Below are 230,686 nucleotides of genomic sequence, written 5' to 3' on the forward strand. Positions count from 1 at the left end.
CGTGCTGTCCGTCGCCACCACCATCGGCGAGCACATGAATGACTACAAGGTCATCATCGACAAGTCCACCGTGCCGGTGGGCACGGCGGACCGTGTCAAGGCGCGGGTCAAGGACGTGCTCAAGGACCGTGGTGCAAGCGTCGATTTCGATGTCTGCTCCAACCCGGAATTCCTCAAGGAAGGCGCGGCGCTGGACGACTTCACGCGTGGCGCGCGCATCGTGGTCGGCACCGATTCCGAAGCGGTGCGTGAGCGTATGCGCGAATGCTACGCCCCCTACAACCGCAACCATGAAAAGCTGATGTTCATGGATGTGCGCGCCGCCGAGCTGACCAAGTATGCCGCCAACGCCATGCTGGCCACCAAGATCAGCTTCATGAACGAGATATCCAACCTGGCCGAGCGCCTGGGTGCGGACATCGAGGAAGTGCGTCGCGGCATCGGCAGTGATCCGCGTATCGGCTACCACTTCATCTATCCGGGCTGTGGCTATGGTGGCTCCTGCTTCCCGAAGGATGTCCAGGCACTGGCACGTACTGCCAGCCAGATCGGCTATGAAGCCGAGCTGCTGACCGCCGTGGAATCTGTCAACAAGCGCCAGAAAGTCACCCTGTTCGACAAGCTGTCACGCGCCTTCGATGGCGACCTCAAGGGCAAGACCATCGCCGTCTGGGGTCTGGCCTTCAAGCCCAACACCGATGACATGCGCGATGCGCCGAGCCGCACGCTGATGGAAGCGCTGTGGGCCGCTGGCGCGACCGTGCAGGCCTATGACCCGGAAGCGATGAAGGAATGCCGCCGCATCTACGGCGAGCGCGATGAGCTGGTACTGGTCGCGGACCGTCAGCAGGCGGTCAAGGGCGCCGATGCGCTGGTGATCTGCACCGAGTGGAAGGAATTCCGCACCCTGGATGGCCAGTGGCTGAAGTCCCAGCTCGGCTTCCCGGTGGTGGTCGATGGCCGCAACCTGTTCGAGCCCACCGCCATGAAGGCCGCTGGCCTGATGTACTACGCGGTCGGCCGCGGTGACACCCTGCTGCTGAATCAGGCTTGAGCTTGCGGCTTGGCATCACTGTCCGGGCGTCAGTGCTCAAACGTCAGTGCTCAAGCGTCAGTGCTCAGACATCAAGGCTCAAGCAGGCATTGAACGTCGCTGAAAGATTCAGCACGCGTACCTGATCTGCGTACGCACTCCCTGAAAGACATCCATTCAGTCGTGCCACGCTCCCCATGAGGGTGGCACGCAGTAGAGGAATTTCTCATGTGTGGCATCGTTGCCGGTCTGGCTCAGCGTGATATCAGCAAGATTCTGATCGAGGGGCTGCATCGCCTCGAATACCGCGGGTATGACTCCGCCGGCGTGGCGGTCATCGACCCTGCCGGAGAACTGCGTCGTGCGCGTGCCGTGGGCAAGGTACGTGCGCTGGAAGACGAGCTGCGCGAGGCGCCGCTGTCCGGCGCCATCGGCGTGGCGCACACCCGTTGGGCGACCCACGGGCGTCCTGCCCAGCACAATGCGCACCCGCATCTCTCCAGTGAGCGGGTTGCTGTCGTGCACAACGGCATCATCGAGAACCACGAAGCGCTGCGCGGCGAGCTGGAAGGCGCCGGTTATGTCTTCACTTCCGAGACCGACACCGAGGTGGTCGCGCACCTGGTCGATCGCGAACTGTGCAGCGGTCTGGCACTGCCGGAGGCCGTCAATGCGGTCACCGCGCGTCTCGATGGCGCCTTCGCGCTGGCGGTGATGGAACAGCGCAACCCCGAACTGCTGGTCGGCGCCCGTCAGGGCAGCCCGCTGGTGGTCGGCGTGGGGATCGATGAGCACTTCATCGCCTCTGACCCACTGGCGCTGCTGCCGGTCACCGATCGCTTCATCTATCTCGATGAAGGTGACATGGTCGCCATCACGCCGGCGGGTATCCAGGTGCTGGAACGTACCGGAGACCGCGATGAGCTGACGCCGGTCACGCGTGAAGTGGTGCGTTACGAGCACAGCGTCGAAGCCGCCGGCAAGGGCGAGTATCGCCACTTCATGATGAAGGAGATCATGGAGCAGCCGCGTGTACTGTCGCGCACGCTGGCCGAGCGACTGGACCCGCAGGGCGTGCGACTGGAGGCCTTCGATGTCTCGCGACACTCCTTCCTCGCCGCCAGCGCTGGCAGCGAGAAAGGCAACGAGAGCGGCAAGCAGGTCGTGGATGTGGCGCGTCTGACGCAGCTGTTCGCCGATGTGCGTCAGGTACAGATCATCGCCTGTGGTACCAGCTATCACGCCGGCATGGTGGCGCGCTACTGGCTGGAAGAGGTCGCGGGCATTCCGGCTCAGGTCGAGGTGGCCTCGGAATTCCGTTATCGCGAGCGCGTAGCGGCGCCGGGGACGCTGTTCCTGACCCTGTCCCAGTCCGGCGAGACCGCCGATACGCTGGCGGCGCTGCGCGACATCCAGAAGCTCAACCGTGAAGGCCCGCAGGCCGGGCACTATCTGGCAAGCCTTGCCATCTGCAACGTGGCGGGCAGCTCGCTGGTGCGTGAATCCGACCTGTCACTGCTGACCCACGCCGGGCCGGAAATCGGTGTTGCCTCCACCAAGGCCTTCACCACCCAGCTGGTAGCGCTGATGCTGACCACCCTGGCGCTGCGTCAGGCCAAGGGCGATGGTCAGACGGATGACCTGCTGAGCCGTCAGCTGCTGATGCGCCTCAAGGACCTGCCGCATGTGATCGAGCAATCCCTGGCGCTGGATGGGGAAATCGCGCAGCTGGCGGAGAAGTTCATGCATCGTCACCACACCCTGTTCCTCGGCCGTGGCAGCCAGTATCCCATCGCCATGGAAGGGGCGCTCAAGCTCAAGGAAATCTCCTACATCCACGCCGAAGCCTACGCGGCAGGTGAGCTCAAGCACGGCCCGCTGGCGTTGATCGACGAAGACATGCCGGTGGTCGCGGTCGCGCCGATGGATGACCTGATGGAGAAGCTGAAGTCCAACCTGCAGGAAGTTCGCGCCCGCGGCGGTCAGCTGTTCGTGTTCGCGGATCCGGAAGTCAGCCTCAAGGCCGGTGAGGGCGTTCACGTCGTCACCGTGCCAGGCGTCTGTCGCTTCCTCGCGCCGATCGTCTACGCGGTGCCGCTGCAGCTGCTCTCCTATCACGTCGCCGTGCTCAAGGGCACCGACGTCGATCAGCCGCGCAATCTGGCCAAGAGTGTCACGGTGGAGTGATCGACTGCGCTTGAGGCCATGAAGCAAACGAAAGGGACTGCCCATGGGCAGTCCCTTTTTTGTTGCAGGCTATATCGAGAGCTTTGTCGCGAGCTTTCTCGAGGACTGGGTCTCTGGAAATGCTCGTCAGCGCTTCACATGAGCCAGCAGACGCTGCCAGCAGCGAATCACCAGTGACTGGCGGTGCGTGTCGGCGTCTGGCTCACACTCGTCATCAGAGTCTTCATCAGTCTCTTCATCAATGGCTGGGCCGGAGTGGCGAATGCAGAAGCGCTCCCCCGACGGTGCCATCATCCAGCGCGAGCTGCCCGCAGGGATACGTCCCGCCTGCACGTCCTCATCGAGCTTTCTGCCCGCCGCCTTGATGGCGTCAATCGTGCTCTCCGACAACTCGATGAAGCCTTCATCGCCCGCTGGATCAGCCGTGTCATGGGCTGGTGGGGGCTGAGTCATCAGATCAGGCCCTTGATGATCAGATTGACGCTCGAGACCAGCAGAATGGCATAGGCGACCTGACGCAGACGATTGTCACTCAAGGGCGGCGGGAAGCGACGCGCCAGCTCGGTGAAGAGCATCACGACGAGGGCGCCCGACAGCCCCACGAGCAGCAGCTGGGGCAGGGTGTCGCCGATACGCCCCGGGGCCGCGATGCTGAGGCCCATGCGCACGATGCCGGTGACGATGAAGACACCGAACAGCGTGCAGCGAATGGCGATCAGGGTCATCGGCTGACGATAGAGCACGACCACCAGAGGCGGGCCATTGGCCGCGAACAATCCCCCCATCAGGCCTGACAGCACACCGGCGGTATGAAAGTGCCAGCGTGGCGATGTCGTGGCACGCGGGCCCGGTTGAGCCAGCAGGGCGAGACAGGCGATCAGGATGACGATGCCCAGCAACATGCCCAGCAGGGGGGCTCTTTCACTGCCCAGCCAGACTGCCAGGAAATAGCCCACCGGCAACATTGGCAGGCTGGTGACTAGCAGGCGGCGTGCCAGGCGCGGATTGATCTCTCGCCAGTGCCCACGCATGGCCATCCCGTTGTTGAACAGGCCCAGCAGAGTGCACAGCAATGCGGCGCTCTCGATGGGCAGCACATCGAGGGTCGCCAGCAGACCCATCACGATCAATCCGAAGGCGAAACCGGTCAGGGTCTGGATATAGCTGGCGAGTGCCAGACTCATCATGATGGCGACAAGTTGCCAAGGCTCCATGAAGTCTCCGTGGGCAAGGGGGGATAGAACAGAAAGGGCGGGGCGGCGCTGGCTCCAGCATGCGCGACGCCTGGCGCTGGCAGGCAAGGGCGCTTGAGAGCGGGCGCCGTGGGCGTGCGGGCAGGCCGACCAATGCCTGCCATCATAGCCTGCATCGCGCTCTGGCAGTATGACACTCGCGCAAAGTGCTCACGTTGATGTGCGTCACATAAGGCCGCGGGCATGACGGCTTTGATCGCGTTGGCTCAATTGGCTCAGTGGGCGGGGCGTATTTCAGTAGTCACTGATTCTCAGTATCTGGCATGAGTTGCCGGAGGATTGGCGCATAAACGCTCATGATTTCGGCTTTTGGCGACAGCGCAGCTTGTTTGGGCTGGGGGGGATTATTAGTCTGTGGTCAACGGCGGGGCAGGAAGTGTCGCCATTTGCTGCCACTTTCTGCCACTTTCTGCCACTACCTTTCTCACGAGCGGACATCCCTCCAGTGTCCACTCCTCAGGGTGACGTCGTTCACCTGTCATCTTCAGTCCAGGATCAGCTTCTGGCGGATGAACGGGACTCAAGCACTAAAATATAAGAAATTGCGAATAAAAGTCAGTCGCAAGAACTGACCCACTCTTCAGTGCAGTGTGTGCTCTGCTTCGAGGGCGCTGGTCGGCTGTGCTGGTCAATGACAGTGAACAATAAAGAAGGCAGGGCATGGAACGCTATACAGGGAAGTCGCCTTACTTTTCCATCGTGACGCCAAATCACAATTCAGGGGATGGTCTTGCGCGCTGCATCAACAGCTTGCGTGACAACCAGGCATCCTATGAACACATCATCATTGATGATTGCTCGACGGATGATGGATTCCTGTGGGCGGAGCGACAGGCGCAGCAGCAAATGGAGCAGCAATCCTCAGTGTCCACGCTATCCGGCGAGACGCCTGACATCCCCGGGCGGCTGGTTCTGCGCCGCAATCCTCACAACATGGGGCCGGGTGGCACGCGAAATCATGGTCTGAGCCTGGTCAGCGGCCGCTATGTGCTGTTCTGTGACGCCGATGATCATTTCGCGCCTGGCGCGCTGGATATTCTGCAGGCCCGCATCGAGGCGTTCGACTCGCCCGAGGCGGTGGTCTTCCGCTACTGCCTGCAAGGCCCCAAGGGCGATCACGACAGCCTGGCATTCTGCCAGCAGGCCGAAGAGCGCCCGCTGGCCCGGGCCTTTCGTGACTTCATGCATGACACCATCGTGTCGTCTCCCTGGGGCAAGGCGATCCGCGCCGACCTGGCCTGCTCGCTGAGCTTCCCTGATCTGCCCGTGTCGCAGGATGGCCTCTATAACCTGGATCTGTTCGGACGTGCAGAGCGCGTGCTGTATCTGCCCGAGGTGCTGTATTACTTCGACAAGCGCAGTGACGGCTCTCTGACGCGCAAGCCGTTCAGCAACCAGGAGCTGGACAAGTTCCACCGCAGCTGGCGGGTCTTCGCGGAGCATTATCGCGAGCATTTCGCCGCGACGCACGGCATGGCCCTGCTGGAAATCCGCGGCCTGCGGTTTGTCGGCGTCAGCTTCATCATGCGCCAGGCGATCAACAAGACGGCGGATGATTCGCGGGTGCGCAAGGTCGTGCTCGATCAGGTGCGACAAGCGTCCTGGTCATCTCTGCGCCAGCTCTCGCTGAAGGAGCAGGCGCTGTTGATGAGCTATGCAGTGAGCCCGGCATTGTCCCGGCAACTTGTCCGCCGGAGCCAATACGCCTCATGAGCACTCATAAACATATCCTGTTCTATACCGGTGCCCAGTCACGCACCGGCGGCACCGAACGTGCCTGCGCCGATACCGCCAACATGCTGGCCGCCAGTGGCGATTATCAGGTCGAGATACTCAGCGAATATGGCCCGGCGGAGAGTCCCTATCCGCTGCATGACGATATCGTGCACGAATCACTCTATCCCGAGCGCTCGCATCTGGGCGCGGCGCGCGGCCTGTGGCTGTTCCTGCGACTGCTTTGGGTGGTGCTGCGCAAGCGCCCGGACGTGGTGGTGGTGGTCGAGAGCATCGGCTTCCTGCCTTTCCTGCTGCCGACGCTGCTCTGTCGCCGCACGCGCTACCTGTGCTGGGAGCACTTCAATGCCACCTCGGATCTCGGCATTGCTCGCCGTGATACGGCGCGGCGTCTGGCGGCGCATCGCGCCGACCGCATCGTGGTGCTGTCGCATGAAGACCGCCACTACTGGGAGCGTCTTCATCCAGCCGCGCGCGAGCGACTCAGCGTGGTGCCCAACCTCAATCCGCTGGAGCATGTCGTTGCCGAGCGTCAGGCGCATCAGAGCCGTGAGGGCAGTGCTGAGCAGGTGGCGGACTTACGAGACGCCAGGTCGCCCAGGGTGGCGGTGGCCGTCGGCCGCCTCGAGCCGCAGAAGGGCTTCGATCTGCTGCTTGAGGCCTGGGCGGCGTTGCCTGAGGCGACCCGTGATGGCTGGGTCTTGCGCATCGTCGGCGAGGGCTCTGAGCGTGACGCCCTGATGGCGCAGGCCGAGCGCCTGAAGATCACCCATCAGCTGCAGATGCCGGGCCAATGCCGGGACATTCGGCGCGAATACGCCGCGGCGGACCTGTTCGTGCTTTCGTCGCGCTTCGAGGGCTTTGGCCTGGTGCTGGTCGAGGCGCTGAGCTGTGGTGTGCCCTGTGTCAGCTTCGCGTGTCCGGCCGGGCCGGGCGAGATCATCAAGCATGGCGTCAATGGCTATCTGGTCGCGCAGGGTGATGTGGAGGCCATGACTCGTCAGCTTGATGAGGTGCTGGGGGATGAGGCGGTGCTCGACAGGTTGCGCGCCAATGTGGATTACGGCCTGGACCGCTTCTCGCGCAATACCGTCGAGGCCAGCTGGCGCACGATGCTTGAGGGGCTGGAAACCCCGGCGCTGTTGAAGGTGATCTGATCGGCATGACGACCGCCTGGATGAGGGTGGTAGGCAAGACAGCCAGTGGACAGACAAGTGAGGGCAGCCGCCCTCACTTTTTTCATGAACGACAGCAGGAGGCTATCGCCGTGAGAATCATGCATGTCATCTCGACTCCCGCCTCTGGCGGCGCCGAGGTCTATGTCAAGGACCTGAGTCTGGCGATGGTGGCCGCTGGCCACAGTGTGCATATCACCTTTCTGGAAACCGCCGCGCAATGTGGCCGTGACCTCGAATACGAGCATCGCTTTCTGAGCCAGCTGAGTGCCGGCAATGTCAGCTACTCGTTTCTGGGCATCGAGACTCGCCGTCGCCCGTGGCGAGGCGTGACGAGGCTGCGCAGGGAAGTGACGCGCTTCGCGCCGGATGTGGTGCACTGCCACCTGTATTACGCACTGATGTTCGCCTTTGGGTTGCCGCGTCAGTTGCCGGTGATGATGACGGTGCACAGTATCGAACTGGGTGCGCCGGCCTGGATGTTCCGGCTGTTTGATCGTCGCGTGACGGCCTACGTCGGTATCTGTCGCGCCTGCACCGACAAGCTGGCGCCGATTGCGGCGCGTCCGGTGGTGCAGATCGACAACGCCGTCTCCGGCGCGCGTCTCAAGGCCAGTGGTTGGCGGGAGGCGAATCAGCAGGCCCCGGTGCAGCTGGCGGCGATCGGACGTCTGACCGATGCCAAGCAATACCCCCTGATGCTGGAAAGCTGCGCCAGACTCAAGGCGCAGGGCCTGGCCTTCACGCTCAGGATCGCCGGGGAGGGGCCGCACAAGGCACAGCTGATGGCGCAGATCGAGGCGCTCGGGCTCCATGATGAGGTCAGCTTGCTGGGCAATATCTCGGATGTGGCGGGGCTGCTGGCCAGCGCCGATGCCTTCATCATGTCATCCGCCTGGGAAGGGCTGCCGATCTCGCTGCTGGAGGCGACGCTCAGTGGCCTGCCGGTGCTGGTCACCGATGTCGGCGGCTGTGCCGAGGTGGTGCATCGGGTCGGCAACGGCCTGGTGGTCGACCAGCACACGCCTGAGCGCTACGCCGAGGCGTTGGGGCGACTGGTGGGGGATGCTGAATTGCGGCGTGCCTTCGCCCGCAACGCGCGCCGTTACGGGGCCAGTTATCACATCGATACCGCCCTGAGCGGGCATCTGGCGCTGTATGGCAGCCACCAACCGGCGCAGGACACCTCGGGGCTGGAGGTGACGCCCTGAGTGTCCGCAGCGGACACCCAAGTGACGGAAAGGCATGTTCAGGAAAGGCATGTTGAGGAAAGGCGGCCACGTTGCGTCGCTCATGATCGCCATTGGAAAGGCCAGGGGGTGTCGCTGACACCCCCTGGCCTTTTCGTCTTTGGGGCGTGTCCAGGCGTGGTCTAGGCATCTGCGCGGTATCTGCTAAACGTTTGCGGAGCGTATGTGGGGCCTGTGCAAAGTGCGGTTGGGATTTCTCATTCTGCAAAGATGAGTCAGATGATGAGTTGTTGCTAAATTAAAGTAGTTTGATTTCGCAATTCGCATTAGATGCGCTAAGGGTAATCTGTCGTCTGTCAGGTACCTGACTGCCAATTATGAGGATTAGGGGAAGCAGCTTAAAGTTATCACCGCCAGTACAATCGTCTCGACGACCCGACAAGTCCTTGCTGTTGAAGTCAATTGATTTATTATCAGCCCTGTTGAAGAGGGGACAGTAATGTCGCTTATTGGCGAATCAGACGTCGCCGGTAAAGCGCCAGGTTCTCTTCGCTGCGACGTGCGTCATGTCACGGCCTATCGAGGTCGTCGGGCATGGCCGGGGCATGCAGACAGCATGTGCAGGAGTCGAGCGACACAAGCGCGATACAAGCACGAGACAAGAGCAGGCCGGGCCTCGCAGATGGGCAGTCAGGCGGGTAGAGGTACCGCTCCAGCGTGCGACACCGGGTACGGCGAAATGCCTCATGAGAAGGCATCAAATCCCGGGGTCGAGTCTGGGGTCGGGGTCATTGCCGCTGGGTGGTCAGTCAGACCCGAGCTTGCCACAGACGTACAGGATAGTGCGTCAGCTCAGGCAGAGAATGTCAGTAACACATTGTATTAAATGGATTTGATATATTGGGCGTGATTGAAGAAGTCGTCGGTGCCTTACGCGCCAGCGGCCGTGTCCCTTGCCTTGCGGGGCATTGGGCGGTCGCCTCATTCGAGGTCGCGCTACCTGCCAGGTCGGGCAGATGGCGCAGGCGCATCCGGGCGATCGAACGTTGCACCTCAATCATCGCACCTCTCCATGGAATGCATGCGGGCATGAATTCTCATCCCGTTCTGACGCTGCCGTGCCAGCTGACTCGCCAACGAGATCGACAGATCTCGCCTGCTTGAAGGGGCTGCATAAACCTTCCGTCGACAGTGGCCCCTGACAGGTTCAAGCAACGAGTCGCTTGAACAGAAATGTCAATAAAAGTGCAAGAAAGAAGTAATCATTAATGTTGGCGCGATCAATCTTATAAGTATCGGTTAATCAAATGAGTCATGTTGTCTTGATCGATGAGAAAGTCGATCAATGCAATATGTTTCATGTGTTAGATGCCTGGTAGTGAATTACTAAAATACTAATAAACGTTCCATTTCGGAGTTCGGTCATGGGCATGTGTCATGGACACATGCCTGACGTGTGTCCGGTGATATCGCAGGGGTATCGAAGGGCAGGCGTGACCACTCCATGACAGATGACATGTACGCCAACAGGGCGCCGCTATCGGCAGCAGGGGAGAACGCCAGTTCCTCGGGGCGGTAGCGTGCCGAAACAGCGCCTGGCGGTAGCGGTCAGGATCACAGGGGAAGAGACAGGATATGGATATACCGGTCAGAACGACGCTCCGGGCGTTCTCATTTGCCGCCGTGGTATTGGCGATGAGCGGGTGTGCCTTCGCGCCCGGTGGGCACATGGATTATGAAGCCGAGGTCGCGCCGCTGACCGACCAGGTGGAAGTCACGCCGATCACCCCCGGGCTGATCTCCAACTATCGCGCACGCCCCGCCCAGACCGCTCCCGCGCCGCCTGAGCTGGTCGATGACATCAAGCAGTACGTCTACCGCGTGGGCGGCGGCGACATCCTGGCCATCAATCTGAGCACGCCGCTGGACCTGGCTCAGGAAAGCGGTGTGCAGCGTCAGACGGTCGAGGCGCTGACCTACATCGTCCAGCCGGATGGCACGCTGTTCTACCCCTATGTCGGGCGCATCAACATTCGTGACATGACGGTGGATGAGGTGCGCGCCGCGCTGGTCGCGGGGCTGTCCCGTTACATCACCGAGCCGCAGGTCAATGTCTCGGTGGCGCAATTCCGCTCCAAACGCGTCTATCTGAGTGGCGCCGTAACCGAGCCAGGCTTCGTGCCGGTCACGGATGTTCCGCTGACCCTGATCGATGCCATCAGTGCCAGCGGCGGGGTCACGGCACTGGCCAATACCCACAACATCACGCTGACGCGCGACGGCCAACAGGAGCACCTGAGTCTCTATCAGCTGCTGCAGCAGGGCGACATGCGTCAGAACCGTCTGCTCAAGGATGGCGACGTGATCAATGTGCCGGTGGCGGAAGACCAGAACGTCTTCGTGCTCGGTCAGGTACTCAAGCCCGGCAACATGCCGGTGGGCAATGAACGTCTGAGCCTCACCGATGCGCTGTCGCGGGCCGGCGGGGTCGATGAGGACCGCGCCAATCCGTCAGGCGTCTTCGTAGTGCGTGAAAATTCGCCGGAGTCCGACAAGCTGGCCACGGTCTTCATTCTCGATATCTCGGATGCGACCTCGCTGATGCTGGGTGCGCGCTTCCCGCTGCAACCGCGTGATGTGGTCTATGTGACCGCCGCGCCGGTCAGCCGCTGGAACCGTGTGCTGAGCCAGCTGCTGCCGTCCGTGACCAGTACCGGGGCCTTCGTCTCGGTCATCGATGACATCGAGGATTGAGGTCATGTCCCACTCCCGCATGGCAGGTCGCGTCGCGACCTGCCGTATCACCTGCCTGCCGGGCCTGAATCGTTTACTCAAGGCGGCGTCATGAATCAGTACACCTCTCCCATGCCATCCTCTTCTGCACAGCCTGGCAAGGACACCACGCGCCGACTCGATTTCAGCACCATTCTCGCCTTGCTCTGGCATCGACGCTGGTGGCTGATCGGCAGCACGCTGCTGTTCACCCTCCTGGGCATCTATCTGGTCGGTAGCCAGCAGCGCATCTACCTGGCCGATTCCCTGATCCAGATCGAGGACAAGGGCGGCAGCGCCAGCCTGCTGGGTCCGCTGGCCGGTCAGGCGACCGGCAGCGACGAGAGCAGCACCAGCGATGAGCTGGAAATTCTCGCCTCACGACTGGTACTGGGCCAGGCCGTGGACCGCGAGCGCCTCAATATCGTGGTCTCTCCGGTGCGTTACCCGGTCATCGGTGACTGGCTCTCCAACCGCCATCTGCGCCTGCCGGCAAGCCTGGGCGGGCAGGATTACGCCTGGGGCGATGACACCCTCAAGGTCACCACGCTTGAGCTCAGTGGCCCGTGGCAACAGCAGACGCTGACCCTCGAGGCACTCGGCGATGAGCGCTACCGCCTGCTGGATGCCGAGGGGCAGGCGATCGTCGATGGCAAGGTGGGCGAGAACGCGCTGGCGGAGGGCATCAAGGTCTTCGTGCGCGAGTTGTCAGCCGAACCCGGTGCACGCTTCACGCTGACCAGCATCTCGGATCTGAGCGCCATCAACTCGCTCAAGTCGCGCTTCACCGCCGTGCGCAATGGCACCGACACCGGGGTGGTCACGCTGAGCCTGTCAGGTAGTGACCAGACCGCCATCGTCAACACCCTGGACACCATCACCAATGTCTTCCTGCAGCAGAACATCGAGCGGGAATCCGCCGAGGCGGACAATCAGCTCGGCTTTCTGGGCGACCAGATCCCGACGCTGCGTGGCCAGCTCGATGAGGCGGAATCGGCACTCAACGACTATCGCCGCCGTCGCGACTCGGTCGATCTGACCGCCGAGAGTCAGCAGGTGATGGAGAACCTCGTCGGGCTGGACAATCAGCTGACCGAGATCAAGCTGCGCCTGGCCGAGCTGTCCCGTGCCTACACCAGCGAGCACCCGGCCTATCGGGCGCTGGTGGCACGTCGTGATTCGCTCAATCAGGAAAAGGCGCGCGTGCAGAAGCAGGCCGAGCAACTGCCGGCCGCCCAGCGCGAGGCGCTCAACCTGAACCGCAATGTCACCGTCAGCCAGGAAATCTATGTCGCGCTGCTCAACAAGCGCGAGGAAGTGCGCCTCAAGAAGGCCGGCACCGTCGGCAATGTGCGCATCCTGGACCCCGCGGTGCTGCAGCCGGTGCCCATCTCGCCGAAGACGTCCCTGATGCTGGCCGTGTTCTGCATGATCGGCCTGATGCTGGGCACGCTGGCCGCGCTGCTGCGTCATGCGATGCGCAAGGGCATCGACACCGCCGAGCAGATCGAGGCGCTGGACCTGCCCGTCTACGCCACGGTGCCGTTGTCGCCGCAGCAGCACAACATGATGCGCCGCGTGCGCCTCAAGGGCGAGAAGGGCGGCCGCGAGATCTATCAGGGGGTGCTGGCCACCTCCCAGCCGTCGGATATCAGTATCGAGGCCCTGCGCAGCCTGCGTACCAGCCTGCACTTCGCCCTGCTCGACAATCGCCGCAAGTCGGTGATGTTCACCGGGCCGAGTCCGGGCATCGGCAAGAGCTTCGTCAGCCTCAATCTGGCGGCGGTGAGTGCCGAGGCCGGTCAGCGCGTGCTGCTGATCGATGCCGACATGCGCCGCGGCCACCTGCATCACGCCTTCCAGCGTACCTCCGAGCAGGGCGGTCTGTCGGATGTGCTCAGCGGTGCCAGTCCGCTGGACAGCGTGCTGTATCACTCGCGCATCGACAATCTTGATTTCCTGGGCCGTGGCGTCGCGCCGCCCAACCCGTCGGAGCTGTTGATGCAGCCCAATTTCGCCGAGCTGCTGGAGCAACTCGGTGAGCGTTACGACCTGATCATCATCGACACGCCGCCGGTACTGGCCGTGACCGAAGCGCTGATCATCGGTCGTCACGTCGGCGCCAGTCTGATGGTGGCGCGCTTTGGCATGAACCAGGTGCGCGAACTCGAGCATGCACGCAAGAAGCTCGAGAACAATTGCATTCACGTCAAGGGCGCCATCCTGAATGCCATCGAACCGCAAGCTGGCGACAAGCATGGCTACGGTTATTACAACTACAGCTACGCCTGACATCGTCTCGCTTGGCAGCTCTCATGACGCTTGAATCACGGAGGAGGTAAGCACGATGAGCGGTATACCCTTGTCGATGGAGCACCAGCGGCGTTACTCGCATCACTACGAGCGCTTGCTGGCCAGCAAGCGATTGCAGCTGATCTTCGGGATGCTGGTGGTGGTCATCGCGCCGGCACTGTACCAGGCAGGGTTGAACCAGCTGATGCAGGGTGACACCCACTGGTGGCTGACCAGCGATGATCAGTGGCATGCCCTGCTGGGCACCGGTGTGGCGTACACCCTGTCGGTGACGGCGGTCAATCGCCTGTCCCGCCTGCCGGGCACGCGCTCCTACCTCTATGTCGTGCCGGCGATCGTCATCTCCTATCTGACCTTGATGATGGTGCTGGGCGTGCTGGGGCTTGAGTATTCGCGTCACCAGGTCGGCCTGTCCTTCCTGCTCGCGGTGAGCCTGTGCACGGCCTACTACTACATCGACACCCGACTGCGCCGGATGCGCTTCGCGGTGGTGCCCTACGGCAAGGCGCCGAGTCTGTGTACTCGCCCGGGCGTCGAGTGGCTGTCGTTGCGCGGGCCTGACCTGGTCGGCCTGCCGCGTATCGATGGCGTGGTGGCGGACCTGCGCGGTGAGCTGCCCAGCGAGTGGGAGAGCTTCCTGGCCGACTGCACCATCCACCGCATTCCGGTCTATCACGCGACCCATGCCCACGAGATGATCACCGGTCGCGTGCTGCTGGATCACCTCTACGCCAACGAGTTCGGCTCGCTGACGCCGCGGGAGGACTATGAGGTCATCAAGCGCTGGATGGACTTCACCGTCGCCGCGCTCATGCTGCCGCTGCTGGCGCCGGTCATGTTGCTGACGGCGCTGGCGATTCGCCTCGACAGTCCCGGGCCGGTGATCTTCCGTCAGCCGCGCATGGGCTTTCACTGCCGCCCCTTCACCGTCTACAAGTTCCGCAGCATGTATGACGGCATGAAGGGCGCGGGCTTCACCCAGGAAGGCAGTGATCCGCGCATCACGCGAGTCGGACGCTTCATCCGCAAGTGCCGTCTCGATGAGCTGCCCCAGCTGTTCAACGTGCTCAAGGGCGACATGAGCCTGATCGGCCCGCGCCCCGAGTCGATGAATCTGGCCGACTGGTATCGCAAGGACGTGCCGTTCTTCCACTACCGCCATGTCGTGCGCCCGGGCATCACCGGCTGGGCGCAGGTCGAGCAGGGTTACGCCGCTGAAGTGGAAGGCATGATCCGCAAGCTGGAATACGACTTCTTCTACATCAAGCACTTTTCCTTCTGGCTCGATCTGCTGGTGGTGATCCGCACCATCAAGATCGTGATCAGCGGCAACGGCTCGCGCTGAGCGGGCCTGCACTCTCTGTAGACGTCTGTAGACGAGTGTCTCCGCAGGCGAGTGTGCGGCACTTCTCTGAAACGTGTAGCGAGTCGCTGCCAGAGGAACCCGGCAGCGAAAGCGCTGCACCGGCACTCGTCTGCTGTCAGAGCCAACCTTCATCTGATGTACGAAAGGAGTCGATATCATGATTACGGTGACGCGTCCCTACTTCCCGGAGCGGGAGAATTTCGACCGCTATGTGGATTCCATCTTCGAGGGGCGCTGGTTGACCAACCACGGCCCGCTCGAGCAGGAGCTCACTCGGCGTCTGGAAACCTACCTGGGCGTCGAGAACCTGCTGCTGGTCAGCAATGGCACCCTGGCGCTGCAGATCGCCTATCGCGCGCTGGGCATCGCCCAGATGCCGGGCCAGTACGAATCGGCGGAGGTCATCACCACGCCCTTCACCTTCATCGCCACCGCCAGCAGCCTGAAGTGGGAGGGCATGCAGCCGGTATTCACGGATATCGACCCCGACACCCTGTGTCTGGACCCGGCACGCATCGAGTCGGCCATCACGCCACGCACCCGTGCCATCGTGCCGGTGCACGTGTTCGGCAATGCCTGTGATGTCGAGGCCATCGATGCGCTGGGCGAGGCGCATGATCTGAAGGTCATCTATGACGGTGCCCACGCCTTCGGCGTGACCTATCGCGGCAACAGCCTGCTGTCACATGGCGATGCCAGCACCCTGAGCTTCCACGCCACCAAGCTGTTCCACAGCATCGAAGGCGGCGCGATCATCTTCAAGCGCAAGGAAGACCTGGAACGCGCCCGCAAGTTGATCAACTTCGGCATCACCGGCCCGGAGTGCATCGAGGAACTGGGCATCAACGCCAAGATGAACGAATTCCAGGCGGCGATGGGGCTGTGCGTGCTGGATGAGATCGAAGGCAATCTGGAAAGCCGGGCGCTGGTCTGGCATGCCTATGCCCAGGCGCTGCGCGGCAATGTCCAGCTGCAGACCCGCCAGACCGGCGCCAGCCTGAATTACGCCTACTTCCCGATCATCCTCGAAAGCGAAAGCATGCTGCTCGAGGTGATGCAGCGTCTGCAGCAGGAAGGCTATCTGGCACGACGTTACTTCTGCCCGTCGCTGGAATCGCTGTCCTTCCTCGGCCGGCCCGCCGCCGAATTGCAGGACGAGGATGTCATCACCCCGCAGATCGTACATTCCACCGATATCGCCAGTCGTATCCTGTGCCTGCCGCTCTACTCGGGGCTTGAGGTCAGCGAGATCCTCGGGGCGGTGCGCATCATCGTCAATCGCCACGTCAAGGCCGCCTGATCATGAACATCGCGATCATGCAGCCCTATCTGTTCCCGCATATCGGCTATTTCCAGCTGATGCATGCCTGTGACGAGTTTCTCGTCTATGACGATGTCGCCTTCATTCCGCGTGGCTATATCCATCGCAACAATGTGCTGCTGGGCGGCAAGGCGCATCGCTTCACGCTGTCGGTGCCCAAGGCATCGCCCAACCGCTTGATCAGCGAGCTCGTCTTCGGCCCGACACCGGACAGCCTGCTGACCACGCTGCATCACGCCTATGCCAAGGCACCGTATTACGCACAGGTCATGCCGCTGCTGCAGGCGATGTTCCAGCATGAAGACCGCCGCATCGGGGCGCTGTGCAAGTACAGCTTCGAGCGGGTGTTTGACTACCTGGGGCTGGAGTGTCGCTTTCTGCTCACCAGTGAGCTTGAGCACGATCGCAGCCTCAAGGCCCAGGACCGTCTGATCGAGATGTCACTGATGCGCGGGGCCGAGGGTTACATCAACAGCATCGGCGGCCGCAAGCTCTACCAGGCGGCGCCCTTTGCGGCCAATGGCATCACGCTGTCATTCCTCGCAAGTCAGCCGAGTGACTACTGCCAGACACCGCTTGATTCGCGTCGCTCGGGGCGTCAGGCGGAGTTCGTCGCCGGCCTGTCGATCATCGATGTGCTGATGTGGTGCTCACCGGGCGAGGTACTCGACAGACTCGCCGAGTACCAGCTGCTGCCGGAAGACCTGGAGCTGCTGCGCGCCGCGGGCAATGCTGCGGGTGACACGGCTGTGCCGGGGCCGCTGGCGCGCGATGCCTCCGCCTACTCGCAACAGGGGGGCCACGCCTCGTGTCACTGAGCAACAAGACCGCCATCGGCATTCTGTGGAATTTCTCCGATCAGCTATTGCGGCGTGGCATGGCCAGTCTGGTCACGCTGCTGCTGGCGCGGCTGCTGGTGCCGGAAGATTTCGGGTTGCTGGCGATGGTGCTGGTCTTTCTGACCATCGCCTCGGCCATGATGGATTCCGGTCTTCAGCAAGCCATTCTGCGCATGCCGACCCTCGGGCCGCGTGATGCCAGCACCGCCTTCTTCAGCAATATCGCCTTCGGGGTGCTGGCCTACGGCCTGCTGTATGCCAGCGCCCCCCTGATCGCCGACTTCTATGCCGAGCCACGCCTGATCGTGCTGGTGCGTATCGGCGGCATCGTGGTGCTGATCAATTCCTTCGAGGTCATTCAGGGCGCGATGCTCAACCGTGCGCTGGATTTTCGTACGCGCATGAAGGCTGGCATTCCCGGCAGCGTGGTGTCGGGCGGGGTGGCAGTGCTGCTGGGCTGGCTGGGCTTCGGGGTCTGGGCACTGGTGGGGCAGATGTTGACGGCGGCGCTGGTCACTACCGCCCTGATGTGGTGGTGGGGCAGCTGGCGGCCGCGGCTGGAATTCGATGTGGTGTCGTTCAAGGCGATGTTCCGCTTCGGCTACAAGATGTTCCTGTCACGCATGCTGGATGTGCTGTTCGTCAATCTCTATGTGCTGCTGATCGCCAAGCTGTTCTCCGCTTCGGTGGCGGGGCTGTTCTTCTTCGCCGAGCGTCTCAAGGAGCTGGTGATCAATCAGCTGGTGACGGCGGTGCAGAACGTGACCTTCCCGGCGCTGGCGAGCATCCAGGCAGATCCCGTGCGCCTCAAGAGTGCCTATCGTCAGATCCTGCAGGTCATGGTCTATCTATTGTTCCCGGCGATGCTGTTGCTGGCGGCGCTGGCCGAGCCGCTGTTTCTGACGCTATTGCCCGAGCGGTGGCTGGCGGCGGTGCCTTATCTGCAGCTGATGTGCATCGCGGCCGTCATGTATCCCCTGAGCACGCTCAATCTCAATGTGCTCAACGTCAAGGGGCGCTCGGACCTGTTCCTCGGGCTCGAGATCGTCAAGAAGGTATTGATCTGTGCGGTGCTGGCGGTGACCTGGCGCCATGGCGTGATGGCGATCCTGATCGGGCAGATCGTGGTGGCGGTGGTGTCCTACATCCCCAATGCCTGGTTCTCGCGGGAGTTGATCAACTACAGCATCCGCGAGCAGCTGGCCGACTTCCTGCCGGCTCTGCTGCTGGCCAGTGCGGTGGCGGGCACGACCTGGTGGGCCGTGCCTGCGCTGTTGGCCATCTGGCCGGCGCCGGTGGTGCTGGTGGTATCAGGCCTGCTGGCAGGGGCGGCCTATCTGTTGCTGTCCTGCTGGCTGCGCTTCGCGGCCTGGCAGTACGGCGCCGGCTGGATCCAGGAGCGTCTTTCACAACGGAAAGTGGGGAATACTGCATGTTAGAACTGAGTTATGCCCGGGCACTCGCGACGCCCCTCATGGATGGCACTCCGCAGTCAGGCCCCTTGCCTGTGCCGCCGGCGCCCGCCGAGGAAGCCGCCATCATGGCCGAGTGGGAGGGTGATCTCAGCGCCCCGCGCGTCTCGGTGATGTGCTTCGCCTTCAATCATGGCGACTACATTCGCATGGCACTGGATGGCTTTCTGATGCAGCGCACGCGTTTTCCGTTCGAGATCGTCGTGCATGATGATGTCTCGACGGATGGCACGCGGGAAATCATCGAGGAATATGCGGCCCGTTACCCGAACATCGTGCGGCCGATCCTGCAGGACGTGAACCAGTACTCGCAACATATCTGGCCGATCACCTTCTGCATGCCGGTGATGCGCGGCGACATCATTGCCTATTGCGAGGGCGATGATTACTGGATCAAACCCGACAAGCTGGCCCGTCAGGTCGCCTTGTTCGACGCCTATCCCGAGGCGACGGTCTGCTTCCATCCGGCGCTGGAATTCAATGAAGCCACCGGCGAGCATTCGCTCATCTGCCGCTATGCCGATAGCGTGAAGAAGATCTCTGCCGAGGCGGTGATCGGGCTGCGCGGTGCCTCCATTCCGTCACCGGCCTTCAGCTTCCGACGCGTCGATGCCACCGTCGACGCGATGATGGCGTCCTATCGCGGGGCCCCGATCATGGACTTCTTCCTGCAGTCCTACATGGCACTGCAAGGCGAGACTCTCTATTACGAAGATGCTGCCTGTGTCTATCGCCGCAATGCCAAGGGTTCCTGGACATCGCAGCAGCAGGAAAGCGAGGCCGAGCAGCGCTATCAGCGCGACATGATCTCGGCCATCGACGTCTTTCATGCCAATACCCGGCATATGCCGCATTCCGACAGCCTGTATATCCCGCTCTATCACTACTTCAAGCAGTACGTGATGGCGCCCGCGAGCCCCATGCAGCGCCTGGCCAACTTCCGCCAGGGGGTCGCGCTGCTCTCGCACATGGACCGCAGTCGGCTGCTGCGCCTCGTGCGCCAGGATGTGATGACCAGGTTGATAGGCACTCGTCGCCGTCGTGTGACACCCGACAGCGCAGTGCAGAAGCGTAAAAGCGCCTGAATGCTCCCGATTATCGGGGGTGATGAGGGCGAGAGAAGCGTTTGATGACAGGACGTCGTCAATAACATCAAAAAAGCGCTGCAACACACAAAAGCGCGAAGGATATCGGCCTTGGGCCGTCGTGAGTCGCAAGGGGACCGCAACATGAATTATCGCAGTTACGCCGACCTGAGTTCGGATATCGCCAGACAGTTGTCGCGCCTGCAGGCCGGGAATTTTGATCTGATCGTCGGGATCCCGCGCAGTGGAATGGTGCCGGCCTACATGATCAGCGCCATGCTCAATCGGGCCTGCACGGATCTCGACACCTTCATCGCCAACGGCTCGCCCGGCAAGGGAATGACACGCAAGGTCCGGGGGGCGGCGCAGAGCGCCTGGGAAAACCAGCGCGTGCTGCTGGTCGACGACAGTTTCAACAGTGGGGCCTCGCTCAAGGCCTCCCTGGCGCGCATTCCGCAAGAATGCCCCTGTGACATCACCACCTGCATCATCTATGCCAACCCGGCACCGGTGGTGGGGGTGGACATGTATCTGGTCGAGCTGGAGCACCCGCGTGCCTTCCAGTGGAATCTGTTCCATCACCCGGCGCTGGCCGATAGCTGCCTGGATATCGATGGCGTGCTGTGCCTCGACCCGACGCCTGAGCAGAACGATGACGGCCCGCGCTATCGCGACTTCCTGACCAACGCAGCACCTCTGCATATCCCGACCTACCGGGTGCACTCGCTGGTCACCAACCGGCTGGAAAAATATCGTCCCGAGACGACCGCCTGGCTGGCCCGGCACGGTGTCGAGTATGACCACCTGATCATGCTTGACCTGCCCAGCAAGGAAGAGCGCCTGCGCCAGAATCGCCATTCGAGTCACAAGGCGGATTACTACCGTGACTCCGGCTGTCGCCTGTTCATCGAAAGCGAGGTGGGGCAGGCCACCAACATCACGCGCATGACCGGCAGGCCCGTCTATTGCGTGGACGCCCACCAGATGATGACCCCCGAGTGGGCCTCGATGTCAGCGCAGAAGAAGGGTCAGGTGCTGGTGTGCACGTTCAAGCGCATGGCGCGCCGGGTCGTGACCTGGTTGCCGGCGCCGCTGGCCCGCCAGGCGCGCAGTGTCTATCAGCGCCTGGCCTGAACGCACCGAAGGAAGTGGGGCTGACGATGACCGCCATGCGCAGATGGCATGGCGATCATCGTGAATTGACTCGATCAAGCCTGGCTCAAGGCTAACACTGGCGAAGGAGTGGCAATGAAGACGCATCGGATGGCGCTTTTGGTCGTGGCACGGCAGATGACCCTCGAGACTCGCCAGATGCTGGCGTTGGCGGCGGGGCTGACGCGCCTGGGTCACGAGGTGGACCTCATCGTGCCCCAGGCCCATGAGGAGTTGATCGAAGGTCTGGCACATGGAGTGCGGCTGGTAGAGCTGGGCGTGCACACTGAGTTGACGGGTGTGCTGGCCCTGACGCGCTATCTGGCGCGTCATCGTCCATGTGTCCTGTTGTCCAGCGGTCTGGAAGCCAACCTCAATGCGCTCAAGGCGCGCCGTCTGGATCGTTGGCGCGTGCCGGTGATTGCGCACCATGCCGTGACACCGGCCAGTGAACTGGTGGCGGCGGGCAGCAAGGCGCGGGGCCTGAGACGCCGGATGGCGCTCAAGTATCCGCATGCGGCACTGGTGCTGGTCGAAAGCGATGAAGCCGGCTGCCAGGCACGCCATGAGGGCGGCATCGAGGCAGCGCGCGTCGTGACGTTGCCGTTGGCCCCTGATGAGGAGACGGGCGCGCTGAGCGAGCATCAATTGATGCAGTGCCTGTCGCTGATGCTGTCGGCAGCCGAGGTCGAGGGCGCATCACCCTTCTCGTCCCAAGGCTGGCAGGTCAGCAGTGGGGGAGCTGCGGCTGGCCTCGCGCAGTCCTCGCCGTCCCTCGATACCTCTGGCGTGGTGAGTCGGCAGGCCACCAGCGCTGATACCGGCGCGTCCGCGTCCCTCATGTCATCCGCCAGTCTGCAGGCCGAACTGGCCAACAGCGGCGCACGAGAATAAGTCTTTCCATGGAACACATTCTGCTCGACCTGCCCAACCTGCTCGTCTGTCTGGTACTGGTGATGGTGGGCTTTCTGCGCGGTTGGGTGACGCGCAATGTCGCGATCATCCTGAGTCTGAGCAGTGCGGTGCCGTACCTGTTGAACAATGTGCTGTTCGATGCCGAGTACATGCCGGACCAGTTCCGCTACTGGGAGCAGGTATTGGCCATGCGCAGCATGGACTGGGGAGCGATGGACCACTCCCTGACCGTCTCGGTCTCGTCGGGATTTCTGGCGCTGTTGCCGTTGCCGCTGGCGGAAACCATCACCAGCCTGGGCTTCTTCAACAAGTTCCTCTATATCGGCGCGCTGATGGTGCTGATTCGCCGCGGCATCATCTCCCACGCGGTACTGCTGTTCGTGCTGTGCTACCCGAGCCTGGTGCTCTACAGCTCACTGAGCCTGCGCGACACCCTGGTCACCGGCTTCATGCTCGGCAGCTTCCTGCTGGCCATCGAACGCCGGCCGATATGGGCGCTGATCTTCCTGCTGCCGTTATGGATCATCAAGTTCCAGAACGCTCTGATCATGCTGATCTTCCTCGGCATCTATCTCCTCTATGACGTCAGCCGCCAGGGCCTGTCGACCAAGCGATTCTGCTGGTTGCTGGTCGGGCTGGCCGCGAGCGTGCTGGTCATCTATCCGCTGGCGGTGGACCAGATCAACTTCTTCCGCGCGGCCATGTACTTGGAGGATGGCGGCAAGATCGAGGATGTGGAGGTGATTCAGGGCTTCGGGGACTTCGTGGTGACGGGAATCCAGGGCGCGCTCTATTTCCTGATCAAGCCATTGCCCTGGGAAGCCGCCAATGCGCTGCAGTTGATCCAGTCGGGAGAGAACCTGCTGGTGGTCGCCTTCCTTGTCTGGCTGACCCTCAAGTGCTGGCAGGTCCAGCGCGAGAAGACGCTCTTCTGGCTGCTGTATCTGATCGGCGCCTTCACCATCTATGGACTCGTCGTCTTCAACTACGGCACCGCGGTGCGCTATCGCTTCCCGTTCCTGGTCATCTATGTGGTGTGCATGGCGCATGACACAGGGCTGGTGCGGCTGTGGCAGCAGCAACGCCGGCCTGCGTTGCTGGACTGAGCTGCTGGAACGAGTTGCTGGACCGAGCCACGACGCCTTCCCTTTCGCGCTGGTGTCGCTTCTCGATCGTCTCTCTCGTCGATGGTTCCTCTTGTCCAGGGTTTCTCTTCCGGATGCTTCCGGTCGCGCGGGCTCAAGCTCGCGCATGTTCTTCTTCGCATGACACGCAAGGAATGCCCCATGCCAACACATGATGCACAGCCCTCCACGGTGGTGCTGGTCTCCAACTCGTCATTCTTTCTCTACAACTTCCATCGCGGCGTCATCGAAGGGCTGCGTGACTCGGGGTATCGCGTGGTGTGCCTTGCGCCCACCGATGCGCATAGCGCGTACCTGGTGGACGAACTCAGGGTCGAGCATCGTGCGCTGGGCATGGAAGGCAAGGGCACCTCGCTGATCGGTGAGGGCAAGAGCCTGCTGGCGCTGCTGGGGACATTGCTGAAACTCAAGCCACGCTATGTTCTCAACTTCACCATCAAGGCCAATGTCTATTCGGGGCTGGCGTGTCGGCTGCTCAAGATCCCCTATACCAACAACGTCTCGGGGTTGGGCACCGCCTTCATACATGACAGCTGGCTGTTTCGTCGGGTACGGGCGCTGTATGGCTTCGCCAACCGTGGCGCGCGTTGCGTGTTCTTCGAGAACCGCGATGACCAACGCCTGTTCATGCGCCTCGGGCTGCAGAAGTCCACGCCGTCTGTCGTGCTGCCCGGCGCCGGTATCGACCCGCAACGCTTCGCCTTTGCGCCGCAACCGCAGACGCCACCGCTGACCTTTGTGATGGTCGCACGCCTGATCGGCGACAAGGGGGTGCGGGAATACGTGACGGCGGCCGAGCGTCTGCATGAGCGTTATCCGCAGGCACGCTTCTGGTTGATCGGCCCGTCGGGAATCAGCAATCGCACCGCGATCAGCGATGAGGAAATCGCTGCCTGGCGCGAGCGCGGCGTGTTGCACTACCTGGGCGAACAGCGGGATGTGCGCCCCTTCCTGGCCGAGGCCAATGTGCTGGTGCTGCCGTCGTACCGGGAAGGCATGCCGCGCACGGTACTGGAGGCGGCCTCGATGGGGCGTCCGGCGATCGTCAGTGATGTGCCGGGCTGTCGCAGCTCGGTCAATCCCGGCGTCACTGGCTGGCTGTGCGAAGCGGCCAATGTCGAGTCTCTTGAGCAGCAGATGCAGGGCTGTCTGGACATGCCGCATGCGGCATTGATGGAGGCAGGGCAGGCGGCACGCGTGCGTATCGAACGTGAATTTGATCAGCAGATCGTGGTGCGTGCCTATCTGGGCTGTCTGCAGCACACACTGGATATCGAGTTGCGTAAGTCAGTACTCGCTACCGCCTGAGGCGGGGCGCTAACACATTGACACCGTTGGATTTTCGTCAGGAAGATGAAGAAAATCGTTCTCGACAGTTGGGCAAATATCAGGAACTGCTGCTGGATTTAACGCGCATAATGGCCCCGCGAGTGAGAGTGACAGGCGCCTGCCTGGAGAGCTCAATCGGTCGGGACAGTGCTTCTTCTGGCAATGACACACCGCGTGTCGCTGAACAGGCCGTCTCGCTGGAACGCGATCGATCGTCATCAAAGGGAAGGATGCCCGTGAACACCATCAACAGAGAGCAGAATGTCGTCATGAGTGGATATCGTTTCTGCGCCCAATGCGGGGGCGCCAGCGTACATCGCGTAAAACGCCATTGGTGGCAGCGACTGGCCGGCAAGGCGCCGCTCTATCACTGTGAAGACTGCGGCATCATCCATCGCGTCTCGACTGAAGCCATCACTGCCAGCCGGACGAGCCAGCAGGACGCTGAGTCGTCGCACCCGATGGCTGGCCGCTGATCCTGTCTTCAGGTGCCAGCATTGAGCTATCGAGCTATCGAGCTATCGAGCTATTGAACAGAGCCTGGCGCGCCGGCATTGGATTTATCTTTTCATCACCCATGCCACGGCGCGCGTTATACGCTTACCATGATTCAGGACAGGCGTGCTTCTCAGACGGCGGAGGTGGGCAAGACGCGTTGAGCTGGCATCTCGCATGATGCCTGGCAGTGTTCGTTCAGCGCTCAGGCCGCTTGCCACTCTTGCTTTTCGAACTCGCTTTCCGAGCTCGCTTTTCGTACCAGCTCCCCGTGCCCGCTTACCGCGCACGCTCCTCTTGCCGTGTTGTCCTGCTGATGCGCTGCCTTGCTGACGCGCTGTCCTGCTGGCGCGTTTTCTTTCTAAACGTGCTGTCTTTCTGACGGACCGTCTTTCCAAAAAATGCCTGAGGCATTGTTCTTCATGAAGCGGTCAAGACGTGGTGACCGCCGGTCGTCTTGCTGTCAGCCGTTTTGCGCAACCGTTCCTGCGCTAGCACTCTGCATTAGCGTTCTGCACTAGATCGCACCGCTTCATGTCATACCCCCTATCTCCCGCCATCGACCCTCGTCGGTGGCGGGTTTTTTCTGCGCCGCAGTTGAGCATTTCGATCAAGCAAGGCGATATCTCGCCTGCGGTCGGCTGCCACGCGGCGAGCATTTCCCTGTGGAGCGCATGAGCCAATGAAGATTCTGTTTGTCGTCGGTAATCTTTCCAGCGACGGAGGCACGGAACGTGTCACATGCGAAATCGCCAGCGGACTGGCGCGCTCGGGTCACGAGGTGATGATCGCGAGTCTGTTCGGGCCAGCGACCAGCTCGTTTTCCCTGGAGGACAGCATCACGACCTGTTGCCTGAACCTGAAGGAAGCCAGAGGCGGGGCAAGACGCTCGCTGGGCATCAGTTCGGCGCTACTGACCAAGGTCCGTCACCAACAGGCCGATGTGGTGGTGCTGGTGGATTCGATCCTGTTTGCCTTCTGTGCGCCGTGGGCCCCGTTCCAGCGCGCCCGGATCATCTGCTGGGAGCATTTCAATCTCGCCACCGATCATGGTTCACGCCTGCGTTCGGTGGGGCGCTCGACCGCCGTGCGCCTGGCCGACGCCATCGTGGTGCTCACCGAGCGGGATGCCGAGGCCTGGCGAGCGCGCTATCGCATTCGCGACAAGGTCGGCGCGATCTGGAATCCGGTACCGCACTTCCCCAAGCCCAGCGAAGAGGGCGCTGCGTCGCGCACCGTGCTTGCCGTCGGGCGCCTGACGGAGCAGAAGGGCTTCGATGTGCTGCTGAATGCCTGGCACAAGGTCGTGTCGGTCCACCCTGACTGGCGACTGCGCATCGTCGGCTGGGGTGAGGATGAAAACGACCTCAAGGCCCAGGCATGGACATTGGGCCTGAGTGACAGCGTCGTCTTCGTGGGCCGCACCTCACAGGTGGAAAAGGAGTATCAACGCGCGGCGTTGTACGTGATGAGCTCACGCTGGGAGGGGCTGCCGATGACCCTGCTGGAAGCGCAATCCTTCGGCTTGCCGGTGGTCTCGACAGACTGTGAAACCGGGCCTGCCGAAATCCTGGCCGGCGGCAGCGGCGTGCTGGTGGATGTCGAGGACGATGAGGCGCTGGCGCGCGAGATCCGTGATCTGATCACGGATGAAGCTCGTCGCAGCGAGATGTCCCTGCTGGCACGCGACAATGCCGCGCGCTTCGATGCGGACACCCTGTGCGGCGAGTGGCAGCAGTTGCTGGAGCGCCTGACCTCCGGTCGAACCCGCATCGCGGATGCCTCGTGAATCCTCCCAGAGTGTCAAAATCGGGCCGGTGAGCAGGGCGTGATCCACTCTGGTGAGCCTTTGGCTAAACATTCGCTGACCAGGCGACCAGTCACGCCTGCCAGTGTCACCCCGATATGCTGATGGCCAAAGGCATGGATCACGCGTGGCTCATTGGGTGACGGGCCGATCACCGGCACGGAATCGGGCAGGGTGGGACGAAAGCCCAGCCAGCGGCGGGCCACCGGGGCGTCAATTCCCAGCACCTTGCGCACCCGGCTTTCCAGATAGTCGAAACGGGCCGGGTTGGCCGGCCCCGCAAGCGAGCTCAGCTCCACGGTGCCGGCCACGCGCAGACGTGCACCCTCGGCACTGTGCAGTGGCGTCATGTAGAAGGCGCTTTCCACCGGGCAGGTCGGGCGGTTGAGCGGTGAGTGCTCGAGATCGAATTCGATGTGATAGCCACGCTCGGTATCCAGCGGAATCCGGTCGCCGATCTGGCGCGCCAGATTTGCCGACCAGGCCCCGGCTGCCAGCACCACTCTGTCCGCCCTGAGTCGCCGCCCATCGGCGTACTCCAGCAGCATGCCGGAGGCCTGTCGGCTCAGGCGGGTGACCTCGGCGCTGACGATCCGGCCTTCTTCGCGCAGCGGGGTGGCCAGGGTGTCGATGAACACCTGCGGGTCATCGAGGTGACAGGAGGAGGGGAACAGCACGCCGCCCGCGGTGTGGCCTTCCATGGCGGGTTCCAGCGCGATCAGCTCGTCCGCCGTCAGCACCTGCTGGTGGATGCCGAGCTGGTCGCGCAGTCGGATATCGCCCTGTGCGGCCTGCAGGTTCTCGGCCTTGCCGTAGGCATACAGGCAGCCCTTGCGCTGAATCATCGCGGCGGCGGCGGGGGCATCGTCCAGCAGCGGCTGGTAGTCCGTGTAGGTATGGCTGAGCAGCTGGGCCAGCATCTCGCTGTTGGCGCGAAAGCGAGTGGCGTTGCACTGGCCCATGAAGCGCATCAACCAGGGCGAGAGCCTGGGCAGGCATTTCCAGTCGATGACGAAAGGCGAGTCAGGTGACAGCAGCAGCGACGGCATGCTGCGCCAGATTTCCGGACGAGCGATGGGCAGGCAGCCGTAATCCGCCAGGGTGCTGGCATTGCCGAAGGAGGTGCCGCTGGCGATGCATTCACGTTCGATCATCGTCACCTCGTGGCCGCTGCGCCGCAGCCACAGGGCGCAGGCGACACCCACGGCGCCCGCGCCGATCACCGCCACTTCCGTGTGTTCGCTATCACTCATTGATCACTCACCCTGTGGTCATCTTGTTGTTATCGAGGTGTTGTTATCGAGGTGTTGTCATCCTGGCGTCGATATCGAAGCTCCGTCATCGAGGTATTCGCGCCGCAATGACGCACGCCCCGGGGGTGGCCGGGGCGCAGCAGGGGGCCTTTCGAGCATGCCTCGCGGGCGACAGCTCGGCAAGCGCGCTGTCACCGGGCGTGTCGTACTCAAGCGTTCCGGGCGTGGCGCAATCCAGGCCCTTCAAGACACGCGTTTCAAGATCGGCTCGGCTCCTCGAAGGGCAGCGGGATGTCATCACCACGCCGGACGGCGAAGACATTCAGCGTCATCGCCACCAGGGCGTAGTAACCCAGCGCCCCGACCAGCTCCACCACCACGGTTTCGCCGAACATCGCGACGGCCTCGCCGTACAGGGCATCATCGACGCGCCGTTCGGCGTAGAGCGCGCGGGTGACGCGATAGATCAGCCGCTCATCGTCTTGTGTAAATTCTGGTTCACGCTCCTCGCGCAGCGCCGCGATGACCTCGGGCGCGAGGCCGGCCTGCTCGGCAATCGGCGCGTGAATCTGCCACTCAGCCTGGGATTTCCACCATGCCGCCGTGGTGAGAATCGCCAGCTCGCTGAGACGCAGCTCAAGGCCGGTGGCGTAGCGGCAGAAGGCACCGAGGCGCTGGGCATGATTGGCAAGCTCGGGGCTGTGGATCCAGGCCAGGAAGGGGCCGTCCAGATTGCCGCGCGGGCCGCTGAGAATCTCGGCCAGCACCTCGCGCTGAGCCGCGCTCATGCTGGCGTCATCCAGTTCGGTCAGGCGCGATGTGATCGCCATGAAAGTCACTCCATTCAAATCCATTCAAAGATCGTTAGGTAGGCAATGTGCCTGCAGCTGAGCCGTCACAGGCTGGCAAGGGTGGTATCGATGGCACGCCCCAGCTTGGCGGTGATCTCGTTCAGATGCGACTCCTGCAGAATGAACGGCGGTGCCAGCAGGATGTGATCGCCCTGGCGGCCATCGAGGGTGCCGCCCATCGGATAGCACATCAGGCCTTCGGCTATGGCGGCCTTCTTGAGTCGCTCATGCAGCTTGAGGGAGGCGTCGAAGGGCTTTTGGGAATCGCGATCCGCCACCAGCTCCAGCCCCTGGAAGAGGCCGCGACCGCGGATGTCGCCGACATGGGGGTGATGCGCGAAGCGCTCGTTCAGGCGCGCCTTGAGCCCCTCGCCGAGGACATTGACGCGAGTGAGCAGGTCGCGGGCTTCGATGGTCTGCTGGACCGCCAGCGCCGCGGCACAGGCGGTGGCGTGGCCGATGTAGGTATGGCCGTGCTGGAAGAAGCCGGAGCCATTGGCGATGGCGTCACGAATGCGCTGGCTGACCAGGGTCGCGCCGATCGGCTGGTAGCCGGCGCCCAGGCCCTTGGCGATGGTGATCAGATCTGCCGTGACACCTTCCTGCTCGGCGGCGAACAGACTGCCGGTACGTCCCATGCCGCACATCACCTCGTCGAGAATCAGCAGCACGCCGTAGCGATCACAGACCTCGCGGATGCGTCTGAAGTAGCCCGGTACCGCGGTGACGGCGCCCAGGGTGGCACCGACCACCGGCTCGGCCACGAAGGCCATCACGTTCTCGGCGCCCAGGCGCAGGATCTCCTCTTCAAGCTCCGCGGCGAGACGAATGCCCATCGCCTCGGGCGTCTCGTCGGGCTGCTGGTCCCGATAGGCGTAGCAGGGGCTGACGTGACTGACGTTGATCAGCAGCGGCTCGAATTGCTGACGGCGCCAGGCATTGCCGCCGGTGGCCAGCGCGCCCAGCGTATTGCCGTGATAGCTCTGGCGCCGCGCGATCAGATGCTTGCGCTGGGGCTGGCCGATCTCGACGAAATACTGACGGGCCAGCTTGAGTGCCGCCTCGACCGCTTCCGAGCCACCGGAGACGAAGTAGACGGAGTCGAGCCCTGCGGGAGCGCGTTCGATGAGAAAGTCGGCCAGCTGCTCCATCGGGTCGCTGGTGAAAAACGAGGTGTGCGCGTAGGCCAGTTGGCTGACCTGGTCCTTGATGGCCTGTGCCACCGCCTCGTCGCTGTGCCCCAGGCATGACACGGCTGCGCCACCGCTGGCATCCAGATAACGGCGTCCCTCGCGATCGACGATGTAGGGGCCATCGCCCTTCACGGCGGTGGGATACTCCTGATTGAGGTTGCGATGCAGTACGTGGCTCATGCGGGCTCCGTGGCGGCAGGGATGCGAAGGCATAATGCAAATATGTAGTGCATTCATGGTTTATGCAATAAATAATTGCATTATGGTCACTTGTGCCTTCGGACTCGACCGGCCAGAGATGCTACCGTTGCCGCCATCTGTCCTGTCCCTTGCCAAGGAGGTATCCCATGCCCCCATCCTCCCGAGCCCCCGGGCCCGCATCCCCTGACTCGCCGCCGGAGACCCTGGAGGGGTTGAAGCAGTTGCTGGCGGCGATTGATCGTCGTGAGGTGGAGATTCGTCTCGGCGCGAGTTCCCGGCGCGTGCTGGCGGTGCTGATCGAGTCCCCGCAACGCACGGCGGTGTCTTCCATCAGCCAGCTGGCGGAGCTGACCGGCGTGAATGCATCGACCTTCTCGCGTCTGGCCCAGCGGCTGGGCTACGAGGGCTTCAGCAGGTTTCAGGATGTCTTTCGCCAGGCGGTGACGGATGGCGAGCACTTCTACAGTCAGCAGGCCTCGCAGCTGCTGGCGCGAGACGCCGATAGCAGCGCCATGGCCCAGCTTGCGCGTCTGGGACGACAGGAGAGCGCCAACATCCTCAGCATGCTGGAAAGGGTGGACGCCGCGGCCTTCGAGGCCGCGACCACCTTGCTGGCCGAGGCGCCGCGCGTGCGCCTGCACGGCATGCGTCAGTTCAATTCCCTGGCGCTGTTCATGGCCTATGGGCTGGGCATGCTGCGCCCGGACGTGGCACCGCTGGATGCCAGCCGTCAGGGCGTGGCGGATGCACTGGCCCAGCTGTCGGCCGGTGACGTGCTGGTGGTGGCCAGTTGCTTCCCCTATACCCCAAGCGTGGTGGCCTGCGCCGAGGTGGCGGTGAAGCGTGGGGTCGAGGTGATCGCGCTGACCGATTCGGCCAGCTCTCCGCTTGAGCCCCTGGCGCGTTACAGCTTCCATGTGCCCAATCACAGCCTCTTCTATAGCAACAGCATGAGCGCCTTCATGTTTCTCGCCGAAGGCCTGCTCAGTGAGGTGGCCAGCAAGCTGGGTGATGCCGGGGTGGCTTCGCTCAAGCAGCGCGAGGCGATCATCACGGAGTTGGGGGGCGCACGCGGCTGATGCCCGCGATGCACTGCACCGAGGGGGAACGCGGTCATGCACCACAGTGGTGCGGGCGCAGACCTACGCAATGCGGCTTCAAGGCGCATGCAGGACCAAAGAGGCATGGAGGGAGATTGGCGTGATTCCTGCAAAACGACTGATATGAAATGACATCCGTCAGGGCAAGGAATTTCCCATGAGCCGCGAGTACCGTTACACCCTGGGCAGTCAGGTCCATCGTTTTGCCAATCTGGCCGAGCTGATGGCCAAGGCGACGCCCGCCCGCTCCGGAGATCGTCTTGCTGGCGTGATCGCGAAAACCGCCGAGGAGCGAGTCGTCGCTCAGCTGTGTCTGGCGGAGTTGCCCCTCAAGACCTTCCTCGAAGACGTGCTGATTCCCTACGAACAGGACGACATCACCCGCCTGATCATCGATGAGCATGATCCGGTGGCGTTCCTGCCGATCGCGCATCTCACCGTCGGCGACTTCCGCAACTGGCTGCTGAGTGATCTCGCGACCCCCGCGGTGCTGGCGCAGGTGCGCGCCGGCATCACCCCCGAAATGGCCGCCGCGGCCAGCAAGCTGATGCGCAATCAGGACCTGATTCTGGTCGCGAAGAAGTGCGAGGTGGTCACCGCCTTTCGCAATACCATCGGCAAGAGCGGCCATCTCTCGACCCGCCTGCAGCCCAATCATCCCACCGATGACGTCACCGGCATCGCGGCCAGCATTCTCGATGGCCTGCTCTACGGCAACGGCGACGCCGTGATCGGCATCAACCCGGCCACCGACAACGTGGCCCAGAGCATCAAGCTGATGCGTCTGATGGATGAGGTCATCCAGAAGTACGCGATCCCCACCCAGTCCTGCGTGCTGACCCACGTCACCAATACCCTCGAGTGCATCGAGCAGGGTGCCCCGGTGGATCTTGTCTTCCAGTCCATCGGCGGCACCCAGGCCACCAACGAGAGCTTCGGTGTCGAGCTCTCCGTGCTGGCGGAGGCGCAGCAGGCTGCGCTGTCGCTCAAGCGCGGCACGGTGGGCGACAACGTGATGTATTTCGAGACCGGCCAGGGCAGTGCGCTGTCCGCCGATGCCCATCACGGCCTGGACCAGCAGACCTGCGAGGCGCGCGCCTATGCGGTGGCGCGCAAGTACTCGCCGCTGCTGGTCAATACCGTGGTCGGCTTCATCGGCCCCGAGTATCTGTTCAATGGCAAGGAGATCATCCGCGCCGGCCTCGAGGACCACTTCTGCGGCAAGCTTCTGGGCCTGCCGATGGGCTGCGACATCTGCTACACCAATCATGCCGATGCCGATCAGAACGACATGGATACCCTGCTGACGCTGCTCGGGGTGGCGGGCTGCAACTTCATCATGGGCATCCCCGGCTCCGATGACATCATGCTCAATTATCAGACCACCTCCTTCCACGATGCTCTCTATGCACGGCGGGTGCTGGGCCTGGGCCCGGCGCCCGAATTCGCCGCCTGGCTCGAGGAGATGCAGATCTTCACCGATGTCGCCACCCAGGCACTGCCAAGCGAAATGCCCGACCGCTTCGCCAATTCACTGCGTCAGGTGACAGGAGGTGGCGCATGAACCCTGACCAGCCCTCTGCTGACGCGGTCTCGCGCAGCCTGGAACCCGATGCCATCGTCACGCCCAATCCCTGGCAGCGGCTTGGCCAGTTCACGGATGCGCGCATCGGCCTTGGCCGTGCCGGCATCAGCCTGCCAACCAATCGTTCGCTGGAATTCCAGCTGGCGCACGCCCGCGCCCAGGACGCCGTCCACCTGCCGCTGGAGATTCCCCGACTGATCGAGGACCTCAATCAGCTCACAGCGCTCGAGAATGCTCCGCAGATCCAGCGACTGCACAGTCGCGCCGTGGATCGCACCACCTACCTGCAGCGCCCCGATTACGGCCGGCGCCTCGATGAGGATTCGCGTCAGCAGCTGTCCGCCCTCGACGCACAGCCTGCCGATCTGGCCATCGTGGTCGTCGATGGGCTCTCGTCTCTGGCGGTGCAGAACAATGCCGCGCCCTTCATCGCCGCACTGCTGGAGGCGCTTGCCGAAGACGGGCCGGATGCCTGGTCCTTGGCACCGATCAGCGTGGTGGAGCAGGGGCGGGTCGCGATCGGCGATGAAGTCGGTGAGCTGCTCAAGGCCCGTGCAGTGCTGGTGATGGTCGGCGAGCGTCCCGGCCTCAGCTCTCCGGACAGCCTCGGGCTCTATCTGACCTGGCAGCCGCGCGTCGGACTGAGCGATGCCAGCCGCAACTGCATCTCCAACGTGCGTCCGGCAGGGCTCGACTTCGCCATGGCCGCCCAGCGTCTGCATTACCTGCTGCGTGAGGCACGCAAGCTCGGCCTCACCGGCGTGGGACTCAAGGACAGAAGCGGCGAGACGGCGCTGGAAGGCGGCACCGGTATCCAGAACTTTCTGCTGTCCTGATGGGACGGCAGCGCAGCAGCGGGAATCTCCCGATCCAACAATGACAAATGCCTGAGGCATACAAGGCGGCACCATGACTCGCGACACGAATCACGACACGAATGAGCAGGACTATCTGGCCAGGCGCCAATTGAAGAAAGGGACGGCAGGCTGGGTCCTGCTGGCGGGCCTAGGGGTCTCCTACGTGATTTCCGGCGATTTCGCCGGCTGGAATTTCGGCATCGGCGAGGCGGGCTGGGGCGGCTTCGCGATCGCCGCGCTCTTGATGGGTATCATGTACCTGGCACTCGTGTTGTCGCTGGCGGAAATGTCAGCGGCCATCCCGGCCGCCGGCGGCGGTTACAGCTTCGCCCGCCAGGCGATGGGGCCGGCAGGCGGCTACCTCACCGGCCTTGCCGTGCTGATCGAATATGCGCTGGCCCCCGCGGCCATCGTCATCTTCATCGGCAGTGCGGTGGAATCGTTGCTGGGCATCAATGGCCCGATCATCTACGCCATCTTCTATCTGGTGTTCATCGGCATTCATCTGGCGGGGGTCGGCGAGGCGCTCAAGGTGATGATGGTGATCAGCGGCCTGGCCGTGTTCGCGATCATCGCCACCGCCGTCGCGCTGATCGGTGACTTCGACAGCAGTCGCCTGTTCGACATCGCACCGACCGATGCCTGGGGGGCCAGCGACTTCATGCCCAATGGCTGGTATGGCATCTGGGCGGCGCTGCCCTTCGGCATGTGGCTGTTTCTGGCCGTGGAAGGGGTGCCGCTGGCGGCGGAGGAATCACGCAACCCGGCCCGTGATGTCCCGCGCGGCATCATCGGCGCCATGCTGTTTCTGATGTTCACCGCCGTGCTGGTCGTCTTCCTGCTGGCCGGCGCCGCGGGTGCCGAGGCAATCGGCAGCAGCGCCGTGCCGCTGGTGGATGCCCTCAAGGCCACCGGCAGCGAGGGGCTGGCGACACTGGTCAATGTGCTGGCCCTGGCGGGGCTGGTGGCCTCGTTCTTCTCGATCATCTATGGCTACAGCCGTCTGGTCTTCGCGCTGTCGCGGGCGGGGTATCTGCCCAAGACGCTGTCGCTGACCAGCAAGCGCAAGGCGCCGACCTGGGCGCTGGTGGTGCCGGGCATCTTCGGCTTCCTGGTCTCGCTGACCGGCGAGGGCGATCTGATCCTGGGCATGGCGGTGGTGGGGGCGACAGTCTCCTACGCGCTGATGGCGGCCAGCCATATCCTGCTGCGCCTGCGCCAGCCGGCGCTGGCGCGTCCCTATCGCACGCCGGGCGGTATCGTGACGTCCGCCATCGCGCTGGTGCTCTCGCTGGTCGCGTTGACCGGGGTCTATGCCTTCGATCCGCGTGCCTTCAATTACACCCTGGTGCTGTTCGTGGTGGGCATCGCCTACTACGCCATCTTCAGCCGTCATCGGCTGGTGGCGAAGACCGCCGAGGAGGAGTTCGCGCTGGTGGCGAATGCCGAGAGTGACCTGGCGGCCAGCTGATCCGCTCAATCAGTTCAGGTAGCAAAGACGACAACGCCCGCCATGGCTGACCATGGCGGGCGTTGTCGTGACTGGCGGGCTTGGATCCGATCCGAGCAATTCAGTTCAGTTCAGTTCAGTTCAGTTCAGATCCGATCAGAAAGGATACTGCGCCAGGAATTGCTGGGCGGCCGCGGCGGGATCTTCGGCACTGCACAGCGCCGAGACGACGGCGAGGCCGTCGGTGCCGCTGGTCATGACTTCGCCGGCATTGGCCAGCGAGATGCCGCCGATGGCGACCGTCGGCAGCGGGCTTGAGCGTACGAGTTGCGTGAGCCCCTCGATGCCCAGCGGTGCGGCATGATCCGGCTTGGTCGGGGTGGCATATACCGGGCCGAGGCCGAGGTAGTCGATGCGCTCGACATCGACGGCCTTGAGCTGCTCAAGCGTCTGGACCGACAGGCCGATCAAGGCGTCCTCACCGAGACGGCGACGCGCCTCGACCGGGTCGCCATCGCTCTGACCGATGTGCAGGCCATCGGCGCCACTGGCCAGCGCGACCTCGATGCGGTCATTGATGATCAACGGCACCTCGTACTCGTCCAGCAGCGCCTTGAGGCGGATGGCCTGGGCGATCATCTCCTCGTCGCTGGCGTGCTTGTCGCGCAGCTGCACGACACTGACGCCGCCGCGCACGGCGGCCATCACGGTGGCTTCCAGGCCGCGTTGTGCGCACAGCGCAGGGTCGGTGACCAGGTAAAGGGATAGATCAAGTGACATCGGTCAGCTCCAGACGAGAGGCTAGCGGGGTGGAATCGGCGTCGAGAGTATACAGGGCATCCATGAAGCGTGGCACGAAGCTGCCCGGGCCTTGCGCCGACTGGCCCGCCGTCTCACCGGCCTCGGCGTAGCAGGCCAGCGCGGCGGCGGTGGCGTGCAGGGTGTCGTCATGCCCGGCGAGGGAGACGGCGAGGGAGGCGGCGAGGAAGGCGGCGACCACGCTGCTCAGTGCGCAGCCCATGGCGGTGACGCGGCCCATCAGCGCATGACCACCCTGCACCGTGATTTGCCGCTGGCCATCGGTGACGACATCGACACGGCCAGTCATCGCCACCACGCAGTTCTGCGCGCGCGCCAGGGCGACGGCGGCCCGACTGGCGCGCTGCAGCGCATCCTCACCGTCATCGCCGCTGTCCACGCCGCGGCCCTGATTCATCTCACCGGCAAGCGCCAGCACTTCGGAGGCATTGGCGCGAATCACGCAGGGGCGATATTCCAAGAGCGAGCGGCACGCATACTGGCGCAGGCTGGAGGCGCCGATGCCGACGGGGTCCAGCACCCAGGGTTTGCCATCGCGGTGGGCGCACATCGCGGCCAGCTGCATGGCCTCGATCCAGCTGGGTGACAGCGTGCCGATATTGATCGACAGCGCCGCACTGATGGCGGAGATCTCCTGAATTTCCTGCTGCGCATGCGCCATCAGCGGTGAGGCACCGATGGCCAACAGGGTATTGGCAGTCGGCGTCATCGCGACATGATTGGTGATGTTGTGCACCAGCGGCGTGGTCTGGCGCAGCTGATTCAGCAGGCTGCCGGGAGAAAGGGACGACGATGGGGTCATGGGATCTCGTGGCTGGAGAAAGGAAGCATCAGCGCTCGAGAGTAAAAGCTGGCGCTGAAAGGTCAAGTGGCAAGGTCCGGCGCTGACGGTGGCGTGGCGCGCTAGCTCCCTGTCATCTATCAAGAGTCGCGCAAAGGATAATAAATAATATCGTGGTTCTATAAACCTTGACGACAAGTCCATAAGATACAGTCTCTTACGGTCTTTTGTGTACGAGTCATCAGTCAAGGGTCACGCAGTGATACGGATAGGTCAGCGCGGTAACGTCAGCAATACGAGCAGCAGTCACCTGGATTTCGCTGGCAACAGCAGCACGAGCAGCACGAGCAGCACGACCAACAACAGCAAGCCCGCGCGTGGCCGGCAGCCGTCTGGCGGTTCTCGGCTTGAGCGCATCGCCAGAAGGGTGGTGATGGCGCTGACAGTGCCCGTGCTGCTGGGCGCTGCGGCCAGCAGTCAGGCGGATGCGGTGATCGCCAGCTGGAATCTGAAGCATGCCGGCTGGAACAACGGCAAGCATCTCGAGCAGGTCGCGGCGGTGGCGAGCCATATGGACCTGATCGGCCTGCAGGAGGTGATGAAAGAGGAGGTCGTCAGCGAGCTCGAGCAGCAGCTTGAGGCGCTGACCGGCGATGAGTGGGACAGCCTGGTCAGCCATGCGGTCGGGCGTAGCACCTATACCGAGCGTTACGCCTATCTGTATCGCGACAAGACGATCGCCTATCAGGGCGGGGCGACCGTCTATCTCGACCCCGAGGATGTGTTCTCGCGCGAGCCGCTGCTGGCCACCTTCGTCGAGAAGGACAGCGGGCGGGCCTTCAGCGCCGCCAACGTGCATATCGTCTATGGCGACAGCAAGGCGGATCGCGCACCGGAAATCCGTGCGCTGGCGGATATCTACGACCTGATGAAGGAAATCTCGCCCGGCACCCCGGCGATCATCATGGGCGATTTCAACATGGCGCCGGATGAGCCTGCGTGGGGAGACCTGCGGACCCTCGGCCTGCGCCCGCTGATCACCGAGGGCGCGACGACGCTCTCCAAGACCGATGGCCGCTATGCCTCGCTCTACGACAACATCTGGTATGTGCCGAGCGAATGGCCCAGCGCCAGCGGCGATGTGTTCCGCTTCCCGGACTATCTGGGTATCAGTCATGAGGCGGCGCGTGCCGATGTCTCCGATCACGCCCCGATCTATCTGTCGGTGACCGGCGAGACACTGGCGTTGCTGCCGCTGGACGGCGGCCAGCCGCAGGCGGCGGGTACAGAGGTGGCCAGTCGTGCATCCAACGCCTCCAGTTCGGCGAGTCAGACCTGTATCGACCTCAATACCGCCAACGCCGATCAACTGGATCGCCTGCCCAATATCGGGCCGGCCCGCGCCGCCGATATCATCCGTCAGCGTCCGTGGAGTTCCAGCGGTCAGCTGACCCGCATCAGCGGTATCGGCAAGGGCACGCTCAGCGAGATCGTCGCCAGCGGCATGCTGTGCAGCTGAGCTGTTTTTAGAGCGGGTCTGTTCAACAGGTCAGTCTGAACTGATCAGGCCTGAGCCTGAAGGGGTATCGACCCCGGTCTCACTTCACAATGACGAAGCCAGCCATCACGGGGATAGCGTGATGGCTGGCTTCGTTGCCTTGAGGCGGGCAGTCCGTCTTTCTGGTGCCGCCTGAGGTCAGCTCAGATACTTCTCGAACCAGGCAAGGGTTCTGTCCCAGGCGAGCTTGGCGGCCTGTTCGTCATAGCGTGGCGTCGAATCGTTGTGGAAGCCGTGGTGGGTGTCCGGGTAGATGTAGGCCTCATAGACCTTGTCGTGCTCCTTCAGCGCGGCTTCATAGGCGGGCCAGCCGGCGTTGACGCGCTCATCGTGCTCCGCATAGTGCAGCAACAGCGGGGCCTTGATGGCGGCGACTTCCTCGGCGCGCGGCTGGCGGCCATAGAAGGGCACGGCACAGGCAAGCTCCGGATAGGCCACGGCGGCGGCATTGGAGACGCCCCCGCCGTAGCAGAAGCCGGTGATGCCGATCTTGCCGGTGGTGCGGTCCTCGCTCATCAGGTAATCGATGGCGGCGAAGAAGTCGTTCATCAGCTTTTCAGGGTCTACCTGTGCCTGCAGCTCCTTGCCCCTGGGGTCATTGCCCGGATAGCCGCCCACCGAGCTCAGCCCATCCGGGGCCAGCGCGATATAGCCGGCCTTGGCCACGCGGCGCGCCACGTCCTCGATATAGGGGTTGAGACCGCGATTCTCATGCACCACCACCACGCCCGGCAGCGGGCCGCTGGCCTTGGCGGGCTTCACCAGATAGGCGCGCACCTCGCCATGGCCCTCGGGGGACGGGTAGGTGATGTATTCGGCGACGATATCGGGGTCGGTGAACTCGACCTGGGAAGCCAGCGCGTAGTCGGGGCTCAAGCTTGCCAGAATCGAGGTGGCTGTCATGCCTGCAACGGCAAAGGCCGCCGCGCGATCCAGAAACTGGCGGCGAGTGATGTTGCCATGCACATATCCGTCGTACAGCTCCAGCAACTCGGGAGCAAAATCCTTTGCAGTGAGGCGGGCCATGTCAGACTCCTGGGCAAGAGAAGGGACGAGCGAATCTTGAACATAGCAACCCGCCATGACGCTACCAAGTTTTTGCCGGCCTGTTCACCGAGTCTGTCATTTTCCGGGCCTGACATTTTCTGAGTCAGGTATTTGCCGAAGCGTGCGTGAGCAGGGCGGGTGTGGGAAGCACTGGTGTAGGAAGGACTGGCGGCGCCGCATGGCTGGGTTGAATGGGCGTGAGCCGAGTCGCGTATATCGCCAGCCGCGGCCGTGCGCATTGTGACTGCAGGCGTCAATCATTATCATCTGCGCATGATTCATGCTGATAGCCGAGCTGCCTGGCGGCTCCGGTGGGCCCTGATGCATGGAAGTTCACTTCCTCCTCCTAGTGGCAGACCTTGCTGGTGATTGAAAAAAGTCCGATGTCTCCCCCCGCGCACGCTCAGGCCTCAGCGCCTGAGTCGTCGCCTACGCTCGCCCAGCAATACCGGCGCTTCGCCTGGAAACGTGTGGTGATTCTCGCCGCACTGGGCCTGGCACTGCTGTTGGCCATCCTTGGCGACATCATGACCGGCCCTGCCGATCTCGCGCTGTCTGATCTGCTGGGCGAACTCATCAATCCCGGTTCACACGGGCCGATCAATGAAGCCATCGTCTGGCAGATTCGCCTGCCGACGGCGGTGATGGCGGCGCTGGTCGGTGCCGCTCTGGGGCTTGCGGGCGCCGAGATGCAGACCGTGCTCAACAACGCCTTGGCCAGCCCCTTCACACTGGGCGTGGGTGCCGCGGCGACGCTTGGCGCCTCGCTGGTCATCATCCTGGATGTCGCCTTGCCGGGGCTGCCGCCCAGCTACACCATCGCGCTGATGGCCTTCGTGTTCGCGGCGCTGTCGATTCTGGCCATCGATGCCGTGGCCTCGCTGTATGGCGCCAGTCGCGAAGTGATCGTGCTGTTCGGCATCGCGCTGGTCTTCGTGCTCAACGCCGTCAATGCGCTGGTGCAGTTCGTGGCCAGCCCCGATGCGCTGCAACAGCTGGTGTTCTGGACCATGGGCAGCCTGTCGGAAGCCTCATGGGAGCGAGTCGCGATCATCGCCAGTGTGCTGGTCGTCTGCCTGCCCTTCGCCATGCGGCGTGCCTGGGCGCTGACAGCGCTGCGTGCCGGGGAAGACCATGCGCGCAGCTTCGGCGTGCCGGTCACCCGTCTGCGCCGCACGGCGCTGTTGCGCGTCAGCCTGCTGGCGGCAGTGGCAGTGGCCTTTGTCGGCACCATCGGCTTCATCGGTCTGGTCGGGCCGCACATGGCGCGTCTGGCGCTGGGGGAAGACCATCGCTTCTATCTGCCTGGCAGTGCGCTGGCGGGGGCGTTGGTACTGTCTCTGGCCGCCACGGCCAGTGAGTCGCTGGTACCCGGACTGGTGCTGCCGGTGGGGATCGTGACCTCGTTGATCGGTATCCCCTGTTTCCTTGCCTTGCTGCTCGGACAGCGCAGGGGGCAGGGATGAGCCATCACGTATTCGATTCGCAAGCGGCCCTGAAGATCTCGCAGCTGACCACCGGCTATCAGCGGCGCATGATCTTCGATCAACTCGATCTGCCACCGCTGCCGGCGGGCTCACTGGTCGGGGTGCTCGGGCCGAATGCGGTCGGCAAGTCGACCTTCCTCAAGGCGATTGCCGGCATGCGTCCGGCCAAGGGCGACATCCACCTCGGCGAGCTTGCGCTGTCGTCGCTGCACGGGGCAAACCGCATGCGCCATGTCGGCTACCTGCCGCAGACGCTGCCGCAGCCGACCAGTCTGGTCGCCTATGAAGCCGTGGCCAGCGCCTGTCGCGCGGCGCGTGCCGAACTGAGCCGCGAGGCCACGGATTCGCTGGTCGAGCAGGTCTTCGCACGCCTGTCGCTGCATTCGCTGGCCTTCCGGCGCATGGACACGCTCTCCGGTGGCCAGCGTCAGATGGTCGGTCTCGCCCAGGCGCTGGTGCGCCAGCCGCAACTGCTCCTGCTGGATGAGCCGACCAGTGCGCTGGACCTGCGCTGGCAGCTGGCCTTGATCGAAGGCGTGCGCGGTGTGGTGCAGGAGCAGCAGGCCATCTGCCTGATCGCGCTGCATGACATCAATCTGGCGCTGCGTTTCTGTGATCAGATCATCCTGTTCGCGCCCTCCGGCCTGTTGGCCACCGGGGCCCCGCGGGAGGTGATCACTGCCGAGCATCTGCGTGAGGCCTACGGTATCGAGGCACGGATCGAGAGCTGCTCGCTGGGCCATCCGGTGGTGCTCACCGACCGCGTCGCCGACTCGGCTCACGCCGATATCGGCCATATCACGCGCGATGTCGGAGCCAGACGATGATGGCGGTGCGCAAGACTGAGCTCAGAAGCGAGTCCAGAAGACTGGCAGGCGCCTACCTGCTGGCACTCGCCACTGTCTTCGCAGGCGCTTTCTCGAGCGCGCCGGGCAACCTTGCCCATGCCGCCGAGCCGGCCGCCAAGGTGCAGATCCAGGCCAGCTTTCCGCGTCAGGTCACGGATCTCGCCGGGCGCGAGGTGACGCTTGCGGCCTCACCGCAGCGCATCTTCCTGGCCCAGCCGCGCCAGCTGTATGCGCTGCTGACGCTATTGGATGCGCCGCTTGAGCGTATCGTCGGCTGGGCCTACCCCTTGGCGGTGTTTGACCCGGCGATGACCGAGCGTCTCGAGACGCGCTGGCCGCAACTTGCCACGCTGCCAGCGCTGAGTCGCGCCTCGACCCCGAGCCTCGAGGGCGAGGCCCTGCTGGCGTTGACGCCGGACCTGGTGCTGTTCGATCTCTCCCAGCGTTCACGTATCGAAGGCTCGCCGTTGGCGGCGCTGCTGGACGAGGTCGGCACTCCCTACCTGTATGTCGAGTTCAATCACCATCCGCTGCAGGATGCTCCGGTCAGCGTGCGCCTGCTGGGCGAGGTGCTCGGCGTCGAGGCGCGTGCCCGCGAGGTGGATGACACCATCGCGGCGCATCTGGCGCTGATTGACGAACGTCTGGCGACGATTGCCGAACGGCCGCGTGTGCTGATCAACATCGCACCGGGCGTGAAGGTGGATTGCTGTCGTACCAATCTGCACAACGGCGTGGCGGACCTGGTCACGCGGGCCGGCGGGCGCAATCTGGCCGCTGAACTGGCGCCGGTCAGCGGTGCCACCCTCAGCAAGGAGTGGGTGCTGGCACACCCGCCCGAGGCGATTCTCAATACCGGTGGCCAGTGGGCCAAGGGCGATGGCCTGCGTGCCGGCATCGGCATCTCGGGCGAGGATATCCAGCACGATCTGGCGCGCATGGTGCAGACACTGCCCGGCTGGCAGTCACTGGATGCCGTCAAGCAGGGCCGGGTGATGGCGCTGTGGCATGGCTTCCACCAGGGGCCCTATGCCATCGTCGCGCTGGAGGCCATCGCGCGCTGGCTGCACCCCGAGACCTTTGCCGACCTCGACCCCATGGCGACCTTTGCCTACCTGATGAATGACCCGACGCTGTCGCGCAGCAGCGGCCACTTCTGGGGCCAGCTGGCGCTTGAGGCGCCTGACACGACCCGATGAGCTGATCGGGGCTGGTGCCTGCTGGTGCCTGCTGGTGCCTGCTGTTGCTTGGGGACGGAAGTCGTATTTTCTACTTGAGGCTTTCCTGAAACGATGGGGCGACGTTGTCATCGTCCCATGATGTTATCGCTCGGCGTTGTCATCGCCCGAGGGTGTCATCGCCTGATGAAGACATCAGGCCAGCGACGGGAGGCCGCATGTCAGAGCAGGATGAGGGCAAGCCCACAGCGACGGTCAGCCCGGTGCGCAGTGCGCAGCTGGTGGCGATCGTCCTGGCGCTGATCGAGCTGTTCAAGGGAGATTGGCAGGGCGCCCTGCTTCTGGGCGGGATAGGTTGGGTGATCGGGCTTTTCAAGCAACCGCGCTGATAGGCGGCGCGAGTGGTACGTCTTTTCCGTGACAGGAAATCAGGGGGTAATGTGGCCAAGACACGCATGGTGACCCAGTTCGGCATGGGCACCTCCATTCGCAGCCAGAACTACACCGAGGCGGCGGCACGTGGCATCCGCGATGCCCTGTGGCACAACTCGCTCAACGTGGCGGACGCCTTCGGCTTCCCCAAGGAGGCGATGCTGATCGAGGTCGAGGTCGGCGTGCAGCAGCCCGACAAGGTCGACAGTGATGCCCTGTTGGGCATCTTTCCCTACGGTCAGCCCAGTGTGCGCGTGGTCAAGGGCGGGCTGGATGTCGCCAAGCCGGATGGCAGCGGGGTCAGCGTGATCGCCAATGTCGCCATCATCGTGTCATTCGACATGGCGGCCACCGGCGCGGCGGCCGCCGGTGCGGCGTCCACTTCTTCCACGCCCGGGCAGTCGGCAGGAGGTCAGTCATGAGCGAGCAACGCATCATTCTCGAGATGGGCACCGGCAATGACCTCTACGGCATGGACTACACCAAGGCCGCCTGCCGTGCGGTGCATGACGCCCTGCATCATTCCTCCATCGTGATGTTCCAGTCACTCGGCATCGATCACCACCACATGCGCGTCGAGGTCACCATCGCGGTCCAGGAGCCGGACGCCGTGGATACGGACGCGGTGGCGCGCGAGCTTCCCCGTGGGCGCGCCGAGGTGACGGTGGTGCAGGGTGGCCTCAATGTGCATGACGAGGCCAGTGGCCAGACGCATGTCATTGCCTCGGCCGCCGTCGCCGCCATGCTCGATATCGACCACGGCGCCTGGCAGCTGTGTCAGTCGTAGGCGAGCGCGCTGACTGAGGTCGTGTCGGCCAACGAAGAAAGCCCCCGTGCGTCAGTGACGCACGGGGGCTTTGCGGTACAGGCCAGGTGGCGCAGGCGCTGATTACAGCGAGCTGATGCGCAGCACCGGCTTGACGGTCAGGCCTGATTTCGAATCCGCGAAGGCCTGTTCGATGTCATCGAAGTCATACATCTGGATCAGCTTGTCGAAGGGGAAACGGCCTTCCTTGTAGTAGCCGACCAGGCGCGGGATGAAGACGCGCGGCACGGCGTCGCCTTCGATCACGCCGATCATCGACTTGCCTTCCGCCATCAGGTCGTGGTGCACGTCCAGGGTCACATCGTGGGTCAGGCCGACGATGGCAGAGGTGCCCAGCGGACGCAGCACCTGCAGGGAGCTGCGCACCAGCATCGGTACGCCGGTGGTCTCGAGGGAGAATTCGCTGCCGCCATCGGTGATGCGCTTGATCTCGCCGACCAGGTCCTCGGTCTTGCCGTTGACGCTGTGGGTCGCGCCCAGCTCATGGGCCAGTTCAAGACGGCTCTCGTGCAGGTCGACCGCGATGATGTTCTTGCAGCCGGCGATCTTGGCCGCCATCACGGCACTCAGGCCCACGGCGCCACAGCCGAACACGACGAGACTGTCACCGAAGCCCGGCTTGAGGCGATTGAGGATGGTGCCGGCGCCAGTCTGGATGCCGCAACCCAGCGGACCCAGCAGGGCGAGATCGACATCGCTGTCGACCTTGACGGCATTGCGCTCGCTGACCACGGCGTGAGTGGCGAAGGACGACTGGCCGAAGAAGGTGGCGACGTCATGGCCGTCACAGCTCAGACGCTTGCCGCCATCATCCATCACACCGCCGAAGTTGAGCTCACCGCCGCGCTCGCAGACGGTCGGGTGTCCGGTCAGACAGTGGCTGCAATGACCACAGTGCGCGAAGGACAGCACCACATGGTCGCCCACTTCCATGTCGCGGACATTGTCACCGATCTGCTCGACCACGCCGGCACCTTCATGGCCGAGCACGATCGGATAGGGGGCGATGCCCAGGTCGCGTGCGGCGGCATCGGTATGGCAGACCCCGGTGGCCACGACACGTACCAGAATCTCGTCTCCCTTGGGGGACGCGAGTTCGACGTCCTTGAGGTGGAAGGGCTGGCCTTGGGTGGCGGTGACGGCGGCGCGAATTTTCATGGTGTTGATCCCTTTGATGATCGAGTGATGGCGTTCTTCAGAGGCGTCCCGGGGCGGCGTGCCCTCCGGGACGGTTCTCTTGACTGTTTCAGGGCTGTCGCAAGTCGTTCAGGGCTGTTTAGCCTCGTTCAGGACTGTCTAGCCTCGTTCAGGACTGTCGCAAGTCGCTCAGGGCTGCTGGGTCGTGACATGGGCGATCACGGACATGCCGATGCGTACCTTGTCGAAGTCGGGCTGGTTCGGGTCGAACACGATCTTGACCGGCATGCGCTGGGTGATCTTGGTGAAGTTGCCGGTGGCGTTCTCGCTGGCCACGGCCGAGAAGGCGCTGCTGGAGGCCGGTGCGATGCTGTCGACATGGCCAGTGAAGGTCTTGCCCGGCAGGCTATCCAGCGTCATCTCGACCGGTTGGCCCGGCTCCATCTCGGCCATCTGGGTCTCGAGATAGTTGGCGACGACATAGGCTTCCTTGTGCGGCACGATGGCCAGCAGCGAATCACCCGGTTGCACGTAGGCGCCGACACGCAGTGAGCGCTGGGTAACGATGCCGTCCTTCGGCGCACGAATGACGGTATAGCCGGTGTTCAGTTCCGCCTGCTCGAGCGCTGCACGTGAGCGTTCGACCTCGGCCAGGGCTTCCACGCGCTGGGCTTCAAGGACGCCGATCTGCTTTTCCGCCGAGCGCTGAGCCGCCTGGGCCTGCACGAGATTGGCTTCCCAGATGCCCTGCTGTTCATCGGCCTTTTCCTTGTCCTGCTGGGAGGCGGCGTTGGTCATGCGCAGGCTGCGGTAACGCTTGGCATCATTGCGCGCATAACGCAGCGAGGCCTGGGTGGACTTCACTTCGGCGATGGACTGCTGCACGACGGCGTGCTGACGCTCGATGTTGGCATCCAGGTCACCGACCGCTGCCTGCTGGGCGGCGAGATCGGCCTGGGCGGAGTGCAGGGAGGCCTGGTAATCGCGGTCATCCAGCGTGGCCAGGATCTGGCCTTCCTTGACCACTTCGTTGTCTTCCACCAGCACCTTGTCGATCTGGCCCGCGACGCGTGTGGTCACCATCACGCTATCGGCGCGCACATAGGCATTGTTGGTGGCTTCGCGGCCATCGTGGCCCTTCCAGTAGAGGCCCGCGTAGGTCGCGACCAGCAGGAGCGCCAGAACGCTCAACAGTAGGGTGGTACGTGTCTTGTTCATGTCGGTGTCGTATCTCGTCGTCTATGTCGAAGAAGGGGGAAGTGGCTGAATCCTGGCTGGCGGGCAGCCGCCGGCTTTGTCTGTGTCTATGCCCCGGAGGGTTGTGCTTGAGGGGGCTGTGCTGGCGATGGCTCTGGTTGAGGTGCCGGCGCCGGCGCCGGTTGTGGCGGATAGGCGCGGATCGGAAGCACCATGACCAGTATCAGCAGCGCCACCACGAAGGGGATGATGGCGAGGTAGGCATCCGCATAGCTCATCACGGAGGCCTGCTCGGAGATGCGCGTGGTGATATCGCTTGCCGCATCGACCTGGATGAGTCCGGCGGGCTGATTGCCCTGCAGGCCGAGTGCCTCGCCCAGGCGGGTGGTGTGCAGGGCTTCACGCGTGACGAGGAAGCTTCCGTAGACCGTGGAGGCCACCACCGCGAACAGGGCGCGCAGCGAGTTGACCATCGCGGTGGCGAACGGCCCTTCCAGCGGGCTGAGTGCCCCGGTGGCATTCATCAGCAGCGGTACCACCACCATCGGCTGGCCCAGGGTGTTGAGCACCTCGATGAGATAGAAGTTGTCGCGATTCCAGTCGCTGGTGAGCTGCGAGCCCAGCAGGCAGCTGATCAGGATCAACACCAGGCCCGTGGCCATCACGTAGCGGCTGTCGACGCTCTTGCGGTTGATCAGTGTCGCCACCAGCGGTGCCAGCAGCAGCTGCGGCAGGGCCATGGTCAACATGACCGGGAACAGCTGCATGGGGCGATAGCCCTGCACTTCCCCCAGGAAGGCGGCGGGAATGGTGCCGGCGGCCAGGGTCAGGAACATGAAGGTACACAGGGTGATGATGCCGAAGGCGAAGTTGCGGCGTGCTAGCAGCTGCAGCTTGTAGAGCGGCATCGGGTGGAACCACTCATGGATCAGGAAGGTCACGAAGACCAGCCCGCCCGTGGTCAGCAGGGCGACGATCAACGGCGAGTTGCCCCAGTCGAGTCGCTCACCCTGGGTCATGCCGGCGACCAGCGCGCACAGGGCGGTGACGCCCAGCAGGGCACCGAGCCAGTCGAACTGCTTGCAGCGTTCCAGCTTGAGCGGGTCCTGCGGCAGGCCCCAGGAGACCAGCGCGGCGGCGAGAAGGCATACCGGCGCGGTTTCCCAGAACACCAGATTCCAGTCGCCCAGGTCGCCATAGAGAGCGGCCAGCGGTGCCGACAGATAAGGGCCGAAGGTGGCCGTCATCGCATAGGCCGACAGGCCATAGAGCTTGCTGTGCCACGGCAGGAAGCGCAGCGCCGACATCATCAGCAGCGGCAGGGTGCTGCCGGAGGCCAGGCCCTGGGCAACGCGCAGCCCCGCCATCAGCGGGAAGCTGTCGGCCAGGGGCACCAGCAGAGAGAACAGGGCCAGTGACAGGCAGGCACCGATCGCGAAGCGGCGCAGGCTGAAGGTGACGGCCAGCCAGCCGGCGAGCAGCATCATCGAGACTTCCGCCGCGCTGTAGATGGTGGTCAGCCAGCTGCCCTCATCGTGGGAGAAGCCGAAGTGTCCGACCACATCCGTCAGGACGGTCTGCGTGACACGCTCTCCCACACCGGACATCAGCGATGCGAGCAGAATGCCCACAAGACCGAGTGCGAGTCGTAGATTGAAGGGTTGAGGAGCGGCCACTGTAGAGTTCCCGTTTTGAGGTGAAGCGCTAGACACCTTGGGTGTCTCGTTATGCGGTACACTGTACCACTTGGTGGTTTCGTTAGGCAAGTAGTTAGCTTGTTAAGGAGTTGTGTCTGTGTCCACAAGAGAAGGTAGTGGCGTGCAGGTCGTGGCCAGGGTGGCGGCGATTCTCAAGAGTCTGGAAGGCAGTGAGCAGGGCATGAGCCTGGGGGAGATCGCCGCCAGGAACGATCTGCCGCGCTCGACCGTCAAGCGGCTGGTCGATGCGCTGGCCCAGGAAGACCTGCTGGAAATCCACGGCCATGGCGGGATACGGCTCGGCTCTGCGCTGATGCGGCTGGCGCGCCATAGCCAGCTAGATATCACCACGCATGCCAAGTCGTTTCTGGAGGCGTTGAGCGGCACCACCGAGGAAACGGTGGTGCTCTGCAGTCTGAGCGGCAACGAGCTGCTGATACTGCACTCGGTGTTGTCGCCGCTGCCGCTGCGGGTATCACCGATGGCCGGCAATTTCCTGTCATTGCATGCGACAGCCAGCGGCAAGGTGCTGCTGTCGCATCTCGAGGACGAGCAGGTGGAGCGCCTGCTGGGGACGGATCTCACGGCCTACACGGACAACACCCTCGCGATGCCGGCACTGCTGACGCAACTGGCCGAGGTGCGTCGCACCGGCATCGGTCATGACGAGGATGAGCATATGCAGGGAGTCGGCGCGATCGGAATCGGCCTGGAGACCAGCCAGGGCCATTACTCCGTGTCCGTGGTCGGCCCCTCGTGGCGCATCAGCGAGCGCAGGGCGGAGATTCAGGCCGCGCTGCAGGCGACCCGTGATGAGATGCTCAAGGCCTTCCGTTCACTCAAGTGAGCGCGTCCCGCCAAGGCAGCAAGGCTGCCGTGTGCGGCGGCTGATCGAACGGCGAGATAGTGGAAAAAGCGAATAGGAAGGCAGGCACAAACACGCCGCCCGTCCGAATGGGCGGGCGGCGTTTATTTACTAGGCAGCACTCAGAGACAGAGCTGAGAAACTGAGTTTGGAAAGAGAGTTTGGAAAGAGAGTCCAGAAAAAGAGAGCTCAGAGGCCAGTGCTCGCTCAGGCCTCTCTGGCCGCGATCAGCTGGTCCGCCAGGGTCATCAGCTCCGCGGCGATGAAGTCCGGGGTCGGCACATTCTCGGCGGGCAGCACGGCATTGTGTGGGCGCGTCAGCAGGGCGCCCTGCATGCCGGCAGCCTGGGCACCGATGGTGTCCCACACATGGCAGGCGATCATGCACATGTCGCCCAGCTTGACCTCGAGCTGCTCGGCGACATGCTGATAGGTGGCCGGCGCCGGCTTGAACTGCTTGACGCTGTCGACGCTGAAATGCTGCTCGAAGGCCTCGCTGATACCGGCCTTCTCCAGCGGCGTCGGGGAGGCGCCTGCGGGGGAATTGGTCAGCGTCACCAGACGAAAACCGGCCTGCTTGAGGCGCTCAAGCGCCGGGGCGACATCGGGATGGGCCGGCATCTCGGCCATGCGCGACTTGAGCTCATCGATATCGTCATCCGCGAGTCTGACCTGATGGATGTCGGCGACCATTTTCAGGGCGCCCACGCCGAGCGCACCGAAGGGGGTGTAGCGTTGTGAGAGCGTCATGGTCTGCGAGTACAGCACCAGCTGTGCGAACCATTCGCGCAACACGCTTTCATCACCGAACACGCGTGAGAACAACGGCGAGAGGGTGGTGATGTCGAGCAGTGTCTCGTTGACGTCGAACACCAGTACGTCGGGAAAGGTCGTGTCAGACATGGTGGCTCCTGGGGTGATATTTCAGACATGCAGTGGGCGCGAAGCGAGGTAGCCGACCGACGGGTAGCGCCAGGGGGGCAGCGCGGCGGATCAGCGCCAGGGAATCAGCGCTGGCAAGCCCGCGTCACTTTCTTCATGACGCAAGACTACCCGTTGTTGAGCGATTGCTCAAATCATGGCCGTTGGCAGTGTGATGACGCCGGTCAAAGGTCTGGAATGGCAGCGACAGCCTCAGCGTCTGATGGCGCTCGATATTTTCATGATCAAATGTTGTACAAACATTGAATTTACGCCATATTGCGTCGCAGAAGGGCTGAAAAAACCAAGAAAACAGCAGGGGTAAGGGACAATGAGCAATATCGCTATCTGGATGGGGCTTGGCTTGGCCGTCACCTTTGTGCTGTTGGCGACTGGCGTCTTCGACAGGCTACTGACCCGTATCGAGCAGGATGATTCGGCGCGCAAGATGAAATGATCTGCTGGCGGTAACAGCCGAAGGGATTCACGTAAAACCCACCCTCCAGGGTGGGTTTTTTCATGCCCGTTTGGCGACAGAGCCTGCAGGGTGTGCGCGCTTGATGGTTTCGCGAGTCTGAAGCCGGCTCGCCATCGGTTAGCGAATGTAGTCTTGCGTATCGCTGTGTAATCATGGCGAAGTGATTTGCTATCGGGGTGTTCGTCGCGGTCATGGTGACTGGCGAGTCGCGATGAGATCAACGTGCTGAACACGCCGGCAAGTTACCACTGGGTAACGTTTCGAGAAATGTCGCCCACAAGAGAGAGTTGTACAGATATCACATCATGGATAGTGTGAGTTCAGCGGGTTTTACAGAGTATGAGGGATGTTCACACCCGTAATGGTTACCTGAGCGCGTGTGATCATTGCCGTGAATTCAATCAGTGTGGCTCCAGGGAATCGAATCATGGATGAGAAAGCCAACGCCGTTCTGTCCTGCCCGGTATGTAACTGCCTGAGCATGGATTATCAATATCATGAGCGCTCTGACGATTACCTGGTGCACTGTGGTGAGTGTGCCGAGTTCATCGGTACCTGGTCGTTGTTGCACCGTGAGCTTGCAGTGCAGAAGGCACGGATTGCCTTGCTCAGTCCGGAACTCGCCAGTCAGAGTCTTTACCGTCGTGTGCGCAGCATGCCCGTCATCCACTGAGGCGTGGGCGGGTGAGCTTTCGCTGAGCTCGCCCCGACAAAGGTCATCGTGTGTCGCTCTCGAGGTTCCTGTCGGGATGTCTCGAGCACAAATGTCGGATACAGCAAGGCCCCGCCATGGCGGGGCCTTGTTGTATCTGACGTCTGAGGCCGTGCTCAGTTCTGGTAGGCACCGGCGGCATAGGTCATTTCATAGCTGTGGCTATAGACCTCGAGGATATTGCCGAACGGGTCTTCCATGTAGACCATGCGGAACGGCTTCTCACCCGGGAAGTACTCGCGTACCGGCATGCGCTGCTTGCCGCCGGCGGCGACGATGCGCTCGGCCAGACCTTCGACGTCCGGGTCCTGGACGCAGAAGTGGAAGATGCCGGTCTTCCAGTACTCGAAGTTGTTTTCCGGCGTCTCGTGGTTCGGGAATTCGAAGATCTCGACACCGATACGGTCGCCGGTGGACAGGTGGGCGATGCGGAAGCTGCCCCAGCCCGGACCGAAGACATCGCTGCACATCACGCCGATGGCGGAGTCATCTTCGGTGATGGTGGTCGGCTCCATCACCACGTACCAGCCCAGCACTTCGGTGTAGAACTTGACTGCGGCTTCCACATCACCAACGGACAGGCCGATGTGGGAGAAGGTGCGCGGATACGGTGTGTTCTTTTCGTTGCTCATGAGTCACCTCGATATGTGAGTCGTGAAGAAAATGGCTCGGTCACTGCCTGCGTGACGTTGGAAGCCATCTTGGGCGTCATGAGCAATAATGAAAACTACGTAGCTGTTATGATAATGATAAGACTTGCTTATGGTGATGTGGGTTCACCGTCGCAGTCTTGCTGATGCTACTCCTCTGACGCTGACTTCCTGACTCTGTTCCCTGACACTGCCCCCTGATTCTTCCAGCCCCCAGGAGCTTGAATGCTGCAACCCCAATGGCTACGCACCTTTCGCACCCTGGTGAGTGTCGGCAACTTCACGCGCACCGCGGAGCGGCTCGATCTGACCCAGGCCGCCGTCAGTCAGCATGTGCGCCAGCTGGAAACCCGGCTTGGCACGCTGTTGATCCGTCATCCGCGCAAGATCGAGCTGACGCCGGCCGGCCATGCTCTGCTGGATTTCGCGCGTGAGATGGAAACCGCCGAGCAGCGCCTGGCCCAGCGGCTGGCGGGCAATGAAGACAGCCATGGGGACATTCGGTTGATCACGCCGGGCAGCATTGGCCTGGCGATCTATCCGCGCTTGCTGGCGCTTCAGCAGGAGTCGCCGGGCCTCAATGTCCACCATCGCTTCGCGCCGACGCGCGAGGTGGTGGAGGCCGTGCTAGAGAATCGCTTCGAATTGGGGATCGTCACGCTCAAGCCGGATGACCCGCGCCTGAGCGTGACGGAGTGGGCGCGTGAGCCCCTTGAGCTGGTGGTGCCGGCGGGGGTCGAGATCCATGACTGGGGGGATCTCGAGACACTGGGCTTCATCGATCACCCGGATGGTCAGGACATGGCCTCGCGCCTGTTGAGCCGGCGCTTTCCGGGCAATCCGGGCATCAGCTCACTGCCGCGCAGTGGCTCCACCAACCAGATCAGCCTGATTCTGGAGCCGGTCGCCCGCGGGCTGGGCTTCAGCGTCGTGCCGCGCCATGCCCGCGAGGCCTTCCCCGAGCATCAGGCCATCCGGGTGGTGCCACCGCCTGAGGGCAGCACGGAGGTGGTCGATACCCTATGGTTGCTCACGCGAGCGGAATGGCCGCTCTCGGCGCGCGCCAGACGGGTGTTGGAGTATCTGAAGGTGTCGCTTTAGCGCGCCGAGGCATTGACGCTCAAGCCTCGGTGCTCAGACCTCGACGCTCAGGCATCAGCGCTCAGGCATCAGCGCTCAGGCATCAGCGCACTGATCAGCTTATGGAGCAGTTCATGGAGCAGTTCATGGAACAGTTCATGGAGCAGCTTACGGCTGACTCAGCGCATAGACCTGTGCCGTCAGGGTGCTGCCATCTTCCAGCGTGATCGTGGCCGGCTGGCGGAGGTATTCGCTGCCTTCGAAATCATCCAGCGCCTGCCAGTGATCGGCCAGGTTGTCGGAGGAGAAGACGTGACCGCGGATGGTGTCGCCCGCCTCGTCCAGTCTCAGCCCCGGAAAGCCCATCTCAGCTCCCCAGCCAGCTGCCTCCAGGCGGCCCTTGAGGGTGCCGGGTGTCCAGCTGCCGCCAATGTCGAGCATGACGTGTTCGTTGGGGCCGCCCGGGCCCAGGGTGCCGTAGATGAAAAGATGCTGCATGGGAGTCTCTGTCGTTCGTCGCGGGAAGTCTGTCTCGGCGGCGTGCGCCGGACGGAGCGAGGGCTTGCGGCAACTCATGGCTGCCTTGAGGTAGGCCCCGGAATTTCGAGGCCGGAAAATTCGCGTGTCAGCCAGCGGGTGATCGGTTGGATCACGGCGCTGTTGGGATGGCGGACACTCATGCGATAGCCGTGACGGTCCCGCGAGATATGCGGCGTCAGGGCAATCAGTGAGCCGTTATCGAGCAGGTCCTGGATGACGTGGCTCCAGCCCAGCGCGACGCCCTGATGATTGACGGCAGCATTGAGCGTCAGCGGAAAGTTGTTGTAGGGGAAGGCCTTGTCGAGGCGCGGCACCGGCAGACCCGCGTGTCGACACCAGGTGGCCCAGTCCAGCCAGCGGGTGTCGCGCATGTCCAGATGCAGCAGGGTGATGCGCGACAGCGCCTCGGCATCCAGCCCCTTCTCGAGCCCATGACGCCGGGCGTAGTCCGGGGAGCAGACCGGGAAGGCGCGCTCCGCGACCACCAGCGTATCGCGATGATCGCCCGTCAGCGGCGGGCCGAAGCGGATCGCGATGTCGGCCTGCTGCATCTGCGGGTCTTCATCGCGATCGATCGGCAGCAGCGTGAAGTGGCAGTCGGGGAAGTCCTGCTCCAGCCGCTCCAGGCGCGGACGCAGCCAGACATGCGCGAAACCGGCGCCCGCGGCGATGGTGATGCGCGGCGTCGGTTTGTGCACCTTGCGACGTGCTTCCGTGACGGCGCTGCATACCTTGCCAAGCCCGCCTGCCAGTTCGGCATGGAAGGTCTCGCCGTAGTGGTTGAGGATCAGCCGGCCGCCCTGGCGATCGAACAGCGGGTGGCCCAGATGCTCCTCCAGCGCGCGGATGCGCTGGGAGATGGTGGGCTGGGTGGTACCCAGCTCACTGGCGGCGGCCGTCATCGACCCCAGGCGGACCGTCACGTCAAAGGCGACCAGCCCGCGCAGGGAGGGCAGGTCATCCAGAGGGCTTGCGCTTTCCAGCGGCGCTGGGGAGCTTGTCTTTCGGGCCGGCACGAGAGTCCTCACTGTGATGCGCTGTCGCGGCGCTCCTGTCGTACTGTTTTGGCCTGGGTGATGGCCTGGCTGATGGCTCGGGCGATTGCCTGGCTGAGGCATGAGAAGGCATGAGCCAGCAACCACCGGATACGAACAGGAGTGCCGCCTTGTATAGGCGGCACTTATACGCGACGCAGCGAATGACATCAACGCTCAGCCCGGCGGATCAGGCCATGAGGTCGCAACGGATCCTGACCAGCGTCGCAACGGATCCTGATCGGGGCGTCGCTGGTCCTGATTGATGGCGTCGCTGATATCAGTCGGTGTCGCGCTCGGCAATCCGCGCATGCCAGGCGGCAATGCTCTCTTCGGGATACTCGGCGTGATGAGCATCACGCGCTTCGTGCGCGACTTCCACCCAGTTGGCCTTGCTGTCGAGCATGATGTGGACATGTTCCGGCGGCACGGGCAGCGGGGTGTCGATCGCCCCCGCCTGAGGGTGGATCAGCTCCGGCCAGCGGGCATCGTAGAGCCACAGCGCACTGCCGCAGCGCTTGCAGAAGTGGCGCTCCGCCGGACTTTCGACCCCGTCAGTCACCGCGTGATAGATGGAGAGATTGTCCCGGCCTTCCACCTTCAGGGTGTTGGCATCGCCCGCCAGATTGATCGCGTAGCCACCGCTGCCCGCCGTCTTGCGACAGATCGAGCAATAGCAGCGCTGATACGGATAGGGGTGCGGCGATTCGAGCTGGAATGTGACGGCCTTGCAGTGGCAGGAACCTTCAAGCTGCATGAGGAATCTCCCTTGTGATGCATGAATGAGGACGCTGGCGCAGACTGGCCATGCATCGCCCGAAGGGCAATGTTACTCCATCCGGGCGCAAGGCGGCGGGCCGCCATTCATCACTTGCCACGATCCATCCATCACTAGCCACGATCCATCCATCTCTTGCCACGAGCCAGCAATCGCTATCCGTGCCGCGCGTGAGTCTCACTGCGGCAGGGCGTAGACATAGGCCTCGAGTTCACGGTTGTCATCGAGAATGACGGTGGTGACGGTGCGCTGATAGATGGGGCCCTCGAAGTCATCGAGGGCATCCCAATGCTCGGGCAATTGCGCCGAGGAGAACACGTGGCCGCGTATCACCTGGCCCGTGTTGTCGACGACCAGCCCCGGGAAGTTGTGCTCATCGCCGTGATCGGTGTTTTCCAGTCGGCCGCGTAGATAGGCCGAGCTCCATTCGCCGTCGATATTGGCGATGACATGTTCGTTGAGGCCGCCGGGGCCCAGTGGACCGTAGATGAAGAGATGTTCCATGCGTCTACCTGTCGGGTTGGGGAAGGGGATGATCCGCGAGGGTAAAGACGGCCGTATCGGCACCGCCTTCATTGACGCTGACGTTAGCCAATGATGATGAAGGTTGAGTGGCGAGGTTCAACCCCTTGTTGACGTGGAGCACTCAACGCAACGCCCACAAACCAGATTGCCCCCACTGGGCAGGCCAGTGAGGGCAATGGTGAAGCGGGGGAGCGGAGCAGGTCAGGCGCGTTTCACGCCCCCGCCTTCACGCGTTCAGACGCGGCTGTCGAAACCGCCGGCCGGCTCTTCGCCGATCACGTCCGGATCGAAGGGCTTGCGCGCGAAGACGCGACGCAGTGCCGGCTCGAAGTGCTCCAGCGGCGGAGTCGGGTAGTCGGGATCGAAGGCCGCCTGATCATAACGCTCGCAGAAATCCACGCACTTCTGATACCAGGGGTGGTCCTTGTAGATCTCGCGCTCGTTGCGGTCCTCGCCGTAGAAGTGACCGTAGTAGAACTTCTGGAACAGGCCGTGGTGATGGATGATCCAGGTCACTTCGGCACGCACGTACGGGCGAATGATGGCGGCGGCCAGCTGCGAGTGATTGTAGGGCGCCAGCTCATCGCCGAGATCATGCAGCAGGGTGGCGACGACCAGGTCGTCATCGGCGCCATCGGCCTCGGCGCGTGCCGCTGACTGCAGGGAATGCTCCAGACGGCTGACCTTGTAGCCGCTCAGGCCATCATCGAGCTTGCGCAGGGCAAGCTTGAGGCGCTCCACCAGCCCTTCATTGAACTGGTCTTCAAGACGCTCGAGCAACGCATAGTCTTCTGCGGTGCCGTCCTTCATCTGGGTGAATGAAACCTGATCCATTACGCTATTTCCTCACGGTTTTCTTGTTGTGCCTGCTGCTGACGCTGACGCATCAGGGTCGTGGCGAAGCGCTCACGCGGGCCGTCGCTATCCATGTAGCAGCCCTGCAGGTGGCGGTGCCCCTCATTGGTGTCGAACGCCGTACGGCCATGCAGCACGCGGGTGTTGTCGAACATCATCAGCTCTCCGGATTCGAGTTGGAAGCGAATCTCGTTGGCCGGGTCCTGGAACAGCTGCCCCAGACGCTGGCGGGCCTGATGGTAGCGGCGAGTGTTTTCCAGCGACATGTGCGGCAGATGATCGAGGCGCGGGCTGTAGTTGACGCCGATGGGCTCACCATCGGAATTCTCGCGAATCACGCAGCGACGCGTGGTCAGCTCGGTGCCGGCATCCAGGAAGCGGAAGCCGACCGGCGTGGTGCGCAGCAGTTCATAGCCTTCCGGCATCTCGGCCTTGAGCTGCTTGAGCGCATTGAGGCTGTCGACCAGCGTGGACAGGCCACCCGTGGTCTCGTTGACCAGGCAATGCAGCATCTGGATGCCCGGCACCGGATCACGATACGGGTTGTCGGTGTGCGGCCCGAGCGCCACGCTGCGGTAGGCCAGGTCATTGCCCGTCGGACGCGAGTACACCTCGAAGTAGCTGCCGAAGTTGGTGTCCTTCACGTAGCCGAAGTGACCGGCCACTTCCAGAATGCGTTCCGGGTCGGTCGGCACGTTCTGCACGATGATGTAGCCAAAGCGCAGATAGGCCTTCAATGCCTTCTGGAAGTCCTCATTGTTGCCCATCTTCTCCCAGTCGACGCGCTGCGCCTGCTGATCGATGCTCGCATCCCAGCTCTCGGGCTTGGGGAACGGCGTGATGCCCTGCAGTTCATGCGCCAGCATGGTGAGGTCATACACCTCGCAATGCCCGTCACTGAAGGTGAATTCCACGTGCGTCTCGTCGACCGGGCGCGCCGCGGTCAGCTCGAGGTTGACGTCGATGGCATGCGAATCGAACAGACGCTGGGTGGTGACCTCATCGAGCTGCTCCGGGTCCTGGGTGCGCTCGCGCAGCCACAGCGGGCTGACCGGCTCCAGGCCTTCGGCGGTGATCAGGTTCAGTGACAGCGGCGACTCGCTCAGGGTCAGCGGCAGCGCGTCGGACAGGGCATTGGTCAGGGACATGCAGGCATCTCTCCATTAGCACGGTTGTATATCGTGGCCATTATGGGAGCGAGGCATGGGACCTAAGTAGGGGGTGAGTGTTATCGGAGGGTATGCATTTTTATTATGGGGTTGGTGGTGAGGGAGGTTCGCGCCCGCTATCCGAGCGCCATTGCGCGTGCCCAGGGCCTGCCCATATATGCTAAATAGATGATTTATAAATTGTTTTGTCTTTTTTGTTACCATCGTCGCGGACAAGGCAGATAGCGGTGGCGAATTGGCCCCAAACCTGCAGAGCGAATCGGTGATACCTGTCGTCAGTGAGTCAGTCGTGCTCTCTGGCTCGCGTGGCGCAAGGAGGATCACTGTTCTTGATAACTGGCATTTTGCATGCTCATTCAAATCGATAAATAACTGCTATCTCGCTTTGCTAAGCTAAGCAGGTTTCCGCTTCGGCATCTCAGCGACTTCGCTTGATGATATACCTGCCCTGACACCTGTGACGCCGGCTCAAGCCTGCCGTGCCGAACAGGACACAATAAAAGCAAGGAGATCCCGCTTGGAACTGATCCAGTATGCTCTGGACAATCTGGAGCTCTTGACCACACGCACGCTTGAGCACATCTCGCTGGTCGGGGTGGCAGTGGGAATCGCCACCCTGACGGGCGTGCCCATCGGTATCGCGATCACCAAGAACGAGCGAGCCGCCAAGACCGTGCTGTATATCGCCTCGATCATCGTGACGATCCCCTCCATCGCGCTGTTCGGCATCATGATTCCGATCCTGTCGTTGATCGGGCAGGGCATCGGCTATCTGCCGGCCGTGATCGCCGTGCTGCTGTATTCGCAGCTGCCGATCATCCGCAACACCTATACCGCGATCAACAATGTCGACCCGGCGCTGCGCGAAGCCGCCAGAGGGGTGGGCATGAGCCAGAATCAGCGTCTGTGGATGGTGGAGATTCCGTTGGCCGTGCCGATCATCATGGCCGGTGTGCGCACCGCCGTGGTGCTGAATATCGGGGTGATGGCGATTGCGGCCTATATCGGTGCCGGGGGGCTTGGCACCTTCATCAGTCGAGGGATTTCCCAGTCTGATCCTCGGCAATTGATTGTCGGGGCGGTGGCGGTCAGCGTGCTGGCCATCCTCGTCGACTATGCATTGTTGGCGCTGCAGAAGCGCCTGACGCCCAAGGGCATGGACCGCACCACAGCGGCCGCCGCCTGACGCGTCATTCGCGCCCATTCTGCCAACACGACAAGGAACGCTTCATGATCGAACTCGACAACCTGACAAAAGTCTTCGATACCCCGAAGGGCGCCGTGACGGCCGCTGACAATATCAGCATGAAGGTCCCGAGCGGTGAGATCTGCATCCTGCTCGGCCCCTCCGGCTGCGGCAAGACCACTAGCCTCAAGATGATCAACCGCATCATTCGCCCGACCTCGGGGCGAGTGCTGATCAACGGGGAAGACACCACCAATCTCGATACCCAGGAGCTGCGCCGCAACATCGGCTACGTGATCCAGCAGATCGGCCTGTTCCCGAACATGACCATCGAGGAGAACATCACCGTGGTGCCCCGACTGCTGGGCTGGGACAAGGCGCGCTATCGCGAACGTGCCCGTGAGCTGATGCGTATGATCGCGCTCGAGCCCGATGCCTTCCTCAAGCGCTATCCGAGCGAGCTGTCCGGTGGCCAGCAGCAGCGCATCGGCGTTGCGCGTGCCCTGGCGGCGGACCCGCCCGTGATGCTGATGGATGAACCCTTCGGGGCCATCGATCCCATCAATCGCGCGGTAATCCAGGATGAGTTCCTCAAGATGCAGCAGGACCTCAAGAAGACCATCATGTTCGTCAGCCACGATATCGATGAGGCGATCAAGATGGGCGATCGCATCGCCATCTTCCGCGGCGGCAAGCTGGTGCAGTATTCACCGCCCGATGAGTTGCTGGCCGCGCCTAAGAACGAGTTCGTCGAATCCTTCCTGGGCGAAGACCGCGCTCTGAAGCGCCTCAATCTGGTCAAGGTGCGCGACCTGGCCAGTGAAGACATCGGCATGGTCACGCCGGATGACACCCTGACCACGGCGCTCGAGCGCATCGAGGCCTACGGCTACCAGAACAGCATCGTGATGGTGAACGACAAGCGTCAGCCGGTCGGCATCATCAGTGCCGCCATCGCTCGCACCTCCAAGGGCCATTGCCGTGATCACTTCCAGAGCGTGCCCGTCGTGGTCAGCCTGGAGGATGACCTGCGCAAGGTGGCCTCGCTGATGTTCGCCAATGACATGACCTGGATGCCGTGCGTCGATGACGAGGGGCGTATCGTCGGCCAGATCACGCAGCGCGCCATCACCCATCATCTGGGTTCGCGCTATCGGGCGCATGCGGGTGGCGGGGCTTCTGGCCAGCAGGGTGAGATGTCCGCGACCGCGCTGCACAAGGAGTAAGCCCATGCCGACACTGAAATTCACGGGCTTGCTGCGGCTGGTGGCCGTGGTCGCGATCTTCATGGCCGGGGTCTGGAGCCAGTCGAACGGTGTGATCGAAGAGTTCCTCTTCTATATCCCCGACATCCAGTTTCTGACGGTACAGCACCTCTGGTTGACGGCGCTGTCCGGCGGGCTGGCGATCCTGGTCGCGGTCCCGCTGGGCATCATCCTGTCGCGACCGAGCATGACGCGCTACGCCGAATCCGCCATGCAGGTGCTCAACGTGGGTACCACCATCCCGACGCTGGCGGTGCTGGCCCTGTCGATGAGCTTTCTGGGCATCGGCACCGTGCCGGCGGTCTTCGGGCTGTTCGTCGCGACCCTGCTGCCCATTACCCGCAATACCTACACGGGACTCAAGGGCGTGTCACCGGCCTTGAAGGAAGCGGCGGCCGGGATCGGCATGTCGCCCCTCCAGCGTCTGGTGCGGGTCGAGTTGCCCAATGCGCTATATGTGATGTTCGCCGGGATTCGCACCGCCCTGGCCATCAATGTCGGCACGGTACCGCTGGCCTTCCTGATCGGCGCCGGTGGACTGGGAGAGCTGATCTTTACCGGGATTGACCTCTATGACCCCATCATGATGCTGTCCGGCGCCATTCCCACGGCGCTGCTGGCGATCGGGGTGGATGTGCTGGTGGCCTTCGTGGCCTTCCTCGTGGTGCCGCGAGGCGTCAACCCGGCGCGGGCATGAATGAAGACCCACGCGCCGGCCCGCTCGGCGCCTGGTGACAGACTGCACGACCTGAACAACAACAACCGGCTGGACCGAAATTTCACAGGATAGGAGAACACCATGAAGACCTTGACGACTCTGCTGACCGGCGCGGCACTGGCCGCTTCACTTTCCACGGCGCAGGCTGAAGAGATTGTGGTGGGTGGCAAGAACTTCACCGAACAACAGATCCTCGCCAGCATGACGGGGCAGTATCTGGAAGGCCTGGGGTATGAGGTGGAAGAGCGCTCCGGCATGGGCTCCGCCGTCCTGCGTCAGGCGCAGGAAAACGGCCAGATCGATCTCTATTGGGAGTACACCGGCACCTCACTGATCAACTACAACGATGTCAGTGAGCGCCTGAGCCCGGAAGACACCTATGCACGCGTCAAGGAGCTGGACGCCGAGAAGGGCCTGGTGTGGCTGGAGCCGTCAGCCGCCAACAATACCTACGCACTGGCGATGCGCGAGGCGGACGCCCAGGAGCGCGGTATCGCCTCACTGTCCGACCTCGCGCAGGCGGTCAACGACGACAAGGGGCTGTCCTTCGCGCTGAACGCCGAATTCTACGCGCGTGATGATGGCTGGCGTCCGCTGCAGAAAGCCTATGACTTCCGTGTCGGGCGCGCCGACGTCAAGCGCATGGATTCCGGTCTGGTCTACCAGGCACTGCGTGATGGTCAGGTCGATGTCGGCCTGGTGTTCGCCACCGATGGCCGCATTCCGGCGTTTGATTTCACGGTGCTCGAGGACGACAAGGGCTACTTCCCGGCCTACGCCCTGACGCCGGTGGTGCGTGAGGAGTCGCTCAAGGCCAACCCGGAACTCGAGTCGCAGATGAATGCGCTGTCCGCCGAGCTCAATGACGACACCATGGCGAGCCTGAACGCCCAGGTCGATGTCGAGAAGAAGAGCATCGAGCAGGTCGCCGAGGACTTCCTGAAGGAACACGGCCTCAAGTGACCTTCAGGTACGCCTGATCCTCTGACAGCGAGGTTCAGGGGCCATGCCAGCACGACAAGGCCGCCTGCGGGCGGTCTTGTCGTCTCTGGCGGCTGCGTCTGCCTCGCTCGCATTTGCTGCCATCCCGTTGGTCATTTCCGTGTCTGCCAAATTGGAGAAGTCCCATGTCTGCTCCGGATTGTCTGCCTCATGCCGTGCCCACCTCTCATGCACCTGCCGAGGCTCGTCTGGCGCCTGCGCCGCTGTCCCTGATCCATGAATATGATGTCACCCGTCTCAGCGCAGAGCAGCTGCACCAGGCCAAGCGCTGCCTGCTGGATCTGCTGGGCGTCGCGGCAGGTGCGACGCGGACTCCCCTGGCCGTCAAGGCGGCTCGCTACGTCACGCGCCAGCACGGCGGCGACTTGCCGCTGTTGTTTGCCAGCGGCACGGCCTCTTCCAGTGGTGTCGCCCTGCAGGGCGCCTGGTTGATCGATGCGCTGGACGCCCACGACGGCCAGGTGCTGACCAAGGGGCATGCGGGGGTGGCTTTGTTGCCCGGCCTGCTGGCGCTCCCGGAAACCCGGCAACTCAGCGGGCATGCGTTTCTGGCGCTGCTGGCCTATGGCTATGAGGTCGCCACGCGCGCGGGCATCGCCTTGCATGCCCAGAGCCCCGATTACCATACGTCGGGGGCCTGGAATGCGCTGGGCGTGGCCGCAGTGACTGCGCGTCTGCGCGGCTTTGATCGTGAGACGTTGCACCACGCGTTGGGCATCGCCGAGTTCTACGGGCCGCGTAGCCAGATGATGCGCTGCATCGATCATCCCACCATGCTCAAGGATGGCTCCGGCTGGGGCGCGATGACCGGCATCTCGGCGGCGCTGCTGGCGGAAGATGGCTTCACCGGAGCGCCGGCATTGACGGTCACGGCGCCGGAGGTCGCTGCGCTGTGGCAGGACCTCGGTCAGCGTCACTATCTGTTCGAGCAGTACTTCAAGGCCTATCCGGTGTGTCGCTGGGCGCAGCCGGCAGTGGAGGCGGTGCTGTCATTGGCAGGCGCCGTGGCTGAGCCCGACGCCATCATGCGTATCGAGATCATCACCTTCCATGAGGGCAAGCGGCTGCATGTCACGCACCCCGATACCACGGAGCAGGCGCAATACAGTCTGCCGTGGTCGGTCGCCTGTGCTCTGGGGCGGGGCAGCGTGGATGTGGAAGGTGTCTGCGATGCCCTTGACGATGACGGGCTCAAGGCGCTGGCGAGCAAGGTGGTGATCGAGGAGGACGCCACATTCAATGCCCGTTTCCCCGCCGAGCGCTGGGCTCGTGCGCGAATCGTGCTGAAAAGTGGTGAGGTGCTGGAAAGCGCAGACCATGAGGCATTGGGCAATCCGGACAAGCCGCTGACGGATGCTCAGGTGCTGGCCAAATATCAGGCCCTGGCGGAGCCGGTGCTGGGAGCTCGCGCGGCCAGGTTGCGGGATGTCGTGATGGACCTGGAGTCACGCCCGGTCTCCGAGCTGCTGGCGCTTCTGGGCGCACCGGCTTGAATATGGCGGCCGCGGCTGACATTCTGCGCGGCGCTTGATTCTCATTGGCCTGCTTTCTGGCCTTGGCCCTGGCCTTTCGCCTGGTTTTCTACCTGGCCCTCACCCTGAACCTGACCCTGGCTTCTACTGTTCGTTGCCTTCTCTTTTCATTACCGAGACTTGCCCATGCACCATCAAGATCACCTGCGCGTTGGCGCGGCCCAGATCAACGCCACCCTCGGCGATATTGAGGCCAATCTGGAACGTCATCTCGACATCATCCATCAGGCGCGGGATGTCGATCTGGACCTGCTGGTCTTCCCGGAGCTGTCGCTGACGGGCTATGGCATGGGCAGTCGGGTCATTGATCTGGCCTTTCCGCCGCATGACCCGCGCTTGCTGATGCTCGCGCGTGCCGCGGGCGACATGCAGCTGGTGGTGGGCTTTGTCGAGGAGGCCAGTCCGGGGGAGTACTACAACGCCCTGGCGATTCTGCAGCACGGCGCGCTGCAGGCCGTGCATCGCAAGTTGAACCTGCCGACCTACGGCGGGCTGGAGGAGGGCAAGCTGTTCACCCACGGCAGCGACCTGACCCAGAATGATGTGCGCGAAGGCTGGTCAGCCACCTCGCTGATCTGCGCGGACCTGTGGAATCCGGGCCTGGTGCACGCCGCCATGCTCGCGCGTCCCACCGTGCTGTGTGCGCCGATCAATTCGGCCTCGGGCATCGTCAGCGATGATTTCTCCAACGAGCAGAACTGGGCGATCAACCTCCAGTTCTACGCCATGACCTACGGCACGCCGGTCATCATGGCCAATCGCTTCGGCCCGGAAGGCGGCAGTCATTTCTGGGGCGGGTCGCGAATTCTTGGCCCGCGCGGGGAGACGCTGGCCCAGGCGGAAGACCGCGAGATGCTGATACATGCCGAGCTGTCACGTACCGCGATCGCCAAGGCCCGTTTCGAGCTGCCGACGCACCGCGACGCCGATACGCCGCTGGTGCGTGACCTGATGCTGGGCTATCGCTGAGCGATTGGTGTTGAGCAATTAAGCCTGTCGAACAACAAGACGCCCGCGCCAGAATTCTGGCGCGGGCGTCTTGTTTGCGGTCTTGTTTACGTTGCCGGCAATGCGGCTCAGGACGGGAAGCTGAACTGGGCGGCTTCCTGTGCACTGCGCTCAGGCCAGCGCTGTGACACGCTCTTGCGTCGGGTATAGAAGCGCACGGCGTCGGGGCCATAGGCGTGCAGGTCACCGAACAGCGAATCCTTCCAGCCGCCGAAGCTGTGGAAGGCCACCGGTACCGGCAAGGGCACGTTGATGCCGACCATGCCGACCTCGATCTGGTCGGCGAAGCGGCGTCCGGCCTCGCCATCGCGGGTGAAGAGGCAGGTGCCGTTGCCGTACTGGTGATCATTGATCAGCGCGATGGCGTCTTCGAAGCTGGCCACGCGCACCACACAGAGTACCGGGCCGAAGATCTCGTCACGATAGATGCTCATGTCCGGCGTGACGCGATCGAACAGCGTGGCACCCATGAAGAAGCCGGGCGAGCTCTCGACCAGCGGGTGAGTGCGGCCATCCACGATCAGCTGGGCGCCAGCGCTGGCGCCTGCCTCGATATAGCCGGCGACCTTGTCGCGCTGCGAGGCATTGATCAGGGCGCCCATGTCGTGACCGGGTTCAGTGCCCGGGCCGATGCTCATGGCGCGGGCCTGAGGCGCGAGACGTTCGATCAGGGCATCCGCGGTCTCATCCCCCACACAGACGGCCACCGAGATGGCCATGCAGCGCTCGCCTGCGCTGCCGAAGGCGGCCCCGATCAAGGTGCTGGCGGCATTGTCCAGATCGGCGTCCGGCAATACCACGGCGTGATTCTTGGCGCCTCCCAGCGCCTGGATCCGCTTGCCCTGACGGGTGCCACCCTCGTAGAGGCTCCGCGCCACGGGCGTCGAGCCCACGAAGCTCATCGCCTTGACCTCCGGGGCCGCGATCAGCGCCTCGACGGCTTCACGATCACCATGCACCACGCTGAAGAGCCCCGCGGGCAGTCCGGCTTCGTGCAGCAAGTGGGCCATCTTGTTGGCCGCCGACGGGCTCTGCTCCGAGGGCTTGAGGATGAAGGCATTGCCGCAGGCCAGCGCCATCGGGAACATCCAGAGCGGCACCATGGCCGGGAAGTTGAACGGCGTGACACCGGCCACGATGCCCAGCGGTTGATGGTTGGACCAGGTGTCGATGCTCGGCCCGGCATTGTGGGAATACTCGCCCTTGAGCAGCTCCGGCACGCCGCAGGCATATTCGACGTTCTCGATGCCGCGCTTGAGTTCGCCCATGGCGTCGTCGAGCACCTTGCCGTGCTCTTCACTGATCAGGGCGCAGATTTCCTGAGCATCCCGTTCCAGCAATGTCTTGAAGCGATACATGACCTGAGCGCGCTTGGCGGGCGGCATGGCGCGCCAGGCGGGCAGGGCATCCCTGGTGGTCTCTATCGCGCGTTGCACGATGGCGGCATCGGCCAGTGGCAGACGGCGCACGGCTTGCGCGGTGGCCGGATTGAGCACATCCAGGGAGCGTTCGCCAGTCACGGCGTCACCGCCAATCAGGTGAGTCAGGGTATCCATCGGTCAGTTTTCAGCCTTGTGTTCAGTCGCAGAGAATGGGGCAGGGAAAGTCGCTGTCTTGTGCTGAGGTTGCTGTGAGCCTGGATTGGCCAGTGCTCAGAATTGACGCCCCAGCAGTGCCTCATCGAAGGGATAGCGCGAGATCTTCTCGATGCCGGTCTCGGTGATCAGCACCTCTTCCTCCAGCTTGACGCCATCGGCCGCACCGACTTCGCCGATATAGCTTTCCACCGAGACCACCATGCCGGGTTCCAGCACGCCATCCTTGGAGAAGCGATCAAAGTCCATGTGGTGCGCGACCAGTGGTGTCTCGCCATGCATGCCGACGCCGTGGATGATCGAGGGGTAACGGCGGTCGAGGAAGCGCTCGGGGATCTTCCAGGCGCTCTCGGCGATCTCGCGGTAGCTGATGCCGGGCTTGAGGATCGACATGTTGTGGTGCACCTGCTCGTGCGCCATCTGGTACAGGCTCTGCTGATAGGCGGTCGGTCGGCCCGGCCCGACATGGAAGGTGCGTGAGAAGTCGGAGTAGTAGCCGTGGCAGCCGATGGTGTCGGTATCCAGTGCGACCAGCTCGCCGGGGCGAATCACGCGGTCGCTGGCCTCGTTGAACCACGGATTGGTGCGCGGCCCGGACGACAGCAGGCGCGTCTCGATGAACTCACCGCCCTGGCGGATGACATCGCCGTACATGATGGCGAACAGCTCATTCTCGGTGACGCCGGGCTTGATGGCGGCTTCCACGGCGGCAACCGCGGCCTCGCTTCCGGCCATCGACTGGGCCAGACAGGCAATTTCCTCAGGCGTCTTGAGGCGACGGCAGTGCAGGGTGTCCTGCATGCAGTCGAAGACTTCCAGCCCCTGCGCTTCCAGCGAGCGCGCCAGATTCAGGGTGCAGCGGTCCAGCCCGACCTTGCGATTGCCGCCACCATGTTCCTCGACCAGCTGGGCAATCTCGATGCCGAACGGGTCGCTCGAGAGGTTGTCGCGCTGGTTGACGGCGGACCACACCACCTTGGACGTGCGCGCCTCATCGATGGTTTCAAGCCAGGTCGAGACGTGGGCGCTGCCGGGGTATTCGAACAGGATCACCGGCCCCTCGAGGGGCACGTAGATGTAGCGGGTGGAGTTGCGCAGGAAGTAGCCGAACATGTTGCGCGAGCCGGTGGCATAGCGCTGGTTGTTGGGATCAAACAGCACCACGGCGGCGTAGCCCTGCTCTGCCATCATGGCGCGCAGGCGAGCCAGACGACCGCCGCGCAGCTGCACAGGGTCAAAGGCCGTGGGAATGCTGTCGCCATTGGCCATTGGCGCGGACGGCACGATCGGGAAGCTTGAGGGTTCACTGTCGGTCAGGCGTTCAAAGTCGACGATGCTCATGGTTGGTCTCGGCTCACGGTCTGGTGAAAAGGTCAGGAAAGGCGCTGGAAAAAAGGACTGGCACAGGCGCTGGTACAAGCGCTGGTACACGACATGGCGTGCCGGGCTCGGGCATGTCAGTCCGCCAGGTTGTCGCTGCGCTGCATGCCTTCCTTGAGCAGGCGCTCGTGGATAGGCGCCATGCGGCCGAAGATTCGCTGGGCGCGCTCAGGGCGACCGATGAAGCCGGGCTCCTTGGCGTAAGCGAAGATCACGGTATGGCGTTCGCGCTCTCCGCGAACCGGGGTGACGCGATGCAGGGAGTAGCGACCGAAGAAGATCTGCAGGTCGCCCGGCTTCAGATCGATGGCGGTCAGGCGCGAGCGGTCTCCGTCGAGCACCTTCTCGACACCCTCGAAGTTCTCGCCCTCAGGGCTGCGGATTCCGGCGGCGTATTCGAAGCGGCCACCCGCATCGGACTGGCGGGTCATCATGGTGACGATGAATTCGTTGGTGTCGTAGTGCCAGGGATGCTGGCAGCCATCGCGCAGCACGTTGACGACCAGATCCGCGAGCGGGTCGGCATATTGGTGAATGTCGTCCATGCCGACGACGCTGGCGATGAAGTGCTGGAAATCGGGATGCGAGTAGACCTGGCGAATCAGGGTGTCCGAGCCGATGCGGTCCCCCGCCACGAAACCGTTGGTGCGATCATCGAAGCGATTGCGCGGATGTGATGCAGGCAGTGAGTCATCACCGTCGCTGTTGTAGGGATTGGTGACGGTCTGGTTGTAGTGCGCCAGCGGTGAAAGACGCTCCGTTTCCTGCTCCAGACGTGCCAGCGCCTCCTGCGGCACGAAGCCCTTCAGCACGACGCAGCCATCCTGAGCGAGCTGTTCGCGACATTGGCGCATCAGTTCGCGACCCCGCGCTTCTGTCAGTCGATGGATGGGATAGTGTTCAAGATCTATCAGCCCATCGAGAGAGGTATCACTGTCCTGCTGCTGGATTGCGTTCATGCCCGGCCTCCTGTTCCCTGATCGCTAAATAACGTAGGAATAGGTTAGAGGGCGTGTTTTGATAATAGAAATGAATGGTCAAGATCAAATGCATTGCGAGGGCTCATAGATCATGGATACCGACCTGCTTCGTGCCTTTGTCACGGTGGCCGAATGTGAAGGGTTCAGCGCCGCCGGCAAGGTGCTGCATCGCACCCAGTCTGCCGTCAGCCTGCAGATCAAGCGGCTGGAGGATCAGATGGGCGGGGCGCTGTTGTCCCGTACCAGCCGTCGGGTAGAACTCACGGCGTCGGGAGGGCGGTTGCTGCCCTATGCGCGGCACATTCTCAAGCTGCAGGATGAGGCGCGGCAGGTGCTCGGGGTCGATCGCAAGAATGAGCTCATCCGGCTGGGCACGTCGGAGGAACAGGCCAGTACCTACCTGCCCGAATTGCTGTCGCGCTTCGCCGCGGATCACCCCGAAGTGCGTCTGGAGGTGACCTGCAAGATCAGCGCCTCGCTGGTGCATGATTTTCAGGAAGGCTTGCTGGACGCCGTGCTGGTGGTGCGTCACGGGCCGACCCAGACCGGGCGGCTGTTGGGGCGCGAGCGCATGGTGTGGGTGGTCGCCGAAGACCAGTCGCTTGCAGACTGGGAGGTACTGCCGCTCGCGCTCAATCCGGAAGGCTGCATCTTCCGCGCGCATGCCTTCGCCGCCTTGGGCCGGGATGATCGACAGTGGGATGTGCGTTACTCGAGCCAGTCGCCGACAGGCATCAATCTGCCGGTGAAGGCCGGACTGGCACTGACCGTCAAGACCCCGCGCAGCGTGCCCTCCGGCTGTCGAATCGTCGGCGATGACGAAGGCTTGCCGCCGCTTGGCCATGTGGAAATCGAGCTTCATCGCTCGCCGGGCCATGTCAGCGATGCGCTGAGTGACTTCTGCGATCACCTGGAAGCCATCGTCACCGGCAAGGGCAAGCTTGAGGAAGTCGGGGCGCTGGAGGCGAGCGCTGAGGTTGGCACTGAGGCTGGCACCGATTCAGGTGTCGTCACAACGCGTGAGGCTGCGACCGCTGGTTGAGCAGTACTACCAGTGTTGCGAGCAGGTTGAGATGGTGAGCCTGGCGGAATAGCGATTCATGGATTGGACCCGGAGATATATCAGCCAATGGGCGGTGTAGCGCCCAGCGGGGCTTGCGGCGTGTACGGCCTACGCGCCCCCAGAATGCCCGCGCGCTGGATGATCTCGGGCACGAAGGCTTCCTGACGATGCGCCATGATATGCACGCCGCTGACGCCCTCGATCTCCCGTAATTGCTGGATCATCTCGATGCAGATATCACGGCCCTCCGCCTTCTGATCCTTGGCTCCTTTCAAGCGCGTGAGTACGTCATCCGGGATATGCACGCCGGGAACATGGCGACGCATCCACTCGGCGGTGCGTGCCGAGGCCAGCGGGCCGACGCCGGGCAGGATGAAGCATTTCTCCAGCAGTCCCAGATCACGAGCACGATGCATGAAGTCCTGAAAGCGCGGCAGATCGAAGCAGTACTGTGTCTGGATGAACTGGGCGCCGGCAGCAATCTTCTTGGCCAGACGGTGAGGACGAAACGCGAAGGGCGGGGCGAAGGGGTTGGCGGCTGCGCCGAGAAATACCTGGGGCGCTGAGGTCAGTGTTCGCCCGCTGGCAAAGGCGTGCTTGTCACGCAGCCCGGCGACGATTTCCAGCAGCGACAGGGAGTCGAGATCGAATACCGGCTTGGCCTCAGGATGATCCCCGACCTGCACGCCATCCCCAGTCAGACACAGCAGATTGCGGATGCCCAGCGCCGCAGCGCCCAGCACATCGCCCTGGATGGCGATGCGGTTTCTGTCACGACACGAGATCTGCATCACCGTCTCATGGCCTTCGCGGGCCAGCAGGGCACACATCGCCACGCTCGACATATGGCAGTTGGCACCCGAGCCATCGGTGGCGTTCATGGCATCCACATGGCCGGCAAACAGTTGCGCGCGTGCATGCACCTCCTGTGGATCGGCCGAGTCGGGCGGCGCCAGCTCGGCAGTGACGGTAAACTGACCGCTGCGAAGCACTCGCTCCAGGTGACCGACGTTGCCAGCATCCTCGGCAGGTGGCAGTTGGGAGCTGTCGGGGATAGTGAGTCTGGAAGTCATTTCAGGCTCTCTCGGCGTTCAGCGGCTTGCCGGGCCACGCGCAACCAGGATGAGGTGCCCCGCAGGCGATGGTCCACCGGCAACTGCACGATCTGGATCGCATCGCTGTCCTTCATCCGCTGGCTGCCTTCCCAGGCTTCCACCCACACGCAGCGCGTGTCCGGCTCGACTTCACAGTTGCCATTCTGCATGACACCGCCGCAGGGGCCGTTGCGCAGGTGCTTGGGGCAGTTCATTGAGCAGGACATGCCGGTCGAACTCAGGATGCACTGGCCACACATCTGGCAATCAAACAGCAAGTCCTTGCAGGCTTGCTCCAGCCTGGCGACAGGCTTCTCGGCGCGTGCGTAACCGACGGACTTCCACAGCGGCTGCAGTTTGATGATCACCGGCTCGACGGCCTGATAGGTGAGCTCCAGCAGTCGCGCGTGACGTGCGGCCCACAGACGAATCGAATACACGCATGCCTCCTGTCAAAACCTGGCGGGGGTAACGCCCTGGGCGTTTCGGAGCGCTATCTTCGCATGGTCGCCACCCGGGCCGACATCCCGTGGGCGACAGCGTCACTATCGAAAGGCGCAGGATAAGCGCGGAAAGGCATCGTTGCTTGGACCGAGGCCAAGAATCCTCCGAAACCAAGAAAGCCCCTGAAACCAAGAAGACGCCGAAGTATTCGCTGCTCCGGCGTCTTTTTTTGCCTACGTCATGTCTTCTTTCACTGCTGTCAGGGCGTAAGGCCCGCGGCCTGCATGAAGCGGCGCAGTGCCAGAGAGACGAGTCCCAGCGCGCTGACGCTGCCTCCCCAGATCACCACCAGCCAGCCGATCTTGCTGAGCCAGCTTGCCGGGCGCGCGGGCGTCCCGGATGGCTCGTCGTCGAGTCTGGCTGTGGGGGCATGCAGTGGCGCTGAATGTGTCTCGCGTGTCGGGGATGTCATGTCAGCACCTCTCAATGGTAGCCATCGGTATGACGGACCTTGCCCTTGAACACGAAGTAGCTCCACGCCGTATACACCAGGATGATCGGCAGGATGAAGAGCGTGCCGACGAGGGCAAAGCCCTGGCTTTGGGGCGGAGAGGCCGCTTCCCAGATCGTCACATGACCGGGAATGATGTCAGGCCACATGCTGATGCCGAAACCGCTGTAGCCCAGGAAGATCAAGGCCAGCACCAGCAGGAAGGGCTGGGCATGAGATTCAAGGGCGACGGCGCGGATCAGCGCATAACCGGCCAGCACTACCAGCACTGGCACCGGCAGGAACCAGAACAGCTGCGGCAGCGTGAACCAGCGTTCGGCGATGGCGGGGTGTGCCAGCGGAGTCCACAGACTGACGGCCGCGATCATGATCAATACCCACAGCGTCAGCGGGCGCGTCAGGGCAAACATGCGCGCCTGGAGAATGCCTTCGGTCTTCATGATCAGCCAGGTGCTGCCGAGCAATGCATAGGTGAACAGCAGCGCCACACCGCAGAACAGCGGGAAGGGTGACAACCAGTCCAGCGAACCACCGCTGAAGTGAACCCCATCGAAGGCGATGCCCTGGATATAGCCTCCCAGTGCGACACCTTGACTGAAGGTGGCCAGCACCGAGCCGCCCACGAAGGCCTTATCCCACCAGTGGCGGCTCGCGTCCGAGGCCTTGAAGCGAAATTCGAAGGCGACACCGCGGAAGATGAGGCCGATCAACATGGCGACAAGAGGAATGCTCAGGGCTTCCAGCAAGACGGCGTAGGCCAGCGGAAAGGCCGCGAACAGCCCCGCGCCGCCCAGCACCAGCCATGTCTCGTTGCCATCCCACACGGGCGCCACGGTATTCATCATCACATCGCGGTCCACCTTTTCCTCCACCCACGGGAAGAGGATGCCGATGCCCAGATCAAAGCCGTCCATGATCACGTACATCATCAGGCCGAACAGGATGATGCCCGCCCAGATGACAGAAAGGTCGATACCCATAGCGTTCATCGCTCCGGTCAGTGAGTGGTGCCGTCGAGAGATTCCTCGATGGCCGACAGTGGGCGGGAAGGCGTGCGTGGCTTGCCGGGACCGCCGCTGGGGGCGTGGCTGTCATCACCCGCAGGCCCTTTCTTGATCAGCTTGAAGATGTAGTTGATCCCCGTGCCGAAGACGATGAAGTAGACCGCGACAAAGGCTGTCAGGCTGATGCTGAGGTGAACGGCGCTGTGGGCAGAGACGGCATCTTCCGTTCTCATCAAGCCGTAGATCACCCACGGCTGGCGGCCGACTTCGGTGGTGAACCAGCCCGCGAGTATCGCGATCAGACCGGCCGGCCCCATGGCGACGGCCAGACTCAGCCAGCGCCGCGAGGTGAAGAGCCTGCCCTTGCGGGCCAGATAGACACCCGAGAGGCCGAGCAGAATCATCGCAAGGCCCAGGCCGACCATCAGGCGGAAGCTCCAGAACACGACGGTCGAATTGGGGCGGTCGGCGGCGGGGAAGTCCTTGAGCGCCGGTACCTGCTTGTCGATGTCATGCATCAACAGCAGGCTGCCGAGGGCCGGAATCTCGAGCGCGAAGCGCGTCTCTTCGCGCTGCATGTCGGGCACACCGAACAGGATCAACGGCGTCGGTTCCCCATGGCTGTTGTCCCAATGCCCTTCGATGGCCGCGATCTTGGCCGGCTGGTGCTTGAGCGTATTCAGGCCATGCATGTCGCCGACGAAGGCCTGCAGCGGGGCGGTCACCATCAACATCAGCACCGCCATGACCAGCATCTTGCGCACTTCCGGGGTGTCGCGTTTCTTGAGCAGCAACCAGGCGGCGGAGGCAGCGACGAACAACGAGGTACTCAGGAAGGAGGCCAGTGCCATGTGGGCCAGGCGATAGGGGAAGGAGGGGTTGAAGACGATCGCGAACCAGTCGACCGGCACGACGATGCCATCGATGACCTCGTGTCCCTGTGGGGTCTGCATCCAGCTGTTGGACGACAGGATCCAGAACATCGAGACCAGGGTGCCGAGTGCGACCATGCAGGTCGAGAAGAAGTGCAGGCCGCGACCGACGCGATTCCAGCCAAACAGCATCACGCCGAGGAAGCCGGCTTCGAGGAAGAAGGCGGTCAGCACTTCATAGGCCAGCAGTGGTCCGGTCACGCTGCCGGCAAAGGCCGAGAAGCCGCTCCAATGCGTGCCGAACTGGTAGGCCATGACCAGCCCTGACACCACGCCCATCGCGAAGTTGACCGCGAATATCTTCGACCAGAAATGATAGAGGTTGCGGTAGACCTGTGTGCCTGTCTTCAACCACATGCCTTCCAGCACCGCCAGATAGCTGGCGAGGCCAATGGTGATGGCCGGGAAGATGATGTGAAACGAGATGGTGAAGGCGAACTGTATCCTGGCCAGGTCGATGGCCTCGGTGCCGAACATGGCAATGTCTCCTGAGTAGGCGGCAAGGGGGACGGCCCTGCCTGAATCTTCGCCGCTACTCTAGGGAGCCGCCGGAAGCCATAACAGGCTCAGTTGTGCGAGAAAAAACCATATCAGTTGCGAGCTGAACCTTGGCCGGACGTTAACTGCCCGTGAGCCAGTCAGCCGGCAAGCCAGGTGGTATGGCGAGAAGTCAGCAAGGCGAGCCGGGCAGGAGGGCGGATTCTGATTGATGCCAGCACCATGACGGGATCAGCTGCTTGTCGTATCGCCCTCGGCGGCAGGCCCCGCCATGGCGGGCTCTGGTGCTTCCAGAAGGGGCACGCGTGCGGCATCAGGGCATGCAATCAAGATGCGCAACAAGCTGCGACATCCAGGCGTGGCAAGCGGCTGTCGCGCGAGTGACATGCGCCGCAAAAGGGCTGTTTTCGCCCCCGCGGATAACGCGTGAAGACTGTGTGGCAAGGCGGCCGCAAGGGCTGCGGCATTTGCGCGCACATACTCAAGGCGCATCTCGCATCTCGCATCTCGTCTGAGCGGTCCGTGTTTCAGGCTGCCTTGAGCAATTCACCCAATGTCTGCATGGCGCGCTCTGACGCCGCATCCCACGGGTGGCCGTAGCTCAAGCGAATGCAATGCTTGAAGCCCTGGGTGGCAGAGAAGATGGGCCCCGGTGCCAGGCTGATGCCGTGGGCCAGCGCCTGCTGAAACAGGGCCAGCGAGTCGATGTGCTCGGGAAGCTCGCACCACAGGAAATAGCCCCCGTGGGGGTGGGTGACGCGGGTGTCTGCGGGGAAGTAGCGATCAATGGCCGCCAGCATGGCCGTCTGCTGGGTCTCGAGCGCCAGGCGTAGCTTGCGCAGGTGGCGGTCGTAGCCGCCGTGCTGAAGGTAGTCGGCCAGGGCCACCTGGGCAGGCAGCGATGGCGAGATGGTCGTCATCAGCTTGAGGCGCGAAATCTCCCGGGTATGCCGCCCCGCGGATATCCAGCCCACCCGATAGCCCGGCGCCAGGCACTTGGAGAACGACCCGCAGTGCATCACCAGGCCCTCGACATCCAGCGCCTTGACGGGCTGCGGGGGCGTCACCTCGGCACGTTGATCGAAATACAGTTCCGCGTAGACATCATCCTCCAGCATCGGCAGCTGATGACGGCAGAGCAGCGCATACAGTTGGGCCTTGCGCGCATCGCTCAGGCTGGCCCCCAGCGGGTTCTGCAGATGGCTCATGAACCAGCAGGCCTTGATGGGCAGCGTCTCCAGACGATTCTCGAGCACCTCGAGATCGATCCCGTCACGCGGGTGTACCGGAATTTCCACCGCGCGCAGCTTGAGCCGCTCAAGCACCTGAAGCGTGGCATAGAAGGCTGGCGCCTCAATGGCGACAAGGTCCCCGGGCTGGGTGACACATTGCAGGCCGAGGTTGAGCGCCTCCATGGCGCCATTGGTGATCACCAGCTCCTCCGTCGGCAGCTGCATGCCGTTGACCATGTAGCGCTGAGCGATCTGCCGGCACAGGTCAGGATGGCCTGTGGTCATGTCGGAGATGACGGCATGCGATGAAAGCTGGCGCAGCCCACGCGTCATGCTGGTCGCAAGCCGCGCGAGGGGGAAGAGCTCCGGGCTCGGGAAGGCAGAGCCGAAGGGGACGGTGTCGTTGTCGCGCAGTGAGCCCAGCACCGAGAACACCAGTTCACTGACGGCGACATCGGAAGGGGCTTGCTGCTGCAGGGCGACATGCGGCTCATCGAGTATCCGCGAGGCATTGTCACGCACGAAATATCCCGAGCGCGGCCGCGCACTGATCAGGCCCTGATTCTCCAGCAGGTAATACGCCTGGAAGACGGTAGAGGGGCTGATGCCATGCGCCTTACTGGCCTGACGCACCGACGGCACGCGCTCACCCGGCGCGAGAATGCCGGTACGAATCAGGTTGGAGATCTCGGCGGCAAAGCGTTCATAACGCTTCATGGGGGATTTCCTGACGGGGTGGAAGAGTGAAAGGAAGAGGGCAAGAGAGAGCAAGGATACCGCAGTGTCGATAGACAGTGATGTATGGGGCGTCGTAATGGATGCACCAATGTCATTAGCTTCCCTCGCTTTCGTTCGGCCTGATGGGAGGCTCTGTCGGCGGTGAGCGCCACGCCCTGCACCACGCACAGAGCCACGCCCAGCGCTCTTCTCACCGGTCTGGTGCAAGGCAAGGCGAGGGCTTGTGAGAAGCGCATCATCCTGGTGCAGTGCTGCGCTTGAGCAGTGTCGCTGTGCTTCGCTCGCTCTCATCATGTCTCGCGTTTCTCTTCATCCTTTCTCGGTCTTTCCACTGTTTTTGCCCAGACTTTCTCCCTGTCTTTGTGCCCGTCTCTCTCCCTGTCTCTCTTCTATCTCACCGCTGTCGCTTTCTTGTCTGGCCGTTGGCCGGCGGCGTCAGTGTGCGGCTGGCACATCGATTGCACTACCTCAGCCGGGACAACAAGTACAACAAGACACGAGGGAATGTCGTGAACAAGAAAATCGCTGCCGCAATGCTATCCGCCTGTGTCGGTTTTTCGCTGGCCAATGTCGCCCAGGCAGAAGAGGGGCCGATCAAGGTCGGCATCCTGCACTCACTGTCCGGCACCATGGCGATCAGTGAGTCGACACTGAAAGACACCATGTTGATGCTGATCGAGAAGCAGAACGAGCAGGGCGGGCTGCTGGGACGCAAGCTGGAGCCTGTCGTGGTCGACCCGGCCTCCAACTGGCCGCTGTTCGCCGAGAAGGCGCGTGAGCTGCTGGCGCAGGACAAGGTCGACGTGATCTTCGGCAACTGGACGTCCGTCTCGCGCAAGTCGGTGCTGCCGGTGGTCGAGGAGCTCAACGGCCTGCTGTTCTATCCGGTGCAGTATGAGGGCGAGGAGTCCTCGGAGAACGTCTTCTACACCGGAGCGGCGCCCAATCAGCAGGCGATTCCGGCAGTGGATTACCTGATGAACGACGTGGGCGTGGAGCGCTGGGTGCTGGCGGGCACGGATTATGTCTATCCGCGTACCACCAACAAGATCCTGGCCGCCTACCTCAAGTCGAAGGGCGTGGCGGACGCGGATGTGATGGTCAATTACACCCCCTTCGGCCATTCCAACTGGCAGTCCATCGTCTCGGACATCAAGTCCTTCGGCAGTGCCGGCAAGAAGACGGCCGTGGTGTCCACCATCAATGGCGATGCCAACGTGCCGTTCTATCGTGAGCTGGCCAACCAGGGCATCAATGCCGAGGACATCCCAGTGGTGGCCTTCTCGGTGGGCGAACAGGAGCTCTCGGGCATCGATACCGCGCCGCTGGTCGGCCACCTGGCCGCCTGGAACTACTTCATGAGCGTGGACAGCGACACCAACTACGACTTCATCGATGAGTGGATCGATTACACCGGCAAGGAAGATGCGGTCACCAACGACCCGATGGAAGCCCACTACATCGGCTTCAACATGTGGATGGAAGCCGCTCGCAAGGCCGGCAGCGTCGAGGTCGATGCGGTCAAGGACGCCATCATCGGCGTCTCGGTGCCCAACCTGACCGGCGGCTACGCCACCATGATGCCCAACCATCACATCACCAAGCCGGTGCTGATCGGCGAGATCCAGGACAACGGCCAGTTCTCCGTCGTCTGGCAGACCCCGTCCACCGTGACAGGCGATGCGTGGTCGGACTATCTGGAAGGTTCCAAGGACCTGATCAGTGACTGGCGCAAGCCGATGGAATGCGGCAACTACAATGTCGTGACCCATTCCTGTGGGGCTCAACAGAGCGTTGCGGCGCAATGATGCGTAGCACGTTCTGAGAGCGAGGCGGCGTGCAGGGGAGCCTGCATGCCGCCTCGTTGAGTGTCAGTCTCCGAGGCCGCGATGCCCTCGGAGACTGATGACGCCTTTGCGCGTTCACCATGGATGGCCTTCTTGATGTCTATCTCCGTTGCAACGATGTACCGCGGGTGCTGGCAGTGGATGCTGCTGGTCTGTCTTCTGTCATTCCCCCTGTTTGCCGCTGCCCAGTCCGAGTCCGCGACTGGCCAGTCTGCGCGCCTGTCCGATGGCGCTGCCCAATCCCTGTTGACCCGGCTTGCCGAGGCACGCAACCCGGCCAAGCCGGCCGTGATCGATGAGATCGCCATGAGCGGCGATGCGCGTGCGCGTGGCTGGCTGGAAGCCTTTTCCGCCAGCAAGCTGGCTCGCCTCAAGGACGCCGAGCGCTTCTTGATCATCGACAACAATCGCGGCCGCGAATGGGCCGTTTCCGACGCCCTGTCGGGAGAATCGGCGGGCAAGGTCTCGCGCCGCGACTTGAAGACACTGCGCAGCAACAACTCGCTGCGTGGGCATATCGATGGCGTGCTGTCGATGATCGACCTGTCTTCCCTGGATGCCGAGGTCAGACTCGCGGCGGCGCGCGGCCTGCGCGGCAGTGTCGACGAGGCCATGGCCGAGCGGCTGCCGAGCCTGATCGAGCAGGAAGGCAATGACGCTATCCGCGCCACTCTCGAGGATGCGCTCGCCATCCAGCAGCTGGAAGCCACTGGCGACCCTGCGGCGCTGGAGACGCTCTCCGGCAGCCTGAACGCCGCCGCGATCGCCGCCATCAATGGCGCCGCGGCGAGTGATGATCCGCAGCTGGCCCAGGCCGCCAAGGTGGCGCTGGCCGGTATCGAGCAGAAGCTTCAGCTCAACAGCGGGCTCGAGACGCTCTACTTCGGCCTCTCGCTGGGCTCGGTACTGGTGCTGGCCGCCATCGGGCTTGCCATCACCTTCGGTGTCATGGGCGTGATCAACATGGCGCATGGCGAACTGATCATGCTGGGCGCCTACACCACCTGGGGCATGCAGCAATTGCTGCCCGGGCAGCCGGGGCTGGCGCTGTTGCTGTCGATTCCGGCGGGCTTTCTGGTCGCGGCGGCGGTGGGCGTGATCATCGAGCGCAGCGTCATCCAGCACCTCAAGGGGCGTCCGCTGGAGACCCTGCTGGCCACCTTTGGCATCAGCCTGATCCTGCAGCAGCTGGTGCGTACCACCATCTCGCCCCTGAATCGCATCGTGGTCACGCCGGAGTGGATGAGTGGCTCGCTGATGATCAACGAGGCGCTGTCACTGACGCTCAATCGCCTCTACATCATCGGCTTCGCGCTGTTCGTGTTCGCCGGTCTGATGCTGATCATGCGCCGTACCCGTCTCGGCCTCGAGGTGCGCGCGGTGACCCAGAACCGTGCCATGGCGCGCTCGATGGGCATCAAGGCAACCCGTGTCGACATCATGACCTTCGCGCTGGGCTCGGGCGTTGCCGGTCTTGCCGGTGTCGCGCTCTCCCAGATCACCAACGTCGGGCCGAACCTGGGTCAGAACTACATCATCGATTCCTTCATGGTCGTGGTGTTCGGCGGGGTCGGCAATCTGTGGGGCACGCTGGTGGCCGGCATGTCGCTGGGGCTGCTCAATCAGTTCCTCGAGCCCTGGGCGGGTGCGGTTCTCGCCAAGATCGTGGTGCTGGTCTTCATCATCCTGTTCATTCAAAAGCGCCCGCGGGGACTCTTCCCGCAGAAGGGCCGTGCCGCGGAGGGTTGATCCATGCCTGATTCACGTTCCTGGCTGGTGCGCCCCTTCACGGAGCGCTCCACCCAGATCTTCCTCGCGGTGCTGACGCTGTCGGTACTCGCGATCACGTTGCTGCATGTGCTGCTGCCCGAGGGGCATCCGCTGCATGTCAGCACCTTCACCGTCACCCTGCTGGGCAAATACCTGTGCTATGCGCTGCTGGCGGTGGCGGTGGATCTCGTCTGGGGCTACCTGGGCATTCTCAGCCTGGGTCACGGCGCCTTCTTCGCGCTGGGCGGTTACGCCATGGGCATGTATCTGATGCGCGAAATCGGCGACCGCGGCGTCTATGGCAATCCGGAACTGCCGGACTTCATGGTCTTCCTCAACTGGCAGGAGCTGCCGTGGTTCTGGCAGGGCTTCGACATGCCGGCCTTCGCCTTCCTGATGGTGCTGTTGGCGCCGGGGCTGCTGGCGCTGGTGTTCGGCTTCCTGGCCTTCCGCTCCCGCGTCACCGGTGTCTATCTCTCGATCATCACCCAGGCGCTGACCTTCGCCTTGATGCTGGCGTTCTTCCGCAACGAGATGGGCTTCGGTGGCAACAACGGCCTGACCGACTTCAAGGACATTCTCGGCTTCGATCTGCGCACGGATGCGGTGCGCATCGCGCTGTTCATCGCCAGTGCTGTGGCGTTGGGGCTGGGCTATCTGCTGTGTCGTGGCATCGTCGGCTCAAAGCTGGGGCGACTGAGCATCGCCTGCCGCGATGCCGAGGCGCGTACGCGCTTTCTGGGCTACCGCGTCGAACGTGTGCAGCTGTTCATCTTCGTGGTCTCGGCGATGCTGGCCGGGGTCGCGGGGGCGCTGTACGTGCCGCAGGTCGGCATCATCAATCCCGGCGAGTTCTCGCCGCTGTTCTCCATCGAGGTGGTGGTGTGGGTGGCGCTCGGTGGCCGCGCGACGCTCTACGGCGCCGTGCTGGGCGCGCTGATCGTCAACTACGCCAAGACGGTATTCACCGGCATCATGCCGGACGCCTGGCTGTTCGCCCTCGGCGGCCTGTTCGTGCTGGTCACCGTGCTGTTGCCCAAGGGCATCGCTGGCCTCTTTGCCCAGCGTGGCTGGGGCAGCCGCTCGCAGTCGTCGGCGACCAAGACCGAATCGGCATCCGGTTCCCGTCCTATCGAGGAGGCCACCGCATGAGCCTGTTGAAAGAGATTGCCACGCGTGACCGCGTGTTCGACTTCCTGACCCCGCGCATCTCGCCGGTGGACGTGACCCACGGGCCGATCCTCTATCTGGAGGATGTCAGTGTCAGCTTCGATGGCTTCAAGGCGATCAATGACCTCAACCTGACCATCGACGATGGCGAGCTGCGCTGCATCATCGGCCCCAACGGCGCGGGCAAGACCACGATGATGGACATCATCACCGGCAAGACGCGCCCCGACAGTGGCTCGGTGTGGTTCGGCAGCCGTCACGATCTGCTGCGCATGAGTGAGCCCGAGATCGCCACCCTCGGCATCGGGCGCAAGTTCCAGAAGCCCACCGTCTTCGAGGCGCTCAGCGTGTTCGAGAATCTCGAGCTGGCCATGGCCACCGACAAGCGCATCTTTCCGACGCTGGCCGCGCGCATGAGCGGTGAGACCCGCGCCAGGATCGAGGAAGTGCTCGAGACGATTCACCTCAAGGAGTGGCATGCGCGCGAGGCGGGCATCCTGTCCCACGGCCAGAAGCAGTGGCTCGAGATCGGCATGCTGCTGATGCAGAAGCCGCGGCTGCTGCTGGTCGATGAGCCGGTGGCCGGCATGACCGAGCAGGAGATGGAGCGCACCGCGGAGCTGCTGACCAGTCTGGCGGGGCGCCAGTCGGTGGTGGTGGTCGAGCACGACATGGGCTTCGTGCGCTCCATCGCGCGCAAGGTCACGGTGCTGCATCAGGGCGCGGTATTGGCGGAAGGCAGCATGGATGCGGTATCGAGCGACCCGAAAGTCGTCGAGGTCTACCTGGGAGAGAGTGACGGATGACGCAAGCGCTGAACACCAAGGCACCGATGCCGGGCGGCGAGTCGCCGCTGCTGACCATCGACACGCTCAACCAGTTCTACGGCGAGAGCCATACGCTGTGGGACCTGACGCTGGAGATTCCCGCCGGCCAGTGCACCTGCGTGATGGGCCGCAACGGCGTCGGCAAGACCACCTTGATGAAATGCATCATGGGTGAGGAGAGCGTTCGTGATGGCAAGCTTCTGTACCGCGCCGATGCCAGTGGCAGCGATTCCAGTCGCGATGCCAGCAGCAATGAGCCGCTTGATCTGACAGGTCGCAAGCTCGAGGAGCGCGCCCGCCTGGGGGTCGGCTACGTCCCCCAGGGGCGGCAGATCTTCCCGATGATGACGGTGGAAGAGAATCTGCGCACCGGGCTTGCCGTGCGTCGCGATGGACTGCGCCAGATTCCCGAGCGCATCTATGAGCTGTTTCCCGTGCTCAAGGAGATGCGTCACCGGCGCGGGGGGGATCTGTCAGGCGGCCAGCAGCAACAGCTCGCCATCGGCCGCGCGCTGGTGATTGAACCGCGCCTGCTGATTCTCGATGAGCCCGGCGAGGGCATCCAGCCCAATATCGTCGCCCAGATCGGCGAGGTCATCCGTCGCCTGATCAAGGAAGACGGCCTGACGGTGCTGCTGGTCGAGCAGAAGCTGCCCTTCGCGCGCAAGTACGCTGATCGCTTCGTGATCATGGATCGCGGCCGCCGGGTGGCCGAAGGCGAGATCGCAGCGCTGTCCGATGAACTGATCAAGCAGCACCTGACCGTATGACGAACCGATGCGTGATTCCCGCTGACGGCGCGACGGATGCCGTGCGCAGTGAGGCCAATGCCTCCGGCCACCGCTTCGATGACCAGCGCCAGTGGCAGGCCGCGCTGGCGCTGCGTTTCGAGGCGGATGCGCGCGACACCAGTGATGGCGGGCGCGCCATCACCCGCCTGACGCGTCGCCGCCATCATGGCCCGCTGCGCGTGCAGCGGCCGTTCTACCCTGAAGGCCGCCACGGCTGCTGCCACGTCTATCTGCTGCACCCTCCGGGTGGGCTGGTCAGCGGCGATGCGCTGCAGATCGAGGCCGAGGTGGAGGAGGGCGCGCATGTGCTGTTGACCACACCGGCGGCGGCCAAGCTCTACAAGGCCGATCGCAACGGCGTGGCCTGGGGCCAGCATACGCATCTCAAGGTCGCCGACGGGGCCACCCTGGAATGGCTGCCTCAGGAAACGCTGGCCTTCAATGGCTCGCGCGGCGAGCAGACCACCACCCTCGAGCTTGCCGGCTCTGCGCGCTGTCTGGGCTGGGAAGTGCTTGCACTGGGCCGCCCGGTCGGCGAGCTGCCCTTCGTCAGCGGCCATCTCGAACAACGCTTTCGCCTGACCCGTGACGGCAAGCCAGTGTGGATCGAGCGCCAGTCGCTGGACCCGCTGCATCCGCGCTTCACCGGGCGCTGGGGGCAGGGCGGTTGCAGTGTGCAGGCGACGCTGTGGGCGGTCGGACTCGAGGATGAGGCGGCGGCCATCGAGGCCCTGCGTGAGGCGATGCCGGCCTCCCCGCGCTGGGCGGTGACCCGCCGCGAAGGCGTATTGCTGCTGCGCTATCTGGGCCATGAACGCAACGAAGCCTGGGCGCTGTGCCAACAGGCATGGCAGCTCCTGCGCCCACTGATGACGGGGCTTGAGGCACAGGTGCCACGTATCTGGCTGACCTGATCTCGAGAGACCCCACTGAATGACAACCACAAGAGCCATGACATGGAACTGACGCCAAGAGACAAGGACAAGCTGTTGCTGTTCACCGCAGCGCTGCTGGCGGAGCGCCGCAAGGCCAAGGGCCTCAAGCTCAACTACCCGGAATCCATCGCCTTGATCAGCGCCGAGATTCTGGAAGGCGCACGCGAAGGCTTGAGCGTGGCCGAGCTGATGGGGCGCGGCGCGGAGGTGCTGACCCGTGACGACGTGATGGAAGGCATCGCCGAGATGATTCCCGAAGTGCAGGTCGAGGCGACCTTCCCGGACGGCACCAAGCTGGTGACCGTTCACAACCCCATCGTGTGAGGCGAGCAATCATGATTCCCGGCGAATATCTGGTGGCGGACGGAGAGATCTCTCTCTGCGAGGACCGCCTGCGCACCACGCTCTCGGTCGGCAATACCGGCGACCGGCCGATCCAGATCGGCTCGCACTATCACTTTGCCGAGGCCAATCCGGCGCTGGTATTTGATCGCGAGGCCGCTCTCGGGCAGCGCCTGGACATCGCCGCCGGCACGGCGATTCGCTTCGAGCCCGGGCAGACGCGTGATGTCACGCTGATTCCCTTCGCCGGCAGTCGCCATATCTATGGCTTCCGTGGCGAGGTGATGGGACAGCTGAAGGACGATGGCAGCGTCGAGCGCTGAGCGAGCAGAACCCTTTACCTCAATGCGCCAGGCAATGGCGCTGACAGGCATTCAGTTCGGCGCTCACCTGGCAACGGCAGTCCAGAAATTGCGGATTAGCAACTGCAGCTCAGAAGCGTTGGCTTGGAAGCTGTAGCTCAGGGATCAAGAGGCAACCCATGAAGATAACGCGACAGGCCTATGCCGACATGTACGGCCCGACCACCGGTGACCGCGTGCGTCTGGGCGATACGGCGCTGTGGATCGAGGTGGAGAAGGATTTCACCCATTACGGGGAAGAAGTGAAGTTCGGCGGTGGCAAGGTGATCCGCGATGGCATGGGTCAGAGCCAGCGCGCCGATGACAGCGTGATGGATACCGTGATCACCAATGCGCTGATTCTGGACTGGTGGGGCATCGTCAAGGCGGATGTCGGCCTCAAGGCCGGGCGCATCGCGGCCATCGGCAAGGCGGGCAACCCCGACACCCAGCCCGATGTGGATATCGTGATCGGCCCGGGCACCGAGATCATCGCCGGTGAGGGCAAGATTCTCACCGCCGGTGGTGTCGACCCGCACATCCACTTCATCTGCCCTCAGCAGGTGGAGGAGGCGCTGATGAGTGGCATCACCACCATGCTCGGCGGCGGCACCGGGCCGGCCACCGGCACCAATGCCACCACCTGTACGCCGGGGCCGTGGCATATCGGCAAGATGCTGCAGGCAGTGGATAGCCTGCCGATGAACATCGGCTTTCTCGGCAAGGGCAATGCCTCGCTGCCACAGGGGCTGGAGCAGCAGATCGAGGCCGGCGTGATCGGCCTCAAGCTGCATGAGGACTGGGGCACATCGCCGGCCTCCATCGACAACTGTCTGAGCGTCGCCGATGCCTATGACGTGCAGGTGGCGATCCATACCGACACCCTGAACGAGTCGGGCTTCGTCGAGGACACCCTGGCGGCCTTCAAGGACCGCTGCATCCACACCTTCCACACCGAAGGCGCCGGTGGCGGCCATGCTCCGGACATCATCACCGCCTGCTCGCGGCCCAACGTGCTGCCGTCTTCCACCAACCCGACGCGTCCCTACACCGTCAATACGGTGGATGAGCACCTCGACATGCTGATGGTCTGCCACCACCTGGACCCAAGCATCCCCGAGGACGTCGCCTTCGCCGATTCGCGCATTCGCCGCGAGACCATCGCCGCCGAGGACATCCTGCATGACCTGGGTGTCATTTCGATGATGTCCTCGGATTCCCAGGCGATGGGCCGCGTGGGCGAGGTGATCTGCCGTACCTGGCAGACGGCGCACAAGATGCGCGAACAGCGCGGCCTGCTGGCAGAGGACAGCGAGCGCGGCACCGACAACTTCCGTGCGCGCCGCTATATCGCCAAGTACACCATCAACTCCGCCATCACCCACGGCATCGCCCATGAGGTCGGCTCGATTGAAGTCGGCAAGCTGGCGGATCTGGTGCTGTGGTCACCGGCGTTCTTCGGCGTCAAGCCGGCCTGCATCCTCAAGGGCGGCATGATCGCCGCCGCGCCGATGGGCGATCCGAACGCCTCGATTCCCACGCCGCAGCCGGTGCATTACCGCCCGATGTTCGGCGCCTTCGGCAAGGCAGCCAGCGCCACGCGCCTGACCTTCGTCTCCCAGGCGGCCCTCAAGGCGGGAGTCGGGGAAGCGCTGGGGCTCGACAGTCCGCTGTCCGCCTGCCGCGACGTACGCCAGGTGCGCAAATGCGACATGAAACTCAATGACGCCTGCCCGGAGCTCAAGGTTGACCCCGAGACCTACGAAGTCTTCGCCGACGGTGAGCTGCTGACCTGTGAGCCTGCCAGCGAGCTGCCACTGGCCCAGCGCTACCACCTGTTCTGAAAGCCTGTTCTGAAGGCCTGTTCTGAGGGCCTGTTTCAAGAGCCTGTTCTGACTCCCTATTCGAGATTGACGCCATGATGGAACTGATACATCGCCTGCCAGACGCCAGTGGATCAGGCGACCCAGCGAGCGCTCACACCGATGCCGAGCCCCTCGACACCCTGACCCTGCCGCTGGAGCTGCGCATCCGCGGTCGTCTGCGTGCCACCACGGACGGCGGACGCGAGGTCGGCCTGTTTCTGGATCGCGGACCGGTACTGCGTGATGGCGATCGGCTGGCCTCGCGCGAGGGCGAGGTGATCCGCATCCGCGCCGCGGATGAGCCGGTAGTGACTGCCCACATCGCCGCCGGGCGCCCGATGGCTGCGCTCTGCTATCACCTGGGCAATCGCCATGTGCAGCTCGCTATCGGCATGCAGACGCCTGACGCTGGCGCTAGTGAAGGAAAGGACGAAGGAAAGGGCGAAGCAAAGGGCGAAGCAAAGGGCGAAGCAAAGGGTGAAACACAGAGCGCAACCGGCTGGGTGCGCTTCCCGCCGGATCACGTGCTGGAAGAGCTGGCCGAGCGCCTCGGCGCGACCCTCACCCATCATGAGGCGCCCTTTGACCCTGAGCCGGGCGCTTATGCCCAGGCGGGGCAGGGGCATGCTCATTCACACGGTCATTCACACGGTCATGACCACGGCCACTCACATGCTCACGACCATGACCATGACCATGATCATGAGCACAGCCACGGCCATTCTCACAACCACGCTCATGAGCACACGCATGAGCACTGATGCCATGGCGGGCCTGCCGGCGCAGGAGGATCTGGCGCTGCTGGGGCTGTTGCAGCTGGTAAGCCCTGCCTTGCCCATCGGCGCCTTTGCCTGGTCCCAGGGGCTGGAGAGTGCCTTCGAGCTTGGCTGGGTCACTCAGGAGCAGGAGCTTGGAGGGTGGATCGACGGCGTGCTGGAAGACGGGCTTGGCCGTTGCGAGCTGCCACTGTTGGTGCGTCTGCAGCAGGCGTGGGCCGAGGGGGATGCAACGGCGCTCGACGAGTGGGATGGCTGGCTCAAGGCGACCCGTGAAACCGCCGAACTCAGCGACGAGGATGCACGTCTCGGAGCGGCGCTGCTGCGCCTGCTCACAAGTCTCGAGCTTGAACCGCCAAGCGCGCTGATGCCCGAGGCGCCGGGCTACGTCACGGTGTTTGCCTGGGTGGCGCACCAGCGAGGGGTGCCAGCGCGCCAGACCTTGATCGGCTTCGCCTGGGCCTGGCTCGAGAATCAGCTGGCGGTGGCCTGCAAGGCCATGCCGCTGGGACACACCGCAGCCCAACGCCTGACCGAGCAGCTGCGCCCCCGCGTGGTGGAGGTCGTCTCACAGGCGCTTGCGCGTTTGGATGGTGAGCTTGGCCCGATATTGCCGGGGCTGGCGCTCGCCTCCGCCCAGCACGAAACACAATATTCCCGTCTGTTCAGGAGTTGAGCCAAGGCCGCCTGTCTTGAGGCGGCGGCGCCTGAACCGACCGACATGAACGTCTGATATCTCACGAGAAAGGAAGCTGCCATGAAGCATTGTCTACGCGTAGGAGTGGGTGGGCCGGTGGGCTCCGGCAAGACGGCGCTGTTGCGCCAGCTGTGTCTGGCCCTGCGCGATCATTACGACATCGGGGTGGTCACCAATGACATCTACACCCGCGAAGATGCCGATTTCCTGCTGCGCCATGAAGCGCTGGAGGCGGACCGTATCCTCGGGGTCGAGACCGGTGGCTGTCCGCATACCGCGATTCGCGAGGATGCCTCGATGAATCTGGCGGCCATCGATGATCTGCAGGCCCGCCATCCGGACATGGAGCTGGTGCTGGTGGAATCCGGTGGCGACAACCTGTCCGCGACCTTCAGTCCCGAACTTTCCGATCTCACCCTCTATGTGATCGACGTCTCGGCAGGCGACAAGATTCCGCGCAAGGGCGGGCCGGGCATCACCAAGTCGGATCTTCTGATCATCAACAAGATCGACATCGCCGAGCAGGTGCATGCCTCGCTCGAGGTGATGGACCGCGATTCGCGCAAGATGCGCGGTGAGCGGCCCTTCGTGTTTGCCAATCTGTATGACGGTGTCGGGCTGGAAGAGATCATCGCCTTCATTCTGGATCGCGGCATGCTGCCGGAGCGTCGCCCGCAAAAGCTGGCGGCACAGGCCTGACGGCGAAGCGTTTTCCGCCGCTGGCTCAGGGTTCATTGTCTCTCGGCATTCGTCTCACCACGGGTGTCGGGGGATTCATCATCATCTTGTTCAGGAATGACACATGAAGCGTTCTCACTCCGCACTGCTTGCCACCTCGCTGCTGCTGGTGGCGACCTCGGCCTCCGCCCACCCCGGCCATGATGCCCAGGGGCTGATGGCGGGCCTGTCGCATCCCTTCACCGGGCTGGACCACCTGCTGGCCATGCTGGCCATCGGCATCTGGAGTGCGCGTCAGTCGCGAGCCTTGACGCTTGCCACGCCGCTGTTGATGGTCGTCGGCATGCTGGCGGGGGCGGGCATCGCGCTGCTCAGCGGTGGTCAGGCGCTGCATGCGCTGATCGCCGAGCAGGGCATTCTGCTCTCGGTGCTGGCCTCCGGTGCGCTGGTGGCGTTGCTGCTGCGTCTGCCCACCCTGGCTGGCGCCGTGATGGTCGCCGGTTTCATGGCCTGCCACGGCTTCGCCCATGCGCTGGAAATGCCGGCGGCTGGCAGCGCCGCGGGCTACATGGCGGGCTTTGTTGTCGCGACGCTGGCCTTGGCGTTGCTGGGCCGTGCAATCGGCCAGCGCCTGATGGGCGTGCCCGCCATCGCTTCACGCCTGGTGGGTGGGGCGGTGATGGCCTCTGCCGTGATCATGGCGGTCTGATCGTCACCTGAGATTTCGCTCGCGGCTAAAAAGTACCGCTGATTACACCACTTCACGCCCCGCTGGCTTGCCAGCGGGGCGTGTGTGTTTCTGCTTGCTGCGCGCTCTCGCCGTTCTGATGATCGCTTGGGGGATCTCACGCGCTGGGCGGCACTGGCAAAAAATGGCTGACGCTAGATTATGTTATAACGTATCATTTAGCGTGTTTGATGATCGAGAATCCAGAGGTCCCCACGTCCAGGCACTTACCTGACCCTGCCCCAGGCCCTGATCCAGGCCCTGCGCCGGCAAGGATGCCTTCACGCGCAAGAGACGTGGCCAAGACCCTATCCTATCGAGGTACCGCCTGATGAATTCCCCACAAGTGCCCCTGTCGCAACCCCTGCCAGTCACTGTGCTGTCCGGTTTTCTGGGCGCCGGCAAGACGACGCTGCTCAATCACATCCTCGCCAACCGCGAAGGGCGCCGGGTGGCGGTGATCGTCAATGACATGAGCGAAGTCAACATCGATGCTGCCATGGTGCGTGGCGCGCCCGGTGCGGACAACGAGGTGACGCTCAATCGTGCCGAGGAGCAGCTGGTCGAGATGAGCAACGGCTGCATCTGCTGCACGCTGCGTGAAGACCTGCTCATCGAGGTACGGCGACTGGCTGAGGAAGGGCACTTCGATTGCCTGGTGATCGAATCCACCGGCATTTCCGAGCCGCTGCCGGTGGCGGAAACTTTCACCTTCGAGGACGAGGACGGCCAGTGCCTCTCCAGTGTCGCGCGTCTCGACACCATGGTAACCGTCGTGGATGGCGCCAACTTTCTCACCCAGTATCGCGAGGCGCAGTCACTGGCGGAAGCCGGGGAAAGCCTCGGCGAAGACGATGAGCGCAATGTCGCGGATCTGCTCGTCGATCAGATCGAATTCTGTGATGTGCTGTTGATCAGCAAGACGGACCTGCTCGATGCCTCGCAGCTGGATGAGCTGAGCGCAGTTCTGCGCTCGCTCAACCCGGAGGCCGAGATTCTGCCCATGACGAAGGGCGCCGTGCCGCTTGCCAAGGTGCTGGACACTGGCCGCTTCAGCTTCGATCGCGCCCAACAGGCACCGGGCTGGCTGAAGGAGATGCGCGGCGAGCACGTGCCGGAGACCGAGGAATATGGCATCTCGAGTTTCTCCTACCATGCGCGCGTGCCGTTCCATCCCGAGAAATTCCACCAGTTGCTCCACGGAGACTGGTTCGGCGGCAAGTTGCTGCGCTCCAAGGGCTTCTTCTGGCTGGCCACGCGGCCGCAGTTTGCCGGGCAGTGGAACCAGGCCGGCGGCATCGCGCACTACGGGTTCGGCGGCATGTTCTGGAAGGCGGTGCCAGAGGTTGAATGGCCAGAAGACCCCGAGTATCTGGAGTCGATCCGGGAAAAGTGGCAGGAGCCGTTCGGCGACATGCGACAGGAGCTGGTATTCATCGGTCAGAACCTGGATGAAGCCCGTATTCGCCAGGCGCTGGACGAGTGCCTGCTCGATGACGCCACGCTGCTGGCGGGCAAGGAAGCCTGGCGTGACCTGCCGGACCCGTTCCCCGCCTGGGAATGAGCGACGGCCTCTGAGTCCCTGATCTGCTGACACTCGCCAAGACACCCCACTGATCCGCGATCAGTGGGGTGTCTTCATTGTTGGCGCGTCTTTGCCGCTCCTGATCGGCACAGTCGTGCTGATCAAGAAGGGAGGGGCCGTCACTTTCTTCGAGCAGACGCTTCGCTGCCGGTCTGTGAGGCAAGGCGTGAGACGAGGCGTGAGATGCGTGCCGCTGCACTGCTCAGGGCAAACAGCAGGGTGGCGAGGCACACGATGGTGGGGCCGGTGGGGGTATCCAGCCAGTAGGCCGCCTGTAGTCCGCCGGTGGTGGAGACTCCGCCGATGATGGCGGCGGCGATCGCCATCAGCTCCGGGGTGTGACAGAAGCGGCGCGCCGTGGCCGCCGGGATGATCAGCAGTGCGGTGATCAACAGCGCACCGACCACCTTGAGGGCAACCGCGACCACCACGGCCAGCGACAGTGTCAGCACCAGCTGCTCGCGTCGCGGGTTGATGCCGCTGGCACGCGCCAGGTCCTCATTCAGGGTGGCGGTGAGCAGTGCCGACCAGCGCCAGTAGATGAGGCCGATGACCAGCACGCCACCTGCGGCGATGATTGCGAGGTCTGTCTTGCTGACCGCCAGAATATCGCCGAACAGATAGGCCATCAGGTCAATGCGCACGCCGGGCAGGAAGGAGACGGCCACGAGACCGAAGGCGAGTGCGGAGTGCGCCATCACGCCAAGCAGGGTGTCCATGGCGTAGCCGCGTCCGCTGAGCAGCGTGACCAGGGTCGCCATGATCAGCGAGACGACGAGCACGCCGGCCAGAATCGAGGTGGACATCAAGAGCGACAGCGCCACGCCGAGAATCGCGGCATGGGCCGTGGCGTCGCCGAAATAGGCCATGCGTCGCCAGACGACGAAACAGCCCAGCGGCGCTGCAGCAAGCGCCACGAATATCCCGGCCAGGGTGGCGCGGAGCATGAAGTCATCCAGTATCAGTCCCTCCAACATCAGTGACACCCCTCTGCGGTCGGTGCGATGAGCTGGAGCGATGGCGCTGGCTCCCGACTCTGCGTTGTCTGCTTGAGCACAGGCTTGGCTGCAGGCGCGGGTGCAGGTGCAGGTCCGGAGGAGGGCCGACAGGTGGGCGCAGCGTCAGCGGGCGAGTGGGTGCGAGAGTTAGAGTGATCGTGAGAGTAAGCAGGAGAGTGATCGTGAGGGTGAGCAGAAGAATGCTCATGGCGATAGAAGGCCAGGGCGTCAGCGGTATCGAGACCGAACAGATCCTGGTAGGCCGGTGAGGCCATGACACGCTCAGGCGTGCCCTGACAGCAGACGTGGCCATGCAGGCAGACGACACGGTCGGAGGCGCGCATCACCACATGCAGCTCGTGACTGACCATCAGTACCCCGCAGCCGAGGGTGTGGCGGACACGGTCGATCTGACGGTAGAAGTCCGCGATGCCACGGTGATCCAGCCCCTGGGTCGCCTCATCGAGCAGCAATATATCGGGCGAATCCATCAGGGCACGGGCCAGCAGAATACGCTGGAACTGTCCTCCCGAGAGATCGGCGATCTGCTGTTGCTCGACGCCGGGGATGCCGGCCTGCGCCAGGGCATTTGCCACCGCCGCGCGCGAATGGCGATGGGGCAGATTCAGGAAGCGCACCACCGTCATCGGCAGTGTCGGGTCCAGGCTCAGGCGCTGGGGCACGTAGCCGATTCTGCAGCCTTGCTGACGATGTATCTGCCCGCTCGTCGGGGACACCGCCCCGATGATGCTGCGCAGCAACGTGGACTTGCCTGAGCCATTGGGGCCTACCAGGGTGACGATTTCGCCGCGCTCAACCTCGAGATCGATCGCATCGAGGATGCGATGCCTGCCGAGCGTGACACACAGATTCTTGATCGATAACAGCGACATGGGGACCTCTTGGCGCTGAAGAGTTGACGGGTCAGTGACCATTAATGTTATGTTATAACATATTGAGGGTAGCCATTGCAGCCTTCGATCTTCCTTCCGTGATTTCGCTTCTATTGGAGAACCGCCATGCGCCATCGGTTACTGCCCTACCTCTCTCTGCCCCTGATGCTGGCACCTGTCGTGGCAGTGGCCGAGGTGCCATCGGTCGCGGTGGACATCCCCCCGGTGCACTCACTGGTGGCACGCGTCATGGGGGAGCTGGGCAGCCCCGATCTGGTCATCCAGTCTGGCGCCTCACCGCATGGCTATTCCATGCGTCCCTCCGAGGCCAGGGCACTGTCCGATGCGGATGTGGTGTTCTTCGTCAGTGATGAGCTGACGCCCTGGCTTGCCAAGGCGCGTACGTCGCTGGCCGCGGATGCCGATGCCGTCGAGCTGATGGAGGTGTCCGGCACCCTGCACCTGACCTATCGCGAGGGGCCCACCTTCGAGGCACATCATCACGCTGATGAAGCGTCTTCCGCACATGGCGAAACGCAGGGTGAAGAGCATGACGAACATGGTGACCACAAAGCCCATGCGGATCGCGACGAGCATCATGATGACGATCACGAAGCCCATGCGGATCACGACGAGCATGGCCACGACGGCGAGAATCCCCATGGCTGGCTGGACCCGGTGAATGCTCACACCTGGCTGGGCGCCATTGCGGAGTCACTGGCGGCACAGGACCCGGAGCACGCGGCGACCTATCGCAGCAATGCCCAGGCGGGGCAGCAGGAGCTCGAGGCGCTGACCGAGTCACTGTCAGCGCGTCTGGCTCAGGTGCAGGGCACTCGCTACATCGTCTTCCATGATGCCTATCAGTACTTCGAGCATCGCTTCGATGTGCCGGCCTCTGGTGCCATCTCACTGGGCGATGCCTCCACGCCCAGCCCGGCCCGCGTCAAGGAGATCCAGGCGCGCGTCAAGCAGGACGACATCCAGTGCGTCTTCCGAGAGCCACAGTACAACCCGGCGTTGATCGAGAGCGTCTTCGAGGGGACCGGCGTCAAGACCTCCATCGTCTTCGAGCCGCTGGGTGTCGGGTTGCCGCTGGGCGAGTCGCTGTATCCGCAGCTGATCGAGCGCCTGGGGCAGGGCATCCTTGGGTGTGCCGACGCCTGATCGCCCCGTGACACGATGACGGGGGCGCTGTCGGCCTCTGTCTTTCCTCAAGCGCCTCATCCTCAAGGGAGAGCCACCGCATGCCCCACCCGACATCGCCACCGCTGAGTGAGCGTGACGCAGAATTCTGCATCAATGCCGCGACACGCACGCTGGAGCGCTGGGCGATCGCCGTCACGCGCGGGGAGAAGGAGACGCTTCTCTCGCTGTATGCAGAGGACGCGATTCTGGTGCCGACGGTCGCCGATGATGTGCGTGAGAATCGCCAGCAACGCCAGGCCTACTTCGATGGCTTTCTCGCCAATGAAGCACTGGCCTGCGAGTTGGGGGAGTACTCACCCCGAGTCAGTCGCAAGCTGGGTACCGTCGTGATTGGAGGGCACTACACCTTCGAATATCGCGCCGCTGACGAGACGGTCACGATTGCGGCCCGTTTTCTGTTCACCTTCGAGGAGATTCTCGGCGAGTGGAAGATCACCGGCCATCATTCCTCGCGACTGGCGGGATGATCCTGCGCTGACGACGAGCCGTCCGCGCTCTGTTCTTCACCCCTCGCTACACACCCCACACTTCGGCTGAGCTCAGTGCTGTCTTCCTGCATCGTGAGGGAGGTGGTCACTGACGAGGGCCGCTTTGGATATCTGACGAATGACCGCAATACTCCCCGACGTTTCCCTGACCGAGCGCTCGCGCTCCTTGAGTCCCCTGGAATGGGTGGGCATGCAGGGGATCGATCTGCCTGTACTCATCGAGGAGGGCGATTATCGCCGTGAATTGCATGCCCGCGTGGATGCGCAGGTCGACCTGCCGATGCCGCATACCAAGGGCATTCACATGTCGCGCCTTTACCGCTTGCTGGATGGGCTGGCGGAGGGCAAGCCACTGACCCCGGGCAATCTGCAGGAGGTGCTCGCAGCGATGGTGGCAAGCCATCGCGACTGTGCCTCGCGCAATGCACGCATCAGGCTGGAATTCGCGCTGCTGGTGAAGCGTCCGGCGCTAGTCACACCTAAGCTCTCTGGCTGGAAGTCCTACCCCGTCACGCTGGAGGCCAGCATGAACGAGGGTTGCTTCATGCTGCAGGCCAGTGTCACGGTGGGGTATTCCTCCACCTGTCCGTGCTCGGCGGCCCTGTCGCGCCAGCTGATCGAGCAGGCCTTCCTGACGGCTCATCGCAATGACTCTACGCTGACGCCTGCGCAGGTCGCCGAGTGGCTCACCCACAACGCCACCCTGGCCACGCCTCACAGCCAGCGTAGCGAGGCGCAGGTCCAGATCGAGCTGAAGCCCACGGCGCAGGATCTGGGGCTGATCGCGCTGATTAATGCCATCGAACAGGCCGTGGCCACGCCGGTCCAGACGGCCGTGAAACGCGCCGATGAGCAAGCCTTCGCGGCGCTCAATGGACAGAACCTGATGTTCGTCGAAGACGCCGCACGCAGGTTGATCAATGGCCTGGCGATCTCAGACGGCGAGGCGCATGTGCATGTACGGCATATCGAAAGCCTTCACCCGCATGACGCCGTGGCCTGGGGTCGCCGCGACTGAGTGACGTCCAGCCTGGTTCTTCAGCTTCGTTCCTCAGTTACGCCCTATTTCGAGGCGTTACTTCTCTGATCCGCATGCACGCCCCGTCGAGGAAATCGGCGGGGTTTTTGGTTTTGCCGGGCTGAAAAACTCCAGACACCGCGGCTGACGATAGCAGACGGATGATGTCGGTATGTGGTTTGCCATCCAGTCCAGATGGGGTGGTGAGAGGAGGATTGTTGCGTATTTCGCTAGACAAAGGTCTATTTCTGCTGCGCTGTGATTGACCGATGCGGCGGTGGACGTCTAAGTTTTGCTTCATCTGGTATGGTTTGCAGTCCACTTGAGGGAGTGGAATTTGAACGTGACGCACGTGGGTCAGTCTCGCCGACACAGACTCAGGTCCGCAGCGATCAAGTGGCAAGCCAGACCCGATACGTCCATACCCCACAACAGAACAATCAAAGGGATTCGACAATGAAGCGAGCCATGCTTGCCGCCACGCTGTTAGCCGCCGCCTTGGGTACCACCACCGCGCATGCCGAGAAGATCGTGTTTGCGATCGGCGGTAGCCCCAACAGTCTGCAGGGCCAGACTGCGCAACATTTCGCCGATAGCCTGCAGGCCCGACTCGGGGATGAGCATCAGGTCGAGTACTACCACAGCGGTCAGCTGGGCGATGAGCGCCAGCTGATCCAGAAGCTGCGCCTCGGCACGGTCGATCTGGCCGCGATTTCCTCGGTGATGTCGTCCGTCTCGCCAAGCTTTGCACTGTTTGACATGCCGTTCATGGTCAAGGATCGCGAGCACCTCAAGCGCATCGATGACGAGATCGTGATGACTGACCTGGCCGAGGATGCCAAGGCCAAGGGCCTCAAGCTGGTCTCCACCTGGGAGAACGGCTTCCGCCAGATCACCAACAATGAACATCCCGTGGTGGAGCCGGAAGACCTGGACGGGCTGAAGCTGCGCACCCCGCAGAGCGAATGGCGTACCGGCATGTTCACGGCGTGGGGCGCCAACCCGACACCGATGGCCTTCTCGGAAGTCTTCGTGGCGCTCCAGACCGGGGTGGTCGATGGCCAGGAGAACCCGCTGTCCAACATCGATGGCGCCAAGTTCCAGGAGGTCCAGAAGTACCTGTCACTCTCCAATCATGTCTATTCGCCCATCTGGCTGACCAGCAGTCAGGCCGGCTGGGGCAAGATGCCCGAGGACGTGAAGGCCGCGATTGCCGAGGTGTCTGCCGAGACCCAGAGCTGGGCCTTCGCCAAGGGGGCAGAACTGGATGACAAGCTGCTGGCGAGCCTCAAGGCGGGCGGCATGGCCGTCAATGAGGTGGATCGGGATGCCTTCGTCACCGCGAGCGCGCCGGTCTATCAGGCGTTCTCCGACAAGGTCGACGGTGGCCAGGCGATGGTTGACCGGGCCATGGCACTGGCCAAGGAGTAAGTCATGAGCTCGCATTCCCATGCGGCCAAGGCAACCTTCCCCACCGAGAGTGGGGAAGGACTGACGGCCACGGCTGATGTGACCCTGCTGGACAGAGTCAACCAGGTGGTGGAGCGCTGCCTGGAAGTGTTCACCGTCGGGTTGCTGCTTTCGCTGACGGTGATCGTGCTGGCGGCGGTGGCCTTGCGCACCTTCGGTGGCTCCTTGCCCTGGTATGACGAGGTCGCCTCGATCAATCTGGCCTGGCTCAGCTTCTATGGCGCTGGTCTGGCGGCCCTGAAGCGTTCCCACATGGGCTTCCCGGGTCTGATCACCAAGGCGCCCATCGCACTGCGCAGTACGCTGTTCGTTACCTCTGAGCTAATCGTGATCGGATTCTTTGCCGTGGTGGGCTGGTTCGGTTACCAGGTGCTGGACGTGCTGGCCTGGGACTCCCTCATCGCCTTGCCGACCATCGGTCTGGATGTCACCCAGTCGGTGATTCCGATCAGTGCGGCGCTCTTCATCCTGTGCGAACTGCTGAGTCTGCCTCATGCCTGGCGCAAGATGTGTGCAGGCGTCAACAGCGAAGAGGAAGAGATCGCGGAAGCCATCCGTCTCGCCGAGCAAGACCTCAAGGAGCACCGTTCATGACGCTACTGATCATTATCGCGGCGCTGTTCGCACTGGTGTTGATCAACGTGCCCATCGCGGTCGCCATCGGCACCGTCGGGGTCGTCGGAGTGGTGATCTTCATGGGCGTGGACGCGCTGGTGAACGTGCCGCTGACGCTCTTCAATGGCGCCACCAAGTTCCCGCTGATCGCGATTCCGCTGTTCATTCTGGCCGGCGCGCTGATGAATACCTCGGGCATCTCCATGCGACTGATCAACCTCGTCACGGCCATGGTCGGGTTCGTGCGCGGTGGTCTGGCGATGGTCAATGTCGGGGTATCACTGTTCTTCGCCGAGATTTCCGGCTCTGCGGTGGCCGATGTAGCCGCGACGGGTTCGGTGCTGATTCCCGAGATGAAGAAGCGCAAGTACACGCCGCAGTTCTCGGCGGCGATCACGTCGTCTTCGGCGTCGCTTGCCATCATCATCCCGCCGTCGCTGTCGATGATTCTCTATGGGGCCATCGCGGACACGTCCATCGTCAAGCTGTTCGTCGCCGGCATCATCCCGGGGATTCTGGGTGGTCTGGGGCTGGCGATGCTCTGCTATTACTACGCCCGCAAGTACGACATGCCGCGTGAGGCTGCCTTCTCGCTGTCGACACTCGGCAAGGCGTTCCGCGAGGCCTTCTGGGCTCTGACGCTGCCGGTCATCATTCTGGGCGGTATCTTCGGCGGCTTCGTGACCGCTACCGAAGGCGCGGGCATCGCCGTGCTGGCGGCGCTGGTCATCGGGGGGCTGGTCTACCGTGAACTGAACCTGCAGGTGCTGTATCGCGCGGTGATCGATGGCGTGATCCAGACCTCCGTCGTGATGCTGCTGGTCGCCACCTCCGCGGTGCTGGGGCTCTTCCTCACCGAGATGCAGCTGCCGCAACAGCTGGCCCAGGAGATCACCGCGATCACCACGGACCCGGTGGCGGTGCTGGCGTTGCTCAACATCCTGCTGCTCCTGCTCGGCATGTTCCTGCATGGTGCCGCTGCCATCATTCTGGTGGTACCGATCGTGATGCCGTTGATCCAGCAGATCGGCATCGACCCCATCCACTTCGGCCTGATCCTGACCCTCAATCTGGCCATCGGTCAGCAGACACCACCCGTGGCTTCGGTGCTGGCCACCTCATGCTCCATCGCCAAGACAGACATGTGGGAAACCACCAAGGTCAATCTGCCGATGATCTTCGTGCTCTTCCTGGTGCTGATGTTGGTCACCTACGTGCCGGCGATTCCCATGAGTCTTGTCGAGCACTTCTATGGTTAAGCGCTGTGGTTGAGCGCTATGGTTGAGAGGGCAGTGAGGGAGACTGCTCACCAGACACGCCAAGGCCGCCCTTTGAGGCGGCCTTGGCGTGTCTGAAATAGGTGAGTGAAATAGGCGAGTGAAATGTGTGGAGAATGACCACCGGCCAAACCAGGCTTCATCAGACGGGGTATTTCACTGCTCCGGCTCAGCAATAGGCTTGCCTGGTGGTATCTGACGAGGGCCGGACACACGCTGCTCGGCGCGCAGCGTCCACATCACACCGCCGAGAATCAACAGCATGCCCAGCACTTCATTGCTCTGCGGCCATTGCCATGCCAGCAGATATCCGTAGAGCAACGCACAGCAGGTCTCGAAGACGATCATCTGTCCGCCTACCGACACCGGCAGGCGCTGGGCCGAGGAATTCCACAGGGCATTGGCGATCCAGGAGCCTCCGACCGACATGAACAGGGCTGCGGCAGCGAAGGCCAGCCAGCGTTCAGACGAGAGCTCCAGCGGCAGTATCCGCGGCTGCAAGACGGCGACCAGTACAAGAATCATCACTGCCACGACCCCGGTCGCGATGCCTTGCAGGGTGGACCACTCTCGCGCGGAAAAACGACCGGCCTTGAGCTGCTGGGCATTGCGCAGCGCGAACCATGCCCAGGACATCACGCCGAGCGAGCCACACAGCACGCCAATCAGGTCTTGCCACTCTCCTGCGCCCTGCAGGAAGCGAAGTAGAACAGGCACGTTCATGCAGACGATTCCCACCCCGATCAACGTCAGGGACAGGCTCGCGGACAGGCGGCTCGCCTGAATATGGCGTCTCCCGATCAACATCACCGCCACCGGCACCAGCCCGTTGATCAATGCCGCAATGGCCACGCCGGCATATTGAACGGCTGCCGTCAGCAGGATGAAATACGCCACATTGCCTGTCAGCGCCAACTCCAGCAGCAAGCGGGTATCGCGCGTAGTGAGGCGAGCAGACAGGCGGCGAGCATGGGGCAACGCGATCGCCGCGGCAAACAGTCCGTAGAGCCCGAAACGTGCGCAGCTGATGACCACTGGATGGATGTCACCAAGCAGTGAGGGCAACACGATGACGCCTCCCCAGAGGGCACCTGCCATGCCGGCATGGACTATTGCTTTCTTCATGATGAGTCGCCCTTGTCTTGATCAAGGTGCCACTCTAATGCGTTACTTCGTGATCAAGCAGCGACTTTGCCGCATCCAGCCATTCCATCAAGGAATGCATGGCGAGAGAGCTGCCATACATCATTTGCTCGAGCGCAAACACTGATACAGACACAATTCCAAATACAGGGAGCCCCCATGGCAGGACGCTTTCGCCATCTTCCCTCACTGGAGGGACTCGCGGCCTTCGAGTCCGTGAGTCGCTTGGGAAGCTTCACCCGCGCCGCCGATGAGCTGTGTCTGACCCAGAGCGCCATCAGCAAGCAGATTCGCGCGCTGGAGGCGTCACTTGGCACGCCGCTGTTCGTGCGCAAGGCGCGCGGTGTCACGCTCTCCAATGCGGGAATGCTCTACCAGCAGCACATTCTCCCGGCGCTGCAAGGGCTCGAGATGGCCGGGCAGCGTCTGCGCGCACTGCAGCATCCTGACACCGTCAGCGTGCTGGCAACGCATGCCGTCTCCCAGTACTGGCTGTTCCCCTGCCTGTTGAGCTTCAGCGCCGAGCACCCCGAGATCACCGTGCACATCCACGCCAGCAACGAGATGGATGCCAGCATGGTGCCGGACCATGATCTCGCGATCCTGTATGGCGACGGCGAATGGCCAGCGCTGGGTGCCACGCCGCTGATTCACGAAGATATCTATCCGGTGGCGCGTCCGGAGGTGATCAAGGAGCAGGGACTTTCGCTGGAAGAGCTGGCCCAGCGGCCGTTGATTCAGCTGGATTCCTCCTGGAACTGCATGGACTGGTCTCATTGGTTCGCCCACTTCGGTATTCGCTACCGTGCGCCCAAGTCCGACATCACCTTCAATCAGCTGACGCTGACCTACGCCGCCATCCAGCGAGGCGCCGGCATCGGACTGGCATGGGACTTCATGGCGGCGGACGCCATCGCCAAGGGCGAGCTGGTACGTGTCACGGATCAGCGCGCGATCACCGGCCTCGCGGAGCATCTCGTGTTTGATCTCGATCGGCCGCTCTCGGCCTCCGCGCGACTGTTCCGGGATTGGCTGATCGCCAAGGCTGGGGAGGGCGGTGTGACAGGGCAGAAGGACTGAGCAGGAGGGCTGAGCAGAAGGACTGAGCAGGAGAGCTGAGCACAGTGTCTAGACATGGGCCCTGAACGAGAAAGAGCCACCCCGTGGGGTGGCTCTTCTGGTAGGCGTGAACTGCACTACACCTTGTTCAATGGCGGGGTATCACCCCTCCCGCTCGCCATCCACCAGGCGGCTGATGCCGGAGGGCGCGTCGTGCTTGAGTTCCGCTGGCAGCAGGGCATCCGGCAGGTCCTGATAGCAGACCGGGCGCAGGAAGCGGTGAATCGCGGCGGTGCCGACAGAGGTGGTGCGACTGTCGGAGGTGGCGGGCCAGGGGCCACCGTGGACCATGGCATCGCAGACTTCGACCCCTGTCGGCCAGCCATTGACGAGGATGCGTCCGGCGCGACGCTCCAGCACCGGCAGCAGCTGACGTGCGGCGTCGTGATCGGCGTCATCCAGGTGCAGAGTGGCGGTCAGCTGGCCTTCCAGCGCGCTGCAGACCTGCTTGAGCTGAGCGAGATCATCGCACTCGATAATCAGCGAGCTGGAGCCGAAGACTTCCGCCTGCATGGCCTCATTGGCCAGGAAGTCACTCGCCTGGGTGCTGAACAGTCGGGTCTGGCAGGGGCTGGCGATGGGCGAGTCGCTTTCGCCACTGGCCAGGCAGGTGATGCCGGGCTGTGAGGACAGGCTCGCCACGCCTTCGGCATAGGCCTTGTGGATGCTCGGCGTCAGCATGGTCTGCACCGGACTTGCCTGGATGGCGGGAATGGCGGCTTGCTTGAAGCGTTCCAGTGCTTCGCCCTTGATGGCCAGCACCAGTCCCGGGTTGGTGCAGAACTGGCCGGCGCCCATGTTGAGCGAGCCGACGAATGCGCTGCCCAGCGCTTCGCCGCGGGCTTCCAGTGCGGCCGGCATCAGGATGACCGGGTTGATGCTGCTCATCTCGGCATAGACCGGAATCGGCTGCGGGCGAGCCTGAGCGAGAGCCAGCAGGGCGGTGCCACCACTGCGCGAACCGGTAAAGCCGACCGCCTGGATCTCGGGATGCTTGACCAGCGCCTGGCCGACCTCATTGCCCGGACCGAACAGCAGTGAGAAGACGCCTTCCGGCATCTCGCAACGCTTGGCGGCGCGCGCCACGGCCTGACCGACCAGTTCCGAGGTGCCCGGGTGGGCCGAGTGTCCCTTGACCACCACCGGGCAGCCCGCGGCCAGCGCGGAAGCGGTATCGCCACCGGCCACCGAGAAGGCCAGCGGGAAGTTGCTGGCCCCGAAGACGGCCACCGGGCCCAGCGGGATCTGACGCTGGCGCAAGTCGGCACGCGGCAGGGGCGCACGTTCCGGCAGCGCAGGGTCGACGCGCACATCCTGCCACTCACCTCGACGCAGTACCTTGGCGAACAGCTTGAGCTGCCCGCAAGTGCGGCCGCGTTCACCGTTCAGGCGTGCCTCGGGCAGGCCGGTCTCCTGCATGGCGCGCTGGGTCAGGGTGTCGCCCAGTGCATCGATTTCCTCGGCGATGGTCTCGAGGAAGACGGCTCTGGCGTCGGGCGACGTGGCGCGATAGGCATCGAAGGCCTGGCTGGCCAGCTGGCAGACCTCTTCCACCGTACTCGCGTTGGCACCCGGATAGGCAGGCTCCAGACGCTCACCCGTGGCCGGATTGATGGCGTGGATCGCCTCGCCCTGAGCGGCGAAGCTGCGTTGTCCGATAAGCTGATGACCGTTGAGTGACATCGTGTCTTCTCCTTGATAAGTGAAGCCCTGAGGCAGGTTGAGTCAGGCCGTGGGTGTCGTGTGGGTTGCAGTAGAGGTCGTAATAAAGGTTGCGGTGGAGCTGGGGACAGCGGCAGCGTCCGTAGGCGAGGCGATAGTGGCAATCGGCAGCCGATACCAGTGAATGGCGTTGTCGTGGAGCACCTTGTCGAGGGTGTTCCGGCGCAGATCGGGGCCTGTCATCTGTTCAATGGCGCTGGTCACCAGCGCTAGCCAGTCGCCATAGCTGACCTTGAGGCCGGAGACCGGGAAGTTGCTGGCGAACAGACAGCGCTGGGCACCGAAGATATCCAGTACTTCACACAGCAGCTCGCGATTGGCGCCGGCATCCCAGGCATGCCAGGGCGTGCCCAACTCCGACAGCTTGACGGCGACATTCGCGTTGTCGGCAAGTGCCCGCATGCCTGCGCGCCATTGGGCAAGGCCTTCTGGCGTGCGATCCCACGGCAGCCCGCTGTGGTTGAGGATGACGCGCAGGCCGGGGAAGTCCGCAAGCGTCGCGGCCGCCTCTTCAAGATGCCAGGCGGGCACGCGCAGGTCCCAGCTCAGGTCACGCTCCTTGAGCAGCGCCAACCCTTCGCACCAGCGCGGGTCCTGCAGACTGCCGCTGGTGCCCGCCACCGATTGGCGGGTCTGGGGCGTGGCAGCGGTGACCGGCTTGGCGCGCACGCCGCGAAACAGCGGCGATTCACATTGAGCGTCCAGCTGTGCGGCGCACTCGTCAGTGCCGAAGGCGGCCCAGCCGACATGCACGCTCGGTAGTGCATGAGTGGCCTGCTGTCGGGTGATCCAGCGCGTCTCTTCCAGTGCCTGCGCGCGTGCGGCCTCGGCTTCGCAGTGCACACTGCCCACCAGCCGGAAGCCCTCAGGCACCAGGCGCTTCAAGTCCGCGGCCACAAAGGGCCGGCGGATCGCGGCGTAATCGCCGAGAAAGAAGTTCTCCACCGGCGACTCTTCCAGCCAGGGGTACGCCACCTGGCCATCCAGTGCCCAGAAGTGATGGTGCGCATCGATCAGCGGCTGACTGTGTGAAGGCTCGTGCCTGAATGTGGTATCCGTCATGACTGGCTCATGTCCTGGTTGGAAGCATCAAGTGCCGATTGACTCAGTGGTCACGCATCAGCAGGCAGGACACGTCCGGCTCGGCGCGTGTCGCGAAGCTTCTGCGTACCTGGACGCTCTCCAGATCCAGCACCGCGATGCGATCGCCCTTGAGCGAGACGAAGGCTTGCTCGCCATCGGGGTGGAAGCTCATCGCGATGGGAATCGCCTCAAGCTGGATGGTGCCCAGCGGCGCCAGCGCCTCATCGAACAATGACAGCGAGCTTTCCCCGTAATTGGTGGTGATCAGGCGCCCCTTGGGGTCACGGTAGATGCGGTTGGGATCTCGACCGGTGGTCGCCGAGGCGCGCACGGTCATCGATTCGGTATCCACCGCCACGATGCTGTCGTCATCGCGGTTGCTGATGAACAGGGTGCGGCCATCGGCGGACAGACTGTTGCCCTCCGGCTTGCGGCCCGGAATCATCGCGATGGGCGTGAAGGTGGCATCGTGGGGCTTGAACTTGGTGATGGTATTGCTGAGCAGATTGATGCCGTAGGCCCAGTCGCCGGCCTTGGTGAGCGCGAACAGGTGGGTCTTGTAGCCACCGGAGGACACGGCCAGATCTGGCGTGGTCTGGGTCAGGGGCGTATTGAACAGCAGCAGGGTGTTGTGACCTTCGCTCATGGCGTAGAGGCGGTCCTGATCATCGATGCCCAGACCATGGATACGATAGTACGGCCAGGTACTGAGCGTATTGATCAGCGTGAAGGTCTCGAGATCGACCACGAACACCGAGCAGCCGCCCTGGTCGCCGATACAGTCGGCACCGAGGATGCCGTAGTGACCCACGAAGGCGTAGCGGCCGGTGGAATCCACCACGAACTCATGCGGGTAATCCGGCAGGCGCAGATGGTGGAGTTCCTCGCCGCTGGTGGCGTCGAACAGGCTCAGGGTGTGTGCGCATTTCTGGTTGAGCAGCAGAACGTCTCGGGACATGACATTTCTCCAATCAGCGAGGGTGCCGTCAGGGCCTGGTTATCAAGGACTTGCGCCCTCGCTGGGTGACAGGTAAGCAAGGCGATAGAACGGATGGGCGTTACTGAGTCACGGCGGCCGTGGTCTTCTGCGTGCCTTGCGGTTCGGCTTTTGCATTTACATCGGCACTGGCCTGGCTGGCGCCCTGGATGGCATCGATCCAGTCGCGACCATTGGCGGCGATATAGCTGTCCCAGGTCGGCAGCACGACCTTCTGGAAGGCGGCGGTATCGACGTCGGTCTCGATCTTCATGCCCTTGTCGGCCAGTTCAGCGAGAATCTTCTGCTCGTTCTTCGCGTTCAGTTCACGCTGATAATCACCGGCCTCGCGCGCCGCGCTTACCAGTACCTGCTGATATTCTGGTGACAGGCTTTCGAACTTGTCGTCGTTCATCACCATCAGCAGCGAGGTGTAGGCCTGGTTGGTCAGTGACAGGTAGTCCTGGACCTCATAGAAGCCCGCCGACCAGACGATGCTGATCGGGTGGTCCTGCGCGTCGACCGTGCCGGTTTCCATCGCGGTGTAGAGCTCGCCCAGCGGCATCGGCACAGGATTCGCGCCCAGCAACGAGAAGGCCTCGATCAGCGACTTGTTGGAGTTGGTGCGCATCACCAGGCCGTCGACATCGGCGGGCGTCTTGATCGGGTGCTTGGAGTTGGTCATCGCGCGGAAGCCGACCTCCCAGAAGGCCAGGCCCTTGAGGTTGTCTTCCTTGAGCAGAGCCAGGGCATCGTCGCCGACCTTGCCGTCCAGCACCTGATAGGCCGTCTTGCGGTCCGGGAAGATGTAGGGCAGATCGAAGGCGCCCAGCGCCGGCTGCAGACCCGCGAAGTTGGGGTTGCCGGACATCTCGATATCGATGGTGCCGCTGCGCACGCCGGCGATCATCTGCTGGTCGCCCCCGAGCACGCCATTGCCGAAGATGTTGACGGTGATATCGCCATCCGTGCCTTCCTTGACTAGCTCGGCGAAGCGTTCGGCTGCCTGCTGCTGGGTATCGGTGGTCGGGGCGGCGTGGGCCAGCTTGAGCGTCATCTGGGCATGGGCAGCACTCAGCGGGTCGATCAACAGCAGGCTGGCGAGGGTCGTCTTGATCATGGGTGTCATTGAATGGCTCTCTTGTTGTCTTTGTTGGCGGCTGTCTTAGCGGGCTGCTGTCTTAGCGGGCGACTGTCTAAGCAAGCGGCGTGTCGTTGGCGTCTTGCCTTCTTTCAGTCTTCCTTTGCGGCTTCGGAGTTGTGGTTGTCACGGAGTCAGTCGGTCATCCAGTAAAGGGGCGCGGTGATGATCTGCGGGAAGGCAACGAACAGCAGCAGAATTACCACATAGGCGAGGGCGAAGGGCGCGACGCCACTGACCGCCTTCTCGAACTTGAGGTTGCCGACGCTGGTGATCACGTTGAGCACGTTGCCGACCGGCGGGGTGATCAGGCCGATGGCGCAATTGAGGACGAACATGATCCCGAAGTAGACCGGGTCGATGCCGGCCAGCTTGACGATGGGCATCAGGATCGGGGTGAGCACCAGAATGGTCGGCGTCAGGTCCATCACCATGCCGACCACCAGCACGATGCCCATGATGGCGAGCATCAGGATGCGCGGATCATCGGCGAGCGGCTGCAGCAGTCCGGCCACCATCAGCGGCAGTTGGGCGATGCTGATCAGCCAGGAGGCGACCATCGCCGCGGCGACCAGGAACATCACGATGGCGGTGCTGCGGGCGGCCTGGGCGAGCACGGCGTAGAGCTGGCTGAGGTCGAGTTCGCGGTAGACCACGGTGGCGACGAAGATGGCGTAGACCGCCGCCACCACACCGGCCTCGGTCGGGGTGAAGATGCCGCTCTTGATGCCGCCGATGATGATGACCGGCAGCATGATGGCCCAGAAGCTGTCCTTGAGTGCCTTGAGGCGCTCACGCCCGCTGGCCTTCTTCGTGACCACCAGATCTTCCTTGCGCGTCATGAACAGCCACATCACCACCAGGGTCACGCCCATGATCAGGCCCGGCACGATGCCGGCGAGGAACAGCTTGCCGATGGAGATGCCACCGGCGACCCCGATGATGATCAGCGGAATGGAGGGCGGAATGATCGGCGCGATGATCCCGCCGGCGGCCATCAGGCCGGAGGAGCGGCCCAGCGGGTAGCCGGCCTTGCGCATCATCGGCAGCAGCATGCTGGCCAGCGCCGCGGTATCGGCGACGGCAGAACCGGACAGGCTGGCCATGACGATGGCGGCGAAGATGGCCACGAAGCCGAGCCCGCCCTTGCGGTGGCCCACCAGTGACATCGCCAGCGTGACGATGCGCTGGGAAAGCCCGCCGCGCGACATCACTTCGCCGGCGGTGAGGAAGAAGGGAATGGCCAGCAGGGTGTAGCTGTCGGCGCCATTGACCAGGTTCTGGGCCAGGATCTGCGAGTTGAACAGATCCAGATGCAGCATCAGCACGATGGCACTGACCAGCAGGGCGAAGGCGATGGGGAGGCTCAGGCCGATGGCGGCCAGCAGGGAGCCGAGGAAGAGCCCGATGGTCATGGCGTATCTCCTTGCGAATCAGAGGCGTGGCTCGGCGCGACGCGCGGCGTGACAGCATGCAGTGCCAGCGGCGTCAGCAGACGCCAGAGCAGAATCAGTGACATCAGCACGCCCGCCATCAGGCCGGCGAGATAGAAGACGCCGACCGGAATGCCGCTGATGGGAGAGAGGTTGCTCCAGTTGAGCACCGTCTGGGCATAGCTGCCCTTGAGCAGCATCAGGCAGCAGCCGAGCATCGCCAGGGTCACCAGCCGATCAAGCCCGGCGCGCATGGCCGCAGGCAGCTTGTCGGCGAAGGTATTGACGCTCAGGTGCTCCTGGCGGATCAGCGCCGTGACCGCGCCCATGAAGGTGACCCACACGAACAGGAAGCGGGACAGCTCGACACTGATCGAGATGCCGCTGTTGAAGCCGTAGCGCAGCACCACATTGACGAATACCAGTACGATCATCGCCACCAGCGCCAGCACCATCAGCAGGGTCAGGGTCTTCTCGAGTCCCTTGAACAGCGCCGTGATGCCGACGGCAATGTTCGAGGGGGCGGCCGTGTCCTGCGTAGCTGCCGTGTCTTGCGGAGCTGTCTTTTCCTGCTCGGCGCCAGCGGCCTTGCGGGACTCGGCGTGCGTGGCAGAGGGCGGTTTGATCGACATGGATAACGGCATCTCTTGGGTCAGTTTGTTCATGGTGTCATCCCCGAAGGAGGCATCTCGATGACGGTGCGGCAGCGCTGTCATTGCGCCCCTCTGGTTGCAGCGAATATGGCACTGCCGCGTGTCGGTGGCTGGGACTGATGTCAGAGACCGATGACACAGGCGCTGATGAAAGTCTTCAGCGCGCGTCGGCCAGGGCAGTCTGGAATTGCGTCACCACGTCTGCGTCAAGCGCCTGGGTGTGCTGCTCGATCACCGGTGCCAGGGACTCACGCATGCGCTGGCGCTCACTGTCCGCGACCACGTTGACGGCCATCTTCTTCTCAAGGGCACTCAGCAATTCCTCGTTCAGGGCGCGGCTCTGTTCGCGCTGATAGAGCGTGGCTTCTCGGGCGGCCTCGCGTACCAGCTGGCGCTGCGCCTCATCGAGTGACTCCATGAAGCCTGCCGAGGCGACCAGCACCAGGGCGTCATAGGCATGCGCGGTGCGCGAAAGGTACTTCTGGACTTCGAAGAAGCGCTTGGCGTCGATCACGGTGTAGGGGTTTTCCTGGCCATCCACCGTGCGGGTCTCCATGGCCGTGAACAGCTCATTGACCGACATGGGCACGGCGTTGGCACCCAGCCCATTGAAGAGGTCGATGTAGAGCGCGTTCTGCATGGTGCGAATCTTGAGGCCCTCGATGTCCTCGAGCGTCTCGATGGGGCGGCGGCTGTTGGTCATGTGACGGAAGCCGTTCTCCCAGTACTCGAGTGCCACCAGCTGCTTGTCATCGAGGCTTGCGAGCAGGGCTCGGCCGGCCTCGCCATCCAGCACCGCGTCCGCATGTGCACTGTCATCGAACTGGAAGGGCAGGCTGACGATGTTGAAGTCAGGATTGAGACTGCTGAGGGTCGCGGTGGACGGTACGGTGAAATCCAGGGTCCCGGACTGCAGCATCGAGGTCATGTTGACGTCGTTGCCCAGAATGCCGTTGGAGAACACCTTGACGGTGATCTCGCCGTCGGATCTTTCCTCGACGAGTTGTGCGAACTTCTTGGCGCCCAGCGTCTGCGGGTGGGCATCCGGCAGGCTGGTGCCCATGCGCGCGGTGATCTCGGCGTGGGCAGTGGTCGCGAAGGTCAGCATCAGTCCCAGCGCGGAGACTGTCTTGAGCAGGCCTGTCTTGAGCAGGGCTTTGTTGATCAGAGCTTTATGGGACAGGGCGTGGCGGGTAAGCATGGCGAATTCCTTGCAAGTTGTTGTTATAGAGGCTGTCGTTGTGGCAATCGCTCTCGTGGCGGTCGTCGTCATTCCGGCCAGGCGGTAGCGTTCAAGCGGTAGCGGCGCACGGCGTTGTCACAGAACAGCTTGAGACGGTGTTCGGGACTCAAGGAGCGGCTGAGGTCCTTGAAGGCCTGCAGCAGCGTATCGAGCGAGGTCACCAGCCCATCGACCGGGAAGTTGCTGGCGAACATCACGCGGTGGACCCCGAAATGGCGCAGCACGATGGCAAAGACCTCACGGTTGTCTTCCAGCCGCCAGGGCTGACCCGCGATGCCGAGCCCCGAGAACTTGATCATCACCTGTGGCCAGGCGGCGACCTTGGCGAGGGCCCGTGACCACTGACGCAGGGTGTCGGGATGACGGTCACCGGGCACACCGGCGTGATTGATCACCACCGGCATCTCGGGGTGGCGGTCCAGCAGTGGCAGCAGTTCCTCGAGGTGCCACCAGGGTACCTGCAGCTCGAAGATCAGCCCGCGCCGCGCGACTTCACTGACGCCGTACTGATAACGCGGGCAGCGCAGCGAGCCGGGCATGGCGTGGGTGGCAAGCCTCGGGTCGTGACGTTCCAGCGCGGCCGGCTTGTGGCGAATGCCCATGACCAGGCTGCCCTTGGGGGAACGTGACTCACACAGCGTTGCGAGTTGCTCGGCGATGTCATCCTGATCCAGCCAGGCCTGGGCGATCATGGCATTCGGCCAGCCGGTCTCGTGGGCAGTCTCCTCGACCCAGCTCACTTCCTTGAGCGCATCACCCCGCGCCCATTCCGCTTCCATGTAGACGCAGCCCATCACGCGATGCGCCTCTCCCGCCGCCTTGAGGTGCTCGGCGGGCAGGTAGGGGCGACGAATCGCGGCATAGTCGCCGTAGCGGAAGGCAATCATCGGCTCATCGCACAGCCAGGGGTGGTAATTGCGCGTCGGGTCCCAGACATGCATGTGGGCATCGATGATCGGCAGGTCATCATCCTGCTGCGTGGCCAGATAGCGCTCGCGTTGCTCGCCCAGTTCGGCAAGAGACGCAGGCATCACCGGGGATTGGAGTGAGTCAGAGAGCATGGCGAGCTTCCTTCCAGTGGCGAGTCAGGCGAGCGTGATCAGTGGGCGAGAGCGGCGTCGATGCGTTCCAGCAGCTCGCTGCCGTGCTTGGCGGTGAACTCGGCGCGCACCGGCTCGGCTACCTTGGCCCGCATGCTGGCGGTATCGGGTTCGCGCACGACCTGCATGCCCTGTTCCTCGAGGAAGGCCAGATCGCCCTGTTCATTGTCATGATTGAGCTGGCGCTGATAGCGGGCCGCTTCGCGGGCTTCTTCCTTGATCAGCGTCTGCAGTTCGGGGGCGAGGCTGTCGAACGTCTGCTTGTTCATGATCAAGGGCGCGGCGGTATAGGCGTGCGCGGTCAGCGACAGATGGTCCTGCACCGAATACAGGTTGGCGGAGCGAATCAGGCTGACCGGATTCTCCTGGCCATCCACGGTGCGGGTTTCCAGTGCGGTATAAAGCTCCGCGAAGGGCATCGGGGTCGGATTGGCACCGAGGGCCTGGAAGGCGGCGATATGCGCCGGGTTCGGGGTGGTGCGCAGCGTCAGGCCACTGATGTCATCGGCGGTCTCTACCGCGCGGCGCGAGTTGGTCAGGTTGCGGAAACCGATTTCCCAGAAGGCGAGGCCTTCGATCTGCTGAGGCTGCATGGCAGTCAGCAGGTCCTGACCGACCTCGCCGTCCAGTACCTGATAGGCCTGCTCGCGGGTGTCGAACAGGAAGGGCAGGTCCAGCACGTTGAGCTCGCTGACCAGACCACTGAAGTAGGGATTGCCGGAGAGCTCCAGGTCGATGGTGCCGCTGCGGACACCGGAAATCATCGCCTGGTCATTGCCCAGCTGGCCGTTGGGGAAGATCTTGACCGTCAATTCTCCCGCGCTGCGCTCGGCGAGACGTTCGGCGAAGCGCTCGGCGGCCAGATGCTGTGAATCGGTGACCGGGTGGGCATGCGCGAAGGTCAGCGAGGTGGCGGCAGTGGCGGTGCCTGTCATCGCCAGGCTGAGCAGGGCGGCGGACAGGAGGGTGGCGGTGGTGTGGTGGCGTGAGGTTGTCATGGCGAAACCCTTTTCTCGTTATTGTCGTGATGCCTTGGCGGCGTGGTGACGCTGGTGCTGCTGTTGGTGCTATTGGTACTGCTGGTGCTGCCGGGATCAGGGCCGTGTGATGGCGGAAATCTCAAGACCCTGATCCTTGCTCTACTTGTTGTGCTGATCGGCAGTGTTCACAGCACCGCCATGGCGGATGGCTGCTCAGCGTCGTTGTCGTGGGACTCGAATGCGACCGGGTTGCGCAGCGCGCGCCCGAAGGCCGGCAGTTCGATCTCGAAGCGGTCTCCTTCCTGCACCTTGATCTGATCGGCGAAGCTCAGCGTGGCGGTGCCGAAGAAGTGCACATGCAGGTCACCGGGCGCGCGGAACTGGGCGTACTTGAAGTGGTGGTGTTCCAGGTTGGCCAGGCTGTGGGCCATGTTGGCCTCACCGGTCAAAAAGGGCTTCTCCCACAGGGTCTGGCCTTCGCGGGTGATGCGGCTGGTGCCTTCCAGGTGTTGGGGCAGTTCGCCGATCAGCAGCTCAGGTCCGTAGCTGCAGGCGCGCAGTTTGGAGTGGGCCAGCCACAGGTAGTTGGCGCGCTCGGTGATGTGGTCGGAGAATTCGTTGCCCACGGCGTAGCCGATGCGGTGCGGCTGGCCATTGGCATCGTTGAGGTACAGGCCGACCAGTTCGGGCTCTTCGCCGGCATCCTCGGCGAAGGCCGGCACGCTGATCGCGGTTTCCGGAGCGACCACGATGCTGCCGTCACCCTTGTAGAACCATTCCGGCTGTGCGCCGACCTGGCCTGCGGCGGGCTTGCCGCCCTCGAGGCCCATGCGGAACATGCGCATCGAGTCGGTGACGTTGGCGTCATTCTCGCTGTGTGCCTGGGCGGCGGCATGCATGGCGTCGCGGGTATCGGCGCTGCCCAGATGGGTCAGGCCGGTGCCGGTGACGGTGCAGCGCGCGCGGTCGGGGTGGGTGACCGGCGGCAGCAGTTCGCGGCGATCGATCGCCTGCTTGTAGTCGACCAGGGTGTGCGAGTAGTGCTGTTCGATCAGCGCGCTGAGTCCGATGCCCAGCTCGATGGCGCGGGAGGCCAGCTCATAGGTGCCACCGGGGAAGTCGAGCAGGCGCAGCTGGTCGCGGCTTTCGACCACGGCGACCCGCGGGCCATTGGCGGTGCGAAGTTGGACGAGTCTCATGATGGCTTCCTCACTCGATGATGTTGAACTGATCGAAGTAGTCGCTGTTCAGCTCGAGGCCCAGCCCCGGGGTCTCTTCGTCGAGGTCGATGAAGCCGTTCACCGGCTCCGGGTCACCCTTGAAGATGTAGTAGAAGAGCTCGTTGCCGATCTCGACATCGTGCACCGGGAAGTATTCGCTCATCGGGGAGGCCAGTGAGGCCATGGTCAGGTGGTAGTTGTGCATCTGGCCGGCGTGCGGGATGACCGGCACGCTGAAGGACTCGGCGAGGGCGTTGATCTTGCGCGCGGCGGTGATGCCACCGACCCGGTTGGTGTCGTACTGGATGACGGAGACGGCGCGCTTTTCCAGCAGCTGGCGGAAGCCGTAATGGGTGAATTCGTGCTCGCCACCGGAGATGGGAATGCTGGTCAGCTGATTGAGTTCGGCGTAGCCATCGATGTCATCGGCGATCACCGGCTCTTCCAGCCAGCGCGGCTGGAAGCGTTCCAGCTTCGGCAACATGCGCTTGGCGTAGTCCAGGTTCCAGCCCATGTAGCACTCGAGCATCAGGTCGACATCCTCGCCGATGACCTCACGCACAGCGGCCACGCTATCCAGGTTGGCACGCACACCTTCGACCCCATCACGCGGACCGTAGCCGAAGCGCATCTTCATGGCGGTGAAGCCTTGATCCAGATAGGACTGGGCCTCTTCCTGCATGCCCTTGAGGTCGGTGCGGTAGAGCTTGGAGGCGTAGCAGGGAATCTTCTCCTTGGTGCGCCCGCCCAGCAGCTTGAAGACCGGCTTGCCGACCGCCTTGCCCATGATGTCCCAGATGGCGATATCGACGCCGGAGATGGCGGCCATGCCGATGCCCTTGCGGCCCCAGGCGTGGGTGGAGCGGTACATGCGCTGCCATAGGTATTCGTAGTCGAAGGGGTCCTGACCGATGATCAGCGGCGTGAGGTACTGATCGATGATCGCCTTGGCGATGCGCGGCGCCAGCGCCACGTTGCCCAGCCCGACCAGGCCGTTGTCGGTCTCGATCTCCACCACTGTCCAGCCGTGGAAGCGGAAGGTGCCCATCGAGTCGCCCTTGTCCCACAGCTCGTCCATGGCGTTGGAGCAGAAGTGGGCGGTCGGGGGGACGGTGTGGCCTTTCCATTCGAAGACGCGGGTTCTGATGTTGGTGATCTTCATCGAATTATCCTTGTTGTGGATGGCGTTGATTCAGGTTCATGAGCGAGAGGCACAAGCGCATCAGGCAGAAGCGGTCTCGAGGCGCAGCGCACGCAGGTTGGTTCCCATGCGCTTGGCGATCGCGAAGGCATTGCGGGTCGGATTGACGTCTGCCTTGCCCTGCCCCGCGATATCGAAGGCGGTGCCGTGGGCCGGCGTGGTGATGGGGATAGGCAGGCCGCCCTGGACGGTGACGCCGGACTTGAAGCCCAGCAGCTTGATCGCGATCTGCCCCTGGTCGTGGTACATGGTCACGATGGCGTCGTACTCGCCATCGCGCGCCTTGATGAAGATGGTGTCGGCCGGGAAGGGGCCTTCGACCGGGTAGCCCTGTTCATTGCAGCGCGCGACGGCCGGCGCAATGACGTCGATTTCCTCGCGGCCACAGGTGCCACCTTCGCCACCGTGGGGATTGAAGGCAGCGACGGCGATGCGCGGGCGCTCGAAGCCGGCCAGTTTCAGCGAGTTATGAATCAGCTGGCTGGCGGCGATGATGCGCTCCTGGGTGACGTACTCGGCGGCGTCCTTGAGCGGGATGTGCGAGGAGATGCGCGAGGTCCACAGCGTCCCCAGGGTGTTGAACTCGCAGAAATAGCCCTCGACTCCCAGCTTCTCGGCGAAGAAGTGCAGTTCATCCTCATGCCCCAGGCCACCTTTCTTCATCGACAGCTTGTTGAGCGGCGCGAAGCAGATGGCGTCGACTTCCTCGTTCTGGGCCGCTTCCAGGCAGCGAGACAGCACCGCGAGGGTCGAGGCGCCACAGGCGGCGCTTTCCTCGGCCAGCGTCACCTCCTGCTGCGCCACGCTTTCCACCAGCATCAATGACAGGCCTTCATGCTGGCGGGCCTCGGCGAAGCTTGCGACGCGCGGCAGCTGGGTGAAGAGACCTGCCTGGCGTTGGCCCTGCTCCCACAGCCACTGATCGCCGACCAGCACGCTGTGGGTCTCGGCGAATTGCTCTGGTTCCGCGACCAGGCGCGCGATCAGCTCCGGGCCGATACCGGCGGGGTCACCAAGGGTGAGGGCAATGACAGGGCGTGTTGCTGACATGTGAATTCCAGCCTTGTGAGAGTTGGCGTTGTTGTTGGTTTCTTCAATCAATTCGCACTTTATGGTCTGCTGGTTGGTTTACCGGACCAGTTGAGATAAAAATTAGCCGAGCCCACGCTGATCGGTCAAGGTTTTCTCGAAAATTGCGACCATGGTCGGTTTGTGGATGCGTGATATGCGGTTGTCGGTTATGCTGGTATGAAATCTATACCAGTGGAGGCTGCATGAAGCAGACGCCTTTCGCCTTCGAGAAAGCGCTGAAGAATCAGACCAAGAAGGAAATTCTCGCCGACAAGCTCATCGAGATGATCCTGACGGGGCTGCTGCGCGATGGAGATGAGCTGCCCAGCGAGCGTGAGCTGGCGCAGTTGTTTGAAGTGAGTCGTGAGACGGTGCGCGGGGGGCTGGCGCTGTTGACGGGCTATGGCCTCTTGAATGTCTCGCACGGCAGCAAGTCGCGGGTCTGTGCCAGTGAGGCCGTGATCGACAGCTTCCGCAACCATCCCGCGCGTCAGCAGGGCGATGAGCTCAATAACCTGGATATCGAGAGCGTCTTCGAGAGCCGGATCGTGGTGGAATCGGCCATCGCCCGCCGTGCCGCGCGGCATATCGATGAGGTGGGGCTCAAGAAGCTCGACGCCCTGCTGGAAGCCCAGTCACAGCACTTCGACTCGCCGGTGAACTTCCAGCTCTCGGATCAGAACTTCCATCACGTCATCGCCGAATACTCGCGCAACGAGATCCTGATCCGCTATGCCGATGAGCTTTATACCTACGCGCTCAACATTCGCCGCCAGGTCATGGCCGAACACGGCTCGATCAAGCGCAGCTATGAAGAGCATGTGCGTATCGTCGAGGCATTACGTGCCGGTGACCCGGACGCCGCCGAACGCGCCATGCTCTCGCATATCGACAGCGTCTATTACACCACGCGCGACAAGATGCCCCATTGAGAGGGGAGATGAATCACGAGGGGTATGAAACAGAGCGGGGCATGAAACAGAGCGGGGCATGAAACAGAGCGGGGCATGAAACAGAGCGGGGCATGCTGAACGCGATGCCTCAGTATTCCACGCCCGTCATCACCCAGACGATGCGGGTCTCGGTCTCGCCGGGGTTGCGAATCCAGTGGGGTTCTTCCCCGGTCAGCGAGAAGCTGTCGCCCGGGTTGAGCAGGAAGACCTGCTCACCGATGGTCAGCTCCAGCTGGCCACTTTCCACATAGCCCGCTTCTTCACCGCGTCGTTCACGCGGTGTCTCGCCGCCGCTGCCGCCGGGCTGCAGGCGGGTCATGATCAGGATGAGCTGCCCGCTCAGACGCGGTGAGAGCAGTTCTTCCCGCGCGCCGATGGCGCCGAGATTCATGGCGCGACGCTGATCTGCGCGCACGATGTATGCCTGCTCCACCTCCGAGTCACTGCCGCCGGGCTGGAAGAACCAGCTGACGCGCACGCCGAGGGCGTCACTCAGTGTCTGCAATACCCCGATGGGCAATGAGGAGACACCGCGTTCCACCTGGCTCAGATAGCCGACGGACTTGCCGACGCGCTCCGCCAGCTGGCTGAGGGTCAGCTGGCGGGACTTGCGCAGGTCGCGCAGCTGTCTGCCGATACGTCGGTCTTCCTGTTCTGCATTGCTGAGCGTGCTGCCGGTTGATGCCTGTGAGGAGTCTGAGTCCGTGGTCATCCGGTTTCCTCTTGGCAATGGGCGCTGGCGGTCAATGAGTGGCGTTTCATGTGGATGAAAAGCATGCGGCGGTTTTCATCAGCAAGATTATCAGCATGCGGCGGTAAGAGATAAGCCTGTGTCGTTATCAAATCGTCGTGTCGAGTCGGAGATTGATAAGGGCTGGCGATCTTGATGAGGGGTTTGAGATAGCGGCTTCTGAGATAACGCTTGAGACGCAAAAGGCCAGTCATCGCGACTGGCCTTTTGCGTCTGTGCTGCGCGTGACGATCACGCGGCTGGCGTAAAGGCCGGTCGCTGTTTGCGGAAGGCCTGTTTGCGGGTGATCTTGCCCTTCTCGAGGGTGAAGAGATCTACGCTATCGGCCTCGACACGCAGGCCATCCGGCTGGGTCGCCATGAAGGTGCATTCGGAGACGACGCGCTGATCAGCGAAGAAGAACTCGCCCTTGGCCCACTGCACATCGGGCATGGTCGTCCAGGTATTCACGAAGGCGTCGCGCACGGCGGCCTTGCCGACGATACGCGTGCCGTGCGCCTCATCGCCGGACACGGTGTCGAAGACCACATCGTCGGCGAAGTACTCCATGACCTCATCGATGGCGTGGCGATTGAAGGCATCGAACATGGCGGTCATCTGTTCACGATTCATGGTGCGTCTCTCTGGTGCTTGCATGCCGCAAGAGGCATGTCAGTGGGAGGTGCCGCGACGGGATTCGAGAGCGCCGCGGCGTGTCGGTAAGTGATGGCGGTAAGTGATAGGGGCGATCAGTGGCGGAACTCGCACGGCGCGTGTCTCAGCTCACCTTGTCCAGCACCTGGAAATACTTGTAGAGCAGGTGCTGGCCCATGCGCCGGATAGGCCTGAGCGGATGGGCGGGCAGCGGCGAGTTGAAGATCGGCAGATGGACCTCCGGCAGCGACTGCCCGGCGATCAGCGCGGCCAGCTGCCGGGAGGCATAGGCCGAGAACGACACGCCGTTGCCGCTGTAGCCCTGGGAGTAGAAGATCTGCTGCTTGGGGTCCGGCTGCACGATGCGCGGCATCATGTCGTGGGAGATATCCATCCAGCCATGCGAGAACCACGGCGTCTCGATACCGGCAAGCGCGGGAAACTTGCGCGCGATGGCCTCATGCACCACATCCAGATGCCGGGCATTCTGCGCATCCGCGCCACTGATGGCGCTGCGCGTCCCGATCTGCAGGCGCTTCTCGGGCAGCAGACGATAGTAGTGGCGCAGCTTGCGAGTGTCCGTGGCGAAGATGGTGGAATGCAGACCGCAGGCCTCGATCTCCTCGTCGGTCAGGGTGCGCGTCCACACCGAGTTGGCCATGATCGGCATGTTGCGATAGGCGGTCAGCGAGTGAAGATTGGGGCTGGTATAGCCCGCCGTGGCGATGCCCACCGCGCGCGCCTTCACCGTGCCGCCCGGCGTCTGCAGATAGTGGATGCCGTTCTCGGTCGTCCACTGCTGTACCGGGCTGCTGGTGTGGATTCTGGCGCCGTGGCGGCGCGCGATACGCGCATAGCTGTAGGCCAGCTTGAGCGGCTGTACCGCGATGCCTTCGGGCTCGAGCATCGCGCCGTGACTCTCCTGATCGCCCATGAAGTCGCGATGCACTGACGCGCGGTCCAGCGTTCGGGTCCGGTAGCCGAGGATGTTGTTGCACAGGCGCGATTCGGCCTCGAGATGCTGCATGGCCTGCGGGCTATGGGCGATCAGCAGGTTGCCCAGTGGCTGAGGCTCGCAATCCACTTCCGGGTCCTGGGTCAGGGACTTGAAGACCTCGAACCCCTCCAGGCTATTGGCGTGCAGCTGGCGCGCCATGTCGACGCCCCATTTCCTCACCCACTGGCTGCGGCTCAGGCGTCCCCAGGCCAGATGGCCCTGGCCACCATTGCGACTGGTGCAGCCCCAGCCGATCTGGTTGGCCTCCAGCACCACCGCCTTGATGCCATGCTCGCGCGCCAGAAACATCGCCGTGGCAAGGCCGGTGAAACCGGCGCCGATCAGTACCACGTCGGCCTCCATATCGCCAGAGACCGGGCCATCATCCTCGGGAGGCGGGCCGGCGTGGTAGCGCCAGTAGCTCGGCGCATAGTCCACTCCCTCGCCCGGAGAGCTGTCCTTGAGAGGATCGTAATGCGGGTTGTAAGGCTGTTTGACAGTCATCGTGGGTCACCATCCGTCTTGTTGTTGGCGATCGTTGTCATTGGTGATCGTTGTTGTTGGTGATCATTGTCATTGGCGATCAATGGCGGTGCTGGTTCGTGCGCGTTGCGCTCGGGTGGCTTGCCTGCTCGAGTCGACGTGTGCCCGTCATGCCGCTCAGGTCGCGCCCGGGATGGGTTGGCTTCCCGACCCCGGGAGGGCGGGCGACGTAGCCGTGGTACTTGGCGGGGTACTGGGCGTGCTAGCTGGCGTGGCGGGTGTCACAGCGCTGTAGCCTTCCGGCTCAGCGGCTTCGGCAGGCATCGGCTTTATCTGAGGGACCGGCTGCATGGCCGTCGCGGGCTGTTCATGGGTCGCCTTGAGCATGCGATAGACCGAGAACATGTAAGCGATGCTGACGAGGAAGAAGGGCGCGCCGACCACGATCGCCAGGCTCTTGATGGCGTTGAAGCCACCGGCGAGCTGGAAGACGATGCCGGTGACACCGATGATCACGCCCCACAGCAGGCGCATCAGGATCTTCGGATTCTCGTTGCCATTGGAGACCTGCATGGCCGAGAAGAACGAGGCCGAATCCGAGGTGGTGACGGCGAAGACGATGATGTTGAACAGCACCGCGAGGCACAGCCACCAGCCGCCGGGCATGCTCTGCAGCAACAGGTAGATGCCGGATTCCGGATTGCCCTGCACGCTTTCCCACAGCGGCACGATCTGATTGACCTCGGCAAAGCCGGCCGAACCGCCCCAGATGCTGAACCACACGATCGACAGCAGCATCGGCACCACCACCACGCCGAACACGAATTCGCGCAGGGTGCGGCCACGGGAAATGCGTGCGATGAAACCGCCGCAGAAGGGGATGTAGGAGATGTACCAGAGCCAGTAGAAGATCATCCACCAGCCCACCCACTCGCGCTGTTCGAAACTGCCCGCATCGGTCCAGAACTGGTTGACGAACACCGAGCCGAAGTAGTCACCGAACTGCTGGGTGATCATGTTCAGCAGGTACTGCGCCGGGGCGTGACCGAAGGCCAGCAGCGCCAGCAGAATGGCGCCGGCCATGATCATGTTGAGCAGGCTGAGGTACTTGATGCCGCGCTCGATGCCGGTCGCCGCCGATGCCACATAGGCGATGATGATCACCAGCATCACCATGGCCTGACCGAAGGCACCGAACTCAAGCCCGAACAGCACCTTCAAGGCATAGCTGATGGAGGTGACGCCCAGCCCGATCATGGTGGCATTGCCACCGATGGTACCGATCACGCCAAGCCCGTTGGCCAGCTTGCCCCACAGACTGCTGTTGCAGCGCTCCCCCAGCAGGCCGTAGAGGCCGGTGGCGACCGTCAGCGGCTGCCCGAGGCGATAGGCCGGAAAGGCGATGGCCCAGGCGGCCACGGCAAACAGTGCCCAGCCATTCATGCCCCAGTCCATCAGCGTGTTGCGGATTGCGGTCGATACCCCGGCCTGCTGGCCGACTTGATTGAGGTCCTGCACATGCGAGGAGGTATAGAGGTGCGTCAATGGCTCGGCGACGCTGAAGAACACGAAGCCGATGCCAAGCCCGCAACTGAAGATCATCGAGATCCACGCCACATAGCTGAACTCAGGACGTGAATCATCCGGCCCCAGCCGGATGCCGCCGAAGGGGCTGAGCAACAGATAGAAGCTGAAGATCAGCGTCGCGGCGACACCGAGCACGAAGCTCCAGCCGAAATTGAAGATCAGGAAGTCACGTATGCCGGACAACGCCGCACCGGTCTGCTCCGGCGCCGCCAGGGCATAGATCATGATCAGGGTGTAGATGCTGAGGACGGGCCAGAACAGCCCCTTGTCGTAGTCGCCAAGCAGACCGGATGAGCGCGGAACGCTGTTGCTGCCAGCGCGCTCAGCCGCTGCGGGATTGCGTGTTGCTGTCACTGGGGTGCCTCCAGGAAGGGGCCCTGATGCTCCACGCCAGATCTCGTCAGACACCTGACAAGCCGACAGGAATATCGAGAGCAGATTTTATTGTTGTCATGGGAGCGGGGGCTGGGATATCGCCTTCATCGAACCGGCAAGGTCCCCATCCATCGTCAGTGAATGCGCTGCAGCTGATGCAGCATTCGATGAATCTTCTCGCGTCACAAATGAAAATAGACGGCGAGTAAAATCGCGCAAGTGAAATTTTTCAGTATTTTTTCATTTATATGTAAATTGATTGTCTTCCGACATTAACTTCTTGAAATACAGAAGAAATAACGCCGATGCGCAGCTTGGCTCGATGGTGGCAGGCCAGCGAACAGAGGTGGGAGGGGGGTAGAGAGCGGAGAAGGGCAGCAGAGAGCGGAGTAGAGGTAGGAGCAGAGAGGGGGCAGCAGAGAGTGGAGCAAGAAAGCGAAAGGCAGCCAAGGGATAAGCCAATGGCGTGAATCAACAAGGTCAGAATGCTGCGAGCCCCTCATCACTCCCTGATGAGGGGCTCGAGTCTATGGGCTCACACAAGTTGCTTGCGCCTCTCGGGAAGGTCGGTATAGAGTTAATGTGTACTGTATACAATTCTAAGAAGGTGCAGTCATGACAACTGAAAACCCCTCCGTCCCGGAGTTGAACGGGGCATCCCTGTCGGGAATCTTCCTGGCATTCTGCCTATTGATGTCCAGCGTCTTGCTGCTCAAGGTGCCGGTGGCACTGGCGTTGTTCGCTGCCTGGTTCCTGCTGATGCTGTGTGGCTGGATGTTGAAGGTGCCGTATCCCAGCCTGCAGGCGGGCCTGATGAAAGGCATCATGCGTGGCATGGAAGGCGTGCTGATCATTACCTGTGTGGGCGCGGTGGTCGGCTCCTGGATCGCGGGCGGCATCGTGCCGACTGTCATCTATTACGGTCTGAGTCTCGTCCACCCGGGTACCTTCCTGCCCATCGCGTTTCTGGCCTGCGCCTTGACCAGCCTGGTCACAGGTACCTCCTTTGCCTCGGTGGGGACTGTCGGCGTCGCGATGATGGGCGTCGGCGCGGGTTTCGAGATTCCGCTGCCCTATGTGGCAGGAGCCGTGATCTCTGGCGCCTATGTCGGTGACGCCATCTCCCCGCTGTCCGATACCACCATCCTGTCGTCTTCTCTGTGTGATGTCTCCTTGATCGATCACGTGCGCTCCATGGCCTGGGTTGGCTTGCCTGCCGGTGTGCTCGTGCTGGGCGGCTTCTACCTGTTGGGCATGGATTCCGCGGCATCCAGCCAGGCCATGCAGTCCGCTCAGGTGATGTTGAGTGACCTGGATGCCTTGTTCGTGATCAGCCCGATGTTGCTGTTGCCGTTGTTGATCACCCTCGGCCTTCTGATGGCACGCAAGCCCGCCATTCCGGTGATCGCGATAGGGGCCTTTCTCGGTGTGCTGTGTGCCTGGTGGGTGCAGGGCGCAACGCCTCTCGAAGCTGCCATGTCGCTGTATCAGGGCTATTCCCAGACGCTGGAAGGTTCCACGATAGGCGGGATTCTCAGCCGTGGCGGCATCCAGTCCATGTTGCCGGTGGTCGTCATCGTCATCTTCGCGCTCGGACTCGGCGGGCTGATGGAAAGCCTCGGCGTCATCCGTTCGGTGGGCAATCGTCTGTCGCGGATGGTGAAGGGGGACGTCAGCCTTACCCTCATCACCGTGACCTGCGGATTCTTCGGCTCAGTCTTCGGTGGCGCCGCCTATGTCTCGTTGTTCACGGCCTCGGCCATGACTCGCAATCTCTATGAGCAGCAGGATATCGAGCGACGGGTGCTCTCGCGCAATTGCGAGGCCGGCGGCACCTTGTCCTGCCCGATGATTCCCTGGACCAGCGGTGCTGTCTTCATGGCGGCCACCACCGGCGTGGCGACCCTCGATTACCTCCCGTACCTGTTCTATCACTTCGCCTTCATGGCTGGCTGTCTCATCAGCGCCATGACCGGGCTCGTGTTCTGGAAGGGGCGCCGCGCCCTGAATTCCGCACATTCCGTCACAACTTCACCTCTTTCTCAGGAAGCTTGATCATGGCCATGTCCACTATCAGTTCTCAGGCATATGTCTCCGATCCGCGCAACGACGACGTCCTCATCTACGTCAATGGCGAGTTCAAGAAGCGCAACGAAGCGACGGTTTCCATCTTTGACAGTGGCTTCGTGCTCGGGGATGGCATCTGGGAAGGGATGCGTCTCATCAATGGCAAGCTGCTGGCGATTGATGCGCATATGGATCGTCTGTTCGAGGGCGCCAATTCGATCGATCTTGACCTTGGCATGAGCCGCGCCGACATGATCGGCATCATCCGCGAGACGCTGCGCGTCAATGACATGCACGATGGTGTTCATATCCGTCTGATGGTGTCGCGTGGCTTGAAGAGCACGCCCAACCAGGACCCGCGCTTCGTGCTCGAGGGCCCGACGGTTGTCGTCGTGGCGGAATACAAGAAGATCGATGTCGAGCGCAAGCAGAAGGGCATCAAGCTGTTCACCTCGACCTTCCGCTGCAGCACACCGGATGTCTTCGACCTGCGCCTGAATTCCCACAGTCGTCTCAACTTCATCCAGGCATTGATTCAGGCACTGCACGCCGGGGCGGATGAAGCCTTGATGCTGGATAGCCGTGGCTTCGTGGCCAGCTGCAACTCCACCAATTCCTTCATCGTGCGCAAGGGTGAAGTCTGGACCTCCACCGGCCTTTGCAACTTCAATGGTCTGACCCGCAAGGCAGTGATTGACCTGGCGGCCAGCAACGGCCTGGTGGTTCGGGAAAAGGACTTCACTTTGGCTGAAGTGTATAGTGCCGAAGAGGCCTTCGTGACCGGTACCCTGGGCGGTCTGACCCCCGTCGTGTGCATTGATGGTCGCACGATCGGAACAGGGGAAATGGGGCCGGCCTATCGGCAGTTGAATGCCTTCTATGAAGCCTATCTCGAGGAGACGAAGTGACCAGAGGGACTCGCAAGGCATGAACGATTTCAGCAAGCTGCATCGCCCTGACACCCTGTGGTCGGGCGTGGCTGAGCAGATCCAGGACCTCATCGCGTCGGGCACTCTTGTCCCGGGCATGAAGCTCACTGAAGCCTATCTCTCCAAGGCACTCGGCGTCAGCCGGGTGCCGGTACGAGAGGCCTTGCGCCATCTGCTGAGTACGGGGTTGCTGGTCAGTGAGCCCTACAAGGGCGTGCGAGTCCGTCATTTCGATCATGCCCATCTCGCCCAGTTGTACGCCTATCGCGCGGGGCTGGAGAGAATGGCCTTCAATATTCTCTGGCCGATCAAGACCGTGCAGATGACTGACGAGCTGATTCGACGTCAGCACGCCTTGAGCGACGCCATCGGGCGGCGTGACAGTGAAGGCGCCATCATCGCCGAGCTGCATCTGCATGGTTGGTGCCACGAGGTCTCGGGCAATGAATTCCTGCTGGCGGATTGGGAGCGTATACGACCGCATCTGCAGTGTTATTTCGTGCTTCACCAGCGGGCCCATCAGCGGCCCGGCCCATCGCGTGAAGCACACGACCGCTATGTGGCCCTTGCCACCGGTGACTCGCTGCCGGACATGCTCGCGCATATCGATGAGCATATGCACCAGGGCATGAGCAAGGTGCTGGAATTGGTCGAGTAGGCACGCAACGCGTACCACCTATCCCTTCTGGACTGTCCTCTGACGGTCTTTTTCGCCTCTTGGCTCACTCCCGCTGGCAGCACTTTGTCCAGCGGGCAGTGTCTGCACGCTGTCTCTGCTCCATCACACGCAACGCCGTGTGCCAGCGTGAGTTTCGTGGCTGGCCATTGTTTTCCGCGGCTTGGACCCAAGGTCTTGTTCACTGTTTATTCGAATGAGTGAATGCATTGCTCATCCTGACCCGAAAGTTCACCGGAAAAGGAAAGCACCTCCATGGCACTAACCACATCTTCGTCAGCGTCCGTCTCCGAGATCATCGTCGACTCATTGCTTGAGGCCGGCGCCAAGCGTTGCTACGGCATCGTGGGTGACACCATCAACCACTTCACCGACGCCATTCGGCGCTCCGAGATGGAGTGGGTACATGTGCGGCACGAGGAGGTGGCCGGTTTCGCGGCAGGGGGCGAGTCCTTCATCAGTGGCGAGCTTTCCTGTTGTGCCGGTACCTGCGGGCCGGGCAGCACGCACTTTCTGAATGGTCTGATCGAATCACACCGCAATGGCGCGCCGGTGGTGTTCATTGCCTCGCAGATCGATACCGCCGAGATGGGCGTCGGCTTCCCGCAGGATGTCGATCAGAAGGCGCTCTATTCCCAGTACAGCGTGTTCTGCGAGTACCTGACCAATCCCGAGAATGCCCGCCGCATGGTCGCCATTGCGGCGCAGAAGGCACTGGCGGAAGGCGGGGTCGCGGTGCTGATCGTGCCGGGGGATCTGTTCACCCAGAAGCCCAAGGGCTCGCTGCCGTGGCGTGCCCATCGCTTCGCGCCGGTGATTCGTCCCGGCGAGCAGGAGCTGGCTGCCGTGGCCGAGGCACTGAATGCGCCGGGCAAGGTCTCGATCTATGCCGGCATCGGCTGTCAGCACGCGCAGGAGGAAGTGCTGGCGCTGGCACGGCGACTCAAGGCGCCAATCGCCTGGACGTCGCGCGCCAAGGACTTCATCGAGCCCGACAATGAACTCGAAGTCGGCATGACCGGTGTGTTCGGGCTGCAGGGCGGCTACGAGGCCGTCGCGGAATGTGACACCTTGCTGCTGCTCGGTTGCAGCTTCGCCTGGACCCAGTTCTATCCGGACAAGGCGACGGTGATTCAGGTCGATCTGGACCCCGGCAAGATCGGTATTCGCCACCCGGTGGACCTCGGGGTCGTCGGTAGCGTCAAGGACACCTGCGCGGCGCTGCTGACCCGCGTCGACCCGCGTGACGACAGCGCCTGGCTCGACAGCTGTCGCAAGAAGTATCTCGAGGCGCGTGACGATGCCGCCGTCACCTCCGATGACGAGCGCCTCATCCACCCGCAGGAGCTGACGCTGGCGCTGGATCGCCACGCCAGCGAAGACGCCGCCTTCACCGCCGATGGCGGCAGCCCGATGGTGTGGTGCCTGCGTCATATTCGGGCCAACGGCAAGCGCCGCACACTGCCGAGCCTGATGCACGGCACCATGGCCAACGCCTATCCTCAGGCCATCGGCATCCAGAAGGCCTACCCGCAGCGTCAGGTAATCGCCATGTGCGGCGATGGCGGCCTTGCCATGCTGATGGGGGACCTGCTGACCCTCAAGCAGGAGAAGATCCCGCTCAAGATCGTCATCTTCAACAACAGCACGCTGGGCTTCGTCGAGCTCGAGCAGAAGGTCGAGGGCATCCTGGATACCTACACCGAACTCGAGAACCCTGACTTCTCGCTGCTGGCACAGTCCATGGGGCTGTGGGGGCGTCGAGTCGAAGAGAAGCACGAGCTGGATGAGGCGGTGCAGAGCCTGCTGGCCCAGGATGGCCCCGGGGTGCTCGAGGTCAAGGTCAACCGCATGGAGCTGGTGATGCCGCCGCATGTGGAAGCCGGCCAGGTCGCCTCCACCGCGCTCTACTCCGCCAAGGCGGTGCTCAATGGCCGCATGGATGACGTGGTTGACCTGGTGCGCAACAACTTCACCAAGCGCTGAGCACATGACATGAGCCGGTAGCTTGTAAGCTGCTTAGTTGTTTCTGCGCAGCTGACACGAAAGAAGGCCCCGATCCTGTGGATCGGGGCCTTCTTGTGGGTGCGGCTATTGCCCTGTGACTTAGCTCAGCTCATTAAGTAGCTCAGCTCATTACCTAGACCGCTTCGCGGCAAAGAACAGCTCATGGCGTCATTCACTTCCAGACCTGGGAAGCGAAGCCGCGCCAGTAGTCATCCATGTCGCGATAGCTGGTCATGTCATACAGGCTGAACTTGCGATTGAGGCGAGCACCACCATCGCGGGTCAGCGGGTTCCAGGCCAGGCCGACAGTGTCGCGGCTGGAATGCATGAAGAACGCATCCAGCGGCAGCACGATGTAGAGGCCCTTGTCGAAGCTACCCTCGCCGAAGTCGTCGCCGGCATCGGTGAAGGTGGCCCAGGCGCCCATGCGTGCGCCATTGGCGAAGCCGCGTGAGACATCCAGCGTCATGCCGACATCTTCTGCCAGGTAGCGGCCGAAGCTGGCCTTGGCCAACACGTCTTCATAGCCGGTATCCCAGTAGATGCTGGCATGGCCAGTGGTGGTCGAGTAATCGCGCAGGCCGAACTGCTGATCGAACTCGCGCTGCTTGACCCAGTTCACATCGACCCCGTAGGCGAGTGGTGAGCCCAGCGGGCGATAGAGCACCTCTGCGCCGACACCGGCATACATCATCTCCAGAATGCCGCCGTAGGCCATGCCGTACCAATCGCGCCCGAACTGGTGAGTGCGGGTGTACTGCAGGTTGTCGATGCCGACGTCGGTCTCTTCGATATAGCGACCGATATAGGAGCGAACCCTGGGCAGCTTGGAGTCCGAGATGTAATCGAACTTGTCGAAGTTGTCGAACAGGGTCAGCTGTGCCGAACCCGAGAGCCAGCCATGGCGATCGGTACGCCAGGCAGCGGAGCCGCGCAGATAGGCCTGATACAGATAGCCATCCGGGCCGCCGATGTTCTGGTTGAGGCCGGGCGAGAAGCCGGCGCTCCAGCGATCATCAGGATTCTCGAGCAGCACCTTTTCACCGCTGTAGCGGGCCGCGCCTTCGCCATGCTCATCGGACGGCTCGGTGGCTGCCAATGCATAGACGCTGTGGGTATAGCGCAGCTGTTGGCGCGCATCGTGTCCGGCGCTGACGACATCGGCGCGGGAATGCACATCTTCGCGCGTGTCCAGGCCGCCAGAACGCAGGCGGTAATGGAAGCTCTCGAAATAGTCATCCAGCCGGTTGTGCAGCACGCGGTTGGCACGCCCTTCGGCCTGAGCGGTGGAGCGGAAGCGCGTGCTCTCGCCACTGACGATCAGCGCCGTTCCCTCGCGCGAGAGGCTATCGACACGAATGCCCGATTGCGCCTGAATCTCGCGGGAGAGCTCTGGCCAGCTGTCCTGGTTGCGCGTGGGGGCCTCGGCAATCAAGCGCTCCGGCGGGCTATCCAGCTTGGCCTGCGAGAGCCCGGCGAGATCCACCCCGAAGTTGACGCCGAACATCGCAGTATTGCCACGCTCCCAACCGGCCTTGACGGTCAGGTTGTCGGTCACGCTCAGGCGGGCACCCAGGTTGATCGGGCTGTCCTGCTCTTGATCGTTGTCCTGCGGCTCGCTCTGATAGTCATTGCCGTCAAGCTCTGCCATCAACACCAGCGGGTCCCACGGTGTCTGCCATTCCACGCCGCCGAAGATACCGACATCGCCCTTGAACAGGCTGTTGAGGGAGAACTCGCCGCCCTGATCACCGCCGGTCTCGCCAGTGCCTGGGCGGTCGTTGTAGCTGTCACGCACCCAGCCGAGCGGATTGCTGATATCACCGCGTGAACCGAGATAGCCCCAGCCCAGGCCCAGCGTGAAGTCGAGGTCATACCAGCGCTTGCTGGCGACCAGGTACTCACTGCCGAACAGGCTGGTACCGCCCATGTCGCGCAGGCCGACCGCGACTTCGGGCAGATAACGACTCTCTTCCCACAGGCGGAACTTGGCGTCGACACCCTTATCCAGGTAGTCACGGTCGCCGGCGATGGCTTCGCCGTACAGGCGGTTGGTGACTTCCGTGTAGCGGAAGCCGACCTCCAGCCAATCGAGCGGCTGCAGGCTGACGTTATAACGCCGGTAAGGTTCGACCTGGCTATAGGAGAAGTGAATACTGCCCGGTTTCTGCATGCGCGCGGTGGGGGTCTGCATCAGGCCGACGCCGCCGAAATCCGATTGACCATGCCCGAGGCCACTGAGACGCGTCTCGAGCGGCTGCGGACCATCCAGCAGACCGGCGTAGCTCATCGGGGCCAGCAGCACGCCCGCACTGAGCATGGCCAGCTGCCGGATGGCGCGCGTCAAGGGAATGAGCCGGGCACGCGCCGGTGCCATGGAAGAGAAGTGCGAATGATCCATGCTGTCTGCTGCCATCCTTTGCCTGCCTGAGCACGAGGCGTCCTGCTGTGTCATTGTCACGTCGCTCATGGAGTGTCGCCCTGAGGGAGCGAGCCACTATCCGTGTCATCAAGGTCATCGTTGTCATCACGGTGATCACTGTCATTACGGCTATCACGGTCATCACTGTCAGCGTATTGCCGCGCTACCTGCAGATAGTCGCGCTGCTGCGGCTCTCCCGTGATGGCGTCCACGCTGCGGCACTCCTTGCCCGGCCATTGCAGGCTCAACCACTCGGGCAGACTGCGATTGACCCAGGCGGCGGCCGCCGAGATACGCGGCATGTTGACCACGACACGGTCGCCCGGCGCCAGCGTATAGGGCTGGTCATTCCAGGCGCTGATGCCGCGGACGATGATTCTGCCGCCCAGCGTGATGACACTGGCGTGTTCCGAGTCCGCCTGCGCGCCCGGCAGGCCAGCGATGGCGTCGTGCAGCGTCAGGCCGGGGCGCCAGTCCAGCTGACGCACGCCAACGGCACTCCAGAGCTGAATGCGTGTCTCGGCCTGACATTGGCCTATCCAATCACCCGTCGTGAGCGGGATGTCCAGGCGCGGAAAACGCCACAGAGCGATGGGGTCGATCCGCCCGACCTGACGCCCCTCGATCGGCGTGCGGCCGATGATGCGCATCCAGTGCTTGAGCCCTTCAGCCGACAGCCGATCATCAAAGACGGCCTGCGAGCTCAACTGACGCAGCTCGAAGAACAGGCGCCGCCCCAGCTCACGTGTCCTGTCGCGTGTCTGCTGGGTGGCCACGAACGCATGCGGCCACTCGATACCATTGGCATTCGTCAGCACGCCGAGCTGGCGCGATAGCGCCTCACTGATGGTCAGAGTCTGGGCGCTGGCATCCCGGTCTTGGGATGGGCCTTGTGATGCTGCCGGAGTCTCGCTGGCCAGCGCTGCGCCAGGCAACAGGAGTGCACCGCAAGCAGACGCGAGCATCGCGACGCCAAGGGCGGCCTTCAGACGTTCATGCAGATAGCTTTTCACGACACCTCGACGGGCAAGAGACACGACACCTGGATGGACAGAAGACACACGGCCGACTCGTGCAGCCGGGGCGGCATGATCATGGCACTGAAAGAAAATTTCTTGGCACTTACCACCAGCCACGCGCGACCTCCCAGCTCCAATAATGAGAATCCGGCCAGGGTTGAACATCCGCCGCCCAGATTCTTGGTGCCGCATTGGCATCAGTCGCGGGGGGATCATTCACAGTAGCAACCGCATAGCGATTGACGCTACGCGAGCCATCTTGCCAGAGGATGTTTTCCTCACACTGGGCCACTGTCTGATCGCCCAACGGCAAGGCCTGCACGGCGGGGGCCGCGCATTGCCAGCTTGCCTGGCCCTGCGCATAGCCCTCTATCCCGTCGGCGCGCTGCCAGCGAGAGTGAATCACGTAGCTGGGCGTGGTTTCGCCCCTGTCCAGCGCAGACATCAGCGTGGTCAGCGATACATCCCGTCGCATGTCCAGCAGGTCGGTATCGAAGCCGGCGGTACCGCTCAGCCAGCCGTTCTCCAGACGCACGAAGGCATGATCCGCCGTTTCGAAACGTGCCAGCTCTGTCGTGCTCGAAGGCTGTCTTGCCGTCGATTCAACAGGCGTGGCGGAAGAGGGCAGGGCTGCCATAGGTGTCAGCCCTGCGTGTTCTTGCTGATAGGTCGCGTCCGTTGCGTCCCTGTCTTTGCGGGTCGCTGTCTCCAGAGACGCCAGCACCACCATCCCGGTGTTGCCGTCATAGCTGAAACGCAGCGTGGCATAGGGCAGGGCGCGCGCACGCTCGGCATCGAATTGATCGCTGCCGAGTATTGCGCTGGCTGTCTGCCCCAGCTGCCCCTGCTCAAGTGCGGAGCAGCCCCCAAGCATCAATGCGCCGGACACAAGCAAAGGGGCCGCCAGGCGGCCCCCCATCATGATGGATGTCGGCTTCATGGTGATCAGAAGGTACCTGTGGTGCCGGTGGTGCCAGTCGTGCCGGTAGACCCTGTGGTGCCAGTCGTTCCGGTCGTACCCGTTGTGCCAGTGGTACCGGTGGTGCCTGTCGTGCCCGTTGTACCGTCGCCATCACCCGGCTCGCCGCCTTCATCCGGGTCACTGCCGTCATCAGGGTCGGTGGTGCCGGTAGAGCCTGTGGTACCGGTCGTGCCGGTGGTGCCAGTCGTCCCGGTAGTGCCAGTTGTGCCGTCGCCGTCACCCGGGTCCGTGCCATCGCCCGGATCAGTGCCGCCGTCGCCACCGTCACCCGGATCAGTGCCGCCGTCGCCGCCGTCACCCGGATCAGTGCCACCGTCACCACCATCACCCGGATCAGTGCCACCGTCGCCACCATCACCCGGATCAGTGCCGCCGTCGCCGCCATCACCTGGATCAGTGCCGCCGTCGCCGCCATCACCCGGATCAGTGCCGCCGTCGCCGCCGTCACCCGGATCAGTGCCGCCGTCGCCACCATCACCCGGATCAGTGCCGCCGTCGCCACCATCGCCACCATCGCCACCATCACCCGGATCAGTACCGCCGTCGCCACCGTCACCCGGATCAGTACCACCGTCGCCACCGGTGCTACCGGCACTGCTGCCGTCACCACCGGAGGCGACGGTAGCAGCGACACCGACCGCCGCCGCCAGGCCAGCGGCGACAGCTGCAATGGTGCCAGCGGCCATGCCACCAGCGGCGCCAGCGCCTGCTGCCGCACCGCCAGTACTGCTGCTTCCTGTGCTGGTAGATCCTGTGCTGGAAGGTGCCGAGCCTGTCTGAGCCGGTGCTTCACTTTCGGCACGGGCTATCCCGGCAACCAGAGGAGATAAGGCCAGTCCCGCGATGACCAATGTTGTAGCAGTGCGTTTCATGTGCGTTCCCTTGTCTTCCCGTGTAGGAAATTCTCACGCTCTCTGTGTTGGCACAGGCGCTGATATGACTTGCTGGGCGATTGATTCTTGATGAGAAACAATAGAAGGTGTTGGAGACTTGTCGTGCACAACGTTCTATCGCCTCGTGAGACAGATTTCAATACGCGAATGTTGTGGAAATTAACAGAGTTCAGGTTGTTGGTCGACTGACATCTAACCGTAAACAACCATCGAATATGATGATCGCGGCATCATGCTTGACAAGAAAGGCCTCGGACTCTCGACAATAATCGCAAGAAATGCGAGTCGGTAAAAATTGGCCAATCTCGGAAGAGAGCATACGGGCTTGAATTCTGGGTCGTGAAACTCGTTATCTTTATCGGTAAGCCCATTTCAATACTGATTGATGATGCTTTGATGGGAAGGCTAGTCATTCTGCTATTGGTTAATTGGTACTTTGTGTAAATTTTTTGTTTCTGATTGATGCTGATGCGTATCGCGGCCAGCTGTGGTCGATCTTGGTGTCTCCTTTTGGATACGCAATGATTCATGATCTAATGCCCTGCAATGCGGCTCCTGGTGCCAATTGGTCCACATAATACTAAAAATATCAGTCATTTAGGTGTTATCGTCTCGCTTTCATGCCTTGGTGGGTGGCAGGTGAATATGAATAAAGGGTGGAACGAGAGTCCCAGAATGCAGTATCATGCGTCCCTTATTGAAAAGGCTGTGTTTCTTTTTTGCGACACAGGAAGGATGGGTCACCGGTGGAACGTCATGCCGTGTTGACGATACGCAGGAAGGATCTTGCGCTTGCGGTGCTGGTGTCTCTACCAATGCCCGATAGATTCTCTCCTCAGCAGTGTCGGTAACAGGCTGTCATGGCGTGTCAGCCATTGGATTTGTAGTGACTGGTACCATCCAGGCAGTGCGAGCCGATAGGGTTGTACAAGTCTTATTAGTTCGAAACCTGAATCCTGTACTCATTTGAACAAAAACAAGTCCACATCTGATAGCACTGGCGATCTACAAGACGATTGCTCTGCTAGGGTTTGTTGCGTCTTGAATTTCGGGATTACCTTTCTGGTTGTTAAGTATTAGCTAATTGAATTTTGTGCTCGATACCTGTCCACGAGTTCAGTGCGCCGGATTTTCCTCAAAGGGAATGATCTTGTCTTGAATTCGAGGTGCCACTCGTAGCAAGGCTTTCTTGCGTCAGTGAAGGATTGATGCTAGTCGGGAAACAGATGGGCAAGCACGACACAAGCTGGAAGACATCAAGATCTTCATGTCAGGGCCTCAGGGATGCGCCGTCAACCACCCTGGGGCGGTAGCGTGCCCAAAATCAGGTCGCGCTCACGAAAAGTCGATAGGGTCGGGAAGATACATCGCAGGCCTTGCGCAATGCAGGCCAACATCAGACGGCTCTCTGGCTGTCCTCGAGATTCACCCTGCGCATCCTTTTCTACATTTTGTCTCTTCACCCTGACTCTTCTCCCTGACTGGCATGTCGGGTTTGGGCTGCTGAGCCTATTTTCGGTTGACGACTTTCGATTGACTACGTCGCGGCCTGAGCACGACGCCTTCTCTTCCAGGGCAGCATGAGGCTGCCCATTCCATCTTGCAGTTTTCGGGGGTTTTACATGATCAAGGTCACCATGTTTGGCAAGGGCTGTGCGCTGTCGCCGCGCCCCCGCCTGGCAATGACCACCGCGCTGTTGATTGCCATGCTGTCTACCACGGGCTGTGCTTTCGCCCCCGGTGGCGATATGGACTATCAGACAGAAACGGCCCCGCTGGATGATGCGCTTGAGGTCAAGCCGATCACCTTCGGCATGGTAGATGCCCTGAATGACAGTCGTGGCCAGGGCCAGCGTGACAATCAGCTGCTTGAGCAGCAGCTGGCCGATTACGATTACCGCATCGGCCGCGGAGATGTGCTCAACATCATCGTCTACGATCACCCCGAACTGACCATCCCTGCTGGCTCTGAACGCAGCGCCATCGAATCCGGCAACAGCGTGCACAGCGATGGCACCATCTTTTATCCCTACATCGGGCGCGTCAAAGCAGCGGGGCTGACGGTCAAGGAACTGCGCGCCGTGATCGAGCGTCGCCTGTCTGGCTATATCGCCTCACCGCAGATCGATGTGCAGGTGGCGGCATTCAAGTCCCAGAAGGTCTATGTCACCGGCCAGGTGCAAACGCCGGGAATTCTGCCGATCACCAATGTGCCGCTGACCATCCTGGATGCCGTCAATCAGGCGGGCGGCCTGTCACCGCTGGCCAACTGGCACGATGTGGTGCTGACGCGTGATGACAGTGATGAACACTTCTCGCTCTACGACTTGCTGCAGAACGGCGCACTGAGCAACAACCGCCTGCTGCGCGACGGTGATGTGCTGCACATCCCGGATGTGGGCAATCAGAAAGTGTATGTGATGGGTGAGGTGCAACTGCCGGGCAGCCTGGCGATGGGCAATTCACGTATTTCGCTGACGGATGCCATCGCCCAATCCGGTGGTATCAATGAAGGCCAGGCCGATGCCAAGGGCATCTTCGTCGTGCGGCGTGCTGATACCAGCACCGGCAAGCTGGCGACTGTCTATCAGCTAGATGCCCGCGATTCGGCAGCCTTCGTGATCGGTGCCGAATTCATGCTCCAGCCTTCTGATGTGGTCTATGTCACGGCCGCACCGCTCAGTCGTTGGAACCGTGTCGTCAATCAACTGCTGCCGACCCTGACCGCCGTTTATCAGGTATCGCGTTCTGTTAGTGATTTCGATGATCTGCGTAGCGATGATTGATCCGCACCAGCACCTAATTCCCCTCTTTATTACCATCTACCAATGGTTCTCACGAGAGCCGCAGCATTCGAAGGGTGTTTCATGAATCAGACCCCGCAACATACGGCCACTGGGGCGATGCCAACCGCTGCCACTCGCGACAACGATGACGATACCATTGATCTGGGGCGCTTGTTTGGCATCCTGGTTGATCATAAGCATTGGATCATCGCGATCACTGGCCTATTTGCCGTCATCGGAGTGGTCTACGCACTGTTAGCGACGCCCATCTACAAGGTGGATGCTCTGATACAGATTGATGATGCGCCTTCGACCAACCCGCTGGCAGACGTCAACTCCCTGCTAGGCAAGGAGCCGCCGTCTCAATCCGAGATCGAGATCATTCGCTCTCGAATGGTACTGGGCCGCGCGGTCGACCTGCTCAATCTGGATATCACCATCACCCCTAAGCGCCTACCTATGCTGGGTGACTTTCTCGTACGGCGTGGGGTAGAACGCCCGGACTTTGCACAAGGCTGGGCAAGTACCTGGGCAGGGGAGAGCATTACTGTCAGCGAGATGCCAGTCGCTGATGCCATGCTCGGCAGTACTGTCACTCTGCGCGTGCTGGATGAAACACATTACGAGCTCTTCCTTGAGGGAGAGTCGCTGGGTAAGGGAAGCATCAACAAGCTGGAAAGCTTTGCCGACGGCCAGCTCAACCTGCGTGTGACCTCCTTGAATGCTGCGCAAGGTGCGGAATTCGAACTGACCCATATCAGCCGTATGCAGGCGATTGAAGATCTGCGTAACTCCTTCTCCGTTGCGGAGCAGGGCAAGGAAACCGGCATTCTTTCCTGGTCGATGACGGGGGAGCAGCCGCAAGCATTGCAGCGTACTTTGAATACCATCGCGGATATCTATTATTCACAGAATGTGCAGCGTCAAAGTGAAGAAGCACGTAATAGTCTCGAGTTTCTCGATAATCAGGTGCCCAAGGTGCGGGCACAGCTGGATGCAGCGGAGTCGCGCCTGAATGAATTCAGGACTTCGCGTGACAGTGTGGATCTATCACTGGAGACCCAGTCGGTGCTGGAGCGGATAGTGAACCTAGAAGCACAGGTCAATCAGCTGGAGTTGACCGAGGCCGAAATTGCCAAGCGTTACACGCCTAGCCACCCGACTTACAAAGCACTGCTTGAGAAGAAGGCACAGCTCAAGCGTGAGATGGACAAGCTGAATGCCCAGGTGAAAAATCTGCCTGAAACCCAGCAGGAAGTGCTGCGCCTCACGCGCAGTGTGGAAGTGACCCAAGCCATCTATGTGCAGCTTTTGAATAAAGTTCAGGAGATGGAGATTGCCCAGGCCAGTACAGTCGGCAATGTACGTATCCTGGATGATGCCGGTATCTTGCCGCTACCCGTCAAGCCCAAGAAAGCCATGATCGTGGTTATCGCGACACTGTTGGGTGGTATGCTCTCCGTGGGTATCATTCTGTTGCGTGCAGCCTTCCGCCGTGGCGTGGAGTCGCCAGACCAGCTGGAAGCGTTGGGTCTGCCGATGTATGCCACCATTCCGCTTTCGGATGAGCAGGGCAAGCTGAGTCGCAAGGTAAAACGGAAGTCGGATAAACACTCACGTGAAATTCCCAATGGCTTGCTTGCCGCGCGCAATCCGGCTGACCTGGCTATCGAGGCGTTACGCGGCCTGCGTACCAGCCTTCATTTCGCGATGATGGAAGCCTCAACCAATACGTTGATGATTACCGGCCCCAGCCCTGGCATCGGCAAGAGTTTTGTTTCTGCCAATCTGGCTGCCGTGTGTGCCCAGTCTGGGCAGCGTGTATTGGTAGTCGATGCTGATATGCGCAAGGGTCATATGCATTCCATCTTCGATGAGCGCTCCGAGTGTGGTTTGAGCGATTATCTGGCAGGTAAGAAGTCGTTGGAAGATATCATCCGCCCGGTTTCCGCACTTGAGACACTCTCTTACGTGGCGCGTGGAATTGCACCGCCCAATCCCTCTGAGTTGTTGATGAGTGCACGTTTCCAAGGCTTCCTGACTGCGGTCAGCGAGCGATTTGATCTGGTTATCATTGATTCCCCGCCTATCCTTGCTGTCACCGATGCTGCCGTCATCGGTAAGCATGTAGGAACAACATTGCTGGTGACACGCTTTGAGGTGAATGCGCCAAAAGAAGTGGAAGTCTCACTCAAGCGCCTGGCAGCCTCAGGTGTTGCAGTGAAGGGCGGCATACTCAATGCGATGGAACGTAAGGCCGCAGGCGCTTACGGCGAAAATTATGGCTATTACAATTACAGCTATAAATAAACGCGCTTGATCAGACTATCAACGGTCATGAACACTAATGGAACCCGTGATGAATAAAGTGAGCTCTACCATGGAGCATCAACGCCGTTATTCACGCCACTATGAACGCTTGCTAGCCAGCAAGCGTCTGCAGACATTTTTCGGCGTCTTGCTGGTCGTGGTGCTGCCGGCCATGTACCGTTGGGGATTTGATTTCTGGAATACCTCCACACTGGCACAGTGGAATGCGATTCTGGGCACCGCCGCAGCCTTTACCTTGTCTTTAACCCTGATCAACCGCCTGTGCCAGTTGCCGGGGACACGCTCTTTTACCTATGTCATCCCTACAGTGGCGGCTTCCTATACCTTGCTGATCATCATCTGCGGTGCATTGGAAATTGAAGTGTCTCGCCTCCAGGTGGGTATCTCATTTGTTCTGGCGATCATCTTTGGCGGGGCTTTCTATTATGTCGATAGCAAGTTGACCACCAAACGTATGGCAGTGGTACCTTTCGGCAAGGCGCCTGCATTATGCGACGAGCGTAGCAAGTCTGTGTATTGGTACCATTTAGAGGCTCCGACGCTTGCGGGTATGAAGCGAATAGATGCAGTTGTTGCAGATTTGCGAGCGGATCTCCCGGAAGAATGGCAGCGTTTTCTTGCTGACTGCACGATTCACCGTATTCCGGTCTACCACGCCACCCAAGCACACGAAATGATTACCGGCAAGGTCCTGCTGGATCACCTTTATGCCAATGAGTTTGGCTCACTGACTCCGCGTGAAGATTATGAAGTCATCAAGCGTGGTGTGGATATTCTTGCTGCCTTGATTATGATTCCGTTGCTTGCTCCCGTCATGCTATTGACGGCACTTGCCATTCGTCTGGATAGCCCTGGTAAGGCATTGTTCTGCCAGTCTCGTATGGGCTTTCACTGTCGTCCATTTACGGTCTATAAATTCCGTAGCATGTATATTGAAATGAAAGGAACTGGTTTTACCCAAGAGGGCAATGATCCTCGTATCACACGCGTCGGACATTTTATTCGTAAGTTCCGCCTGGATGAGCTCCCACAATTGTTCAATGTTTTGAAGGGTGATATGAGCTTTATTGGACCTAGGCCAGAATCTTTAAGTTTAACTACATGGTATGAAAAGGATGTACCATTTTTTCATTACAGGCACGTTGTACGACCAGGTATAACTGGCTGGGCTCAAGTTGAACAGGGATATGCAGCTGAAGTGGAAGGAATGGTGGAAAAGCTTGAGTATGATTTTTATTACATAAAGAATTTTTCCTTATGGCTGGATTTATTGATAATATTTAGAACTGTTAAAGTCGTAGTTACTGGCGCAGGAAGCAGATAGATTTTCAAGAGATAACGAACTAAAGGATTTGTTGATATAACATGAGCTAGTATATCCTACATTAATTTTTAGAAGTTGACTGCTATAAAAGTATTGCTTTTTCTAAACCAATATAATCTATATTATAAATTTGAACGGTGTTATAACTGGTTTTAAGTTAAAGCTCTAGTATAAATCAAGATTTATAAAAGTTTTTATTTGTAAGTTTAATTCTGCTGTAGTGAGGGTATGCACATTAATTTATGAAAATTTACAATGTCATGAAAACCGATTTAGCATTGTCGCTTAGCCGTACTTTTATTGCGCGAGCTATTGCGGCTTTAGGTGGTTTGATGCTTATTATAGTTTTGAGCCGTATATTTGGCCCAAGTGGCATTGGTATATTTGCAATTTTACAGAGTATCTATTTTGGATCTGCATTATTAGCTCGTTTTGGTATGGACAATGCGTTAATGCGATATGTAGGCCAGAATCATAAATCTACATCAGTAGTGTGGTACCTAAAATGGAGTCTTATAACAGCAGTAGTATTGAGCGTATTAATTTCACTACTTGTATTTATTTTGAGACACACTTTATCAGATTTATTCAAATCTGAAGCATTGATAGAGCTGATTCCTGGTATTGCGGTTACTATACCTGCTTTTACGGTTTCATTTATTTTTTCAGGTTTTATGAAAGGCGTTCGCAAACCTGCATCTGCAACTCTACTTGAAAATGGAACTGTACCACTTATAGCTAGCTTATTAGTATTGTTAATAAATTCGTTATTAGTTATCGAGCTCCAAGCTATAGGTTGGATTATGGCTGTTGCTTCTTGGACAGTAGTATCGATAGGTACATGGCAAGTTTTTAAGTGGTTTAGTCAAAATAAGCTAGAAGAAGATAAAGATAAACCTAATTATAAAATGTTTATTGACACCTCTAGCGCTTTCTTTGTTATGAGTTTAGCGCAATTTATGCAGGTCGTTATTAGTGTTTTTATTGCGGGGATGTTTTTGAACAGTTATGATTTGGGAGTATTTAAAGCCGCTGAACGGTTGGCAATGTTAATTAGTTTTATACTTATGGTAATTAATGCGGTTTTCCCTCCCAGATTTGCTACCTATTATCGTGATGGAGACTTAATAGGCCTAACAGTATTAGCTCGAAAAAGTGGTTTAATAGGTGTGGTATTAGCCTTACCCATGCTTTTACTTTGTTGGATTAAACCACAATTTGTTCTTGGGTTACTTGGCCCCGAATTTATTGAGGGCGAAAGCTTATTACGTATTATAGCAACTGCACAGTTTATTAATGTTGCTACTGGCTCGGTTGGTTTTTTACTCAACATGACAGGGCATGAAAAGTTAATGCGAAATATAGCATTGATATGCAACATAATGGGATTGTTCTGCATGTGTATTCTTATACCTACATTTGGTAGTCTTGGTGCAGCTATCGCATTAGCATTAACCCTTATATTACAAAACCTCGTGGCCCTATACTATGTTTGGATAAAGCTTGGTATTTGTATGATTCCATCTTATACAAATAGAAAATAACAATAACATCCAAAAATTACTTAATAGAGAATGTTAGATACCTAATAGGCGTTTGGATATAGCCTAAGTATGTTTTGCTACATTATACCAAAAGTAAATTATGGAGTGATTTATAATGCCTATTTATATTAAAGATGGAAAAAGTATTCACTTCGTACACATCCCTAAGAGTGCCGGTACTAGTATCCAACAGCTATTTGTTGATAATAATTACAGTGTATATTTATTTAATAAGAAAAATATGTTTGATTTTCCATGTTGTCCGCAGCATTTCCATAATGAACTCAATGATTATTTAAATATATTAGATTGTTATTATTCTTTTACTATTGTGAGAGACCCACTATCTAGAATATTAAGTGAGTACAGGTTTAGAGGAATGCCAGAGAAAAATATTAGTTTTGATGTTTTTGTACGTGCAGCTTTTATGCTTTATAAATTAAACAAATATTGTTTTGATAACCATATACGGCCTCAGCACGAATTCATCTCAGATGGTATAAAAGTATATAAGTATGAAGATGGTGTCAACAGTATTCTATTATCTCTAGAAGCTAAAGGCATAGTAAAAATTCCAGAAATAATACCTCATAAATATAAGAGCAAAAGCGAACAACTATGTTTAACTAGTGATACGTTAAAAAGAGTCTATGACTTTTATGATAAAGATTATAACCTGTTTAATTATGATAAAAATACGAAGTCAGCATTTGTTGATATTGATGATCCCTATTATAGCTTTACAGGCCTTAAAGCAGTATTGCTATGTGCTAAGATACACTTTATGACTACTGTTAAGTCTATTATTAAAAAATATTCATTTTTACGAAAGTGAACAATAAACTAACATAAAGCTCATCTAAGAAGAATATAGAAACTCTCTTAAATTTGACTGTAGATATCTGTATTTTTATATTATAATTAAAAGTCGATGTGTAAAAGTATTTTAATAGTTTTTAGTATGCGATATTATTTTATATATTATTTAGTATTCGAGTTTCAAAGAGAGGCTATCGTTTGATTTTCCCTCATGAACTAACTTATTAATTCGTTCAGTACAGCCTCAGGGATATTAGGCTGTAACTGTAAATATCGATGGCGGAGCAAATTCACGCCTATATCATCCTAGTCCGTTAACTTCAGATTCATAATCTGTGAGTGATGCTTACTTCCAAATATAAAGTAGTCCTCATCGCAGTCCGTTATCGACTTCGGCTAAGCCTGAAATTCTCTTCGCTCGTGAATACTTGAACCCAAGATGTTATGGTTCGCATTTCAGTGCAAGCTTAAACGGTGTGAGGTGCTTACACCTTGTCAAACTATCGCAGCGAGATGCCCAAGGAGGGGGGGGTGGGGCAAACACAAGCTCTTGAGATTATTAGCGGTGTTTAAAAAGCAAGAGTCCTTCAAATATTTGACGAAGATCTAAAAAGCCTACTCTACCTCGGGAGTAATTGTGCTACTCACAAGATATATCTGGAGTATAGAAAAATCAATCTGTAGAGGACAGCAAAGCTTTCGTTAATAGAAGGAAAGAAGCCTCCGTTTAGTAATTGAAGTAAGCACATTTTCAATAAAATTCACTTATCATTCGCTTCACCCTGGTGAAAAAGCAGGTGCCTACTAGATACCATCTTATCGATCCTCAGTCTGAAAGGCATGATATCGAGCTTTTATTGATAAAACTATACAGACTTCAGTTAAACAGAATGGTGGCCGCTCAGTATTTATATTAACAAACTTCTAAATAAATTCCGCTATGAATTAAATTAGGTCTTTGAGCAGATGTTAGAGCGTTATTGATGGCGCTATTACAATCATATATCTTTGTAAGTATTACACCGCACGGCATTACTCTCAGTAGAAAAGTGTGGCAACTCGAACAATCGGAGTTATTCAATCAGCCTGTATTTAATAAGACGAGGTCTGACTATTAATGGTGGCTTTTATTTTCTTCCTATTATCGTCGGATAAGTTATATCTATGATACTTAGCAAATATGGTTAGGTGGTTTTATATGATTAAAAGAGAATATTTAATATCGTGCTTTTTTTTAATATACTTATTTTGTGTTTGTACGCAGTTAGATATATATAATGGTGATATAGCAGTCAATTCTCTTAAGTCTAAACAAGCTATATTAGGGGTTATATTATCTATAGGTGCAGTTTTCGCGTGTAAAAATTTAAAAAAGTTAAAATTTGATAAAAGCTCGTTCTTTATTTTTTTTGCATTTAATTTATATTTCCTGCTCCATTTATTCGTATTCGAGCAAAATTTAACAGTTTTAAAAAATATAATAATAACAGACTTAATGATTTTATCAGCTTTAATGTTCTACACTGTATTAAAGAATGATATTTTCATATTTAAAAAAGTATTGCATGTATTCTTAATTTTCAATGCACTTATGCTGCTGTTACAATTCTGCTTATACTACGTTTTCAAAGTTTATATAGATGTGCATAGCTTCTTTTTCCCCTTTTCACGTTCTCTTGACGAAACGCTTTCATGGGGGATTTTTAGACCTAGGGGAATGCAGCTCGAGCCTGGAGTTTATTCTATAGTTATGATTACTGGTGTAATTATATCTTATGCTTTAAGTAATAAAGTGAAAATATTACATGTGTTTCTTCTCGGGACTGTTTTCCTTACCACATCTATAAGTGGTATTTTAACTGCTACTTTGTTGATAATATATTTATCCTTCAATACGAACAATTACAGAAGCGTAATTAGTGTCTTATTGTTTTTATCTTTTACCATAGCTTTGTTGTTAAATCTAGGTTTATATGAATATTTAGATACACGTTATTTTAGTCGAGTTGTTTTTGATGAAGACTCTAGTGACGGGTCAAAATTGCAAGCACTTACGTTTCTAGTTAACGCAGACTTTCCAAGAATTTTCTGGGGGAGTGGTTACAGTGTAAATGACACTGATGTAGATGTGTATATACGCTCCTTAGGACCTCTCTTTTCTTCTATATTTTTTGCAGGAATATTTGGGGCTATTTTCTATTTGTATTTACTTTCAAAGATCAAAAGGAAGTTAGTATTTTTATTGTTAATTCTATCGGTATTAAAAGTTGGCTTAGATTTTCCTTTATACTGGATGGCAATTTTTTTATTACAAACAAGACGTCACAACAATAATCATAAAAAAGAATATAGAGTCTGATAAAATGCTAAATAAGAAGTTACCTAAATATATCACTTGTGATAACTATATACACGATTAGTAAATTAAATAATTCTATAGAGTAATTTATCCTGATTTTTACCTCATAGAGTTGGCTTAGCATATAAGTTAATATTAAATTGCATCTTTATATACTTAAAAGTTACATGAGTATAAGAGTGATTTATAGAAAGATTGTTATTTTTAAAATATAATTCAGATTATCTCACATTACCATCAGTTAGAGGCTGATTATGAAAAACATTTTATTTTATATACCGTCATTCGCCGGAGGCGGCGCAGAAAGAGTTGCTAGTGTTATGCTTAATCATTGGCATAATGTAGAAAGGTATAATATAAAAGTTGTTAACACTGTCGATGAAAGTAAAGATTTATTTAAAATTGACCCAGGAATAGCAAGATATAATTTAAGTTTTAACTATAATGTTAACGGTTTTAAAAAGATATTAGAGAAGTGTAAGCGCTTTTATAAATTAAGGTCTAGCATTAAAAATAATGAATCCGAAATAGTTATTACATTTCTCACATATCCCTCCATACTTTTACTGATATCCTCGATTGGGCTGAATAAAAAAGTCATCTGCTGTGAACATAATAACTATTATGCTGTAGATAAAAAGTTAATAAGAGTTCTACGGAATATACTTTTTTATTTTTTTGCTCACAAGATTACGGTATTGACACACGAAGATATATATAATTATCCCAAGTTATTACAAGGAAAAATTATAGTCCTGCCTAATCCTTTAGGTATTGATGGGCGTGTGCACACTCTCGAAAAACATGATGATAAACTAGTAAGATTGTTATTTGTTGGTAGATTAACACGTCAAAAAGGGATAGACAGATTATGTCGAATAATACAATCGTTGGATAGCCATAACTGGATATTAAATGTGTGCGGTGACGGTGAGTTAAGACCGGAGTTGGAGTCTTTTATAAAAAATAATAATTTCCAGAGCAAAATATTTTTAAGAGGTAATGTTGAAAATATAGCTGATTTTTATAAATCATCAGACTTGTTAGTAATGACCTCATATTGGGAAGGATTACCAATGGTGCTTGCAGAAGCAATGTCTTTTGGAGTACCTGCAATTGGGTTCGATTGTCCAACTGGACCAAAGAAATTTATAACCAGTTATAAAACTGGATATCTTGTAGATAATGGTAATGAAAGCCACTTTGCTACTAAGTTAGACGAGTTTATTAGTAACAAAAAAGTATTAAAGTCTTACTACACAGAATGCTTATTAGTTAGTTCTTTTTATTCTATAGATAATATTCAAAAAGTTTGGCTAAAAATTTTATGCGAATAGTTAAAACATAAAAGTTATATATATACTTGTGTTATTATGTTTAGATGTTTATGTAGTAATTGTCTACATATCTGCATTATAAGTTATCAACCTGTAACTACATGGTATATAATTATATGAGAGCTATTCTCGGCCCTAATATTTCAGACGATTCTTCACAGAACGGCGGTGCAGTTCTGCTTTTCAATAACTTTCTATATGAGTTAGATAAAGAGAATGTTAAATACTTATATTTCGATACGAATAAGAAAAATTACCGTAACCTTTTATTTTTTATTTTTTCATTCATATGCTATTTAATTAATTCATCTATACGCCGTCCTGTATCCTATGAGTTACATTCTTCTAATGATTATCTCTTTATTATACCAATCATCACTATTATATCTAGATTAAATAAAAGCACGTTAGTTTTGCGAAAATTTGGGGCTGAATTTGAAAATACATTATTAGGGTATAACGGATGGCTGAAGAAAGTTATGTCCAGACTTTCTTTGAAGTGCGTCAATATTATTTTCGTAGAAACTAAATTTTTAAAGCGATTTTTAGATGACTTGCATGATAACGTTAATATTTTTCCGAATGTAAGGGTCCGTTATAAAAATGCCGCACTAAAAAAAGTATACGACGGAAAGTTAATATTTATAGGTAGAATAGAAAAAGAAAAAGGCGTCCATGATATTATTGCTATAGCAAAAGATCCTGCATTAAATGTACATATAGATTTTTACGGCCCGGTTCATGATAATAAGCTATTAGAACTAATAAAGCTACACCCTAAATCACTTACTTATAAAGGCATTATCGATAAAGCTGAAATTTATAAAACTATAGCTAGTTATTCTGCTCTTGTTCTACCATCATATAAAGAAGGATATCCAGGGGTCATTATTGAATCATTTATGTGTTATAGGCCAGTTATTAGTACAGAGGTAGGGGGGATACCAGAAATAGTCCAGGAGGGAGTAGGTGGTGTACTTTTCCCACCTGGAGACTTACAAGGTTTTAGAGCCGCTATTACCAAGTTGGAGTTGCATTATGAAGCCTTAGCTGAGAGCACACCAAATTTATCGAAAAAATATGATTCATCGTTACATACGAAAAATTATTTAAATATTACTAGTTGCGATAATTCTATAACTTAACTTCTTGTAAATACTTTTTCTGAACAAATAAATACTAACCTTCACTTGGTAATATGTACCTTTTGGTTATTATTTAAACGGCTATAAGTTTATAATGCCACATAGCTGCCAATACTAATAGATATATTAAAGGAACTCTCATGAAGCCAATCAATATACTAAGCGTATTTGGGACTCGTCCTGAAGCTATTAAGTTAGCGCCCCTAGCTATAGCTTTAAATTCTGACAAACGCTTTAAGCACTCTATATGCGTTACAGGTCAGCATAGGGAGATGTTAGATCAAGTTCTAGAACTATTTAGCTTAGTTCCTGACTATGATTTGGCTATTATGAAGCCAGGGCAAGATCTTACTGATGTGACTGCTACTATTCTTCAAAAAATGCGCAATGTTCTCCAGTCAAAAAGACCTGATATTATAATAGTGCATGGAGATACAGCCACTACTTTTGCAGCATCTTTAGCAGCTTACTACGAACAGATTCCAGTCGCGCATGTTGAAGCAGGACTACGTACGGGGAATATCTTTTCACCTTGGCCAGAAGAAGCTAATCGCAAGCTAACAGCTGCCTTAGCTACAATACATTTTGCCCCCACAGAGCAATCGCGCGATAATTTATTAGCAGAAGGTGTTCTCTCAACATCGATAAGCGTTACAGGAAATACTGTAGTTGATGCCCTGTTTGCGGTTATTGAAAAACTCGATACTAATCCAGAATTAGCCCAATATGAAAGATTACCTCTTGACCTAGCAACGTTAAATTCAAATAAAACTATCTTGGTTACGGGGCATAGAAGGGAAAGTTTTGGGGGTGGTTTTGAACGAATTTGCCAAGCCCTACGTGAAATAGCGATTAGCAACCCGAGTGTTAATATAATCTATCCAGTACATCTCAACCCGAATGTACAAGAGCCTGTTAATCGTCTATTATCAGATATATCTAATGTTTATTTAATTGAACCACTGACATATTTACCCTTTGTCGGATTAATGAACCTATCCGACATTATCTTGACGGACTCTGGAGGTATTCAAGAGGAAGCACCTTCCTTAGGTAAACCTGTCTTAGTGATGAGAAATACCACTGAGCGTCCTGAGGCTGTAGAGGCAGGGACTGTAAAGCTCGTTGGCACTGAAGTAGAAGTAATTACTCAAGAATTGGATCGCCTTTTAAATGATCCTTCTGCATACGATCTGATGAGCCGGGCTCATAACCCCTATGGTGATGGTAAATCTTGCAAGCGCATTTTAGATATTCTCGCCGCTCATTTCTCCTAAACACACGAATACAAGTGAATTAATTTATGAATTTTAATACAGTATCTGTAATTGGGCTTGGATATATAGGCTTGCCTACTGCGGCTGTAATTGCGTCTCGTCGTAAGCAAGTTATAGGTGTGGATATCAGTCAAAAGGCTGTTGATACTATCAACCGTGGCGAGATCCATATTGTTGAGCCCGAGTTAGATATGCTTGTGCATTCAGCTGTCAATGAAGGTTATTTACGCGCGACTACCAAAGCAGAGCCAGCAGATGCCTTTCTTGTCGCAGTGCCAACTCCATTCAAGCGTGAGGAAGGTAAGACACATGTACCCGATCTTACCTACATCAAAGCTGCAAGTTTATCTATAGCACCTGTTCTGAAAAGTGGTGATCTGGTCATTCTTGAATCAACTTCACCTGTTGGTGCGACAGAACAGATGGAAGCTTGGCTTGCAGAAGCACGTCCAGATCTTTCTTTCCCTAGTCAAGTAGGTGAGGAATCGGACATCCGTGTGGCTCATTGTCCTGAACGTGTATTGCCTGGGCATGTAGTAAGAGAACTTGTTGAAAATGATCGAGTCATTGGTGGCATAACTCAGCGATGCTCAGAGGCGGCATGCTCCTTATATGAAATATTTGTAAAGGGTGAGAGCATCATTACAACTGCTCGGACCGCAGAGATGGCAAAATTAACCGAGAATAGTTTTAGAGATGTCAATATTGCTTTTGCTAATGAGCTATCAATTATTTGTGATAAGCTCAAAATAAATGTATGGGAACTGATTCGCTTAGCTAACCGTCATCCACGCGTAAATATATTGCAGCCGGGTCCGGGTGTAGGTGGACATTGTATTGCAGTTGATCCTTGGTTTATCGTTAGCCAGACTCCTGAGCAGGCTCAATTAATTCGTACTGCCCGCGAGGTAAATGATAGTAAGCCGCAGTGGGTCATCGACCAAGTTAATCAAGCAATAGGCATGTTTCTTGGGCATCACTCCCATTATACAGCTAGGGATGTTACTGTCGCATGCTTAGGTTTGGCCTTTAAGCCTGATATTGACGATTTACGTGAGAGTCCAGCTCTTGCTATTACGCAAACGTTACATAAACAACTTTCCAGCAACTTACTGGTTGTGGAACCGAATATATCGACGTTGCCTACGAGCTTGGAGGGGGCCACACTCTCTGGGATAGAGGAAGCACTCGAAAAAGCAGATATCATTGTACTATTAGTTGATCATAAAGCATTTAAAAAAATAGAATTTGATCGCTTTTCTAATCGATATCTCGTTGATACCCGTGGGGTATGGACTAGCTAAATCAGCAAATTATAGCATTTTACCAAACAGCCTTCTTGACTAAGACTATTTGTCTTTTAGGTTTTAATGATTAGCAGCTTTACGTTGATTGCTTCCTACTTTATGAGCTCCACCAATGACGTCTAATCGAGCTACTCGCTTATTGCATACAATCCGTTTCCTTAAGCCTTCACAAATTGGCTGGCGTCTCTACTATCTTGCTTTGCGCAGTAGGGTGCGTCGGAAAGCTATGTCTGCACTGCCGCCAGTACTCGTTCGTCCTTGGCAAGATATATGGATGGCTCCTGTATGGATGCCATCCTGTTGGGTTGGCAATAATGAATTCAAGTTCCTCGGGGAGCGTGGTTTTTTGACCACAAGTAAGGACTGGCATTGTTCAGAAAAATCCAAACTTTGGTTGTACAACCTCCATTACTTTGACGACCTTACGGCTCAAGAGGCTGAGACACGCTTTGCAATGCATTGCGACTTAGTATCAAGTTGGATCAACTCTAATCCAGTTCTAACAGGTAATGGTTGGGAACCCTATACTTTATCACTACGTATAGTAAATTTAGTTAAATGGTTCAAGGGGCCAGTATGGGAAAATAGAGAGTGTATTCCAGAAGCGTGGCGTAATAGCATAGCACGGCAAGCTCAAGCACTTTCTGCACAGCGCGAGTATCATATTCTTGCTAATCACCTGTTCGTTAATGGTAAAGCACTTATCTTTGCAGGGGCTTTTCTGCAAGGAGATTTAGCTGACCGTTTTCTGCAGGAAGGCTTGACTATTCTCGATGCGGAAATCCCAGAACAGTTTTTATATGATGGCGGTCATTTTGAGCGATCACCGATGTACCACGCTATACTTTTATGGGATTTGGCTGATTTAATTAGACTTGCTGAGTGTAGTGATTTACCATCGTTAAAAAAACGCGTGACCTTATGGCGTGATTATTTAGCTAGGGGCCTGAACTGGCTTGAAATAATGTGTCATCCAGATGGAGATATTAGTTTTTTCAATGATGCAGCCTTCGACATTGGCCCAAAGCTTACAGACTTGAAGCATTATGCAGTAAAATTACAAATATCGGACTTGAAAGAATCTTGTCTGAAGACATCGGGTATAGCCAAGGACTATCCTCTAGTCGTTCAGCATGCAGTCCCTAGCGGCTATATAGCTGTTACTTGGGATAACGAATGTAAAGCTCTTCTTGACCTTGCTCCAATAGGACCTGATTATCAGCCTGGTCATGCACATGCAGATACATTGAGTTTCGAGTTAAGTCTTTATGGTAAGCGTATATTCGTTAATTCTGGAACATCACAATACGGCGAAGATAGTGAGCGTCATCGCCAACGATCAACATTAGCCCATAACACCGTTGCTGTAGATGGTGAAAACTCCTCAGAAGTATGGTCGGGTTTCAGGGTAGCGCGGCGTGCATATCCTGGTGAAGTTCAGATTGATCACGAAGAGAATTCGCTGATTATATGTGGTAGTCATAATGGTTATCAACGGCTCAAGGGAAATGTCTTACACTACCGGAAATGGATTTTTGAGACAAATAAATTAATAGTCGAAGATCGCTTAAATGGTCTTTATAAGCAAGCAGTAGCACGGTATTTTTGTCATCCAGATGTGTCTTTAACCATGTCTAATCCACATCGTGGTTTTTTGACTACCCATGAGGGTAAAGAAATATTATTATTCATTGAAGGAGGTGAGGCCAACGTAGAGTTAAGTACTTGGCATCCACGTTTTGGCGATACTCAGAGCAATCAATGCTTGGTAGTAAACATGACTTCTTCTTGCTGCAGGGTTAGTCTCTCTTGGGACTGAAGCGCTTCTCTTTATTCAATTAATTTATCAACTAGAGCTTTTGCCATGCGGATTCTTTTTCTCTCTGATAATTTCCCTCCTGAGACTAATGCTCCGGCCACACGACTTTATGATCATGCTATTCGTTGGGTGCGTGCAGGACATGAAGTCACAGTGGTTACTTGTGCTCCTAACTTTCCGGAGGGCCGCGTTTTTAATGGATATAAAAATCGATGGTACTCAGTGGAAGAAATGGAAGGAATTCGTGTCGTACGTGTAAAAAGCTATATTACCCCCAATGAGGGTTTTATTAAGCGTACCTTAGATTATATTTCCTTTATGTGTAGTGGTTTTGTTGGTGGCCTATTCCAAAAAAAACCTGATATAATCGTAGCTAGTTCTCCCCAATTTTTCGCAGCCGTAGGCGGTTGGGCACTATCTGTTGTACGTCGCAAACCCTTTATATTTGAGTTGCGTGACTTATGGCCAGCTTCTATTGTAGCTGTGGGGGCTATGACAGATAGCCGTATGATACGTATACTCGAAAAAATAGAGCTGTTCCTCTATCGCCGTGCTCGGCGCATAGTAGCGGTAACTCATGCCTTTAAGAAAGATTTAATCCAACGTGGTATTGAAGGAGGTAAAATTGATGTAGTACTTAACGGTGTTGATCTCTGTCGATACTCCCCTATTACTGCGGATTGTAACCTTCAGCATCAATATGCTCTTAAAGATAAGTTTGTTATTGGTTACTTGGGTACACATGGTATGGCCCATGCGCTCGACAAGGTCTTGGACACAGCTATTTATCTTCGTCATAGAGAAGATATAGTATTTGTCTTCGTCGGTGCTGGAGCTGCTAAATCTGAGATTGAATCGAGAGCTAAAGATCATAATTTGCAGAATGTTCGTTTCATACCACGTCAAACCAAGGATGCAATGCCTGCATATTGGTCGTTATGTGATTTAGCCTTGATTCCACTGAGAGACACTCCTGTATTCGAGAGCGTTATTCCGTCTAAAATGTTTGAATGTATGGCTATGGGGATACCAGTTCTGATGTCACTTCCGGAGGGAGAAGCTACAGGAATTCTTCGTGAGTCAGGTGCCGGCATTTGTGTTCCTCCGGAAGATCCAGTTACCATGGCTAAGGCTATAGAGCAACTAAAAACTGATACTGAGCAGCGTGTTGCTATTCGCGAACGCGCTTTGAAAGCTGCTCAGATATACTCTCGAGACCGTCAAGCTGAAAAGATGCTAAATGCTTTTTCAAAAGCTAAATCATAGAATGATTTACATCTTTGCTTATTTTATCACGTCTTAGTTGCTAGTTGTTATCTGTATTTGGCTTACATTTGCCTGTGATGCGTATTGTTTTTTTTGATAAAAAACATTATAATCATTTTATACCTCTATTACTTCTTCTGTCTAGATTATAACCTAGTGATTGTAGATAATTATAACCTATGTTTTGTCTCGGTATCATGTGTGATGCTTTCATATAATTTTATTGAGGAGTTATAGAGAATGAAAATCGCCATCGCAGGCACCGGCTATGTCGGTCTTTCCAACGCCATGCTGCTCGCACAGCATCATGAAGTGATCGCACTGGATATCGTGTCAGGGAAGGTGGAAGGGCTGAACCGTGGTGTCGCACCGATTGAAGACGCCGAGATTGACGAGTTTCTGGCGCGTGGGGACCTGAATTTCCGCGCTACCCTCGACAAGGAAGAGGCCTATCGTGGTGCTGATTTCGTGATCATCGCGACGCCGACCGATTACGATGCCTCTACCAATTACTTCAATACTTCCAGTGTTGAAGCGGTGATTCAGGATGTCCGCGACATCAATCCTGACGCGGTCATGGTGATCAAGTCCACTGTGCCGGTGGGCTATACGGCAGAGGCGCGTGAGCGTTTCAATACCGAGAATCTGATCTTCTCGCCGGAGTTTCTGCGCGAAGGCAAGGCCCTGTACGACAACCTGCATCCGTCTCGTATCATCGTCGGTGAGCGCTCCGAGCGTGCCGAGGTATTCGCTGGTCTGCTCAAGGAAGGCGCGATCAAGCAGGACATTGATGTGCTCTTCACTGACAGCACCGAGGCGGAAGCCATCAAGCTGTTTGCCAATACCTACCTGGCGATGCGCGTGGCCTACTTCAATGAGCTGGATACCTATGCCGAATCGCGTGGCCTGGATGCCAGGCAGATCATCGAAGGTGTGGGACTGGACCCGCGCATCGGACAGCACTACCACAACCCGTCATTCGGGTATGGGGGCTACTGTCTGCCGAAGGATACCAAGCAGCTGTTGGCCAATTATCAGGAAGTGCCCAACAACATGATCCAGGCCATCGTCGATGCCAACACCACGCGCAAGGATTTCATTGCGGAATCCGTGCTCAAGCGCAATCCACAGGTGGTGGGGGTGTATCGGCTGGTGATGAAGTCCGGCTCTGACAACTTCCGCGCCAGTGCCATGCAGGGCGTGATGAAGCGCCTCAAGGCCAAGGGTATTGAAGTTATCGTTTACGAGCCGGTGCTGGAAGAAGACACCTTCTTCGGTTCACGCGTCATGCGTGATCTCGAGGCATTCAAGCAGGAAGCGGACGTCATTCTGAGCAATCGCATGGCGGAAGAGCTCGCTGATGTGGTCGACAAGATCTACACCCGCGATCTGTTCGGCAACGATTGATACTGTGTTCTGGCTTGTCATCAAAACGCTGTATCACAAGGATGCAGCGTTTTCGTATAGGCGCACGCTACATTAGATGGAGTGGGTGATGGCTTCCACGCGGGGCGTTTGAAGCCAAGGAGGAGGGCAATGGTAAATCCTTTACCGATCGCTTTACCATGGATGGTAAGCTTGAGCCCAGTGGGTATCACATTATCAATCATGAATGTTAGAGCCCTAGTGTTTATGCTCGACTGATCAAGCTAGGTAGCCCCCCCATACGTACGGGATGATGGAGCGCTTCTATGGGCATATCAGCAATGTGTTGGCAGCTCGGCGTCATGACTTAAGCTAGGGTTGAGAACAGAAACTCGAGCGTTATTGCTGGCTATACACCCATCATATCCCTCAGAAAGCACTACATCACAAGGCTCCTATTGCAGCAATAAAGCAGTGGTAGGGCGAACGACCGGGGCTGTTTACTCAGGCTATAATCAATCAGGCCGAACCCGACAGTTGCAAAACCTGATTGTGTGCTTATGTTTGTGGTGTCTTAATTATTCTATAATAGTGTATAAAATAGTTTGTGGTGTTTTGCGAGATTAAACTAATTCCATGCGGGGAGGTTATTATATTTTTAGTATGTTCTTTGTTTTAGTGAACTAGGCGCAGATGAATAAGCACATAAATTAATAATGAGTAGTTTGAGAATTCCAAGGGAACGCTAGTAGATGGAAATCGCGCAGCACATGGATGCTTTTGTCACCCTGGTGGTGACGGTAGGAGTGTTGGTAGGGCTTGTCTGGAATCGTTGGCCGGCGGAGTGGCTGATGATGGCTGCTGCCGTGTCGTTGATACTGCTGGGCGTCATTTCTCCGGCGACCTTCCTGGCCGGATTCGCCAATCCGGGCATCATGACCATCGGCGCGCTTTTCGTGGTCGCCGCCGGCGTTCAGGAAACCGGCGCGCTGCGCTGGATGCTCGAACGTCTGCTCGGGCGCCCCAGCTCGCCTTCTTCAGCATTGGCACGCCTGATGCCGATCACCTCGCTGCTCAGCGCCTTCTTGAACAACACCCCCGTCGTCGCACTCTTCATTGGCCTGGTTCAGGGCTGGTGCGCGCGCATGAAGATCTCGCCTTCGCGTCTGCTGATGCCCATGAGCTATGCCGCCATTCTCGGCGGTACCTGCACCCTGATCGGCACCAGTACCAATCTGGTCGTCGACGGCCTGCTGCAGTCCCAGGCCAATCTGCCCGGGCTCGGCATCTTTGATATCTCTGCGCTGGGCGTGCCTGTGCTGATCATCGGCACCCTGTGGATGGTGCTGATCGGCTGGCGTTTCCTGCCCCAGCGCAAGGGGCTGGTCGAACAGCTCGGCAATGGTCGCGAGTATTCGGTGGCCATGCGAGTGGCCGACAAGGGGCCCCTGCACGACAAGAGCATCGAAGAGGCGGGGCTGCGCAGTCTTCAATTCGGCTATCTGGCCGAGATAGAACGTTCCGGCAAGCTGCTGTCCATGGTCGGCCCAGACACCATTCTCCAGTCCGGTGATCGTCTCATCTTCGTCGGTGTCGCGGACACCGCGCATGAAGTGCGTGTTTTCCGCGGGCTGGAAAGCGATGCCGCAGGCCTGGACCTGGATCACCACCAGCGCCGTATGGTCGAGGCCGTCATCGCCCCAAGCTCCCCCGTCGTCGGCATGAACGTGCGCGAAGCGCGCTTTCGTACTCGCTATCAATCCGTGATTCTCGCCGTGTCACGCGATGGTGAGCGCATCAACAGCAAGGTCGGTGACATCGTGTTGCGCCCCGGTGACACCCTGTTGCTGGAAGCCGCTGCCGATTTCACGCGCCTGCATCGCTATAACCGCGAATTCCTGCTGGTCAGTACGCTGGATGGCAATGGCATGCCCAATCTGACCAAGGCGCCCATCGCGCTCGCCATCATGAGTTTGATGATCATCACGCACCTGGCGGGCATGGCCGAGCTGGTCGAGGCGGCGGTGGCGGCCGCCATTCTGATGGTCTTCACCGGTTGCCTCCCGGCCTCGCAAGCGCGCGCCAGCATTGATGGCAGCGTACTGGTCGTCATTGCCGCTGCCCTGGGGCTGGGACAGGCGATGACCGACAGTGGTGCGGCCCAGATGGTGGCGGACCAGCTCATGCAGCTGGGCGGGGGGTCGCCGCTTCTGATGCTGGCACTCGTCTATCTCACCACGACGCTATTTACCGAGATCATCACCAACAACGCCGCCGCCGTGTTGATGTTTCCGATCGCCATGGCAGTCAGCGAGCAGCTGGGGGTCTCATTGATGCCCTATGCGATTGCCATCATGTTCGCGGCCTCGGCCAGTTTTCTCACCCCGCTGGGTTATCAGACCAACCTGATGGTGATGGGCCCGGGGGGCTACAAGGTGTCCGATTACATGAAGGTCGGTTTGCCGATGAGCCTCATCGTCGGCGTCACCTCGGTCACTCTGATTCCGCTGATCTGGCCATTTACGAGCTGATCTGGCCCTTCTCGGGCTGATCTGGCCATTCGCGGGCTGAGTCATTGACGGGTAGAACCAGGCTCTGCTTCGTCTGGCAGCCGCTGGCGAGCGTTACCCTTTACATCGTCAGCCTGGCTGGCGAATTCACACTGACAGGAAGACACATGACGGATACGACAGTGAGCACGACCGACAGCACGACACGCGCCATGTTGAATGCGTTGGAGGCCATTGCTCGCAAGGCGGGCGCTGCCATCATGGAGATCTACGAGAGCGGTGACTTCACGGTCGACATGAAGTCGGATGATTCCCCGCTGACCACGGCAGACCGCGCAGCACATGCCGTCATCGTCGACGGTCTGAAGGCCATGGACGCCGAATTCGGCGCCACACCGATCCTGTCCGAGGAAGACGCTGACATCAGCTGGGATGTGCGCAGTGACTGGACGCGTTACTGGCTGGTCGACCCGCTGGATGGCACCAAGGAATTCATCAAGCGCAATGGCGAATTCACCGTCAACATCGCGCTGATCGAGCAGGGCGTGCCGACCATGGGCGTCGTCTACGCGCCGGCCATCGAGACGCTCTACGTCGGTGCCCAGCAGGGGGAAGGCCAGGCCGCCATCGCCGAGAAACAGGTTGGCGAGGGTGAGCGTCAGGCCATCGCCGTCAGTGATGTGCCGGGCTCCACCGACAGCTGGCGCATCGTCGGTAGCCGCTCTCACCAGACCGAAGAATTCAAGGCGTTCGTCGCCGACTTCGCTGCCTGCGATATCGTCGCCATGGGCAGCTCACTGAAGCTGTGCCTGGTGGCGGAAGGGGCGGCAGATCTCTACCCGCGCCTCGGCCCGACCTGTGAATGGGATACCGGTGCCGCGCATGCGGTGGTCGAAGCCGCGGGTGGCCAGGTGCTGAATGCCGAGACCCGTCAGGCGCTGCGCTACAACCAGCATGACAGCGTGCTCAACCCCTATTTCATCGTCTGTGCCAAGCCGGCCGCTCCCTGGGCATGAACCAGGCGCAAGGCAGGGGGTAGGCAAGCGTCACGGGACTGACGCCATGAAGATGTCAGTCTCGTGTCGGAGCAAAGATGTTCTCTTCTCAGTGATATTGGCGAACCATCACGTGCGAAGAGGATAAGGACAACTAGCAGAGTGATCTCAAGGAACCTGTAATGACTGCATCATCTACGGCCGACAAGCTCGGCATCACACCGGAACGTCAGACCCACCTCAAGCAGCTTGAGGCCGAATCCATTCACATCATCCGTGAAGTGGCAGCGGAATTTGCCAATCCGGTCATGCTGTACTCCATCGGCAAGGATTCCGCCGTCATGCTGCACCTGGCGCGCAAGGCCTTTGCGCCGGGCGTGCCGCCGTTCCCGCTGATGCACGTCAACACCACCTGGAAATTCCAGGAAATGATCAAGTTCCGCGACGAGATGGCCGCGGAAGTCGGCATGGAGTTGATCGAGCACATCAACCAGGAAGGCGTCGCGGCGGGCATCAACCCGTTCGATCACGGCAGTGCCAAGTACACCGACATCATGAAGACCGCCGGTCTCAAGCAGGCACTCGACAAGCACGGCTTCGATGCCGCCTTCGGTGGCGCACGTCGTGACGAGGAAGCTTCACGCGCCAAGGAGCGCGTCTACTCCTTCCGCGATCAGTACCACCGCTGGGACCCCAAGAATCAGCGTCCGGAGCTGTGGAACATCTACAACTCCAAGATCAACAAGGGCGAGTCCATCCGCGTCTTCCCGCTCTCCAACTGGACCGAGCTGGACATCTGGCAGTACATCTATCTCGAATCCATCAAGATCGTGCCGCTTTACTACTCCGCCGTGCGCCCGGTGGTGAAGCGTGACGGCCTTGACATCATGGTCGATGACGATCGTCTGCCGCTGGCAGAAGGCGAAGTGCCGGAAATGAAGTCCGTGCGTTTCCGTACCCTGGGCTGCTACCCGCTGACCGGCGCCGTGGAATCCACCGCCGCGACCCTGCCGGAAATCATCCAGGAAATGCTGCTGACGCGTACCAGCGAGCGCTCCGGGCGTGCGATCGATCACGACCAGGCAGGCTCGATGGAGAAGAAGAAACGCGAAGGTTATTTCTAGGCCACGCGCCAGGTATCCGGCTCCGTCGCCAGCAACGGCGATGGCATGCCTCAAGGCAAGCAAGACTCTACAAAATTGACAGGACGAGGGATGTCCTCAGCGCTGGAAGCGTCGCGTCTCATACGCCACAAGACGCTCGCGCCGGACAGGCCTCGTTCAGGGAGAATGACAGTGTCACACCAGTCGACGATGATCGCGGAAAATATCGAAGCCTATCTCAAGGAACACGAGCAGAAAGACCTGCTGCGTTTCATCACCTGCGGCAGCGTGGATGACGGCAAGTCGACCCTGATCGGTCGCCTGCTCCACGACTCCAAGATGATCTATGAAGATCAGCTGGCCGCCATCACCCGCGATTCCAAGAAGAGCGGTACCACCGGCAAGGTCGACCTGGCACTGCTGGTCGATGGCCTGCAGTCCGAGCGTGAGCAGGGCATCACCATCGATGTCGCCTACCGCTACTTCTCGACCGACAAGCGCAAGTTCATCATCGCCGATACCCCGGGGCACGAGCAGTACACCCGCAACATGGCGACCGGGGCTTCCACCGCGAGCCTGGCGATCATCCTGATCGATGCGCGTTATGGCGTGCAGACCCAGACCCGTCGCCACAGCTACATCTGCTCGCTGCTGGGCATTCAGCACCTGGTGGTTGCGGTCAACAAGATGGATATCGTCGACTACTCCCAGGAACGCTTCGACGAGATCGTCGCGGACTACAAGGCGTTCGCCAAGGACCTGGAAGTCCCTGATATCCGCTTCGTGCCGCTGTCCGCGCTGGAAGGCGACAACGTCGTCTCCATCAGCGAGCACACCCCGTGGTACGACGATGCCGCCACCTACGAGGCGCGTCCGCTGATGGACATCCTCGAGACCGTCGATGTCACCGAGGACAGCAACCTGACCGACCTGCGCTTCCCGGTGCAGTACGTCAACCGCCCGAACCTCAACTTCCGTGGCTACTGCGGCACCCTGGCTGCCGGTACCGTCTCACCGGGCCAGCAGATCAAGGTTCTGCCCTCCGGCAGCACCTCCACCGTTGAACGCATCGTCACCTTCGATGGCGATCTCGACATCGCCTGGCCGGGCCAGGCCGTCACGCTGACGCTGACCGACCAGATCGATATCTCGCGTGGCGACATGATCGTTGCCGAAGATTCCGATCTGGAGCCGTGCACCGCCTTCACCGCGGACGTGGTGTGGATGCATGAGGACCCGCTGATCGTCGGCAAGGAATACGAGCTCAAGCTCGGCACTTCCAGTGTCATCGGTCGCGTCGGTCGCATCATCCACCAGACCGACGTCAACACCATGGCGCGCAATGAAGCGGAGAACATCCCGCTCAACGGCATCGCCCGCGTGCAGGTTGAGTTGACCCAGCCGCTGGCCATGGACAGCTACCAGCGCTCACCGCATACCGGCAGCTTCGTGTTCATTGACCGTCTGTCCAACATCACCATCGGTGCGGGCATGGTCAAGGAGACCCTGAGCGCCAGCAACATCGTGTGGCACGACATGGCGGTCACCAAGCAGCGCCGCGCCGATCGCAACAAGCAGAAGCCGTGCATCATCTGGTTCACTGGCCTGTCCGGTGCCGGCAAGTCCACCGCCGCCAATGCGCTGGAACGTCAGCTGTTCGCCATGGGCTACAACACCTACCTGCTGGACGGCGACAATGTGCGTCACGGCCTGTGTGGTGACTTGGGCTTCAGCGAAGACGATCGCGCTGAGAACATCCGTCGTGTCGGCGAAGTCGCCAAGTTGATGGTCGATGCCGGCATGATCACCCTGGTCAGCTTCATCTCGCCGTTCCAGGCCGATCGCCAGACCGTGCGTGACATGGTCGGCACCGACGAGTTCATCGAAGTCTTCGTCAACACGCCGATCAGTGTCTGCGAAGAGCGCGATCCCAAGGGCCTGTACCGCAAGGCGCGTGCCGGTGAGATCAGTGACTTCACCGGCATCAGCTCGCCGTATGAAGCGCCGGAGAACCCGGAAATCGAGATCAACACGGGTGAACTGAGCCTCGAGCAGACCGCACTCAAGCTGGTCAATCAGCTCAAGCACTACAACGTCATCGGCTGATGCATTCACGCCGATCAGCCCTCGCCGCAAGGCGGGGGCGTTTGCCGTTTCAGGACTCACATATGACTTTATCCCGATTCAAACAGCGCTTGCCGAGTATCTTGCGACAGTAAGCAGGCCCCCAGCTCGCTTAACGTCTCGAGGCGTTCAAGCAGGAAGCGGACGTCATCCTGAGCAATCGCATGGCGGAAGAGCTCGCTGATGTGGTCGATAAGGTCTACACCCGCGATCTGTTCGGCAACGATTGATACTGTGTTCTGGCTTGCCAACGAAAACGCCGCATCCTCGTGATGCGGCGTTTTCGTACGGGCTCACAGGGAACGGGATAGAGGGAGCAGGTGATGACTTTCATGCTGCGCGCCTGATGCTAAGGAGGAGGGCAGTTGTGTCAGGCTATCCCGCTCATCAAGCTCACGATGACTCTCTGTCGAATTCGGCCGAGTTGCCCGTATCACCGTTCACATCGTCATCATTGGATCAGGAAGGCCAGGTATGCCGCCATTCGCTTCTGCTGCGCGCTCGGATTCATCCGGAGTTGCTCCGTATTTTTCCCCTATGATCTCGCGCGCCGTTTCCTGCAGTGTCTTCCTGTTCGGCTTGCTCAGCCTGGTGATGCCTTCTGGCTATAGCCTCGGACCGGCGTTGCTGGTGTTGATCAGTGGCTATTGCTTGCTGCGAGAGCCGCGCGCGCTGTTGGGGGCCGCCCACAAGGAAGACCTGGCAGTGATCGTCGTGGTGGCAGGCCTCGCGGCCCTGTTGCTGGTGAGCATCTTGCTGCAGGGGGATGCATGGCAGACGACAGGCGTGCCGATTCGTCTGTTGCTGGCCGTGCCGGTGCTGGTGCTGGTGTTGTCGTGCCCACCCTCGCTCGGGGCCATGTGGGGCGGGTTGATCTTCGGCAGTGTGCTGACCGGCAGTTGGGCGATGTGGCAGAAGCTGGTGTGGGGTGTGCATCGTGCGGGTGGCTTCACCAATACCATCAACTTCGGCGATATCTGCATGTTGATGGGGCTGATGTGTCTGGCAGGCCTTGGTTGGGCGATGCGCCAGGCGGGAGCACGACGGCGCTATTGGTTGCTGGCGCTTCTGATCGGTGGCGCATTCGGCATCATCGGCTCCTTGATGTCGGGGACGCGCGGCGGTTGGATCGGCTTCCCGTTTGCCGCCTGGGTGCTGTATCGCAGTTATGGTGAGGTGATCTCGCGGCGTGTGTTGCGGTTGGGCGTCTTCATGTGTGCCGGGGTGATCGCCTTGATGGTGATGACGCCGGCGACCGGTATCCAGCAACGTGTCGAAGCCGGCGTCTCGGATGTCACGAAGTACGTGGAGGACCGCAATGCCGGCACCTCGGCGGGGGCGCGTCTCGAGATGTGGCGAGGCGCCGTGCTGATGATTGCCGAGCAGCCGTGGCTGGGCAGGGGCGAGACAGGATATGCCGAGGCGCGTGATGCGATGATCGAACAGGGCGAGCTGAACCGCCATGTGCAGCCGTATGAGCATCCCCATAACGAGTTTCTCGATGCGTGGGTCAAGCGCGGGTTGTTGGGGCTGCTTGCGTTGCTGGCCCTCTATCTGGTGCCGCTGCGCCTCTTCTATCGTCGCCTGGACAGTGACGACCTGACATTGCGCTCACTGGCTGTCGCCGGGGTACTGCTGCCGCTGACCTTCCTCGACTTCGGGATGACCTGGGTGATGTTCTCCCAGGCCAGCGGCGTGATGGTCTACGCCTACTGGCTGGCGATCGTCTGGGGTACGTTGCGCGCCCATGAGCGTCGCCTTGAGTCAGCGCCGCCCGCCGCTTGTGATAAAGCCCAAGCCAAGCATGGCTGATCGGGATGTCTGCATGGAATGTCAGACCTGAAGAGGCGACAGCTTTCAGCGCTCTTGAGATTCAGCCCTTGGCGCTCTGGTGATTCGACGCTCAGGCGATTCGAGACTCTGGAGAGGCTTTGACCTGAGCACGCACGGGGTCTACAGTACGCGCAAATTTGAGCAGTCGCTCACGAATATTGACGAGCGGTGAAGCCTATTGCCTTGCCGCTCAGGAGAATGGATATGCAAGACAAGCTCAAGATCGACATCGTCTCCGATGTGGTGTGCCCGTGGTGCATCATTGGCTACAAGCGCCTCGAGAGCGCCATTCAGTTACTGGGCCTGGAAGACAAGGTCGAGATCGAATGGCAGCCCTTCGAGCTGAACCCGGACATGCCGGCCCATGGCGAGAATCTGCGCGCGCACTCTGAACGCAAGTACGGCACCACGCCCAAGGGCAGTGTCGAGGCGCGCCAGAACCTCGCCAACCTGGCCGCTGAGGAAGGGCTGGTCTTCAACTACTTCGACGACATGCGCATGGTCAATACCTTCGAGCTGCACGTACTGCTCGAGTACGCCGCCGAGCAAGGCATGCAGCATGACCTGATGATGCAGTTCTTCGCGGACTTCTTCACGCTGCAGAAGGATATGTCGGACCGCGCCGTGATGGCGGACTCGCTGGCAGCAGTTGGACTGGATGCCACGGAAGGGCTCGCGCAGCTCGATGACGCCGAGGCACGTGAGCAGGTCGTCCAGCATGAGAACCACTGGAAGCAGATGGGGATCTCCAGCGTGCCGACCTTCGTCTTCAACCGCCGCAGTGCCCTGAGCGGTGCTCAGCCCAAGGAAGTGTTCGAGCAGGTGCTGAGCGAACTGATGGCTGAGCAGTCTTGAGCCACTGACGCCTGGCTCCGCCACTGACTCCTGTCGTGACAAAAACGCGGCCCCGCTGAAAAGCAGGGCCGCGTTTTTCGTTGTGAGGTGTGTCAGCCGTCAAGGCGTTGAGAAATCTCGGTCAGACTGGGCTCACAGCTCTGGTCAAAGCCCCGCCTTGATATTGCTCAGCTGCTGCATGAGCGTGTCGAGGACGGCGTCGACCTGCGCTTCGGTGTGCTCGCAGGACAGGAAGAAGCGCAGTCGCGCGCTCTTCTCCGGCACGGCGGGGTGCAGGATGGGCTGGACGTTGAAGCCTGCCTCGAAAAGCTGGTTGGAGAGGCGAGCGGCCACCAGCGAGCTGCCCAGAATCACCGGCACGACGGCAACGCCCAGGCTGTCGCCGACATCGAGCCCCAGTGCGCGGGCGCGCTTGAGGAAGTAGCCGGAGACATCGTGCAAACGTGCGATGCGCTGTCTGGCGTCGTCGCCCTGGAGCAGTTCGAGAATCTTCAGCGAGGGGGCGGCGACCTGCGCTGGCATGCCCACCGAGTAGAGGAAGCCCGGCGCGAAGTAGCGCAGCATGCTGACCAGTTCCTTGCAGCCGGCGATATAGCCACCGCAGCCGGACAGCGTCTTGCTCATCGTGCCCATCCAGATATCGACGTCACGCGCAGCGATGTCGTAATGCTCTCTCAGGCCGAGACCGCGCTCGCCGAGCACGCCGAAGGAGTGGGCTTCGTCGACCATCAGCCAGCAGCGGTACTTCTGCTTGAGGGCGATCAGGCGCGGCAGGTCCGGCACGTCGCCGTCCATGCTGTAGAGGCCTTCGGTGACGATCAGCACGCGCTCGAACTTGCCCCGCTGGGCACGCAACAGCGCTTCCAGCGCGTCCGGGTCATTGTGCGCGAAGGGCATGCGGCGGGCGCCGGACAGCTGGGCGCCGACCAGCGAGCTGTTGTGGATCCACTCGTCATGCAGGATCAGGTCCTTCGGCCCGAGCAGATAGCCCAGCGTGGAGACATTGGTGGCGTGACCACTGACGAAGACCACCGCATCCTCGACGTCGTAGGTGCGCGCGACGGCGGCTTCCAGCTGCTGGTGGATCGGGCGCTCACCGGAGACCGCGCGTGAGGCCGACACCGAAGTGCCATAGTGCGCGGCAGCGTCCGCCGCGGCCTTGACCACTTCCGGATGACGCGAGTAGTCGAGGTAGTTGTAGCTGGCAAAGTTGACCAGCTCACGCCCCTCGATACGCGTCGTGGCACCGGCACAGCCTTCATGCACGCGGAAGAAGGGCTCCGGCACGCCAAAAGCGGCGCCGGCCTGCTGCATCATGCTGAGTTGCTGATAGCCGGGTTGGCGATCGAAGCGCACGAAATCATCACTGATCTCCAGCGGTGATGCGCTCTTGTGGGCGAAGATATCCTCATCATTCGACTGCGTATTGGCCGGGCGAGTGCGGCGCGCACGCGCCTTGTCGAGCAGTTGCTGCTTCATGTCACTGGCGGATGAACCGGGGGAATTGCGGGTTGCCAAGAGTCGAGTTCCTTACACATGTGATGCTGACCCAAAAACGGGCGCAAGAGCCTTGGCTCTCCGCCCGTCGGGTATCTTCAAGCTGATCGTGTGCGCTGACGAGGCATGGGCCTTGGCGAGAGCGGGGACTGCTGTCAGGGCCCGATCTGGCGATGTCCGCCTGCCTGTCACCGTTGCGCGAATGGGTCGACGTTACGCCAAGATGGCGCATGGCACCAGCCCACACCTGCCATCCGGCATCAAGGCGTGGGCTGGGCACAGGGTGGAGGTGGCTACTTGCTGACCATCTCTCCCCGCTCTGTCAGCGTGGCCGTCTCGCCGCCATGCTGCTTCACCAGCTGCGCCATGGCCTGGTCTTCGGAGTTGCTTTCGGCTTCCTCGCCGTCGGCATTGCCCATCTTGTGCATCAGGCGCTCCGCGAGTCGCCACAGGGTGGCGGCTTCACTGATCATCATCACCGGAATGCTGATCCCCAGGCGTGCCTCGACCGCCGTCATCAGCTCGACCCCCATCAGCGAGTCGAAGCCCATGTCGTAGACGCTCTTGTTGACGTCGATGGCGCTGGCGTCGATCAACAGAATCTTGCTCAGCTCGCCCTTGAGAATCTCGACGATGGCGGTCTGCAACGCTTCGCCGCTCAATCCCGCCAGTGCCGCGGCGATATCATCCTGCTGCGCCTGGCTGTTGTCATCCTCACCGGCGCGGCGGGCGATTTCCTCGAAGCGCGGCGTGGCGGCGGTCGGCAGGAAGCGTGCAAGCGCGCCCCAGTCCAGTTCCAGCACGCCCAGCGAGCGACCCGGCAGGCCGAGTGCCTGGGCCTGCTGATCCGCACTGATCATTTCGCCGAGACAGGCCAGCGCGTGGTCTGCCATCAGTGCATCGCCGCCGAGGCGATTCTTGAGTGCTTCACGGGTCTTCTCGTTGCGTGCCAGGAAGCCGGCATCCTCGATCGCGCCCCAGCGTGCGCAGGTGGCGGGCAGGCCACGTGCACGACGGTGGGCGGCGAGCCCTTCCAGCCAGTGGTTGGCCGCCACGTAGACGCTCTGTCCCGGGTTGCCGAACAGGGTGGTGGCCGAGGAGTAGAGCACGAAGAAGTCCAGCGCATGCTCGGCACTCAGGCGATCCAGCAGGCGCGCACCTTCCAGTTTCGGCGTCATCACGCGCTGGATGCGCTCGGCATCGAGATGGCGAATCAGCGCATCATCGATCACCGCAGCGGCATGGATGATGCCCTTGAGCGGGGCGATACCATCGCCATCAGCGGACTTGCCGAAGCGTGCGAACACCTTTGATAACGCGGCGTCATCGGCGACATCACAGGCCAGCGCATGTACGTTCACGCCCTGGGCCTCGAGTCGCGCGACACCTTGCTGCGCTTCCTCACTGGCCGCGCCGGAGCGCCCGAGCAGGACCAGCTCACGCGCGCCCATCGCGGCCAGCCACTCGGCGCTGCGCAGGCCAAAGCCGCCCAGACCGCCGGTGACCAGATAGCTGCCAGCCGGGTCGATCGTCAGTGTCTTTTGATTGGCCGCTAATGCGTCGCGCTGAGTGGACACTGCACTTGCACCCGCCCCCGCACTTGTCTGTTCAGCGGCGTGTTCGGCGACGCGCTGAGTGACGACGACCTTGCCGATCTGGCGGGCCTGCTGCATGTAGCGGAAGGCCTCGACCACCTGACTGGCATCGAAGGTGGTGTAGGGCAGCGGCGCCAGGGTGCCGTCCTCGAACAGCGCCATCATCTCGCGGAACAGACGCGTGGTCAGGCCCGGGCATTCCTTCATCAGCTGATCGGAATCGATCCCGAAGTAGCTGAGGTTATTGCGGAACGGGCGCAGCCCCATCGGGGTGTTCTCGTAGAAGTCGCGCTTGCCCAGCTCACAGAAGCGTCCGAACGGCTTGAGCACGCGCAGATTCTGGGCGATGGCTTCACCGGCCAGCGAGTTGAGCACCACATCGACACCGCGCGCATCGACAGACGGATCACGCTGCTGACGTGCGGCGAGATCGGCCAGGATATCCTCGGCGAAGCCATGGCTGCGCGAGTCATAGACGTTGTCGATGCCCATCAGCGCCAGGAAGTCGCGCTTGGCTGGCGAGCCGACGGTGGCGAACACCTCGGCGCCCAGCCACTCGGCGATCTGCAATGCCGCGATGCCCACGCCGCCGGCGGCGCCGTGAATCAGTACCTTCTCGCCTTCTTCCAACCGCGCCAGATGCTTGAGCGCGTAGTAGACGGTGAAGAAGGTGGTCGGGATGGTCGCCGCAGCTTCCAGACTGACGCCGTGGGGCACATGGGCCAGCGCCGTGTCGGCGATCACCAGGCGGTCGGAGAAGCTGGCCGGGCCGAAGCCGACCACGCGCTCGCCAACCTTGAATTCGGCATTGGCGCCGGCCTGAGTGACGATGCCGGAGAACTCGAGTCCCAGGCTCGGGCCGGAGAAGCCGTGTTCGATGGCTTCATCCGACAGCAGGCCGAGGGTGTACATGACATCGCGGAAGTTGAGACCGGTTGCCTCGACACGCACCTCGACTTCGCCGGCTGCCACGGCGGGCAGAATGCGTGGCTGCCATTCCAGATTGCGCAATTGACCGGGCTGGCTGAAGCCGAGGCTGACGCCGTGTCGCTGAGCGCCTGAGGTCTGCGAGCCTGAGATCTGCGAGAGGGAGCTCTCGCCACCAATGGCCTGCTGAGGCGCTGCTACCTGACGCAGACGTGTCGCGAAGCGCGCGCCAGTGGCATCCAGCACCACTTCCTGTTCGTGGTCCGGCGCTTCGAGTTCCTGCACCAGCGCGTCCATCAAGGCCGGCATGCAGGCGGCATCGTGCTCCAGCGTCGGCGTATCCAGCAGGCGAATGGCCAGCGACTGGCTCTCGTTGGCCAGACTGCGCGCAAAGCCCCAGCTGGCCGCATCCGCCGGAGGAGTCGCTGCGGGGGCGCCATCTGTCTGCCATAGCGTCGCCACGTCATGTGTCAGCACCCACAGGGTCGGGGCCACGCGGCTGTCGTCCTGCTCCTGGGCGCTGTCAAAGGCCTGGGCGACTTGCGTCAGTAGCTGTTGGCGTGCGCACTGGAGGGCGTTGGTGCTGCCCGTATCATTCTGCTCAGCTGTCGCCGCAGCGCTGGGCAGCGCGATCAGGTGATCAACGTCGCCAAGCTGCTCGATCAATGCGGAGACGTTGGCTGGAAGAGTGGCTGACAGGCGCTGATGGCTGACCTGATGACCACGCGCGGTCAGTGAGTCGCTCAAGCGCGTCAGCAGTGCCTGTTCCGCCGGTGCCTGCGGGCAATCCAGCAACGCGATGGAGAGCGTGGCAGCCTGGCTTTCTGAGGCTAAGCTTGCCACTGATTCACTCTCGATTGATTCACCTGCCGCCGTCTGGTCTTCAGCGGTATTCGCAAGAGCCGCAAGCGGTGCCTGAGCGGCAAGCGTCGCGGACAGCCACCAGGCGCCTGAAGTTTCAGTACCCAGGTGATCGCTGGCCAGGCTATCGCTGGCAGGCGCTGGTGACTCGATGTCGAGGCCCAGCTGGGTCAAGAGACGCTGCCATTGCACGATGCCCGGATGGCTGCGCAGCTGCTCACCATCATCGAGGGCTAGAATCGGCCCGGCCCAGGCCGCCGGTTCACAGCCACACAGCAGCAGCTGCGCGCCGGGGGCCAGACGGGCGATCAGCGCCGTCAGCAGCTCGCGCGCCTGTGACGGTGCCTCGAAGTCCAGATGCACGATGGCGAGCTGCGTCTTGTGGGTCGTGGCGGTGTCCTGGAAGTCCTCGCCCGCGATCACGTCGATCAGCGGCAGGTCATCCTGCAGGCGATTGGCTTCACTGAGGGCGCCGGCACTGGCCGCCACGAAGCGGTAATCCAGCGCCGCGTAGCGACCGTTGCGTGCATCCGCCTCGCGCAGTGTCGCGAGACGCTGGCCCAGCCAGGGGCCGCCGGCACCCAGCTCCAGCACATCGAGGCGCTGGCCGGCAGGCAGGGCGGCAAGCGCGCTGCTGATGCGTTGATCGAGCTGTGCGCTCAACCACTGCCAGCCGGCATTGCCGACCGCCGTCTTGAGCAGCGTCGGGATTAGCGGCTGGCGCAGATGCTCCAGTGCGGCACTGGCGTCCGTCGAGAGCAGCGCCTCGCGGTCTGCCACCACTTCATCAGCGGTGCCGTCCAGCTGAGCCCCTTCTGTCTGAGTCCCTGCTGACTGAGTGCCACCCAACGAAAGCCCTTCTGAATGAGCGCCGTACAACGGCATGCCGCGATTGAGCCATTCATCCAGATGCAGGTGCAGGCGTCCGGCGGCATGCGTCAACGGGAACTGGCCCGGGTAGTCGCGTACCAGCAGCTGCCAGATGTCATTGGCGGCGGGCAGGTCCAGCGAGTTGATCTGCCAGTCGCCGCTGTCGAGTGCTTCCGTCAGACCTTGTGACTCGGCCCAGTCGAGCAGGGCACGGCTGAACAGCGGACAACGGCGCTGCCAGCGCGACAGCGCCTCGTGATCGAGATGGGCCAGCTCCGGGTCGCCCGGCGCGGCGTGACGCAGCAGGGTCTCGTGGACGCTGGCGAGCATCAGGCTGTCGAGCAGCGGCTCCAGCTCATCGCGGAAGCATTGGCTGTCGGCCAGCAGCGTCTGTGCGCTGGCGGCCGCGTCGCTCTCAGCAACATTTTCGCCAACACTCTCACCAACATTCGCATCACCATCCTCACCGTCATCGGCAGCCTCTGTGGCCTGCATGGCGTCATTCACCAGGCCTGCGAGATCCAGCGCCGGCGCGGACGGCTGAGTGCGCGGGTGCGGGGCGGCAGTCAGTTCGATATCCAGGTAATCCAGATGCGCCGTGCCATCACGTCCCAGGCGTACGGCGCGGAAGCGGGCCTCTTCGGCCACGGCCACGGCGCGGCCTTCGGCATCGAACAGCTCGAAGTCGGCACACAGGGAGTGCGGGCCACGCGAGCGCAGCACGACACGCGCGGTGACGATCTGCGAGGCACGTACCTGCTCACGCACCTGCAGGCGACCGACACGCACCGGCACGAAGGCCATGCCATTGCTGGCCGCCATCTGGCCCTTGAGCACGCCCAACAGCGGAATGAACAGCTGGAAGGCGCTGTCGAGCACGCCGGGGTGCAGGTGGAAGTCGGCATCCTGGCTGGCCATTTCCTCGGTCAGCGAGAAACGGGCCAGCACCTGCGGACGCGCAGTGCCCGGTGTGTGATGATCGGCGCCCGCATCGACCCAGATCTGCTCGGCGGCGCGGAAATGCGGGCCGTAATGCAGGCCGAGTTGCGCGGCAGCCGCCACGTGCTCATCGCGCCCGAAATCGGCGGCGCGAGTCGGCATGATCGGGGCGGCTCGCTCCAGCAGGCGTCCACGTGTGGCGGTGAAGGCGCGCGCCACGGCGTGCAGATTCCACTTGTCGGCATCTTCCGCGCGTGTCTCACGACTCTCCAGACGCATGGCGCCATTGGCGCTGTCCAGCGACAGGCGGGTCAGACGCAGCGTGCTGTCATCGAGCAGCAGCGGGGCGCGAATCTCGAAGTCTTCCAGATCCAGCACGTCGGGCAGGCTGCCCGCATCGGCGCTGGCGGCCTGCCATTCGTGGGCGGCGGCCAGGCATTGCTCCAGATAGCCGGCCCCCGGGAAGACGGCACTCTCGCCGACCTGGTGATCGGCCAGCCACGCGACCTTCTGGGTGTCGAGCTGGGCTTCCCAGGTCAGACGCTGCTGGGCGAGACGATAGCCGAGCAGCGGATGTACGTAATGACGATCCAGCAGACGCTGGCTTTCGCTGGTGGTCTGGATCCAGCACGGGATGCGTTGCCACGGGTAGCTTGGCAGCTCGACGAACTGACCGGCGACCGGGAACAGGCCGGTGATGTCGACGGCGCCGGAAAGCAGCACGCGACCGCGCAGATGCTCCAGGGCATCTAGCCCAGCATGGCGACGGTCGAGACTGGCGAGCACCTGGCCGGCGGGCGCCTCGTCACTGCGCGCCTTGAGGATGTCGTTCAGGTAGCTGCGCAGGATCGGGTGCGCGCCGATCTCGACCAGCAGGCGATGGCGGCCGAGGGCAGCGTTCTCTTCCGCGTCGGAGTGCCAGTTGACCAGCGAGGTGACGGCGGCCTCGAACATGACCGGTTGACGGATGTTCTCCCACCAGTAGCGTGCATCCAGCTGCTCGCCGGCAATGACGCTGCCGGTCACGGTGGAGATGAACGGGGTATGGGTGGCGCGGGGCGTCAGGCCGTCGAGGGATTCGAGCAGGCCGGGCTTGATCGGGTCCATCGCTGGGCTGTGGAAGGCGTAATCCAGCCCCAGCACCCGCGCGAAGGTGCCCTGGGCGGAGAGCTCCTTGCTCAGCGCTTCCAGCAGCTCACGCTCGCCGGCCAGGGTGGTGCCGCGTGGGCCATTGATGCCGGCCAGCGACAGCGACGCCCATTGCGGCTGCTCCAGCCACTCACGCATCTCGCACTCGCCGAGACCGACGGCCATCATCGCGCCGGTGCCACGGGTGCGCCCTTGGTGGTAGCTGCGTTGGAAGATGACGCGGGTGGCCTGTTCGAGCGTCAGCGCGCCACTGGCCCAGGCGGCAGCGACTTCGCCGACACTGTGGCCGGTGACGGCAGCGGGGCGGATACCGCGCTCGATCAGCCACTCGGTGACCGCGACCTGCAACGCGAACAGCGTCGGCTGGGCGATCTCGGTGGCGTCCAGGCGGTTCTCGCCTTTCTCGCTCAGGCTGCCGTCCAGCTCCTTGAGCAGCTCGAAGCCATTGAAGTCGCGGAAGGCGACATCGAGGCGTTCAAGACAGGCGCGCACGCTGGCGGATTCTTCCAGCAGGGCACGGCCCATGCCGGCCCACTGGCAGCCATTGCCGGAATATACGAACACCGGGCCGCGCTCCTGCTGCACGCTGCTGACGGCGTTTGCGCCATGGCGTGGCGATGCACCATTGTCGCTGGCGCTGGGCAATGCCGGCAGACGGTCCGCCAGGGTGATGCGCGGATGGTCACCGAGATCCCCTTCGCTGCCGAGGGTGTCGAGATCCTCAAGCAGGGTGGTGAAGGTGTCTGCGCTGAGCAGGGCGCCATGCACATGGTGCTCGCGGCGGGCGGCCAGCTGCCAGGCGAGATCGTAGAGGCTTGGCGCCATGTCGTGGGCGGCCAGCTCACGCAGGTGCGTTGCCAACTCCAGCGCGGATTGCTTGAGCGCCTGCGGGGAACGGGCGCTCAGGCGCAGCGGCGGCGTCTGTTCACCTTCAGTGTGCGGTTGCGCTACAGACTGCTCGGGGGCACTTTCCAGCAGCACGTGGGCATTGGCGCCACCGAAGCCGAAGGAGTTGACCCCGACGACCAGACGGCCGTCCGCCTTGAGCTTGCGCGGCTGGGTGACGATATCCAGATTCCACTCGTCGGTACGAATCTTCGGATTCAAGCGCTGGATCTTGATCGTCGCGGGCACTTCACGGTGCGCGATCACGCCGAGTGCCTTGGCCAGGCCTGCCACGCCAGAGGCGGTTTCCAGGTGACCCATGTTGCTCTTGATCGAGCCGATCGGCAGCGGGTTGGAGCGCTTCTGGCCGATGGCGGCACCGATGGCGCGGGTTTCCAGCGGGTCACCGACTGCGGTGCCGGTACCGTGGGCCTCGAGGTAGTCGATCTCGTCCGGGCTGATGCCGGCCTGCTCGCAGGCCTGTTCCATCAACTGGATCTGCGCCGCCGGGTTGGGCACGGTCAGGCCGGACTTGTAGCCATCGGTATTGACCACGGAAGAGGCCACCACGGCGAGAATGCGATCGCCATCGGCGATGGCCTGATCGAGATCCTTGAGCAGGAAGACGCCGCCGCCTTCGGAGCGCGCGTAGCCGTCACCGGCCTCATCGAATACCTGACAGCGGCCGGTCTTCGACAGCATCGTGGCCTTGGAGAAGATCAGGAAGCCGTAGGGATGCAGGTGCAGACTGATGCCGCCGGTCAGCGCCATGTCGGTCTCGCCGCTTCTGATCGACTGGCAGGCCTGATGGAAGGCGACCATTGAAGAAGAGCAGGCGGTATCCAGCGACAGGCTCGGGCCATGCAGGTCGAAGGCATACGACAGGCGGTTGGAGGCCACGCTGGAGGTATTGCCGGTCGCGGTATTCGGGCCGATGGCGCTGAGGTCATCCGCCATGCGATAGGAATAATCCAGGCTCGCGATACCCATGAAGACACCACAGCGTGAGCCGCGCATCTTCTCGGCCGGGATGCCGGCGTGCTCGATGGCTTCCCAGCTCATCTCCAGCAGCATGCGTTGCTGAGGGTCCATGCTGGCGGCTTCGCGCGGGCTGATGCCGAAGAAGGCGGGATCAAAGCCCGTGATGTCGCCCAGTGAACCTGCGGCGAAGCTGTAGCTCATGCCCGGGACTTTCTTGTCCGGGTGCGAGAGAGATTCCTTGCTCCAGCGGTCGTCGGCGACTTCGGTCACCATGTCCTTGCCGGCCAGGAGGTCGTCCCACAGGGTGGCCTGAGTGGTGCCGGGGAAACGGCTGGCTGCGCCGATGATGGCAACGCGTCGGGTCATGACAAGCTCCTGAACTTCTGAGTCACGGCACTGTGGCGAGCATGTTTCGCGGTCGCCTTCAGCAGCGCACTTCCTAATGTATCGATATTGATGACGCGCGGGTCGCCCTTGCGGCATTGCTCGTCAGTCTTGAAAGGCCCTTCGCAGTCGAGGGCCCACTCCATCAGCTGCGGGTCCTTGTCGCGCACGGCCGCCATGGTCTGGCGGGCGGTGTCGTCGGACTCCGGCAGGGCGCTGGACCAGATGAAGCTGTCGGTCACGCCATTGGGCTCGCCCAGGGTCGTATAGACCTCGGGCATGATCGGCACATGGTCTCCATAGAAACACAGCAGCCCGCCGCGCGGCAGTCGCGCCAGCGCGGTGGTGAGCTGATCGATCATCGCGTCGGCATTCACCAGATGACGCAGATAGATGCCAAGCTCCTGACAGTTCTCCGGCAGGTCTCCGTCGTACCACTCCGCCAGACGTGCGCTGTCGAAGGTTTCCAGATGCAGCGGGCCGTGATTCTCCATGGTGATCACCTGGATGAACAACGGCGTGTCGCCGGCTTCCAGCAGGCAGTCTTCCACCTTGGCGGCCACGGCGGCATCGCTGATGTACTGGCCGCTCTTGTCGGCATCACTGAAGTGGGCGATGTCGAGGAATTCATCGAAACCGAGCTGTTTCAGCACCTGATTGCGCAGATAGAAGGTACCGGGATAGGGATGGATGCACAGCGTGCGATAGCCCATTGCCTTGTAGCTGGCGGCCAGATTGGGCACGGCGCGACGCGCCAGCTGATGGTAAGGGTTGAACTGGTGCACGCCGAGCTCTTCGGCGGTCAGCCCCGTCAGAAAGGCGGTTTCGGTGCGCACGGTATTGGCGCCCCAGGCCGGCACGGCCAGACGGCCACACGGCAGGCCCTGGGCCAGGGCGGTGAAGTGGCAGCGGTCCAGGTTCGGCAGCAGGTCGTCACGTACCCGGGGATAGACGCGGCGGGCATCGAAGAAGGATTCGCTCTGCACGCTGACCACATGGGGCAGTGTCTTGGGGGCGTCCCCATCATCGAGTTCGCGCAAGGTGGCGTCGAGCTCGCGCTGTGCCTCCTCCAACGGATTGCGCAGCGGCGTCAGCGGGCGACGCGACAGCCGCGCATAGGCCAGCAGGTAGGCCACCATGCCCAGCTCGCTGAGGTCGAACTCGGGGACCAGCATCACCTTGCTGGCCAGACGGTTGCCCAGAGCGTAGGTCAAGACGCTCGCGCCGAGCAGAACGCTGATCAACGGCACCAGCCATAGAGCGGCGTTGCCTGAGTAGGCGGCGGAGAAGCCCAGTGCGGGCTCGAGCCAGAGCCCCAGACCGATCGCCAGCGCCCCGGCCGTGGTCGCGGCGATGGTCAGCCCGATGCCGAAGAAGGGGATGTACAGGCGCGGGTGCTTGATGGCGTCGGTGAAGTACTCGAAGTCCTGGCTGAGGAAGGGTTCGCGCAGCGACACGTACTTGGTGTGGCTGACCTGCAGCACCACCAGCCACAGCGCATTGACGACGATCAGCGAGAACCAGGGCCGCTGGGTGATCAAGGTGCACATTGACCAGCTGGCGCACCAGTACCCGACATGTGCCAGCCGGGCGCTGACGGGGCGACGCCAGAATGCGGCTGGCGGTGTCGTCATCTGTTTCAGCAGCAGATGCTCAAGCCCCAGCGTCAGCCCGAGGCCGACCAGCAGTGGCCCGGCCATGAAAGACACAAACGCAATGACAAACTCCATGTAATGCCGACCTCGTTAGCCTCTGCCGTCGCAGGGGCTGTGTAGTGTCCGGTCGAGTACTCGACCCTGATCAAGATCCATGGCGACGAGGGGAGTGACAAGTCGGCCCCTCGCCGCAGTATTTTCAGGCGCTCTGGTGTCCAGATCCTGATCGTTCCAGCGTGTTCAACTGCCGCTATGGCGTTCCCGCCACTGCCTTTCCCATCGATCCTGCACGATGTACTCCAGTAGCAGGTACTGGGGTATTACGCTAACTCATTGTCATGACAATGGAAAAACGCTGAGTCATTGCCTGCTGCGCATGGCGGCCCGGCCCACGGCTTAGGTTCACGGTTCACGAAGACGCAAGCCCCGATCAATGAGTGTAATTGAACCACCCGAGCAGGCGCTGGGAGATTCCGGCGGGCAGGACACTCAACCACCAGCACCCGAAGTTGAGCGGGAAGGGAAAGCTGATACGCGCCCGGTTACGCGCTGCACCCTTGAGGATCCGGCGTGCGGCCTTCTCGGGTGGCATCTCGAAGGGCTTGGGCCCTGGCATGGCCTCGCACATCGGCGAGGTGACATAGCCGGGCATGACGACGGTGACACCCACGCCATGGGGTTTGAGCCAGCTGCGCAGGCCTTCGCCATATGCCTTGACCGCCGCCTTGCTGCCGCTGTAGCTGGGCGTCAATGCCAGTCCATGCCAGGCCGCGAGGGAGCTGAGCAGTACCAGCTGACCACTGCCGCGCTGCTTCATCGCCATGGCCAGATGGTGGGCCATGCCCAGCGTGCCGATCACGTTGGTCTGCAGCAGGCGGCGTGAATCCTCCCAGCGCTCTCCGTTGCCCTGGGGGCCGATATCGGTGTTCATGCCGGCATTGGCGATGGCGATATCCGGCACGCCGCGCGCGCAGACTTCATCCAGCCAGGTGAACAGGGTCTCTTCATCACACAGGTTGAGTACTGTGCATTCCACCTCGGCACCCAGCTTGCGGCAGTCGTTGGCGATCGCATCGAGCTTGCGCTGCTTGCGGCCGGTGAGGATCAGCGTGGTGCCCGTCTCGGCGTAGGCGCGTGCCAGGGCGCCGCCTATCTCGCCTGTGGCACCGGTGATCAGGACGCGCCGCAGGCGGCTGGCATCCTGCGCGGCTTTCGCACTGGCGTCGCTCTCTGCAGGTCGGCTATCCGTTCGGTGAGTGCCAGCGGCGCGTTCAGCGTCGGTAGGCTCTGGCTGCTGGGGGGGCATGGCCGTCATCTTTGGTCTCCTTGAATCCCGACACCGAAGGTCGGCAGTTCCCTTGCGTTTCTCGTTATGGTCGGGTGAGAGAGGCTGCCATCATTGGCGTGTCTCACCGTTGTTGCGTAATCCAGCAGTCTTTTTGCATGTTCAGCAGCGGCTCAGCATGTTCTCCAGCGGCGAGCGTTCGGCGCAGAGTATCTTGGAGGCGCCCAACACGGCGAGTTGCATGCCCGGCTTGCAGTAGAAGCCGCCATTGAGCTGCACGGTATGAATCACCGTATTGCGGAAATGTCGGAAGAGCGTGGTGTCGGGTCGCTGGCCCTGGGTCCAGAAATCATGCAGCGAACCCTGGAAGGTCAGGCCCGGCAAGTTGAAGATCGGGTCGCCCATGCAGAAGGTCGGGCAGCGATACTGCAGCGCCACGTTGCCGGTCGTGCTGTTGACCGTGATCATGCCCTTGGCCTGCTGCAGCAGCTTCTCCAGATTGCCGCTCTCCAGATAGACGATACGCCCGATCAGGTCGTAGCGGCGCTCCAATGAGCGAATCAGCCCGGGGTAATCCACCAGACCCATGTCGAGGGGATGGTTCTTGATCACCAGGCGTGCACCGCGTGGCGCATTGAGGGCGAAGCTCTTCATCACCCGCTGAATGACTTCCTGCATGTTGGCGAAGCGCGAGTGGTGGCGTATCTGGGCATCGGTATTCAGCTGCAGCGGCAGCATGTAGTAGGGCGCGCCACTGCCCATCAGCTGATCGATACGCTTGGCGTCACGCCGCTTGTACCAGCGCATCAAGGGCAGTCGTGTCGCATAGCCCGCGTATTCCTGCACGGCGTGAATGCTGTGCGGGCGATAGCGCGGGAACAGCAGCGGATTGGCCGCGCCCGCCAGGTGATAGGTGATGTCGTGGCGCGCACGTTCGCTGAAAGGCGCCTTGAAACGCTGCGGCGTGGGGGCATCTTCGAGGTGTCTGCCTGCCTCACGGAACCAGTCAGGGTCGCGTGGCAGCAGGGAATGGCCATTGACGCCTTCGCGCTCCAGCGTCACCCAGTAAGGGCGGAAGTAGCCCTCCTCGAACACGTGGGTACGGATGCCGAGATATTCGGCCTTGAGCACGGCATCACGATGTACCGGGCGTCGGTCGCCGAACAATACCTGATCGGTGACGTGATGCTTGCGCCAGAGTTCGGCGATCCAGTCCCCGAGGTCCTCGAGCTTGCCGCGATAGGCATACGCCTTGTCGTGGCGCCAGTAGAAGCTGTCGCCGCTGTTGAAGTTGACCTTGATGACCTCATGGCCATCCTGCTTGAGCTTTTTCGCCAGCTGCAGGAAGAAGGGCGAGCACACCCCCTGCAGCAACATGAAGACGCGCCGGCGTCCCCCCTCACGGGGGCGCAGCTGGATATCGGGTGCCTTCGATGCTGCCCAGCCATCGCTGATGAGGGGGGCTGAAGGCTGATTCAGCGGGGGCGTCAAGACGGCATCATCAGACAGCTTTGCAAGAGCGCCATCGCCCATGATCCGCTCCAACGCCTGGCCAAGCCTTGCGCTGACAGGTATGTCGGCACCGGTTGGTGGCGTGAGGCTGAGGGTTGGTGTCAGACGTCCATGTTCCATGAGTCAGTGCTTCCCGATGAACAATGCTCGATAGCCGCGATATAGCCGGGTTTTCCAGGGTAATGAAAGTCGCATGGTGCCATTCCTGAGCATGCTTCGTTGGCGTTCAAGTATCGTGACGACTGTTTCGGCATTGCATAAGTCCCCCCGATCGGGATCCACGTAGATCGGATATTCGATCAGCGCACCAGCGACAAGGGCATCCACGCTCAAGGTGCGCGTCCGTCTTGGACAGTCGATCTGGTCATCGGTCAACCCCCAACCGGCATAGAAGGGCAGGCCATGGGTCGTGACGGGCACTCCTCGTATCAGGGCTTCAAAGCCGGCCAACGAGCACAGCGTATGCAGGCGGTCGATCTGTGTGAACAGATCGCTGATATTGCCTTTTGAAAGCTCCAGGTCATAGGTGCCGGGCGTTTGCGACACTTCTCCCACGCGGCCTCCTGATACAACGTCAGGATGCGGTTTGTAGATCACGTAAGCTTCAGGATGCAATTCTCGCGCCGCCTCAAGCAAAGCCTGGTTGGTACGAATGCCGAGGCAGGCATGGCGGATGGAGGCGTCCGATTCCACCTGGCCCACCACGAGGACAATCTCCCGATCCTGAGCAAGCTCTCGCAAGTCGGGCAACGCGTCATCCTGAGAGTTGTACTTGCTCAACCCCAGCGAAATGATGCGCTCTCTCAGTCGGCGTGCACGGGCCAGCTCTGCATCACTCGGCTCATGATGCTCCAGCCATTCCTCTAGCGTGCTGGCTCGACTGGCATCGAAGTGCATGGCCTTGTCGTCAACCACCAGAGACAGGGGGCGGGTGAGGTCGACACCCAGGCCGACTGAGCGCAGAAAGCCATCTTCCATCATCCAGAGTTCACCGCCTGCCTTCCTCACCTGCGCCTGGCGCTCCGGCGGCGTACGGCCAGCCCAGCTCAATATTCTCTGTGGGGGCGAGCCGGTGTCCTGCGGAGAAAGACGTTGCAGCGCGCGTTCAGGCTTCTTCTCGAAACGCAGCTGAGACCAGGGGCCAAGGAAATAACCGATGAACTTCTGCTTCCAGCCAGAAAACTCGAGCCCCTGCCAGTGACCTGCCAGTCTGGTAGCCATTCGCTTCTGGTCTGCAAGCAGCTGGATGATCTCTTCGAGCGTCGCGACCTGCTGGGTATAGGGATTGGCATAGCGGCTGTATTCGAGATAGGCCGCGGCAAACACCTGCTCAAGCGTGCGTGACTGGCCTCGGCGCGGACATTGCTGGCGATCATCCGTCAGGCCCCAGCCGGCATAGAACGGCATGCCGTGGCAGGTCACCGGCAGGCCTGCCATCAGGGCCTCGAACCCAAGCTGGCTGGTCACGACATGGACGCCATCGACCTGTTCGAACAGGCACCAGGGGTTGATGTCGTCACTCAGCAGCGTGCAGCCAAGCTTGCGTGCCTCTTCCAGCAGATAGCCGCGTTTCTTGCCGGCGATCACATCCGGATGCACCTTGACCCACACCTCGGCTCCCTCGATGTCGCAGGCCTCCCTCAGCATGGCAAGGAAAGTCTCCGGGCTGGCCATGCCGCCCACGACAGACGCATCCTCGGCGGTCTGATCCACGATGAGAAGTCGCTGCATGCAAGGGTTTCGGGCAGGCAGCTTGCGCTCTGGTGCATGGTTGTACTTGCTCAAGCGATGCATGCGCAGGCTTTCGAGAGCCGCGCGCGCGCGCGCCAGCAATGCCTCTGCCTGACGCGTCGGCGCCTCATTGATCAGTTGCTCGAGATCGCTCGGTTGGCGCGCATCGTAATAGATGCCTTGGTGATCGACCACCATCGCCATGCCAGGGTAACCGGCGCTTGCCAGGGTCAGAGAGCGCAGGAAACCATCCTCCAATGCGACGTAGGGCAATCCATGTTCAAGCGCATATTGGCGCGCACGTTTCGCCGTGGGTTTATGTCCCCAACCGACGACACGCATGATGTTTGTCGAGGATTTCTGGCCCACGAATTCTGGCGCAGTATTTATCCCTTTCGATGCCCCGAGTTCTGGCAAAGAATCAGCCTCGCTCGCTGATGGATGTTGTTCTTTTCCTACATTTTTTTTGCTCAGTGTGCCTGTCGGGGCACGTCGCCTGGCAGCGAAAGATAAATTCTTGAAGGTGAGCGAGTTGTCATTGTTCTGACATGAAAGGGGTGTACGCCCTCTTGTCAGTGGCAGCAACTCGGGAATGAAGCAGGCAAGAAGAGGCTGACGAAAAATACCAGAAGAAAAACAGAGTGATGCCCCAGAGGTCGCGTCATGCGTCACATCTGCTGATCCGTGCCGAGCGTGAGAGGCGCAGGGCAGAGCACGCATGATAAGCCCCCATCCTTGGTTCATTGCCGCCTTCAGCATGCAGGGTGTCCGTTTCAGATAAGAAAAGTGACTGCTTACTCGTGATGCTCAGTACGCCAGGTGAGAGTGTCGTGTGAGACCGTTGACTCAGAGTCCGCAAATAGGGAAAGTACGCAAAGTGACGAACGAATTCAATCAAGTCTTTGCTCGCGATATTGGTAGCAGGCAAATGATTAACCTGTGCTTTATTTTGTTTGTCAGCTTTTTCACTGCATGCTTCAGCAGTAATAGCTTTACTGCTAAAGTGCCACGCTCTGCGATGCATTTTCATTAATGCTCGAGCTTCATGTGAACGTGAAGCGCAGGGCTTGACCAGTAAGAAGCGGCAGGATGCCAAGGGAACGCTAGTAGATGGAAATCGCGCAGCACATGGATGCTTTTGTCACCCTGGTGGTGACGGTAGGAGTGTTGGCAGGGCTTGTCTGGAATCGTTGGCCGGCGGAGTGGCTGATGATGGCCGCTGCCGTGTCGTTGATTCTGCTGGGCATCAATGCATTTGCACCTTTCGGGAACGCTTTGGCCATGGCTGTCTTCCTGCTTGCTGTTCGGCTTCGTCCTCTATATCGACACCTGCTGACTGCTTACATAGCCCATGGGTGTCGCCTTCCTCTTCAAAGTCGCTCAAGAGAAAGCCACTTGGCTTGGCTCCTTTCAAGGCAAGGTGCTCGGCGTGGGTTGTTAGCACCTCGCCGTGCTAGTTGCCGATTCATCAACAGCAATGGGACAGGGGTGCGTCATCGAAGCGACCCAGCGGCGTGTCAACCTCAAGTCAATTTCATTGCAGAGCTGGAAGGCATGCGCACCATCAGAAACTCCAGTCTCCGGGCGTACAGGCAATATCAGTACCTTAGGTGGGACTTCTCCACATGAATCGGTTGCTGCTTGCAGCCATGCTTATTTTGAGGCGTATGAACCTTCTTGCCGCACAGCGAACAGTGTGGAACCCGGTTCTACTAGCGTATGCGGCCCTTTGCAGTATCAGGACACTTTCATGAACCAGAAATTTTATCGTCAGGCTTCAGTTCGTATCCTTCGCTTGGCCTGTGCAGCAGGACTTGCTTTGGCTATTTCGGGATGCGCAACCACCTATCCGGAATCCACCGGTGCCGGCAGCACCAATTTGGCCAACCTGACCGGTGCGGCGGCGCTGCCGGCAGATGTCTCGTCCTTTCTCGACAGCGGCGCCCCCGGCAGCGTGATTGCCGTGCCGACCAGCCCCTGGGGTAGCAATGTCGAAGTGGTCGCCCATGAGCGCTACTTCGCGGCCAGCGGACGTATCTGTCGTGAGCTGACGGTCTCCAATCAGCGTGATCTGCCCAGCAAGGAGCTGGCGTGCCGGACCAGCAATGACGGCAAGGCCGGTGAAGGCACCTGGGTGACCCAGCGGTTGGTGACCGGCCTGCTGGAAGAGGCCCGCTGAGGAGTTTCTCGATAACTTCTCGGCAAGTTCTCAGCAACTTTTCGGCACCTACTCGCTGAAAGGACCGCACCTGGCTTGGCGTTAAACGACGATTGCAGGAAGCAGGCTGGCATGGCCGACGCTGTCATTCCTGACCGACACTGCTCTATTTTTTGCACGATTTTCTTTGCACTATGAGGGGCCTAGCCCGATGACGATTTCCAGATTCTTGCTCCGGGCCGGGTGCCTGGTGGCGGTAGCGTGCCTGAACGCCAGCCCTGCCATGGCAGCCGGCCTGGACAGTGGTTCCATCCTGTCCAGCAATGACCAGGCCTCCAGCATCCCGCAAAAGACGGATAGTGTAGAAGACAAGGCGCGTGCCGACTGGCGCAGCGGAACCTACGGGCCGCTGACCTCCCGTGCGCAGACCGACCCTGATTCCCTGCCGCCGTTCGGCGAAAACCTCTTTACCGGTGGTTTCCGCGGCATGATGGCCGATGGCCTCAACAGCAGCTACACCATCAAGCCGGGTGACCAGATCACTCTGCGTGTATGGGGTGGGGTCGAGATGGAGTCCGTGCTGCCTGTCGATGCGCAGGGCAACATCTTCCTGCCGGGCATCGGTCCGGTGAAGGTGCAGGGCACCACCAATGCCCAGCTGGATGGCAAGGTACGCAGCGCCATTCAAGAGGTGTATCCCGAGAACGTCAGCGTCTACACCAACCTGCAGGGCGTGCAGCCGGTGGGTGTCTTCGTCACCGGGTATGTCAAGAATCCGGGCCGCTACGCCGGTACCCCGAATGATTCCATGCTGTATTTCCTCGATCAGGCCGGCGGCATCGACCAGGCACTGGGCAGCTACCGCAAGATCAAGATCAAGCGCAATGGCCGCGTCATCAATACGGTCGATCTGTATGACTTCCTGATCAACGGCGAGATCGCTCGTCCGCAGTTCCGCGATGGCGATACCGTCGTCGTCGAGGAGCGTGGCCCGGCGATCAGCGTGGTGGGGGATGTCGAGCGTGATTACCGCTATGAGCTCACCGACTCGCGTCTGAGTGGCGAAGACGTCCTGAACCTGGCGCGCCTCAAGTCAGGTGTCTCTCACGTGCTGCTGCGTGGCTCACGTCCCGACGGCCCCATCTCGCGCTATCTGCCGGTGACGGAATTTCGCGGCGCTGATGTGCGTGCAGGGGATGAAGTGCTGTTCAGTGCCGACCAGCGTGACGAGACCATCGTCGTGCAGCTGGAAGGCAGCTTCTATGGCCCGTCACGTTATGCACTGCCGCGCGATGCCCACCTGGGGGAATTGCTCAATGCCGTCGGAGTACCGAAAGGGCTGACCGATTACCAGAGCGTTTCCATTCGCCGTGAGAGCGTCAAGGAACAGCAGGCGCAGGCACTGCAGGACAGTCTCAAGCGTCTTCAGGCCACCTATCTCGGCGCGTCTTCCTCGACCACTGAAGAATCCGAGCTTCGTGTCCAGGAAGCCGAGATGATCGAGAAGTTCGTCGAGCAAGCGAAGAAGGAAGAGCCGACCGGGCGACTGGTCGTGGCACGTGAAGACGGCAACATCGCCGATGTACGCCTGCAGGATGGCGATGTCATCACCATTCCGGAAATCAGCGATTCCCTGCTGATCAGCGGCGAAGTCGTGGTGCCTCAGGCCATGGTCTACACCCAGGGCATGACGGTGATGGACTACATCAACAGCGCCGGTGGCTTCACGCAGCACGCGGATGAAGACCAGATTCTGGTCGTGCGCCAGAACGGCGCCGTGCGTCGCGCCGAGGAGGTTGAGCTGCGCTCGGGTGATCAGATTCTGGTACTGCCGGAACCGCCGACCAAGAACCTGCAACTGGCCACCAGTATCACGCAGATTCTCTATCAGGTAGCCGTTGCTACCAAAGTCGCTATAGATCTCTGATTATGGAAACGACTACTCCGTCTTCGCCCAAAGTCACTCGTAACCCTCTACGTGTGACGTGGAGTGTCTGGCATGCATTATTCATGCGTGAAGCAGTCGCTCGTACCATGGCGGATCGAATGGCATGGTTCTGGATGCTGTTTGAGCCTATTGCTGTCATTGCCATCATGGTTGGCATACGCGCCTTATTGGCGGGAGGACACAGGATATCTGGTGCCGAATTTGTTCCATGGATGATAACTGGATTGTTGGCATTTTTTCTGTTCCGTGAAAACATGATGCGATCCATCGGTGCGGTTGATGCTAATAAAGGGTTATTCACCTATAGGCAGGTTAAGCCTATTGATCCAGTCTTTGTTCGCTGTTATTTAGAAGGCATGATTAAAACCCTTATATTAATTTTGTTCGTGTTGGTAGGTAGCCTACTGGGCCTTGAATTAATCCCATATGATCCCTTGTGGGCAATATGGAGCTGGCTATCACTTTGGACGTTAGGCGCTAGTATAGGTATTCTTGTGTCAGTTGTGAGTGAATTAATACCAGAAATAGGAAAGCTACTTAAGATCACTGGTTTTCCATTACTTCTAATATCCGGTGTTATTTTTCCAATCAATTTGATACCCCATGAATATCAAGTTTATGTTATATGGAATCCTATTGTGCATGGTGTCGAAGAATTTAGAAAAGCATTTTTCTCTGGCTACCACACTTTAGAGTCTATTAATTTGATGTATCTTTGGATCTGGGCCCTGGGCATGATGACCCTCGGCTTATTACTTCACATCCGTTTCTCTTGGAGGTTGCGAGCTCAATGATAGAAATTCGTAATCTTTACAAGCGCTACCATAACCATCACGGTAGTGATTGGGTACTCAACAATGTCAATCTCTTAATCCCAACAGGAGTCAGTGTTGGTCTGGTTGGTAAGAATGGAGCAGGGAAGTCAACACTTCTTCGTCTTATTGCAGACATGGATCGTCCAGAAAGAGGCGAGGTTATAAGACGTACACGAGTTTCTTGGCCGATTGGACTTGGAGGGGGCTTCCAAGGCTCGATGACCGGTCGACAAAATGTCAAGTTCGTTGCACGAATTCATGGAAATCATGGAAGGGTAAACGACCTTATTAATAACGTCGAAGCATTTGCAGAGATAGGGCCAGCATTCGATGAGCCAGTTAAAACTTATTCGTCGGGTATGAAGGCGCGCTTGGCTTTTGGGCTTTCTTTGGCGTTTGAGTTTGATGTCTATCTGTCAGATGAAGCAACTGCTGTAGGTGATAGAGCATTCAGAGCAAAGGCTAGTAAAGCTTTTAAAGATAGAGTTAATACCGCAAGTCTTATTATTGTTTCACACAGTGAAGGTATTCTTAAGGATCTTTGTCAAGCAGGGATCTATTTAAAGAACGGTGAAGCTTTATGGTATAACGATATCCATGATGCAATCTCTCATTATCATTCTGATAGCAAGGGTTAATATATATGAGAAGTTTTCTGAAGAAGTACCCTTACTGGGCGCTTTGTTTTTTTAGTATTTTTGTAGTCGCCTTGTATTGGTCCTTGTGGGCCAGTGATCGTTATGTATCTGAAGCAAACGTTGTCTTGGAAAGTCCTCAAGTTAGTGTTCCAAGCCTTGATGTTTCCTCGCTCTTGACAGGAGGAGGTAGCTCCAATAGTCAAGATATGCTTCTGCTCAGAGACTTCCTGTTGTCTACAGATATGCTTAAGTATCTAGTAGATCATGCAGGCTTTCGGCAGCATTATGCAAACTCTGGAGCTGATTTTTTTACCCGATTGAAAGATGAAGATGCGCCATTGGAAAAGTTGCACGAATATTATTTAAAACGTGTTTCTGTAGAGCTAGACTCTTATGCCGGTGTCTTACGTATTAAGGTACAAGCACTAACTCCAGAAAAAGCGCATCAAATTGCGAGTCTTATGTTATCCCAAGGTGAAGCTCAGATGAATTTGCTGGGTCAACGCCTAGCGCAAGAGCAAGTTGAATTTCTGGAGCAGCAGGTTGCAATTCTTGAGAAACGTTTCGATATCACACGAGAAGCCCTGCTAACTTATCAGAATGAGAATGGATTGGTGTCCCCTTCGGCAACGATCGAAAGCTTGAGCACGGTTGTGGCGAGTTTAGAAGGTCAATTAGCTAGTCTTAAGGCACAAAAGAATGCCTTATTGAGTTATCAGAGTAAACGTTCATCACAAGTTATACGTATAGATAGTCAGATTAAAGCGCTTAATGATCAAATAAATAGCGAGAGAGATCGTTTAGCACGTCAAAGTGGTAATGCTCTTAATACCTTATCGAATCAGTATCAGACGTTACAGCTTAAAGCAGAATTTGCACAACAAAGCTATTCCGGGGCACTATCTGCATTAGAGACTACTAGAATTGAAGCTGCAAGAAAATTAAAGCAATTGTCCATACTTCAGAAGCCAACATATCCCGAGTACTCGGTATTGCCCGAGAGGGGTTATAATATCATTCTGTTTGCCGTGGCTTTAATTTTCATCTCTATAACTATAAATATGGTTGTCCTTATAATAAAAGACCATAAAGATTGATTCGTGATCATTAAAATCGGAGGGTTGTTATGATAGTTAATCATGTTATGTCTAGTGATGCAGTCAGTGGTATTTTTGAAGATATAATGAACTATTTTAAGACTTATGCTTCTCAAGATGACGAAATAATCGTATCTAATAAACCAGTTGATAATGCAGATATATATCACTACCATAGACCACATTTAGAGAAGGAGCTAAAGCCTAATTCTATCTGTACTGTCCATCATGATCTTGATGAAACGGATCACTGGCTTGACTATGAAAAATTCCATAACATATACCAGAGTTCACAACTAGTTGTCTGTTTGAATAGCAATCAAGTTAACTACCTAAAGAATAGAGGTATTGAGCATACAGTAGTAATTCCTCATGGGTATAATGATGGTGTTTTTAATAAATCATCATCAATTAATATGCTTAAAAAGAAAGAAAAAATAACGCTTGGTGTTATTGCTAAGCGGTATGGAAGAAAAGTCAAAGGCGAAGAATATTTATATGAATTAGCAAAAAAAATAGATGCTAATGTTTTCGATTTTATTTTGGTAGGTGACGGCAGGTCTATAGATGCTAAGATCTTAAGGGATTACGGGTTCAATGTCACTTTATATGAATATCTGCCTTATAGGATATTTGGTTCATTATATCGAGAAATAGATGCTTTGCTAATGCTGAGTCTCCATGAAGGTGGCCCTGCAAATATCCCGGAAGCCGTCGTTACGGGAACTCCTATTATCGGAAATGATATTGGTATGGTAAGCGATTATGTCATTAATGGTTATAATGGTTATTTGTTGAGCTCAGATCTAAATGATGATCTAGTGATATTTGATGAATTGAAAAATAATATTCAAAGGTTAAAGACAAATTCGTTTCATGTCCGGAGTAAGGCCAAAACATGGAAAAACATTGTTGACATTCACTTCCAAGAATATAGTAAAGTTATAGAGGCGGGGAAGTAATATGAGATTTTTATTTTCAGATAACTTGCATTTTCATAAAAGAAATTTTAAAAGTTTGATTGAGTATGTGGAATCAAATGCATCGGAGATTTTTTATAATGATGAATGTTTAGATTGGTGCTCATTAAAAGGTAATTATACAGATAAAAAAGATCAGTTAAAAAATATTTACGACACTTACGAGATGCTTTCTCCAGAAGTGCTATACTCGCTCTCTCACAGAAAAATAAACTTGTATGCAACATGTAGAGCGGAGCTTCTTTGCTATATATCAACAAAGGATGATTTCGAAATATTTAGTAATGATTATGATATGCAAGAAGAATTCACATGGATATATGAGCATTTTTTAGAAGATCTTCTTCTTAATATGTCGGCTACTAGATTTTGGATTGACCAATGGGAAAATAAATTAGATAAATTGCCTGTTATTCACAAAGTAATTGTGTTTTCCGGCAGCACTATTTATAGCAAAGTTTTGTTAGAAATTTTCAAAAGAAAGCAAGGCGATGCATTCGTTGCCGAATCGTTTTTTACTGGTAACGAATACTACCTAGAGCGGAAAAACACGCATCTCCCTAACAATAGCGATGTAAAATTTAAAAACTATTTAAGTAAGCTGGATTTCGATAATATTGATTTGTTTGAACGAGAAAGGATTAAAGCTCACAATAAGATTAGAATGTCAAAGAATAAAAACGTTGTTCAGCCAGAATTTCAAAATATAAATATATTGAACGGCGAGGGCTATTTTTTAATTATTGGGCAAGTTGTAAATGACTTTTCGGTACTCGAGAATGTCAAAGGTGTGCGAAATACCTTATCTTTTTATACAACTTTAATAGAAAGCCTGCTTGAGAACACAGAGGTGAAAATCGTTTTCAAAGCTCATCCCTGGGAAAGACATAATGCTAATCTAAAGAGGCCTAAGACGTACACACATCTAACAGAGTGGGCTTCAAAATTATCCGATAATAATAAAAAAAGAATATTTATCACTGAGAATTATAATCTTAATGAGCTTTTATCTGGAGCGGAATACATTGCAACTCTGTGTTCTCAAGCAAGTTTAGAGGCTGCTTATCAAGGGTTTAAACCTATTCAGTTTGGCAACGCATTTTATGGTAATCATGGGTTTACCACTGATTATGAGAATGTAGAAGAGCTTGTATCTGATTTAAATGACCAAAAAGTACACGGCAAGCTTTCGATAGACGAATTTTATGCCTATGAAGTCTTTATGACTAAAGTCTTACAAAAACATTTGATTTCGGTCCATAAGTCGGGACATTTACGACTAAGAGAAATTTTCTCAAGCCATGACCAAATAAAGATGGTTCAATATAAGGCAGCGCCAATTTCACATAAGTTGATGAGTGCTGTTGATAAGAATGAGTTTTCTAATCATGGATTAACCTTGGCACAAAGGAGGCTAAGAAAGCTAAAGAAGAGTCCAAAACAATATTTTAAAGATAGTAGATATAGTTTGCTTCGGCCTCTTCATTATTTTTTCAAGATGTGATTTTATGAGTAATATTTACGTTAGAATCCCGCTTGGGATAGGAGCTTCAAAAAGTAGTCGATTAGCTACATTGTTTAATTTTGAGTTTATCGACTTGGCGTATTCCACGCTAATTAATCGTGACATAGATTACTATGAGAATTTTACCTTTACTTTCGTAAGAAATCCGTTCGCTAGATTATATCATTCCTTTTATCACCTCATAGACATACCTGATGTTTTAGTAGACGAAGAAACTCCAAGCTATTTACTAAGGAGGAAGAAGTTAAGAGAAAAATATGGTGATTCATTTGAAGATTTTATTAAAGATAAGGGGTTTGAGAAATTTGATTTCTCACAATTTTATCCTCAGAAGAACTGGATATATCAATCGGGAAAGAGAGTTATAAATTTTATTGGGCACATAGAGGATTTTGAAATCCATGCTTCTGAACTCAATTCTTATGTAAATAATGATAACTCTTCACTGTTCGGTACTTCGGTAAGTGATTACGCAGATGAGTCTCTATCGAATCATATTAGTGAGGAGTCGAAAAGAATAATTGTAAATTATTATCATGATGATTTTGTTAACCTTGGTTATGGGTTTAATACGAGCGATCTTCGGCCAAAAAGAAAAGTTGCTTTTATCGAAACGCACCCTTTCTTATCCAAGAAAATTAAGCAGGAATTTTTTAATAATATTCCAAGGTTAGGCAATAACTCTCCTTACATTCATGTTAAGAAGACAGATTCATGTAGGGATTTAATTGTTGTGCTTAGTACTCATAATCAAGGAGAAAAATTTTTTGGTTTTGAGAAGCTTACATCGTCGCACAAGTATGACTTGCTTTTTGTTACCAATCCAAGTAACAACTATTATTTGGATATAGCTCCCTCAGGTGGTAATTTATATATTGATTTTTTGAAGGAGATAATAATTGATCATGGGTATCATAGTGTAACTTTGTTTGGTTCATCTATGGCGGGTTATGCAGCCTTATATATTGGCAGCCAGCTTGGAGTAAATGTTTTTGTGATTAATCCCCAAGCTGATATTGAGTTGACTAAAGAGTATGCGTGGCCTAGTTTGAAAAATACGCTAGATAAAATCTCCAATCCTATTGATATGGTTAGTAGCTTGCAATATTCACAGTCCTATATTTATTATTTAAGTGGTAGGGCTCCCATTGATATCGCAAATTGTAATTACCTGAAAAGTAATATTCACAAAAAAAATAATTTTTTGTTCAAAGAGCTGTCAGATGAAAGTCATAACTTTCCTTACCCAGATGCACTAAACATGCTTGAAGAAGTACATGAGCATTTATCCTTTTTACGAAAATTTAGACTATAAGTGGAGTTGTTATGCGTGTGTTGAACGATAGTCCCTTTACTCTTTTTGGTGGTATAAATGTCCTTGAATCTCGTGATCTTGCGATGCGAGCTTGCGAGCACTATGTTGAGGTTACCAATCGACTTGGTATCCCTTATGTATTCAAGGCCAGTTTCGACAAGGCCAACCGGTCCTCGATTCATTCTTATCGTGGCCCGGGTCTGGAAGAGGGCATGCGGATCTTCCAGGATGTAAAGGCTGAGTTCGGCGTCAAGGTCATTACGGATGTCCATGAGACATGGCAGTGCGAGCCTGTGGCAGAAGTTGTCGATATCCTGCAGCTGCCAGCATTTCTGGCTCGTCAGACTGACCTGGTGGTAGCCATGGCGAAGACAGGCAAGACGATCAACATCAAGAAGCCGCAGTTCCTGAGCCCTGGCCAGGTGGTAAACATCGTCGAGAAGTTCAAGGAAGCGGGCAATAGCGACCTCATTCTCTGTGATCGTGGCACCAGCTTTGGCTATGACAATCTGGTGGTCGACATGCTCGGCATCGATGTCATGAAGCGTGTGACTGGGGATCTTCCGATCATCTTCGATGTCACCCATGCGTTGCAGCAGCGTGAAGCGACCGGCGCCGCTTCTGGTGGTCGTCGTCAGCAGGTCGTGACATTGGCGAGAGCCGGCATGGCCACTGGCCTGGCAGGCTTGTTCCTGGAAGCGCACCCGGACCCCGACAATGCCAAGTGCGATGGGCCCAGCGCTTTGCCGCTGCATCAACTCGAACCTTTCCTGCAACAGGTCAAGGCTATCGATGATGCAGTGAAGTCGCTTCCAGAACTGGTCATTGAATAAGTCTGCAAAGGGAATAGCGTCGTGACGATTGAGATGAACCAGAAAACGGTCATCATCATTCCTGCCCGTTACGGCTCCAGCCGTCTGCCAGGGAAGCCCCTGGCAGACATTGCTGGCAAGCCGATGGTGCAGCATGTGGTGGAGCGTGCCACTCAGGTAGCAGGAATTGATGCGGTATGGGTTGCCACGGACGACGAGCGTGTATTCGACGCAGTAGAGGCTTTTGGCGGGCAGGCAGTCATGACCTCACCAGAGCATGCCTCTGGCACGGACCGTTTGGTTGAGGTAATGCAGAAGGTTTCCGCCGATATCTACCTCAACGTGCAGGGCGATGAGCCATTGGTGCGGCCGGGGGACCTCGAGTTGCTGGTGGCGTCCATGCAGCATAGCCAGGCAAAAGTGGGGACACTTTGTCATGCTATCTCATCGGAGGAAGCCAAGAATCCGAACACGGTCAAGGTTCTGTGTGATCAATTCGATGATGCTTTGTACTTCAGTCGCTCTCCGATTCCTTACCCTCGCGAGGTTGAAGAAGCCAGCTATCACAAGCATGTCGGTGTCTACGCCTATCGACGCGAGGTCTTGGAAGGATATTCACGGCTACCCCAGTCCATGGCAGAACGTGCTGAATCGCTGGAACAGCTTCGCCTCATGCATGCCGGTATCAAGATCCATGTCATTGAGGTAGAGGAAACCGGGCCCGGCGTTGATACCCCTGAGTGTCTGGAGACGGTACGTGCTCTGATAGAAGGCCGCACACCGCAGAGCAAGCCTGATCCATTGGCTCAGACTCGGCTACTGATTACGGATGTTGATGGTGTCTTGACTGATGGTGGTATCTATTACGATGCCTCGGGTGAATCCTTGAAGCAGTTCCATGTCCGGGATGGCCTGGGAATCCGCTTGCTGGAGGAGTCAGGCATTCAGGTGGCGGTCCTGTCGGGGCGCGATTCTGCCACGCTGCGCAAACGCATTGCCGATCTCGGGATCTCTCATGCCAAGCTTGGCGTGAAGGATAAACACGCTGCATGCCAGGAATTGATGGCGGCAGCGGGTTCGACTGCGGGGCAGACAGTATTCATTGGCGATGATGTCATAGACCTCCCAGCCTTCGAGGCGTGTGGTAGAGCCTACGCTGTCGCGGATGCACCGGACTATATCAAGGCACAAGCCGATGAAGTGTTGTCACTGCCAGGGGGCAAGGGCGCTGTCAGAGAGCTGGCCGATCGAATCCTTTTGGCACAGGGGAGGGAAGCGGTTTATAGCACTGCTTCGGGTTTCCTCGGCAATGTTGCTAAAGTTGCACAATAAACAATGAAGGAAGCTGCTCAGCACATCTCTGCTGGGCAGCCAGGCATCATGGACAGAGGGTAAGGAAATGCCAAGCGTCGAGATTGGAAAGAAAGTATTCGTGACTCAGGCGGAGGCACTGCAAGCGACTTCTGAGCGTTTGGGAAATGAGTTTGAAGAGTCGGTACGCATGATCATGACGACTTCTGGTCGGGTGATCGTCTCCGGGATGGGCAAGTCAGGCATCATTGGCAACAAGATTGCAGCCACCTTGGCTTCGACCGGTACGCCCAGTTTCGCGGTACACCCAGCAGAGGCCTATCATGGCGACCTGGGGATGTTTACCAAAGGGGATGTGGCCATTTTGATTTCCTACAGTGGAGAAACTGAAGAGGTCATCCGCCTGATTCCGTCACTGAAACACTTCGGGGTCAAAATCATTGCCTTGGTAGGCAATCCCGGTTCGACCCTTGGCAAGAACAGTGATCTGGTGCTGGATGTCGGTGTTGATCGTGAGGCGTGCCCCAACAATCTGGCACCTACTACCTCGACCACTGTGACCTTGGCCATGGGGGATGCGCTTGCCGTTGCCTTGATCGAGCGCCGTCATTTCATGCCTCAGGATTTCGCGGTGTTCCATCCCGGCGGCAGCCTTGGTCGTCGTCTGCTGACGCGTGTCCGTGATGTCATGCACTCCCCAGTCCCCTGTAATACCCCGACAGATTCCTTGCGCGAAGTGATCATGACGATCACGCAAGGCGGGTTAGGACTGACCGTCATTGCTGACAATGGCATTATTCATGGCTTGATCACGGACGGTGACTTGCGTCGCTCACTCTTCGATAATCAAGGGCTGGATGGCGTGACAGGGGGCGATATCATGACCCGTACCCCCATGACGATCAATGAAAACGAAATGTTCTCGGCTGCCGAGAACACCATGTTGAAAGCCAACGTCACCTCTCTGTTGGTAGTAGATGACAATGGTGCTTTGACCGGAGTTCTCAAGCTTCAGGATGCTCGGAAGATCGGTTGAGTTTCTTGCCGAAAATGTGGTGAAGGAGTCAGGCATGCGGTCTCTTGCTGCTAGATGCTTGGATACACTAGGGGCATTCACGGGTGCCAAGTCCTTCGTGGCCAATCCTGTGCTGGGGAACCCCGGGCTGAACCGTCGTGGGCTTCATCTGGTGCGCTTGCGCGCCGCGCATTGGATGATGCGTGTACGCCAGGCCTGGTTTGCCTATGGGGTGCCGCGAGAGCAGCGCAAGGCCTTTCAGCAGAATGGCTATCTGCTGCTGGAGGATTTTCTGCCTGCGGAGCAGTATGAGCGGTTGGTCAGGGAGGCTGAGGGGGCACGTGGCGAGATTCGTCAGTGCCGCCAGGCAGATACCTTGACCCGTCGTCGTGTGATGGCGCCGGAAAATGTCGCAGCCTTGCCGGAAATGGAGGCCTTGATGCGTGACAAGCGGTTCCGGCGCCTGATGCGTTACTGCAGTGGCCATGCGCGACAGCCCATCATGCATCTGGAGCGTATTCACAATGGCGTGCTGGAAAGCCATGAGCGCGACCCCCAGAAGTCCCTGCATGTGGATACCTTCCAGCCCACCATGAAGTTCTGGCTGTATCTGCAGGATGTGACGCCTGCCCAGGGGCCTTTCATGTTTGTCCCGGGCTCCACGCGCATGTCGTCAGCGCGTCTGTCGTGGGAAAGGCACATGAGCCTGATCGCACGCGACCATCCCAATCGATACACACAGCGTGGGTCTTTCCGTGTGGATGAAGGGGATCTCGAGCGATTTGGTCTAGGCGAGGTCAAGCACTTTGCCGTCAAGGCCAACACACTGTTGATCGCCAATACCTACGGCATGCATGGGCGTGGTGAAGCAGAGCAGGGCAGTACACGCTTTGCACTGTGGGGGATGAGTCGCACGACTCCCTTTTCCCCCTTGCCAGGGCTCGGCTTCGAGTGGATCAATCGTCTCCAATATCGTGTTCTGGAAGCGGAGCGTCTGCGTGATGATCGCAAGGCCGCCGCGCGAGGTGAGAAGGCTTCCTGGTTCGTGCCTGCTGACAACGGGGATCTTTGACCCGGGCTCATGTGACAGAGCCTTGTGACAGGGCGTTGTGACAGGGCGTTGTGACAGCGCCAGGAGTCAGTGAGCTTTATTGCTGACGTCAGATTTTGCGTGTCATCAAGGCCTGAGGCTCATCCTTTAGCCACCTTGGCAAGCCAGGCCTCCCTCATGATGGACGAGAGAGTGAAAAGCCCCGTTCGCTACGCGTTCGGGGCTTTTTTGTGCCTGTCATACTGGAGACGGAGTCATCTCGCTCTCTATATAAGCTGGTTCTCATCATATGGGTATGACGTTCGGGCGAGGAATTTCAGCTGTGGTACTGCACGCTAATCGGCCAAGGGCGGGTGGGGCGGTGGCGTATCATCAGAGAGACAACAAGGGACGAGCCTGGGGACGTTGTGTGGCAGCCCCATGACTCTGACCCTTGATTCTCTGCACTCTCAATTTTCTTTCTGCGCCGAGTGCGTGGCTGAGGTGAAGCATGAAGTTCCTGATTACCGGCGGTGCCGGGTTCATCGGCTCTGCCGTGGTGCGCGAGCTGATCGATTCGACGTCCCATGAAGTGGTCAACCTGGACAAGCTGACCTATGCGGGCAATCTGGATTCGCTGGAGTTCGTCAGTGATCATCCGCGCTATGTCTTCGAGCATGCGGACATCTGTGATGCCGAGGCGCTGGCACGAATCTTCAGTGTGCATCAGCCGGATATCGTCATGCACCTTGCTGCCGAGAGTCATGTCGATCGCTCCATCGATGGGCCGGAGGCCTTCATCGAAACCAACGTCATGGGTACCTGTCGGTTGCTGGAGGCGTCACGCCGTTACTGGAAGCAATTGGCATTGGTGAATCCTGCCAAGGCTGAGACGTTCCGCTTCCATCACATCTCGACCGATGAGGTGTTTGGTGATCTTGCAGAGGATGACCCCGGCTTCACGGAGCAGACACCCTATGCGCCGAGTTCGCCCTATTCGGCCAGCAAGGCGGGGTCGGACCATCTGGTAAGAGCCTGGCAGAGGACCTTCGGTCTACCGACAGTGATGACCAACTGCTCGAACAATTATGGCCCCTATCACTTCCCCGAGAAGTTGATTCCCCTGACCATCCTCAATGCCCTGGCGGGCAAGCCACTGCCGGTGTATGGCAATGGCCAGCAGGTGCGCGATTGGTTGTATGTCGAGGACCACGCGCGTGCCTTGATCAAGGTGGCGTGTGAGGCGCCGCTGGGGGAGAGCTACAACATCGGCGGGCATAACGAGCAGCGCAATATCGACGTGGTTCGCCTGATCTGTGAGACGCTGGAAGCCTTGGTGCCGCAAAAGCCTCAAGGCCTTGCGAACTACCGTGATCTGATCACTTTCGTGACCGACAGGCCCGGGCACGATCTGCGTTATGCCATTGATGCCGACAAGATAGCGCGTGACCTGGGGTGGCGGCCGCGGGAGACCTTCGAGTCGGGCCTGCGCAAGACGGTTCAGTGGTATCTGGATAATCCTGAGTGGTGGCAGCGGATTCGTGATGGCCGCTATCAGGGAGAGCGTCTGGGAGCCGAGATCTGATCCGGGCACCATGCAGGAGCTGAAGTGACTCAACTGCCTGAGGTGACTTGGCATGAGTCTCATCATGCTCCTGCCTTGCCCAGCTCTGAGCTATATATATTGATTTAGTGATATTTTGATAAGCAGTATAAATAGCAATAAAATGCGCAATCTTGCGGCGAAAACCATGCTGCAGGCGGCCTTCTTGCTGTTTACGCTATGAGCTGAATCAGATGCTGCGTCAGGGAGCCCGGTGAGCTTGTCAGTTCACTGGGTCAGGGAGCGTAGGCACTGACTGATCCGCGACGACAGCGGAAATTCAGCAGGGACAGGGAGCGTAACATGGCACGGAAAGGCATCATTCTCGCGGGGGGCTCCGGCACTCGCTTGCACCCGATCACGTTAGGCGTTTCAAAGCAGTTGCTGCCTATCTACGACAAGCCGATGATCTTCTATCCCGCCTCGGTCCTGATGTTGGCCGGCATCCAGGACATCATGATCATCTCGACGCCTGAGGACTTGCCGCAGTATCAGCAGCTGCTGGGCAGTGGTGAGCAATATGGCGTTCGCTTTGAATATGCCGTGCAGCCTAGCCCGGATGGGCTGGCTCAGGCTTTCCTGATCGCCGAGGACTTCATCGGTGATGATGATGTCTGCCTGGTGCTGGGGGACAACATCTTCCATGGCCCCAACTTCACGGGTCAGCTCAAGCACGCCGCGTCCCGCGCCACGGGGGCGACGGTCTTCGGGTATCTGGTGCAGGACCCGGAGCGCTTTGGCGTGGTGGAGTTCGACGAGCAGGGCAAGGCGCTTTCCATCGAAGAAAAGCCTGCCCATCCTCGTTCGCCCTTCGCGGTGACCGGCCTTTATTTCTACGACAACGATGTCGTGGAGATCGCCAAGCGCGTCAAGCCTTCCTCTCGGGGGGAGCTGGAAATCACCTGCATCAACAATGCCTATCTGGAGCGGGGCGATCTGCATGTCGAGCGCCTGGGGCGTGGCTTCGCCTGGCTGGACACCGGCACGCATGACAGCCTGCTGGAGGCAGGGCAGTACGTGCAGACCATCGAGCATCGTCAGGGGCTCAAGATCGCCTGTCTGGAAGAGATCGCCTGGGGCAATGGCTGGATCGATGACGATGAGATGTTCGCGCTCGGCCAGCGTCTCAGCAAGACTGGCTATGGCCAGTACCTGCTCAAGCGCCTGGAGGATGTGCGCCGCGCTACGGCACTCGGTGAAGACCGCCATGAACTGATACGCGTGGCGTGATGAGAGTCAGCTTCACGCAAGGCACATGACCCGATTCGACATCGGGTTCATCAACCCACAAGGCCCGCAGCTAACCCTGCGGGCCTTGTCGTTTCTGGAGCTGAGAACGACCAATCTGCCGCTGCCAGCGGCGATTCAGCCCCCAACGCAGGTAACACGTTGATTACATCCGATACACACCAGCAAAATTTGAGTGGTGTGATGCCCAGAAATCATTAAGCTCAAAGTAAGCGTCCCAGAGTCAGTGTGTGCTCTCGCTCGCGCTTGTTTGGCGGTGACGCCGAACGTGCCGGGACCATGAATGCCTCGAGTAAAGGAGACTGACATGACCGCCTTCCCGACCACCCCTCGTTGGATCGTACTCAGTGATGAAGCCCAGGCGCTGGAAGATATCTACTTCTTCCTGCCTGCCATGGCCGCGTTGCGCAAGGAAGGCACACGTGTCGAACGTTTTGAAACCCGCCGCTGGAAGTTCTCCCCCAAGCTTGCCCAGGCGCGCCTTACCGGCGCCTGCCTGCTGATCGCGCGTAGCCTGGGGCGGGAATGGATCGAGATGCTGGAAACCCACCGTGAGCAGCACGGTCGTATCTGCTACCTCGTCGATCATCTGTATTCGCCTGAGCTGTTGGCAGCGGAGCAGGACACCTCCACCCCTGAAGCAGGCTCTGAGTCTGAAGCTGCCCAATTGCAACAGCGATTGTTCGCGCTGGCGGATGAGATCGTCGTAGTCAGCGAGCAGCTGGAGGCCGCTCTGGCGAGTCTGCATCCCAAAGTCAGTCTGTTGACGCCGCCACTGACCGGCAAGCTGCCGGATCTGCATCATCTCGAGCAGAGCGATTGGTGCATCGGCTTTCACGGCACTCTGGCGCATCGTGAGGATATCCTCACACTGGCTCCCGTGCTGCGCGATATCCAGACGCGGCATTCGGACAGTGAGGTGGAACTGATGATGGGCCGCCACCTGCCGCTGGCGCTCAGCGATATTCCCCGCCTCAAGACGATGGAGGCCGTCAGCTGGGAGGCCTTTCAGGATTATTGCTCGCGGCGTCGGATCGCCATCGGTCTGGCGCCCTTGATGGAAAACTCCGACAACCGCGCCGCCTCCTGGTTGCGATTTCTCGATATCACCCGCATGGGCGGGGTGGGCATCTACAGCCGACGGGCGCCCTATGTGGATTTGATCGAGGACGGTGTCGATGGCCTGTTGGTGGGGGATGACCCGGCAGAATGGACTGCCGCCCTTGAGCGCCTGCTGGGCGATCGTGATACGACGCGTGCCATGGCGCACAATGCGCAACACAAGGCCCATGAAGTGGGCGACCCGCTGCAGGTGCTGGATTTCTGGCGCGCGCGTTCGACGGTGGCGCGTGCCCGCTAGAGTAGTTCATGTGGCCTGCTTCAGATAGCCCGAACGAGATAGCCTGACCGAAATTACCCGATCCGATCACTGTTTGCTCAAGCGCCGCGCCCCTCAGGGGTGCGGCGCTTTGTTATGATCTAGCCATCTTTTCGTTCTGAGTCATTTGCCCTGTTGAAAGGAGTGCTGCATGGCCACCCCCGAGTTACCCGATGGCTTGCCAAGTGTTGCGTCGCGATCATCGCAGAAGGATGTCGAGGTGACGCACAGTCAGCGTCTCGCCAGCCCGGCTGTTGCCCGCAATCGTGACGTGATTCTCGATGTTCTGCGGGATGTGCTGGCACAGCGACGTCAGGTGCTGGAACTGGCCAGTGGCAGCGGCGAGCACGCGGTGCATTTCGCCCACGGATTGCCTCATCTGGAATGGCAACCCAGCGATGCCAGCCCGAGAGCACTGCAATCGATCGTGGATTGGCGCGCCGAAGCCGCACTGCCCAACCTGAAGGCGCCGATCACGCTGGATGTGCAGGCCGAGTGGCCTGAGGTGGCATGCGATGCACTGGTGGCGATCAATCTGATCCACATCTCGCCGTGGCGGGTCACGTCCGAGCTGATGTTACAGGCCGGTCGACTTCTCCCGAAGGACGGCGTGCTGTATCTCTACGGCCCCTACAAGCGGGGAGGGCAGCACACGGCGCCGAGCAACGAAGGCTTTGATGTGCAGCTCAAGAGCCGCAACCCGTTATGGGGCGTGCGTGATCTGGAAGCGGTCATCGAGGAAGCGGAGCGCAACGGCCTGACACTCGACAAGGTCGTCGAGATGCCGGCGAACAACTTGAGTGTGGTGTTTCGGCGTTAGCGCTGGCGATGGCCGTCAGTAGGCCGTCAGAGGTGGTGAGTTCATCTCATGTGGCCCATTCACTACGACAATGTCCCGCCCTGTCGCCAGGTCGGGGCATTGTCGTGTATTGGCGAAAGAAATGCGGCTGCATGGTAGTGCGCAAGCGCTTGAATCCCCGACTCACCTTCAATAAGGGCCGCTATCTATCTACCTATATGTGTATTGATGCTACCAACCTGACTGACATCAAATGGTAAATACCACAGCCCCTCCGCCGCGCAACGAACGTCATAAAGAAGCCTGCTTGCGTAGGTTGAGTGCAACGGGGAGACGCAAGCGGAAGCGATAGCGCCGGCCTGGGAGTTGGTCCAGTGGGCAGTGCCGAGAAAGGTGGCGTTTAGCAGGGCAGACGTTTCCAGGCGATCGCTTCGCGAGAGGCCGTGCACGTTTGCCATACATCAGGGCAGCGCAAGGTCGTTGACTCACGCGTCTGGCGTCTCGTCACCGTCGTCTTCCTTGAGCGAGCCTTCTGCCAGAGGGGATGAGAAAGGTTGCGGGTCGTGAGAGGCAGACCTTGCGTCACTTTCCATGGTAAAGGGCAGTAGGGCTGACAACAGGACCGCCGCGAACAGCGAGAACAATGAATCGAAGTGTTTCATGCGCATACCCCTCTAGACCGTGAGTGTGTCTACAGAGCCTATGCCGCCCAAGGCGTGATTGCCTTTCGGTAATCTCGATATGGGCTAGTGGCGCAACCGATGTCACCCCCTCAGGCCTAGTAACCGAAGTATCAGCGAACGTCGGGTTCTCGCTCGGTATCATTCCAGTCGATCACATGGCTGATGATCTTCCAGCCGGCCTTGCGTGCCGCTTTCTCGGCATGGATGCGCGCTTCCATTCGCGAGATGCTGTCGGTCTGCACCGTGAAGGGCACTTCCAATGCCAGTCGCTTCTGCTTGACGCCAAGCGTCACACGCAGTCCCTTGAGGGGAGTGGTGGTCTCTCTGGCGCGTGGTGCTTCAGGACGCGCGCGAGGAGCGGACTCACGGGAGGTTGAGCTGGCGGTTCTGTTGGTACTGCGCACGAACTTGTCGAGTTCGCGTTTCATGCTTTCTTCGAATTGGTCGACTGACATGTCACTCATCTGGGTAACCCCGTTTGATCAAAGGAATTCACATCTGAAGCAGCAGGGAATCAACACACATAGGTGGTGATGACTTGCGAGATTTCGGTAAGGCGTGTCTTGCCGGTAAATTCAAATCTCACCGTACCGAGTGCCGAGAAATAGATAGTGAGCTCTGAATCAAGATCAAAGGTGCCGGAAGTTTCGATGGAATAGGTTTCAATCTTCTTGTAAGGGAGGGAGGTAAAGTCTTTCTTGCTGCCCGTCAATCCTTGAACATTGACAGCGATAATACGCTTGTTGGTGAACACGACCCCGTCACGCATTGATTTATAGGCTGAAATGATTTCTTCGCCATCGATCAGCAGGTCATTGACGCGTTCGGCATATTCATCGTTCTGTTTGAGTTTAAAAAAGCCTTTATTATTGAAATCTATCATTGTATTACCTTGTGATTCGACAGTGCTGCCATCTGGAGATACTTCGCTAGCGCATGAGAAAGGGCCATCCCTCGGCCTCTGGCGGGACATGCGGCTTTTTCAGTATCACGACTAGAATAATCCATCCCGCGCCAACGGAGTAGCCCCGTGCCCTGACACCAGAGCTCCGAGGCGATCAAGTGTGCTGCGTGGCCGTGCAAGAAGGGAGAACGTCGGAATGCACACCGGCCTCTCTGGTCAGCATGACGCTTGCTGTCTGATCTCGGGAGGCCATCTTCCCTCACTCAGCCGGCCAGACCTCTTCGAGACTTTGCAGGGCGGCTTCGACACAGGGTTCGTGTTGCTTGTCGTGCCGCCACACCACACTCAAGGCGCAGGGCAGGCGGGTATCCGGCACGATATTGAGGCCACGTTCCTGACGCTCGGCCAGCGCCAATACATCACGGGCCAGTGTCAGCCCGACGCCGGCGCGCACCAGGTCCAGCATGCAGACTTCCTGATCCACCTGCGCGACGCGATGAGGTGTGCACTGACTGTCGCGCATGGCATGCGCCAGCAGGCGTGAGTGGACGGAATTTTCCGGCGTCACGATCCACGGCAGGGCGGCCAGGGAGGGCCAGTCAGTCTCCGTCAGGCGCGCTGACCAGCCGCTGGGGGCGAGAATGAAGTAGTCGAAGAATGCCAGCTCGCGATAACAGAGGGAGTCATCGCGTGGGCCTTCTCCAGGGGGAGCGAGGTAGAAGCCGATTTCCAGCTCATTCTGGCGTAGCGCCTTGAGGACGCAACCGCTCATGCCGTGATGGAGTTCCGTTTCCAGATTGGGTGCGCGTTCCAGCAGATGACGCAGCAAGCTGCCCAGACGGATGAACTCCGGGTCGACGATGGTGCCGATGCGCAGCTTGCCGCGCACTGTGCTGTGCAGTGCCGCGGCGGCCTGCTCGAAGCCACGCGCGCTGGCCAGGGTCTTCTCGGCACTGGGCAGCAAGGCCTGGCCATCGGCCGTCAACAACAGGCCATGGGGGTGACGCTCGAACAGGCTCAATCCCAGGCCTTCCTGCAATTGCTTGAGCTTGAGGCTGATCGCGGGCTGGGTGAGGTGCAACGCCTGCGCCGCTCGCGACACGCTGCCGGTGCGCGCCACGGTGACAAAGGCGTTGAGTCGGGACAGATCCTGCATCAGTGACATCCATGTGTTTGGCATTTTCTGGCCGGCGAGACACGTGCTGCTGGCCCTGCATCACACATTGTGGCCTGAATTCGTTCTCTGCCACCTATTGGCCATTGGTAGCGGTAAGCCGTGTTCACCCGGGTCAGGCCTCGTGATCGAAGCGCCTGCCGCTGTCGAGACACCCTCCTTCTTTTTCATTGTAACCAATTGATTATAAACGCTTAACTGTTGATCTGGTTCTCGAGGGAAGCGGAGAAATTTCTGAGCGAAATCGGATATCAGCAATCGTTATATCTCACCCAAGAATTACTCAATTGCACCCTGCGCGTGGCGGCGTAATTTCATGAACACCTGCTGATGGCATGTCCTCGTTCGTCATTGACCAGGCGAAGGACCTTCAGCGCCAGACATGTGCATTACACAGGCTTATTCCTATAAAACACCGCCAGCGGAGATCAGCACCATGACGACAGCAGCCAACGCTATCCAGCATTTCATCAACGGCCAGGTGACCCGAGGCGACTCCAGCGCCACTCAGGATGTCTTCAATCCGGCCACAGGCAAGGTGACCGGTCAGGTCGCGCTGGCACGCAACAGTGATGTCGATGCCGCCGTGGCTGCTGCCGACGCCGCCTTCCCGGCCTGGGCCGACACGCCGCCGATTCGCCGTGCCCGAGTGATGTTCAAGTTCCTCGCACTGCTCAACGAGCACAAGGACGAACTGTCGGAGGCGATCACCCGTGAGCACGGAAAGGTGTTCACCGACGCCCAGGGCGAAGTGGCACGCGGCATCGATATCGTCGAATTCGCCTGCGGTATCCCGCAGCTGCTCAAGGGTGACTTCACCGACCAGGTCAGCACCGGCATCGACAACTGGACGATGCGCCAGCCGCTGGGCGTCGTCGCTGGCATCACGCCGTTCAACTTCCCGGTGATGGTGCCGATGTGGATGTTCCCGGTCGCCATCGCGGCAGGCAACAGCTTCGTGCTCAAGCCGAGCCCGCTGGACCCCAGCGCCTCGCTGATGATGGCGGACCTGCTCAAGCAGGCGGGCCTGCCGGATGGCGTCTTCAATGTGGTGCAGGGCGACAAGGATTCCGTCGAGGCGCTGATCGATCACCCCAAGGTGCGCGCCCTGTCCTTCGTGGGCTCGACCCCGATCGCCAACCTGATCTACGAGCGCGGCGCACGTCACGGCAAGCGCATCCAGGCACTGGGTGGCGCCAAGAACCACATGGTGGTGATGCCGGACGCCAACCTCGACAAGGCGGTGGATGCCCTGATCGGCGCGGCCTACGGCTCCGCCGGCGAGCGCTGCATGGCCATCAGCGTCGCGGTGATGGTGGGCGATGTGGCGGACACCCTGGTGCCGCGTCTGGCTGAGCGTGCCCGCGAGCTCAAGATCAAGGACGGCATGAACCTGGACGCCGAGATGGGCCCGATCGTCACCCGTCAGGCGCATGAGCGTATCTGCGGTTACATCGAAAAGGGTGTCGCGGAAGGCGCCGAGATGATCGTCGACGGGCGTGAGTTCTCCGGTAACGACATCGGCGGCGACAGCACTGAAGGCTTCTGGATGGGCGGCACGCTGTTCGATCACGTCACGCCGGACATGACCATCTACAAGGAAGAGATCTTCGGCCCGGTCCTGGCCTGTGTCCGCGTGCCGGACGTCGCGACCGCCATCCAGCTGATCAACGACCACGAATTCGGCAACGGCGTGAGCTGCTTCACCGAGAGTGGCAGTGTCGCGCGGGAATTCGGGCGCCGCATTCAGGTTGGCATGGTCGGCATCAACGTGCCGATTCCGGTCCCGATGGCCTGGCACGGTTTCGGTGGCTGGAAGAGCTCCCTGTTCGGGGATACCCACGCCTACGGAGAAGAGGGTGTGCGTTTCTATACCAAGCAGAAGTCCATCATGCAGCGCTGGTCGGATTCCATCGATGCCGGTGCCGAATTCGCCATGCCGACGGCCAAGTAAGTCGCTCGCGACTGCGGTCATCTGCACTGTCGCCATCTGCATTCTGGTTACCTACCAACATACGCCAGCTGTCTGGAGAGGGACGCGCCATGTCAGACAACAAGAACAACCCGCATCGATCCCCGGAGGGCGAGCAGGACGCTCGCCCCGCCAAACCGGGCGACGATCTCTCTGAATTCGATTACATCATCGTGGGCGCCGGTTCCGCCGGCTGCCTGATGGCCAATCGCCTCAGCGCCAACCCTGACCACCGCGTGTTGCTGGTCGAGGCGGGCGGACGTGACAACTACCACTGGATTCACATTCCGGTGGGCTATCTGTACTGCATCAACAACCCGCGCACCGACTGGATGTTCCGCACCGAGCCGGACAAGGGACTCAACGGCCGTTCGCTGATCTATCCGCGCGGCAAGACGCTGGGCGGCTGTTCCAGCATCAACGGCATGATCTACATGCGCGGCCAGGCGCGGGATTACGATCACTGGGCCGAGGTGTCCGGAGACGACGAGTGGCGTTGGGAGCAGTGTCTGGCTGACTTCATGCGTCACGAGGATCACGCGCTACTGGATGACGGCGCCAGCAGTGATCCCGAGCAGCGTGATTTCCATGGTCACGGTGGGGAGTGGCGCGTCGAGCGTCAACGCCTCAACTGGGAAGTGCTGGATGACTTCGCCAGTGCGGCCGAGCAGGCCGGCATTCCGCGCACCAAGGACTTCAATCGCGGCAGCAATGAAGGGGTGGCCTATTTCGAGGTCAATCAGCGGGCGGGCTGGCGCTGGAACACGGCCAAGGCCTTCCTGCGCCCGGCGCTCAAGCGCAGCAACCTGACCCTGTGGCACTCCACCCAGGTCAATCGTCTGCTGTTCGCGGGCGACGAGCAGGGCACAGGGGCTGGCACAGGGGCGGCGGACGCAGCGAAGCAAGCCTCCAATCTGCGCTGCACGGGACTGCAGGTCGTGCGTGACGGCAAGGTCATCAACCTCTCGGCGAAGCGTGAAGTCGTGCTGTGTGCCGGCGCCATCGGCTCGCCACATCTGCTGCAGGTTTCGGGCGTCGGGCCCAGGGCACTGCTGGAGGAACACGGCGTCGAGGTGGTCAAGGACCTGCCCGGCGTCGGCGAGAACCTGCAGGACCACCTGCAGATCCGCTCGGTCTACAAGGTCACCAATGCCAAGACCCTGAACGCCATGGCCAGCACCTTGCTGGGCAAGATGGGCATCGGCATGCAGTACCTGTTCAAGCGTTCCGGGCCGATGAGCATGGCGCCGTCGCAGCTGGGGGCCTTCACGTGCAGCAGCGATGACTATGCCCATCCCAACATCCAGTACCACGTCCAGCCGCTGAGCCTCGAGGCCTTCGGGCAGCCGTTGCATCCCTTCCCGGCGATCACCGCGAGTGTCTGCAATCTCAACCCCACCAGCCGTGGCACGGTGCGTCTGCAGAGCGCCGACCCGCGTCAGGCCCCGGCCATCGCGCCCAACTACCTGAGCACGGAAGAAGACCGCAAGGTCGCGGCCGATTCCTTGCGGGTCACGCGGCGTATCGCCTCCCAGCCCGCCTTTGCGCGCTACAAGCCCGAGGAGATCAAGCCGGGGGTCGAGTACCAGACTGATGAAGAGCTCGCCAGGCTGGCCGGCGATATCGGCACCACCATCTTCCATCCGGTGGGCACCACGCGCATGGGGCGCGCGGATGACCCGATGGCGGTGGTCGACAGCCGTCTGCGTGTGCGCGGTATCCAGGGATTGCGGGTGGCGGATGCCGGCATCATGCCGACCATCGTCAGCGGCAATACCAACTCGCCGACCCTGATGATCGCGGAAAAAGCCGCGGGATGGATTCTGGAAGCCGCATCATGAGGCATGGCTTCAGGTGTTGCGCCTGACTCGAGGCCAACGCCAGCACTTCAACAACCTGTGGCATATCCGATAGGGGACCTTGCGATACGCCAATCGCAGGGCAATCCCCGCGTCTCGACACCGAACCGCATAACCACAATAACGGTGATCAACATGAGCAGTTCTGCGCCCAAGACGTCTTCCGGCAGCGGGAGCCCGACACGCGAGCCCCGCGCCTCCCACAAGGCCCGCGACGAGATCGACTGGCGGGTTTTCCTGCCCTCGGTGCTCGTCATCGCCGGCCTCATCATTCCCATCATCCTGTTTCCCGAATCCGGTGAGGCTGCCGTCAATGCGGCCTTCGCCTTCGCGACCGGCAATTTCGGCTGGCTTTACCTGCTGGCGGGCTTCTCCGTCGTCGTGTTCCTGATCGGTCTGGCGTTCAGCCGCTACGGCAACGTCCGTCTGGGCGGCCCGCAGGACACGCCGGAGTTCTCGTATTTCAGCTGGGTCGCGATGATCTTCGCCGGCGGCATCGGTATCGCCATCGTCAACTGGGCGTGGGTCGAGCCGATCTACTATTTCACCGGCCCCCCATTTGACGTCAAGGCCGGCAGTGATGCGGCCGCCGAGTGGGCGTTGGCCTATGGCCAGTTCCACTGGGGGCTGACGCCCTGGGCGTTCTATTGCCTGCCGGCGATTCCCATCGCCTATTCCATGTATGTGCGCAATCGCCCGGGCGTGCGTCTGTCCGTGGCCTCCAGCGGCGTGCTCGGCAAGCGTGCCGATGGCTGGTGGGGCGTGTTGCTGGATGCCGTGGTGGTGTTCGGCATCGTCGGCGGTGTCGGCACCTCGCTGGGGCTGGCGGTGCCGCTGGTATCACGACTGCTCGGAGACCTGCTGGGCATCGAGCCGTCCTTTGCGCTCAATCTGGGAGTGCTGCTGATCTGGACGGCGATCTTCTCCGCCAGTGTGTGGTTCGGGCTGGCCAAGGGCATCAAGATTCTCTCCGACATCAACGTGATTCTGGCCATCGCCTTGCTGGCCTTCACCTTCATCGCCGGGCCGTCGCTGTTCATGGTGGAAGGCTGGGTCAACAGTCTCGGCACCATGCTGTCGAGCTTCGTGACCATGAGCCTGTGGACCGACCCGGTGGGCGATTCGACCTTCTGGAAGGACTGGACCGTCTTCTACTGGGCCTGGTGGATCGCCTACGCGCCGATGATGGGGCTGTTCGTCGCCCGTATCTCGCGGGGGCGCACCATTCGTGAACTGATCATCGCCGAGCTGGTGTTCGGCTCGCTGGGCTGCTGGGTGTTCTTCGCGGTCTGGGGCGGTTATGCGCTGGACCTGCAGGTGAGTGGCACCCTGGATGTCGCGGCTGCACTCAGCGACGGCGGTATCCCCGGCGCCGTGTCCGCGATTCTCGCCACGCTGCCGTTCTCCGAGCTGATCACCGCAAGCTTCATCCTGCTGTGCTTCATCTTCCTCGCCACCACCCTGGATAGCTCGGCCTATGTGCTGGCATCGGTGACCACGCGTGAGCTCTCAGGCTATCAGGAGCCCAAGCGCAGCGTGCGCCTGATCTGGGCCTTCCTGATCGCCGGTGTCGGGGTGGCATTGATCCAGCTGGGCGGCCTCAAGGCGGTGCAGACTTCCACCATCGTGGTCGCGCTGCCGATGATTCCGGTGCTGTTCATCCTGACCTGGTCGCTGGTGCGCTGGTTGCGCCAGGATTTCGCGCGCAAGGTGCTGGAACCGCATCTGGTGCTGGAGACTCCCAGCCCGCGCGATGACGCCAAGCCTCGCTGAGTGCACTTTTCCCTGTCTCTCTCAACACATGCTCTCAACACATGACGCTCACCGGGGCTGACGCAACCCGCATGCCCCCCGGACAGAAGGACCGCACCGATGACAATCCACTCCGAAACCCGCCTGCCGCTGACTGACGTCAAGGTCATCGATTTCGGTCAATACATGGCGGGCCCGGCCGTCGCCATGATCCTCGCCGACCTGGGCGCTACCGTGGTTCACGTCGATCCGCCCGGCGGGCCGATGTGGCAGTCGCCGGCCAATGCCACGCTCAATCGCAACAAGCTGATCGTCTCGCTGAACCTCAAGTCAGAAGAGGGCGTCGAGCAGGCGCTGGCGCTGATCGAGGAGGCCGACATCGTGATCGAGAGCTTCCGCCCCGGGGTCATGAAGCGGCTGGGCATCGACTTCCAGGCCCTGCGCGAGGAGCGCAATGAGCTGATCACGCTGTCGATTCCCGGCTTTGCCTCCAATGACACCCTGCGCCGCGACTGGCGCGCCTTCGAGAGCGTGATCGCCGCCAATTCCGGCGTCTTCACCGACATGGGCCTCAACCGGGTGCTGATGGGCATCAATCCGTCCTTCTCGCCGCTGCCGCTGGGCTCGGCCTACGGCACCATGCTGGCGGCTTCCTCGGTGGTGCTGGCGCTGCAGGCCCGCGAGCGGACTGGCATGGGCGACGAGATCGAGGTGCCGCTGGTCTGCGCGCTGATGGAAGGGCTCTGCTACAACTCGATCAAGATCGAGGGCCTGCCGGAGCGCTACAAGACCCAGCGCGAGAAGGAGATCGAACGTCGGCGTATCGAAGGCCAGCCGATGAATCTCGACTACGACGAGCTGCAGGAGCTGCTCGATCCCTTCTATCGCAGCTACAAGTGCAAGGATGGCCGCATGTTCTATGTGGTCTGTCCGAGTCACCGCGAGCACGCCAAGCGCTGCCTGAAGGTACTGGGGCTCTACGATGAGCTGGTCGCCGAAGGCATGAGCGAGGAGCCGGATACCTATCGCCCGAGCAGCGAATGGCAATCCGACATGTCGCTGGGCGTCTATCCGTTGCCCAAGCCCTGGGCGGACCATATCGCGGCGCGCATGAAGGAGGTCTTCCTCACGCGCACCTCCAAGGAATGGGAGAAGATCTTCGGCAAGGGCAAGTTCCCCGGCGCGCCGCAGCGCTGGCTGCAGGAGTGGATCCACGATGACCACGCCGAGACGGCGGGCCTGATGGTCGAGGTCGAGGACCCGGAATTCGGGCTGATGATTCAGCCCGGTCCGATGGTGTGGATGGCCGACAGCGGCCAGGAAATGCTGACGCCCAGGCCGCGGCGCTGGGTGAGCGTCACCCATGCGCTGTCGGTGCTGACCCGTATCGAGACCAAGCTGCCGCGGGTGCGGGCACGCAATGCCCGCGATGGCTGGCTGGAAGGCGTCAAGATTCTGGATCTGTGCAACGTGATCGCCGGGCCGCACTCGGTGGCGTATCTGGCGCGCTTCGGTGCCGAGGTCATCAAGGTCGACCCGGCCAAGCCGTTCTATGACTGCTGGAATACCGTCATCTTCGGCCTGTCGCACATGCGTTCCAAGCGCTCGCTGCTGACCGATGTCAGACAGCCCCGCGGGCGTGCCATCCTGGATGAGCTGATTCGTCAGAGTGACGTGGTGGTCTGGAATGCCACCGACCGGCAGGTGGCCTCCATGGGACTGAGCGAGGAGGCCATGCGCGAGCTGAATCCGGACGCCGTCTTCTGTCAGCTGGACTGCTTCAGTGGCGTGCTGCCCGGGCCGCGCACCAACTACCTCGGCTATGACGATCTGGTGCAGGCCACCACCGGCATCATGCTGCGCTTCGGCGGCAGCATGGACACTCCCGAGGAGCACGCCCACGTCGGTACCATTGATGTCATGTGCGGCTTTGGTGCGTCGCTGGGGATTGCCACCGCGCTGTATCGCAAGCTCAAGACCGGCCGCACCTCGCGCATCAAGACCTCGCTGTCGGCGCTGAGCGGTCTGGCCCAGCTGCCGTTCTGCTATGACTATGAGCGCCGTGGCCTGTTCGACGAGCCCTCCGGTCGTGAGGCGACCGGCTACGATGACCTGGCGCGTTTCTATTCGGCCTCCGATGGCATCCTGCTGGTCAGTGCCTATGAATCGGAGCTGGAGAAATTCCGCAAGGTCGAGGGGTTGGAAGAATTGCCGGAAATCCCGCGTGAGGAGCGCGCCGCCTACCTGGCACCTCGTTTCATCAGCGCGCGAGCCAATGATTGGGTCGAGCGCCTGCAGGCGGCGGATATCGCCGCGGCCGTGTGCGAGAACCTGGAGACATTGCGCTCCTACAACGTGCACCCGGCTGGCGAGCGGACCGGGATCGATGCCGGCAGCTATTCGTTCTCGGTCTACTCGGACCACCCCAGCGGTAACGAGATCACCCAGCTTGACCCCTACGCCATCCGTCCACGGCGTGGACGCATCTACCCACTGTCGCCGGCCGAGAAATACGGCGCCTCGACTCGCTCGGTGCTCAAGGACCTTGATCACAGCGATGAAGAGATCGATCAGTTGATCGAGGAGGGTGTGGTGTCCGAAAGCTGGAGTGAGGAGTACCTGCCAAGCTGATCCCGCCATACGGTGCCTTTCCACCGCGGGCCGCCGGCTGAAGGCAGTCGATAGCGCCTGAGATGTTCCAACGCCCCATCTCGTATTCACGAGGCGGGGCGTTTTTTTGTGCTGACCGGCTGGCTGATCTCAAGGCGGCTTGCGCGTGAGCGCTGCAGGAAAACCGTTCGCGAAGTGGGTCAACTGCACCCATCACGACCTTGCTGCGCGCTCGGCCGCCACAGGTGTCGTCTGGCGCTACGTCATTAGTCGCAGGCAGGCGAAAAAACGGGGGAATTGCATGCTGAATTTCCGAGGGTTCCCACCCGCTCGCAATCTGCAAGAACCCAGTCGCCATGCGGGGTGACGGGCCACAAGAGGGTGGCGTCGCAGTGGCATTTTGCAAACATAAGTAAACCTAAGGGGTAACATTAAAAAAATAGCGTTTGTCACTGATTGGGCGTGGGTCGATATTGCCTGAGCGCCAACGATAACTATGACAATAACGACATGCCAAACGCCGAGGTCGTACAGAAATGTCCAACCTGATCAAGCAGTATCCCAAGGTTTATGTGCTGGATAATGGACGCATGAAGATGGACAAGAACTTCATGGTCAGCATGCATGATCCCGCCAGTGCACAGGATCCACACAAGCCGAACACGCTGGTCGAATTCCCTGTCTATACCGTGTTGATTGATCACCCCGATGGCAAGGTATTGTTCGATACCGCCTGCCATCCGGATGGCATGGGCGAGAATGGCCGTTGGCCATCGGCGATCCAGAATCTGCTCCACTTTACCGCCGAAGTGGACGGTCAGGATTGTCATCTGCACAGCCGACTTGAAGAGATTGGCATGGACCCGCGCGAAATCGACTATGTCGTGGTGTCGCATCTGCATCTTGATCACTCAGGATGTCTCGAGCTTTTCACCAATGCACAGATCATCGTTCATCAGGACGAATTCAATGCCGCCCTGGTGCATTACGCCCACAATCGTGACGCCGATGGCTTTATCTGGGCTGACATGGATGCCTGGATAAAGAGCAACCTTGCCTGGCGCATCATCAAGCCGGAAGAAGACAACCTTACCTTGCTGGATGGCATCGAGATTCTCAACTTCGGCAGTGGTCATTCCTACGGGATGCTCGGTCTGAAGATCGAGATGGCCGGCAGCAACAACATCATCCTGGCCTCCGACGCGGTCTACTCCGCCGAGAACTATGGGCCTCCCGCACGCCTGCCCGCCACGCTCTATGACTCCATCGGTTACATGAAGACCATCGAGCGCATCAAGAAACTGTCGGCCGCAAGCAAGGCAGATGTCTGGTTCGGTCATGATGGCGAGCAGTTCAGCACCCTTATCAAATCGACTGATGGATATTACGAATGAATAGCTCAGTGGCGTGCGACATCCAACTGGTAGAGTCCTACCGTGTTCGCGTCTTTGTTCTTGAGGAATACCTCGAGAAAGTGTTGGCATCAGTCAAGACGGCGACCAACCTGAAGTACGGCAATTATGATGGGGTTTCCTGGTGTTCGCATTCCGGTACCGAGCGCTGTACGCCGCGTGCCGGCTGCGATACCTATGCGGGAAATATCGATGAGCCTTACATGACGGATTCCACACTGGTCGAATTTTCCATCGTGCGTGACAAGAAGATTCTTGATCAGGTGATTCTGAGTATCTTTGCCAGTCACCCCTGGGATGAGCCGGTCATTTCCATCCAGGAAACCCTGGAAACACGCAAGAATGGTGTGATCTGATTTTTTGGCGATCCATCCCGTCATCACGCGGTTGTTGAGAGCATGATTGAAAGGGCTGTTGCGCACTTGTTGAGCGCCTGTTGATCAACTTTCGAGAGCCAGTCGAGAGCCAGTCGAGCCAGTCGAGAGCCAGTTGAGAGAACATTGAGCGGGCTCCACAGAAAGCCCCCTTGTTTACCAGTCTTGCGTTTGGGTAGCGCGCCATTGGCGGGTACGACGCCTTGTTCAAGTACCCGTATTTTTTACCGCGCAAGCAGGACACATAATTCAGAGGTGGAACATGAAAGGCAAGATTGCAGTGATGAGTGAGCCGGGCAAATTGGGCTATCAGGAATTCGATGTGCCAGCCCCGGGGCCGGGCGCCGTGGTGGTCAAGGTATTGTGCAGCAACGTCTGCGGGTCAGAGCTGCATATCTGGAAGGGCGAGCATCCCAAGAAGAGCGGTGGTCTGGGGCATGAGACCGTCGGGGTGATCGATCAGCTGGGCGAGGGCGTCACGACGGACAATGCCGGTGTGCCGCTGGCCGTGGGCGACCGCATCGCGGCGACCTATTTCATCGCCTGCCAGCGCTGTCCGGCCTGTCAATCCGGCAAGCTCAACCTGTGTGAGAACGCCTATAGCTTCTGGGCCAGATCTCCTCAGGAAGCGCCGCACTTCCACACGACCTTCTCTACCCACTACTTCATTCATCCCGGCCAGTTCTTCTACAAGGTGCCGGACAACGTGCCCGACAAGCTGGCGGCTGGCGCCAACTGCGCCCTGTCACAGGTCTTCTATGGCCTGGATCTGGCGGAGGTCAAGATGCAGGACCACGTCGTGGTCCAGGGTGCGGGTGGCCTCGGCATCTACGCCACGGCCATCGCCCATCGCAAGGGCGCGACTGTCACCGTGATCGACGCCGATGAAGGGCGCCTGGCACTGGCGCGGGAGTTCGGCGCCGACAACGTGATCAACTTCAAGGACTACCCGAGCAAGGAATCGCGTATCGAGCGCCTCAAGGAGTTGACCGGTGGCAATGGCGCCGATGTCTGCCTGGAAGTCGCGGGCGTCCCGGAAGCGTTCGTCGAGGGCATCGAGCTGGTGCGCAGCGGCGGCAAGCTGGTGACGATGGGCAATGTCACGCCGGGCAAGACCATCGCCGTTGACCCGGGCTTCATCACCCGTCAGCAGGTCACCATCATTCCGGTGATGCGCTACCAGCCGCGTTATCTGTGGCACTCGCTGAAATTCCTCAGCGACAACATGACGACATTGCCGTTCGAGAAGCTGCTGGATACCGAGTACTCCCTCGAATGTGTCGAGAATGCGCTGGCCGATTCACTGGCTCGCAAGGTGACACGCGCCTCCATCGTGATGAGCGGCGAGGGCTGATTGCCCGCAGGGACAGCCTGGCTGTCTCTGCCACTCGCTTCTATCCGCTTCTTCATTCGTCAGCCGCTCAGCCAATGATCCGTGACAGGGGAGACCCCTGCACGGCCCATCAAGCGCTCCCTGTCACCGGGGGGCCGCCAGGACATCGTCATGACCGCTTCCATTACCGACTCACAGCTCTTCGCGCCGTTGTTTCACTCCGAGGCCATGCAGGCCGTCTTCAATGATGAGGCGCGGGTAACCGCCATGCTGCAGGCGGAGGCCGCCCTGGCGCGCGCCCAGGCACGGCTCGATATCATTCCTGCCCAGGCAGGCCAGCAGATCGATGACGCCGCACGCGAAATGAGCGTCGACATGCCGCGGCTCGCACGTGATGCCGGCATCGTGGGCTATCCGGTACTGGGACTGGTGCGTCAACTGTCCGAAGCCGCCGGCCCCTCGGCCAGTGGCTATGTGCACTGGGGGGCGACGACCCAGGACATCATGGACACCGGCACCGTGCTGCAGATACGCGAAGGTCTGGCATTGATCGATCGCGACCTTGAGCGTGTCGAGCAGGCCCTGACGGCGCTGGCACGTGAACATCGTGAGACCGTGATGGCGGGGCGCACGCATCTGCAACATGCCTTGCCGGTGACCTTCGGCTACAAGGCCACCATCTGGCTGGACGGCGTGCGCCGAGCGCGTACCCGCCTGAGCGAGATGCAGCCGCGGGTGCTGAACGCCCAGCTGTGGGGTGCTGCCGGCACGCTGGCCTCCATCGAGCACAATGCCGAGGCACTGACCTCAGCCTTCGCCGAGGAGCTGGGGCTGAATGCGCCGCAGGTGCCCTGGCATGCGACCCGCGATGGCTTTGCCGAAGCCGGTTGCCATCTGGCGCTCATGACCGGAGCGCTGGGCAAGATCGCCGTCGACATCATGATCATGTGCATGGATGAGATTGCCGAGCTGTCCGAGCCGTTCGTCAAGGACCGCGGAGCCTCTTCCACCATGCCGCAGAAGCGTAACCCCATCTCCTGCGAGGTGATTCGTGGCTGCAACATGGGCGTCAAGAAGGCGGCCGCGTTGCTGATGGATGCCCAGGAAGCCGATTTCGAACGCGCAACCGGCCCTTGGCATGCCGAATGGATCGGTCTCCCGCAGGCCTTCGTGCTTGCTCATTGCGCGGTCTCCCAGGCGGTCTTCGTGCTCGAGGGGCTGGAAGTCTTCCCGCAGCAGATGGAAAAGAATCTGGGGCTGAGTCAGGGCCTGATCGTGGCCGAATCGGCGATGATGGCGCTGGCCAAGGGCATGGGACGTCAGGAAGCCCACGATGTCGTCTATGCGGCCTGCCGTGACGCGCAACGTGACGGTATCTCGCTGCATGCCGCGCTGTGCGCCAATCCGGCCGTCACCCGCCACCTGAGTCCGGAGCAGCTGGCCACCGTGCTGTCGCCTGCCTCCTACCTGGGCATGGCGACCACCATCGTCGATCGCATGACGACGTCGGCCCGGGCTGACTGACCCCCTGCGCCAGCTAAAGGACCAGAGCTTGAAAGACAGGTCTTGACTACAGGATTTGAAAAAAGGATTTGAACAAAAGAATTTGAAAAAAGGATTTGAGGAATACGTCGCGAGTCGACGAGCCATGTTTGCGAAGCGCCATCGCCATGCCTGCCAGGCATCGGCTCGGACTCCTCGGGTGCGCCAACTCGAGGAGCCCACCCCGCATTCAGGCCGAGCGTTCGCCACGCCGATTCAACAGCACCATGCACTTATAACGATAAAAAGGATAACGCCATGTCTTACGCCGCCTCTGATAAGGGCTCGCAGGAGAGATCTGCCTCCGCGCCGTCCAACAGCAATCGCCGAATGCAGATCATCAGCATCCTGATCGTCGCCGCCGTCGCTTTGCCATTGATCCTGTTCCCCGAGCAGGGCAAGCAGTCGATGGACATGATCTTCGGTTGGATGACGCGCAACTTCGACGTCGTCTTCCTGGGCATGCCGCTCGCCTGCATGCTGTTTCTGGTCTATCTCGCCATCTCACGCTTCGGCGACATTCGCCTGAGTGCCCGCCAGACCGACAAGCCCGAGTTCTCCAAGAGCTCGTGGATCATGATGGTCTTCCTGGCCGGCAACGCGACCGGGCTGATGCTGTGGGCGGGCACCGAATGGGGCTTCCACTTCAATTGGCCGCCACTGGGCATGGACGCCAAGGACCCCGCGCTCTACACCATCGGGCAGGCCTACGGCATCTTCCACTGGGGGCCTTCCGCCTGGGCCATGTACTGCGTCCCCGCCGTGGCGATGTCCTACATCTTCTATGTGCGCCAGACCCACATCTACAACCTCAGCGAGTCCTGCCGTGGCGCTCTGGGCGGGCTGGTGGACGGGCCGCTCGGCACCGCGATCAATTACCTGTTCCTGTTCGGCATGCTGGGCGCCGCCGCCACCTCGCTGGGACTCGGCACTCCGATGATCAGCACTGCGCTGGCGAGTGTCTTCGGTCTGACACCGGGGGTGGAGCTGGATATCGCCATCATTCTGGTCTGCACCGCTGTCTTCACCATCAGTAGCGGTCTCGGGCTGGACAAGGGCATCAAGCGACTGAGCATCTTTTCCACCGTCGTCACGCTGGCCATCGTGGCCTACATCCTGCTGGTCGGTCCGACGCACTTCATCATCAGCCTGGGCTTTGATTCCGTCGGCTATACGCTGCAGCACTTCCTCGAGCTGAGCACCGTGACCGACAGCGTGGCCAAGGGTGGCTTCCCGCAGGCATGGACCGTCTTCTACTGGGCCTGGTGGATCGCCTACGCCCCCTTCATGGGCATGTTCGTGACGCGTATCTCCCAGGGGCGCACCATCCGCGAAGTCATCGTCGGCATGCTGGTCTTCGGGACCGCCGGCACCGCGCTGTTCTATGTCGTGGTCGGAGGGTATTCGGTGGATCTGCAGATGACCGGTCAGCTGCAGGTGGCAGAGCTGGTCAATTCCGCGGGGGCACCGGCGGCGGTCATCGAGGTCTTCAATCAGCTGCCCGGCGCTGCCCTGGTGCTGATCGCGCTGGTCATCTCCGGCATCGTGCTGCTGGCGACCACCTTTGACTCGGCGGCTTATGTGCTGGCCTGTGCCACCTCGCGCCAGTTGGGCGAAGGGCAGGAGCCTGAAAAGAGCAATCGCCTGTTCTGGTGCTTCGTCATCACCATCTTCCCGCTGTCACTGCTGTTCGTGGGTGGCCTGAAGAGTCTGCAGACCGCCTCGATCATCGTCGCCTTGCCGTTGGTGTTCGTGATGATCGCGATGATGATCTCCACCTTCCGCTATCTGCACGCCGATGCGGACTTCGAGAGCATCAAGATCAAGCTCAAGCCGGTGGAAAAAGTCTGAGAGTGGTCGTAATGCCGCGTGCCTGTCAGGCGAGAGCGTTAGGATGCCAGGCACGCGGCCCCGATCAAGGAAGCGACGGGGTATCGAGGCTCGAAATCGGAAGGTTCGAGCATGGTCCAGGCAGGCAGCAGAGAAGCAGCGATGAAACGTCCCCCTCCCCATAACTGGTTGTTCATCTTCAAGGCCGTCGTCGACGCCGGCTCCATCACGCTGGCGGCTGAGCGCCTCAGCGTGACCCAATCCGCGGTGAGCCAGCAGCTCAAGTCGCTGGAAGAGTATCTGGGCAAGCGGTTGATTACCCGCAGCAAGAAGGGCGTGGCGCTGACCGATGTGGGACGCCATTACTACAACGTCATCAAGGTATCACTGGACAGCATCTCGAACGCGACCGATCAGATGTTCGGCCGTGATCGACGCGACACGGTCACGGTGCGGGCGAACTACTCCTTCGTGGAGCACTGGCTCACCCGCCACCTGCATGAATTCCATGCCCTGTGTCCGGGCGTCTCCTTCGAGCTCTACACCGGGTTCTGGTTGTCGGACTTCGATCAGAGCAGCGCCGGTGTCGAGATTCGCTACGGCGAGGGCGGCTGGGCAGGCTATCACTGCCATCGCCTGAGCAGGGACACCACCTATCCCGTGTGCTCGCCCGAATTGGCCGCTCGAATCACCTCGCTGGAAGACGTCTTGACGCATCCACTGGTGGCCATCATGGGCAATCGCACCGGCTGGCTGGAGTGGGCCCACCAGAATGGCATCCCCCTCCAGAGCTGCCAGCCGGCCCTGTCGGTGGAGAACAATCTGCTGGCCTATGAGCTGGCCGCCAATGGGCCTTACGTCACGCTGGCACTGGACTCGCTGGTAGGTGACCACCTGGCCAGCGGCCAGCTGGTCAAGGTTCTGGGCGGCGAGGTCGCCAGCGTCGAGGATTTCTATGTGCTCGAGCCGGCCAATGGCACCCATACGCCAGGTGAGGCGATGTTCATCGACTGGTTGAAAGGCAAGTTCAAGGCCGGTTCAGCGGCGCCGGAATCTGCGCCGCAATCGGCAGGTATCGCGCGCTGAGTCACGCAAGCCCTTCAGTTCACGCAAGCACGTGATTTCACACACGTCATAATCCCTTCGCTATGGCCGGCCTCAGGCCGTCATCAGCGAGCTAGATGTCACCAAGAGGACGCCATGAACAATTACAAGCTTTTGATCAATGGACACTGGACCGACGGCAGCAGCGACGTTCGCGAGCAGGTGATCGACCCGGCCAACGAGTCGGTGATCGGGGAGTTCCTGCATGCCAGCGCCGAGGATATCGACGCCGCAGTGGCTTCCGCCAAAGAGGGGCTCGAGGAGTGGAAGACGGTACCGCAGTGGAAGCGCGGTGAGATCCTCAAGCGTTCTGCCGATCTGCTGCGCGCCCGCAAGTCGGACATCGCGGCCATCCTGACCCAGGAGCAGGGCAAGCCGCTGGCGGAGTCAGAGGGTGAGATCGAACGCGCGGCGGACTTCCTGGAGTGGGGCGGTGAAGAAGCGCGTCGTATCGCCGGGCGCTTGATCCAGGGCCGTACGCCGGGCAATCGCATCGAGATTCGCAAGATGCCGGTGGGCGTCGTCGCCGCCTTCTCGCCGTGGAACTTCCCGGTCGTGCTGACGGCCAAGAAGCTGGCGGGGCTGCTGGGGGCGGGTTGCTCCTGCGTGCTCAAGCCGGCGGAAGAGACGCCGGGCTCGTCGATCGCACTCGTGCAGGCCCTGCTGGATGCCGGTGTCCCGGGCAAGGCCATCAACCTGCTGCTGGGCAAGCCGGGGGATATTTCCTCGCGCCTGATCGAGCATCCTGCCGTGCGCAAGATCACCTTCACCGGCTCATCACCGGTGGGCAAGCTGCTGGCGTCCAAGTCCGGTGAGTACATGAAGCCGGTCACCATGGAGCTGGGTGGCCATTCGCCGGTCATCGTCGCGCAGGACAGCGACGTGGAAAGCGTCGCCAGAATGCTGGTGGCCAAGAAGTTCTTCAACGCCGGTCAGGTGTGTGTCTCGCCGACGCGCTATTTCGTGCACGAGAGTGTCCATGAGCGCTTCGTGGCGACCTTCACTGCCGCTGCCGCCGAGTTGAATGTCGGTGATGGCCGTCAAGCGGGTATCCAGATGGGGCCCCTGGCCAATATCCGCCGTCTGGATGCCATGCAGGCCCTGGTGGATGATGCCTGCCATCGTGGTGCCAAGGTGGAAGTCGGCGGCAAGCGTCTGGGCGACAAGGGCTTCTTCTTCGCCCCGACCGTACTGACGAATGTGCACCCGGAGTCCGAGTTGATGAAGACCGAGATCTTCGGCCCGGTCGTGCCCATTACGCCTTACCGCACGGATGAGGAGGTCATCGCGCTATCCAACAGCGTCGATTACGGCCTGGCGGCCTATGTCTTCACGCATGACCCGACGCGTCAGCAGTTCTTCAAGGACAACATCTATGCGGGCACGATCGGCGTGAATGACGTGCCGGCGCACTTTGCCGAGGTGCCTCTCGGGGGCTGGGGCGATAGCGGCTATGGCGTCGAGGGGGGTATCGAAGCGCTGGATGCCTATATCAAGACCCAGTACGTCAGCCAGTGCTGATCGCTCAAGGCCGGCTTGTCTGACCCTGAGCTGGCAGGCGTCAGCTTCCGGCGCATGAGAAGTGCTCAAGCGCTGAGCGTCTTGTGACACGAGGTGAACGTCGAGGCTTCTGCGTGTGACGTTGGCGCATCGGCTGGGGTGACCCTCGCGAAGCAAGGGGCGGAAAGACTGCCGCGTCAGGTGCTGGCTTCTGCGTGACAGTCGCCGCTCATGAGCGCTTGAGACCCACAGGCCGCCGACATTGACGTGTCGGCGGCCTGTTCGCGTCTGGTGGAAACTTGGTCGAGGAGGGCGCGAAGAAGGCATGAGGAGAGCGCGAGGAGATGGAGTGCGCAGCGCGAGGTTGATGAATGAAATTCATGTTTGCATGAGAAAATACCGTGTCGCGATTCATGCTCCCCGCGGTTGCCGGGAAAGTATAATGCGCGTGGAATAAAAATATGTATAATACCGCGCTCTTTTCATTACGAAAAATTATTGAATACAGCGAACTGCCCGAGCAAGAGCGACGTCTCGCCCCTCTTGCTCGGGCTTTCTCACTAAGGTGGTAGTCGTGCAAGAAGCAGTTCCCCCCGCCAGTGATGGTGATCATCTGGACCCGCGTGTCTTCATCCCCGCCGTATTGGTCATCCTGGCCTTCATCGGCCCGGTCATCCTGTTCCCGGATGCCAGCACCGCGCTGATCAATGCCGCTTTCTCCTTCGCCACCGGCAAGTTCGGCTGGCTGTATCTGGTGGCCGGCCTGAGCGTCGTCGGATTCCTCATCTGGCTGGCCTTCAGCCGCTACGGCAACGTCCGCCTGGGCGGGGCAGAGGACACGCCCGATTTCTCCTACTTCAGCTGGGTGGCGATGATCTTCACCTGCGGGATGGGGATCGCGATCGTCAACTGGGCGTGGGTCGAGCCGATCTACTACTACACCTCGCCGGCCTATCACGTGGCGGCCAAGAGCCGTGAAGCCGCGGAGTGGGCGCTGGCCTTCGGTCAGTTCCACTGGGGGCTGACGCCGTGGGCCTTCTATTGCCTGCCGGGCCTGCCGATCGCCTACTCCATGTACGTCAAGAAGCGTGATGGCGTGCGTCTGTCCGTCGCCTCGCGCGGCGTGCTGGGCCGTCATGCGGATGGCGCCTGGGGCGTGCTGCTGGATTCCATCGTCGTATTCGGGATCGTGGGCGGCGTCGGCACCTCGCTGGGGCTGGCGGTCCCGCTGGTGTCACAGCTGGTCAGCGGCATCCTCGGCATGGAAGCCAACTTCGGGCTGGAAGTCGCGGTACTGTGCATCTGGACGGCGATGTTCTCCGCCAGTGTCTGGTTCGGCCTGGCCAAGGGCATCAAGATTCTCTCCGACGTCAACGTGATCCTGGCGATCTTCCTGCTGGCCTTCACCTTCATCGTCGGTGACTCGCAGTTCATGGTCGAAGGCTTCGTCAACAGCCTCGGCAAGACCCTGGGCAACTTCATCCCGATGAGCCTGTGGACCGACCCGGCGGGGGATTCCACTTTCTGGAAGGACTGGACCGTCTTCTACTGGGCCTGGTGGATCGCCTACGCGCCGATGGTGGGTCTGTTCGTGGCCCGTATCTCGCGCGGCCGTACCATCCGTGAGCTGATCATCGCGGAGCTGGTGTTCGGCTCGCTGGGAACCTGGGTGTTCTTCGCGGTGTGGGGCGGTTACGCGCTGGACCTGCAGATCAGCGGCGCGCTGGACATCAAGGCGCTGCTGGACAGCGGCGGTATCCCGCTGGCGGTGGAAGGCATTCTGCAGACCCTGCCGTACGCCAAGCTGGTCACGGTGGCCTTCATCCTGCTGTGCTTCATCTTCCTGGCGACCACGCTGGACAGCTCGGCCTACGTTCTGGCCTCGGTGACCTCACGCAAGCTGTCCGGGTATCAGGAGCCCAAGCGCTCGTTCCGCTTGATCTGGGCCTTCCTGATCGCGGCCGTCGGGGTCGCGCTGATCCAGCTGGGTGGCCTGCAGACGGTGCAGACCTCGACCATCGTGGTGGCGCTGCCGATGATTCCGGTGATGCTGATTCTGGCGCTCTCGATGCTGCGCTGGCTCAAGAATGACTTCCCCAAGGAAGAGCTGAATCCGGTACTGGTCATCGATGACATGCCGGCCTTCCAGCGCAAGCCGAAGAAGACGAATCGCCAGGCGTAACCGCGCCATGCGCTGAAAGAGACGGCGCAAGACCTAACGACAAGGGCCCCTCAACATGAGGGGCCCTCGTCGTTTCTGGTATATGGAATCGCCTGTCAAGGCGCAGTTTTGCCCATGCCCGGCTCTTCGCTCGGTCATTTCTGGCAGGGACGATCAAGTCCTATAGCGCTTGGCGAGAAGCGCTCAATAGTAGGCTCTCAAGCAGACGGTCTGCAGAGGACGACAAGGCAGAAAGAGGGGGAGCGGGCGAATGGTGGGCCTTCATCCTTTCGTATTCGAGGTGGGTGACAGGCAGCATCGAGTATCTTGAGCCGCGCGGATTGGATGACAGGACGCAACAATCCTGGGCTGAACGTCTGGCCCTCAGGCCTTGGGTTGGCGGTCTCTCGCTGGGCGATTGATCAGGGAGGAGTTTGCATCTGGCCTGAAAACCGCAGCAGCGCGACACCTGTATGCATGAACATGCAGCAAGTCGTGGCCGTCGTGCCGGACGCCACCTCGGGTTGCTCGCTGGCGGAATGAATCAACTGGTGCTTATATTGCAACACATTAGGTTTTCACTATCCCTTGGTTAGTTATTATTTATTTTTGCTATGGGAGCTTCTCGCCAATACTCCTCGCCCCGTTACTCCCTGATTTAACGAGGAATTTGCGAGATGCTGAACGTACGTTTTCCCATGAAGACCCTGACGGCCGTGATGGCGCTGGGCCTTTCTGCCAGCAGTCTGGCGCAGCAGGAAGTGATGACTCGCTCCAATGGTGCGCCGGTCGGCAACAACCAGAACTCCCTGACCGCCGGCCCGAACGGCCCGACACTCCTGCAGGATCACCACCTGCTGGAGAAGCTGGCGCACTTCGAGCGCGAGCGCATTCCGGAGCGTGTCGTCCACGCTCGTGGTACCGGTGCCTACGGTGAGTTCCGTGCCACCGCGGACCTGACCGATCTGACCGTCGCGGCACCTTTCCAGGACAAGGGCCAGGTGACGCCGGTCTTCGTGCGCTTCTCCAGCGTGATCAACAGCAAGGGCTCGCCGGAAACCCTGCGCGACCCGCGTGGCTTCGCCGTCAAGTTCTACACCGAGCAGGGCAACTGGGACATCGTGGGCATCAACTTCCCGGTGTTCTTCATCCGCGATGCGATGAAGTTCCCGGACATGATCCATGCGCTGAAGCCGGACCCGCGTACCAACCTGCAGGACCCGAATCGCTACTTCGATTTCTTCAGCCACATCCCCGAAAGCACCAACATGCTGACCTACCTCTACTCGCCGCTGGGGATTCCGACCAGCCTGCGTGAGATGGATGGTTCTGGCGTGCATGCCTTCAAGTTCGTCAATGCCGAAGGCGACTGGAAGTACGTGAAGTTCACCTGGAAGTCGCGTCAGGGCAACCACGGCATGACGCCGCAAGAAGCCGCCAAGGTGCAGTCCACTGACTTCAACCATCTGACCGATGACCTCTACACCCATCTGGATGCCGGCGATGACCCGGTCTGGGATCTCTATATCCAGACTCTGGATCCCAGCAAGCTGAACAGCTTCGATTTCAATCCGCTCGATACCACCAAGTTGTGGCCGGAAGACCTGATTCCTGCCCGCAAGGTCGGTGAGCTGACGCTGAATCGTACGCCGGATAACTTCTTCCAGGAAACCGAGCAGGCGGCCATGTCGCCGGCCAACCTGGTGCCGGGTGTCGAGCCGTCCGAAGACCGCATGCTGCAGGGGCGTCTGTTCGCCTACGCCGATGCCCAGCGTTATCGCCTGGGAGCCAACTTCATGCAGCTGCCGGTGAATGCGCCCAAGAATGAGGTGCACAACAACCATCAGGACGGCGCGGGTTACTCCAAGCCGCGTTCCGGCTCCATCAACTATCAGCCGAGCCGCAACGCCGACTCGCTGGTGGATGACAGCCAGTACGAGTACAAGCGCTACACCCTGAATGGCACCACCCAGCAGCAGCCGATCGGCAAGCAGCAGAACTTCGCTCAGGCCGGTGAGCTGTATCGCTCCTTCTCCGAGCAGGATCAGGACGCTCTGATCCAGGCGCTGGGGACTGACCTGGGCAAGGTCAAGAACGAGGAGATCCGCGAGATCATGGTCAGCCACTTCTACCAGGCAGACCACGAATACGGTGAGCGTCTGGCCAAGGTGGCAGACGTCGACATGGACGACGTGGAAGAGCTGATCGAGGACTGAGACATCTGAGGCAGCGGCTGAAAGCGAAGCGTATGAAGAAAGGCGTGATGCGATCGAGATCAACCGCTGCCCGGAAGTCCCGGCACTGATTGACCCGGCAGGGGAGCTTGCGCTCCTCTGCCGGCCGGCACACGAGCGCAACATGAGTGCAAGACGAGCTCAACATGTGCGCATCACGAGCGAAAGATGAGAGAGGAGCGCAAGATGCATACGATGCGAGCCACAGACCCCATCGGGCAGCAACACGGCCTGGGCAGAAGATGGCTGGCGGTGTTGGCCAGTCTGCTGCTGATGGTGATGGCGGGGCAGGCTGTCGCGGCTGGCGACATTGATATCTTTGACGCCGCACGCGACGGCGACAATGCCGCGATCCGGGAATATGTTCAGCAGGGCGGTGATCTCTCGGTCACCAATTCACGCAGCTATACCCCTTTCATTCTCGCGGCCTACTACGGGCATACCGACACCCTGGCGCTGCTCAAGTCCGCCGGAGCTGACGCCTGTGCACTCGATGAGAAGGGCAGCAATGCCTTCATGGGGGTAGCGTTTCGCGGCTTTGACGAGACAGCCAGATGGCTGATCGCCAATACCGACTGTGATGTGAATCATCGCAATTACAGTGGCCAGACGGCGCTGATGATGGCGTCTCTGTTCGGCAATGAGGACATCATCAAGCTGTTGCTGCAGGCAGGCGCGGACCCCTCGATCCAGGATGCACGTGGCAATACTGCGCAGTCATTGGCGGCGGCCCAGGGCCTGTCACGTATCGTGACGCTGGTGAAGTTCAATATGTGAGATCAGGCGTGACCAAGGGTGGCCAGTGAAGCCTGTTCGGGGAATCTATCGGCTGACAACGCGCTTGGCTCACAGGCCCTTGGCGCCACCAACCTGACGTTCTATCGACTTTACGTTCTATCGATTTCAGGTTCTATCGATCTCACGTTCCATCAATCTTGAGCTCTATCAATCTGACGTTCCGCAAAGCGCAAGTCTTGCAGATCTGACCAACCCAACGCAAAAGACGAGAAGTGACACCATGAAAGCCATGAAAGTACTGTGTGTGACAGCTGCGCTGTGTGCTGCGAGCAATGCGGCATTTGCCGACAACGGCGAAAGCGACATCCGTGTCCGTGAGGCGTTGAGCGAGAGCCGTATCATGGGGCAGGCGCAGCCGGCCGAGCGCAGCACGCAAGTCTATGTGGAAAGCGGCATGAGCGTGGCGGCAGGCAGAGTGCAGCATGCCTTGAGTGAAGAAGGCAGCCGCGGACAAGCTCGCAAGTGGGCCATTGAAGACAAGAATCACGCGACGGATTTCGTGAATGATGCCGGCAAGAGTGTTCCCGCCACCCGTATCGAGCATGCCTTGAGCGAGAGCGCCTGACAGCCGTTATCACCTCCGGGATGGAGTGTGCGTGACATCATGGTCGAGTCTTTCTGAGCGCTAGCTGCCAGCCAGCAATGATCAGAACGACACAATAACGTGAAGCCCGTCATTTGCGGAAAGACGCTTGACCATGACGATGTCATCTTGCACCCGGAACCGGCAGGAACCCTTCAGCAAGGATTCTTGTTGAACCACGCGTTCAATCGCTGACGTCAGAATGTCTTCAATCGGCGTGACTCAGCGGATCAGAGTCCTTGCTCAAGCGCTCCTCGCGCCTATATCACTACCGACTGTGCCCCTCCCATTACCCCCAGTGTTGTGCCCTGATCAGTCCTTTACGCATCTCACCGAGAACATGCCACTTTTGCCAAGTGTCGCTCGGCGGATCTCGCCCTTGTGCGGGTTCCACCAGGAGTAGGCCAGTGTTCTGGCAAACGCTTTGGTCGGCGTCGCCTCACTGCGGGTCCAGAATTCGGCGTAGGCGCCCTGGGTGATATACCAGCCTTTCCACTTCACGCCCGCCGGTCTGGCTGAAAAGCCGGTGAGATTGATGCGCGCCTGATCGAAGGACGTCAACAGGGAATCGGGTTGAGCCGCCTTGAGCGTGATGGCGATATCGTCATCGCCACGCCAGCCCGTCGCGTCGATCTCCTTTTCTGCTATTCCGATGGCGCGTTCCAGCGCTTTCCAGTCCTCATCCGAGGCGACTCTCCAGCCCGCCGGGCAGAGATTGCGAGCATCACTGACATCATGCCAGTCATACAGACGGCCATATGACAACAGGTTGTCAGGGTCATCCTCGGGGATGAATGCCGTCCTGATGGGCGAGCCATCCTGAAAGCGAGTCGTTCTGAGGTTGTCGGCAAGCCAGGTCTGATCGCCAATCTTCACGCTGCGATAGGTATTGCCTTCACTGTCCTGAATCGAGGTCTCCGGCTGGATGATCTCGTCATAAAGGCGGTTGGCAAACGACATGTTCGGAATCATCATCAGGAGACCTGTGACTACCAGTGATACATTCATGGGATTCACCTCCCTGAAGTTAGGCGGGAAGGGCGGTGGTCGGCTCAAGGTCAAATCGACCAGCTCAACTGTGTTGCCTTCTCCGAGACTTGCCACAGTCGGGTCATGACGCTCTTCTCCAGAACGAATGCCCCCAATTCGCACTCGCCCACCGGCCCGCCGAAATTCATCAGCCCCGTCGGGCCATGGTAGGCCCGCTGCCTGAGAGTCTCCTCGGTGGCGCACATGACTTCCGGGTAAGCGCCTTTCTCGGCCGTCTGCGCCATTCCCGTCTTCACCATCACTGCCCAGCTGAGTCGAGTCGCCAGATTGGCGTTGTCACGAATCAGTGAGGTGTTGGACGCGCCCGGATGGCAGACAAAGACTTTTACCCGGCGGCCTGCGACCTCAATCCTGTCCTGCAATTCATAGGCGAACATCATCTGTGCCAGCTTGCTGTGGCTATAGACCTTGTTCGGGTGATAGTTGTGCTCCCAGTTCATGTCATCGAACTGGATGGTTTTCAGGCCCATCTTGTGGCCTTCACTGGAGACCACGACGATCCGCCCGTTGGAGGCATCGATACGCTCGAACAGCAGCCCGCACAGCAGGAAATGCCCGTAGTGATTCACGCCCAGCTGACTTTCGAAGCCGTCGACGGTGAGTTGCTGCCGGGAAACCTGAGCGATGGCGCCATTGCAGATGAGGGCATCGATCTGCGGGACCTTCTCCAGCACTTCCGCGGCCGCGCTGCGTACGCAGGCCAGCTCCGCCAGATCCATGCGTATATGACTGACATTCGCCGCGGGGCCAAACTCCTCTTGCAGCGCCGCGATGGCGGCCTCTGATCTGGTCGGGTTGCGATTCAGCATCACGACGTCGGCACCCTTGCTCAGCAATATGCGCGTCGCCTGAAAGCCCGCGCCGCTGTTGGCGCCGGTGATGAGATAGGTCTTGCCGACGAGCGAGCCGATTCTGTCCGGGGTCCAGCCCTTGGGGCCAAATGGGGTGTTGCGAGTCATGGTCAAGATCCTGATGGCAGGTGTGCGGCGGTTGCGCTCGGGATACGTCAGGGGCGCGCACGAGAGCTGCGTCTGGCTTTTCGTACGGTCGTGTCCTGCGAGCCTTGCGTGTCTGGTGCGTGCTTGCTGTAGAGGTACTATAAATATCGAGAAGGGCGATATATAGGCGCTATAGTCGCTAAAACTTGCCTATTTGTATCGGTAGGAGAGGGGGCTTGCGCCATTCGCGATCGGGAGTGCTGGTGGCTGTGACAGGCAAAGTGAGTCACACCACGAGCAGCCTGTCTTGTGCGCCAGGCATGAAAAATCCCGCCTCTAGGGGCGGGATTCTCGCTATGGGATGTCATGAGACGGGGTTTCACGAGCCGGGGGCATGGTGCGGGAATTGAGGGAGAAGGCGCGACGATGTCTAGTACTGCGCAGCGAGCTTCTAGTACTGCGCAGCGAGCTTCTGGGAAATCTGCGCCACCAGCCTCGGCAGCTCGCGCGCATGGTGCATGCGCAGTGCGCCACGCGGCGTTTCATGGCCGTCGTCGTGATGGGCGAAGTGGATGACCTGCATGCCGGCATCCAGCCCTGCCTGTACCCCGACGATGGCATCATCGATCACCACGCAATGTGATGGCGAAAAGCCCATCTGCTCGGCCGCGAGCCGATAGATGCGTGGGTCAGGCTTCCACACGCCCAGGGTATAGGCACTGTAGATATGGCCATCGAAGAAGCGCGCCAGGCGCGTGGTATCGAGTGCCAGGCGCACCTTGCGCTCAGGCCCGTTGGACACCACGCCACAGGGGTAGCCTTCAAGCTCCATCAAGGCGGCTGCCATGCCGGGCATCGCCGTCAGGTGCGCCTTCATCAACTCTTCCAGCAGGGCGCGCATCTCGCCTTCCATGCGCCGTGTTGGCGCTTCTTCCAGAACGCCATGAGCTGCCTCCAGCGTGCGCACGATGCTCATGAAACGCATGCCGCGAAACTCGTTCATGTAGCGGTCGCTGGTAAACGGCAGACCATAGCGGGGCAGGGTGCTGGACATGGCCTCGGCGAGGAGGATTTCGCTATCAACCAGGGTGCCATCGGAATCAAACAGCAGGCAGAGTTCAGCCATCGATGCCTCTCGTGGGCGTCAGGAATGTGTGGCCTTCGACCTTAGCAGGTTCCCGCTCGCTGTCACCATGTCACGCAGCAAGAGTTACCGAAAGCGCGCCTGGCAGTGGAGAGAAGCGTGATAGGCATATGAGATTTTCGGCATTAAGATGAGAATGCTTCTCGATCATAATTTTGTTGACAGTTTCAACCATCTGCCAATATAGTTGACCTATACCAACCATATGGTGAGTGACACATGAGTCAGGCATCACTCAATGATGTGCTGCATCAGCTGATGCATGTCTATCGCAGGCAGCTTCGTCTGGGCATCCAACGCTACCAGCTTGATCTGCCTGTCACGCACATTCGGGTGCTGAAGGGCATTGGCCGTACCTCCGAGTGCACGGCGCACAAGATCGTGCAGCATCTGGGGCAGGACAAGGCGCGCGTGACGCGGGTGCTCAATGAATTGATGACGGCGGGATTGATCATCAAGACGGAAAATCCGCAGGACCGTCGCAGCCTGTTTCTCGCCCCTACCGAGGCGGGCCACGACATGCTCAACGAGATTGAAGCCCTGGAAGATGAGACCGCTCGGCGGATGGCGGGAGACCTCAGCGATGAGGAGGTCGCCACCTTCCTGAAAACGGCATCTGCCATGATCCACAATACAACCGAGTGTGAAGCACGCGATGCTGAACAACTTGAAGGCGTTTGCCAGAGGAGTGCGCAAGATGGGTAAGCCCGCAATGCGAGAGCTTGAAGTGATTCGTTCCACCCCGGTGACGGAGCATATGCTGCGCGTCACCCTGGGCGGGGAGAATATCGGCTCCATCCCCGAGGGGCAGGAGAGCGCCTATATCAAACTGGTGTTTCCGCGCGGGGAAGGCGAGCGCCCGATGATGCGCACCTATACCATTCGCCATCAGCGTGCGACCGAGATCGATGTCGATTTCGCGCTGCACGACCACGCCGGCCCGGCATCTGCCTGGGCCGTCAGCGCCCAGCCGGGGGATCGCATCACCATCGGCGGCCCGGGGCCAAAGAAGCTGATCAACATGGAAGCCGACTGGTTCCTGCTGGCGGGTGACATGACAGCCTTGCCGGCGATCAGCGTCAATCTGGCCGAGCTGCCGGCAGACGCGCGCGGCCACGCCGTCATCGAGGTGAGCAGCGAAGCCGATATCCAGACGCTTGAGCATCCGGCCGGCATCGAGCTGCACTGGGTCATCAATGCGCAACCGGACCCGAGCGGCCAGCCGCTGCTGGACAAGATCGCCTCCTTGCCGAGCCTGGAGGGCCAGGTATCTGTCTGGGCGGCCTGTGAATTCGGCAGCATGCGAGCGCTGCGTGCTCACCTCAAGCAGGTGCACGAGATCCCCAAGTCCCACTTCTATGTCTCCAGCTACTGGAAGATCGGCCAGTCAGAAGATGGCCACAAGCTGGTCAAGCAGCAGGACGCCGAGGCGGAAGAGGCGAACTGAGGCCTGAGTCAGTGACGCCACCCAGCTCCGGAGAGGAAAATGCCCCACAGGCCAGGCCTGTGGGGCATTTTTTCGTCAGCTGATCGCGATCTGATCGTGAGCTGTTCGTGAAGTCAGGGTCTGGGTCAGTGGCTGGGTCAGAAGCTGTAGCTGGCACCCAGGCGGATGTCACGGCCCGGCTCGAGCATGCTGTCACCGCTGCTGAGCAGGTAGCTGCTGTGGTCGCTGTAGCGCTTGTCGAACACGTTGTTGACCGCCAGTGTCAGGGTCAGATCCTGATATGAGGCGGGTGTCCACTGGGCGCGGATGTCGTGCGTCACGTAGCCCGGCTTCTCCTCGTCGCCTTCAGCCACCCGCTCCAGACGTTCTACCGCGTTCAGGGTGTAGCCTAGGGTGACGTTGTGGTTTGGCAAGCGATACTGGTGATCCCAGGTCCACTTGTCGCCGGTGGAGGCGCCGATGTTCATCTCGTCACCCAGCGGGTCGCCGTCGTTGTTCTTCATCACCACCTTGGCATAGCCCAGACGCGTGTCGTAGCCGCCCACGCCCCAGTTCAGGCTGGCTTCATAGCCACGGCTCTCGACTTCGCCCTCCAGGTTGTAGAGCACCGCCGGATCACTGCCGCGATCATAGGCCTGATAGTTCTCGATATCGGTATGGAAGCCGGTCAGCGCGAAGCCGAGGCGGTCTCCCTCCATCAGGGCATCGCGCTGATGCCAGTCCAGACCGATCTCGCGCTGGCGAGCGCGTTCCGGCTCAAGTCCTTCGGCGATGGTGACATCATCGCCGATCAGGATCACTTCACGTGCCTTGGCACCGCGAATGGCCTCGCCGTAGCCGGCATGCAGGGTGAGGTTGTCAGTGGCATCGACACTCAGAATCGCGTTGGGGGAGACCTCGCTGCCACTGACGCTGCCCGCCTCGCCGTAATCACTGTCGTAATCATCCAGCCGCGCGCCAACGGACAGGGCCCACGGGCCCAGCGTCATGCGGTTCTGGGCGTAGACTCCCAGGTTGCGTGAGGTGTCTTCGTTGTTGGGGCCGGCGCTGCCTGCGTCATCGGAGCGACGAGTGTCCTGATCATAGAAGTCCACGCCAGTGGTCAGCGCATGTGCCACGTCACCCGTCTTGAGGCGGAAGGTGTTGCGAACATCCGCGCCGAATTCGCGAGAACGGCTGGTGCTGCCGGCCTCGACACGATCCAGTTCCTGGGTGGTGTGATAGAGGGTGGTGCTGGTATCGATCAGGTCATTGCCCGGGTGCCAGGCATGATTGACGGTGAAGGTCTCGCGCTCCATTTCCTGATAGGTCGGCTGCTGACTGCTGAAGCTCGGCATGTGCGGACGCGTGAAATAGGTGCCGTGATCGGTGGTGCGCTCGGCGCTGATGCGCAGGTCCTGATCATTGACGTCCAGCAGTGACATCTTGAGCAGGTAGCCACGCTGCTGGCCTGCGGTCTGTTCCTGCTCACCGCCACCGCCAACTTCATAGTCATCGCTGTTGCGGCCGCTGACATATCCCATCAGACCGAGATTCTCCCCCAGACGACCATAGAACGCCGTGGTGCCGGAGGTGGCGTCCGCCGCACTTTCGGTGCCGACGGAGACGCGCGCGCCCAGGTCCTGACCGGGCTTGAGCAGGTCCTGCGCATCCTTGGTCTCGAAGCGGAGACTGCCGCCAAGCGCGCCCGGGCCATCATCGGCGGTCGCGGGGCCTTTATCGACTTCTGCCTGCTTGAGCAGGGCCGGGTCAATGGTCAATCGGCCAGTATGGTGGAAGAGATAGCCGCCCTGACGCGCGCCATCGATGGTGACGTTCAGGTTGGTGTCTTCCAGGCCGCGTACATAGACTTTCTGGCCGATGGCGATGCCACCGCCGACACTGACGCCCGGTTCGGCGCGGAACAGGTCTTCCAGGTCGCGTGCCTGACGCTGATCGATCTCTTCAGCACTGATCACGACATTCTGTTCGAGACGGTCTTCGCTGATGACGAGGGTGGACATGTCGTCAGCCGAGGCGTGGCCCGAGAGGCTCAGGGTCAACGCACTGGCGGAGAGGACGGCTGCGGTAAGCGGATGGAGGCGGAGGTGCACGTGAGATTCCTTGCTTTGAATAGTTATATGTTGCGGCTGGCAATGCTAATCGTTCTCAATAATGAATTGCAAGATTCTTGCACAATTCTTGCCTGCAGGTGCTGCTGGCGTCGTATCGGGGAGAGAGATCGCGATTGAGTTGCCCGTGCAGGCATTGCCACGTGCAAGCCGATAGGGTTGGTGGACAAGGATTGCTGAATAAGGGTTGCTGGATAAGGGCTGCTAGATAAGGGCTGCCGGATATCGGTGCGCTCTTTATCGTGCTCGGTTATCGTGGCAAGCCACGCCCCCTTTTTTGACCACCGTCACGTGAGGCACCAGAGTGGATCAAGCAGAAGCACTGTACGAAGCCGTCAATCAGCTCATCCGTGTCCATCAGTTTCGCGACAGGGAAAGCATCTGCCACCACAACGTCTCCGTCGCTCAATGCTATGCGCTGGAAACGCTGGTCAAGCGCGGACCGCTGAGACTGCAGGCGCTGGCGGACGAGATGTACCTCGACAAGAGCACGACAAGCCGGGTCGCCGACTCGCTGATCCGCAAGCATTACGTGCGCAAGATCGAGGACCCCAACGACCGGCGTGCCGTTGAGCTCTCGCTGACCCCCCAGGGCAGGGCGCTGTACCAGCAGATTCACGCCGAGCTGGTCGCGGAAGAGGCCTCCATGATCGAAGGCCTGTCGCCGGAGGTCGTGGAGGGCGCAGTGACACTGCTCAACAAGCTGACCCTTGCCGCGCGGCAGCGCCTGGGTGACTGATTGAGCGCCTGGGAGTAGACATTGGCGTGGAGGGATACTAGGTTTGTTGTCACTGACAACATATTGCTGCGAGAGACTGCCATGAGTCGTGATATCACAAGCCTGCCGGTGGCCATCATCGGCGCCGGGCCGATAGGGCTGAGCGCCGTCGTCAATCTGCTGGAGGCAGGGTTGGAGCCGATTCTCTTCGAGTCGGGCGCACATGCTGGCGCCAACCTGGCCAGCTGGGGGCATGTGCGCATGTTCTCGCCCTGGTCATGGAATATCGACGCTTTAGCGGCCGAGTTGCTGCAGGAACAGGGTTGGCGCGCCCCGGACGTCGCTGCTTATCCCACCGGGGCAG

The 230,686-nt window shown here is 59.8% G+C and carries 187 protein-coding genes (2 of these 187 cut by a window edge); 120 read left to right on the forward strand and 67 right to left on the reverse strand.

Annotation, left to right across the window (positions count from 1 at the left end; all coding sequences use genetic code 11):
• Nucleotides 1-1,054, forward strand: partial view of a UDP-glucose/GDP-mannose dehydrogenase family protein gene (locus tag MSG32_RS02425; protein ID WP_248377320.1) — the 3' portion only. It extends 293 nt beyond the left edge of the window; 1,054 of the gene's 1,347 nt are visible here — the last part of the coding sequence; the start codon falls outside the window, past its left edge; its stop codon occupies nt 1,052-1,054.
• 207 nt (nt 1,055-1,261) lie between these two features.
• On the forward strand, nt 1,262-3,220 hold the full coding sequence (gene glmS / locus MSG32_RS02430) for a glutamine--fructose-6-phosphate transaminase (isomerizing) (protein ID WP_248377322.1): 1,959 nt from the start codon (nt 1,262-1,264) through the stop codon (nt 3,218-3,220).
• Nucleotides 3,221-3,346: 126 nt separating this feature from the next.
• On the opposite strand, the gene MSG32_RS02435 is transcribed toward glmS, so the two are convergent.
• Nucleotides 3,347-3,673, reverse strand: a complete 327-nt coding sequence (locus MSG32_RS02435; RefSeq protein WP_248377324.1) for a hypothetical protein — start codon at nt 3,671-3,673, stop codon at nt 3,347-3,349.
• A complete protein-coding gene (locus MSG32_RS02440; RefSeq protein WP_054556253.1) occupies nt 3,673-4,434 on the reverse strand; it encodes a sulfite exporter TauE/SafE family protein in 762 nt (253 codons plus the stop codon). Before MSG32_RS02440 ends, MSG32_RS02435 begins: the two co-directional genes overlap by 1 nt.
• 699 nt (nt 4,435-5,133) lie before the next feature.
• Here MSG32_RS02440 and MSG32_RS02445 point away from each other — a divergent pair.
• The 16 genes from MSG32_RS02445 (at nt 5,134) to MSG32_RS02520 (ending at nt 26,565) form a co-directional block, all read left to right on the forward strand.
• The gene (locus MSG32_RS02445) at nt 5,134-6,186 is read left to right on the forward strand and encodes a glycosyltransferase family 2 protein (RefSeq protein ID WP_248377326.1); all 1,053 of its coding nucleotides are present in this window, start codon (nt 5,134-5,136) and stop codon (nt 6,184-6,186) included.
• Nucleotides 6,183-7,364 (forward strand): glycosyltransferase family 4 protein, encoded by a 1,182-nt coding sequence (locus tag MSG32_RS02450; protein ID WP_248377328.1) that lies wholly within the window; start codon nt 6,183-6,185, stop codon nt 7,362-7,364. The genes MSG32_RS02445 and MSG32_RS02450 overlap by 4 nt, the downstream gene beginning before the upstream one ends.
• Nucleotides 7,365-7,483: 119 nt before the next feature.
• A complete protein-coding gene (locus MSG32_RS02455; RefSeq protein WP_248378405.1) occupies nt 7,484-8,593 on the forward strand; it encodes a glycosyltransferase family 4 protein in 1,110 nt (369 codons plus the stop codon).
• 1,614 nt (nt 8,594-10,207) lie between these two features.
• Nucleotides 10,208-11,326: a polysaccharide export protein gene (locus MSG32_RS02460; protein ID WP_054556249.1), complete on the forward strand. Its 1,119-nt coding sequence runs from the start codon at nt 10,208-10,210 to the stop codon at nt 11,324-11,326.
• Nucleotides 11,327-11,416: 90 nt separating this feature from the next.
• A complete protein-coding gene (locus tag MSG32_RS02465; RefSeq protein WP_248377339.1) occupies nt 11,417-13,636 on the forward strand; it encodes a polysaccharide biosynthesis tyrosine autokinase in 2,220 nt (739 codons plus the stop codon).
• 55 nt (nt 13,637-13,691) lie between these two features.
• Complete coding sequence (locus MSG32_RS02470; protein ID WP_225996327.1) at nt 13,692-15,002, forward strand: exopolysaccharide biosynthesis polyprenyl glycosylphosphotransferase; 1,311 nt, start codon at nt 13,692-13,694, stop codon at nt 15,000-15,002.
• Between the two features lie 178 nt (nt 15,003-15,180).
• Nucleotides 15,181-16,323, forward strand: a complete 1,143-nt coding sequence (locus tag MSG32_RS02475; RefSeq protein WP_054556247.1) for a DegT/DnrJ/EryC1/StrS family aminotransferase — start codon at nt 15,181-15,183, stop codon at nt 16,321-16,323.
• Nucleotides 16,324-16,325: 2 nt separating this feature from the next.
• On the forward strand, nt 16,326-17,162 hold the full coding sequence (locus MSG32_RS02480; RefSeq protein ID WP_248377341.1) for a WbqC family protein: 837 nt from the start codon (nt 16,326-16,328) through the stop codon (nt 17,160-17,162).
• Complete coding sequence (locus MSG32_RS02485) at nt 17,153-18,622, forward strand: lipopolysaccharide biosynthesis protein (RefSeq protein WP_248377343.1); 1,470 nt, start codon at nt 17,153-17,155, stop codon at nt 18,620-18,622. Before MSG32_RS02480 ends, MSG32_RS02485 begins: the two co-directional genes overlap by 10 nt.
• Nucleotides 18,616-19,740, forward strand: a complete 1,125-nt coding sequence (locus MSG32_RS02490) for a glycosyltransferase (protein ID WP_131432408.1) — start codon at nt 18,616-18,618, stop codon at nt 19,738-19,740. Before MSG32_RS02485 ends, MSG32_RS02490 begins: the two co-directional genes overlap by 7 nt.
• A 144-nt stretch (nt 19,741-19,884) precedes the next feature.
• Nucleotides 19,885-20,874 carry a phosphoribosyltransferase family protein gene (locus MSG32_RS02495; RefSeq protein WP_248377345.1) on the forward strand — a complete coding sequence of 330 codons (990 nt, stop codon included), beginning with the start codon at nt 19,885-19,887 and terminating at the stop codon, nt 20,872-20,874.
• A gap of 114 nt (nt 20,875-20,988) precedes the next feature.
• Nucleotides 20,989-21,786, forward strand: coding sequence for a glycosyltransferase family 4 protein (locus MSG32_RS02500; RefSeq protein ID WP_248377347.1), 798 nt, complete (start codon nt 20,989-20,991; stop codon nt 21,784-21,786).
• A gap of 8 nt (nt 21,787-21,794) precedes the next feature.
• The gene (locus MSG32_RS02505; RefSeq protein ID WP_248377349.1) at nt 21,795-22,913 is read left to right on the forward strand and encodes a hypothetical protein; all 1,119 of its coding nucleotides are present in this window, start codon (nt 21,795-21,797) and stop codon (nt 22,911-22,913) included.
• A gap of 180 nt (nt 22,914-23,093) precedes the next feature.
• Nucleotides 23,094-24,260, forward strand: a complete 1,167-nt coding sequence (locus tag MSG32_RS02510) for a glycosyltransferase family 4 protein (protein ID WP_248377352.1) — start codon at nt 23,094-23,096, stop codon at nt 24,258-24,260.
• Between the two features lie 26 nt (nt 24,261-24,286).
• Nucleotides 24,287-24,757 (forward strand): hypothetical protein, encoded by a 471-nt coding sequence (locus tag MSG32_RS02515; RefSeq protein ID WP_248377354.1) that lies wholly within the window; start codon nt 24,287-24,289, stop codon nt 24,755-24,757.
• 701 nt (nt 24,758-25,458) lie between these two features.
• On the forward strand, nt 25,459-26,565 hold the full coding sequence (locus MSG32_RS02520) for a glycosyltransferase family 4 protein (RefSeq protein ID WP_248377356.1): 1,107 nt from the start codon (nt 25,459-25,461) through the stop codon (nt 26,563-26,565).
• 14 nt (nt 26,566-26,579) lie between these two features.
• Here MSG32_RS02520 and MSG32_RS02525 read toward each other — a convergent pair whose 3' ends face one another.
• From MSG32_RS02525 to MSG32_RS02535, 3 genes are all read right to left on the reverse strand, one after another.
• Complete coding sequence (locus tag MSG32_RS02525) at nt 26,580-27,836, reverse strand: FAD-dependent oxidoreductase (protein ID WP_248377358.1); 1,257 nt, start codon at nt 27,834-27,836, stop codon at nt 26,580-26,582.
• Between the two features lie 257 nt (nt 27,837-28,093).
• The gene (locus MSG32_RS02530; protein ID WP_248377360.1) at nt 28,094-28,666 is read right to left on the reverse strand and encodes a carboxymuconolactone decarboxylase family protein; all 573 of its coding nucleotides are present in this window, start codon (nt 28,664-28,666) and stop codon (nt 28,094-28,096) included.
• Between the two features lie 65 nt (nt 28,667-28,731).
• Nucleotides 28,732-30,060, reverse strand: a complete 1,329-nt coding sequence (locus MSG32_RS02535) for an aspartate aminotransferase family protein (protein ID WP_248377362.1) — start codon at nt 30,058-30,060, stop codon at nt 28,732-28,734.
• 167 nt (nt 30,061-30,227) lie between these two features.
• Here MSG32_RS02535 and MSG32_RS02540 point away from each other — a divergent pair, with 167 nt between their 5' ends.
• From MSG32_RS02540 to eat, 4 genes are all read left to right on the forward strand, one after another.
• Nucleotides 30,228-31,160: a MurR/RpiR family transcriptional regulator gene (locus tag MSG32_RS02540; protein WP_107336380.1), complete on the forward strand. Its 933-nt coding sequence runs from the start codon at nt 30,228-30,230 to the stop codon at nt 31,158-31,160.
• A gap of 178 nt (nt 31,161-31,338) precedes the next feature.
• On the forward strand, nt 31,339-32,745 hold the full coding sequence (locus MSG32_RS02545; RefSeq protein ID WP_248377363.1) for an ethanolamine ammonia-lyase subunit EutB: 1,407 nt from the start codon (nt 31,339-31,341) through the stop codon (nt 32,743-32,745).
• The gene (gene eutC / locus MSG32_RS02550; RefSeq protein ID WP_248377364.1) at nt 32,742-33,602 is read left to right on the forward strand and encodes an ethanolamine ammonia-lyase subunit EutC; all 861 of its coding nucleotides are present in this window, start codon (nt 32,742-32,744) and stop codon (nt 33,600-33,602) included. The genes MSG32_RS02545 and eutC overlap by 4 nt, the downstream gene beginning before the upstream one ends.
• A gap of 73 nt (nt 33,603-33,675) precedes the next feature.
• The gene (eat, locus tag MSG32_RS02555) at nt 33,676-35,094 is read left to right on the forward strand and encodes an ethanolamine permease (protein WP_248377365.1); all 1,419 of its coding nucleotides are present in this window, start codon (nt 33,676-33,678) and stop codon (nt 35,092-35,094) included.
• A 135-nt stretch (nt 35,095-35,229) separates the two neighbouring features.
• Here eat and thiE read toward each other — a convergent pair whose 3' ends face one another.
• On the reverse strand, nt 35,230-35,853 hold the full coding sequence (gene thiE, locus MSG32_RS02560; RefSeq protein ID WP_248377366.1) for a thiamine phosphate synthase: 624 nt from the start codon (nt 35,851-35,853) through the stop codon (nt 35,230-35,232).
• Complete coding sequence (gene thiM / locus MSG32_RS02565) at nt 35,843-36,694, reverse strand: hydroxyethylthiazole kinase (protein ID WP_248377367.1); 852 nt, start codon at nt 36,692-36,694, stop codon at nt 35,843-35,845. Before thiM ends, thiE begins: the two co-directional genes overlap by 11 nt.
• A gap of 412 nt (nt 36,695-37,106) precedes the next feature.
• Between thiM and MSG32_RS02570 the strand changes: the two genes are divergently transcribed.
• Entirely contained in the window at nt 37,107-38,192 is a 1,086-nt protein-coding gene (locus MSG32_RS02570; protein WP_225346927.1) for an endonuclease/exonuclease/phosphatase family protein, read from the forward strand.
• Between the two features lie 177 nt (nt 38,193-38,369).
• On the opposite strand, the gene yghX is transcribed toward MSG32_RS02570, so the two are convergent.
• Nucleotides 38,370-39,257, reverse strand: coding sequence for a YghX family hydrolase (gene yghX, locus MSG32_RS02575; RefSeq protein WP_131432393.1), 888 nt, complete (start codon nt 39,255-39,257; stop codon nt 38,370-38,372).
• Between the two features lie 404 nt (nt 39,258-39,661).
• Here yghX and MSG32_RS02580 point away from each other — a divergent pair, with 404 nt between their 5' ends.
• From MSG32_RS02580 to MSG32_RS02605, 6 genes are all read left to right on the forward strand, one after another.
• Nucleotides 39,662-40,744: an iron ABC transporter permease gene (locus tag MSG32_RS02580; protein WP_084589434.1), complete on the forward strand. Its 1,083-nt coding sequence runs from the start codon at nt 39,662-39,664 to the stop codon at nt 40,742-40,744.
• Nucleotides 40,741-41,592: an ABC transporter ATP-binding protein gene (locus MSG32_RS02585; RefSeq protein ID WP_107336388.1), complete on the forward strand. Its 852-nt coding sequence runs from the start codon at nt 40,741-40,743 to the stop codon at nt 41,590-41,592. Before MSG32_RS02580 ends, MSG32_RS02585 begins: the two co-directional genes overlap by 4 nt.
• On the forward strand, nt 41,589-42,812 hold the full coding sequence (locus MSG32_RS02590; protein WP_248377368.1) for an ABC transporter substrate-binding protein: 1,224 nt from the start codon (nt 41,589-41,591) through the stop codon (nt 42,810-42,812). The genes MSG32_RS02585 and MSG32_RS02590 overlap by 4 nt, the downstream gene beginning before the upstream one ends.
• 197 nt (nt 42,813-43,009) lie before the next feature.
• Nucleotides 43,010-43,180: a hypothetical protein gene (locus MSG32_RS02595; protein WP_248377369.1), complete on the forward strand. Its 171-nt coding sequence runs from the start codon at nt 43,010-43,012 to the stop codon at nt 43,178-43,180.
• A gap of 51 nt (nt 43,181-43,231) precedes the next feature.
• Nucleotides 43,232-43,645: a Lin0512 family protein gene (locus MSG32_RS02600; RefSeq protein WP_082388606.1), complete on the forward strand. Its 414-nt coding sequence runs from the start codon at nt 43,232-43,234 to the stop codon at nt 43,643-43,645.
• Nucleotides 43,642-44,010 carry a Lin0512 family protein gene (locus MSG32_RS02605; RefSeq protein ID WP_248377371.1) on the forward strand — a complete coding sequence of 123 codons (369 nt, stop codon included), beginning with the start codon at nt 43,642-43,644 and terminating at the stop codon, nt 44,008-44,010. Before MSG32_RS02600 ends, MSG32_RS02605 begins: the two co-directional genes overlap by 4 nt.
• Before the next feature lie 102 nt (nt 44,011-44,112).
• Here MSG32_RS02605 and MSG32_RS02610 read toward each other — a convergent pair whose 3' ends face one another.
• The 3 genes from MSG32_RS02610 to MSG32_RS02620 all read right to left on the reverse strand — a co-directional run bounded on the left by MSG32_RS02610 (nt 44,113) and on the right by MSG32_RS02620 (nt 48,059).
• Complete coding sequence (locus MSG32_RS02610) at nt 44,113-45,207, reverse strand: NAD(P)-dependent alcohol dehydrogenase (protein ID WP_248377373.1); 1,095 nt, start codon at nt 45,205-45,207, stop codon at nt 44,113-44,115.
• Nucleotides 45,208-45,375: 168 nt separating this feature from the next.
• Complete coding sequence (locus tag MSG32_RS02615; protein ID WP_192837692.1) at nt 45,376-46,404, reverse strand: HlyD family secretion protein; 1,029 nt, start codon at nt 46,402-46,404, stop codon at nt 45,376-45,378.
• A gap of 86 nt (nt 46,405-46,490) precedes the next feature.
• The gene (locus tag MSG32_RS02620; RefSeq protein ID WP_248377375.1) at nt 46,491-48,059 is read right to left on the reverse strand and encodes an MFS transporter; all 1,569 of its coding nucleotides are present in this window, start codon (nt 48,057-48,059) and stop codon (nt 46,491-46,493) included.
• A 118-nt stretch (nt 48,060-48,177) separates the two neighbouring features.
• On the opposite strand from MSG32_RS02620, the gene MSG32_RS18060 reads away from it, so the two are divergent.
• Nucleotides 48,178-48,927 carry an IclR family transcriptional regulator gene (locus MSG32_RS18060; RefSeq protein ID WP_248377377.1) on the forward strand — a complete coding sequence of 250 codons (750 nt, stop codon included), beginning with the start codon at nt 48,178-48,180 and terminating at the stop codon, nt 48,925-48,927.
• 225 nt (nt 48,928-49,152) lie between these two features.
• On the opposite strand, the gene MSG32_RS02630 is transcribed toward MSG32_RS18060, so the two are convergent.
• Nucleotides 49,153-49,848: a haloacid dehalogenase type II gene (locus MSG32_RS02630; RefSeq protein ID WP_248377386.1), complete on the reverse strand. Its 696-nt coding sequence runs from the start codon at nt 49,846-49,848 to the stop codon at nt 49,153-49,155.
• A gap of 349 nt (nt 49,849-50,197) precedes the next feature.
• On the opposite strand from MSG32_RS02630, the gene MSG32_RS17955 reads away from it, so the two are divergent.
• Together MSG32_RS17955 and MSG32_RS02635 are read left to right on the forward strand one after the other, a co-directional pair.
• On the forward strand, nt 50,198-50,323 hold the full coding sequence (locus MSG32_RS17955) for a hypothetical protein (protein ID WP_267895301.1): 126 nt from the start codon (nt 50,198-50,200) through the stop codon (nt 50,321-50,323).
• A 448-nt stretch (nt 50,324-50,771) separates the two neighbouring features.
• Nucleotides 50,772-51,017 carry a hypothetical protein gene (locus MSG32_RS02635; protein WP_248377388.1) on the forward strand — a complete coding sequence of 82 codons (246 nt, stop codon included), beginning with the start codon at nt 50,772-50,774 and terminating at the stop codon, nt 51,015-51,017.
• 155 nt (nt 51,018-51,172) lie between these two features.
• On the opposite strand, the gene MSG32_RS02640 is transcribed toward MSG32_RS02635, so the two are convergent.
• Nucleotides 51,173-51,688: a lactoylglutathione lyase family protein gene (locus MSG32_RS02640; RefSeq protein ID WP_043333918.1), complete on the reverse strand. Its 516-nt coding sequence runs from the start codon at nt 51,686-51,688 to the stop codon at nt 51,173-51,175.
• A 243-nt stretch (nt 51,689-51,931) separates the two neighbouring features.
• On the opposite strand from MSG32_RS02640, the gene MSG32_RS02645 reads away from it, so the two are divergent.
• Nucleotides 51,932-52,807, forward strand: a complete 876-nt coding sequence (locus MSG32_RS02645) for a LysR family transcriptional regulator (RefSeq protein WP_248377390.1) — start codon at nt 51,932-51,934, stop codon at nt 52,805-52,807.
• 147 nt (nt 52,808-52,954) lie between these two features.
• Here MSG32_RS02645 and MSG32_RS02650 read toward each other — a convergent pair whose 3' ends face one another.
• The 6 genes from MSG32_RS02650 to MSG32_RS02675 all read right to left on the reverse strand — a co-directional run bounded on the left by MSG32_RS02650 (nt 52,955) and on the right by MSG32_RS02675 (nt 57,666).
• Nucleotides 52,955-53,284 (reverse strand): gamma-glutamylcyclotransferase family protein, encoded by a 330-nt coding sequence (locus MSG32_RS02650; RefSeq protein ID WP_153636169.1) that lies wholly within the window; start codon nt 53,282-53,284, stop codon nt 52,955-52,957.
• Between the two features lie 74 nt (nt 53,285-53,358).
• Nucleotides 53,359-54,342, reverse strand: a complete 984-nt coding sequence (locus MSG32_RS02655; RefSeq protein WP_248377392.1) for a LysR substrate-binding domain-containing protein — start codon at nt 54,340-54,342, stop codon at nt 53,359-53,361.
• A 298-nt stretch (nt 54,343-54,640) separates the two neighbouring features.
• Entirely contained in the window at nt 54,641-55,117 is a 477-nt protein-coding gene (locus MSG32_RS02660) for a GFA family protein (RefSeq protein ID WP_054556217.1), read from the reverse strand.
• 198 nt (nt 55,118-55,315) lie between these two features.
• Nucleotides 55,316-55,642: a gamma-glutamylcyclotransferase family protein gene (locus MSG32_RS02665; RefSeq protein WP_054556216.1), complete on the reverse strand. Its 327-nt coding sequence runs from the start codon at nt 55,640-55,642 to the stop codon at nt 55,316-55,318.
• Nucleotides 55,643-55,897: 255 nt separating this feature from the next.
• Entirely contained in the window at nt 55,898-56,497 is a 600-nt protein-coding gene (locus tag MSG32_RS02670; protein WP_054556215.1) for an HD domain-containing protein, read from the reverse strand.
• Entirely contained in the window at nt 56,497-57,666 is a 1,170-nt protein-coding gene (locus tag MSG32_RS02675; RefSeq protein WP_248377404.1) for a TauD/TfdA family dioxygenase, read from the reverse strand. Before MSG32_RS02675 ends, MSG32_RS02670 begins: the two co-directional genes overlap by 1 nt.
• A 538-nt stretch (nt 57,667-58,204) precedes the next feature.
• Here MSG32_RS02675 and MSG32_RS02680 point away from each other — a divergent pair.
• From MSG32_RS02680 to MSG32_RS02705, 6 genes are all read left to right on the forward strand, one after another.
• Nucleotides 58,205-58,873: an ABC transporter permease gene (locus MSG32_RS02680; protein ID WP_176677398.1), complete on the forward strand. Its 669-nt coding sequence runs from the start codon at nt 58,205-58,207 to the stop codon at nt 58,871-58,873.
• Nucleotides 58,874-58,917: 44 nt separating this feature from the next.
• Nucleotides 58,918-60,099, forward strand: a complete 1,182-nt coding sequence (locus tag MSG32_RS02685) for an ABC transporter ATP-binding protein (protein WP_248377406.1) — start codon at nt 58,918-58,920, stop codon at nt 60,097-60,099.
• A gap of 4 nt (nt 60,100-60,103) precedes the next feature.
• Entirely contained in the window at nt 60,104-60,835 is a 732-nt protein-coding gene (locus MSG32_RS02690) for an ABC transporter permease (RefSeq protein WP_248377408.1), read from the forward strand.
• Nucleotides 60,836-60,937: 102 nt separating this feature from the next.
• Nucleotides 60,938-61,819: a glycine betaine ABC transporter substrate-binding protein gene (locus tag MSG32_RS02695; RefSeq protein ID WP_248377410.1), complete on the forward strand. Its 882-nt coding sequence runs from the start codon at nt 60,938-60,940 to the stop codon at nt 61,817-61,819.
• A 164-nt stretch (nt 61,820-61,983) separates the two neighbouring features.
• A complete protein-coding gene (locus MSG32_RS02700; protein ID WP_248377412.1) occupies nt 61,984-63,351 on the forward strand; it encodes an MmgE/PrpD family protein in 1,368 nt (455 codons plus the stop codon).
• A 165-nt stretch (nt 63,352-63,516) separates the two neighbouring features.
• Nucleotides 63,517-64,359 carry a nitrilase-related carbon-nitrogen hydrolase gene (locus tag MSG32_RS02705; protein ID WP_131432377.1) on the forward strand — a complete coding sequence of 281 codons (843 nt, stop codon included), beginning with the start codon at nt 63,517-63,519 and terminating at the stop codon, nt 64,357-64,359.
• Between the two features lie 107 nt (nt 64,360-64,466).
• Here MSG32_RS02705 and MSG32_RS02710 read toward each other — a convergent pair whose 3' ends face one another.
• From MSG32_RS02710 to MSG32_RS02720, 3 genes are all read right to left on the reverse strand, one after another.
• Nucleotides 64,467-65,954: a CoA-acylating methylmalonate-semialdehyde dehydrogenase gene (locus MSG32_RS02710; RefSeq protein WP_248377414.1), complete on the reverse strand. Its 1,488-nt coding sequence runs from the start codon at nt 65,952-65,954 to the stop codon at nt 64,467-64,469.
• 96 nt (nt 65,955-66,050) lie between these two features.
• On the reverse strand, nt 66,051-67,334 hold the full coding sequence (locus MSG32_RS02715; protein ID WP_248377416.1) for a Xaa-Pro peptidase family protein: 1,284 nt from the start codon (nt 67,332-67,334) through the stop codon (nt 66,051-66,053).
• A 116-nt stretch (nt 67,335-67,450) separates the two neighbouring features.
• Nucleotides 67,451-68,332, reverse strand: a complete 882-nt coding sequence (locus tag MSG32_RS02720) for a phytanoyl-CoA dioxygenase family protein (RefSeq protein WP_248377420.1) — start codon at nt 68,330-68,332, stop codon at nt 67,451-67,453.
• Between the two features lie 112 nt (nt 68,333-68,444).
• On the opposite strand from MSG32_RS02720, the gene MSG32_RS02725 reads away from it, so the two are divergent.
• On the forward strand, nt 68,445-69,395 hold the full coding sequence (locus MSG32_RS02725) for a LysR family transcriptional regulator (protein WP_248377421.1): 951 nt from the start codon (nt 68,445-68,447) through the stop codon (nt 69,393-69,395).
• 80 nt (nt 69,396-69,475) lie between these two features.
• Here the strand turns inward: MSG32_RS02725 and MSG32_RS02730 are convergent, their stop codons facing one another.
• The 6 genes from MSG32_RS02730 to MSG32_RS02755 all read right to left on the reverse strand — a co-directional run bounded on the left by MSG32_RS02730 (nt 69,476) and on the right by MSG32_RS02755 (nt 75,848).
• Nucleotides 69,476-70,489, reverse strand: coding sequence for a methylenetetrahydrofolate reductase (locus tag MSG32_RS02730; RefSeq protein WP_248377422.1), 1,014 nt, complete (start codon nt 70,487-70,489; stop codon nt 69,476-69,478).
• Entirely contained in the window at nt 70,486-70,950 is a 465-nt protein-coding gene (locus tag MSG32_RS02735) for a methylenetetrahydrofolate reductase C-terminal domain-containing protein (RefSeq protein WP_248377423.1), read from the reverse strand. The genes MSG32_RS02730 and MSG32_RS02735 overlap by 4 nt, the downstream gene beginning before the upstream one ends.
• 263 nt (nt 70,951-71,213) lie before the next feature.
• A complete protein-coding gene (locus tag MSG32_RS02740) occupies nt 71,214-71,426 on the reverse strand; it encodes a DUF2474 domain-containing protein (RefSeq protein ID WP_248377425.1) in 213 nt (70 codons plus the stop codon).
• 11 nt (nt 71,427-71,437) lie between these two features.
• Nucleotides 71,438-72,445, reverse strand: a complete 1,008-nt coding sequence (gene cydB / locus MSG32_RS02745; RefSeq protein WP_248377427.1) for a cytochrome d ubiquinol oxidase subunit II — start codon at nt 72,443-72,445, stop codon at nt 71,438-71,440.
• A gap of 17 nt (nt 72,446-72,462) precedes the next feature.
• Nucleotides 72,463-73,878, reverse strand: a complete 1,416-nt coding sequence (locus tag MSG32_RS02750; protein WP_248377429.1) for a cytochrome ubiquinol oxidase subunit I — start codon at nt 73,876-73,878, stop codon at nt 72,463-72,465.
• A gap of 548 nt (nt 73,879-74,426) precedes the next feature.
• Nucleotides 74,427-75,848: a PLP-dependent aminotransferase family protein gene (locus MSG32_RS02755; RefSeq protein WP_248377431.1), complete on the reverse strand. Its 1,422-nt coding sequence runs from the start codon at nt 75,846-75,848 to the stop codon at nt 74,427-74,429.
• 554 nt (nt 75,849-76,402) lie between these two features.
• Here MSG32_RS02755 and urtA point away from each other — a divergent pair.
• From urtA to zigA, 14 genes are all read left to right on the forward strand, one after another.
• On the forward strand, nt 76,403-77,677 hold the full coding sequence (gene urtA, locus MSG32_RS02760; RefSeq protein ID WP_248378407.1) for an urea ABC transporter substrate-binding protein: 1,275 nt from the start codon (nt 76,403-76,405) through the stop codon (nt 77,675-77,677).
• Between the two features lie 135 nt (nt 77,678-77,812).
• Nucleotides 77,813-79,465 carry an urea ABC transporter permease subunit UrtB gene (urtB, locus tag MSG32_RS02765; RefSeq protein ID WP_248377433.1) on the forward strand — a complete coding sequence of 551 codons (1,653 nt, stop codon included), beginning with the start codon at nt 77,813-77,815 and terminating at the stop codon, nt 79,463-79,465.
• A gap of 3 nt (nt 79,466-79,468) precedes the next feature.
• The gene (gene urtC / locus MSG32_RS02770) at nt 79,469-80,638 is read left to right on the forward strand and encodes an urea ABC transporter permease subunit UrtC (protein WP_248377435.1); all 1,170 of its coding nucleotides are present in this window, start codon (nt 79,469-79,471) and stop codon (nt 80,636-80,638) included.
• Nucleotides 80,635-81,462, forward strand: a complete 828-nt coding sequence (urtD, locus tag MSG32_RS02775) for an urea ABC transporter ATP-binding protein UrtD (protein ID WP_248377437.1) — start codon at nt 80,635-80,637, stop codon at nt 81,460-81,462. The genes urtC and urtD overlap by 4 nt, the downstream gene beginning before the upstream one ends.
• A 47-nt stretch (nt 81,463-81,509) precedes the next feature.
• On the forward strand, nt 81,510-82,253 hold the full coding sequence (urtE, locus tag MSG32_RS02780; protein ID WP_248378409.1) for an urea ABC transporter ATP-binding subunit UrtE: 744 nt from the start codon (nt 81,510-81,512) through the stop codon (nt 82,251-82,253).
• 11 nt (nt 82,254-82,264) lie between these two features.
• Nucleotides 82,265-83,188: an urease accessory protein UreD gene (locus MSG32_RS02785; RefSeq protein ID WP_248377439.1), complete on the forward strand. Its 924-nt coding sequence runs from the start codon at nt 82,265-82,267 to the stop codon at nt 83,186-83,188.
• A 42-nt stretch (nt 83,189-83,230) separates the two neighbouring features.
• Nucleotides 83,231-83,533 (forward strand): urease subunit gamma, encoded by a 303-nt coding sequence (gene ureA / locus MSG32_RS02790; protein WP_024952521.1) that lies wholly within the window; start codon nt 83,231-83,233, stop codon nt 83,531-83,533.
• Nucleotides 83,534-83,544: 11 nt separating this feature from the next.
• Nucleotides 83,545-83,874, forward strand: coding sequence for an urease subunit beta (locus MSG32_RS02795; protein ID WP_107336426.1), 330 nt, complete (start codon nt 83,545-83,547; stop codon nt 83,872-83,874).
• A 158-nt stretch (nt 83,875-84,032) separates the two neighbouring features.
• Entirely contained in the window at nt 84,033-85,736 is a 1,704-nt protein-coding gene (gene ureC, locus MSG32_RS02800; protein WP_248377441.1) for an urease subunit alpha, read from the forward strand.
• Between the two features lie 74 nt (nt 85,737-85,810).
• Nucleotides 85,811-86,518 (forward strand): urease accessory protein UreE, encoded by a 708-nt coding sequence (locus tag MSG32_RS02805; RefSeq protein ID WP_248377444.1) that lies wholly within the window; start codon nt 85,811-85,813, stop codon nt 86,516-86,518.
• The gene (locus MSG32_RS02810) at nt 86,508-87,209 is read left to right on the forward strand and encodes an urease accessory UreF family protein (RefSeq protein ID WP_248377446.1); all 702 of its coding nucleotides are present in this window, start codon (nt 86,508-86,510) and stop codon (nt 87,207-87,209) included. Before MSG32_RS02805 ends, MSG32_RS02810 begins: the two co-directional genes overlap by 11 nt.
• An 81-nt stretch (nt 87,210-87,290) precedes the next feature.
• Nucleotides 87,291-87,929: an urease accessory protein UreG gene (ureG, locus tag MSG32_RS02815; protein ID WP_107336429.1), complete on the forward strand. Its 639-nt coding sequence runs from the start codon at nt 87,291-87,293 to the stop codon at nt 87,927-87,929.
• A 103-nt stretch (nt 87,930-88,032) separates the two neighbouring features.
• The gene (locus tag MSG32_RS02820) at nt 88,033-88,617 is read left to right on the forward strand and encodes a HupE/UreJ family protein (RefSeq protein WP_248377448.1); all 585 of its coding nucleotides are present in this window, start codon (nt 88,033-88,035) and stop codon (nt 88,615-88,617) included.
• Between the two features lie 349 nt (nt 88,618-88,966).
• Nucleotides 88,967-90,199, forward strand: coding sequence for a zinc metallochaperone GTPase ZigA (gene zigA / locus MSG32_RS02825; RefSeq protein ID WP_248377453.1), 1,233 nt, complete (start codon nt 88,967-88,969; stop codon nt 90,197-90,199).
• A 140-nt stretch (nt 90,200-90,339) separates the two neighbouring features.
• On the opposite strand, the gene MSG32_RS02830 is transcribed toward zigA, so the two are convergent.
• Together MSG32_RS02830 and MSG32_RS02835 are read right to left on the reverse strand one after the other, a co-directional pair.
• The gene (locus tag MSG32_RS02830; protein WP_248377454.1) at nt 90,340-91,167 is read right to left on the reverse strand and encodes a metal ABC transporter permease; all 828 of its coding nucleotides are present in this window, start codon (nt 91,165-91,167) and stop codon (nt 90,340-90,342) included.
• 29 nt (nt 91,168-91,196) lie between these two features.
• Nucleotides 91,197-92,111, reverse strand: a complete 915-nt coding sequence (locus MSG32_RS02835; protein ID WP_348983950.1) for a metal ABC transporter ATP-binding protein — start codon at nt 92,109-92,111, stop codon at nt 91,197-91,199.
• A gap of 126 nt (nt 92,112-92,237) precedes the next feature.
• On the opposite strand from MSG32_RS02835, the gene MSG32_RS02840 reads away from it, so the two are divergent.
• The 6 genes from MSG32_RS02840 to MSG32_RS02865 all read left to right on the forward strand — a co-directional run bounded on the left by MSG32_RS02840 (nt 92,238) and on the right by MSG32_RS02865 (nt 98,170).
• Nucleotides 92,238-93,278: a zinc ABC transporter substrate-binding protein gene (locus MSG32_RS02840; protein WP_248377455.1), complete on the forward strand. Its 1,041-nt coding sequence runs from the start codon at nt 92,238-92,240 to the stop codon at nt 93,276-93,278.
• An 80-nt stretch (nt 93,279-93,358) separates the two neighbouring features.
• Nucleotides 93,359-93,787, forward strand: a complete 429-nt coding sequence (locus MSG32_RS02845; RefSeq protein WP_192837770.1) for a DUF4440 domain-containing protein — start codon at nt 93,359-93,361, stop codon at nt 93,785-93,787.
• A 139-nt stretch (nt 93,788-93,926) separates the two neighbouring features.
• Nucleotides 93,927-94,826 carry a GTP cyclohydrolase FolE2 gene (gene folE2 / locus MSG32_RS02850; protein WP_248377457.1) on the forward strand — a complete coding sequence of 300 codons (900 nt, stop codon included), beginning with the start codon at nt 93,927-93,929 and terminating at the stop codon, nt 94,824-94,826.
• Between the two features lie 456 nt (nt 94,827-95,282).
• Nucleotides 95,283-96,257, forward strand: a complete 975-nt coding sequence (locus MSG32_RS02855) for a TRAP transporter substrate-binding protein (RefSeq protein WP_248377459.1) — start codon at nt 95,283-95,285, stop codon at nt 96,255-96,257.
• 3 nt (nt 96,258-96,260) lie between these two features.
• Nucleotides 96,261-96,890 (forward strand): TRAP transporter small permease subunit, encoded by a 630-nt coding sequence (locus tag MSG32_RS02860; RefSeq protein ID WP_216060354.1) that lies wholly within the window; start codon nt 96,261-96,263, stop codon nt 96,888-96,890.
• Nucleotides 96,887-98,170, forward strand: coding sequence for a TRAP transporter large permease (locus MSG32_RS02865; RefSeq protein WP_024952532.1), 1,284 nt, complete (start codon nt 96,887-96,889; stop codon nt 98,168-98,170). The genes MSG32_RS02860 and MSG32_RS02865 overlap by 4 nt, the downstream gene beginning before the upstream one ends.
• Before the next feature lie 174 nt (nt 98,171-98,344).
• On the opposite strand, the gene MSG32_RS02870 is transcribed toward MSG32_RS02865, so the two are convergent.
• Nucleotides 98,345-99,313 (reverse strand): DMT family transporter, encoded by a 969-nt coding sequence (locus MSG32_RS02870; RefSeq protein WP_248377461.1) that lies wholly within the window; start codon nt 99,311-99,313, stop codon nt 98,345-98,347.
• A gap of 177 nt (nt 99,314-99,490) precedes the next feature.
• Here MSG32_RS02870 and MSG32_RS02875 point away from each other — a divergent pair, with 177 nt between their 5' ends.
• Entirely contained in the window at nt 99,491-100,411 is a 921-nt protein-coding gene (locus MSG32_RS02875; protein ID WP_248377463.1) for a LysR substrate-binding domain-containing protein, read from the forward strand.
• Nucleotides 100,412-100,552: 141 nt separating this feature from the next.
• On the opposite strand, the gene MSG32_RS02880 is transcribed toward MSG32_RS02875, so the two are convergent.
• The 12 genes from MSG32_RS02880 to MSG32_RS02935 form a co-directional block, all read right to left on the reverse strand.
• Complete coding sequence (locus MSG32_RS02880) at nt 100,553-102,133, reverse strand: aldehyde dehydrogenase (NADP(+)) (RefSeq protein ID WP_248377465.1); 1,581 nt, start codon at nt 102,131-102,133, stop codon at nt 100,553-100,555.
• A 42-nt stretch (nt 102,134-102,175) separates the two neighbouring features.
• The gene (locus MSG32_RS02885) at nt 102,176-103,234 is read right to left on the reverse strand and encodes an amidohydrolase family protein (protein ID WP_248377466.1); all 1,059 of its coding nucleotides are present in this window, start codon (nt 103,232-103,234) and stop codon (nt 102,176-102,178) included.
• Nucleotides 103,235-103,277: 43 nt separating this feature from the next.
• The gene (locus MSG32_RS02890; RefSeq protein ID WP_248377468.1) at nt 103,278-104,213 is read right to left on the reverse strand and encodes a YncE family protein; all 936 of its coding nucleotides are present in this window, start codon (nt 104,211-104,213) and stop codon (nt 103,278-103,280) included.
• A 100-nt stretch (nt 104,214-104,313) separates the two neighbouring features.
• A complete protein-coding gene (locus MSG32_RS02895; RefSeq protein ID WP_248377470.1) occupies nt 104,314-105,360 on the reverse strand; it encodes a TRAP transporter substrate-binding protein in 1,047 nt (348 codons plus the stop codon).
• A 146-nt stretch (nt 105,361-105,506) separates the two neighbouring features.
• Entirely contained in the window at nt 105,507-106,787 is a 1,281-nt protein-coding gene (locus tag MSG32_RS02900; protein ID WP_192837780.1) for a TRAP transporter large permease subunit, read from the reverse strand.
• Complete coding sequence (locus tag MSG32_RS02905; protein WP_248377472.1) at nt 106,784-107,470, reverse strand: TRAP transporter small permease; 687 nt, start codon at nt 107,468-107,470, stop codon at nt 106,784-106,786. Before MSG32_RS02905 ends, MSG32_RS02900 begins: the two co-directional genes overlap by 4 nt.
• A 145-nt stretch (nt 107,471-107,615) precedes the next feature.
• On the reverse strand, nt 107,616-108,659 hold the full coding sequence (locus tag MSG32_RS02910) for a TRAP transporter substrate-binding protein (protein ID WP_248377474.1): 1,044 nt from the start codon (nt 108,657-108,659) through the stop codon (nt 107,616-107,618).
• Nucleotides 108,660-108,727: 68 nt separating this feature from the next.
• On the reverse strand, nt 108,728-109,762 hold the full coding sequence (locus MSG32_RS02915; protein WP_248377476.1) for an amidohydrolase family protein: 1,035 nt from the start codon (nt 109,760-109,762) through the stop codon (nt 108,728-108,730).
• Nucleotides 109,763-109,800: 38 nt separating this feature from the next.
• Nucleotides 109,801-110,799, reverse strand: a complete 999-nt coding sequence (locus MSG32_RS02920) for a TRAP transporter substrate-binding protein (protein ID WP_192837784.1) — start codon at nt 110,797-110,799, stop codon at nt 109,801-109,803.
• Between the two features lie 167 nt (nt 110,800-110,966).
• Nucleotides 110,967-111,980, reverse strand: a complete 1,014-nt coding sequence (gene araD1, locus MSG32_RS02925) for an AraD1 family protein (RefSeq protein ID WP_248377478.1) — start codon at nt 111,978-111,980, stop codon at nt 110,967-110,969.
• A gap of 10 nt (nt 111,981-111,990) precedes the next feature.
• A complete protein-coding gene (locus MSG32_RS02930) occupies nt 111,991-113,163 on the reverse strand; it encodes an L-rhamnonate dehydratase (protein WP_248377480.1) in 1,173 nt (390 codons plus the stop codon).
• A gap of 60 nt (nt 113,164-113,223) precedes the next feature.
• Nucleotides 113,224-114,252 (reverse strand): 4-hydroxythreonine-4-phosphate dehydrogenase PdxA, encoded by a 1,029-nt coding sequence (locus MSG32_RS02935; RefSeq protein WP_248377482.1) that lies wholly within the window; start codon nt 114,250-114,252, stop codon nt 113,224-113,226.
• Nucleotides 114,253-114,476: 224 nt separating this feature from the next.
• Between MSG32_RS02935 and MSG32_RS02940 the strand changes: the two genes are divergently transcribed.
• Nucleotides 114,477-115,205, forward strand: a complete 729-nt coding sequence (locus MSG32_RS02940) for a FadR/GntR family transcriptional regulator (protein ID WP_054556160.1) — start codon at nt 114,477-114,479, stop codon at nt 115,203-115,205.
• A gap of 109 nt (nt 115,206-115,314) precedes the next feature.
• Here MSG32_RS02940 and MSG32_RS02945 read toward each other — a convergent pair whose 3' ends face one another.
• The 5 genes from MSG32_RS02945 to MSG32_RS02965 all read right to left on the reverse strand — a co-directional run bounded on the left by MSG32_RS02945 (nt 115,315) and on the right by MSG32_RS02965 (nt 120,031).
• The gene (locus tag MSG32_RS02945) at nt 115,315-115,938 is read right to left on the reverse strand and encodes a cupin domain-containing protein (protein WP_248377484.1); all 624 of its coding nucleotides are present in this window, start codon (nt 115,936-115,938) and stop codon (nt 115,315-115,317) included.
• Nucleotides 115,935-116,171: a hypothetical protein gene (locus MSG32_RS02950; RefSeq protein ID WP_248377486.1), complete on the reverse strand. Its 237-nt coding sequence runs from the start codon at nt 116,169-116,171 to the stop codon at nt 115,935-115,937. The genes MSG32_RS02945 and MSG32_RS02950 overlap by 4 nt, the downstream gene beginning before the upstream one ends.
• 37 nt (nt 116,172-116,208) lie before the next feature.
• On the reverse strand, nt 116,209-116,589 hold the full coding sequence (locus MSG32_RS02955) for a nuclear transport factor 2 family protein (RefSeq protein WP_216060339.1): 381 nt from the start codon (nt 116,587-116,589) through the stop codon (nt 116,209-116,211).
• A 145-nt stretch (nt 116,590-116,734) separates the two neighbouring features.
• On the reverse strand, nt 116,735-118,111 hold the full coding sequence (locus MSG32_RS02960) for an FAD-binding oxidoreductase (RefSeq protein ID WP_248377488.1): 1,377 nt from the start codon (nt 118,109-118,111) through the stop codon (nt 116,735-116,737).
• A 156-nt stretch (nt 118,112-118,267) separates the two neighbouring features.
• The gene (locus MSG32_RS02965) at nt 118,268-120,031 is read right to left on the reverse strand and encodes a BCCT family transporter (RefSeq protein ID WP_248377490.1); all 1,764 of its coding nucleotides are present in this window, start codon (nt 120,029-120,031) and stop codon (nt 118,268-118,270) included.
• Nucleotides 120,032-120,667: 636 nt separating this feature from the next.
• On the opposite strand from MSG32_RS02965, the gene nhaC reads away from it, so the two are divergent.
• The 4 genes from nhaC to MSG32_RS02985 all read left to right on the forward strand — a co-directional run bounded on the left by nhaC (nt 120,668) and on the right by MSG32_RS02985 (nt 125,710).
• The gene (gene nhaC, locus MSG32_RS02970; protein ID WP_248377504.1) at nt 120,668-122,107 is read left to right on the forward strand and encodes a Na+/H+ antiporter NhaC; all 1,440 of its coding nucleotides are present in this window, start codon (nt 120,668-120,670) and stop codon (nt 122,105-122,107) included.
• A gap of 2 nt (nt 122,108-122,109) precedes the next feature.
• The gene (locus MSG32_RS02975) at nt 122,110-123,027 is read left to right on the forward strand and encodes an aminotransferase class IV (protein WP_248377505.1); all 918 of its coding nucleotides are present in this window, start codon (nt 122,110-122,112) and stop codon (nt 123,025-123,027) included.
• Nucleotides 123,028-123,046: 19 nt separating this feature from the next.
• Entirely contained in the window at nt 123,047-123,706 is a 660-nt protein-coding gene (locus MSG32_RS02980; RefSeq protein WP_176677352.1) for a GntR family transcriptional regulator, read from the forward strand.
• Between the two features lie 273 nt (nt 123,707-123,979).
• Nucleotides 123,980-125,710, forward strand: coding sequence for a thiamine pyrophosphate-dependent enzyme (locus MSG32_RS02985; RefSeq protein ID WP_248377506.1), 1,731 nt, complete (start codon nt 123,980-123,982; stop codon nt 125,708-125,710).
• A gap of 193 nt (nt 125,711-125,903) precedes the next feature.
• Here MSG32_RS02985 and MSG32_RS02990 read toward each other — a convergent pair whose 3' ends face one another.
• The 4 genes from MSG32_RS02990 to MSG32_RS03005 form a co-directional block, all read right to left on the reverse strand.
• Nucleotides 125,904-128,132 (reverse strand): YjbH domain-containing protein, encoded by a 2,229-nt coding sequence (locus MSG32_RS02990; protein WP_248377507.1) that lies wholly within the window; start codon nt 128,130-128,132, stop codon nt 125,904-125,906.
• Between the two features lie 65 nt (nt 128,133-128,197).
• On the reverse strand, nt 128,198-129,166 hold the full coding sequence (locus MSG32_RS02995; RefSeq protein WP_248377508.1) for a capsule biosynthesis GfcC family protein: 969 nt from the start codon (nt 129,164-129,166) through the stop codon (nt 128,198-128,200).
• Between the two features lie 109 nt (nt 129,167-129,275).
• The gene (locus tag MSG32_RS03000) at nt 129,276-130,112 is read right to left on the reverse strand and encodes a hypothetical protein (protein WP_248377509.1); all 837 of its coding nucleotides are present in this window, start codon (nt 130,110-130,112) and stop codon (nt 129,276-129,278) included.
• A gap of 5 nt (nt 130,113-130,117) precedes the next feature.
• Complete coding sequence (locus tag MSG32_RS03005) at nt 130,118-131,026, reverse strand: hypothetical protein (protein ID WP_248377510.1); 909 nt, start codon at nt 131,024-131,026, stop codon at nt 130,118-130,120.
• Between the two features lie 1,643 nt (nt 131,027-132,669).
• Here MSG32_RS03005 and MSG32_RS03010 point away from each other — a divergent pair.
• The 19 genes from MSG32_RS03010 (at nt 132,670) to MSG32_RS03100 (ending at nt 161,146) form a co-directional block, all read left to right on the forward strand.
• Entirely contained in the window at nt 132,670-133,833 is a 1,164-nt protein-coding gene (locus MSG32_RS03010) for a polysaccharide export protein (RefSeq protein ID WP_248377511.1), read from the forward strand.
• 81 nt (nt 133,834-133,914) lie between these two features.
• Entirely contained in the window at nt 133,915-136,143 is a 2,229-nt protein-coding gene (locus MSG32_RS03015; RefSeq protein ID WP_248377518.1) for a polysaccharide biosynthesis tyrosine autokinase, read from the forward strand.
• 49 nt (nt 136,144-136,192) lie between these two features.
• Nucleotides 136,193-137,488 (forward strand): sugar transferase, encoded by a 1,296-nt coding sequence (locus tag MSG32_RS03020; RefSeq protein WP_248377520.1) that lies wholly within the window; start codon nt 136,193-136,195, stop codon nt 137,486-137,488.
• 260 nt (nt 137,489-137,748) lie between these two features.
• On the forward strand, nt 137,749-139,032 hold the full coding sequence (locus tag MSG32_RS03025; RefSeq protein ID WP_248377522.1) for an oligosaccharide flippase family protein: 1,284 nt from the start codon (nt 137,749-137,751) through the stop codon (nt 139,030-139,032).
• A gap of 115 nt (nt 139,033-139,147) precedes the next feature.
• Nucleotides 139,148-139,867, forward strand: a complete 720-nt coding sequence (locus MSG32_RS03030) for a sulfotransferase family 2 domain-containing protein (protein ID WP_248377524.1) — start codon at nt 139,148-139,150, stop codon at nt 139,865-139,867.
• 1,182 nt (nt 139,868-141,049) lie between these two features.
• On the forward strand, nt 141,050-142,210 hold the full coding sequence (locus MSG32_RS03035) for a hypothetical protein (protein WP_248377526.1): 1,161 nt from the start codon (nt 141,050-141,052) through the stop codon (nt 142,208-142,210).
• Between the two features lie 254 nt (nt 142,211-142,464).
• Nucleotides 142,465-143,547: a glycosyltransferase family 4 protein gene (locus MSG32_RS03040; RefSeq protein WP_248377528.1), complete on the forward strand. Its 1,083-nt coding sequence runs from the start codon at nt 142,465-142,467 to the stop codon at nt 143,545-143,547.
• Nucleotides 143,548-143,663: 116 nt separating this feature from the next.
• On the forward strand, nt 143,664-144,692 hold the full coding sequence (locus MSG32_RS03045; protein WP_248377530.1) for a glycosyltransferase family 4 protein: 1,029 nt from the start codon (nt 143,664-143,666) through the stop codon (nt 144,690-144,692).
• A 149-nt stretch (nt 144,693-144,841) separates the two neighbouring features.
• Entirely contained in the window at nt 144,842-145,969 is a 1,128-nt protein-coding gene (gene wecB / locus MSG32_RS03050) for a UDP-N-acetylglucosamine 2-epimerase (non-hydrolyzing) (protein ID WP_348983960.1), read from the forward strand.
• A 26-nt stretch (nt 145,970-145,995) separates the two neighbouring features.
• Nucleotides 145,996-147,273, forward strand: a complete 1,278-nt coding sequence (gene wecC / locus MSG32_RS03055) for a UDP-N-acetyl-D-mannosamine dehydrogenase (RefSeq protein ID WP_248377533.1) — start codon at nt 145,996-145,998, stop codon at nt 147,271-147,273.
• Nucleotides 147,274-147,502: 229 nt separating this feature from the next.
• A complete protein-coding gene (locus tag MSG32_RS03060) occupies nt 147,503-149,095 on the forward strand; it encodes a heparinase II/III family protein (RefSeq protein WP_248377534.1) in 1,593 nt (530 codons plus the stop codon).
• Nucleotides 149,096-149,140: 45 nt separating this feature from the next.
• The gene (locus MSG32_RS03065; protein ID WP_248377535.1) at nt 149,141-150,361 is read left to right on the forward strand and encodes a glycosyltransferase family 4 protein; all 1,221 of its coding nucleotides are present in this window, start codon (nt 149,141-149,143) and stop codon (nt 150,359-150,361) included.
• Between the two features lie 240 nt (nt 150,362-150,601).
• Nucleotides 150,602-151,768, forward strand: coding sequence for a nucleotide sugar dehydrogenase (locus MSG32_RS03070; RefSeq protein WP_248377537.1), 1,167 nt, complete (start codon nt 150,602-150,604; stop codon nt 151,766-151,768).
• A gap of 728 nt (nt 151,769-152,496) precedes the next feature.
• Nucleotides 152,497-154,257: an SLC13 family permease gene (locus tag MSG32_RS03075; RefSeq protein ID WP_248377539.1), complete on the forward strand. Its 1,761-nt coding sequence runs from the start codon at nt 152,497-152,499 to the stop codon at nt 154,255-154,257.
• 146 nt (nt 154,258-154,403) lie between these two features.
• A complete protein-coding gene (gene cysQ / locus MSG32_RS03080) occupies nt 154,404-155,252 on the forward strand; it encodes a 3'(2'),5'-bisphosphate nucleotidase CysQ (protein WP_248377541.1) in 849 nt (282 codons plus the stop codon).
• A 161-nt stretch (nt 155,253-155,413) separates the two neighbouring features.
• Nucleotides 155,414-156,355, forward strand: a complete 942-nt coding sequence (gene cysD / locus MSG32_RS03085; protein WP_035158792.1) for a sulfate adenylyltransferase subunit CysD — start codon at nt 155,414-155,416, stop codon at nt 156,353-156,355.
• A 171-nt stretch (nt 156,356-156,526) separates the two neighbouring features.
• The gene (gene cysN, locus MSG32_RS03090; protein WP_248377543.1) at nt 156,527-158,440 is read left to right on the forward strand and encodes a sulfate adenylyltransferase subunit CysN; all 1,914 of its coding nucleotides are present in this window, start codon (nt 156,527-156,529) and stop codon (nt 158,438-158,440) included.
• A gap of 492 nt (nt 158,441-158,932) precedes the next feature.
• The gene (locus MSG32_RS03095; protein WP_248377545.1) at nt 158,933-160,270 is read left to right on the forward strand and encodes an O-antigen ligase family protein; all 1,338 of its coding nucleotides are present in this window, start codon (nt 158,933-158,935) and stop codon (nt 160,268-160,270) included.
• Nucleotides 160,271-160,495: 225 nt separating this feature from the next.
• Entirely contained in the window at nt 160,496-161,146 is a 651-nt protein-coding gene (locus MSG32_RS03100) for a DsbA family oxidoreductase (protein WP_248377547.1), read from the forward strand.
• A gap of 144 nt (nt 161,147-161,290) precedes the next feature.
• On the opposite strand, the gene MSG32_RS03105 is transcribed toward MSG32_RS03100, so the two are convergent.
• From MSG32_RS03105 to MSG32_RS03135, 7 genes are all read right to left on the reverse strand, one after another.
• The gene (locus tag MSG32_RS03105; RefSeq protein WP_248378411.1) at nt 161,291-162,625 is read right to left on the reverse strand and encodes an aminotransferase class I/II-fold pyridoxal phosphate-dependent enzyme; all 1,335 of its coding nucleotides are present in this window, start codon (nt 162,623-162,625) and stop codon (nt 161,291-161,293) included.
• 311 nt (nt 162,626-162,936) lie between these two features.
• Complete coding sequence (locus MSG32_RS03110) at nt 162,937-171,216, reverse strand: type I polyketide synthase (protein ID WP_248377549.1); 8,280 nt, start codon at nt 171,214-171,216, stop codon at nt 162,937-162,939.
• Nucleotides 171,213-172,934 (reverse strand): LTA synthase family protein, encoded by a 1,722-nt coding sequence (locus MSG32_RS03115; RefSeq protein ID WP_248377551.1) that lies wholly within the window; start codon nt 172,932-172,934, stop codon nt 171,213-171,215. Before MSG32_RS03115 ends, MSG32_RS03110 begins: the two co-directional genes overlap by 4 nt.
• 385 nt (nt 172,935-173,319) lie before the next feature.
• Nucleotides 173,320-174,204 carry an SDR family NAD(P)-dependent oxidoreductase gene (locus MSG32_RS03120; protein ID WP_248377553.1) on the reverse strand — a complete coding sequence of 295 codons (885 nt, stop codon included), beginning with the start codon at nt 174,202-174,204 and terminating at the stop codon, nt 173,320-173,322.
• 132 nt (nt 174,205-174,336) lie between these two features.
• Complete coding sequence (locus tag MSG32_RS03125; protein WP_248377555.1) at nt 174,337-175,665, reverse strand: capsular biosynthesis protein; 1,329 nt, start codon at nt 175,663-175,665, stop codon at nt 174,337-174,339.
• A 144-nt stretch (nt 175,666-175,809) separates the two neighbouring features.
• The gene (locus MSG32_RS03130) at nt 175,810-178,176 is read right to left on the reverse strand and encodes a capsular polysaccharide biosynthesis protein (RefSeq protein ID WP_248377556.1); all 2,367 of its coding nucleotides are present in this window, start codon (nt 178,174-178,176) and stop codon (nt 175,810-175,812) included.
• A 344-nt stretch (nt 178,177-178,520) separates the two neighbouring features.
• Nucleotides 178,521-178,700, reverse strand: coding sequence for a hypothetical protein (locus MSG32_RS03135; RefSeq protein WP_248377558.1), 180 nt, complete (start codon nt 178,698-178,700; stop codon nt 178,521-178,523).
• 536 nt (nt 178,701-179,236) lie between these two features.
• Between MSG32_RS03135 and MSG32_RS03140 the strand changes: the two genes are divergently transcribed.
• The 16 genes from MSG32_RS03140 to MSG32_RS03215 all read left to right on the forward strand — a co-directional run bounded on the left by MSG32_RS03140 (nt 179,237) and on the right by MSG32_RS03215 (nt 197,110).
• Complete coding sequence (locus tag MSG32_RS03140; RefSeq protein WP_248377560.1) at nt 179,237-179,596, forward strand: DVU3141 family protein; 360 nt, start codon at nt 179,237-179,239, stop codon at nt 179,594-179,596.
• 190 nt (nt 179,597-179,786) lie between these two features.
• Nucleotides 179,787-181,502: a polysaccharide biosynthesis/export family protein gene (locus tag MSG32_RS03145; RefSeq protein ID WP_131432308.1), complete on the forward strand. Its 1,716-nt coding sequence runs from the start codon at nt 179,787-179,789 to the stop codon at nt 181,500-181,502.
• A 2-nt stretch (nt 181,503-181,504) separates the two neighbouring features.
• Nucleotides 181,505-182,317: an ABC transporter permease gene (locus tag MSG32_RS03150; protein ID WP_248377562.1), complete on the forward strand. Its 813-nt coding sequence runs from the start codon at nt 181,505-181,507 to the stop codon at nt 182,315-182,317.
• Nucleotides 182,314-182,976: an ABC transporter ATP-binding protein gene (locus MSG32_RS03155; protein WP_248377564.1), complete on the forward strand. Its 663-nt coding sequence runs from the start codon at nt 182,314-182,316 to the stop codon at nt 182,974-182,976. The genes MSG32_RS03150 and MSG32_RS03155 overlap by 4 nt, the downstream gene beginning before the upstream one ends.
• A 5-nt stretch (nt 182,977-182,981) precedes the next feature.
• Complete coding sequence (locus MSG32_RS03160; protein WP_248377566.1) at nt 182,982-184,073, forward strand: chain-length determining protein; 1,092 nt, start codon at nt 182,982-182,984, stop codon at nt 184,071-184,073.
• Nucleotides 184,074-184,102: 29 nt separating this feature from the next.
• Nucleotides 184,103-185,035 (forward strand): glycosyltransferase family 4 protein, encoded by a 933-nt coding sequence (locus MSG32_RS03165; RefSeq protein WP_248377568.1) that lies wholly within the window; start codon nt 184,103-184,105, stop codon nt 185,033-185,035.
• A gap of 1 nt (nt 185,036) precedes the next feature.
• Nucleotides 185,037-186,557 (forward strand): hypothetical protein, encoded by a 1,521-nt coding sequence (locus tag MSG32_RS03170; protein ID WP_248377570.1) that lies wholly within the window; start codon nt 185,037-185,039, stop codon nt 186,555-186,557.
• Nucleotides 186,558-186,561: 4 nt separating this feature from the next.
• Nucleotides 186,562-187,893 carry a sulfotransferase family 2 domain-containing protein gene (locus MSG32_RS03175; protein WP_248377572.1) on the forward strand — a complete coding sequence of 444 codons (1,332 nt, stop codon included), beginning with the start codon at nt 186,562-186,564 and terminating at the stop codon, nt 187,891-187,893.
• 11 nt (nt 187,894-187,904) lie between these two features.
• Nucleotides 187,905-188,726, forward strand: a complete 822-nt coding sequence (gene kdsA, locus MSG32_RS03180; RefSeq protein ID WP_248377574.1) for a 3-deoxy-8-phosphooctulonate synthase — start codon at nt 187,905-187,907, stop codon at nt 188,724-188,726.
• Between the two features lie 21 nt (nt 188,727-188,747).
• Nucleotides 188,748-190,037 carry a 3-deoxy-manno-octulosonate cytidylyltransferase gene (kdsB, locus tag MSG32_RS03185; RefSeq protein ID WP_248377576.1) on the forward strand — a complete coding sequence of 430 codons (1,290 nt, stop codon included), beginning with the start codon at nt 188,748-188,750 and terminating at the stop codon, nt 190,035-190,037.
• A gap of 67 nt (nt 190,038-190,104) precedes the next feature.
• Entirely contained in the window at nt 190,105-191,052 is a 948-nt protein-coding gene (locus tag MSG32_RS03190) for a KpsF/GutQ family sugar-phosphate isomerase (protein WP_248377578.1), read from the forward strand.
• Between the two features lie 34 nt (nt 191,053-191,086).
• Nucleotides 191,087-192,103: a phytanoyl-CoA dioxygenase family protein gene (locus tag MSG32_RS03195; protein WP_248377579.1), complete on the forward strand. Its 1,017-nt coding sequence runs from the start codon at nt 191,087-191,089 to the stop codon at nt 192,101-192,103.
• A gap of 469 nt (nt 192,104-192,572) precedes the next feature.
• Complete coding sequence (gene rfbB, locus MSG32_RS03200; protein WP_248377581.1) at nt 192,573-193,646, forward strand: dTDP-glucose 4,6-dehydratase; 1,074 nt, start codon at nt 192,573-192,575, stop codon at nt 193,644-193,646.
• Between the two features lie 321 nt (nt 193,647-193,967).
• Nucleotides 193,968-194,894, forward strand: coding sequence for a glucose-1-phosphate thymidylyltransferase RfbA (gene rfbA / locus MSG32_RS03205; protein ID WP_107334487.1), 927 nt, complete (start codon nt 193,968-193,970; stop codon nt 194,892-194,894).
• 325 nt (nt 194,895-195,219) lie between these two features.
• Entirely contained in the window at nt 195,220-196,272 is a 1,053-nt protein-coding gene (locus MSG32_RS03210) for a glycosyltransferase (RefSeq protein ID WP_248377583.1), read from the forward strand.
• A gap of 169 nt (nt 196,273-196,441) precedes the next feature.
• A complete protein-coding gene (locus MSG32_RS03215; protein ID WP_248377584.1) occupies nt 196,442-197,110 on the forward strand; it encodes a DUF938 domain-containing protein in 669 nt (222 codons plus the stop codon).
• A gap of 464 nt (nt 197,111-197,574) precedes the next feature.
• Here MSG32_RS03215 and MSG32_RS03220 read toward each other — a convergent pair whose 3' ends face one another.
• The 4 genes from MSG32_RS03220 to MSG32_RS03235 form a co-directional block, all read right to left on the reverse strand.
• Complete coding sequence (locus tag MSG32_RS03220; RefSeq protein WP_160317890.1) at nt 197,575-197,751, reverse strand: hypothetical protein; 177 nt, start codon at nt 197,749-197,751, stop codon at nt 197,575-197,577.
• Nucleotides 197,752-197,882: 131 nt separating this feature from the next.
• Nucleotides 197,883-198,200, reverse strand: coding sequence for a hypothetical protein (locus MSG32_RS03225; protein WP_215823034.1), 318 nt, complete (start codon nt 198,198-198,200; stop codon nt 197,883-197,885).
• Between the two features lie 86 nt (nt 198,201-198,286).
• Nucleotides 198,287-198,655, reverse strand: coding sequence for a PH domain-containing protein (locus MSG32_RS03230; protein ID WP_054557116.1), 369 nt, complete (start codon nt 198,653-198,655; stop codon nt 198,287-198,289).
• Nucleotides 198,656-198,935: 280 nt separating this feature from the next.
• Nucleotides 198,936-199,832, reverse strand: a complete 897-nt coding sequence (locus MSG32_RS03235; protein WP_248377586.1) for a LysR family transcriptional regulator — start codon at nt 199,830-199,832, stop codon at nt 198,936-198,938.
• Nucleotides 199,833-200,286: 454 nt separating this feature from the next.
• Between MSG32_RS03235 and MSG32_RS03240 the strand changes: the two genes are divergently transcribed.
• From MSG32_RS03240 to MSG32_RS03310, 15 genes are all read left to right on the forward strand, one after another.
• Complete coding sequence (locus tag MSG32_RS03240; RefSeq protein ID WP_248377588.1) at nt 200,287-201,804, forward strand: CoA-acylating methylmalonate-semialdehyde dehydrogenase; 1,518 nt, start codon at nt 200,287-200,289, stop codon at nt 201,802-201,804.
• Nucleotides 201,805-201,893: 89 nt separating this feature from the next.
• Nucleotides 201,894-203,663 carry a GMC family oxidoreductase N-terminal domain-containing protein gene (locus MSG32_RS03245; protein WP_282460250.1) on the forward strand — a complete coding sequence of 590 codons (1,770 nt, stop codon included), beginning with the start codon at nt 201,894-201,896 and terminating at the stop codon, nt 203,661-203,663.
• A gap of 153 nt (nt 203,664-203,816) precedes the next feature.
• The gene (locus tag MSG32_RS03250; protein WP_215823029.1) at nt 203,817-205,454 is read left to right on the forward strand and encodes a BCCT family transporter; all 1,638 of its coding nucleotides are present in this window, start codon (nt 203,817-203,819) and stop codon (nt 205,452-205,454) included.
• A gap of 99 nt (nt 205,455-205,553) precedes the next feature.
• Nucleotides 205,554-208,064, forward strand: coding sequence for a CoA transferase (locus tag MSG32_RS03255; RefSeq protein ID WP_248377590.1), 2,511 nt, complete (start codon nt 205,554-205,556; stop codon nt 208,062-208,064).
• Between the two features lie 515 nt (nt 208,065-208,579).
• On the forward strand, nt 208,580-209,437 hold the full coding sequence (locus tag MSG32_RS03260) for an N-acyl homoserine lactonase family protein (RefSeq protein ID WP_107334498.1): 858 nt from the start codon (nt 208,580-208,582) through the stop codon (nt 209,435-209,437).
• Nucleotides 209,434-209,811 carry a hypothetical protein gene (locus MSG32_RS03265; protein WP_107334499.1) on the forward strand — a complete coding sequence of 126 codons (378 nt, stop codon included), beginning with the start codon at nt 209,434-209,436 and terminating at the stop codon, nt 209,809-209,811. The genes MSG32_RS03260 and MSG32_RS03265 overlap by 4 nt, the downstream gene beginning before the upstream one ends.
• A 280-nt stretch (nt 209,812-210,091) precedes the next feature.
• Nucleotides 210,092-211,183, forward strand: coding sequence for a zinc-binding dehydrogenase (locus MSG32_RS03270; protein WP_107334500.1), 1,092 nt, complete (start codon nt 210,092-210,094; stop codon nt 211,181-211,183).
• A 150-nt stretch (nt 211,184-211,333) separates the two neighbouring features.
• Nucleotides 211,334-212,686: an adenylosuccinate lyase family protein gene (locus MSG32_RS03275; protein WP_248377592.1), complete on the forward strand. Its 1,353-nt coding sequence runs from the start codon at nt 211,334-211,336 to the stop codon at nt 212,684-212,686.
• 276 nt (nt 212,687-212,962) lie between these two features.
• Nucleotides 212,963-214,555: a BCCT family transporter gene (locus tag MSG32_RS03280; RefSeq protein ID WP_248377594.1), complete on the forward strand. Its 1,593-nt coding sequence runs from the start codon at nt 212,963-212,965 to the stop codon at nt 214,553-214,555.
• Nucleotides 214,556-214,696: 141 nt separating this feature from the next.
• On the forward strand, nt 214,697-215,620 hold the full coding sequence (locus tag MSG32_RS03285; protein WP_248377596.1) for a LysR substrate-binding domain-containing protein: 924 nt from the start codon (nt 214,697-214,699) through the stop codon (nt 215,618-215,620).
• Between the two features lie 114 nt (nt 215,621-215,734).
• Entirely contained in the window at nt 215,735-217,159 is a 1,425-nt protein-coding gene (locus MSG32_RS03290; RefSeq protein WP_248377598.1) for an NAD-dependent succinate-semialdehyde dehydrogenase, read from the forward strand.
• Between the two features lie 553 nt (nt 217,160-217,712).
• Nucleotides 217,713-219,320 (forward strand): BCCT family transporter, encoded by a 1,608-nt coding sequence (locus MSG32_RS03295; protein ID WP_054557121.1) that lies wholly within the window; start codon nt 217,713-217,715, stop codon nt 219,318-219,320.
• A 656-nt stretch (nt 219,321-219,976) separates the two neighbouring features.
• A complete protein-coding gene (locus MSG32_RS03300; RefSeq protein ID WP_282460251.1) occupies nt 219,977-221,515 on the forward strand; it encodes a catalase in 1,539 nt (512 codons plus the stop codon).
• A 204-nt stretch (nt 221,516-221,719) separates the two neighbouring features.
• Nucleotides 221,720-222,310 (forward strand): ankyrin repeat domain-containing protein, encoded by a 591-nt coding sequence (locus MSG32_RS03305; RefSeq protein ID WP_248377600.1) that lies wholly within the window; start codon nt 221,720-221,722, stop codon nt 222,308-222,310.
• 241 nt (nt 222,311-222,551) lie between these two features.
• The gene (locus MSG32_RS03310) at nt 222,552-222,896 is read left to right on the forward strand and encodes a hypothetical protein (protein WP_248377602.1); all 345 of its coding nucleotides are present in this window, start codon (nt 222,552-222,554) and stop codon (nt 222,894-222,896) included.
• 330 nt (nt 222,897-223,226) lie between these two features.
• Here the strand turns inward: MSG32_RS03310 and MSG32_RS03315 are convergent, their stop codons facing one another.
• From MSG32_RS03315 to MSG32_RS03325, 3 genes are all read right to left on the reverse strand, one after another.
• Entirely contained in the window at nt 223,227-223,922 is a 696-nt protein-coding gene (locus MSG32_RS03315) for a fibrobacter succinogenes major paralogous domain-containing protein (protein WP_248377610.1), read from the reverse strand.
• A 50-nt stretch (nt 223,923-223,972) separates the two neighbouring features.
• A complete protein-coding gene (locus tag MSG32_RS03320) occupies nt 223,973-224,923 on the reverse strand; it encodes an SDR family oxidoreductase (RefSeq protein WP_248377612.1) in 951 nt (316 codons plus the stop codon).
• Nucleotides 224,924-225,353: 430 nt separating this feature from the next.
• On the reverse strand, nt 225,354-226,028 hold the full coding sequence (locus tag MSG32_RS03325) for an HAD-IA family hydrolase (RefSeq protein ID WP_248377614.1): 675 nt from the start codon (nt 226,026-226,028) through the stop codon (nt 225,354-225,356).
• A 276-nt stretch (nt 226,029-226,304) separates the two neighbouring features.
• Here MSG32_RS03325 and MSG32_RS03330 point away from each other — a divergent pair, with 276 nt between their 5' ends.
• Both MSG32_RS03330 and MSG32_RS03335 read left to right on the forward strand, forming a co-directional pair.
• A complete protein-coding gene (locus MSG32_RS03330) occupies nt 226,305-226,751 on the forward strand; it encodes a MarR family transcriptional regulator (protein WP_248377616.1) in 447 nt (148 codons plus the stop codon).
• Entirely contained in the window at nt 226,744-227,493 is a 750-nt protein-coding gene (locus MSG32_RS03335) for a siderophore-interacting protein (protein ID WP_248377618.1), read from the forward strand. Before MSG32_RS03330 ends, MSG32_RS03335 begins: the two co-directional genes overlap by 8 nt.
• A gap of 137 nt (nt 227,494-227,630) precedes the next feature.
• Here MSG32_RS03335 and MSG32_RS03340 read toward each other — a convergent pair whose 3' ends face one another.
• On the reverse strand, nt 227,631-229,586 hold the full coding sequence (locus tag MSG32_RS03340) for a TonB-dependent receptor (protein ID WP_248377627.1): 1,956 nt from the start codon (nt 229,584-229,586) through the stop codon (nt 227,631-227,633).
• A 322-nt stretch (nt 229,587-229,908) separates the two neighbouring features.
• On the opposite strand from MSG32_RS03340, the gene MSG32_RS03345 reads away from it, so the two are divergent.
• Entirely contained in the window at nt 229,909-230,343 is a 435-nt protein-coding gene (locus tag MSG32_RS03345) for a MarR family transcriptional regulator (protein WP_248377629.1), read from the forward strand.
• A gap of 81 nt (nt 230,344-230,424) precedes the next feature.
• Nucleotides 230,425-230,686 carry the 5' portion of an NAD(P)-binding domain-containing protein gene (locus tag MSG32_RS03350; protein WP_248377632.1) on the forward strand. It continues 992 nt past the right edge of the window, so the window shows 262 of its 1,254 coding nt (coding positions 1-262); the start codon lies at nt 230,425-230,427; its stop codon lies beyond the right edge, outside the window.

Origin of the sequence: Cobetia sp. 1CM21F, from assembly GCF_023161745.1 — a bacterium.
GTDB lineage: Bacteria > Pseudomonadota > Gammaproteobacteria > Pseudomonadales > Halomonadaceae > Cobetia > Cobetia amphilecti.

Excerpts from the sequence above, each read along its gene's own strand:
- MSG32_RS02870 (WP_248377461.1), bottom strand. The coding sequence starts at position 99,313 with ATGAAGAAAGCAATAGTCCATGCCGGCATGGCAGGTGCCCTCTGGGGA.
- MSG32_RS02465 (WP_248377339.1), top strand. The coding sequence starts at position 11,417 with ATGAATCAGTACACCTCTCCCATGCCATCCTCTTCTGCACAGCCTGGC.
- MSG32_RS02675 (WP_248377404.1), bottom strand. The coding sequence starts at position 57,666 with ATGTCCCTGACCAATGCCCTGTCCGACGCGCTGCCGCTGACCCTGAGC.
- MSG32_RS03285 (WP_248377596.1), top strand. The coding sequence starts at position 214,697 with ATGAAACGTCCCCCTCCCCATAACTGGTTGTTCATCTTCAAGGCCGTC.
- MSG32_RS02435 (WP_248377324.1), bottom strand. The coding sequence starts at position 3,673 with ATGACTCAGCCCCCACCAGCCCATGACACGGCTGATCCAGCGGGCGAT.
- MSG32_RS02505 (WP_248377349.1), top strand. The coding sequence starts at position 21,795 with ATGGAACACATTCTGCTCGACCTGCCCAACCTGCTCGTCTGTCTGGTA.
- MSG32_RS02940 (WP_054556160.1), top strand. The coding sequence starts at position 114,477 with ATGAAGCAGACGCCTTTCGCCTTCGAGAAAGCGCTGAAGAATCAGACC.
- MSG32_RS02950 (WP_248377486.1), bottom strand. The coding sequence starts at position 116,171 with ATGACTGGCCTTTTGCGTCTCAAGCGTTATCTCAGAAGCCGCTATCTC.
- thiE (WP_248377366.1), bottom strand. The coding sequence starts at position 35,853 with ATGTCACTTGATCTATCCCTTTACCTGGTCACCGACCCTGCGCTGTGC.
- rfbB (WP_248377581.1), top strand. The coding sequence starts at position 192,573 with ATGAAGTTCCTGATTACCGGCGGTGCCGGGTTCATCGGCTCTGCCGTG.
- MSG32_RS02665 (WP_054556216.1), bottom strand. The coding sequence starts at position 55,642 with ATGGAACATCTCTTCATCTACGGTCCACTGGGCCCCGGCGGCCTCAAC.
- MSG32_RS03130 (WP_248377556.1), bottom strand. The coding sequence starts at position 178,176 with ATGCTGAAGGCGGCAATGAACCAAGGATGGGGGCTTATCATGCGTGCT.
- MSG32_RS02710 (WP_248377414.1), bottom strand. The coding sequence starts at position 65,954 with ATGGATACCCTGACTCACCTGATTGGCGGTGACGCCGTGACTGGCGAA.
- MSG32_RS03210 (WP_248377583.1), top strand. The coding sequence starts at position 195,220 with ATGACCGCCTTCCCGACCACCCCTCGTTGGATCGTACTCAGTGATGAA.
- urtB (WP_248377433.1), top strand. The coding sequence starts at position 77,813 with ATGTCTATCTCCGTTGCAACGATGTACCGCGGGTGCTGGCAGTGGATG.
- MSG32_RS03175 (WP_248377572.1), top strand. The coding sequence starts at position 186,562 with ATGAGTAATATTTACGTTAGAATCCCGCTTGGGATAGGAGCTTCAAAA.
- MSG32_RS03015 (WP_248377518.1), top strand. The coding sequence starts at position 133,915 with ATGAATCAGACCCCGCAACATACGGCCACTGGGGCGATGCCAACCGCT.
- MSG32_RS02460 (WP_054556249.1), top strand. The coding sequence starts at position 10,208 with ATGGATATACCGGTCAGAACGACGCTCCGGGCGTTCTCATTTGCCGCC.
- MSG32_RS02795 (WP_107336426.1), top strand. The coding sequence starts at position 83,545 with ATGATTCCCGGCGAATATCTGGTGGCGGACGGAGAGATCTCTCTCTGC.
- ureA (WP_024952521.1), top strand. The coding sequence starts at position 83,231 with ATGGAACTGACGCCAAGAGACAAGGACAAGCTGTTGCTGTTCACCGCA.
- MSG32_RS03075 (WP_248377539.1), top strand. The coding sequence starts at position 152,497 with ATGGATGCTTTTGTCACCCTGGTGGTGACGGTAGGAGTGTTGGTAGGG.
- MSG32_RS02980 (WP_176677352.1), top strand. The coding sequence starts at position 123,047 with ATGAACGATTTCAGCAAGCTGCATCGCCCTGACACCCTGTGGTCGGGC.
- MSG32_RS03135 (WP_248377558.1), bottom strand. The coding sequence starts at position 178,700 with ATGGCCAAAGCGTTCCCGAAAGGTGCAAATGCATTGATGCCCAGCAGA.
- MSG32_RS02705 (WP_131432377.1), top strand. The coding sequence starts at position 63,517 with ATGCACCATCAAGATCACCTGCGCGTTGGCGCGGCCCAGATCAACGCC.
- MSG32_RS03030 (WP_248377524.1), top strand. The coding sequence starts at position 139,148 with ATGCCTATTTATATTAAAGATGGAAAAAGTATTCACTTCGTACACATC.
- thiM (WP_248377367.1), bottom strand. The coding sequence starts at position 36,694 with ATGACCCCATCGTCGTCCCTTTCTCCCGGCAGCCTGCTGAATCAGCTG.
- MSG32_RS03105 (WP_248378411.1), bottom strand. The coding sequence starts at position 162,625 with ATGAAGCAGCAACTGCTCGACAAGGCGCGTGCGCGCCGCACTCGCCCG.
- MSG32_RS02690 (WP_248377408.1), top strand. The coding sequence starts at position 60,104 with ATGCCGACACTGAAATTCACGGGCTTGCTGCGGCTGGTGGCCGTGGTC.
- MSG32_RS03040 (WP_248377528.1), top strand. The coding sequence starts at position 142,465 with ATGAAAAACATTTTATTTTATATACCGTCATTCGCCGGAGGCGGCGCA.
- MSG32_RS02455 (WP_248378405.1), top strand. The coding sequence starts at position 7,484 with ATGCATGTCATCTCGACTCCCGCCTCTGGCGGCGCCGAGGTCTATGTC.
- cysD (WP_035158792.1), top strand. The coding sequence starts at position 155,414 with ATGACTGCATCATCTACGGCCGACAAGCTCGGCATCACACCGGAACGT.
- MSG32_RS03280 (WP_248377594.1), top strand. The coding sequence starts at position 212,963 with ATGTCTTACGCCGCCTCTGATAAGGGCTCGCAGGAGAGATCTGCCTCC.
- MSG32_RS03115 (WP_248377551.1), bottom strand. The coding sequence starts at position 172,934 with ATGGCCGGGCCACTGCTGGTCGGCCTCGGGCTGACGCTGGGGCTTGAG.
- MSG32_RS03255 (WP_248377590.1), top strand. The coding sequence starts at position 205,554 with ATGACAATCCACTCCGAAACCCGCCTGCCGCTGACTGACGTCAAGGTC.
- nhaC (WP_248377504.1), top strand. The coding sequence starts at position 120,668 with ATGACAACTGAAAACCCCTCCGTCCCGGAGTTGAACGGGGCATCCCTG.
- MSG32_RS02700 (WP_248377412.1), top strand. The coding sequence starts at position 61,984 with ATGTCTGCTCCGGATTGTCTGCCTCATGCCGTGCCCACCTCTCATGCA.
- MSG32_RS02945 (WP_248377484.1), bottom strand. The coding sequence starts at position 115,938 with ATGACCACGGACTCAGACTCCTCACAGGCATCAACCGGCAGCACGCTC.
- MSG32_RS03270 (WP_107334500.1), top strand. The coding sequence starts at position 210,092 with ATGAAAGGCAAGATTGCAGTGATGAGTGAGCCGGGCAAATTGGGCTAT.
- eutC (WP_248377364.1), top strand. The coding sequence starts at position 32,742 with ATGAACCCTGACCAGCCCTCTGCTGACGCGGTCTCGCGCAGCCTGGAA.
- MSG32_RS02720 (WP_248377420.1), bottom strand. The coding sequence starts at position 68,332 with ATGAACGCAATCCAGCAGCAGGACAGTGATACCTCTCTCGATGGGCTG.
- MSG32_RS02840 (WP_248377455.1), top strand. The coding sequence starts at position 92,238 with ATGCGCCATCGGTTACTGCCCTACCTCTCTCTGCCCCTGATGCTGGCA.
- yghX (WP_131432393.1), bottom strand. The coding sequence starts at position 39,257 with ATGGCCCGCCTCACTGCAAAGGATTTTGCTCCCGAGTTGCTGGAGCTG.
- MSG32_RS02935 (WP_248377482.1), bottom strand. The coding sequence starts at position 114,252 with ATGTCAGCAACACGCCCTGTCATTGCCCTCACCCTTGGTGACCCCGCC.
- MSG32_RS17955 (WP_267895301.1), top strand. The coding sequence starts at position 50,198 with ATGAGCAATATCGCTATCTGGATGGGGCTTGGCTTGGCCGTCACCTTT.
- MSG32_RS02810 (WP_248377446.1), top strand. The coding sequence starts at position 86,508 with ATGAGCACTGATGCCATGGCGGGCCTGCCGGCGCAGGAGGATCTGGCG.
- MSG32_RS03265 (WP_107334499.1), top strand. The coding sequence starts at position 209,434 with ATGAATAGCTCAGTGGCGTGCGACATCCAACTGGTAGAGTCCTACCGT.
- MSG32_RS02975 (WP_248377505.1), top strand. The coding sequence starts at position 122,110 with ATGGCCATGTCCACTATCAGTTCTCAGGCATATGTCTCCGATCCGCGC.
- MSG32_RS02855 (WP_248377459.1), top strand. The coding sequence starts at position 95,283 with ATGAAGCGAGCCATGCTTGCCGCCACGCTGTTAGCCGCCGCCTTGGGT.
- MSG32_RS02920 (WP_192837784.1), bottom strand. The coding sequence starts at position 110,799 with ATGACAACCTCACGCCACCACACCACCGCCACCCTCCTGTCCGCCGCC.
- MSG32_RS02645 (WP_248377390.1), top strand. The coding sequence starts at position 51,932 with ATGCTGCAACCCCAATGGCTACGCACCTTTCGCACCCTGGTGAGTGTC.
- MSG32_RS02820 (WP_248377448.1), top strand. The coding sequence starts at position 88,033 with ATGAAGCGTTCTCACTCCGCACTGCTTGCCACCTCGCTGCTGCTGGTG.
- MSG32_RS02895 (WP_248377470.1), bottom strand. The coding sequence starts at position 105,360 with ATGACACCCATGATCAAGACGACCCTCGCCAGCCTGCTGTTGATCGAC.
- MSG32_RS03300 (WP_282460251.1), top strand. The coding sequence starts at position 219,977 with ATGCTGAACGTACGTTTTCCCATGAAGACCCTGACGGCCGTGATGGCG.
- MSG32_RS02650 (WP_153636169.1), bottom strand. The coding sequence starts at position 53,284 with ATGCAGCATCTTTTCATCTACGGCACCCTGGGCCCGGGCGGCCCCAAC.
- zigA (WP_248377453.1), top strand. The coding sequence starts at position 88,967 with ATGAATTCCCCACAAGTGCCCCTGTCGCAACCCCTGCCAGTCACTGTG.
- MSG32_RS02905 (WP_248377472.1), bottom strand. The coding sequence starts at position 107,470 with ATGAACAAACTGACCCAAGAGATGCCGTTATCCATGTCGATCAAACCG.
- eat (WP_248377365.1), top strand. The coding sequence starts at position 33,676 with ATGACTCGCGACACGAATCACGACACGAATGAGCAGGACTATCTGGCC.
- MSG32_RS02450 (WP_248377328.1), top strand. The coding sequence starts at position 6,183 with ATGAGCACTCATAAACATATCCTGTTCTATACCGGTGCCCAGTCACGC.
- MSG32_RS03305 (WP_248377600.1), top strand. The coding sequence starts at position 221,720 with ATGCATACGATGCGAGCCACAGACCCCATCGGGCAGCAACACGGCCTG.
- ureC (WP_248377441.1), top strand. The coding sequence starts at position 84,033 with ATGAAGATAACGCGACAGGCCTATGCCGACATGTACGGCCCGACCACC.
- MSG32_RS02590 (WP_248377368.1), top strand. The coding sequence starts at position 41,589 with ATGATGGCGGTGCGCAAGACTGAGCTCAGAAGCGAGTCCAGAAGACTG.
- MSG32_RS02805 (WP_248377444.1), top strand. The coding sequence starts at position 85,811 with ATGATGGAACTGATACATCGCCTGCCAGACGCCAGTGGATCAGGCGAC.
- MSG32_RS02740 (WP_248377425.1), bottom strand. The coding sequence starts at position 71,426 with ATGACATCCCCGACACGCGAGACACATTCAGCGCCACTGCATGCCCCC.
- MSG32_RS02695 (WP_248377410.1), top strand. The coding sequence starts at position 60,938 with ATGAAGACCTTGACGACTCTGCTGACCGGCGCGGCACTGGCCGCTTCA.
- MSG32_RS02595 (WP_248377369.1), top strand. The coding sequence starts at position 43,010 with ATGTCAGAGCAGGATGAGGGCAAGCCCACAGCGACGGTCAGCCCGGTG.
- MSG32_RS03070 (WP_248377537.1), top strand. The coding sequence starts at position 150,602 with ATGAAAATCGCCATCGCAGGCACCGGCTATGTCGGTCTTTCCAACGCC.
- MSG32_RS02585 (WP_107336388.1), top strand. The coding sequence starts at position 40,741 with ATGAGCCATCACGTATTCGATTCGCAAGCGGCCCTGAAGATCTCGCAG.
- MSG32_RS02725 (WP_248377421.1), top strand. The coding sequence starts at position 68,445 with ATGGATACCGACCTGCTTCGTGCCTTTGTCACGGTGGCCGAATGTGAA.
- MSG32_RS03160 (WP_248377566.1), top strand. The coding sequence starts at position 182,982 with ATGAGAAGTTTTCTGAAGAAGTACCCTTACTGGGCGCTTTGTTTTTTT.
- MSG32_RS02580 (WP_084589434.1), top strand. The coding sequence starts at position 39,662 with ATGTCTCCCCCCGCGCACGCTCAGGCCTCAGCGCCTGAGTCGTCGCCT.
- MSG32_RS02520 (WP_248377356.1), top strand. The coding sequence starts at position 25,459 with ATGAAGATTCTGTTTGTCGTCGGTAATCTTTCCAGCGACGGAGGCACG.
- MSG32_RS02535 (WP_248377362.1), bottom strand. The coding sequence starts at position 30,060 with ATGAGCCACGTACTGCATCGCAACCTCAATCAGGAGTATCCCACCGCC.
- MSG32_RS03290 (WP_248377598.1), top strand. The coding sequence starts at position 215,735 with ATGAACAATTACAAGCTTTTGATCAATGGACACTGGACCGACGGCAGC.
- MSG32_RS03025 (WP_248377522.1), top strand. The coding sequence starts at position 137,749 with ATGAAAACCGATTTAGCATTGTCGCTTAGCCGTACTTTTATTGCGCGA.
- MSG32_RS02880 (WP_248377465.1), bottom strand. The coding sequence starts at position 102,133 with ATGTCACTCAACGGTCATCAGCTTATCGGACAACGCAGCTTCGCCGCT.
- MSG32_RS02475 (WP_054556247.1), top strand. The coding sequence starts at position 15,181 with ATGATTACGGTGACGCGTCCCTACTTCCCGGAGCGGGAGAATTTCGAC.
- kdsA (WP_248377574.1), top strand. The coding sequence starts at position 187,905 with ATGCGTGTGTTGAACGATAGTCCCTTTACTCTTTTTGGTGGTATAAAT.
- MSG32_RS03095 (WP_248377545.1), top strand. The coding sequence starts at position 158,933 with ATGCCGCCATTCGCTTCTGCTGCGCGCTCGGATTCATCCGGAGTTGCT.
- MSG32_RS02915 (WP_248377476.1), bottom strand. The coding sequence starts at position 109,762 with ATGCTCTCTGACTCACTCCAATCCCCGGTGATGCCTGCGTCTCTTGCC.
- MSG32_RS02955 (WP_216060339.1), bottom strand. The coding sequence starts at position 116,589 with ATGAATCGTGAACAGATGACCGCCATGTTCGATGCCTTCAATCGCCAC.
- MSG32_RS02875 (WP_248377463.1), top strand. The coding sequence starts at position 99,491 with ATGGCAGGACGCTTTCGCCATCTTCCCTCACTGGAGGGACTCGCGGCC.
- MSG32_RS02900 (WP_192837780.1), bottom strand. The coding sequence starts at position 106,787 with ATGACCATCGGGCTCTTCCTCGGCTCCCTGCTGGCCGCCATCGGCCTG.
- MSG32_RS02715 (WP_248377416.1), bottom strand. The coding sequence starts at position 67,334 with ATGAGCATCGTCGACTTTGAACGCCTGACCGACAGTGAACCCTCAAGC.
- MSG32_RS03195 (WP_248377579.1), top strand. The coding sequence starts at position 191,087 with ATGCGGTCTCTTGCTGCTAGATGCTTGGATACACTAGGGGCATTCACG.
- MSG32_RS03165 (WP_248377568.1), top strand. The coding sequence starts at position 184,103 with ATGATAGTTAATCATGTTATGTCTAGTGATGCAGTCAGTGGTATTTTT.
- MSG32_RS02480 (WP_248377341.1), top strand. The coding sequence starts at position 16,326 with ATGAACATCGCGATCATGCAGCCCTATCTGTTCCCGCATATCGGCTAT.
- MSG32_RS02865 (WP_024952532.1), top strand. The coding sequence starts at position 96,887 with ATGACGCTACTGATCATTATCGCGGCGCTGTTCGCACTGGTGTTGATC.
- glmS (WP_248377322.1), top strand. The coding sequence starts at position 1,262 with ATGTGTGGCATCGTTGCCGGTCTGGCTCAGCGTGATATCAGCAAGATT.
- MSG32_RS03010 (WP_248377511.1), top strand. The coding sequence starts at position 132,670 with ATGATCAAGGTCACCATGTTTGGCAAGGGCTGTGCGCTGTCGCCGCGC.
- MSG32_RS03035 (WP_248377526.1), top strand. The coding sequence starts at position 141,050 with ATGATTAAAAGAGAATATTTAATATCGTGCTTTTTTTTAATATACTTA.
- MSG32_RS02570 (WP_225346927.1), top strand. The coding sequence starts at position 37,107 with ATGGCGCTGACAGTGCCCGTGCTGCTGGGCGCTGCGGCCAGCAGTCAG.
- MSG32_RS03100 (WP_248377547.1), top strand. The coding sequence starts at position 160,496 with ATGCAAGACAAGCTCAAGATCGACATCGTCTCCGATGTGGTGTGCCCG.
- MSG32_RS02440 (WP_054556253.1), bottom strand. The coding sequence starts at position 4,434 with ATGGAGCCTTGGCAACTTGTCGCCATCATGATGAGTCTGGCACTCGCC.
- MSG32_RS02510 (WP_248377352.1), top strand. The coding sequence starts at position 23,094 with ATGCCAACACATGATGCACAGCCCTCCACGGTGGTGCTGGTCTCCAAC.
- MSG32_RS03120 (WP_248377553.1), bottom strand. The coding sequence starts at position 174,204 with ATGACGGCCATGCCCCCCCAGCAGCCAGAGCCTACCGACGCTGAACGC.
- urtA (WP_248378407.1), top strand. The coding sequence starts at position 76,403 with ATGCTATCCGCCTGTGTCGGTTTTTCGCTGGCCAATGTCGCCCAGGCA.
- MSG32_RS03145 (WP_131432308.1), top strand. The coding sequence starts at position 179,787 with ATGACGATTTCCAGATTCTTGCTCCGGGCCGGGTGCCTGGTGGCGGTA.
- MSG32_RS02630 (WP_248377386.1), bottom strand. The coding sequence starts at position 49,848 with ATGTCTGACACGACCTTTCCCGACGTACTGGTGTTCGACGTCAACGAG.
- MSG32_RS03045 (WP_248377530.1), top strand. The coding sequence starts at position 143,664 with ATGAGAGCTATTCTCGGCCCTAATATTTCAGACGATTCTTCACAGAAC.
- MSG32_RS02495 (WP_248377345.1), top strand. The coding sequence starts at position 19,885 with ATGAATTATCGCAGTTACGCCGACCTGAGTTCGGATATCGCCAGACAG.
- MSG32_RS03150 (WP_248377562.1), top strand. The coding sequence starts at position 181,505 with ATGGAAACGACTACTCCGTCTTCGCCCAAAGTCACTCGTAACCCTCTA.
- MSG32_RS03275 (WP_248377592.1), top strand. The coding sequence starts at position 211,334 with ATGACCGCTTCCATTACCGACTCACAGCTCTTCGCGCCGTTGTTTCAC.
- MSG32_RS03005 (WP_248377510.1), bottom strand. The coding sequence starts at position 131,026 with ATGAAACGCACTGCTACAACATTGGTCATCGCGGGACTGGCCTTATCT.
- MSG32_RS03155 (WP_248377564.1), top strand. The coding sequence starts at position 182,314 with ATGATAGAAATTCGTAATCTTTACAAGCGCTACCATAACCATCACGGT.
- MSG32_RS02685 (WP_248377406.1), top strand. The coding sequence starts at position 58,918 with ATGATCGAACTCGACAACCTGACAAAAGTCTTCGATACCCCGAAGGGC.
- MSG32_RS02635 (WP_248377388.1), top strand. The coding sequence starts at position 50,772 with ATGGATGAGAAAGCCAACGCCGTTCTGTCCTGCCCGGTATGTAACTGC.
- MSG32_RS02960 (WP_248377488.1), bottom strand. The coding sequence starts at position 118,111 with ATGACTGTCAAACAGCCTTACAACCCGCATTACGATCCTCTCAAGGAC.
- MSG32_RS02490 (WP_131432408.1), top strand. The coding sequence starts at position 18,616 with ATGTTAGAACTGAGTTATGCCCGGGCACTCGCGACGCCCCTCATGGAT.
- MSG32_RS03020 (WP_248377520.1), top strand. The coding sequence starts at position 136,193 with ATGAATAAAGTGAGCTCTACCATGGAGCATCAACGCCGTTATTCACGC.
- MSG32_RS03240 (WP_248377588.1), top strand. The coding sequence starts at position 200,287 with ATGACGACAGCAGCCAACGCTATCCAGCATTTCATCAACGGCCAGGTG.
- MSG32_RS03170 (WP_248377570.1), top strand. The coding sequence starts at position 185,037 with ATGAGATTTTTATTTTCAGATAACTTGCATTTTCATAAAAGAAATTTT.
- MSG32_RS03250 (WP_215823029.1), top strand. The coding sequence starts at position 203,817 with ATGAGCAGTTCTGCGCCCAAGACGTCTTCCGGCAGCGGGAGCCCGACA.
- urtD (WP_248377437.1), top strand. The coding sequence starts at position 80,635 with ATGAGCCTGTTGAAAGAGATTGCCACGCGTGACCGCGTGTTCGACTTC.
- MSG32_RS02445 (WP_248377326.1), top strand. The coding sequence starts at position 5,134 with ATGGAACGCTATACAGGGAAGTCGCCTTACTTTTCCATCGTGACGCCA.
- ureG (WP_107336429.1), top strand. The coding sequence starts at position 87,291 with ATGAAGCATTGTCTACGCGTAGGAGTGGGTGGGCCGGTGGGCTCCGGC.
- MSG32_RS02835 (WP_348983950.1), bottom strand. The coding sequence starts at position 92,111 with ATGTCGCTGTTATCGATCAAGAATCTGTGTGTCACGCTCGGCAGGCAT.
- cydB (WP_248377427.1), bottom strand. The coding sequence starts at position 72,445 with ATGGGTATCGACCTTTCTGTCATCTGGGCGGGCATCATCCTGTTCGGC.
- MSG32_RS02730 (WP_248377422.1), bottom strand. The coding sequence starts at position 70,489 with ATGACTTCCAGACTCACTATCCCCGACAGCTCCCAACTGCCACCTGCC.
- MSG32_RS03235 (WP_248377586.1), bottom strand. The coding sequence starts at position 199,832 with ATGCAGGATCTGTCCCGACTCAACGCCTTTGTCACCGTGGCGCGCACC.
- MSG32_RS02660 (WP_054556217.1), bottom strand. The coding sequence starts at position 55,117 with ATGCAGCTTGAAGGTTCCTGCCACTGCAAGGCCGTCACATTCCAGCTC.
- MSG32_RS02890 (WP_248377468.1), bottom strand. The coding sequence starts at position 104,213 with ATGTCCCGAGACGTTCTGCTGCTCAACCAGAAATGCGCACACACCCTG.
- wecC (WP_248377533.1), top strand. The coding sequence starts at position 145,996 with ATGAATTTTAATACAGTATCTGTAATTGGGCTTGGATATATAGGCTTG.
- cysQ (WP_248377541.1), top strand. The coding sequence starts at position 154,404 with ATGACGGATACGACAGTGAGCACGACCGACAGCACGACACGCGCCATG.
- MSG32_RS03260 (WP_107334498.1), top strand. The coding sequence starts at position 208,580 with ATGTCCAACCTGATCAAGCAGTATCCCAAGGTTTATGTGCTGGATAAT.
- rfbA (WP_107334487.1), top strand. The coding sequence starts at position 193,968 with ATGGCACGGAAAGGCATCATTCTCGCGGGGGGCTCCGGCACTCGCTTG.
- MSG32_RS02930 (WP_248377480.1), bottom strand. The coding sequence starts at position 113,163 with ATGAAGATCACCAACATCAGAACCCGCGTCTTCGAATGGAAAGGCCAC.
- araD1 (WP_248377478.1), bottom strand. The coding sequence starts at position 111,980 with ATGAGACTCGTCCAACTTCGCACCGCCAATGGCCCGCGGGTCGCCGTG.
- MSG32_RS02470 (WP_225996327.1), top strand. The coding sequence starts at position 13,692 with ATGAGCGGTATACCCTTGTCGATGGAGCACCAGCGGCGTTACTCGCAT.
- MSG32_RS03325 (WP_248377614.1), bottom strand. The coding sequence starts at position 226,028 with ATGGCTGAACTCTGCCTGCTGTTTGATTCCGATGGCACCCTGGTTGAT.
- MSG32_RS03335 (WP_248377618.1), top strand. The coding sequence starts at position 226,744 with ATGGGTAAGCCCGCAATGCGAGAGCTTGAAGTGATTCGTTCCACCCCG.
- MSG32_RS02985 (WP_248377506.1), top strand. The coding sequence starts at position 123,980 with ATGGCACTAACCACATCTTCGTCAGCGTCCGTCTCCGAGATCATCGTC.
- MSG32_RS02530 (WP_248377360.1), bottom strand. The coding sequence starts at position 28,666 with ATGGCGATCACATCGCGCCTGACCGAACTGGATGACGCCAGCATGAGC.
- MSG32_RS03000 (WP_248377509.1), bottom strand. The coding sequence starts at position 130,112 with ATGAAGCCGACATCCATCATGATGGGGGGCCGCCTGGCGGCCCCTTTG.
- MSG32_RS02755 (WP_248377431.1), bottom strand. The coding sequence starts at position 75,848 with ATGAAGCGTTATGAACGCTTTGCCGCCGAGATCTCCAACCTGATTCGT.
- MSG32_RS03215 (WP_248377584.1), top strand. The coding sequence starts at position 196,442 with ATGGCCACCCCCGAGTTACCCGATGGCTTGCCAAGTGTTGCGTCGCGA.
- MSG32_RS02500 (WP_248377347.1), top strand. The coding sequence starts at position 20,989 with ATGAAGACGCATCGGATGGCGCTTTTGGTCGTGGCACGGCAGATGACC.
- MSG32_RS02885 (WP_248377466.1), bottom strand. The coding sequence starts at position 103,234 with ATGACGGATACCACATTCAGGCACGAGCCTTCACACAGTCAGCCGCTG.
- MSG32_RS03310 (WP_248377602.1), top strand. The coding sequence starts at position 222,552 with ATGAAAGCCATGAAAGTACTGTGTGTGACAGCTGCGCTGTGTGCTGCG.
- MSG32_RS03060 (WP_248377534.1), top strand. The coding sequence starts at position 147,503 with ATGTCTGCACTGCCGCCAGTACTCGTTCGTCCTTGGCAAGATATATGG.
- urtC (WP_248377435.1), top strand. The coding sequence starts at position 79,469 with ATGCCTGATTCACGTTCCTGGCTGGTGCGCCCCTTCACGGAGCGCTCC.
- MSG32_RS02910 (WP_248377474.1), bottom strand. The coding sequence starts at position 108,659 with ATGCTTACCCGCCACGCCCTGTCCCATAAAGCTCTGATCAACAAAGCC.
- MSG32_RS02540 (WP_107336380.1), top strand. The coding sequence starts at position 30,228 with ATGCCCCCATCCTCCCGAGCCCCCGGGCCCGCATCCCCTGACTCGCCG.
- MSG32_RS02990 (WP_248377507.1), bottom strand. The coding sequence starts at position 128,132 with ATGGATCATTCGCACTTCTCTTCCATGGCACCGGCGCGTGCCCGGCTC.
- MSG32_RS03330 (WP_248377616.1), top strand. The coding sequence starts at position 226,305 with ATGCATGTCTATCGCAGGCAGCTTCGTCTGGGCATCCAACGCTACCAG.
- MSG32_RS03110 (WP_248377549.1), bottom strand. The coding sequence starts at position 171,216 with ATGACCCGACGCGTTGCCATCATCGGCGCAGCCAGCCGTTTCCCCGGC.
- MSG32_RS02750 (WP_248377429.1), bottom strand. The coding sequence starts at position 73,878 with ATGTTCGGCACCGAGGCCATCGACCTGGCCAGGATACAGTTCGCCTTC.
- MSG32_RS02610 (WP_248377373.1), bottom strand. The coding sequence starts at position 45,207 with ATGAAAATTCGCGCCGCCGTCACCGCCACCCAAGGCCAGCCCTTCCAC.
- MSG32_RS03320 (WP_248377612.1), bottom strand. The coding sequence starts at position 224,923 with ATGACTCGCAACACCCCATTTGGCCCCAAGGGCTGGACCCCGGACAGA.
- MSG32_RS03230 (WP_054557116.1), bottom strand. The coding sequence starts at position 198,655 with ATGATAGATTTCAATAATAAAGGCTTTTTTAAACTCAAACAGAACGAT.
- MSG32_RS02615 (WP_192837692.1), bottom strand. The coding sequence starts at position 46,404 with ATGAACAAGACACGTACCACCCTACTGTTGAGCGTTCTGGCGCTCCTG.
- MSG32_RS02605 (WP_248377371.1), top strand. The coding sequence starts at position 43,642 with ATGAGCGAGCAACGCATCATTCTCGAGATGGGCACCGGCAATGACCTC.
- MSG32_RS03315 (WP_248377610.1), bottom strand. The coding sequence starts at position 223,922 with ATGAATGTATCACTGGTAGTCACAGGTCTCCTGATGATGATTCCGAAC.
- MSG32_RS03245 (WP_282460250.1), top strand. The coding sequence starts at position 201,894 with ATGTCAGACAACAAGAACAACCCGCATCGATCCCCGGAGGGCGAGCAG.
- MSG32_RS02830 (WP_248377454.1), bottom strand. The coding sequence starts at position 91,167 with ATGCTCCGCGCCACCCTGGCCGGGATATTCGTGGCGCTTGCTGCAGCG.
- MSG32_RS02860 (WP_216060354.1), top strand. The coding sequence starts at position 96,261 with ATGAGCTCGCATTCCCATGCGGCCAAGGCAACCTTCCCCACCGAGAGT.
- folE2 (WP_248377457.1), top strand. The coding sequence starts at position 93,927 with ATGACCGCAATACTCCCCGACGTTTCCCTGACCGAGCGCTCGCGCTCC.
- MSG32_RS02670 (WP_054556215.1), bottom strand. The coding sequence starts at position 56,497 with ATGGATCAGGTTTCATTCACCCAGATGAAGGACGGCACCGCAGAAGAC.
- MSG32_RS02640 (WP_043333918.1), bottom strand. The coding sequence starts at position 51,688 with ATGAGCAACGAAAAGAACACACCGTATCCGCGCACCTTCTCCCACATC.
- MSG32_RS02525 (WP_248377358.1), bottom strand. The coding sequence starts at position 27,836 with ATGAGTGATAGCGAACACACGGAAGTGGCGGTGATCGGCGCGGGCGCC.
- MSG32_RS02845 (WP_192837770.1), top strand. The coding sequence starts at position 93,359 with ATGCCCCACCCGACATCGCCACCGCTGAGTGAGCGTGACGCAGAATTC.
- MSG32_RS03190 (WP_248377578.1), top strand. The coding sequence starts at position 190,105 with ATGCCAAGCGTCGAGATTGGAAAGAAAGTATTCGTGACTCAGGCGGAG.
- MSG32_RS02545 (WP_248377363.1), top strand. The coding sequence starts at position 31,339 with ATGAGCCGCGAGTACCGTTACACCCTGGGCAGTCAGGTCCATCGTTTT.
- MSG32_RS03220 (WP_160317890.1), bottom strand. The coding sequence starts at position 197,751 with ATGAAACACTTCGATTCATTGTTCTCGCTGTTCGCGGCGGTCCTGTTG.
- MSG32_RS03065 (WP_248377535.1), top strand. The coding sequence starts at position 149,141 with ATGCGGATTCTTTTTCTCTCTGATAATTTCCCTCCTGAGACTAATGCT.
- MSG32_RS03225 (WP_215823034.1), bottom strand. The coding sequence starts at position 198,200 with ATGAAACGCGAACTCGACAAGTTCGTGCGCAGTACCAACAGAACCGCC.